General features: G+C 49.7%; 206 protein-coding genes, 4 tRNA genes, 3 rRNA genes, 1 other RNA gene and 19 pseudogenes (1 of these 233 running past the window's edge). 111 read left to right on the plus strand and 122 right to left on the minus strand.

Features of this window, described 5'->3' with window-relative positions; all coding sequences use genetic code 11:
* Nucleotides 1–100: 100 nt before the first annotated feature.
* Entirely contained in the window at nucleotides 101–295 is a 195-nt protein-coding gene (locus tag DB847_RS03560; RefSeq protein ID WP_108649480.1) for a hypothetical protein, read from the plus strand.
* Nucleotides 296–343: 48 nt separating this feature from the next.
* Here the strand turns inward: DB847_RS03560 and DB847_RS03565 are convergent, their stop codons facing one another.
* The 3 genes from DB847_RS03565 to DB847_RS03575 all read right to left on the minus strand — a co-directional run bounded on the left by DB847_RS03565 (nucleotide 344) and on the right by DB847_RS03575 (nucleotide 4,407).
* Nucleotides 344–754 (minus strand): hypothetical protein, encoded by a 411-nt coding sequence (locus DB847_RS03565; protein WP_108649481.1) that lies wholly within the window; start codon nucleotides 752–754, stop codon nucleotides 344–346.
* 222 nt (nucleotides 755–976) lie between these two features.
* On the minus strand, nucleotides 977–1,840 hold the full coding sequence (locus DB847_RS03570) for a DMT family transporter (protein ID WP_108649482.1): 864 nt from the start codon (nucleotides 1,838–1,840) through the stop codon (nucleotides 977–979).
* A 152-nt stretch (nucleotides 1,841–1,992) separates the two neighbouring features.
* Complete coding sequence (locus DB847_RS03575; RefSeq protein ID WP_108649483.1) at nucleotides 1,993–4,407, minus strand: PilZ domain-containing protein; 2,415 nt, start codon at nucleotides 4,405–4,407, stop codon at nucleotides 1,993–1,995.
* A gap of 94 nt (nucleotides 4,408–4,501) precedes the next feature.
* Between DB847_RS03575 and radA the strand changes: the two genes are divergently transcribed.
* Nucleotides 4,502–5,869, plus strand: coding sequence for a DNA repair protein RadA (radA, locus tag DB847_RS03580; RefSeq protein ID WP_108649484.1), 1,368 nt, complete (start codon nucleotides 4,502–4,504; stop codon nucleotides 5,867–5,869).
* Nucleotides 5,870–5,902: 33 nt separating this feature from the next.
* Here the strand turns inward: radA and DB847_RS03585 are convergent, their stop codons facing one another.
* The 3 genes from DB847_RS03585 to rsd form a co-directional block, all read right to left on the minus strand.
* Entirely contained in the window at nucleotides 5,903–6,532 is a 630-nt protein-coding gene (locus tag DB847_RS03585) for an acetate uptake transporter (RefSeq protein WP_108649485.1), read from the minus strand.
* Nucleotides 6,533–6,676: 144 nt separating this feature from the next.
* Complete coding sequence (locus DB847_RS03590) at nucleotides 6,677–7,048, minus strand: PilZ domain-containing protein (RefSeq protein WP_108649486.1); 372 nt, start codon at nucleotides 7,046–7,048, stop codon at nucleotides 6,677–6,679.
* A 183-nt stretch (nucleotides 7,049–7,231) separates the two neighbouring features.
* Nucleotides 7,232–7,714 carry a sigma D regulator gene (gene rsd / locus DB847_RS03595; RefSeq protein ID WP_108649487.1) on the minus strand — a complete coding sequence of 161 codons (483 nt, stop codon included), beginning with the start codon at nucleotides 7,712–7,714 and terminating at the stop codon, nucleotides 7,232–7,234.
* 449 nt (nucleotides 7,715–8,163) lie between these two features.
* Here rsd and hemE point away from each other — a divergent pair, with 449 nt between their 5' ends.
* From hemE to DB847_RS03615, 4 genes are all read left to right on the plus strand, one after another.
* Entirely contained in the window at nucleotides 8,164–9,231 is a 1,068-nt protein-coding gene (gene hemE / locus DB847_RS03600) for a uroporphyrinogen decarboxylase (RefSeq protein WP_108652898.1), read from the plus strand.
* A 101-nt stretch (nucleotides 9,232–9,332) separates the two neighbouring features.
* Complete coding sequence (locus DB847_RS03605) at nucleotides 9,333–9,920, plus strand: class I SAM-dependent DNA methyltransferase (RefSeq protein WP_108649488.1); 588 nt, start codon at nucleotides 9,333–9,335, stop codon at nucleotides 9,918–9,920.
* Nucleotides 9,921–11,457: 1,537 nt separating this feature from the next.
* A complete protein-coding gene (locus tag DB847_RS03610; protein WP_199911702.1) occupies nucleotides 11,458–12,252 on the plus strand; it encodes an alpha/beta fold hydrolase in 795 nt (264 codons plus the stop codon).
* Between the two features lie 98 nt (nucleotides 12,253–12,350).
* Nucleotides 12,351–12,773, plus strand: a complete 423-nt coding sequence (locus DB847_RS03615; RefSeq protein ID WP_108649489.1) for a hypothetical protein — start codon at nucleotides 12,351–12,353, stop codon at nucleotides 12,771–12,773.
* Between the two features lie 594 nt (nucleotides 12,774–13,367).
* Here the strand turns inward: DB847_RS03615 and mepM are convergent.
* Both mepM and DB847_RS03630 read right to left on the minus strand, forming a co-directional pair.
* On the minus strand, nucleotides 13,368–14,759 hold the full coding sequence (gene mepM, locus DB847_RS03625) for a murein DD-endopeptidase MepM (protein ID WP_108649491.1): 1,392 nt from the start codon (nucleotides 14,757–14,759) through the stop codon (nucleotides 13,368–13,370).
* Between the two features lie 240 nt (nucleotides 14,760–14,999).
* Entirely contained in the window at nucleotides 15,000–15,602 is a 603-nt protein-coding gene (locus DB847_RS03630; RefSeq protein ID WP_108649492.1) for a uracil-DNA glycosylase family protein, read from the minus strand.
* A gap of 133 nt (nucleotides 15,603–15,735) precedes the next feature.
* On the opposite strand from DB847_RS03630, the gene rarD reads away from it, so the two are divergent.
* Complete coding sequence (rarD, locus tag DB847_RS03635; protein ID WP_108649493.1) at nucleotides 15,736–16,632, plus strand: EamA family transporter RarD; 897 nt, start codon at nucleotides 15,736–15,738, stop codon at nucleotides 16,630–16,632.
* Between the two features lie 71 nt (nucleotides 16,633–16,703).
* Here the strand turns inward: rarD and DB847_RS03640 are convergent, their stop codons facing one another.
* Nucleotides 16,704–17,648, minus strand: coding sequence for a D-2-hydroxyacid dehydrogenase (locus tag DB847_RS03640; RefSeq protein WP_108649494.1), 945 nt, complete (start codon nucleotides 17,646–17,648; stop codon nucleotides 16,704–16,706).
* A 244-nt stretch (nucleotides 17,649–17,892) separates the two neighbouring features.
* Between DB847_RS03640 and DB847_RS03645 the strand changes: the two genes are divergently transcribed.
* From DB847_RS03645 to DB847_RS03655, 3 genes are all read left to right on the plus strand, one after another.
* Complete coding sequence (locus tag DB847_RS03645) at nucleotides 17,893–18,474, plus strand: YjaG family protein (protein ID WP_108649495.1); 582 nt, start codon at nucleotides 17,893–17,895, stop codon at nucleotides 18,472–18,474.
* Nucleotides 18,475–18,638: 164 nt separating this feature from the next.
* Entirely contained in the window at nucleotides 18,639–18,911 is a 273-nt protein-coding gene (hupA, locus tag DB847_RS03650) for a nucleoid-associated protein HU-alpha (protein WP_108649496.1), read from the plus strand.
* A gap of 105 nt (nucleotides 18,912–19,016) precedes the next feature.
* On the plus strand, nucleotides 19,017–19,433 hold the full coding sequence (locus tag DB847_RS03655; protein ID WP_108649497.1) for a hypothetical protein: 417 nt from the start codon (nucleotides 19,017–19,019) through the stop codon (nucleotides 19,431–19,433).
* Nucleotides 19,434–19,569: 136 nt separating this feature from the next.
* Here the strand turns inward: DB847_RS03655 and DB847_RS03660 are convergent, their stop codons facing one another.
* The 5 genes and pseudogenes from DB847_RS03660 to lysS all read right to left on the minus strand — a co-directional run bounded on the left by DB847_RS03660 (nucleotide 19,570) and on the right by lysS (nucleotide 26,199).
* On the minus strand, nucleotides 19,570–20,070 hold the full coding sequence (locus DB847_RS03660) for an aminoacyl-tRNA deacylase (protein ID WP_108649498.1): 501 nt from the start codon (nucleotides 20,068–20,070) through the stop codon (nucleotides 19,570–19,572).
* Between the two features lie 82 nt (nucleotides 20,071–20,152).
* A complete protein-coding gene (purD, locus tag DB847_RS03665; RefSeq protein WP_108649499.1) occupies nucleotides 20,153–21,442 on the minus strand; it encodes a phosphoribosylamine--glycine ligase in 1,290 nt (429 codons plus the stop codon).
* Between the two features lie 11 nt (nucleotides 21,443–21,453).
* Nucleotides 21,454–23,016, minus strand: a complete 1,563-nt coding sequence (gene purH / locus DB847_RS03670; protein ID WP_108649500.1) for a bifunctional phosphoribosylaminoimidazolecarboxamide formyltransferase/IMP cyclohydrolase — start codon at nucleotides 23,014–23,016, stop codon at nucleotides 21,454–21,456.
* Nucleotides 23,017–23,208: 192 nt separating this feature from the next.
* Nucleotides 23,209–24,602: pseudogene (gene tilS / locus DB847_RS03675) on the minus strand (tRNA lysidine(34) synthetase TilS).
* 73 nt (nucleotides 24,603–24,675) lie between these two features.
* Nucleotides 24,676–26,199, minus strand: coding sequence for a lysine--tRNA ligase (lysS, locus tag DB847_RS03680; RefSeq protein WP_108649501.1), 1,524 nt, complete (start codon nucleotides 26,197–26,199; stop codon nucleotides 24,676–24,678).
* Nucleotides 26,200–26,851: 652 nt separating this feature from the next.
* On the opposite strand from lysS, the gene DB847_RS03685 reads away from it, so the two are divergent.
* Entirely contained in the window at nucleotides 26,852–27,727 is an 876-nt protein-coding gene (locus tag DB847_RS03685) for a cation diffusion facilitator family transporter (protein WP_159084370.1), read from the plus strand.
* A gap of 67 nt (nucleotides 27,728–27,794) precedes the next feature.
* On the opposite strand, the gene cadA is transcribed toward DB847_RS03685, so the two are convergent.
* The 3 genes from cadA to cadC all read right to left on the minus strand — a co-directional run bounded on the left by cadA (nucleotide 27,795) and on the right by cadC (nucleotide 33,965).
* Nucleotides 27,795–29,930 (minus strand): lysine decarboxylase, encoded by a 2,136-nt coding sequence (gene cadA, locus DB847_RS03690; RefSeq protein ID WP_108649503.1) that lies wholly within the window; start codon nucleotides 29,928–29,930, stop codon nucleotides 27,795–27,797.
* Nucleotides 29,931–30,016: 86 nt separating this feature from the next.
* Nucleotides 30,017–31,327 (minus strand): cadaverine/lysine antiporter, encoded by a 1,311-nt coding sequence (cadB, locus tag DB847_RS03695; protein ID WP_108649504.1) that lies wholly within the window; start codon nucleotides 31,325–31,327, stop codon nucleotides 30,017–30,019.
* Between the two features lie 1,060 nt (nucleotides 31,328–32,387).
* Nucleotides 32,388–33,965 (minus strand): lysine decarboxylation/transport transcriptional activator CadC, encoded by a 1,578-nt coding sequence (gene cadC, locus DB847_RS03705; RefSeq protein ID WP_108649506.1) that lies wholly within the window; start codon nucleotides 33,963–33,965, stop codon nucleotides 32,388–32,390.
* Between the two features lie 693 nt (nucleotides 33,966–34,658).
* Here cadC and DB847_RS03710 point away from each other — a divergent pair.
* Together DB847_RS03710 and DB847_RS03715 are read left to right on the plus strand one after the other, a co-directional pair.
* Nucleotides 34,659–35,183: a DUF6622 family protein gene (locus tag DB847_RS03710; RefSeq protein ID WP_108649507.1), complete on the plus strand. Its 525-nt coding sequence runs from the start codon at nucleotides 34,659–34,661 to the stop codon at nucleotides 35,181–35,183.
* Nucleotides 35,184–35,344: 161 nt separating this feature from the next.
* Nucleotides 35,345–35,557 (plus strand): hypothetical protein, encoded by a 213-nt coding sequence (locus DB847_RS03715; protein WP_108649508.1) that lies wholly within the window; start codon nucleotides 35,345–35,347, stop codon nucleotides 35,555–35,557.
* 2 nt (nucleotides 35,558–35,559) lie between these two features.
* On the opposite strand, the gene DB847_RS03720 is transcribed toward DB847_RS03715, so the two are convergent.
* The gene (locus DB847_RS03720; RefSeq protein ID WP_108649509.1) at nucleotides 35,560–36,063 is read right to left on the minus strand and encodes a helix-turn-helix domain-containing protein; all 504 of its coding nucleotides are present in this window, start codon (nucleotides 36,061–36,063) and stop codon (nucleotides 35,560–35,562) included.
* Between the two features lie 381 nt (nucleotides 36,064–36,444).
* Nucleotides 36,445–36,963, minus strand: coding sequence for an OmpH family outer membrane protein (locus tag DB847_RS03725; RefSeq protein ID WP_108649510.1), 519 nt, complete (start codon nucleotides 36,961–36,963; stop codon nucleotides 36,445–36,447).
* Nucleotides 36,964–37,164: 201 nt separating this feature from the next.
* Between DB847_RS03725 and DB847_RS03730 the strand changes: the two genes are divergently transcribed.
* On the plus strand, nucleotides 37,165–37,998 hold the full coding sequence (locus DB847_RS03730) for an AEC family transporter (RefSeq protein ID WP_234418505.1): 834 nt from the start codon (nucleotides 37,165–37,167) through the stop codon (nucleotides 37,996–37,998).
* Between the two features lie 124 nt (nucleotides 37,999–38,122).
* Here the strand turns inward: DB847_RS03730 and DB847_RS24195 are convergent, their stop codons facing one another.
* The 3 genes and pseudogenes from DB847_RS24195 to DB847_RS03740 form a co-directional block, all read right to left on the minus strand.
* A complete protein-coding gene (locus DB847_RS24195; protein ID WP_159084371.1) occupies nucleotides 38,123–38,284 on the minus strand; it encodes a hypothetical protein in 162 nt (53 codons plus the stop codon).
* Between the two features lie 147 nt (nucleotides 38,285–38,431).
* Nucleotides 38,432–39,154 (minus strand): sugar isomerase domain-containing protein, encoded by a 723-nt coding sequence (locus DB847_RS03735; protein ID WP_159084372.1) that lies wholly within the window; start codon nucleotides 39,152–39,154, stop codon nucleotides 38,432–38,434.
* A gap of 68 nt (nucleotides 39,155–39,222) precedes the next feature.
* Nucleotides 39,223–39,668 (minus strand): annotated as a pseudogene (locus DB847_RS03740) (Rrf2 family transcriptional regulator).
* 92 nt (nucleotides 39,669–39,760) lie between these two features.
* Here DB847_RS03740 and hmpA point away from each other — a divergent pair.
* Nucleotides 39,761–40,962 (plus strand): annotated as a pseudogene (gene hmpA / locus DB847_RS03745) (NO-inducible flavohemoprotein).
* Between the two features lie 39 nt (nucleotides 40,963–41,001).
* Here hmpA and DB847_RS03750 read toward each other — a convergent pair.
* From DB847_RS03750 to DB847_RS26500, 4 genes are all read right to left on the minus strand, one after another.
* Nucleotides 41,002–41,298, minus strand: coding sequence for a hypothetical protein (locus tag DB847_RS03750; RefSeq protein WP_108649512.1), 297 nt, complete (start codon nucleotides 41,296–41,298; stop codon nucleotides 41,002–41,004).
* A gap of 102 nt (nucleotides 41,299–41,400) precedes the next feature.
* A complete protein-coding gene (locus DB847_RS03755) occupies nucleotides 41,401–41,739 on the minus strand; it encodes a hypothetical protein (protein WP_108649513.1) in 339 nt (112 codons plus the stop codon).
* A 140-nt stretch (nucleotides 41,740–41,879) separates the two neighbouring features.
* On the minus strand, nucleotides 41,880–42,317 hold the full coding sequence (locus DB847_RS03760) for a substrate-binding periplasmic protein (protein WP_108649514.1): 438 nt from the start codon (nucleotides 42,315–42,317) through the stop codon (nucleotides 41,880–41,882).
* A complete protein-coding gene (locus tag DB847_RS26500) occupies nucleotides 42,278–42,547 on the minus strand; it encodes a transporter substrate-binding domain-containing protein (RefSeq protein ID WP_407644451.1) in 270 nt (89 codons plus the stop codon). The genes DB847_RS03760 and DB847_RS26500 overlap by 40 nt, the downstream gene beginning before the upstream one ends.
* 513 nt (nucleotides 42,548–43,060) lie before the next feature.
* On the opposite strand from DB847_RS26500, the gene carA reads away from it, so the two are divergent.
* From carA to DB847_RS03780, 4 genes and pseudogenes are all read left to right on the plus strand, one after another.
* Nucleotides 43,061–44,197, plus strand: a complete 1,137-nt coding sequence (carA, locus tag DB847_RS03765; RefSeq protein WP_108649515.1) for a glutamine-hydrolyzing carbamoyl-phosphate synthase small subunit — start codon at nucleotides 43,061–43,063, stop codon at nucleotides 44,195–44,197.
* Between the two features lie 10 nt (nucleotides 44,198–44,207).
* A pseudogene (carB, locus tag DB847_RS03770) lies at nucleotides 44,208–47,431 on the plus strand (carbamoyl-phosphate synthase large subunit).
* 417 nt (nucleotides 47,432–47,848) lie between these two features.
* Nucleotides 47,849–49,321 carry a peptide MFS transporter gene (locus DB847_RS03775; RefSeq protein WP_108649516.1) on the plus strand — a complete coding sequence of 491 codons (1,473 nt, stop codon included), beginning with the start codon at nucleotides 47,849–47,851 and terminating at the stop codon, nucleotides 49,319–49,321.
* Nucleotides 49,322–49,590: 269 nt separating this feature from the next.
* The gene (locus tag DB847_RS03780) at nucleotides 49,591–50,439 is read left to right on the plus strand and encodes an AraC family transcriptional regulator (protein ID WP_108649517.1); all 849 of its coding nucleotides are present in this window, start codon (nucleotides 49,591–49,593) and stop codon (nucleotides 50,437–50,439) included.
* Between the two features lie 425 nt (nucleotides 50,440–50,864).
* Here the strand turns inward: DB847_RS03780 and DB847_RS03785 are convergent, their stop codons facing one another.
* The 5 genes and pseudogenes from DB847_RS03785 to DB847_RS03805 form a co-directional block, all read right to left on the minus strand.
* Nucleotides 50,865–51,401: a hypothetical protein gene (locus DB847_RS03785; protein ID WP_108649518.1), complete on the minus strand. Its 537-nt coding sequence runs from the start codon at nucleotides 51,399–51,401 to the stop codon at nucleotides 50,865–50,867.
* Nucleotides 51,402–52,037: 636 nt separating this feature from the next.
* Nucleotides 52,038–52,751: a DedA family protein gene (locus DB847_RS03790; RefSeq protein ID WP_108649519.1), complete on the minus strand. Its 714-nt coding sequence runs from the start codon at nucleotides 52,749–52,751 to the stop codon at nucleotides 52,038–52,040.
* 258 nt (nucleotides 52,752–53,009) lie between these two features.
* The gene (locus tag DB847_RS03795; protein ID WP_108649520.1) at nucleotides 53,010–55,211 is read right to left on the minus strand and encodes a hypothetical protein; all 2,202 of its coding nucleotides are present in this window, start codon (nucleotides 55,209–55,211) and stop codon (nucleotides 53,010–53,012) included.
* A 17-nt stretch (nucleotides 55,212–55,228) separates the two neighbouring features.
* Nucleotides 55,229–55,390, minus strand: a complete 162-nt coding sequence (locus DB847_RS24200) for a hypothetical protein (protein ID WP_159084373.1) — start codon at nucleotides 55,388–55,390, stop codon at nucleotides 55,229–55,231.
* A gap of 193 nt (nucleotides 55,391–55,583) precedes the next feature.
* Nucleotides 55,584–56,812: pseudogene (locus DB847_RS03805) on the minus strand (aromatic amino acid transport family protein).
* A 1,261-nt stretch (nucleotides 56,813–58,073) separates the two neighbouring features.
* Here DB847_RS03805 and hypF point away from each other — a divergent pair.
* The 9 genes from hypF (at nucleotide 58,074) to DB847_RS03850 (ending at nucleotide 67,415) form a co-directional block, all read left to right on the plus strand.
* Nucleotides 58,074–60,014 carry a carbamoyltransferase HypF gene (gene hypF, locus DB847_RS03810; RefSeq protein WP_159084374.1) on the plus strand — a complete coding sequence of 647 codons (1,941 nt, stop codon included), beginning with the start codon at nucleotides 58,074–58,076 and terminating at the stop codon, nucleotides 60,012–60,014.
* Nucleotides 60,002–60,409: a Kae1-like domain-containing protein gene (locus tag DB847_RS03815; protein WP_407644452.1), complete on the plus strand. Its 408-nt coding sequence runs from the start codon at nucleotides 60,002–60,004 to the stop codon at nucleotides 60,407–60,409. The genes hypF and DB847_RS03815 overlap by 13 nt, the downstream gene beginning before the upstream one ends.
* Nucleotides 60,409–60,747, plus strand: coding sequence for a hydrogenase maturation nickel metallochaperone HypA (gene hypA / locus DB847_RS03820; RefSeq protein ID WP_108649525.1), 339 nt, complete (start codon nucleotides 60,409–60,411; stop codon nucleotides 60,745–60,747). The genes DB847_RS03815 and hypA overlap by 1 nt, the downstream gene beginning before the upstream one ends.
* 52 nt (nucleotides 60,748–60,799) lie before the next feature.
* The gene (gene hypB / locus DB847_RS03825) at nucleotides 60,800–61,963 is read left to right on the plus strand and encodes a hydrogenase nickel incorporation protein HypB (RefSeq protein ID WP_234418507.1); all 1,164 of its coding nucleotides are present in this window, start codon (nucleotides 60,800–60,802) and stop codon (nucleotides 61,961–61,963) included.
* 5 nt (nucleotides 61,964–61,968) lie between these two features.
* Nucleotides 61,969–62,208 (plus strand): HypC/HybG/HupF family hydrogenase formation chaperone, encoded by a 240-nt coding sequence (locus tag DB847_RS03830; RefSeq protein ID WP_108649526.1) that lies wholly within the window; start codon nucleotides 61,969–61,971, stop codon nucleotides 62,206–62,208.
* Entirely contained in the window at nucleotides 62,205–63,341 is a 1,137-nt protein-coding gene (gene hypD, locus DB847_RS03835) for a hydrogenase formation protein HypD (RefSeq protein ID WP_108649527.1), read from the plus strand. Before DB847_RS03830 ends, hypD begins: the two co-directional genes overlap by 4 nt.
* Nucleotide 63,342: 1 nt before the next feature.
* A complete protein-coding gene (hypE, locus tag DB847_RS03840) occupies nucleotides 63,343–64,377 on the plus strand; it encodes a hydrogenase expression/formation protein HypE (RefSeq protein ID WP_108649528.1) in 1,035 nt (344 codons plus the stop codon).
* Nucleotides 64,378–64,589: 212 nt separating this feature from the next.
* Nucleotides 64,590–66,284, plus strand: coding sequence for a hydrogenase maturation protein (locus DB847_RS03845; RefSeq protein WP_108649529.1), 1,695 nt, complete (start codon nucleotides 64,590–64,592; stop codon nucleotides 66,282–66,284).
* Between the two features lie 450 nt (nucleotides 66,285–66,734).
* A complete protein-coding gene (locus tag DB847_RS03850; protein ID WP_108649530.1) occupies nucleotides 66,735–67,415 on the plus strand; it encodes a hypothetical protein in 681 nt (226 codons plus the stop codon).
* On the opposite strand, the gene DB847_RS03855 is transcribed toward DB847_RS03850, so the two are convergent.
* Nucleotides 67,416–67,865 (minus strand): GNAT family N-acetyltransferase, encoded by a 450-nt coding sequence (locus tag DB847_RS03855; RefSeq protein WP_108649531.1) that lies wholly within the window; start codon nucleotides 67,863–67,865, stop codon nucleotides 67,416–67,418.
* A 226-nt stretch (nucleotides 67,866–68,091) separates the two neighbouring features.
* Between DB847_RS03855 and DB847_RS03860 the strand changes: the two genes are divergently transcribed.
* Nucleotides 68,092–68,610: a MerR family DNA-binding transcriptional regulator gene (locus tag DB847_RS03860; RefSeq protein WP_108649532.1), complete on the plus strand. Its 519-nt coding sequence runs from the start codon at nucleotides 68,092–68,094 to the stop codon at nucleotides 68,608–68,610.
* Between the two features lie 44 nt (nucleotides 68,611–68,654).
* Here DB847_RS03860 and DB847_RS03865 read toward each other — a convergent pair whose 3' ends face one another.
* Complete coding sequence (locus DB847_RS03865) at nucleotides 68,655–68,978, minus strand: YbjQ family protein (RefSeq protein ID WP_108649533.1); 324 nt, start codon at nucleotides 68,976–68,978, stop codon at nucleotides 68,655–68,657.
* 2 nt (nucleotides 68,979–68,980) lie between these two features.
* Nucleotides 68,981–69,265 carry a hypothetical protein gene (locus DB847_RS03870; RefSeq protein WP_108649534.1) on the minus strand — a complete coding sequence of 95 codons (285 nt, stop codon included), beginning with the start codon at nucleotides 69,263–69,265 and terminating at the stop codon, nucleotides 68,981–68,983.
* 528 nt (nucleotides 69,266–69,793) lie between these two features.
* Here DB847_RS03870 and metA point away from each other — a divergent pair.
* Entirely contained in the window at nucleotides 69,794–70,738 is a 945-nt protein-coding gene (metA, locus tag DB847_RS03875) for a homoserine O-acetyltransferase MetA (protein WP_108649535.1), read from the plus strand.
* 165 nt (nucleotides 70,739–70,903) lie between these two features.
* On the opposite strand, the gene DB847_RS03880 is transcribed toward metA, so the two are convergent.
* The gene (locus DB847_RS03880; protein ID WP_108649536.1) at nucleotides 70,904–73,537 is read right to left on the minus strand and encodes a hypothetical protein; all 2,634 of its coding nucleotides are present in this window, start codon (nucleotides 73,535–73,537) and stop codon (nucleotides 70,904–70,906) included.
* Nucleotides 73,538–73,863: 326 nt separating this feature from the next.
* Here DB847_RS03880 and DB847_RS03885 point away from each other — a divergent pair, with 326 nt between their 5' ends.
* The 3 genes from DB847_RS03885 (at nucleotide 73,864) to DB847_RS03895 (ending at nucleotide 77,651) form a co-directional block, all read left to right on the plus strand.
* Nucleotides 73,864–74,619, plus strand: a complete 756-nt coding sequence (locus tag DB847_RS03885; RefSeq protein ID WP_159084375.1) for a substrate-binding periplasmic protein — start codon at nucleotides 73,864–73,866, stop codon at nucleotides 74,617–74,619.
* A 237-nt stretch (nucleotides 74,620–74,856) separates the two neighbouring features.
* Complete coding sequence (locus DB847_RS03890; RefSeq protein ID WP_108649538.1) at nucleotides 74,857–76,509, plus strand: phospholipase D-like domain-containing protein; 1,653 nt, start codon at nucleotides 74,857–74,859, stop codon at nucleotides 76,507–76,509.
* Nucleotides 76,510–76,766: 257 nt separating this feature from the next.
* Entirely contained in the window at nucleotides 76,767–77,651 is an 885-nt protein-coding gene (locus DB847_RS03895; protein ID WP_108649539.1) for an IS982 family transposase, read from the plus strand.
* A 2-nt stretch (nucleotides 77,652–77,653) separates the two neighbouring features.
* Here the strand turns inward: DB847_RS03895 and DB847_RS03900 are convergent, their stop codons facing one another.
* The 3 genes from DB847_RS03900 to DB847_RS03910 form a co-directional block, all read right to left on the minus strand.
* The gene (locus DB847_RS03900) at nucleotides 77,654–78,517 is read right to left on the minus strand and encodes a hypothetical protein (protein WP_108649540.1); all 864 of its coding nucleotides are present in this window, start codon (nucleotides 78,515–78,517) and stop codon (nucleotides 77,654–77,656) included.
* A 75-nt stretch (nucleotides 78,518–78,592) separates the two neighbouring features.
* Nucleotides 78,593–80,008: a metallophosphoesterase gene (locus tag DB847_RS03905; RefSeq protein ID WP_108649541.1), complete on the minus strand. Its 1,416-nt coding sequence runs from the start codon at nucleotides 80,006–80,008 to the stop codon at nucleotides 78,593–78,595.
* Nucleotides 80,009–80,198: 190 nt separating this feature from the next.
* Nucleotides 80,199–80,615: a hypothetical protein gene (locus DB847_RS03910; RefSeq protein WP_108649542.1), complete on the minus strand. Its 417-nt coding sequence runs from the start codon at nucleotides 80,613–80,615 to the stop codon at nucleotides 80,199–80,201.
* Nucleotides 80,616–80,770: 155 nt separating this feature from the next.
* Between DB847_RS03910 and DB847_RS03915 the strand changes: the two genes are divergently transcribed.
* The 4 genes from DB847_RS03915 (at nucleotide 80,771) to DB847_RS03930 (ending at nucleotide 83,504) form a co-directional block, all read left to right on the plus strand.
* A complete protein-coding gene (locus tag DB847_RS03915; RefSeq protein ID WP_159084376.1) occupies nucleotides 80,771–81,190 on the plus strand; it encodes a hypothetical protein in 420 nt (139 codons plus the stop codon).
* A 131-nt stretch (nucleotides 81,191–81,321) separates the two neighbouring features.
* Nucleotides 81,322–81,891, plus strand: coding sequence for an SOS response-associated peptidase (locus DB847_RS03920; RefSeq protein WP_159084377.1), 570 nt, complete (start codon nucleotides 81,322–81,324; stop codon nucleotides 81,889–81,891).
* A 289-nt stretch (nucleotides 81,892–82,180) separates the two neighbouring features.
* On the plus strand, nucleotides 82,181–82,510 hold the full coding sequence (locus tag DB847_RS03925; RefSeq protein ID WP_108649545.1) for a hypothetical protein: 330 nt from the start codon (nucleotides 82,181–82,183) through the stop codon (nucleotides 82,508–82,510).
* 316 nt (nucleotides 82,511–82,826) lie between these two features.
* Complete coding sequence (locus DB847_RS03930; RefSeq protein ID WP_108649546.1) at nucleotides 82,827–83,504, plus strand: hypothetical protein; 678 nt, start codon at nucleotides 82,827–82,829, stop codon at nucleotides 83,502–83,504.
* 502 nt (nucleotides 83,505–84,006) lie between these two features.
* Here the strand turns inward: DB847_RS03930 and DB847_RS03935 are convergent.
* Genes DB847_RS03935 through DB847_RS03950 form a run of 4 tightly spaced genes read right to left on the minus strand, consistent with a single transcriptional unit; the run spans nucleotide 84,007 to nucleotide 87,088 of the window.
* Nucleotides 84,007–85,302 carry an L-cysteine desulfidase family protein gene (locus tag DB847_RS03935; RefSeq protein WP_108649547.1) on the minus strand — a complete coding sequence of 432 codons (1,296 nt, stop codon included), beginning with the start codon at nucleotides 85,300–85,302 and terminating at the stop codon, nucleotides 84,007–84,009.
* Between the two features lie 50 nt (nucleotides 85,303–85,352).
* Nucleotides 85,353–85,697 carry an AzlD domain-containing protein gene (locus tag DB847_RS03940; protein ID WP_199911706.1) on the minus strand — a complete coding sequence of 115 codons (345 nt, stop codon included), beginning with the start codon at nucleotides 85,695–85,697 and terminating at the stop codon, nucleotides 85,353–85,355.
* A gap of 29 nt (nucleotides 85,698–85,726) precedes the next feature.
* Nucleotides 85,727–86,464 carry an AzlC family ABC transporter permease gene (locus tag DB847_RS03945; RefSeq protein WP_199911707.1) on the minus strand — a complete coding sequence of 246 codons (738 nt, stop codon included), beginning with the start codon at nucleotides 86,462–86,464 and terminating at the stop codon, nucleotides 85,727–85,729.
* A gap of 15 nt (nucleotides 86,465–86,479) precedes the next feature.
* The gene (locus DB847_RS03950) at nucleotides 86,480–87,088 is read right to left on the minus strand and encodes a helix-turn-helix transcriptional regulator (RefSeq protein WP_108649548.1); all 609 of its coding nucleotides are present in this window, start codon (nucleotides 87,086–87,088) and stop codon (nucleotides 86,480–86,482) included.
* A gap of 665 nt (nucleotides 87,089–87,753) precedes the next feature.
* On the opposite strand from DB847_RS03950, the gene DB847_RS03955 reads away from it, so the two are divergent.
* Entirely contained in the window at nucleotides 87,754–88,878 is a 1,125-nt protein-coding gene (locus DB847_RS03955; RefSeq protein ID WP_108649549.1) for an ABC transporter substrate-binding protein, read from the plus strand.
* Between the two features lie 43 nt (nucleotides 88,879–88,921).
* Here DB847_RS03955 and DB847_RS03960 read toward each other — a convergent pair whose 3' ends face one another.
* From DB847_RS03960 to DB847_RS03980, 5 genes are read right to left on the minus strand one after another with little or no spacing between them, the layout of a single operon-like run.
* Complete coding sequence (locus tag DB847_RS03960; protein WP_108649550.1) at nucleotides 88,922–89,404, minus strand: hydrogenase maturation protease; 483 nt, start codon at nucleotides 89,402–89,404, stop codon at nucleotides 88,922–88,924.
* A gap of 2 nt (nucleotides 89,405–89,406) precedes the next feature.
* On the minus strand, nucleotides 89,407–90,729 hold the full coding sequence (locus DB847_RS03965; RefSeq protein WP_108649551.1) for a Ni/Fe hydrogenase subunit alpha: 1,323 nt from the start codon (nucleotides 90,727–90,729) through the stop codon (nucleotides 89,407–89,409).
* Nucleotides 90,729–91,478, minus strand: a complete 750-nt coding sequence (locus DB847_RS03970) for an NADH-quinone oxidoreductase subunit B family protein (RefSeq protein WP_108649552.1) — start codon at nucleotides 91,476–91,478, stop codon at nucleotides 90,729–90,731. Before DB847_RS03970 ends, DB847_RS03965 begins: the two co-directional genes overlap by 1 nt.
* Before the next feature lie 45 nt (nucleotides 91,479–91,523).
* Nucleotides 91,524–92,405, minus strand: a complete 882-nt coding sequence (locus DB847_RS03975; protein WP_159084378.1) for an FAD/NAD(P)-binding protein — start codon at nucleotides 92,403–92,405, stop codon at nucleotides 91,524–91,526.
* Complete coding sequence (locus DB847_RS03980) at nucleotides 92,398–93,438, minus strand: 4Fe-4S dicluster domain-containing protein (protein ID WP_108649554.1); 1,041 nt, start codon at nucleotides 93,436–93,438, stop codon at nucleotides 92,398–92,400. The genes DB847_RS03975 and DB847_RS03980 overlap by 8 nt, the downstream gene beginning before the upstream one ends.
* Nucleotides 93,439–94,000: 562 nt before the next feature.
* Here DB847_RS03980 and DB847_RS03985 point away from each other — a divergent pair.
* The 3 genes from DB847_RS03985 to DB847_RS03995 all read left to right on the plus strand — a co-directional run bounded on the left by DB847_RS03985 (nucleotide 94,001) and on the right by DB847_RS03995 (nucleotide 97,118).
* Nucleotides 94,001–94,768, plus strand: coding sequence for a class II glutamine amidotransferase (locus tag DB847_RS03985; RefSeq protein WP_108649555.1), 768 nt, complete (start codon nucleotides 94,001–94,003; stop codon nucleotides 94,766–94,768).
* A gap of 155 nt (nucleotides 94,769–94,923) precedes the next feature.
* A complete protein-coding gene (locus tag DB847_RS03990) occupies nucleotides 94,924–95,949 on the plus strand; it encodes an SGNH/GDSL hydrolase family protein (protein WP_108649556.1) in 1,026 nt (341 codons plus the stop codon).
* Nucleotides 95,950–96,371: 422 nt separating this feature from the next.
* On the plus strand, nucleotides 96,372–97,118 hold the full coding sequence (locus DB847_RS03995) for a substrate-binding periplasmic protein (RefSeq protein WP_108649557.1): 747 nt from the start codon (nucleotides 96,372–96,374) through the stop codon (nucleotides 97,116–97,118).
* A 1,169-nt stretch (nucleotides 97,119–98,287) separates the two neighbouring features.
* Here the strand turns inward: DB847_RS03995 and DB847_RS04005 are convergent.
* The 3 genes and pseudogenes from DB847_RS04005 to DB847_RS26505 form a co-directional block, all read right to left on the minus strand.
* The gene (locus DB847_RS04005; RefSeq protein ID WP_108649559.1) at nucleotides 98,288–98,752 is read right to left on the minus strand and encodes a DoxX family protein; all 465 of its coding nucleotides are present in this window, start codon (nucleotides 98,750–98,752) and stop codon (nucleotides 98,288–98,290) included.
* A 10-nt stretch (nucleotides 98,753–98,762) separates the two neighbouring features.
* Entirely contained in the window at nucleotides 98,763–99,503 is a 741-nt protein-coding gene (locus DB847_RS04010) for an HvfC/BufC family peptide modification chaperone (protein WP_108649560.1), read from the minus strand.
* Nucleotides 99,493–99,986, minus strand: a pseudogene (locus DB847_RS26505) (multinuclear nonheme iron-dependent oxidase). The gene DB847_RS04010 and the pseudogene DB847_RS26505 overlap by 11 nt, the downstream one beginning before the upstream one ends.
* Before the next feature lie 217 nt (nucleotides 99,987–100,203).
* On the opposite strand from DB847_RS26505, the pseudogene istA reads away from it, so the two are divergent.
* Together istA and istB are read left to right on the plus strand one after the other, a co-directional pair.
* Nucleotides 100,204–101,750: pseudogene (istA, locus tag DB847_RS04020) on the plus strand (IS21 family transposase).
* A 9-nt stretch (nucleotides 101,751–101,759) separates the two neighbouring features.
* The gene (istB, locus tag DB847_RS04025) at nucleotides 101,760–102,515 is read left to right on the plus strand and encodes an IS21-like element helper ATPase IstB (RefSeq protein ID WP_108649424.1); all 756 of its coding nucleotides are present in this window, start codon (nucleotides 101,760–101,762) and stop codon (nucleotides 102,513–102,515) included.
* Between the two features lie 91 nt (nucleotides 102,516–102,606).
* Here the strand turns inward: istB and DB847_RS04030 are convergent.
* Nucleotides 102,607–102,954 (minus strand): annotated as a pseudogene (locus DB847_RS04030) (multinuclear nonheme iron-dependent oxidase); the annotation flags it as partial.
* Between the two features lie 66 nt (nucleotides 102,955–103,020).
* Nucleotides 103,021–103,281 carry a BufA1 family periplasmic bufferin-type metallophore gene (locus DB847_RS04035; protein ID WP_199911708.1) on the minus strand — a complete coding sequence of 87 codons (261 nt, stop codon included), beginning with the start codon at nucleotides 103,279–103,281 and terminating at the stop codon, nucleotides 103,021–103,023.
* A 296-nt stretch (nucleotides 103,282–103,577) separates the two neighbouring features.
* Between DB847_RS04035 and DB847_RS04040 the strand changes: the two genes are divergently transcribed.
* From DB847_RS04040 to DB847_RS04055, 3 genes and pseudogenes are all read left to right on the plus strand, one after another.
* Entirely contained in the window at nucleotides 103,578–104,009 is a 432-nt protein-coding gene (locus tag DB847_RS04040) for an META domain-containing protein (RefSeq protein ID WP_159084379.1), read from the plus strand.
* 380 nt (nucleotides 104,010–104,389) lie between these two features.
* Nucleotides 104,390–105,262, plus strand: a complete 873-nt coding sequence (locus tag DB847_RS04050) for a peptide ABC transporter substrate-binding protein (RefSeq protein WP_234418583.1) — start codon at nucleotides 104,390–104,392, stop codon at nucleotides 105,260–105,262.
* Nucleotides 105,202–105,762, plus strand: a pseudogene (locus tag DB847_RS04055) (ABC transporter substrate-binding protein); the annotation flags it as partial. The gene DB847_RS04050 and the pseudogene DB847_RS04055, both read left to right, overlap by 61 nt.
* Nucleotides 105,763–105,802: 40 nt before the next feature.
* On the opposite strand, the gene treC reads toward DB847_RS04055, so the two are convergent.
* Nucleotides 105,803–107,488: an alpha,alpha-phosphotrehalase gene (treC, locus tag DB847_RS04060; RefSeq protein WP_108649566.1), complete on the minus strand. Its 1,686-nt coding sequence runs from the start codon at nucleotides 107,486–107,488 to the stop codon at nucleotides 105,803–105,805.
* Nucleotides 107,489–107,679: 191 nt separating this feature from the next.
* Complete coding sequence (locus tag DB847_RS24205) at nucleotides 107,680–107,874, minus strand: hypothetical protein (protein WP_159084380.1); 195 nt, start codon at nucleotides 107,872–107,874, stop codon at nucleotides 107,680–107,682.
* 1,879 nt (nucleotides 107,875–109,753) lie between these two features.
* On the opposite strand from DB847_RS24205, the gene DB847_RS04070 reads away from it, so the two are divergent.
* From DB847_RS04070 to DB847_RS04110, 11 genes are all read left to right on the plus strand, one after another.
* Nucleotides 109,754–112,816, plus strand: coding sequence for an AMP-binding protein (locus tag DB847_RS04070; RefSeq protein WP_108649568.1), 3,063 nt, complete (start codon nucleotides 109,754–109,756; stop codon nucleotides 112,814–112,816).
* Nucleotides 112,817–112,856: 40 nt separating this feature from the next.
* Nucleotides 112,857–114,380, plus strand: coding sequence for an amino acid adenylation domain-containing protein (locus tag DB847_RS04075; RefSeq protein WP_108649569.1), 1,524 nt, complete (start codon nucleotides 112,857–112,859; stop codon nucleotides 114,378–114,380).
* Nucleotides 114,381–114,418: 38 nt separating this feature from the next.
* Nucleotides 114,419–114,712, plus strand: a complete 294-nt coding sequence (locus DB847_RS04080; RefSeq protein WP_199911709.1) for a phosphopantetheine-binding protein — start codon at nucleotides 114,419–114,421, stop codon at nucleotides 114,710–114,712.
* A 279-nt stretch (nucleotides 114,713–114,991) separates the two neighbouring features.
* Nucleotides 114,992–119,107, plus strand: coding sequence for a type I polyketide synthase (locus tag DB847_RS04085; protein ID WP_199911710.1), 4,116 nt, complete (start codon nucleotides 114,992–114,994; stop codon nucleotides 119,105–119,107).
* The gene (locus tag DB847_RS24700) at nucleotides 119,080–120,516 is read left to right on the plus strand and encodes a phosphopantetheine-binding protein (protein ID WP_199911711.1); all 1,437 of its coding nucleotides are present in this window, start codon (nucleotides 119,080–119,082) and stop codon (nucleotides 120,514–120,516) included. The genes DB847_RS04085 and DB847_RS24700 overlap by 28 nt, the downstream gene beginning before the upstream one ends.
* A gap of 86 nt (nucleotides 120,517–120,602) precedes the next feature.
* Nucleotides 120,603–124,673 carry a non-ribosomal peptide synthetase gene (locus tag DB847_RS04090; protein ID WP_108649571.1) on the plus strand — a complete coding sequence of 1,357 codons (4,071 nt, stop codon included), beginning with the start codon at nucleotides 120,603–120,605 and terminating at the stop codon, nucleotides 124,671–124,673.
* Entirely contained in the window at nucleotides 124,670–125,941 is a 1,272-nt protein-coding gene (locus DB847_RS04095) for a DHA2 family efflux MFS transporter permease subunit (protein WP_199911712.1), read from the plus strand. Before DB847_RS04090 ends, DB847_RS04095 begins: the two co-directional genes overlap by 4 nt.
* Nucleotides 125,942–126,012: 71 nt before the next feature.
* Entirely contained in the window at nucleotides 126,013–126,180 is a 168-nt protein-coding gene (locus DB847_RS24705) for a hypothetical protein (protein ID WP_199911713.1), read from the plus strand.
* A 73-nt stretch (nucleotides 126,181–126,253) separates the two neighbouring features.
* Nucleotides 126,254–126,880 carry a hypothetical protein gene (locus DB847_RS04100; RefSeq protein WP_108649572.1) on the plus strand — a complete coding sequence of 209 codons (627 nt, stop codon included), beginning with the start codon at nucleotides 126,254–126,256 and terminating at the stop codon, nucleotides 126,878–126,880.
* Nucleotides 126,881–126,935: 55 nt separating this feature from the next.
* Nucleotides 126,936–127,952, plus strand: coding sequence for an NADP-dependent oxidoreductase (locus tag DB847_RS04105; RefSeq protein ID WP_108649573.1), 1,017 nt, complete (start codon nucleotides 126,936–126,938; stop codon nucleotides 127,950–127,952).
* 35 nt (nucleotides 127,953–127,987) lie between these two features.
* Entirely contained in the window at nucleotides 127,988–128,917 is a 930-nt protein-coding gene (locus DB847_RS04110; protein ID WP_199911714.1) for an HlyD family secretion protein, read from the plus strand.
* Between the two features lie 440 nt (nucleotides 128,918–129,357).
* Here DB847_RS04110 and pgmB read toward each other — a convergent pair whose 3' ends face one another.
* From pgmB to DB847_RS04145, 5 genes and pseudogenes are all read right to left on the minus strand, one after another.
* Complete coding sequence (gene pgmB, locus DB847_RS04120) at nucleotides 129,358–130,272, minus strand: beta-phosphoglucomutase (RefSeq protein ID WP_108649575.1); 915 nt, start codon at nucleotides 130,270–130,272, stop codon at nucleotides 129,358–129,360.
* Nucleotides 130,272–131,449 (minus strand): annotated as a pseudogene (locus DB847_RS04125) (hypothetical protein). The gene pgmB and the pseudogene DB847_RS04125 overlap by 1 nt, the downstream one beginning before the upstream one ends.
* A complete protein-coding gene (locus DB847_RS04135; RefSeq protein ID WP_108649578.1) occupies nucleotides 131,449–132,720 on the minus strand; it encodes a glycoside hydrolase family 65 protein in 1,272 nt (423 codons plus the stop codon). The pseudogene DB847_RS04125 and the gene DB847_RS04135 overlap by 1 nt, the downstream one beginning before the upstream one ends.
* A gap of 277 nt (nucleotides 132,721–132,997) precedes the next feature.
* Nucleotides 132,998–134,446, minus strand: a complete 1,449-nt coding sequence (treB, locus tag DB847_RS04140) for a PTS trehalose transporter subunit IIBC (protein WP_108649579.1) — start codon at nucleotides 134,444–134,446, stop codon at nucleotides 132,998–133,000.
* Nucleotides 134,447–134,630: 184 nt separating this feature from the next.
* On the minus strand, nucleotides 134,631–135,500 hold the full coding sequence (locus DB847_RS04145) for a DUF3369 domain-containing protein (protein ID WP_108649580.1): 870 nt from the start codon (nucleotides 135,498–135,500) through the stop codon (nucleotides 134,631–134,633).
* 97 nt (nucleotides 135,501–135,597) lie between these two features.
* Here DB847_RS04145 and DB847_RS04150 point away from each other — a divergent pair, with 97 nt between their 5' ends.
* Nucleotides 135,598–136,515, plus strand: coding sequence for an IS5 family transposase (locus tag DB847_RS04150; protein WP_108648954.1), 918 nt, complete (start codon nucleotides 135,598–135,600; stop codon nucleotides 136,513–136,515).
* Nucleotides 136,516–136,526: 11 nt separating this feature from the next.
* Here DB847_RS04150 and DB847_RS24215 read toward each other — a convergent pair whose 3' ends face one another.
* The 3 genes from DB847_RS24215 to DB847_RS04160 all read right to left on the minus strand — a co-directional run bounded on the left by DB847_RS24215 (nucleotide 136,527) and on the right by DB847_RS04160 (nucleotide 138,875).
* Nucleotides 136,527–136,667: a hypothetical protein gene (locus DB847_RS24215; protein ID WP_159084383.1), complete on the minus strand. Its 141-nt coding sequence runs from the start codon at nucleotides 136,665–136,667 to the stop codon at nucleotides 136,527–136,529.
* Between the two features lie 226 nt (nucleotides 136,668–136,893).
* The gene (gene treR / locus DB847_RS04155; protein ID WP_108649581.1) at nucleotides 136,894–137,859 is read right to left on the minus strand and encodes a trehalose operon repressor TreR; all 966 of its coding nucleotides are present in this window, start codon (nucleotides 137,857–137,859) and stop codon (nucleotides 136,894–136,896) included.
* A 128-nt stretch (nucleotides 137,860–137,987) separates the two neighbouring features.
* A complete protein-coding gene (locus DB847_RS04160; RefSeq protein ID WP_108649582.1) occupies nucleotides 137,988–138,875 on the minus strand; it encodes a LysR family transcriptional regulator in 888 nt (295 codons plus the stop codon).
* A 454-nt stretch (nucleotides 138,876–139,329) separates the two neighbouring features.
* On the opposite strand from DB847_RS04160, the gene DB847_RS25910 reads away from it, so the two are divergent.
* From DB847_RS25910 to DB847_RS04190, 6 genes are all read left to right on the plus strand, one after another.
* Nucleotides 139,330–139,653, plus strand: a complete 324-nt coding sequence (locus DB847_RS25910; RefSeq protein ID WP_159084384.1) for a DUF2076 domain-containing protein — start codon at nucleotides 139,330–139,332, stop codon at nucleotides 139,651–139,653.
* Nucleotides 139,650–140,003, plus strand: coding sequence for a DUF2076 family protein (locus tag DB847_RS25915; RefSeq protein WP_267897739.1), 354 nt, complete (start codon nucleotides 139,650–139,652; stop codon nucleotides 140,001–140,003). The genes DB847_RS25910 and DB847_RS25915 overlap by 4 nt, the downstream gene beginning before the upstream one ends.
* 204 nt (nucleotides 140,004–140,207) lie before the next feature.
* The gene (locus DB847_RS04175) at nucleotides 140,208–140,612 is read left to right on the plus strand and encodes a hypothetical protein (RefSeq protein WP_108649585.1); all 405 of its coding nucleotides are present in this window, start codon (nucleotides 140,208–140,210) and stop codon (nucleotides 140,610–140,612) included.
* Between the two features lie 244 nt (nucleotides 140,613–140,856).
* Nucleotides 140,857–141,417: an ECF-type riboflavin transporter substrate-binding protein gene (locus tag DB847_RS04180; protein ID WP_108649586.1), complete on the plus strand. Its 561-nt coding sequence runs from the start codon at nucleotides 140,857–140,859 to the stop codon at nucleotides 141,415–141,417.
* 1 nt (nucleotide 141,418) lies between these two features.
* Nucleotides 141,419–143,128, plus strand: a complete 1,710-nt coding sequence (locus DB847_RS04185) for an ABC transporter ATP-binding protein (RefSeq protein ID WP_108649587.1) — start codon at nucleotides 141,419–141,421, stop codon at nucleotides 143,126–143,128.
* Nucleotides 143,118–143,945 carry an energy-coupling factor transporter transmembrane component T family protein gene (locus tag DB847_RS04190; protein ID WP_108649588.1) on the plus strand — a complete coding sequence of 276 codons (828 nt, stop codon included), beginning with the start codon at nucleotides 143,118–143,120 and terminating at the stop codon, nucleotides 143,943–143,945. Before DB847_RS04185 ends, DB847_RS04190 begins: the two co-directional genes overlap by 11 nt.
* Before the next feature lie 40 nt (nucleotides 143,946–143,985).
* Here the strand turns inward: DB847_RS04190 and DB847_RS25920 are convergent, their stop codons facing one another.
* Entirely contained in the window at nucleotides 143,986–144,117 is a 132-nt protein-coding gene (locus DB847_RS25920; RefSeq protein WP_267897740.1) for a hypothetical protein, read from the minus strand.
* Nucleotides 144,118–144,620: 503 nt separating this feature from the next.
* On the opposite strand from DB847_RS25920, the pseudogene yiaY reads away from it, so the two are divergent.
* A pseudogene (gene yiaY, locus DB847_RS04195) lies at nucleotides 144,621–145,771 on the plus strand (L-threonine dehydrogenase).
* Nucleotides 145,772–145,871: 100 nt separating this feature from the next.
* Here yiaY and DB847_RS04200 read toward each other — a convergent pair.
* Nucleotides 145,872–146,348 carry a DUF2780 domain-containing protein gene (locus DB847_RS04200; protein ID WP_199911715.1) on the minus strand — a complete coding sequence of 159 codons (477 nt, stop codon included), beginning with the start codon at nucleotides 146,346–146,348 and terminating at the stop codon, nucleotides 145,872–145,874.
* Nucleotides 146,349–146,625: 277 nt separating this feature from the next.
* On the opposite strand from DB847_RS04200, the gene DB847_RS26510 reads away from it, so the two are divergent.
* From DB847_RS26510 to DB847_RS04210, 3 genes are all read left to right on the plus strand, one after another.
* Complete coding sequence (locus DB847_RS26510) at nucleotides 146,626–147,381, plus strand: MFS transporter (RefSeq protein WP_407644433.1); 756 nt, start codon at nucleotides 146,626–146,628, stop codon at nucleotides 147,379–147,381.
* A gap of 11 nt (nucleotides 147,382–147,392) precedes the next feature.
* On the plus strand, nucleotides 147,393–148,007 hold the full coding sequence (locus DB847_RS26515; protein WP_407644434.1) for an MFS transporter: 615 nt from the start codon (nucleotides 147,393–147,395) through the stop codon (nucleotides 148,005–148,007).
* A 146-nt stretch (nucleotides 148,008–148,153) separates the two neighbouring features.
* Nucleotides 148,154–148,864: a substrate-binding periplasmic protein gene (locus DB847_RS04210; protein ID WP_159084386.1), complete on the plus strand. Its 711-nt coding sequence runs from the start codon at nucleotides 148,154–148,156 to the stop codon at nucleotides 148,862–148,864.
* Nucleotides 148,865–149,200: 336 nt separating this feature from the next.
* Here the strand turns inward: DB847_RS04210 and DB847_RS26520 are convergent, their stop codons facing one another.
* Nucleotides 149,201–149,515 (minus strand): DUF1496 domain-containing protein, encoded by a 315-nt coding sequence (locus tag DB847_RS26520; protein WP_108649591.1) that lies wholly within the window; start codon nucleotides 149,513–149,515, stop codon nucleotides 149,201–149,203.
* 96 nt (nucleotides 149,516–149,611) lie between these two features.
* On the opposite strand from DB847_RS26520, the gene DB847_RS24220 reads away from it, so the two are divergent.
* Entirely contained in the window at nucleotides 149,612–149,752 is a 141-nt protein-coding gene (locus DB847_RS24220; RefSeq protein WP_159084388.1) for a hypothetical protein, read from the plus strand.
* A 309-nt stretch (nucleotides 149,753–150,061) separates the two neighbouring features.
* Nucleotides 150,062–152,122, plus strand: a complete 2,061-nt coding sequence (locus DB847_RS04220) for a GDSL-type esterase/lipase family protein (protein WP_159084389.1) — start codon at nucleotides 150,062–150,064, stop codon at nucleotides 152,120–152,122.
* Nucleotides 152,123–152,409: 287 nt separating this feature from the next.
* Here the strand turns inward: DB847_RS04220 and DB847_RS04225 are convergent, their stop codons facing one another.
* The 3 genes from DB847_RS04225 to DB847_RS04235 all read right to left on the minus strand — a co-directional run bounded on the left by DB847_RS04225 (nucleotide 152,410) and on the right by DB847_RS04235 (nucleotide 155,429).
* Nucleotides 152,410–153,300 (minus strand): LysR family transcriptional regulator, encoded by an 891-nt coding sequence (locus tag DB847_RS04225; RefSeq protein WP_108649593.1) that lies wholly within the window; start codon nucleotides 153,298–153,300, stop codon nucleotides 152,410–152,412.
* Nucleotides 153,301–153,826: 526 nt separating this feature from the next.
* Nucleotides 153,827–154,192, minus strand: coding sequence for a DUF1622 domain-containing protein (locus DB847_RS04230; protein ID WP_108649594.1), 366 nt, complete (start codon nucleotides 154,190–154,192; stop codon nucleotides 153,827–153,829).
* Nucleotides 154,193–154,352: 160 nt separating this feature from the next.
* A complete protein-coding gene (locus tag DB847_RS04235) occupies nucleotides 154,353–155,429 on the minus strand; it encodes a DUF3103 family protein (protein WP_108649595.1) in 1,077 nt (358 codons plus the stop codon).
* A 294-nt stretch (nucleotides 155,430–155,723) separates the two neighbouring features.
* On the opposite strand from DB847_RS04235, the gene DB847_RS04240 reads away from it, so the two are divergent.
* Nucleotides 155,724–156,518, plus strand: coding sequence for a substrate-binding periplasmic protein (locus DB847_RS04240; RefSeq protein WP_159084390.1), 795 nt, complete (start codon nucleotides 155,724–155,726; stop codon nucleotides 156,516–156,518).
* Nucleotides 156,519–156,536: 18 nt separating this feature from the next.
* On the opposite strand, the gene DB847_RS26525 is transcribed toward DB847_RS04240, so the two are convergent.
* Both DB847_RS26525 and DB847_RS26530 read right to left on the minus strand, forming a co-directional pair.
* Nucleotides 156,537–157,217 carry an apurinic/apyrimidinic endonuclease family protein gene (locus tag DB847_RS26525; RefSeq protein WP_407644435.1) on the minus strand — a complete coding sequence of 227 codons (681 nt, stop codon included), beginning with the start codon at nucleotides 157,215–157,217 and terminating at the stop codon, nucleotides 156,537–156,539.
* On the minus strand, nucleotides 157,169–157,858 hold the full coding sequence (locus tag DB847_RS26530) for an apurinic/apyrimidinic endonuclease family protein (protein ID WP_407644436.1): 690 nt from the start codon (nucleotides 157,856–157,858) through the stop codon (nucleotides 157,169–157,171). Before DB847_RS26530 ends, DB847_RS26525 begins: the two co-directional genes overlap by 49 nt.
* 258 nt (nucleotides 157,859–158,116) lie before the next feature.
* Between DB847_RS26530 and DB847_RS25925 the strand changes: the two genes are divergently transcribed.
* On the plus strand, nucleotides 158,117–158,344 hold the full coding sequence (locus DB847_RS25925) for an MFS transporter (protein WP_199911716.1): 228 nt from the start codon (nucleotides 158,117–158,119) through the stop codon (nucleotides 158,342–158,344).
* A 122-nt stretch (nucleotides 158,345–158,466) separates the two neighbouring features.
* Complete coding sequence (locus DB847_RS04250) at nucleotides 158,467–159,513, plus strand: sugar porter family MFS transporter (RefSeq protein WP_199911717.1); 1,047 nt, start codon at nucleotides 158,467–158,469, stop codon at nucleotides 159,511–159,513.
* Between the two features lie 54 nt (nucleotides 159,514–159,567).
* Here DB847_RS04250 and DB847_RS04255 read toward each other — a convergent pair whose 3' ends face one another.
* The 15 genes and pseudogenes from DB847_RS04255 to DB847_RS26535 form a co-directional block, all read right to left on the minus strand.
* Nucleotides 159,568–160,695: an iron-containing alcohol dehydrogenase gene (locus DB847_RS04255; RefSeq protein ID WP_159084391.1), complete on the minus strand. Its 1,128-nt coding sequence runs from the start codon at nucleotides 160,693–160,695 to the stop codon at nucleotides 159,568–159,570.
* Between the two features lie 93 nt (nucleotides 160,696–160,788).
* Entirely contained in the window at nucleotides 160,789–161,046 is a 258-nt protein-coding gene (locus DB847_RS24715; RefSeq protein WP_199911718.1) for an MBL fold metallo-hydrolase, read from the minus strand.
* Between the two features lie 110 nt (nucleotides 161,047–161,156).
* Complete coding sequence (locus DB847_RS24720) at nucleotides 161,157–161,291, minus strand: MBL fold metallo-hydrolase (RefSeq protein ID WP_199911719.1); 135 nt, start codon at nucleotides 161,289–161,291, stop codon at nucleotides 161,157–161,159.
* Nucleotides 161,288–161,488 (minus strand): MBL fold metallo-hydrolase, encoded by a 201-nt coding sequence (locus DB847_RS24725; protein WP_199911720.1) that lies wholly within the window; start codon nucleotides 161,486–161,488, stop codon nucleotides 161,288–161,290. The genes DB847_RS24720 and DB847_RS24725 overlap by 4 nt, the downstream gene beginning before the upstream one ends.
* A 61-nt stretch (nucleotides 161,489–161,549) precedes the next feature.
* Nucleotides 161,550–161,969, minus strand: a complete 420-nt coding sequence (locus DB847_RS24730) for an aldehyde dehydrogenase family protein (RefSeq protein WP_199911721.1) — start codon at nucleotides 161,967–161,969, stop codon at nucleotides 161,550–161,552.
* Nucleotides 161,966–162,910: an aldehyde dehydrogenase family protein gene (locus DB847_RS04265; RefSeq protein ID WP_199911722.1), complete on the minus strand. Its 945-nt coding sequence runs from the start codon at nucleotides 162,908–162,910 to the stop codon at nucleotides 161,966–161,968. Before DB847_RS04265 ends, DB847_RS24730 begins: the two co-directional genes overlap by 4 nt.
* Before the next feature lie 129 nt (nucleotides 162,911–163,039).
* Nucleotides 163,040–164,016 (minus strand): annotated as a pseudogene (locus DB847_RS26275) (acetyl-CoA hydrolase/transferase C-terminal domain-containing protein).
* Between the two features lie 144 nt (nucleotides 164,017–164,160).
* Entirely contained in the window at nucleotides 164,161–164,598 is a 438-nt protein-coding gene (locus DB847_RS25370; protein WP_234418510.1) for a sugar phosphate isomerase family, read from the minus strand.
* A 647-nt stretch (nucleotides 164,599–165,245) separates the two neighbouring features.
* Nucleotides 165,246–165,701, minus strand: coding sequence for a glycosyl hydrolase family 18 protein (locus DB847_RS04275; RefSeq protein ID WP_159084392.1), 456 nt, complete (start codon nucleotides 165,699–165,701; stop codon nucleotides 165,246–165,248).
* 81 nt (nucleotides 165,702–165,782) lie between these two features.
* Complete coding sequence (locus DB847_RS04280) at nucleotides 165,783–166,634, minus strand: glycosyl hydrolase family 18 protein (RefSeq protein ID WP_234418584.1); 852 nt, start codon at nucleotides 166,632–166,634, stop codon at nucleotides 165,783–165,785.
* Nucleotides 166,531–167,286, minus strand: a complete 756-nt coding sequence (locus DB847_RS25375; protein ID WP_234418511.1) for a hypothetical protein — start codon at nucleotides 167,284–167,286, stop codon at nucleotides 166,531–166,533. The genes DB847_RS04280 and DB847_RS25375 overlap by 104 nt, the downstream gene beginning before the upstream one ends.
* A gap of 185 nt (nucleotides 167,287–167,471) precedes the next feature.
* Entirely contained in the window at nucleotides 167,472–168,944 is a 1,473-nt protein-coding gene (locus tag DB847_RS04285) for a glycosyl hydrolase family 18 protein (RefSeq protein ID WP_108649600.1), read from the minus strand.
* A 19-nt stretch (nucleotides 168,945–168,963) separates the two neighbouring features.
* Nucleotides 168,964–169,452 carry a hypothetical protein gene (locus tag DB847_RS04290; RefSeq protein ID WP_159084394.1) on the minus strand — a complete coding sequence of 163 codons (489 nt, stop codon included), beginning with the start codon at nucleotides 169,450–169,452 and terminating at the stop codon, nucleotides 168,964–168,966.
* Nucleotides 169,453–169,891: 439 nt separating this feature from the next.
* Complete coding sequence (gene xylB / locus DB847_RS04295) at nucleotides 169,892–171,352, minus strand: xylulokinase (protein WP_108649602.1); 1,461 nt, start codon at nucleotides 171,350–171,352, stop codon at nucleotides 169,892–169,894.
* A 201-nt stretch (nucleotides 171,353–171,553) separates the two neighbouring features.
* Nucleotides 171,554–172,725: pseudogene (locus tag DB847_RS26535) on the minus strand (multidrug effflux MFS transporter).
* 101 nt (nucleotides 172,726–172,826) lie between these two features.
* Between DB847_RS26535 and DB847_RS04310 the strand changes: the two are divergent.
* Both DB847_RS04310 and DB847_RS04315 read left to right on the plus strand, forming a co-directional pair.
* A complete protein-coding gene (locus DB847_RS04310) occupies nucleotides 172,827–173,135 on the plus strand; it encodes a LysR family transcriptional regulator (protein WP_159084395.1) in 309 nt (102 codons plus the stop codon).
* On the plus strand, nucleotides 173,132–173,758 hold the full coding sequence (locus DB847_RS04315) for a LysR substrate-binding domain-containing protein (protein WP_108649605.1): 627 nt from the start codon (nucleotides 173,132–173,134) through the stop codon (nucleotides 173,756–173,758). The genes DB847_RS04310 and DB847_RS04315 overlap by 4 nt, the downstream gene beginning before the upstream one ends.
* Nucleotides 173,759–173,978: 220 nt before the next feature.
* Here the strand turns inward: DB847_RS04315 and DB847_RS04320 are convergent, their stop codons facing one another.
* A complete protein-coding gene (locus DB847_RS04320) occupies nucleotides 173,979–174,212 on the minus strand; it encodes a hypothetical protein (RefSeq protein WP_108649606.1) in 234 nt (77 codons plus the stop codon).
* 243 nt (nucleotides 174,213–174,455) lie between these two features.
* Complete coding sequence (locus DB847_RS04325) at nucleotides 174,456–174,890, minus strand: hypothetical protein (protein ID WP_108649607.1); 435 nt, start codon at nucleotides 174,888–174,890, stop codon at nucleotides 174,456–174,458.
* Nucleotides 174,891–175,056: 166 nt separating this feature from the next.
* Here DB847_RS04325 and DB847_RS04330 point away from each other — a divergent pair, with 166 nt between their 5' ends.
* Nucleotides 175,057–176,238 (plus strand): XylR family transcriptional regulator, encoded by a 1,182-nt coding sequence (locus tag DB847_RS04330; protein WP_234418512.1) that lies wholly within the window; start codon nucleotides 175,057–175,059, stop codon nucleotides 176,236–176,238.
* 52 nt (nucleotides 176,239–176,290) lie between these two features.
* Here DB847_RS04330 and DB847_RS04335 read toward each other — a convergent pair whose 3' ends face one another.
* Nucleotides 176,291–177,508, minus strand: a complete 1,218-nt coding sequence (locus DB847_RS04335; protein WP_108649608.1) for an MFS transporter — start codon at nucleotides 177,506–177,508, stop codon at nucleotides 176,291–176,293.
* 242 nt (nucleotides 177,509–177,750) lie between these two features.
* On the opposite strand from DB847_RS04335, the gene DB847_RS04340 reads away from it, so the two are divergent.
* The 4 genes from DB847_RS04340 to DB847_RS04355 all read left to right on the plus strand — a co-directional run bounded on the left by DB847_RS04340 (nucleotide 177,751) and on the right by DB847_RS04355 (nucleotide 180,517).
* On the plus strand, nucleotides 177,751–178,422 hold the full coding sequence (locus DB847_RS04340; protein WP_108649609.1) for a 2'-5' RNA ligase family protein: 672 nt from the start codon (nucleotides 177,751–177,753) through the stop codon (nucleotides 178,420–178,422).
* 19 nt (nucleotides 178,423–178,441) lie between these two features.
* A complete protein-coding gene (gene aphA, locus DB847_RS04345) occupies nucleotides 178,442–179,158 on the plus strand; it encodes an acid phosphatase AphA (protein ID WP_108649610.1) in 717 nt (238 codons plus the stop codon).
* Between the two features lie 170 nt (nucleotides 179,159–179,328).
* Nucleotides 179,329–179,607 carry an IS1-like element transposase gene (locus DB847_RS04350; protein ID WP_159084829.1) on the plus strand — a complete coding sequence of 93 codons (279 nt, stop codon included), beginning with the start codon at nucleotides 179,329–179,331 and terminating at the stop codon, nucleotides 179,605–179,607.
* Between the two features lie 154 nt (nucleotides 179,608–179,761).
* Nucleotides 179,762–180,517, plus strand: a complete 756-nt coding sequence (locus DB847_RS04355) for a ZIP family metal transporter (protein ID WP_108649612.1) — start codon at nucleotides 179,762–179,764, stop codon at nucleotides 180,515–180,517.
* Nucleotides 180,518–180,583: 66 nt separating this feature from the next.
* Here DB847_RS04355 and DB847_RS24225 read toward each other — a convergent pair whose 3' ends face one another.
* Both DB847_RS24225 and DB847_RS04365 read right to left on the minus strand, forming a co-directional pair.
* Nucleotides 180,584–181,258, minus strand: coding sequence for a hypothetical protein (locus tag DB847_RS24225; RefSeq protein WP_159084396.1), 675 nt, complete (start codon nucleotides 181,256–181,258; stop codon nucleotides 180,584–180,586).
* Nucleotides 181,186–182,229, minus strand: coding sequence for an FYVE zinc finger domain-containing protein (locus tag DB847_RS04365; RefSeq protein ID WP_159084397.1), 1,044 nt, complete (start codon nucleotides 182,227–182,229; stop codon nucleotides 181,186–181,188). The genes DB847_RS24225 and DB847_RS04365 overlap by 73 nt, the downstream gene beginning before the upstream one ends.
* A gap of 500 nt (nucleotides 182,230–182,729) precedes the next feature.
* Between DB847_RS04365 and DB847_RS24230 the strand changes: the two genes are divergently transcribed.
* Nucleotides 182,730–182,894, plus strand: coding sequence for a hypothetical protein (locus tag DB847_RS24230; protein ID WP_159084398.1), 165 nt, complete (start codon nucleotides 182,730–182,732; stop codon nucleotides 182,892–182,894).
* Nucleotides 182,895–183,095: 201 nt separating this feature from the next.
* Here the strand turns inward: DB847_RS24230 and DB847_RS25380 are convergent, their stop codons facing one another.
* From DB847_RS25380 to DB847_RS04420, 12 genes and pseudogenes are all read right to left on the minus strand, one after another.
* The gene (locus DB847_RS25380) at nucleotides 183,096–183,287 is read right to left on the minus strand and encodes a hypothetical protein (RefSeq protein WP_234418513.1); all 192 of its coding nucleotides are present in this window, start codon (nucleotides 183,285–183,287) and stop codon (nucleotides 183,096–183,098) included.
* Between the two features lie 36 nt (nucleotides 183,288–183,323).
* Nucleotides 183,324–183,775: pseudogene (locus tag DB847_RS04370) on the minus strand (ABC transporter ATP-binding protein); the annotation flags it as partial.
* A gap of 110 nt (nucleotides 183,776–183,885) precedes the next feature.
* Entirely contained in the window at nucleotides 183,886–184,728 is an 843-nt protein-coding gene (locus DB847_RS04375; RefSeq protein ID WP_325049143.1) for an ABC transporter permease, read from the minus strand.
* Between the two features lie 26 nt (nucleotides 184,729–184,754).
* The gene (locus DB847_RS04380) at nucleotides 184,755–185,018 is read right to left on the minus strand and encodes an ABC transporter permease (protein ID WP_108649616.1); all 264 of its coding nucleotides are present in this window, start codon (nucleotides 185,016–185,018) and stop codon (nucleotides 184,755–184,757) included.
* Between the two features lie 7 nt (nucleotides 185,019–185,025).
* Nucleotides 185,026–185,877, minus strand: a complete 852-nt coding sequence (locus DB847_RS25930; protein ID WP_108649617.1) for an ABC transporter permease — start codon at nucleotides 185,875–185,877, stop codon at nucleotides 185,026–185,028.
* A 91-nt stretch (nucleotides 185,878–185,968) separates the two neighbouring features.
* Entirely contained in the window at nucleotides 185,969–186,241 is a 273-nt protein-coding gene (locus DB847_RS25935) for an ABC transporter permease (protein ID WP_108649618.1), read from the minus strand.
* Nucleotides 186,241–187,509, minus strand: coding sequence for a TolC family protein (locus DB847_RS04395; RefSeq protein ID WP_108649619.1), 1,269 nt, complete (start codon nucleotides 187,507–187,509; stop codon nucleotides 186,241–186,243). Before DB847_RS04395 ends, DB847_RS25935 begins: the two co-directional genes overlap by 1 nt.
* Nucleotides 187,506–187,910, minus strand: coding sequence for an efflux RND transporter periplasmic adaptor subunit (locus DB847_RS04400; protein WP_108649620.1), 405 nt, complete (start codon nucleotides 187,908–187,910; stop codon nucleotides 187,506–187,508). Before DB847_RS04400 ends, DB847_RS04395 begins: the two co-directional genes overlap by 4 nt.
* Nucleotides 187,883–188,674, minus strand: a complete 792-nt coding sequence (locus tag DB847_RS04405) for an efflux RND transporter periplasmic adaptor subunit (protein WP_108649621.1) — start codon at nucleotides 188,672–188,674, stop codon at nucleotides 187,883–187,885. The genes DB847_RS04400 and DB847_RS04405 overlap by 28 nt, the downstream gene beginning before the upstream one ends.
* A gap of 101 nt (nucleotides 188,675–188,775) precedes the next feature.
* The gene (locus DB847_RS04410; RefSeq protein WP_159084399.1) at nucleotides 188,776–189,990 is read right to left on the minus strand and encodes a multidrug effflux MFS transporter; all 1,215 of its coding nucleotides are present in this window, start codon (nucleotides 189,988–189,990) and stop codon (nucleotides 188,776–188,778) included.
* 440 nt (nucleotides 189,991–190,430) lie between these two features.
* A complete protein-coding gene (locus DB847_RS04415; RefSeq protein ID WP_108649623.1) occupies nucleotides 190,431–190,748 on the minus strand; it encodes an MFS transporter in 318 nt (105 codons plus the stop codon).
* A gap of 34 nt (nucleotides 190,749–190,782) precedes the next feature.
* The gene (locus DB847_RS04420) at nucleotides 190,783–191,727 is read right to left on the minus strand and encodes a multidrug effflux MFS transporter (RefSeq protein WP_108649624.1); all 945 of its coding nucleotides are present in this window, start codon (nucleotides 191,725–191,727) and stop codon (nucleotides 190,783–190,785) included.
* Between the two features lie 108 nt (nucleotides 191,728–191,835).
* On the opposite strand from DB847_RS04420, the gene DB847_RS04425 reads away from it, so the two are divergent.
* From DB847_RS04425 to DB847_RS04445, 5 genes are all read left to right on the plus strand, one after another.
* Complete coding sequence (locus DB847_RS04425) at nucleotides 191,836–192,405, plus strand: substrate-binding periplasmic protein (RefSeq protein ID WP_108649625.1); 570 nt, start codon at nucleotides 191,836–191,838, stop codon at nucleotides 192,403–192,405.
* On the plus strand, nucleotides 192,402–192,587 hold the full coding sequence (locus tag DB847_RS04430) for a hypothetical protein (protein WP_108649626.1): 186 nt from the start codon (nucleotides 192,402–192,404) through the stop codon (nucleotides 192,585–192,587). The genes DB847_RS04425 and DB847_RS04430 overlap by 4 nt, the downstream gene beginning before the upstream one ends.
* Before the next feature lie 203 nt (nucleotides 192,588–192,790).
* Nucleotides 192,791–193,021 (plus strand): hypothetical protein, encoded by a 231-nt coding sequence (locus DB847_RS04435; protein ID WP_159084400.1) that lies wholly within the window; start codon nucleotides 192,791–192,793, stop codon nucleotides 193,019–193,021.
* A complete protein-coding gene (locus tag DB847_RS04440; RefSeq protein ID WP_108649628.1) occupies nucleotides 192,994–193,908 on the plus strand; it encodes a substrate-binding periplasmic protein in 915 nt (304 codons plus the stop codon). The genes DB847_RS04435 and DB847_RS04440 overlap by 28 nt, the downstream gene beginning before the upstream one ends.
* A complete protein-coding gene (locus DB847_RS04445) occupies nucleotides 193,899–194,426 on the plus strand; it encodes a substrate-binding periplasmic protein (protein ID WP_199911723.1) in 528 nt (175 codons plus the stop codon). Before DB847_RS04440 ends, DB847_RS04445 begins: the two co-directional genes overlap by 10 nt.
* 210 nt (nucleotides 194,427–194,636) lie before the next feature.
* Here DB847_RS04445 and DB847_RS04455 read toward each other — a convergent pair whose 3' ends face one another.
* On the minus strand, nucleotides 194,637–195,038 hold the full coding sequence (locus tag DB847_RS04455; protein ID WP_108649631.1) for a TetR/AcrR family transcriptional regulator: 402 nt from the start codon (nucleotides 195,036–195,038) through the stop codon (nucleotides 194,637–194,639).
* A gap of 240 nt (nucleotides 195,039–195,278) precedes the next feature.
* Between DB847_RS04455 and DB847_RS04460 the strand changes: the two genes are divergently transcribed.
* On the plus strand, nucleotides 195,279–195,959 hold the full coding sequence (locus DB847_RS04460) for a TIGR00153 family protein (RefSeq protein ID WP_108649632.1): 681 nt from the start codon (nucleotides 195,279–195,281) through the stop codon (nucleotides 195,957–195,959).
* A gap of 18 nt (nucleotides 195,960–195,977) precedes the next feature.
* A pseudogene (locus DB847_RS04465) lies at nucleotides 195,978–197,240 on the plus strand (inorganic phosphate transporter).
* 329 nt (nucleotides 197,241–197,569) lie between these two features.
* Here DB847_RS04465 and DB847_RS04470 read toward each other — a convergent pair.
* Complete coding sequence (locus DB847_RS04470) at nucleotides 197,570–198,850, minus strand: MFS transporter (protein ID WP_159084401.1); 1,281 nt, start codon at nucleotides 198,848–198,850, stop codon at nucleotides 197,570–197,572.
* 278 nt (nucleotides 198,851–199,128) lie between these two features.
* Here DB847_RS04470 and DB847_RS26280 point away from each other — a divergent pair, with 278 nt between their 5' ends.
* On the plus strand, nucleotides 199,129–199,347 hold the full coding sequence (locus DB847_RS26280; RefSeq protein ID WP_325049144.1) for an NADPH-dependent FMN reductase family protein: 219 nt from the start codon (nucleotides 199,129–199,131) through the stop codon (nucleotides 199,345–199,347).
* 8 nt (nucleotides 199,348–199,355) lie between these two features.
* The gene (locus DB847_RS26285) at nucleotides 199,356–199,709 is read left to right on the plus strand and encodes an NAD(P)H-dependent oxidoreductase (RefSeq protein WP_325049145.1); all 354 of its coding nucleotides are present in this window, start codon (nucleotides 199,356–199,358) and stop codon (nucleotides 199,707–199,709) included.
* A gap of 62 nt (nucleotides 199,710–199,771) precedes the next feature.
* Here DB847_RS26285 and DB847_RS04480 read toward each other — a convergent pair.
* A pseudogene (locus tag DB847_RS04480) lies at nucleotides 199,772–201,486 on the minus strand (proline--tRNA ligase).
* Nucleotides 201,487–201,871: 385 nt separating this feature from the next.
* Here DB847_RS04480 and DB847_RS04485 point away from each other — a divergent pair.
* The 4 genes from DB847_RS04485 (at nucleotide 201,872) to DB847_RS04500 (ending at nucleotide 203,491) form a co-directional block, all read left to right on the plus strand.
* Nucleotides 201,872–201,959, plus strand: a tRNA-Ser gene (locus DB847_RS04485).
* A 249-nt stretch (nucleotides 201,960–202,208) separates the two neighbouring features.
* Nucleotides 202,209–202,490, plus strand: a complete 282-nt coding sequence (locus DB847_RS04490) for a peptidylprolyl isomerase (protein ID WP_108649634.1) — start codon at nucleotides 202,209–202,211, stop codon at nucleotides 202,488–202,490.
* A 286-nt stretch (nucleotides 202,491–202,776) separates the two neighbouring features.
* Nucleotides 202,777–202,977 carry a hypothetical protein gene (locus tag DB847_RS04495; protein WP_108649635.1) on the plus strand — a complete coding sequence of 67 codons (201 nt, stop codon included), beginning with the start codon at nucleotides 202,777–202,779 and terminating at the stop codon, nucleotides 202,975–202,977.
* Nucleotides 202,978–203,092: 115 nt separating this feature from the next.
* Nucleotides 203,093–203,491: an H-NS family histone-like protein gene (locus DB847_RS04500; RefSeq protein ID WP_108649636.1), complete on the plus strand. Its 399-nt coding sequence runs from the start codon at nucleotides 203,093–203,095 to the stop codon at nucleotides 203,489–203,491.
* Between the two features lie 69 nt (nucleotides 203,492–203,560).
* Here the strand turns inward: DB847_RS04500 and DB847_RS04505 are convergent, their stop codons facing one another.
* The 3 genes and pseudogenes from DB847_RS04505 to manD all read right to left on the minus strand — a co-directional run bounded on the left by DB847_RS04505 (nucleotide 203,561) and on the right by manD (nucleotide 205,282).
* Nucleotides 203,561–203,926 (minus strand): nucleotide pyrophosphohydrolase, encoded by a 366-nt coding sequence (locus DB847_RS04505; protein WP_108649637.1) that lies wholly within the window; start codon nucleotides 203,924–203,926, stop codon nucleotides 203,561–203,563.
* A 126-nt stretch (nucleotides 203,927–204,052) separates the two neighbouring features.
* Nucleotides 204,053–204,298, minus strand: coding sequence for an enolase C-terminal domain-like protein (locus DB847_RS26290; protein WP_325049146.1), 246 nt, complete (start codon nucleotides 204,296–204,298; stop codon nucleotides 204,053–204,055).
* A pseudogene (gene manD / locus DB847_RS04510) lies at nucleotides 204,223–205,282 on the minus strand (D-mannonate dehydratase ManD). Before manD ends, DB847_RS26290 begins: the two are co-directional and overlap by 76 nt.
* Before the next feature lie 293 nt (nucleotides 205,283–205,575).
* Here manD and DB847_RS04515 point away from each other — a divergent pair.
* The 7 genes from DB847_RS04515 (at nucleotide 205,576) to DB847_RS04545 (ending at nucleotide 214,736) form a co-directional block, all read left to right on the plus strand.
* Nucleotides 205,576–206,379 carry a substrate-binding periplasmic protein gene (locus tag DB847_RS04515; RefSeq protein WP_108649638.1) on the plus strand — a complete coding sequence of 268 codons (804 nt, stop codon included), beginning with the start codon at nucleotides 205,576–205,578 and terminating at the stop codon, nucleotides 206,377–206,379.
* Nucleotides 206,380–206,732: 353 nt separating this feature from the next.
* Nucleotides 206,733–208,268, plus strand: a 16S ribosomal RNA gene (locus DB847_RS04520).
* A 63-nt stretch (nucleotides 208,269–208,331) separates the two neighbouring features.
* Nucleotides 208,332–208,407 (plus strand) — tRNA-Glu (locus DB847_RS04525).
* Between the two features lie 183 nt (nucleotides 208,408–208,590).
* A 23S ribosomal RNA gene (locus DB847_RS04530) occupies nucleotides 208,591–211,482 on the plus strand.
* A gap of 71 nt (nucleotides 211,483–211,553) precedes the next feature.
* Nucleotides 211,554–211,668 (plus strand): 5S ribosomal RNA (rrf, locus tag DB847_RS04535).
* The 16S, 23S and 5S rRNA genes sit together here with 1 tRNA gene alongside, the layout of an rRNA operon.
* 210 nt (nucleotides 211,669–211,878) lie before the next feature.
* On the plus strand, nucleotides 211,879–213,990 hold the full coding sequence (locus tag DB847_RS04540; protein ID WP_108649639.1) for a sensor domain-containing diguanylate cyclase: 2,112 nt from the start codon (nucleotides 211,879–211,881) through the stop codon (nucleotides 213,988–213,990).
* Between the two features lie 77 nt (nucleotides 213,991–214,067).
* Nucleotides 214,068–214,736, plus strand: coding sequence for a site-2 protease family protein (locus DB847_RS04545; protein ID WP_108649640.1), 669 nt, complete (start codon nucleotides 214,068–214,070; stop codon nucleotides 214,734–214,736).
* Between the two features lie 95 nt (nucleotides 214,737–214,831).
* On the opposite strand, the gene DB847_RS04550 is transcribed toward DB847_RS04545, so the two are convergent.
* From DB847_RS04550 to amrS, 4 genes are read right to left on the minus strand one after another with little or no spacing between them, the layout of a single operon-like run.
* A complete protein-coding gene (locus DB847_RS04550; RefSeq protein ID WP_108649641.1) occupies nucleotides 214,832–215,146 on the minus strand; it encodes a tRNA-binding protein in 315 nt (104 codons plus the stop codon).
* Complete coding sequence (locus DB847_RS04555; RefSeq protein WP_234418587.1) at nucleotides 215,143–216,342, minus strand: GNAT family N-acetyltransferase; 1,200 nt, start codon at nucleotides 216,340–216,342, stop codon at nucleotides 215,143–215,145. The genes DB847_RS04550 and DB847_RS04555 overlap by 4 nt, the downstream gene beginning before the upstream one ends.
* Nucleotides 216,228–216,983 carry a tRNA(Met) cytidine acetyltransferase TmcA domain-containing protein gene (locus tag DB847_RS25395; RefSeq protein WP_108649643.1) on the minus strand — a complete coding sequence of 252 codons (756 nt, stop codon included), beginning with the start codon at nucleotides 216,981–216,983 and terminating at the stop codon, nucleotides 216,228–216,230. The genes DB847_RS04555 and DB847_RS25395 overlap by 115 nt, the downstream gene beginning before the upstream one ends.
* Before the next feature lie 40 nt (nucleotides 216,984–217,023).
* Nucleotides 217,024–218,031 carry an AmmeMemoRadiSam system radical SAM enzyme gene (amrS, locus tag DB847_RS04565; protein WP_199911827.1) on the minus strand — a complete coding sequence of 336 codons (1,008 nt, stop codon included), beginning with the start codon at nucleotides 218,029–218,031 and terminating at the stop codon, nucleotides 217,024–217,026.
* A 134-nt stretch (nucleotides 218,032–218,165) separates the two neighbouring features.
* Here amrS and amrB point away from each other — a divergent pair.
* Nucleotides 218,166–218,938: pseudogene (gene amrB, locus DB847_RS25400) on the plus strand (AmmeMemoRadiSam system protein B).
* The gene (gene amrA, locus DB847_RS04580; RefSeq protein WP_159084404.1) at nucleotides 218,913–219,461 is read left to right on the plus strand and encodes an AmmeMemoRadiSam system protein A; all 549 of its coding nucleotides are present in this window, start codon (nucleotides 218,913–218,915) and stop codon (nucleotides 219,459–219,461) included. Before amrB ends, amrA begins: the two are co-directional and overlap by 26 nt.
* 436 nt (nucleotides 219,462–219,897) lie before the next feature.
* Here the strand turns inward: amrA and crr are convergent, their stop codons facing one another.
* The 3 genes from crr to DB847_RS04595 all read right to left on the minus strand — a co-directional run bounded on the left by crr (nucleotide 219,898) and on the right by DB847_RS04595 (nucleotide 222,502).
* Nucleotides 219,898–220,407: a PTS glucose transporter subunit IIA gene (gene crr / locus DB847_RS04585; RefSeq protein WP_108649647.1), complete on the minus strand. Its 510-nt coding sequence runs from the start codon at nucleotides 220,405–220,407 to the stop codon at nucleotides 219,898–219,900.
* 48 nt (nucleotides 220,408–220,455) lie between these two features.
* A complete protein-coding gene (gene ptsI / locus DB847_RS04590) occupies nucleotides 220,456–222,180 on the minus strand; it encodes a phosphoenolpyruvate-protein phosphotransferase PtsI (RefSeq protein WP_108649648.1) in 1,725 nt (574 codons plus the stop codon).
* A gap of 64 nt (nucleotides 222,181–222,244) precedes the next feature.
* Complete coding sequence (locus DB847_RS04595; RefSeq protein WP_108649649.1) at nucleotides 222,245–222,502, minus strand: HPr family phosphocarrier protein; 258 nt, start codon at nucleotides 222,500–222,502, stop codon at nucleotides 222,245–222,247.
* A 529-nt stretch (nucleotides 222,503–223,031) separates the two neighbouring features.
* Here DB847_RS04595 and DB847_RS04600 point away from each other — a divergent pair.
* The 6 genes from DB847_RS04600 (at nucleotide 223,032) to DB847_RS04620 (ending at nucleotide 226,690) form a co-directional block, all read left to right on the plus strand.
* The gene (locus tag DB847_RS04600; protein WP_108649650.1) at nucleotides 223,032–223,511 is read left to right on the plus strand and encodes a hypothetical protein; all 480 of its coding nucleotides are present in this window, start codon (nucleotides 223,032–223,034) and stop codon (nucleotides 223,509–223,511) included.
* Entirely contained in the window at nucleotides 223,490–224,167 is a 678-nt protein-coding gene (locus DB847_RS04605) for a 3-oxoacyl-[acyl-carrier-protein] synthase III C-terminal domain-containing protein (protein WP_108649651.1), read from the plus strand. Before DB847_RS04600 ends, DB847_RS04605 begins: the two co-directional genes overlap by 22 nt.
* Nucleotides 224,168–224,277: 110 nt before the next feature.
* Entirely contained in the window at nucleotides 224,278–224,859 is a 582-nt protein-coding gene (locus DB847_RS24735; protein WP_199911724.1) for a hypothetical protein, read from the plus strand.
* Nucleotides 224,802–225,731, plus strand: coding sequence for an HD domain-containing phosphohydrolase (locus DB847_RS24740; protein ID WP_234418515.1), 930 nt, complete (start codon nucleotides 224,802–224,804; stop codon nucleotides 225,729–225,731). The genes DB847_RS24735 and DB847_RS24740 overlap by 58 nt, the downstream gene beginning before the upstream one ends.
* Before the next feature lie 243 nt (nucleotides 225,732–225,974).
* Nucleotides 225,975–226,223: a hypothetical protein gene (locus DB847_RS04615; RefSeq protein WP_108649652.1), complete on the plus strand. Its 249-nt coding sequence runs from the start codon at nucleotides 225,975–225,977 to the stop codon at nucleotides 226,221–226,223.
* A gap of 11 nt (nucleotides 226,224–226,234) precedes the next feature.
* On the plus strand, nucleotides 226,235–226,690 hold the full coding sequence (locus tag DB847_RS04620) for a hypothetical protein (protein WP_108649653.1): 456 nt from the start codon (nucleotides 226,235–226,237) through the stop codon (nucleotides 226,688–226,690).
* Between the two features lie 322 nt (nucleotides 226,691–227,012).
* On the opposite strand, the gene DB847_RS04625 is transcribed toward DB847_RS04620, so the two are convergent.
* From DB847_RS04625 to zapA, 4 genes are all read right to left on the minus strand, one after another.
* Nucleotides 227,013–227,465, minus strand: a complete 453-nt coding sequence (locus DB847_RS04625) for a 5-formyltetrahydrofolate cyclo-ligase (RefSeq protein ID WP_108649654.1) — start codon at nucleotides 227,463–227,465, stop codon at nucleotides 227,013–227,015.
* The gene (locus DB847_RS24235) at nucleotides 227,432–227,620 is read right to left on the minus strand and encodes a hypothetical protein (RefSeq protein ID WP_159084405.1); all 189 of its coding nucleotides are present in this window, start codon (nucleotides 227,618–227,620) and stop codon (nucleotides 227,432–227,434) included. The genes DB847_RS04625 and DB847_RS24235 overlap by 34 nt, the downstream gene beginning before the upstream one ends.
* A gap of 19 nt (nucleotides 227,621–227,639) precedes the next feature.
* Nucleotides 227,640–227,822, minus strand: a non-coding RNA gene (gene ssrS, locus DB847_RS04630) — 6S RNA.
* Between the two features lie 4 nt (nucleotides 227,823–227,826).
* Nucleotides 227,827–228,177 carry a cell division protein ZapA gene (zapA, locus tag DB847_RS04635; RefSeq protein ID WP_108649655.1) on the minus strand — a complete coding sequence of 117 codons (351 nt, stop codon included), beginning with the start codon at nucleotides 228,175–228,177 and terminating at the stop codon, nucleotides 227,827–227,829.
* A gap of 149 nt (nucleotides 228,178–228,326) precedes the next feature.
* Here zapA and DB847_RS04640 point away from each other — a divergent pair, with 149 nt between their 5' ends.
* Complete coding sequence (locus tag DB847_RS04640) at nucleotides 228,327–228,899, plus strand: UPF0149 family protein (protein WP_108649656.1); 573 nt, start codon at nucleotides 228,327–228,329, stop codon at nucleotides 228,897–228,899.
* 140 nt (nucleotides 228,900–229,039) lie between these two features.
* Here the strand turns inward: DB847_RS04640 and DB847_RS04645 are convergent.
* Nucleotides 229,040–229,123: transfer RNA gene (locus DB847_RS04645), tRNA-Tyr, on the minus strand.
* A 26-nt stretch (nucleotides 229,124–229,149) separates the two neighbouring features.
* Nucleotides 229,150–229,234 (minus strand) — tRNA-Tyr (locus DB847_RS04650).
* Nucleotides 229,235–229,355: 121 nt separating this feature from the next.
* Between DB847_RS04650 and DB847_RS04655 the strand changes: the two genes are divergently transcribed.
* The gene (locus tag DB847_RS04655; RefSeq protein WP_108649657.1) at nucleotides 229,356–229,841 is read left to right on the plus strand and encodes a VC2046/SO_2500 family protein; all 486 of its coding nucleotides are present in this window, start codon (nucleotides 229,356–229,358) and stop codon (nucleotides 229,839–229,841) included.
* 49 nt (nucleotides 229,842–229,890) lie between these two features.
* Here the strand turns inward: DB847_RS04655 and DB847_RS04660 are convergent.
* Nucleotides 229,891–230,686, minus strand: a pseudogene (locus DB847_RS04660) (carboxypeptidase M32) (it continues 678 nt past the right edge of the window).

The raw sequence follows: 230,686 nt of genomic DNA on the forward strand, positions 1-230,686 counted from the left end.
TTGTACCCGCTTTGGATTATCATCCATCCCCTGACAATTTTTGTCAGGGCACGGCTGCAGGATGCAGCTTTTTTTCTGCTTAAAGTTAATGGAATAACTGATGAACAAAGTGATCTATTTTGTTTTTGGTGTTGCGCTACTTAGTTTTGTCGCGGCGCTATTTCTCTATACCCATCCCGGACACGCCACCCCCAATCATGGTTTGCTACAGAGCCCGACTCTTGGGGAGCAGTCTCCACAGCTTGGACACTCAGAATATCCGTTGAAACAGGATTTCATCCCTCAAAATTATTGAGGCTATGAGAGGACGATACTGTGGGCAGCCACAGTATCGCTTTTGGACTTAGCTTGAGGTGTAGATTCCGGCAAGGCTGTAATTAGTGACTGGTCCACCGATAATACTCAGAGAGTAGGTCGCACCTCGGTTCTTTACATAGGTTCCGACCAGTCCCTGCATTTCGGGATCTGCAAACTGGAGATTCCACACTTGCTGATTGGCACTGGCGGTTTTGATCTTATGCAGCGAGTAGTGGATCTGTTTGCAGGAGTAACCATCCGTTCCCGGGAAGTCCGCACACAGCTTGGCTGTTTTGTCCTTATTGAATTGGAAATAGGGAGGAACGGTTCCATACTGGTAGCCAGCCTTGTTCAGCTTGAGACCATTGGGGGTTATCGTCTGGCCCGTTGTGGTGCCGGCGGCACTGGCTGTGATAGAGAAAATGGATAGGATCAGTAGAAAAGCATATTTTTTCATATCAGTTACGCGAGATACTCCGAAACTCCTTCTCGGATAGGGATAGCACCTGTTCTGGACAGCCTGTATCGCGTCTCCTCCTTGTGGTGTGTTCGCTATCTTGGGTAATAAAAAGATACATCACGCCACAAAAACTTAACACGAACTTAACATTTGTCGCAATCCCCATTTTCCGGGGCGGGCTTATCTGATCGCGCCGCAATCGAAGCCGAGCGCCTTAGACTATTTAGCAAAGCGCATCGTCAGGACACTACCCGCCAGCACCAGAACAATCCCGATAAGGGAGAGGGTATCCGGGATCTCTTTATAGAAAATAGCGCCAAACAGACCACTGAAGATGATGCTGGTATAGAGTAGTGAGGAGATGAGCTTGGAAGATGCGTAGCGAGATGCCCGGATCAGAAACTCCTGATATAAGGTGCCGAATACCCCAACGGCCAGCAGTAGCATCAGGGTATGGTGGTCCGGGGTCTCCCAGTCAAAAATTGAGATACTGCCACTTATCACAAAAGCCAGAGGGAAGTAGTAGAGCATGGAGGTATGGGGCGGATCATACTGGCTGATGGCGCGAATGGTCATGATGGCGATGGCAGCCATCACCCCGGCCCCCAGGGCGATCAGGCTGGCCGGATGAAACAGGGTAGCATCGGGCTTGAGAACAAAAACAACTCCGATAAAGCCAAGGATAACGGCGATCCAGTGTGCCGTATTGGTCCGCTGCCGGTACAGGATGAAGGCAAAAATAGGTACGAACAGGGCATTGGTCATCACCAGCAGGTTACCATCGACCAGGCTGATGTACTTGAGTGAATAGTAGAGCAGCATCATGGCCGAAACTGAGGCGATGGCGCGAAACAGGTGGAGCCAGGGATGAGCGGTCTTAAACTGAAACTGCATCCCCTGCGATTTTTTAAACAGGATGACCATCAGGATATAAGCAAAACTGACGGCGAAGCGGAAAAATACCGTCATATTATTATTGGTATGCGGTGCGGCCAGCTTGACGAACAATACCATGATGCTCATGGAGGCAGCTGATAGCAAAGAGAAGAGCACAGCCTTACGCAAATTCTGGGTGGTATTCATCTTTAACCTTAATACGAGGGGAGACGTTTAGGCTCTGTTGACGTTTCAGATTTGGTTCAAAATTGGAAACGTCAACAGAGCCTGGATCTGGAGTTATGGTACACAAGTTATTGTGCCAGAGTCACGCTTCGGCTGATTTAAGGGCGGGCTTGCTATTGCAGCTTGGTGGCTTTTTTCTCAGATAGCCCGAAACGGAACAGGGTGGCCTGGGTGGTATCAATCAGATCGGCGACACCTATGACACACCACAGCTCCTCTTCGAGCTGCTTTGCCTTGTGAATCGCATATTGGGCCACGTAATCCAGCTCATTGTTGATGTATTGAATATCCGGGCGACCGGTTCGAGAGAAGATGAGGCGGACACTATAAAATCCCCCCTGCATCAGGGCCTGGGTGATGAAGGAGCGCTTCTCGTCACTATTGTTAAAATCCTGCTCGATCCGGGTATCGAAGGTCGGCTTCTCAATGCCGCTGCCAAGCTTCAGGGAGATGAAGATCTCGGTTTCCCGGGGCGGACTCTCCCTATGCATCACCTTCAGGGGCAGGAAAAGTTTTTCATGGAGGATCTGACCGTTGAGCAGGGGGAATAGATTATAGGGTGCCTGCTGGGCACAGATCCTTAAAAGCTCCGACAGGGAGCGCTCGCGAGGGGCTGTCGCTATGGCCGACAGGTAGGGCTTTACCTTGAGCTTGTTGACATAGAAGGGGTAAGTAAAAAGATGATGGGTGTAGATATTGCGGATCGCGGTGGCCATTCCCGGATCCTGTTTTTGCCTACTCTGCTTCAGTTTATTTTGGTTGTTGATGATGAGCTTACGAAAGAATCGGTAGCCGACATGCTGGGTGAGATCTCCTTCCGCGCATAGGTGAAGTATGGTGTGGGTGGGATTTGTGCCGACGACCTGATAGGCGATATTGCTCAGCTTCATCGCCTGGGTCAGGGCCTGTAGCTTGGGGAATCCAAGTTTGATGTTATCACCGTTTTCGCAGGGCACTTGGCCGTCAAACTCCAGCTGCAGCCCCTGGAATGAGATATCCCGGGTCCACCCCTCAAAAAGCTCATTATTGATGGTCAGTTGAACCTGGGTCTTGTGGAGGTAGCGACTCTCTTTGCGTAGCTGTATATAGTTGAATATCTCGGTTTCAAACTCAGGTGCCGGGTAGCTGACTCCAAACTTCTGCAGTTGATTCGCATCGGCCTTGGGCTCGGGAACACTCAGAAAGTCATCTTTATGATTATTGTCGGTTATATCCTGTAAAAAGCCGATATGGCCGATGGTCTGCAGCTTTTTCTCGACCAGGTTCTGGCACTGCTCCAGCTCCTGCTCTTCGAGCAGGAAGTTGTTGAGGGTGAAGGCATCCTCTGTTTTTACCGACTCCAGGCTAAAGCGAAAAACCCGCCAGCTCGGGCGCTTGGCACCGGTATGGAAAAACAGATCCCTCAGGCCGGTTTCGGTGAGCTCATCATGGGTGGCAGCATAGAAAAATAGCCGGCTCTTGAGGCTGTGGGTAAAGCAGTAGATCAGGGTTTCCTTGGATAAGGGGCCTGAGCTTAAGAGTTTGGTGAGTCGCTCGGGGTTCAGGGCTCCGGCCAATACCTGCTCATCTTTCTCATTGCGCCAGTACTCGAGGCTCTGCTGGTTGTTTTCGGTGCGCAGGGCATGGGTTAGCTTAGGGGGGCTACTCTGGTCGAAAAGCAGGGGGATCCCTGTCATTCGCGGGATGTAGAACTGCTCGTAGCCCTTGATGGTGGCGGCCGAGAGCAGGTAGTCGACGCTGACCCTGTATTTTCGCTTATTGGAATCGATGAACTCATTGATGAATTGATCAAATTCGATGTCGTCATCGGTGCGGATCAGGCGCAGCCAGTGACGATCTCCCTTGCTGTCGCTGCCGAGGATTTTAAACAGGATCCCGCGGTGTAGCAGAGGGAGGCCCTGCTCCCGTTCCAGTCCGGTAAAAAAGACCTCTATCTCTTCCTGAGGATCATAGTCCGGAACATGGGGGACCTGAATGCGTAGTCCACCGGCGGAGAGATCGGAGCTCTTCGCATAGAGCCGCTCATCATTGGCAAAGCGCAGCATCAGTGAAGAGGTGTAGTGGATCCGCTCCTCTTTGCGCCCGTGATAGCTGGAGAAGGGGATGTTCTTGACATCGAAGTAGCGGTAGATCGAGGTTGAGGATGAGCTTGCCGGAGAGCTCTCTGCATCCTGGTGCTGCTCTATCAGATCTTCACGAAACTCCAGATCCAGCACGGTTTCGTACACCCCTATGGTGTAATTGCCACCGAAGCGTTTGAGTTGACTCTCGAAGATGGAGATCCCGAGATCATCCATGAAGTGGCAGATTCCCTGAAATTCATAGGGAAAGCACTCACCATTGACCTTGTCTCGAAGATCGATGAAGCGACGGCAGGGAGTGCTCAAGCGGCTCAGTTCCATCTTGAGCAGAAAACGGGTATGGTTTGACTCATCCTCGGTGAGTTGATCGAAATGATCGTCAAAATCAGGCGAGGAGAGCAAAGGGATCAGTTGATCAACAAGTCCTTTATATTCTTTTAATTCCATAAGTCGCTGGAGTGCACCCACCTTGTGCTACATACCATACGTAGCTTAGGGTAAGTATAGATTTCTTCAGCCATTTTGCGTTATTTGACAGATCATGGCAAAGACAAAAACCAAGACAGCCTATGTGTGCACCGAGTGTGGTGCCGACTTTCCCAGATGGCAGGGACAGTGTGGTGAGTGCAAGGAGTGGAACACCATAAGTGAGATGCGCTTGGCACCAACTCCGGCATCCGGAAGCCGCTATCAGGGATATGCCGGGGATCAGGGAGGACAGGTTCAGCGCCTTTCTGAGATAAATCTTGAGGAGCTGCCTCGTTTCTCTTCCGGGTTTCAGGAGCTCAACCGGGTGCTGGGGGGCGGCATAGTGCCGGGCTCGGCGATCCTGATTGGTGGTCATCCGGGAGCGGGTAAGAGTACCCTGTTGCTACAGACCATGTGTTGGCTGGCACAGCAGAAAAAAGCTCTGTATGTCACAGGGGAGGAGTCGCTACAGCAGGTGGCGATGCGCGCCAGCCGGTTGGGGTTGCCGACCGATAAGCTGCTGATGCTGGCTGAGACCTCGGTGGAGCAGATCTGCAACATCGCTCAGCGGGAAAAGCCGGAAGTGGTGGTGATCGACTCAATCCAGGTGATGCAGGTTGCCGATATTCAGTCTGCACCGGGAGGAGTGTCCCAGGTACGAGAATCTGCGGCTCAGCTGACCCGTTTTGCCAAGCAGCACAATGTGGCTGTGGTGATGGTAGGGCATGTGACTAAGGATGGCACCCTTGCCGGTCCCAAGGTCCTGGAACACTGCATCGACTGCTCTGTGTTGCTGGAGGGGAGCAGTGATAGCCGCTACCGGACCCTTCGCTCCAATAAGAACCGTTTTGGGGCGGTCAATGAGCTTGGAGTATTTGCGATGACCGAGGGCGGATTGCGTGAGGTGACCAATCCCTCGGCTATCTTCCTTAATCGTGGTGAGCAACAAGCCAGTGGCTCTGTGGTGATGGTGATCTGGGAGGGGACCCGCCCACTGCTGGTTGAGCTGCAGGCTCTGCTGGACTACTCCCAGCTCTCGAACCCGAGACGGGTTGCCGTCGGGCTGGATCAGAACCGGATGTCGATGCTGCTGGCGGTAATGCATCGCCATGGCGGGGTGCAGATGGCCGATCAGGATGTATTTGTGAATGTGGTCGGCGGGGTGAAGGTTGAAGAGACGGCGGCGGATCTGGCGCTGCTGATTGCGATGATCTCCAGCTTTCGCAATAACCCTCTGTCCGCGGAGCTGGTGGTGTTTGGTGAAGTGGGGCTTTCGGGTGAGATCCGGCCGGTACCATCGGGCCAGGAGCGATTACAGGAAGCGGCGAAGCACGGTTTTCGGCGGGCCATTATTCCCAAGGGCAATGCACCACGTCAGCCGATCCCAAATATGGAGGTGGTGGCTGTGACTACCCTCTCTGAGGCTCTGGAAGCGCTGTAAAAAAAAGCCCCGCGATTGCGGGGCTTAATATTTTCAGGCGATGCTGAGCTCAGCCTTTGATTCAGGCTGGTCCATCGGGGAGCTCGTGATCCAGGCTGGACCAACAGGTAGCTTGATCCCCAGATCGGCATAAACGATCTGAGTCATGGAGTACCATGCCAGGATGGCACAGATCAGCAGATCCCAGGCCGCCAGAGTACCGTACAGGGCATTACCTGTGAATGCATGAGCCGAAAGACCGGCAAAGCCCAGGAACAGAGTCAGGAATACCAGAGCAATCGCGGTGTGCTGACGCATAGAGCCGATGAATAGGATCAGGGTAAAGATAGCCCAAACCAGCAGGTAGAACGCAAGGTCCTGGGTCGTAAACTGGAACACACCATAGTGCTGGGTCACGGCGCTGTTGGTGCCGAAGATCAGCATCAGGCAGAAGGTGATCCAGAAGGCGCCATATCCGGTGAATGCGATGCAACCGAAGTTGTTATTCTTTTTGAACTCCATCAGGCCCGCCAGTAGCTGACAGCCACCACCGAATACCAGACCAAGCCAGATAACCGGAGCGATGCCGCACCATCCCAGGTTATGAAATTGCAGGACCATAGTGGTCATACCGAAGCCGCCCAGTCCGATGACGGCTGGGTTACCGAGTTTATTTGTGCTCATAGTGTGTTTTACGCTAATGAATGGGGATTATGTAAAATGAGGCGGAATATTAGCACAGAGGATGTTATTGCCCAAGGGACAGAAGTGTTAAAAAAAACCAACACGCAGGTGTTGGTTTTTTTATGGAGATGTAACTAGGCTCGGCTAGTTGGAGATCTCGTCTTCGATCAGATGCTCCAGCTCACGGTGCAGCAGTTCGTCATTACCGACGTTGAGCTCGATCAGACGGCGTAGATGGCTGGCGCTGTCGATATCGATATGGTGGCATAAGAAACCAAGGCGATGGGGCTCAATGTGGCGCAGCTGTACCTGCATTGTCAGCTCAATATCTGAATGATCCAGATTAAAGCGCAATACGTACTGATCGTCGTCTGTTGGTGTCCAGTTATCGGGTGCATCGGTGAGGGCCCCTCGAAGAGATAGATCTCTGAGTTCGGTTTCCCACTCCTGCCCATTCTGTGAGATATGTGCCTGAGCCTTATATACGACCCGTGAAAACATTCTGCGTTCGGCCATGATGGTGCTCTCCGCTTCCTTACAACTCTTAGTTTAGTCCGTTCATCGGTTAGATTACGGGAGCAGAGGAAAAAAGTGAATATTTTGTTGAATTCACCGGCGGGCAGCTTGAGATTTGGACAGCGAGGCCTGCCCCTGGTTTAGGGGGGATTGGCAGGCAGGGTTAACCAATAAGCCTGCTATCTATTCGGCTTCATCCTCTTGATTGAGCATCTCGAAGATATGCAGGACGGCAGCCATGCGATCTTCATTACGAAACCGCTCCTCAAGGATTGGGCCGAGTTTATTGAGCTCCTCATCGAGCTGTAGTAACTGCTCTTCATCAGGCTGGCTATATTTGTCACTGAACTGCAGAGCGTACTCAGTGGTTGCCTGAATATGGGGATAGATGCGCTGGGCTATTTTGAGACTCTTGCCACTGGCCTGCTCATAGGCCTTCATCACATAGCGGTATAGTTCAAAGTGGCCGGCCGATACATAGTCCACCAGGAGCTGGCAGAAATTTTGTAGCTCATCGGTTTCTGGTTGTGGGCGCAGGCTTCCCTCCTTGGGATTCGCCAGCTCTATATAGGCGACCAGTAGTGCTTGCCTGGCTTCCAGCCAGTCAGAGATCAAGCTGTGTTGGCCTGCCAACTCGTACTTGGATTGTTCGCATTCACCGATCATATTTCCTCCTCGCGGTAGGGGGCTGAGCGTAAAAGCTCTATGGCTATAACTAAAGTGATCTGCCTCAACAGTCAATAGTTATTGTGATTTTGTGAGATTCGGGGAGGGTATGAGAGGCAATAAAAAACCCTTGCGATGCCTCGCAAGGGCCAATCACTTTTTTGACAGGGCTCGCTGAGAGACGAGCTTCGACATTGTTATCACTAGCGCGTGATTGTTATATCAAACACCTTGGGCAACTAGCGAATGAATTTGTCGAAATCGTTGCTATCTTTTGAACAGGCTCACATTTATGGGAAAGGAGCTCTCCGTAAGCTATTTATTGTGAAAAATGTGATTTTAACTTTAAAAACCATTTAAATGCTGTGGGCTATTTTGCCTGATTGGCTTTGGGAGTTCTCACTGAACTCAGTTAAGATAGCCCTACTGTTTACCAAGCGATAATCATGATGAGCCCACTGAAAAACGATCGTTACCTCAGAGCCCTGCTGCGCCAGGAAGTAGACCGAACCCCGGTATGGATGATGCGTCAGGCCGGACGCTACCTTCCTGAGTACCGCGAGCTGCGTGCCCAGGCTGGTGATTTCATGACAATGTGCCAAAATCCTGAGCTGGCCTGTGAGGTCACCCTGCAGCCGCTACGACGCTTTCCCCTGGATGCGGCGATCCTATTTTCCGACATTCTGACCATTCCTGATGCGATGGGACTTGGGCTTAGATTTGAGCCGGGCAAGGGGCCGATATTTGAGCGCACCATAGATTCGATGCGGGATGTGGAGAAGTTGCCACAGTTGGATCCGGAGCAGGAGCTGGGCTACGTGATGGATGCGGTTCGTACCATTAAACGCGAGCTCAAGCAGGAGGTTCCTCTCATCGGTTTTTCCGGGAGCCCCTGGACCCTGGCAACCTATATGGTCGAGGGAGGCAGTAGCAAGGCGTTTAATCGGATCAAGCGGATGCTCTATGCCGAGCCACAGATTCTGCATCAGCTGCTGCGCCGTCTGGCGCTTTCCGTTACCGATTATCTCAATGCCCAGATCAGTGCCGGGGCGGACTCGGTGATGATCTTTGATACCTGGGGTGGGGTGCTTGGAGAAGCGGCCTATCAGGAGTTTTCATTGGCCTACATGAGTCAGATTATCAAAGGGTTGCAGCGAGAGCGTGACGGGCAGCGGATCCCCGTGACTCTGTTTACCAAAAATGGTGGTCCCTGGCTGGAGGCGATCGCCGATTCAGGCTGTGATGCCGTGGGGCTGGACTGGACCATAGAGATGAGCGAGGCGAAACGACGCATCGGTGACAAGGTGGTATTGCAGGGGAACATGGACCCCTCGGTGCTGTATGCACCACCAAAAAGGATTCGCCAGGAGGTTCAGAAGATCCTGGATCAGTTTGGCTCAGGCTCCGGACATGTGTTCAACCTGGGGCATGGCATCCATCCGGATGTGGATCCAGATAATGCCGGAGTCTTTATCGAGGCGGTGCATCAACTGTCGCGGCCGTTTCATCAGGGGTGAGGATGGCATGCTCAGGGGCTGGGGAAATAGCCTCTGAGCGCCCTGGGCCCCTTTCTTTTTGATGGGGGTTAACTCAGGGCAAAAATTTCAGGAGTATTGGTTTGAAGAATCCATGGGATGAGTATGCACAAGGCTGGGATCTTGATCCTTCGGTGCAAGAATATGCGGCTAAGGCGTTTGAAGAACTCTTAAGCAGCATAAAGATTGATGATTTATCTGTCTTTGATTTTGGCTGTGGTACGGGCGCTCTTACTCAGCTTCTTAGCCCAAGAGTAAAAGAGATAGTGGCCCTTGATGCTTCACCTGAGATGATAAAGCATTTGCTGAACAAGAAGCTCACCAATGTGTCGGCGATTGCTGATTTTCTAACACAAGAGTTAATTGAGCATAACCCTGACTTGGCGAACAAGTTTGATTTGATCCTTGCTTCCTCGGTTTGTGGCTTCTTAGCAGATTATGAGATGACCCTTGGATTGATAAAATCCCTTATGAAGCCTGGTGGCATATTTGTTCAGTGGGACTGGCTGGCGAGGGATGAAACTTCGCAGATTGGGCTGTCAGAGCACAGGGTGCTCAGTGCCTTGCAAGCCCATGGATTCACTGAGATTACACTGACTAAACCATTTGAGATGAATAGTTCAAAAGGGTTAATGACTGTCTTGATGGCCATAGGAAAAAATACAGCATAGAGCTTTAGTGATTGTTACGACGCTCACTGAGGCTCTGCTCGCTTGCCCCTTACCGGATGAAGACCCCTCTTGGTGGTTGTGACGAACCGCAGGATGTTTATAACTTTCGCTATTGTTAGCTTTTTGTCCTTCGGACTGAGTATTTGTGCCTGCGGCACAATTGTCCGGCCGCGGATGTAGCACAAGGATGTGCGAATGTGGCGGTAGTCATGGATGACGATAGCTACCTGCGGGTCAGGCCGTTCCTAGGCATCCTGCCTTCCACGGCATTGATACATCCTGTATGGCAGGGACTGCTCATCCAGTCCCCCTAACAACCCCGAGGATGCCCCTCGATTCGTGGAAATCCTGAAAATCACTTACTCCCTGAAGCTCAGCATAGACACACTGCATATCATCCATGATATGCCTACCCAGTTCTATATCCCTATCTCTCGCTCTGTCTCTCCGAGAGAGACTCCTCCCCTGGCGTGGCTATGCACTTATGGCGTCCCGCCATTCGGCTTCACTCGCATTATGATTTTCAGGCACGAATCAAAGGGGAAGTTTAACCCCCCGTTAGCGAGTGCCTAGGCGAACTATAAACCCACTATTTTTGTTTTCGAGGCAGGATGCCGAGCACCGCAGCTCTGTGGAGGGACTCGCAGCGCGAAGGGAGCTTTTGATTACTTTTGGCGGAACAAAAGTAATGTGCTGCCGGCACCCCGGCAATAATGCAGCGCAGCTGCAAAAAGGCTATCCGCAGGATATATAGACGTTCGCTATTGGTACAAAGCGAACTTCAGTGATTTGACCAACGGTCAGCTTTTTGTGCCTGCGGCACAATTGTCCGGCCGCAGACGACGGGTTAGGGGGACTGCTCACCCTGTCCCCCTAACAACCCCCAGGGTGCCCCCCGATTCGCTTATTCCTCAAAATCATAGTGTTTTGAAGCACTGCGCAGACAGTATGTCCCTATACTAGCTGCACACTCGCAGCATCCGTGCTGCTCAACTTCAAATCACCTTATGATTTTTCGGCGCGAATCAAAGGGGAAGTTTAACCCCCGTTAGTGAGCGCCGAGGCGAATCGTAGAGGTTTCAGGTCGAATCACATGGATGTGATGAGAGCTTAGTCGTGACAGGGACGTTGTGTCTAAGCGGTGCCTTAATCCTTAGAGGAGCCGAGGATAAAGCGAGATCCGGGGCGCCCCGGGAGATGCACGCCGCTAACAACATCCATGTTTAACGCGACATTCACACTTCCCTGTGTATCAGAAGCGCGGAGCACCTTTGCCATATAGGGATATATCAATGCCGTGAAGGGCAGGATGCCTGAGAACGGCCGTGCCTGCCGCCGGTCAGCACCGGCACTTGCAGCGAAGCTGCAAATTAGCCATCCGCAGGATAGGTCAACCTTGCCCGCTGTCGGTCCGCCCCGACATATTCTGTGGCGAAGCCACAATATTAGCTGCATGCAATGCAATCAAGTTCGCATGGCTACAAAGCAAGCAGGATACACCGAGTTGGTTTCTCACGGTTCAGTGATTAAAATCCGCATGCGGCTGCATCGAATCCTGACACATCATCACCTGGAGACTTTACGGATGCCCTATGCAGAGAATAAAGGACTGAAGATTCACTATCGGGTTGAAGGGGAGGGACCAGCCCTGGTATTGCAGCATGGCTCTACCTCAGCACTACAAGCCTGGGAGCTGTTTGGCTATACCGAGCGTCTCAAGCCTCACTACCAATTGGTGATGATCGATGCTCGTGGCCATGGCCTGAGCGATAAGCCCCATGATAGTGAGCTGTATCAACTGCCGCTCAGAGTCAGTGATGTCGTGGCTGTGTTGGATGCTCTCGATATCCGACAGGCCCATTACTGGGGATACTCCATGGGGGGATGGATCGGTTTTGGTATGGCAAAGTATGCCAGGAGCCGTCTTAAGTCTCTTATCATTGGAGGGGCTCACCCTTATGCCGATCCGGCTCCGGATTTTTATGGTGTCGATGGTAGAGATCCTGAGCTGTTCATTAAAGCTTTGGAGTCATTCGCAGGGGTAGCCTTTAGCCGGGAGGCGAAAACATGGATCTTGGGTAATGACCTTCAGGCTTTGGCCGCTGCGATGCATGACAGGGATTCAATAGAGGATGTCTGTAGTGCCATAGATCTCCCCTGCCTGCTCTATGCAGGTGGTAAGGATCCCAGGATTTCAAAGGTAACCCGGTGCGCCAGGCTCATCAAGGACGCGGCTCTCTTATCATTTCCCGAGTCAGACTCAGCTATACCAGCACTCCGATATTGTTCTGCCAGAGGTCATGAAGTTCCTGAGCTCCCACGGGTGAGCTGACCTGCTTTGATCTCGGTGAAAGATTATTCAAATACAGGAAGCTGAGGGTCAGTTTCTTGCTACACTTTTCTTGTGTGGTTTCAAAGGGATCTTGAAACATGCAGAAAAGGTGGCTGTTTGTGACCTTACTCTTTTCATCTCTCATAGGCGCAGCCTGCCTGTGTGTCTTCTCTTTTTTTCACAAGCTTGTTGTCGGTTTTGACCCGTTTTTATGGGAGAGCTACATAGCTCACGCCTGGTTTGGAGGCTTTATTGGCTTCATCACAGGAGGTGTTTTTTTTCGGGGCTATGCCCTGAAGAAGCAGCTTGAGGTGCGGGTAGAGGAGCTGGAGGTTTTACTTCCTATCTGTGCAAGCTGCAAAAAAATAAGAAAGGCTGATTGTGCTCCTGAGGATATGAGCTCCTGGGTCGATGTTGAGCAATATATTACAGATAAAACGCGAACTGAGTTTACTCATAGTCTCTGTCCTGAGTGCCAAAGAGAGCTTTCTATGGGGCGGAATAGAGGTGGTTTGCATTGATGTACTTAACAAGAAGAAAGTGGCTCTCCTTTGGGATCTCATTTCTTATAGGGGCTGCAGCTCTGTGCTGTTTCTCATTTTTTCACAAGATGTCTGTTGGGTTTAATCCATTTATTTTTAAAAGCTATATAGCCCCATTTCTGTTTGGGGGATGCTTAGGGGCGAATATCGGGATGGCACTTCTGAGGATCCACCTTTTGAAGGAGAAGCTTGAGGAGCGTGTATATGAACTGGAGAACCTGCTTCCTATCTGTGCAAAGTGCAAAAAGATAAAACTCGAAAAAGAATCAGCCCATGAGGGAGAGAGCTGGATCCAAGTTGAATCATACCTCACTCGCAGGATGCACTCTGAATGTACTCATAGTTTCTGCCCGGATTGCCTCAAAAGACTCTACGGATTTGATGTCAACGCAGCTCAGGGAGATCTATCACTCCTCACGGCGGCCAAGGGGCACAGGCGCAAACAAGATTCGGGACGGCCAGAGAAATGATACCGGGCAGGTTTTTAGCTCGGGGAGCATGCCCGCCGGGGGATGAGAGTATACTTCATTCACCTGATGTGAAAAGGGCAGCCACTGGCTGCCCTTTTCATCATTAGCTATTCATCTCTTTTTGATATTTGCTGACCTCGGCCAGGAAGCGGGAGCGATCACGCTGATCAATGCTGCGTGACATCGGCAGCTTGACCGTCATCGGGTTGACCGGACGGTTGTAGATCCGTACTTCATAGTGCAGGTGTGGCCCGGTTGTACGGCCGGTGTTGCCGCTGAGGGCTATCTTCTGGCCGATGTTGACCTTGTCTCCCTTTTTCACCAGGAGTTTACTCAGGTGCAGGTAGCGGGTGCTGTATTTACGGCCATAACGAACCACTATGTAGTTGCCCGCATAGCGCTGATAACCGGCAAACACCACCTCTCCATCTCCGGTGGCCAGGACCGGGGTTCCAACGGGCAGAGCAAAGTCGGTTCCATAGTGAGGGGAGATCCTATGGGTGACCGGATGAACCCGGTGCAGGTTAAACGGCGAGCTGATCCGGTAGTGTCCCTTGAAGGGGTAGCGACGAAATGCCCGGTTCAGGCTGTAGCCGCGTTCATCATAGTACTCGCCGGTACGGAAGCGATAGGCACTGTAGGTCTTGCCTGCCAGCAGCAGCTGAACGCCGATAATTCTTTCATCACCGGTTTGCTTGCCCTGGATCACCTCCTTATCCAGAAGTACTTCAAAGCGATCGCCCTTGCGGAAGTCGCGGCTGAAGTTGACCTTCCACTGGAACAGCTCGGCTATTTTATGGATCTGTCCCGGCGTCAGACCGGAACGGCTGGCGCTATTGTAGAAGTTGTCGGTCACAACACCTGTAATGGTTGATGATTTCCAGTGACTGGCCTGCTTGGTCAGCTCACTGCTAAAGCCGTTGTCGGTCCGGGTGAAGATCAGGCTGTGGGCCAGATCGACGCGCAGCTCCAGTTTCTGCAGCTGATTATCTTTGTCGATCAGCAGATCGATATTTTGTCCTGGTCGCAGGGTGGACAGCTGGTGGTTTTTATCTGTGGCCAGCAAACGGTAGAGATCGGTATTGGAGAGCCCCAGTCCGCTGAGGATGCCACTCAGGGTGTCTCCACGCTGGACTTCATAGTTTTGCCACTGGCCTTCACTCAGGGCCAGATCATCAAGCTTATCGGTGACCGGCTCCTTGAGCAGCTCTTTGTCCGGGATGGCATAGTCATGATCATCTCCACCGGCAGTCTGAGGAGCGGTTGATGATTTCTCTGATCCCTCCGACGCTGTGACCGTTGTGGCAGGCTCTGGCTTAGCATCTATGGCCGCCAGTGGAATAGAGCTGGACTGCTGAAGCAGGCGGTTGGAGCTTGGGAGCATCTGGATCACTATGGCACACAGGCAGACCAGGGTTACCAGTGAGATGAGTATCCGTTTGTTGATCGGAAATGGCAGGGTTGTAGTTGATCTTTGTTTTTGTAACTCAGTCATTAATATCTTCCGGTCAATATCAGAGCTGGTGTTGGCTCCACATAAGGTGATGTTTCGTCAAAATCTCACCAGTTCGGACAAAGTCTGTCAGGACAGGGCGCCGATTTTAGGCTAAAAAGTGCACAAAAAACAGGGGCAATTGCAGTTTTTATTCTGATCGCCCACCCATTTTCTAATTAGAGGTACCTATAGGCTCAGTTAACCACCACATCTTAAGGGTTAACAGAGCCTAAACCCTCATTAGAGTGCCGAAGGTTCCATTGGTTCCCCAATTATTTTTTGAATATGCGGCTGTAGCCAGGGAACCAGCTCCTCATCAAACCACGGATTTCTTTTAAACCAAAGCTGATTGCGGGGAGATGGGTGGGGAAGGGGAAGTAACTGCGGCAGATAGTGGCGCCAGTTAAGGACGGTCTCGGTCAGATTGTTGGTTTGCAGATAGTAGCGTTGGGCATATTGACCAACCAGCAGGGTCAATCTGAGTTCGGGGAGTAACTTCAGAACCTGAGGATGCCACAGGGGAGCACACTCAGGGCGGGGCGGCTTATCACCGGATTTTCCCCGTCCCGGGTAGCACAGACCCATCGGCATGATGGCAATCTTACTGGCATCGTAAAACTCCCGGGGAGAGAGCTGCAGCCATTGGCGCAGTCTTTTTCCCGAGGCGTCATTCCAGGGGAGGTCACTGTGATGGACCTTGAGACCGGGTGCCTGGCCAATAATCAGGATCCTGGCCTGGGAGCGGGCTCTGATCACCGGGTTGGCCCCCAGTGGCAATGCCTGCTGGCAAAGCTGACACTGATGGATTTTTTGTAGTAGAAACTGTAGTGGGCGCTCATCCATGATGAATACTCTGAGGGGCTTCTAAAAGTGATGCCTTATAAATAAAAATTGTGACGGTTTTTGCTAAATAGTGCTTGAGAAATAGTCACATACTGATTAGCCTTTTAGGAAATTAAACGATGCGATTAATATTATGAACAGGTGGTCTCAACATCAGGGGCTGCTGATCTCCGCTTTAGCCTTTATCTTCTGGGGATTGCTGCCGCTCTTCTATCAATATCTTGATGGTATCAATATTTGGGAGCTTTTGGCTCAGCGTTTGTTGTGGTCGGTGATCCTGTTTGAACTGATCTACCTTGCATTCGCTCCGCGACCGAGCTGGCAGCAGCTCAGAAACGATCCGGCTCAGCTGGGGTTGATGGTCGCGGCGGGGTGTATGATGACAGTGAGCTGGAGTGTATTTAGCTGGGCTCTGACTCATCAGCAGGTGCTGGCGGCGAGTCTGGGCTATTTCATGACCCCGCTGTTTAACATCGCCTTTGGAGTGCTTTTCTTCAAGGAGCGGCTGGTGTTGCAGAAGCTATTAGCCGTGATACTGGCGGTGACAGGGCTCATCTATATGCTGATCTCTTATGGCCAGCTCCCCCTGATCTCTTTGGTGATGGGAGGCTTTTTTGCCGTTTATGGCCTGATGAAAAAGAAGGTACGCTACCCCAACATGACCAGCCTGTATGTTGAGAATCTCTGTCTGCTTCCTTTTGCCGTTGGCTGGATGCTATGGATGGGCTGGAATCACCAGTATCAGTGGTTCTTTGAAGGGGACTGGTCGGTGCGTGGCTTGTTGATTCTCTGTGCTCCGATGACTCTGCTTCCGGTGCTGCTTTTTTCTATCGGGGTCAGGAAAACTCCGATGAGCACTGTGGGTCTGTTGCAGTATATCGAGCCCTCGCTGGCTTTTGTCCTGGCTATTTTTTGGTTCAAAGAGACGCCCGACGCGGTGCGCGAGGTGGGCTTTGCCTTTGTGTGGGCCGGACTTTTAGTATCACTGCTGCCGTTGTCGCGGTTGAGCCGTTTCAAGCTGCAACGCTAGCTCTGCCCTGTTTGATGACTGGGTGGACAGGGCTGATATTTCTGCTTTGAAATGAGCATCCTTTACTGAGCCTAATACCCCCGATGAAAGTCGATCTGGTAATCCAGCGGCGTATCATTGATATAGTGCAGATAGTTGCGGGTAAATATGGTGGTCACCTCCTCCGGGAAGCTATAGGCTGAGATGTGCGGGGTGATGATGAGATTCGGAATGCTCCATAGCGGGCTTTGTGAGGGCAGAGGTTCCTGTTCAAACACATCCAGAATGGCGGCTCCCAGATGGCCGTCATTCATCACCTCAATCAGTGCCTGAGTATCTATGGTGCTGCCTCGTCCCACGTTAAACAAGATGGCATTTGGCTTACATAGCCGCAGCTGTTTCTCGCCCAGCATGTGATAGGTTTTTGGAGTTGCCGGCAGGGTATTGATGATCACATCAACCTGGGGGAGCACCTTGTCCAGAGCCTCGGTGTTGTAGATTCGATCGAATCGGTCTGAGTGACGACCACTTTGATTGATCCCAAGGGTCTTCATCCCAAAATGCTTGGCCGTCGCGGCTACATGTTGGCCAATGGTTCCGGTTCCCAGCAGCAGCATGGTTTTGCCGTGCAGGTGGCTATAGAGAATCGGGTGCCAGCGTTTCTTGCGTTGTTGCTCCCGATACAGGGAGAGGTGACGGTTCAGCCCGAGTAACTGGGCAAACACATACTCAGACATTGGGGGGCCAAAGATGTGTCTGACATTGGTCAACTGATAATCTTGACGCATCTTGGGTTGAAGCAGGGCATCGACACCGGCATGAGAGGATTGCACCCACTTAAGAGCGGGTGCATCATCGATGATCTTGGCGATTTCGGGGGGATCTCCGAGAATAATCTCGGCCTGGCCGGCTTTCTCTCTGGCATCCATGGGATCATCGGCTCTGAGGATCTGTAGATCGGGAAGCGATTGCTGACCGATCAGATATTCATATTGGGAGTTATCCTGGCTTAACAGCAGTAATATGTGATTGGTCATTGGCTATCTTCCTCATGCCGAGCGGTTGGATCCCTTCAACGATACGCAGTGACTCTCACAGTTCACCTCACTCTTAACGTTACCATGTGGAGCTTTATTCGGGTAATTGATTCACTCAATATTTGTGGGTGAGCTCCCCATTTGGCTACTTCGGCAAATAAAGTTACCCACAATCCCTTAGAATGATTCTCCTGGCTTCGGCCATCGGCTACAATCGGGAAAATTTGCCAAGAGATAACAAACCGTGTTTGGTGATAAGTTTTATAAAAAACTCAATAAGTTGATGCCCTGGCAGCAAACCCTGTTTTCACTGGCATTGGCAGAGAGGATGTATCCTAACTATCAGCTGTTCTCGGAGGCCTGCGATTTTGGACAGGCTCAGAAGCTTCGCCTTGCACTGGATACCATGTGGCAATACCTGGTTCAGCGCTCAATGCAGGTTGATCTATCGGCTCAGCTTGAGGAGGTTGAATCACAGATCCCTGAGCCACAGAAGTTTGATAGCTATGGGGTGTATCCCGCTATCGATGCCTGTGTCGCCCTGTGCTCAGCATACAACTCGGTGGTTTGCCGGATCGGTGATGAGGCTGAGGAGGCATCTAAGGTTTCATTAAATTGTGTGGCGGGCTTTGTGGAGCTGCTTGCTGAGCGAGAGCTCAGTGAGGAGGAGCTCTATGAGCAGGAGCTGGTCGAGCAGGAGATGGAGTTCCAGGTTGAGCTGCTGCAGCGAGTGGCCCAACCTCGCGACGAAAAGGTGATTGAAGGGATCCGTGAGCTTGCAACGGCACAGGGAGTCAGTAACCTTGGGATCTCCCTTGATAGCTGACAATGCACATTTTTTCCCGGATTAAGGGATAAATGTGCTGTTTTTCACAGATTTTGGCAGAAGGCCGCGCATTGGTTATTGATCTTCCATCAACCTTTTGCCAGCATGGAGCTCATGTATGTTGAGCTATCTCTAGAAGTTCGTTAAACCAGAAAGGAAATCGTATGAATAAAACTCAACTGGTAGATGTGATTGCTGCGAAAGCGGATATGAGCAAAGTCCAGGCTAAAGCAGCATTAGAAGAGATCCTTGAGGGTATTACTGCCAGCTTGCGTGATGGTGAACCTGTGCAGCTGATCGGTTTTGGTACCTTCAAAATCAATCATCGTCCAGAGCGTACCGGCCGTAACCCCCAAACCGGTGCTGAGATCAAAATTGCCGCTGCAAATGTGCCTTCATTTGTCGCAGGCAAGGCGCTGAAAGACGCTGTAAAGTAACCTCTCCCGGGAGCTGCCCCCAAGGTGGCGGCTCCTGTTCTCATCACATAACTTCAGCTGATATACTTAAGTAGGTGTTGGTACCAAATTAATTGAGGAGGTGCCATGAGTACTCAGGCTATTCGGCAAATTGCTTTTCCCTGGGGGCCAGCAAAAGGACTCGACTCTGGACTATCCCTCAATGAACTTCATCAGCGTATCTGGGAAGGTGAGCTGCATATTACTTTGGGCCGCCCGGCCAGCCATTCCAGTTACCCACTTTCTATCTGTCGCCTGACCTTTCGTAAGGTGTTTTCACATCGCTTGCTTGAGGAGGGTGAACTCTTTATCCCCTATGATGAGCAGATGCTGGAGAACGTGGTACAGCTGATCGCCCCATCCAGCTACCTGGCCTGGTTCCACCTGCAGACCGAGGGACTGCATCTGGGTGAGCCGATTCATCACTACACGGTTCGAACCTGGGATTACCGGGTGGATGTCCTGACCAGCGATCCCCCTAAACTGGAGATGCTGCAGGAGTAAAACCCTGTGACCCCGAAAGAGGGAAGAGAAGGGATCCAATCCATCAGCAGCCACTGTGCCTATGAAGTGCACAGCGGCTGCGTTCGTTTTCGGATGATTTTATGATCCCAGCCGCTCCAATCAGCCCAAGGCCGTTTCAGTGGTGATGCATCCTGGCACTGACATCCACATAGTGAACCCCGCCCGAAAACAGCCTGGGTAGCGCAAGCCGGATATAGTCCAGGATGTTCATCTGGATCGCTTCCTGGTGGTTTCCGGCATTAAACCACAGCTGTTTCTGATCCAGCAGATCGCTGGAGAGATAGGTCGGAATATTAAACAGATGGCCAAAGGGGGGCATGGCTCCGGGCTCACACTGTTCGAACAAGCCAGCCAGTTGATATTCAGGGACCAGATCCAGCTCATCGAACTCTAACGAGCGGGCGAGAGGGCGCAGCTGCAAGATGGCATTGGCAGGCACCACCACCATCACAAGCTCACGGCGATGACAGCGCAGGATCACCGTCTTGGCGAAGGCATGACTGTCGATATGGATATCCTGAGCGGTCTGCTGAGAGGTATAACTGGGGTGGTGATGATAGATCCCGTAAGGGATCTCAGCTTCGTTGAGCAGGCGATAGAGCTGTGACTGGATCATGGCAGACTCCGGACGAGGGTCTCTACCACAAGTTTAGCTGGTGGGAGGGGAGATGCAGCCCCGTAGGGCTGCAAAGAGTGGCCTAGGAGTGAAGAGGCGCTTTTACCGCATGATATCCGATATCGGTTCGATAACAGGTGTCTGTCCAGCTGATTTGACTGACAGCCTGGTAGGCCTGCTGCTGGGCCTCAAGCATGGTCTCAGCCATTGCGGTCACACAGAGCACACGTCCACCCTTGTTGACGACTTCGCCCTGCTCCAGGGTGGTTCCGGCATGAAACACCTTGGCCACAGAGGCTGGCACCTGATCCAGCCCCTGAATCGGGTAGCCGCTCTGGTAAGCATAGGGGTAGCCGCCGCTGGCCATCACCACCCCAAGGGCCGGGCGGGGATCAAACTCCATGGTTTGCTCTCCCAGGGTTTGAGAGGTGGCGGCCAGGCACAAACTTGCAAGATCGGAGCGCATCCGGGTCAGCAGAGGCTGGGTCTCAGGATCGCCGAGACGGCAATTAAACTCCAGCACCTTAAGGTCTCCATCCGGGCTTATCATCAGTCCCGCGTAGAGGAAACCGGTATAGGGAATACCATCTTTCTCCATACCGTGCAGGGTTGGCCAGATCACCTGCTCCATCACTTTTTGATGAAGCTCAGGAGTGACGATGGCCGCAGGAGAGCAGGCTCCCATTCCACCGGTATTGGGGCCGGTATCACCATCACCCAGCGCCTTGTGATCCTGGCTGGTGGCCAGAGGCAGGACGCTTTTGCCATCACACATCACGATGAAGGAGGCTTCCTCACCATGCAGGAACTCCTCGATGACGATGCGGGCACCGGCTTCGGCAAAGCGGTTCAGGCTCAGCATGTCATCAATCGCCTGAAACGCCTGTTGCTGGTCCTGGGCGATGATCACTCCCTTACCGGCAGCCAGGCCATCGGCCTTGATCACCACAGGATAGCCCAGGCTGTCCGCATACTCTTTGGCAGGGGCAACCTTGGTGAAGGTCTGGTAAGCGGCGGTTGGGATCCCATGGCGCGCCAGGAAAGCCTTGCTGTAGGCCTTAGAGCCCTCCAGTTGAGCCGCCTGTTGGCTGGGGCCAAAAATGGCCAGCCCCGTCTCCTGGAAGCGATCGACTATCCCTTTCACCAGAGGAGCCTCGGGACCGACTATGGTCAGATCGATGGCTTGCTGTTTGGCAAACTCCAGCAGGCCATTGATATCTGTATCTGAGATGGCCACATTTTCTACACCGGCCTCCAGAGCAGTACCGGCATTACCGGGAGCCACAAATACATCTGTGACCTTGGCAGACTGACGAACTTTCCAGGCAATGGCGTGTTCACGGCCACCACCACCGACGATCAATACTTTCATAATGACTCCAATTAGTGACGGAAGTGACGAACTCCGGTGAGAACCATGGTCATGTCGTGCTCATCGGCTGCGGCGATGATCTCTTCATCACGAATCGATCCGCCTGGCTGGATGATGCATTTGATCCCGGCTTCGGCTGCCGCATCGATGCCATCGCGAAACGGGAAGAAGGCATCGGATGCCATGACGGCTCCTGTGATGTCAAGCTTCTCTTCGGCGGCTTTCATCGAGGCGATCTTCGCAGAGAACACCCGGCTCATCTGGCCGGCACCCACACCCAGCGCCTGGCCATCTTTGGCATAGACGATGGCATTGGATTTGACGTACTTCACCAGTTTCCAGCTGAACATCAGATCCTCAAGCTCCTGCTCGGTTGGCTGACGCTTGCTGACTATGGTCAGGTCGTCACGGGTGACCACCTTGAGATCACTGTCCTGCAGCAGGATACCGCCACGGACTTGCTTGATGTCGCGTCCCGACTCAGGCTGGCTGATAGGCCCACAGGCAAGAACCCGCAGGTTGGGCTTGGCGGTCAGCAGTTTTGCTGCTTCATCCTGGATACTTGGTGCCACTATCACTTCAGCAAACTGGTTATCCATGATGGTTTGGGCTGTCTTGGCATCCAGCTCGCGGTTAAATGCGATGATCCCGCCAAACGCCGAGGTTGGGTCGGTGGCAAACGCCTTCTGATAGGCTTCACAGACGCTGTCTGCAATGGCGACCCCACAGGGGTTGGCATGCTTGACGATGACACAGGCCGCTTGCTGATACTCACTGACACAACACAGGGCCGCATCGGCATCGGCGATGTTGTTGTAGGAGAGCTCTTTGCCCTGCAGCTGAGTGGAGCTGGCGATGGTGCCGGTCTGCTGGCCGTTATCCCGATAAAAAGCGGCCTGCTGGTGGCTGTTCTCACCGTAGCGCAGATCCATCTTTTTCTCGAATTGGCAGCTCAGAGTCTGGGGGAACTCGGGGGCTTCTTCGAGTTGCTGCTCAAGGTACTGAGCAATCATGCTGTCGTAGGCTGCGGTGTGAGCAAAGGCGCGCTGGGCGAGCTTGAAGCGAGTTGGGGCCGTGATGGCTTGTTGCTGTTTCAGCTCTTCGAGGATGAGAGGGTAGTCGCTTGGGGAGACGACAACGCTGACATCGCGGTGGTTTTTCGCTGCGGAGCGGATCATGGTTGGGCCACCGATATCGATATTTTCAATCGCATCGCTCAGGGTGCAGCCAGGCTGGCGGATGGTTTGGGCAAAGGGGTAGAGATTGACGACAACCAGGTCGATGGGAAGGATATGATGCTCCTCCATCACTGCTTCATCCTGGCCTCGGCGTCCGAGTATGCCACCGTGAACAATGGGGTGCAGAGTCTTGACGCGCCCAGCCATGATCTCCGGATGGCCGGTGAGCTCTGAAACATCTTTTACCGCAATACCTTGCTCGCGCAGAAGTTTGGCTGTGCCTCCGGTTGAAATCAGCTCAACCTGGCTGGCCTGGAGCGCTTGTGCAAGCTCAATGATGCCACTTTTGTCTGAAACGCTGAGTAGTGCACGACGTATGGGGCGATTGTTGTCCATTGCCTGTTGTTTCCTCGTTTTTGGGGGGATATTTCGCGAAACTCACTCGAAAATAAATGAGTTTGGCGGAAACCTCCCCGCGAGGTTGGGCAATTCTACCCTAATTGCCGGGAAATGATAAGCCGAGCTGGCGGAGTTTTATGGAGGGATTCGGGCGAGCCGCCATGGGGCTGCCCGTGCGATGGTGGTTACTCAGGCAAGCCAGGGACGAGCCCAGTAGATCTGCCACTGTGGTTCGTCTGCGTTTGGAGCTCCGGCCCTGGTGACAAAGGTTCCGAGGGCGGCGATCAGGGTCTCACCATAATAGAGCAGCGGGATCCTGTCTCTTTGCCAGGGGGGATCCCAAACTCCTGCCAAAGTTTCTTCAGCTGACGTGAGCCGTTGCGCCCGATGATGTTGAGTTTGCCTGGTGCCGCCCCAAAGCGTACGCTCACCGGCTCATCTGCTTTTGGGGCTCGCAGGTTGATCCCCTCGACATGGGGGTGGATCCTGCCTAGCCCATCGGGCAGGCTAAGGGGGTGTGTCGTGTCCCATGTCAGGGATTTCCCACGCAGGGAGGCAAATTCTGGCAGCAGGTAGAGACGGTCCCGGTAGCGGCGGATCTGCCAGGGGGGCAGGTGCATCCTGGGATCGGCATCCTCACGGCTCAGGGCGATCTCATTCCATAATGTACTCAGTTGCTCCCGGGTGGGCATCAGACTGTTGTGACAGGCGAACCAGCGGCGGAGCAGGGCGCGGCGCTTGATCGCCGAGAGTTTCTGCAGGCCACTGATGGAGATCGCTTCATTCTCATCCTGTAGCTGCTGCAGCGAGTCCTGGAGAAGCTCATCGAGTAGCTCCTCCTGTTCGGCGCAGAGCATGGCGCTGCGGGCGGTCATTCTGGCAAAGTGAGGCCAGCGTTCACGCAGCAGCGGGGTAACTTTAAGGCGCAGAAAGTTACGATCAAATCTATCTTGCTGATTACTCTCATCCTCTACCCAGTCAAAATGATGCTGATGGGCGTAAGCTTCGATCTGTTGACGGCTCACATGGATCAGTGGGCGGACGATATGACCGCGTTGATAGGGCATGCGTGGTGCCATGGCGGCGAGTCCTGCCGGGCCACTGCCCCGTTTGAGAGCCAGCAAAAAGGTCTCTGCCTGATCATCCTGATGCTGAGCGACGGCCAGGGTTTCACCGGGCTGGATGATAGAGTTGATCGCCTGGTAACGGGCGTTGCGGGCCGAGGCCTCCAGGCTCACCTGATCCAGGGGAACTTCGACATGGACTATATGCAGGGGAACCTTCCAGGCGTCACACAGCCGCTGGCAGCTCTTGGCCCAGGCATCGGCATTCTCACTTAGTCCGTGGTGGATGTGAATCGCCCGGAGCTTAAGGTCAAAGCATCTGTCTCTGAGCTGAGTCAGCAGGTGCAGCAGAACGGTTGAATCAACCCCGCCACTGTAGGCAACTAAAATCTGTTTATCGGTTCCCACGCTCTGTGAGACCAGGGAAAGTAGGTGATCCTGCTCCATACGACTCGAATGCTCTTTGCTTGAATGGACAATAGGGGATCGGAAGATCCGATGCTGTGAGCATTTTTTCATAACCGACCCGGATTGCAAGAATAAAAAAGGCCCGCACGGGGGCGGGCCTTCAGTTCCGACAGATATCGGATGATTAGTTCTGTGGACGCAGAGTCGGGAACAGGATGACGTCACGAATGGTGTGGCTGTTGGTGAACAGCATCACCAGGCGATCGATACCGATACCCTCGCCAGCCGTTGGTGGCAAGCCGTGCTCCAGAGCGGTTACGAAGTCCTCATCGTAGAACATCGCTTCATCATCACCGGCATCTTTCTGAGCGGCCTGCTCACGGAAGCGTTCGGCCTGATCTTCGGCATCGTTAAGCTCAGAGAAGCCGTTGGCGATCTCGCGGCCACCGATGAAGAACTCAAAGCGGTCGGTAACAAATGGGTTGTCATCGTTACGGCGAGCCAGCGGAGAGATCTCAGCAGGATACTCGGTGATGAAGGTTGGCTGGATCAGCTTATGCTCAACTGTCTCTTCGAAGATCTCGGTGATGAGACGTCCCAGTCCCCAGCTCTCCTGAGCCTCGATACCCAGCTTAGCCAGTGCTGCGGTCGCACCTTCGACGGTTTCAAGCTGCTCGGCTGTGATATCCGGGTTGTGCTCCAGAACCGAGTCCTTCATGGTCATGCGCGCAAACTTGGAGCCAAAGTCGAACTCAAGGTCGCCATAAGGAACCATGGTATTACCCAGTACATCCAGGGCCAGCTGACGCAGCAGATCTTCGGTAATATCCATCAGATCGTTGTAATCGGAGTAGGCCCAGTAGAACTCAAGCATGGTGAATTCAGGGTTGTGACGTGGTGAGATCCCCTCGTTACGGAAGTTACGGTTGATCTCGAATACTTTTTCGAAGCCACCAACGGTCAGGCGCTTCAGATAGAGCTCCGGAGCGATTCGCAGGTACATCTGCAGATCCAGCGCGTTGTGATGGGTGATGAATGGACGCGCAGAAGCACCGCCCGGGATCAGCTGCATCATCGGCGTTTCAACTTCCATGAAGTCACGCTTGTTGAAGAAGTTACGGATACCGGCGATCACCTTGGAGCGGATCTCAAAGGTACGGCGAGACTCTTCATTGGTGATCAGATCAAGATAACGCTGACGATAGCGGGTTTCCTGATCAGACAGGCCATGGAACTTATCTGGCAGAGGACGCAGTGCCTTGGTTAGCAGCTGGATCGCGCTGACATGAACAGACAGCTCGCCGGTGTCACTCTTAAACAGAACCCCTTCGGCACCAACGATATCGCCAAGGTCCCACTTCTTGAATTGCTGGTTATAAAAACCTTCGGGCAGATCATCACGGGTCACATATAGCTGAATGCGGCCACCCATGTCCTGGATAGTAGCGAAAGAGGCCTTACCCATGATCCGACGGCTCATGATGCGTCCGGCTATCTTTACCTTATGCCCGATCTGCTCCAACTCCGGTTTGCTCTTGTCCCCAAACTGCTCGTGCAGTTCAGAAGAGATGCAATCACGGCGAAAATCGTTAGGGAAAGCTACACCCTGTTTTCGCAGCTCGGCCAGCTTGGCACGGCGCTGAGATAACTCGTTGTTTAGCTCAACCTGAAGATCATCGATAGAGGGAGTCTGGGTTTGATCTGACATTTGTTTTCTCCATTAAAGGTCACAGACCTGCTTACAGCTTCTTTATCCATAAAAGAGCGACAGCAATTTAAAGAAGGGAATCGGTTTCAAGGGCTTTATCTATGAGGTTTACACGATAGAGAAAGATCTCGTTCTTCATCTCCGGACAGGGAGTTTATCCTGTTTTAAGCTTGTCGCACCTTATGATCCGGCTCAGATGCGAAGTCATTTGACATCTAGCTCTCCAAGCCTAGTTCAGACACTCTACAACAATATTTAATCTAAGGTAAGTGTTAGTTCACTTCCTTTTTATAAATCCTGTTTTCAGGACTCGCCTGCCTCTTTTATGGTCAGTCGTTCTTTTATCGGCTTTAGAAACAAAGAGTGATGGCAATGGGTCTTTTCTGAGACTTGTCCCCATTGATTGCTCCTCGGTGCTGTGGTGTTGAGGAAGGGGGCTGGATGAAGCCTTCAGGCGTGGAGAAGCGTGTTTAGGGAGATTGAGGATGGCCGCTGTTGCCTGCGAATCACAGAGGGACTGATGTTTATTTGTGGTGACTGTCACCCTGCTCTGGCTGGGTCTTGTCGGCCACAGGGTGTGAACAGTATGATACAACATCGTTTAATTTTTTTGGGGGTTAAAATGAGGCAGGCTGAAACAAAAGAGAGACGGATGTTTATTGTCTCAATAGTTTTTGCCGCAGTAATTTCCGGAGCCGGAATTATTATAGGTATATTAATCTCTTCAGAGGCAGTTCTTTTTGATGGTGTTTACTCTTTAATAAGTGTTTTGTTATCCATGCTTTCGCTGGTGGTGAATAATATAATTAGTCGCCCGGAGAGTAAAAAGTTTCAATTTGGTCACGCCCTGTTTGAGCCTTTAGTGGTGCTGATTAAATCTCTGGTGATGATTATTATCTGTGTCTATGCTCTGTCGGGGGCAATTATCACTATCATCAACGGAGGCAATGATGCCAGCGCTCTGAGCGCGGTTTTTTATACCTTCCTGGCAACTATAGGCTGTCTGTGGTGCTGGGGCTATATCTGCCGGGCTAAACTGGAGACGCCACTGGCTGAAGCCGAGAAGAAACAGTGGTTTATGGATTTCATCATAAGTTTTGGTCTATGCATCGGCTTTGTGGTGGCCCTGATTCTTGAACACCTTCAGATGCTCTCAGTGGTACGCTATGTGGATCCGGCCATTGTGGTCATTATCTCTATCTACTTTATCTATGTTCCTTCTCGATTAACCTATGGTGCCTTGCGGGAGCTTCTGATGGCGGCTCCCGAGCCGCAATTGAATAAAAGCGTCAAGCGGATCGTCGGGCAGGTTAAGTGTGATCTGGAGTTTAGCGATACTGTGATCCGGATTGCCAAAGTCGGACGTGAGCTCAATACTGAAATCACATTTGTTCTGGCTGATTCCCATACACTTGTTGAGATGGAAAGGCTGGATATGATCCGCAGCCAACTTCATGAAGATTTAAGTAAACTTGGTTATTCACTATGGTTAACCGTTGCTTTTACTTCAGATCATCGCTGGGCCTGATTCTTCACTCTAAACAGATATAAAAAAAGCGGAGCATCGGCTCCGCTTTTTTGAGGCTGAGAGGCTATTACTGCTTAATAACCTTCACAGTGTAACGACCATCTTTTTGTGCGTAAGCACCATGGATGTCGGTCTCAAATCCTGGGTAGTGTGCACCGATTTCACACAGCATCTCCAGGAAGTCCAGGACTGGACGGCTCTCTTCGGTGATCATCTCACCAGGCATCACCAGAGGAACCCCAGGAGGATAAGGAAGGATCATGTTGGCGTTGATCTTGCCAACCATCTCATCCATATAGCACTCTTCAACATTGCCCTTGAGCTCTTCCTGGAACGCAGCATGTGGAGTCATGACCATCTTAGGCAGAACTTCAAATGCGCTGAACATCAGCTCAGGCAGGTTGTGGTGCTGGATCAGCTTGTGGATCCCCTGAGCCAGTTCCTGAACACGCATGTTCTCATAGAACTCTGGGTTTTCAGCGTACAGGCTAGGCAGCATGTTCTTCACGCGCAGGTTCAGATCGTAAGCACGCTTGAACTCGGTCAGGGCGCGCAGCAGGCTCAGAGCCTTGGTCTTGTCGATACCGATGCTGAACAGGAACAGCAGGTTGTATGGGCCTGTCTTCTCAACGATGATGCCGTGCTCATCCAGGTACTTAGCCACGATAGCCGCAGGGATACCAGTCTCTTCCAGCTCACCTGCTTTGTTCAGACCCGGAGTCAGCAGAGTCACCTTGATAGGATCAAGATACATGTGCTCTTTGTCCATGTCCTTGAAGCCGTGCCAGCTATCCTTAGGATCTAGGTTCCAGCAAGCAGTCTCGTCAATGTTCTCTGGCTGCCATACGTCGAAGAACCAACCGTCACACTCAGAGCGCAGCTTCTTCATCTCTTTACGGAAGCGAATCGCACGATCAACAGAGTCAGAGATCAGACGCTTACCTGTGTTGCCCTTCATCATGGCGGCAGCAGTCTCGGTAGAGGCCACGATGCCGTAATGAGGCGAGGTTGAGGTGTGCATCATGTAGGCTTCGCTGAAGGTCTCTTCGTTGATGTCACCCTTCACGTGGATCATTGAAGCCTGGGAGAATGCAGCCAGCAGCTTGTGAGTAGACTGGGTCTCGTAGAACACCTTGCCCGGGATACGATCACCACTCATACCACACTTGCCCTTATAGATAGGGTGGAAGTTGGTGTATGGAACCCAGGCTGAATCAAAGTGGATTGACTTAACATCCAGAGTTTCTTTGATGGTGTTGGTGTTATACAGCAGGCCATCGTAGGTAGAGTTAGTGACTACCGCGTGACAAGGCCAGCTGGCATTTGGAGTTTCAGCAACCTTCTGCTCAATCACCTCTTTGGTGAATTCGCTGTGAGGAATACCACCCAGGATACCGTAAGCGTTACGGGTTGGACGGAAGTAGATCGGGGTCACATCGCTCATCATCATCAGGTGAGTCAGAGACTTGTGGCAGTTACGGTCGATCAGCACTGTGCTGCCCGCAGGAGCTGAGTACATGCCGACAATCTTGTTGGCAGTTGAAGTACCATTGGTCACGATGAAGCTACGTTCGGAGTTGAAGGTACGAGCGATGTACTCTTCAGCTTCTTTGTGAGGACCGCTGTGATCCAGCAGGGAACCCAGCTCACCCACAGAGATAGAGATGTCAGACTTCATGGTGTTTGCACCGTAGAAGTCATAGAAGATGCTGCCGACAGGGCTCTTCTGATAAGCGGTTCCGCTCATGTGACCCGGAGTACAGAAGGTGTATTTGCCTTCCTGAGCGTACTTGAACAGCGCCTTGGTCAGAGGAGGCAGGATCTCATCAATATATGCCTTAACTGATTGGTCGATTTTCAGAGCGATGTCATCGGACATGCCCAGGGCGTACTCGAAGAAGCTAACATTCAGACGCAGATCGCTCAGGGTCACATCCATTGCGGAGTGCAGGTTCGCGAAGGCAAACAGAGGCAGCTTTTCGTTCAGCTGGCTCACATCACCACACAGATCCAGACCATACTTGTCCCAGTCAAAGATAACACCGGCAACGCGAGCATTGTTTTCGATCAGCTTGAGCAGATCGTTACGGTCAGTTGGGTAAACGACATGGTAGCCCTTGTCAGTCAGGGTATCGTGCAGTTGGTTCAGAGGCTCCTCTTTAAAGTAGGGCTCTAAATGATTCATGATTGCAATGATGTTCATAGGAATCTCCTTGGATTCACAGTATTCGGAAAGCGCGCCACTTCAATGAAGAGGGCAGTGGCGCGAATTATGATGATTACTAAAAATTAGGCTGCAGCTTTCTCTTTGCGACCCACCTTGTTGGCGTAGGCCATCATGATGATCAAGCTGACAATAATGGTTCCAACCAGCTGAGTGTTCTCGGCACCGGCCAGAGCGATAAAGCAGAAGATAGAAGCGATAACTGAAGCGACCAGGCTGAGCACGCTACGGGTGGTTGCACCCTCAAAGCGGATCAGGTTCAGTGCTGAGTAGAAGTAAGGCAGCATGGTCAGCAGAACCGCGATGCTGGTCAGCATTCCAAACAGGTCAGAAGCGTGGCCGCTACCGGAAGCGTTCACGATAGTGATGATTACCATCAGTACAGTCATCTTGATAGAAGCAAGGATGAGGCCCTTCTTAGGTACGCCGTTCTTATCCACTTCGCCGTAAACCTTAGGGAAGTTACCATCGTGAGCTGCACGTGAGCCTGCCTGGCCAACCAGCATCATCCAGGAACCCAGAGAGGTCAGACATGCGAAAGCGGTGAAGGCAGAAACAACAGGAGAAGCCCAGCTACCAACCATAGCCGCAGCGCTCAGAGAGAAAGGTGCGCCGGAAGCAGCCATCTGTGCATTAGGGAACATACCCGCCATAACCTGGGTCGCCAGGATATAGACAACACCTGCCAGGATAGTACCACCCATGGTTGCCAGGGGAACGGTGCGCTTAGGGTTCTTAACCATACCGGTACTTACTGCGGCAGACTCAACACCCACGAAGGCCCACAGACAGAAGATGATACTCTTGATGACAGCGTGGCCATCTGTGCCGTGAGTCGCATTCCAGTTGGCGTGATAGGTTGCAGCATCGAACCAGGCCCAACCAAAAACGGCAGTACCGATCACTGGGATCAGGATCAATACCAGGCCAAGAGTGGTCAGACGGCTTACCCAGGATCCACCCATCAGGTTGACGAAGGTGAAGATCCAAACGATAACGATAGTGGCGATACCTGCAGCAACCGGGCTGTTGAGCGCAGGAAAGAAGACCGACAGGTAAGAGACGGCGGTGATACCGATTGCCAGGTTACCGATCCAGTTTGCGTGATAGTAGAGGATACCTGTCTGGTGACCCAGAATCGGAGATACTTCACCGGCGTAAGCTATAGGGCCACCCTCTTGAGGGTTCTTTGTGGCCAGACGAGCGTAAACATAAGCCAGAGAGATAGCGCCGATCAGGGCGATGATCCAACCGTAGATAGAAACAGAACCGATAGAAGCAAGGTTAGCAGGAAGCAGGGCAATACCACTGCCCATCATGTTACCGGCAACAACACCTGTACAGGCGATGAGGCCGATTTTTTTCGCAGAGTTCATTATTTATCCTCAAGTTTCATTTTCTGTTATCGCAATGGGGTGCGGCAAAAAAGACAGATTGATGACTAGTGCAGGATCGCTTCCGGCAATCGGTTCTTGATGAGTCCTGAATTTACTATTGTGCCAGGTTAGGTTGTGCCATCTTCTGGGGCTCCAGATGATGGGGCAACTTAACCTCAACAGAAAGAACAGTCAGTAGTCGAAATTGTATCTGTGTTTATAGAGACCCTATCTTTGGTAAGGCCTCAAACTCGGGGCGTACTTTACGCCTGACAAAATTGAAAATCCTAAAGGGAAAGTCCATTTATTTATGCTTTGATAAAAATGACCTTTAGAACATAAATCTGACCTTTTAAACAGTATGGGAATTTTCTTGTAAAAACCTTTTTAAACATGAGGTTACGTAAACATCAACCCGTGTTGACAACCGAAGTTGATATTATTTTGTGAACTAAATCACACTCCTTGGGCTGGGTGGTTTTGAATGAGAGGAAAGTGATTAATCCTTATAAATCAATGTGTTGATGTTTTGTTGATGTTTTTGAATCAAGATAATGAGAATTCTGTTGAGCTTTTTCTGTTGGAACGTACGTTTTTCATCCATCGAAAGATGTATTGACAAGTTGGGCTTAATTATGAAGGGAATGTGAACAATCTGAGGGAGCAAGTTCACATACAACTTCTGGCCTGGTGAGGCCGAGCCTTTGTCGCTAGGACATAGTTGCATAGCAAGGTTGCGAGAGGCTGGGCCATTCTCGGGGAGTTAGCCTTCCACTATATTCTCACATCTTGTGTAGCAGACTCCGAACCTGGTAAGGATTGGCATGGGGGAGCTTCAGTAATAAGTCAGAGCTTAAAGCCCGAGCTGCTCTAATGATAGTGAGCCTGCGGAGCAAAAAATGCTCTGGATCCTACTGAGCTCTTAAGTCTTATCCAACAATCACCCCGCTTCGGGCCATATGCACAATCAAGCAGACAGGGTTCTAAGTAAGGTCCCCTGAGTTTAGGAAGCGGCAGGGTTAACCGGATAGAAAGTTGGGGGGAGCTTGGTTCTGCTCCCTTAGTGATACTTATACAGGTAGGGAACTATATCCTGAATATCGGTCTGGAACAGGGCGTTTTGGATCCAGGTATAGGTTTGCTGGCCCGGTCGCATACTGTATCCGGCAATATAGGCATCCGCGGCATCATTAAGACGGCCACTTATCTCATAGCACTTACCGAGCAGGATATAGTTGAACCAGCTTTTTTGTTCCCTGAGAGCCTGTTTGGCTTCGGTCAGTGCATCACTGAGACTACCATTAAGTAGCTCATACATAACCTTGAGCTGCACCAGTTCTTGCTGATGACCGGCTTGTAACTCAGGCTGACGTGACAGAGTTATGATTTGGCTATAGAGCTGAGCCAGGCTTGGTCCTGAGCCCCTCGGCATGCTTCCTTTTAGCAGAAGTTGAACCTTGAGCAGGGTCAGCTTTGCCTGAACAAAGTCCGGGTATTGATGAAGCAGCGCCTGGAGCTGCTGCTCGCTGCGCTCAATAGCACTGAAGTCACCCTGTAATAATACCGGCATGATCTTCAGGTAAGCCTGAAAGGCTTTCTTATTCGGGCTCCACTCCTGATTCTGCAGGGATTTAGCATCCACTCCCAGCACTGCAAACAGGTGCTCTGCGGCACGTAATTGAACTGTATGCAGGTTCCTTGAGTTCACAATATAGCGCTGTGAGGTGAGGAGCTGGTGGTTCGCGTTATCCAGCAGTTCAATCGACAGAAAGCAGCGGGTGATATGGTGATCACTGCGGTTGATGAGATGGGTTAACAGGGTTTTCCCTGCCGAGTGGAGCTGACCTGTATAGTTGCTCAGATCATGAGCCCGATAGGAGCTATAGTTATTCAGCTCCTGAGCTATATAGTTATTAAAATGCAGTAGCAGTCCGCCACTATTGCCACACTCGGTACTCTCTTTACTGATCTGTATCGCGAGTGAGCCTGGATCGATCACAGTTGAAAAAGGTGGGTTTTGTGGAGTTGAATCCGGGGTTTGTGGGCGATACTTGAAGTAGCCTGCACCTCCCAGGATCACAATAATCAGTAGTTGCAGGGTGAGCCAGGGCCAGATTGCTCGTTTTGACTTTTTCTCTTGGTTGGCTGGCACCATGGCTGGTTGTTGCGACTGCGGGGGTTGCTCCTCCGATTTAGGAGGAGGAGTCTCTGCCGGGTCGAGGCTGGGCTCCCTGGTGCCTGAAGTCTCTCCTACAGGGCTCGGCTCCTCAGTCTTGCTAGCAAGAGAGCTTGCCTGTTCATCCAGGGGATCCGGGGCCTGACGCGTGACGGAAGCGACCAGTTTATAGCCCCTTTTGGGGATGGTGATTATGTACTCCGGGGCTTCCTTGCGGCCATCTTTGAGGTACCGGCGAAGCTCTGAGATACATTGAGTGACGACGTGGGGAGTGACGACATTACGGGTCCAGACATTATCGATCAGTTCGTCGCGGCTCAAGACTATTCCAGGATGCTCAGCAAAGTAGCGCAGCATGTTGATCAGGCGAGGTTCGATGACCAGTTCCCGACCTTCACGGCTGATTTTGTTATCCGTTGGGAAAACCAGCCATTCGCCAACGGTGTAGGTATAGTCTTGCATGAGCGAGGCTTACATCTGGAGCTCTAAAATAGGGAACGCATCCTAACACATAGTAATTGTTTGAAAAACGAGATTAATCAAGAAAAGCAGATATAAAGTATCATTTTATGAGATTTCTGTGACACATTGTAACTCTAATATTCGGCGGTTTTTTCATGTTTTCACCGTAAATTATATGAAAAACAGTTCAACCTTTCGGTAAATGTATTTTGTTCCCATAGATGGTGAAAAAGCGGCTGCTTGCTCGTCAGAATATGAACATGGTAGAAATCCGCCATGTTTTTGACTTTTTCATCGCAGCAGGCCAGCTCTGAAAACAGGCTCTCAAGGGGGGTATTCTGACTATCCCGTCATAGCTTCACTATTTACCTGAACCTGCTTTATGAGATCCATTTCCAGCTTTGCACTTCTCCGGTGAAGTTTGTGTTCAACCGCTTCGTGAGCTATCTCCGCCATGGAGAAGCGCATAAATCGGGACATTTTTTGGGGAGCAACCCAGCCTGGACAAGGCTGAGTTGAGCTGGACACAGGTGACAGGTCTCTGCCACATATACACCTAACCAATTGATTTATATAGTGTCTCGCTAGCGTCGCCTTGCTGTCATGGTATGCCGGAGCTGAACAGGTGATGATTTCACCTCAATCGGGTAGCTGAGCCACCTTGGTTCATCCCGATAGCAGAGGAGAGAGCTAATGAGTGCTTTAAGTCATGTACCATTCTGGGTGTGGATCTTATTTGTTGTTTTTATGCGTTATGCCTGGAGCCGGACACAAACCCGGGTGGTCAAAATATCGAGATTGTTGTTGATGCCGGTGGCTTTTCTGTATTTGTCGCTGCAATCAGTTGTGAAATTGCCCATGACTGATGCCTTGGTCGGAATATATGGCGCAGCTTTACTCCTTGGGGGATTGTTGGGGTACCTGATGGTTATGGGAGCCAGGGTGCGATGCGATCGTGAGCAGGGCTTGATTGAGATCCCGGGCCAGTATAGTTTGTTTATTCTGTTGGTTGCTATTTTTATCCTCGAATTTGGGGTGCATTTTGTCCAGGGAGCCGGATTGCCACTGGCTTCGAGCAAGCTGTTTCAACTGGCTGTAGCTGGATTGGAAGGGTCTTTGGCCGGGATGACATGCGGACGTAATATTTACTATGGATATCAGTATATTAGTATGGAAAGTTCGCCATTAGAGCCAGAGAGGAGCCGAGCCTCCAGATAGGGGGCTGGCTCTCGGTCGTGTCCACTGGGAGCTATCGGTTCTTTAAGCTGTCGCCAGGGTTGGTTCAGGAGAGGGTTGAGGATGGAGTTGCAGTTTGGTGAGAGTCACTTGGGGATACGTTTAACCCCCGGGAGTTTAGTGACCTCAGGCAGGGGATCCCCTTGGATCTTGAGTGCTTGATCGGTGGCAATTATCTGTACGCCTGCCGTATCGAGTCCTGCGAATATATCGAGGAGTATCTTCTGAGTAATGATGGAGGGGAGCACCTAATGCTATTTAATCCCAAATGGATTGAGCAGTTTTGTTCAGAGCCCGGCACTCCTTTGATTTTGGAAGGAGGGAGCATAGCTGTCTCGGTGCACCCTCTACCCTGAGGCTACTTTTTTTGCTTGTTTTTTAAACGCCGGCTAAGCAAATAGTGTTCCCAGCGCCGGGTGAGTTTATCCAGTTTCCGGTAAGCAGCAAGACCGTGCCAGCTTAGAAAAGCGCCCCAGAATAGCAGAGTCCAGGGGAGCGACCACCACAGGCCGGGCTGCCAGAATCCGCCGATAAACAGTCCCAGGTTGACCAGTAGGTATTTCAGCAGGTGAGAGTGAAAGTGACGGATATCTTTGATCTCCTGCTCTAAGGCTGTATCTCGGACCTGGGCGATTTGCTGCTCTGAGTGAGGAGCTTGCTGCTGTGGATAGAGCGTAGCAATCTCGACCTCAAAAGCACTTGCAAGGGCACGCAGTGATTCGAGGGAGCCCTTTCCACCCTGCTCGAGCCGGGATATGGTTCGGACACTGACACCGCTAATCTCAGCCAGCTGCTCCTGTGACCAGCCCCGCTGCAGACGAAAATCTTTAATCTTGTTGGCTGTCTCAGTCGGTTGTGACATCTGTCATCTATTCCTGAAGGTTTATGATTGCTTTGTCCTATGAGCTATTTTGAGTCAGGGAGCCTGGAGAGGCAAATGGAGGGAGGAAGGAGCTCTTTGGTTGCTTCGTCTTGGTTTAGGACCCAAATCATGATCAATGCTGAGTATGTAAAATGTGAGCGAGGTTTAATTATTGATGGAGAGGGCGGGTTAAGATAGCAGCGCTTGAATAGGGAATGTATCCTCTCTATATAATAATCAGCAGGTTACAGATAAACCTGTTTCGTCTATCGTGCACTTTGATCACTGTGATAGGGCCTGAATAGAAGCTTCAGGCCCATTTTTTTGTACGGCCAACCCAAAGGGAGGGTTGGTCGCTACAGGACAGGGGGATCCGACAGATCAGTTGGTGACCTTGACCTTGCTCGCCTTGAGCCCAGCCAGGACTTCTTTGGTGATCTCGGTAGAAGGAGCTGCATACAGGGCTGCATTAGATGGGATCACCAGGGTCAGGTGATCTTTTTTCGCGACACTGGCGACCTCTTCATTGAGCAGCTTAAGCATTTTGCCCTTTGCCTGGTTGAAGGCAGTCTGCTGATCCTGGATAAGTAGCTGACGTTTTAACTGAAACTGTGATTGTAACTCGGTGAGCTGAGTGGAGAGCTTGCTTGAGTTAGGGCTCTTTTGTAGCTGGCCTTTCACGGATTCAATCTGTTTAGACAGATCCATGACTTCGAGCTCACGTTTCTCAAACTTGCTTTTCATCATAGAATCGATGGCTGCGCGTTGAGGTGCCTGCTGCAGGATCTGCTGGAAGTCGACAACCCCGATCTTTTGAGGGGCAGGGGCAGCTTGTGCTGTAGCCATAGCCGCGACCATCAGGGCTGCGCTCAGGCTGGTGGCTTTGAGTAATTTTTTCAACGGTTTTCCCTTAAGGCCGATGGGCCTGCTTGATGGATGCGAGGATGCTTTGAGTGCATCAATGAAAAGGCGACAAAGCCGGACTATCTCCTTTGCATCCCACGATATCAAAAGTTTTGCAGCTCACAAAGCCTGGCCAGGTTTCGCGCCCTGGAGGATCCGCAGGAGTTATGGCTAAATGACTGATTTAAGGAACCGAATATGTCCGATCTTGGAGCGAGTGCTCTTTTTGCGCTATCCATCACTTTTCCTATCTGTTTTCTGTTGTTATTTGGCGCCTGGTTAAAACGGATTCAACTGATAAATGATGCCTTCAGCGATACGGCTTCTCAACTGGTGTTTAAGATCACCCTGCCACTGCTGTTGTTTTCCAGTGTGATGAAAACCGATCTAAAGCAGCAATTGCACTGGCCGCTGCTGTTATTTGCCGTGGTTGCAACCCTGTTTTTATTTGTGGGACTGGAGTGGATGGCAGGCCGCTGGATAGCGCTACGCGAGCTTCGTGGGATCTTTGTCCAGGGGGGATATCGTGGCAATCTTGCGATCATCGGTCTTGCCTATATCTATAATGCTTATGGAGGAGCGGGCCTGAGCCAGGCAGCTCCCCTGGTCGCCCTATTAGTGGTGACCTACAATATTCTGGCGGTGCTCACCCTGTCGCGCAGTTTAACCAATACCATGGATCTGACCTGGCGGAGCCTGCTGCGCTCGATCGCACTTAACCCATTGATCCTCGGGATTGTTGCTGGTTTTATCGGCCTGGTGAGTGGTCTGGTATTGCCACGTTTTATCCTGCAGACCATCAGCTACCTTACCAATATATCTTTGCCGATTGCACTCCTGTGTGCCGGCTCCTCTTTGAGCCTGGGGGATTTTGTCAGCAGTCGAATCTTTCGTTGTGGGCGACCCTGTGTAAGCTGGTACTGGTACCACTGGTGTTGGTGGTGGGGGCTCATCTGCTCGGAGCCAGAGGTCCTTTGCTTGGGATCTTCTTTTTGCTGGGCTCAACACCGACAGCAGCGGCAAGCTACGTGATGGTACGGGCGATGCGGGGAGATGCTAAGGTGGCGGCCAATATCATCGCGCTGACGACCCTGGGATCAATCATTACCACCAGTATCGGTTTTACCCTGTTAATGCGCCTGGGATGGATCAGTGTTTAGTGAATACCCAGGGAGTTGCCGATGGCCAGCACCGATGCGGCGATCATGGCGGTTCCTATCAGGAGGCTAATCATGGTCAGCCTGGAGAGGCGGCTGGTGATCTTTACAACTTCGCTTTGTTTGATATTCATGGTATTCGTCATCTGTGTACGGCTCATGACTAAGCTTCCTATATCAAGAAGGCAGGGCAATATGGCACAAAACTCCTGCTGATGGGGAGCTAACTTTCAATAATTTGAGCTGGATCTCACTTGTCTTCTTGTTATAGCTGCTAAAGCATGGGTCATTAATGGCCACCTGGGTCTTTAAAGATGCAGGACCCTTTGCTGATAATGCTCGAAAAGCTGCTGGTTTTGATTGGGTTGATCCTGGTTCTGGCTTTGGAACAGGGGAACCGGATGTTGCTTTTTCTGACACAGAGCAATCGCTTCAACCACCAGGGTTTGGATCAAAAAAATTCCGGCAAGGGAGGAGAAAGAGCCGGTTTGTAATCCCTCAAGCTCAACCAGCCCGTCACCATCGGGGGCATAGTTATCCAGGATGAGATCGGTAAGAGCCATCAGTTTTTTTCCACTGGGATGGCGTGCCTGATTCGCCGAGGATTGGCTGACTGAGGTGATGGCTATCGTTTTGAGCCCATGCTCTCTTGCAAGCATCGCCATTTCGACCGGAGCTGCATTGAGACCTGAGTTAGAGGCGATCAGCATCAGATCGCCTGAGCCTGGTTGGTAGCGATCCCAGATCACCCGGGCTGTTCCGGGAAGGCGCTCAAAATCACTGCTGCGCCGGGCTCCGGAGCCATTGAGGATCGACTCATCAAGCATTGCACCAATGTTCGCAAGCCCTCCGGCACGGGCAAACAGTTCCATGGGGAGCATGTGGGAGTGTCCGGTGCCGAAGGCCCAGATAATCTTGTCTTCGATAATTGCCCTGGAAAATAGCTCTGCGGCCTGGCTAATGGATTCATGCTGATCCGTCACCAGTTGTTCAAGGCGGGAAAGCGCCTTTTGGCTAAATAGAGATCTCATAGGCATAACTCTATGACGTAGACAGACCCCTGTTATAGCAAATAGCAAAGTTCGGTTTTGTGCGGGGGTTAGATATTCTGTGTTGGTTGTGTAATTTTTAGCAGAGCGATCAACTGTTGCTGGTTTTCGAGGAGATCGGCCAGGGTGTAACTCTCTAACTCATGTAGAAAAGCTTCCATCGCCTGTTTCAGGATCTGCTTGAGTTTACACCCGGGAAGGATGCAGCAGCCGGGGGAGTTACAATCGATACCGTCCAGGTTTTTCTCGAGCTGGCGTACCGCTGTGCCTATGTTGATCTCTGCAGGGGGGTAGCCAGGGTGATCCCGCCATGTTTACCCCGGGTGCTTTGGACATACCCTAAATGAGTCAGCTGATTGATCACCTTGACCATGTGGTTGCGTGAGATCCCGTAAGCCGTTGAAAGGCTTGCGATATTTGTTCGCTGATTGGGAGGAAGCAGTGCAAGATAGATCAGGGCTCGCAGACCAAAGTCGGTATAGGTTGTCAGTCGCATAAGTGCTCGTTATCGCTTGCGGTGAGTTAAATATACATTTAAGATGCATCTTACTAAAGGTGTATTTCAAATGCATGTTTGTGGGGAGCCTCATGTTAGATCAGAAGACAATCGATACCGTCAAGTCCACCATTCCTCTGTTAGAGTCCGTGGGAAGTGTATTTACCAATCACTTCTATCAGCGGATGTTTACTCACAACCCTGAGCTGAAGGATGTGTTTAACCTGTCGCACCAGAGATCGGGAAAGCAGCCTGTTGCCCTGATGGATGCGGTGCTGGCTTATGCAAACCACCTGGATAATCCCGCCGTACTTCTTAGCGCCGTTGAACGGATCGCCCAAAAGCACACAGGTTTTATGGTCCAGCCGGAGCAGTATGCTGTGGTGGGGGAGCATCTTCTGAAAACCATTGAGGAGTTGGCCCCTGATGCGGCAACGCCTGAGGTTCTGGAGGCATGGGGCAAAGCCTACCAGCTACTGGCGGATATTTTTATCCAAAGAGAGCAGCAGATCTACCAGGCCAGTGCCACGAAGCGCGGGGGCTGGCAGGGGACCAGGGAGTTTTGGGTGACAGAGAAGAAAGTGGAATCATCTGAGATCACCAGCTTTGTCCTGGAGCCGGTCGATGTTCAGCCTGTGGCTGACTACCTGCCGGGCCAATACCTGTCGATCTACCTGGATAGTGATCGGCTGACCCACAAGGAGTATCGCCAATACTCCCTGTCTGATCGTCCTAATGGTCGCTCTTACCGGATCAGTGTTAAGCGTGAGGCCGGAGGAGTAGTCTCAAACCACTTGCACCAGCATCTGCAGCAGGGGGATATCCTCGAGGTTCTGCCGCCGGCCGGGGACTTTAAGCTGGAGGTTGAGCCGGATACTCCCGTGGTTTTGCTGTCGGCGGGAGTTGGGTTAACCCCGATGCTCAGTATGCTCAATACCCTGCTTGAGGAGTCACACCTGGCTTCGATTCATTACCTGCATGCCTGTGAAGATGGCCGGCAACATGCTTTCAGGGAATATATAGAGCAGCAGGCCAGGCAGCATTTTCAACTCAGCTCTTATACCTGGTATAACCGACCCTTGGATGAGGATCGCCCGGGCGAAGATTACCAATACCAGGGGTTGATGGAGCTTGAACCTCTCAGGCTGCAGCTACTGGCAGACAGGGAGAATGTGCAGTTTTACTTCTGTGGGCCTGTCGGGTTTATGCAGATGATCAATCGGCAGCTTCGGGAGTGGGGGTTAGTGAGGCTCAGATCCACTATGAGCTATTCGGGCCGCACCAAGCTCTTTGAGGGGGTGCGGGGCGGGTATATTCCCGCCCGCGCTGAAGATCAGGCGCTCTTGGGCGTGGTAATCACCTCGATCATCTCTTCGGCAATCTTATCGGCATCCACATGGGGTGTGGTGAGCTCAAAGTCGCCGGTGCAGTGCTTGATCTTGGAGTTGGCGATCTGCCCCTGTCCCTGTGGGAAGTAGCTGTCATTCTTGAGGCGGCTGGGGAAGGACTGAATCATCCAGCGCTTATCTTCGGTGACCCGAAGTGACACACTTTTTTTGCCATCACCATGGGCTTTCTGAATGCTGACGACGATATTCTCTTTTTGAGATTTCAACCAATTTGCGTCCATTTTATCTCCTCCTTGATGCAAACATTTCCAACGCTAGCACAAATAGTGAGCACTAAACAACCCCTTGATCTTTAATGACTTATGAGGCGTTTTATTCCTGAATTAATAGATATTCCTCCGGTAGACCATCACTGTGGTGACCGGCTCATCAAAGGCACTCAGATCGCCTGCTTTACATTGAGCCTTCTTAGATTTACAGGATTTCTGGCACTGATTCAGGGTCGTGGCACACTGCTTTTTTGGACTCTTGCTCAGGCAGGTATCCTTGTTCGCGACACACTGCATCTGACACTGGACAAACAGCTTTTGGCACAACGCCTTGGCTGCCTTGTCTGGCTTGGGTTGATCCGGCTTCTTGGCCTGAGCGGTGGCCACGACCGACAGCAGAAGAGAGACCAAAAGTGGGATGAACCACAGTTGCAGGTTTTTTCTTAGTAACATAGATGTGCCGTTGCAGGGATGGGAGTTAATTTTCAGTCAAATGAGCCTGGGTTGTCAAAGAGATCATTTTGAATTTTTATGCAGTATAAAAAGGACCCTGAGTTTAAGCTCAGGGTCCTTTTTATATCTTGTCGTTGGGGTTAGTAGTATTTATCCATGATGGTCTTATATTCACCGGATTCCTTGACGGCATCGATCCCCTGTTGCAGGGCCTTGATCGTTGCATCGTCAACGTCTGGACTAAAGGCGTAATAGACACCACTTTCGCTGACCGTGTATACCACTTCAAAGTCATTGGGGTTATAACCGAGATCCTTGAGGATCAACTTGGCTGCCGTCAGCTTAATTGACCAGAGATCGACGCGGCCGGTTGCCAGTTTTTTAGCGACCTGAGGCTGCTTGGAGGATCCTTTGAGGGCTTTTTTATCAACCCCAAGTGCCAATACCTGCTGCTCACCCACATCATCCTTGACCACGCCGATCTTATGGCGATTCATATCGGCCACACTGTTGATAGTGATACCGCTGCCTTTTTTAGCTAACAGCACCAGGGGGTTGTTACGATAGGGCCAGCCCACTTGAAGAGCTTCTCGCGCTCTTTGGTTCGGGTGGTTGCAAACACCACCTTGTTTGGACCCTTGAGCGCATCATTGTAGGCCCTGGCCCAGGGGTAAACCTTGATGTCTGCTTTGGATACGGGGGAGCCCGCTTGCTTACTTGCGGCTAACAGAAGTTCGACCGCAGCTCCCTTGAGCTCTCCCTTTTCAACAAAGTTATTGGGGGATAGTTTTCGGTCATCCAGGTTAATTTAGAAAAATCAGCGGCTTGAACAGCCCAGACGGTCATGATTGACCCCAGTAGGGCCAGGGTAGCGGTAAGCAGTTTCGACATAGCTCAGCTCCTGAGTAAATTGACTTCAGAGTCAGCCTTAAGCTTAGTCAAAGCCTGAAAAAATGGCCGCATTTGTAGCCCAAATTTTCCGGGGCCAGTTGATTTCAGCCACTTGCCCGCAAATAGGCTTTGTGCACCATCAGGCTTGGATTCCGAGAGTGACGATGAGCAAGGATGATGAGCTTTATGGAGCTGATCCCCGGGAGTGGGCGGGGAAAAGTTTTAAATCCCGGGCTCTTCTGTTGTTACCTATTCATTATGGTTGCATAATCACCCGAGGCGGTTTTTTGAAAAAAGTGATTGAACTCACACTTTATTTGTGTAGAATACGCGCAATTTGCCAAAATTCTGCAGCACCCACAGATGGGGCGCTGGATCAAATCTGGGCAAGTTGTTGGTTTATTAGTCTAGAAATGACCTGGAGGTTGTCTTGGATATCAACGCATTGCTGGTACTGGAAGATGGCACGCAATTTGAGGGCGTGTCGATAGGAGCCGAAGGCTATTCGGTAGGAGAAGTGGTTTTCAATACATCCCCTACCGGCTATCAAGAAATCCTCACTGACCCCTCCTATTCTCACCAACTCGTTACCCTCACTTATCCCCACATTGGCAATACCGGCACTACCCCCGAAGATACCGAATCCTCCCAAATTCATGCCGCCGGCCTCATAATTCGCGATTACCCCCTAGTTACTTCCAATTTCCGCAATCAGCAAACCCTCAGTGATTACCTAACAGCCAATGGCATCGTCGCCCTGAGCGAAATCGACACCCGAAAACTGACCCGTTTGCTGCGGGATAAGGGAGCGCAGCGCGCTTGCCTGATGGCTGGCTCCGCGGTTGACCCTGAATTGGGTCTCAAGAGAGCAAGGGAGTTTTCCGGCCTCAAGGGGATGGATCTTGCGCGCGAGGTGACAACCGAGCAGTCTTACCTGTGGCGAGAAGGGAGCTGGCTGCTGGGAGAAGGCCATCCAACACTGGATGAGGCTGAGCTTCCCTACCACGTAGTGGTTTATGACTTCGGGGTGAAACACAACATTTTGCGAATGCTGACAGACCGGGGCTGTCGCCTGAGCGTGGTTCCTGCAACCACATCGGCTGCCGATGTGTTGGCTATGGCTCCGGACGGGGTGTTTCTCTCCAACGGACCTGGCGATCCCGAGCCTTGTGAGTATGCCATCCAGGCAATAGGTGAGTTTTTAGACAGAGGTACTCCACTGTTTGGGATCTGCCTGGGCCATCAGCTACTGGCGCTGGCCAGTGGTGCAAAAACAGTGAAGATGAAATTCGGCCATCACGGGGCCAACCACCCGGTGAAGGATCTTGCCAGTGGCAGGGTGTGGGTGACCAGCCAGAATCACGGCTTTGCTGTTGATGAGAGCAGTTTGCCAGAGAACCTGCGCAGTACCCACGTCTCCCTGTTTGATGGAACCCTGCAGGGGATAGAGCGGACCGATAAGCCGGCATTCAGTTTCCAGGGACATCCCGAAGCGAGCCCCGGTCCTCATGATTGTGCCGCCCTCTTTGACCATTTTATCAGCCTGATGAAGAAATTTAGCGTTTAAGGAGCCCCTGATGCCAAAGCGTACCGACATAAAAAGCATTCTGATTTTAGGTGCAGGGCCGATCGTGATTGGTCAGGCATGTGAATTTGATTACTCCGGAGCCCAGGCGTGTAAGGCGCTGCGTGAGGAGGGGTATAGAGTCATCCTGGTGAATTCCAATCCGGCCACCATAATGACAGACCCTGAGATGGCAGATGCCACCTACATTGAGCCTGTGGATTGGCAGGTGGTAGCCAATATCATCGATAAGGAGCGGCCCGATGCGGTGTTGCCGACCATGGGCGGCCAGACGGCGCTCAATTGTGCACTGGATCTGGAGCGTCATGGAGTTCTGGAGAAGTATGGAGTCGAGATGATCGGCGCGACCGCCGATGCGATCGACAAGGCAGAGGATCGTCAGCGCTTTGATCTGGCGATGCGCTCTATCGGCCTTGAGTGTCCGAGAGCCGGGATCGCTCATAGCATGGATGAGGCCTACCAGGTTGCCGAAGATGTGGGCTTTCCCTGCATCATCCGCCCATCCTTCACCATGGGGGGCTCCGGCGGTGGGATCGCCTATAACCGTGAAGAGTTTGAGCAGATCTGCTCGCACGGCCTGGAGCTTTCTCCAACTCACGAGCTATTGATTGATGAGTCTCTCATTGGCTGGAAAGAGTATGAGATGGAGGTGGTTCGTGACCGTAACGATAACTGCATCATCGTCTGTGCTATCGAGAACTTCGATCCCATGGGGATCCATACGGGGGACTCGATCACCGTGGCGCCGGCTCAGACTCTGACAGACAAAGAATACCAGCTGATGCGTAACGCTTCGATGAAGGTGCTGCGTGAGATAGGGGTCGAGACCGGTGGCTCTAATGTCCAGTTTGGGGTAAACCCCAAAGATGGGCGTATGGTGATCATCGAGATGAACCCCAGGGTATCACGCTCATCGGCACTGGCCTCCAAGGCCACCGGCTTTCCAATCGCTAAGGTTGCCGCCAAGTTGGCGGTGGGCTATACCCTGGATGAGTTGCAAAATGACATCACGGGTGGACGGACGCCAGCTTCTTTTGAGCCAGCGATCGATTATGTGGTCACCAAGGTGCCTCGCTTTAACTTTGAAAAGTTTGCAGGCTCCAACGACCGCTTGACCACTCAGATGAAGTCGGTGGGTGAGGTGATGGCGATTGGTCGTAACTTCCAGGAGTCACTGCATAAGGCGCTGCGAGGCCTTGAGGTCGGGCGCCACGGTCTGGATAACATGGTTGAGCTGGATGCCGCGGACTCTCTCACCGAGATCCGTCATCAGCTGCAAAATGCCGGCTGCGACCGGATCTGGTATATCGCGGATGCGTTCCGTGCCGGCCTCTCTCTTGAGGGAGTTTTCCGACTCACCCAGATTGACCCCTGGTTCCTGGCGCAGATTGAAGATCTGGTGCGTGAAGAGGAGCGGGTGTCCGAGTCTGGATTGGCAGGGCTGGATGAGAAGTGGTTGCGCGCCCTCAAGCGTAAAGGCTTTGCTGATGCACGCCTGAGTAAGCTCCTTGGGGTCAGTGAGAGTGAGATCCGCAAGCTTCGAAATCGTTTTGCCATCCATCCGGTATTCAAGCGGGTAGATAGCTGTGCCGGTGAGTTTGTTAGCGATACCGCTTACCTTTATTCCAGTTATGATGCCGAATGTGAGGCCAACCCCTCGACCAAAGATAAGATCATGGTGATCGGTGGTGGTCCTAACCGTATCGGTCAGGGTATTGAATTTGATTACTGCTGCGTACATGCAGCCCTGGCACTGCGAGAAGATGGTTATGAGACCATCATGGTGAACTGCAACCCCGAAACCGTCTCCACCGATTATGACACCTCGGACCGTCTCTACTTTGAGCCGATTACTCTTGAGGATGTGTTGGAGATAGTGCGGGTTGAGCAACCCAAGGGCGTGATTGTTCAGTATGGCGGACAGACCCCGTTGAAATTGGCTCGCGCCCTGGAGAGTGCCGGGGTCCCCATCATAGGTACCAGCCCGGATGCCATCGATCGCGCCGAAGACCGTGAGCGTTTCCAGCAGGCGGTTGAGCGCCTGGGACTCAAGCAGCCGCAAAATGCCACTGTCACCAACCTGGAACAGGCGGTGCAGAAGGCTCAGGAGATCGGCTACCCGCTGGTGGTTCGTCCCTCCTACGTGCTCGGCGGCCGGGCGATGGAAATAGTCTATGACGAGCAGGATCTGCGACGCTACTTCAGTGAGGCGGTGAGTGTCTCGAATGAATCACCGGTGCTGCTGGATCGCTTCCTGGATGATGCGATTGAGGTTGATGTGGATGCGATTTGTGACGGCACGGATGTGGTGATTGGTGGCATCATGGAGCATATCGAGCAGGCGGGAATCCACTCCGGAGACTCAGGTTGCTCCCTTCCTCCTTATACCCTGGGGAGCGCTCTGCAGCAGCGGATGCGTGAGCAGGTGCAGGGGCTGGCTCGCGAATTGGGGGTTGTCGGCCTGATGAATGTGCAGTTCGCAGTGAAGGACGGGGATATCTACCTCATCGAGGTGAATCCGCGTGCCGCCCGCACCGTGCCTTTTGTTTCCAAGGCGACCGGGCTGCCCCTGGCTAAGATAGCCGCGCGGGTGATGGTCGGCCAAAGCTTGCAGCAGCAGGGAGTGACTGAGGAGGTGATCCCCCTTACTATTCGGTGAAAGAGGTGGTGCTGCCCTTTAATAAGTTTCCGGGGGTTGATCCACTGCTTGGCCCTGAGATGCGCTCGACCGGTGAAGTGATGGGGGTCGGGGTTACCTTTGCCGAGGCCTATGCCAAGGCGCAACTTGGGGCATCTAAGGCGGTTCCAAAACAGGGGCGTGCTCTGCTATCGGTGCGTAATGAGGATAAGCAGCGGGTAGTACAGCTGGCGCAGCAGCTCTTGGAGCAGGGCTATCAGTTGGATGCGACTCATGGCACCGCAGTGACCCTGGGTGAGGCTGGGATCAATCCACGCCTGGTTAATAAGGTTCATGAGGGGCGTCCGCACATCCTGGATCGGATCAAGAATGATGAGTACAGCTATATCATCAACAGCGCTGCCGGGCGCCAGGCGATAGAGGACTCACGGCAGCTGCGGCGCGGCGCTCTGCAACATAAGGTTGCCTATACCACGACTCTCAATGCAGCTTTTGCGACCTGCCAGGCGATGCGAGTCGATGCGGCAGCCTCGGTCAATGCCTTGCAGCAACTGCATGGTGAGCTTAACCAGGATTAAAACCGCCCAGTTAAGCCAAGGTTGAAAAAGGAGCTTCGGCTCCTTTTTTGATTCATTTTTCAGGCCGGTAGCTCGGGCTGAGGTAAGTGCAATCGCAATCTTTCGCTGTCACCCCCGAAACCAACAGGCTACCGTGGATTCTTTGTTTGAACTCATCTGATGTCGTGACTTTTTGTATCTTATACGAAACATTTACCCTTTTATGAAATATATGGGTCCTGCATCCCATAATTTTAGAAAAATAGATGCTAGCGTATTTGGCTCAATCCCTGTTCAGTAGGAGATAGCTTGAGAGGTTAACAGAGAAGTTCCCGAGAGGATAAGAGTTGAGATCCTGATTTCTGCCTTCAGGGTCAATTCCCAGCCCTCACCTGCTTTATCGATGCTCATGACATTTGGAACCAGTGGAGTATTAGTATGTGGAATAGACGTAACCTATCGATGATGTTCTGTCAGATGATGTTTGGCTTATCCTTTTATGGGGTCATGATCATCCTCACCCGGTTTTTTCTGGAAGATCTCTCCTATAACGAAGCTGATACCATGATGGTGGTCGGAGCATTCGCCGCGATAGGTCCACTGTTTGGAATTGCCGGAGGCGTCATCGCCGATAAGTTCCTGGGGGCTTACCGTTCATTGACCATCAGCTTCGCGGCTTTTGCCGGGGGATATGCCCTGCTGGTATTTGGTGCCACTACTGCAAATGTTGCACTGGCTCTGGTGGGGATTGCACTGGCGAGTTACTCCCGGGGATTGATGTTTCCCTCTTATCAGAGCCTCCTGAAGCGGACCTTTACCTCGGAAGAGAACTTCGAAAATGGCTATCCGGTCAACTACTCGGTCAATAACGTGGGAGCCCTGCTCAGCCAATATTTCTTTCCGCTGATTGTTTTGGTTACCGGCTTCTATTTTGGTTTTTTGCTGTCCAGCCTGATGGCCCTGGCAGGATTTATCGTGCTGTTTGGTTTCCGTCGTGCGCTGGTTTCAGTGGGAGCCGAGATCGACCAGCAACCGGTGAGCATCAAAAACTGGATCATCTATCTGGTGATCTCTTTGGCGATGATTGGCCTGGTGTTTTTCATGTTCTCCGACATGGAGATTGGACAAAATCTTGTTTATGCCATCGGGGCTATCGCGCTGCTCTACTTCGTCTATCTGATGCTGTTCCGGGTTGAGAGAAAAGAATCCTGGAGCATGGCCACCATCATCATCATGATGATCCTGACCACCGCATTTTTTGTTTACTATGGTCAAATGATGACTTCTATGACCATGGTGAGCATCAACACCATGCGTGGCGATCTGTTTGGCTTTATCCCGATCGCACCTGAAGCATCCATGTCGATGAATCCTTTGTGGTGCATGGTGGCAGGTCCGGTGATCGCTTTCCTGTTCTCCTCGCTGGAGAAGCGGAATATCCATTTCTCTGCGGCAACCAAGGTCGCATTCGCCTTTGTTCTGACTGCGATCGCCTTTGGCATTCTTACCCTGGCGACCCTGACCATAGGTAAAGATATGGTGATCCGCCCCGAGATATTCCTGGTGATCCACTTTTTCCAGGCTTTTGCCGAGGTGATTGTCGGGACCATGGTGGTGGCCTTTATCCTGTCAGTGGCCCCCAAGCATATTGAAAACTTCTCTGTCAGTCTCTTTTCGGTTGCGATCGCCCTGAGCGGTATCGTCGGTGCGGTATTCTCTACTTCGATCGCTCTGGAGAAGGGGCAAGAGCTGACTCAATCCTTCATTCAGCAGGTGTACGGCGGCTACTTTAAAACCTTTACCATCATGGCTGTGATCCTGGTGATTGTTGCCTTTGTTGCATCGGCGCTGATCCGTAAAATGCTGGCGAACGGCAAAAAATCTGAGGAGCTGGCTCTATCTGAGGCTTAATAGCGAAGGTTACACCCATACCTGTTAACTGGTCTGGCACCTGAGTTAGGCCGCGGGATAGACGGGGATTGAAAAAGGAGCTTCGGCTCCTTTTTTGATGCCACAGCTTCAAGCTTTGTGCGCCATAATCATGAGCGACAGCTTAAGGCTTGGCTGGCCAAAAAACTGAGGCATTCACAGAGCCGGGGAAGATTAAGCAAGAATCATCAAGAAGCTGTTTTCTGACTCATTTAGTATCACCGTCAGTAAGCAGGGGGAAGTGAAGGAAGATGAACAACAAAGAAAGAGTGCTAAAGGCTGTGGAATATATCAATCATCATTTTGATGACGATCTGTCTCTGGAGCAACTCAGTGGGCTTGTTCACTTGTCAAAATATCACTTTCACCGATTGTTTACCGGCGTGATTGGACTTTCTCTACATCAGTATGTGCGTTGGCAAAAGCTTAAAAGAGCGGCCAATCAACTTCTGTTTGAGAAGGATAGATCGATTTTAGAAATTGCATTAGCTGCGGGTTTTGAATCCCATGAGGCTTTCAGTCGCGCCTTTAAAGCCCGCTGCGGGGTTACGCCAAGAGAGTTCAGACGAACTTCATCATGGTTAGATTGGAGCTCCCAGCCTTATATGCAGATTAAAAAGGAAAATGAGATGATGATTCCTGAGATTAAAGATTTCCCTGGGGCGAGACTGGCGGTGATAGAGCATAGAGGCTCTCCCCAGACGCTTCCTCTGAGTGTTGACAAGCTCATTGGTTGGGCAAGAAAGCAGCGCCTTGGTAAGCCTTTGGGGGGAGATGTTTATATGCTTGCCTATGATGATCCAAAAAAAGTTGCTCCCAGGGAGTTTCGCTGTGATATCGGCCGTGTGGTCCCTGAGGAGATGACTCTTGGGAGTGGAGTGGTTGAAAAGCGTTTACCACAGGGGCGAGTTGCGGTCGCTACTCACTCAGGCTCACACGACAGGCTGGAGGAGACGGTATACCCCCTCTATCGTGACTGGTTGCCTGAGTCGAGTGAAGAGCTTGTCGATCTACCCTGTGTGTTTTGCTATCAAAATTTTGCCGATGAGGTGGCAGAATCCGCCCTTTTGACTGAGGTGTATCTCTTTTTGAAAAATTGATTTGGGTAAGGGTTGCGGTTGGTTGCTGGAGGGGGTTCATTGGGGTAGGGAAAAGAGATAAGGGCCCGGGGAGAAGTAGGTCCAGGCCCTCATCAAATCGTGCTTGGTGAACCTCAAACTCGACAGTAAGGATGTTAACAATTTGTTACTTTGTTGGCGAGTCTGATTTCGCAGGATTCTGTGATGAATAACACAAAAATGAGACTTATTCTCAATGGAAGTGGTTAGTGTTCAGTTCATTTAGATGATGAGGGAAGAAGTGCTGCATGTGGCTGGGGGATAAAGTGGAAGGCCACGCTTAAGTATCATGCTTTTTGTAGCATTAAGACATCCCAGCACGGCAGATATGTAAGAGTAGCGATAACCATGGACAAAGGAATGGCTATCGCGGTATCTGGTTAGTAAGCACTAAAATCTAATTGGATTTAGAGTTGGCAGGAGCCTGCTTTAATTTGACAGACATTCTGATCTGCGTTGAAATCACTACATTCAATATGAGTAGTACCACTGATATTTACATCTTTTCCCATTTCAAGAGTGAAAGTTTTTTTTGTATTCGCATTATAGATGCTAGTTGCGGGCTTCCATGATTTATCGCTTTTTGCAACAAAATATACACCACTCACAATAGTTTTAGTGGTCCAAAAACTAGATGAAAAAGGTATATTGTTTTCAGATCCAGACTCCATAATACTTGTGCCGGAAGCGTCAACATAGTAGCTATCGTAGCTGTAACTCAAGTGGCCTGAGGTAGTTGCTAAGATGCAGGCTTGAACCTGATCCAAGCTAATTGCCTGGCCGACATGAACAACTTGGCTTTTACCATCGATTTCTTTAGTCCAATGGGAGGACTCGGTAGAGCCCCCAGAGTTATCTCCTCCACCACAGCCAACCAGCGAGAAACCAAGTAGCAGGACAGCACTTGTTGCAATAACTTTTTTTGAGCGTAAACCTTGAGTCATAAATCTTCTCCTAAAATTGCTCTGAGCCTGAGCAGCTTTGAATATAAAACCCGGGAATACCGATGAATATCAGATCGCTTTTGACGGTAGATATGAATCAATTGAATCCAGTTTGCTCCGAGCCTTAACCAGTGTGGCCTGTGTGTTGGCATATACAGAGGTGTTTAAAAAAACAGCACTCTATTGGTTGGCAGGCTATTTCGTCAAGTGTCAATTAATGCGAATTAAAATTACCGCGACAATAAAGTGTCGCTCTTTATTGAAAATATGATTTATCTTATAGATTTATATTTAAATCTTGCCAGGGGGGACCAGAGAGACGCGATGTAAACATTCGAGTCCGGAAGGAGGCTCAAAGTTCGCTTGTCCGATCATTTATTTGCTCGGCAGCTTTATTAATCGCAGATGTCAGAAACCTCCAAAGAGCTTCTTCAGGGCTGCTCTTTGGAATTAGAGCACTTTCGGACTAACCTGGGCCATCACTTCAGTTTGAGATAAAGAATTTCTGGCTTTGCTAAGCTGACCCTCTGCAGCATGGATGCTGCAGTAGAGCACCAGGGAGGGACTGCGAGTCAGTCTGCAAAGCCAGAGATTAATCACAGTATTGACTCCATTTATGGAGAAAATGCTCTAGTATTAGCTATTACGTGAGGTCGCAGGGGCCGGGCGTTTTTCACTCTTCTTGGTCATCGTGTGGAAATACCACAGCAGTGCCAGGGCGATCACTCCGGCCAGGGGGATCGCCAGGTGAGCGTGCTCTTTGACCCAGTGCAACAGGATCAAAATATGTTTTCCGAAATACCAGGTAGGAATTATGGTGATTGCCGCCCAGCACCAGGCGGAGATCAGATTAATAAAGGCAAACTTGCGAGCATTGTAGCGGGTAAGGCCGATAGAGATCGGGATGATGGTGCGTAGCCCATACATGTAGCGCTGGGCAAAGATAATCGGCCAGCCATATTTCTGAAGGAGCAGGTGGGCCAGGGCAAACTTGCGGCGCTGTCCTTTAAACTTGCGGTGAACATATTGCTTGTTATAGCGGCCGATATAAAAGTAGATCTGATCCCCGACAAAGCCGCCAAGACCTGCGATAAACACTGCAAGGCCGACATTCATATCGCCGGTATGGCTAAGAAGGCCTGCCATTATGAGTCCGGCTTCACCTTCCAGGATGGCCCAGGCGAACAGGATCACATAGCCATAGGTTTTCAGAAGATAGACAAACTTATGCTCAAATCCGCTCACCGGCGCCTGATACAGCTGGTAAGCGATTAAGCCGAAAAAGATCACAATCACACAGCCAAGGGTCTTCCCCAGATGTGGTTTAATCTTGTTTATCAATCTTTGCATTCAGTAAACAGCCTTCATTGAGGTGACAACATACCTATGGGATCGGAGCATAATTTGTCGCTATCACAAAATTTATACACAGCTCAGCCATGATGGCGGGCATTATCGCTTTGCAACCCTATCAAAGTCACGTGATTTATCTGTCAAAAATCGACAAAAGCGAGAGGCTTCACATGGCATAACACAAGATATCGGGGGCTGGCACAAAATAGCCCCGGACTAAGCCGGGGCTCACCTGAATATAAATTTCAGAGTGGATTACTGAATGACACCATGAATCACAGCAGGTTCAGTGTCGATGGTTGGCTTGGCTCCGATATAGCTGGCATCGGCCGGGTCACTCGGGTCGGTATTGATGAAATCATCGCCTGGCAAAGTGTTAATATCACCCATGTCACCGTCAGCAATCGGGGATAAGTTATCTTCAGCAAAGCGCAGTTCGCGCTCCAGCCACTTCACATAATAGGTGTTACTTCCCTCCTGAACGATACCGGTTGTGGTATTAAACGGAATGGTGAAGCTTGGCACATAGCGGGTACCCGGGCCGCAATCGGCCTCCTGGTTGGTGTCCGGATCGATACAGACTCCGGGGATCCCCCATAGATCGCCAAATCCGCCGTACTCCAGAGTGATATTGGTTCCGGCATAATTACCATAAGTGGTTGAGTCATTCGGAACACTAAAGTTCACCTGCATGGGCGGCGTAAAGTTCACAGGGGTGTTGTTACCATCCAGCAGGGTCATCGACTTGTTCCAATCCTGGATCCCGGTCTCATAGACATAATACTCGGCAGCATTATGTAGCTTATGGCTACAGTACTTATTTTGATCATGCTCACACTCTAAGCCACTGTTCGTGGTGACCATGGCACCGGAGCGGATTCCCCACTGGAAATCTCCCTGGAACCGATCATTGTCCGGATTTGCTGGCATGGCGATTGGGCTGCCAAGGTGACTCAGCACTGAGCCATTACTAGTGTAGCTTACTAGGTTAGTTACTTCGTGTTGCCGGTAAGAATCACCTACGTGAGGGTGTTGATGGCTTTGGTTGCCTGTCGCGAAGCCTGTGAGCTCAGTGCTACCGATACAGTCGCTGACACAGTGTAGCGTGGTTGGATATTGGCCTACCGGAACTACAGACTCCTGATAGGTGACAACCTCTTGCGCAGCTGGTGTCTGCACCGCGGATTTAGGGATAAACACCTGACCGCCCAGGGCCCGTGACCAACCATGAATTCCCCACTCCTGCACGTTATTGGCGGTGATCTCAACAGGAGTCTGCAGTGGCGTTTGGCTGCAGCCGTTCTGGCCACACTGCTGCTGCTTATCAAAGATAAATTTTTGCTGTGATTGATCCCAGGCACCTTCGAGATCCATGAAGCTATTGTTGATCTCCATGCCGGTATTAAAGCGGATCTTGTTAATGGAGTTGAGGGTGCGAACCTGCTTTTGATACTTCAGTAGTTTGCCATCGCCCTTGACCAGGGTATAGGTCGCATTATTACTTTGACGGGTCAGGCTTGCCCCGTTTGGAATTGAGTCAATCAGGTTATCTTCCAGCCACAGTCCCCAGTAGCTGGCGTGGCCGAAGACGCTGGTGCCATTATTGTCGTAGGTCACACTAAAGCCCGGGCTGGCAAGCTCCACCTTGGCTCCGTTATCATCATACAGGCCGTAACGCCACACTGAGCCTTTGGCCTGGGTTGCCTGGCGACTGAAGCAGCGCTTTGGTCCACTGCTTGGCTCCACCATCTGGCGGCAGAAGTGAGTTGCGTTGTAGCCGAAGGTGAAGGTTTTACTGATGTTGTTATCGGTAAACATTACCACACCCTTGCCTGTGGTGTCGGTGGGTTGCTCCAGATAGATCTTATTGCTGAAGTTGTGGGAAAACTCTTTTTCAGCAAATTCAAGTCCTGCCGCGGTCACATTGAGCCGCCCCTGAAACATTAACGTTCCACCGCTATCGGCTCGTCCGCCAAAGTTCATGCTGAATACACCCATCTTGGCATCATCAGATGGTGCCTCATTGACCGTTGTTCTGACGAAGATGGTTGCGGGGGGCATAAAGTCATCGCCGGACTCTTCGACCCAGACTTTCCCTATCATGGGGCTATTGTTGTCGGCGCGGCTGGAATTAACTATTGCTGAAGAGTACTGGGCCCCGGAGTTACCACTGGTATTACTGGCCTGGTTGGGATCGCTGCGTTTGCTGTCTTCACACTGGTTATCATCAACCAGCGCCAGATAGTTGCCCTGGTTGACCATGTCAGAGGGCTTCATCGCATCTATATAGCAGAGGATCATATTCACGGTGCGGATGCTCTCACTGCTCTGATCTTCGACCCAGGTCTGTTGTGGATCTGTGTGATAAGGGGTTCCTGCCGGAGGTACGGCAATCGCAGAGGTAGCAAATAACCCGGCTCCAAGAGAACAAAGTGCGTTTAGTTTGAATCCTTTCATTATCTTTCTCCCTGAGATTAGGTTTCACTAACAACTTCTACAGCGGCCGGGGATTCCAGTCCGGTCACGTTGGTGTTATTGGTGGTACCGCTATCACTACTGCCTCCACCACCACAGGCACTCAGGGATAATGTGAACGCAACTGCGATTATCAGATATAGGGGATGTTTGCCACTCATCTTGGACTCCTTGTCCTTACCGGTTGGTGCTTGTCTCATATGCGTCCTGATCTAACGATCACAATAGACCAAAAAATCGGCGTCAGCCGAATCTGTGCAAAAAAAATACCATGATTTTTGTATGGGTATGGGTATGGGTATAGGTATTGGGTTGGGAGGGCGCAGGCAGGGCCTGCGCTGAATGGAGAGTCGCTTAGCTGATGATTTGTGGTGGTAGCAGATTGATCAGGCCAAATTTTTGACCCAGCACAAAGGGACAGATGAAGAGTCCAATAATCAGCATCGCATAACCGACCAACTGATAGTGACGCTTACGGCTACGGGTCATCTTGATCAGAACGATTGCCGGCAGTACCGCAAACAGAATGTCTTCACCAACACCTCCAACCACAGAGAGGGCCGAGAGGAAGAGTCTTGGGTAGACCAGGGTGACAATCAGGGGGGCAGGAAGGCCAGGGCGCCAACCAGCAGTTTATTTTCGGTTTTCAGATAGGTGGTGGTCAGATCCTGGATAAAGCCGAACAGGCCCGCGCCATTGGTCATGAAGGAAGAGGTGACCGCCAACACGCCAAACAGCAGTCCCGAGTAGAGGAATACATCATTGTTTAGGATCTGCGACATGGGGACGTTTGCGGTCAGACCATGCCAGTTGGCATAAACGATCGATTGTGCGCCCGCACCATTTTCCGGTAGGGTACCCAGCACGATCACAACCCAGATGAGGTTGATGATAAGGCCCATAAAGACTCCCAGGAAGATCGCCTTACGGGTAGCCTTTTGGTCATGATCCAGTGACTTGGAAACCGTCGGGATGATGTTATGGAAGTGGAACGCAGAAACAGCGATCGGCAGGACGATCGGGATATATTTCCAGTCGGTAAAGGAGAGCCGGCTCAGCTCGAAGTGGGAGAACCCTGTGATCACCATCAGGAAGAAGCAGATCCAGATGGCTGCGATAAGAAACACCATTCCACTCTTGAGTGCCTTGAGACCAAAGATGATGAGTGCGGTGGTGATACAGAAGTAGATAAAGGTGATGAGGGTGGTGTGTCCTTCCAGGGATGAGAACAGATCCGTCAACATGGAGGAGATGCCACTCAGATAGGCAACCAGGACCCCATAGAGGATAATAAGATTACAGATAATCGCGATCCATTTCCCCGCGGTACCCAGCTCCTGGTGGTAGAAAGAGGGCAGGTCAAAGTTCTTCTTTTTAGGGTCGATACGGGCTGCGATAATCCAGGCTGCGATCAGCATGACACACCAGATACCAACGATGCCAAGCAATGCGGGAACGAATCCCCCCAAGCCGGAGGTGATTGGCAAAGCAAGTACTCCAACCCCTAAAACATTGCCAAAAACCAATAACGACGTGGTAAATATTTTTGCAAAAGAGGGGGCTCTTGCTGAATCTGTATTCATGGGTTTCCTCCTGACTTGGAATCTATTTTTACAGGGTAACTACTTATCCATGATTAAAAATAAGTGATTGAGTTTTAATCGATATTAAATCTTCAGTTCAGTTGGAAATATCACCCCCAACTTTGTCACTGAATCTGCTTTTATCGTTAGATTAAAAAATAAACGGTCGATAAAACGTAACAAGTTCCACCTTCGAGCATGAAAGCGCACCTTATTTACCATAAATGCTGAGTCGGCTCAAATGTGCTAAGAGGCTAATTAACGATTCGACATAGTGCTTTTTAATCCATCAAAAAGTGAAAACACAGCCATGCCTGGCGAGGGAAACCTCCCCCTGCTACCTGTCGGCAGACTGCCGAAAACAGCTATCCAGCTGATTTTTAAAACAGTTGTAGCATGAGGTTATCCGAATTTAAGTTGGGAGTAGCATCCCTGAATAGCCCTGCTGCAACTTGGGAACCAGTGGTGAGCAAATTTCTAGCCACAGTTTGATGATTTGCCAGAATCAATCAAGCTTTAAAAGTCTAACCAGTGATGTATGTCGCACTTTTGTTATTGGTGTGCAATAAATGATATGACCGGGTCATTTTTGTACACATAAAAAGGGCTGAAACTGTGATTGAAGACGTATGAAAAGACTCAATTTTACGCTAGTAAACTCAGGTGAGTTGATAGGTGTTCAAAATAGCAGCATGGAATTGATTCAACAAATCATTGCTATCAAATAAGTTGAATATTATCGGAAAGCGACTGTCTGTTTCATGGGAATCTTTATATTTGCTCACTATTAAATCAATATCATTTTAAGAAATGATTAAAATCTATTTTAAATAGGATCCTGAGAGTCACTTATTTGTCCGCAAAAGAATTTTTGAGCAGTCGGCTGCGCCCTGATTCGTGTTTCGGTTAGCCGTACTCCTTTGTATCGGGTTGCTCATTTCATATCGAGGCCCGTTCTTGGGAGCCGTGTGCTTCTCCTACGGGGAAGGCAGGGGAAATATCAGGAGGTGATTAATAATTGAACGCTATGGCCGGGCATCGCCTTGTGGTAACATTACCCCTCTCATTTCATGGGTTATCTTCTTTTCGTTGCAGGCATACTGGTCGCTGATTGATAGCGCTTTCAAATTCTCTTTTACCTTGCAAGATACCCCGGGTCATGGCGTCTGCTCTCCGGATGTGGCAACTGACTCTGGAAGTGATTGTTTTTAAAAAATTTTCATGGCAGCTTTACAGGTTGTTGTATTCTTTTGAGGTCGTGATGAGCGAAGTCAGTGAGACAATTTGTCAATTGCATCTGGATGTGACCGGAGTCGTTCAGGGGGTTGGATTCCGCCCCGCGGTTTACCGTTTGGCAGTGGAAGCCGGCTTGTCTGGCATGGTTCAAAATGCCGGTGGAAAGGTGCGGATCATTATTGAGGGACTCCCTGCCAGCCTTGAGCAATTTAAGCTGCGCCTGCCTCAAGATATTTTACGCTATGCCACTCAGGCATCGATTGACACCCTTGAGGCTAACTGGCATCCGGCAGCTCAGCTCCGGGGGTTCGTGATCGAGGAGAGTACCTCGACGCAGCAGATGGAGGTGGCAATACCGGCGGATCTGGTGAGCTGTCCCGAGTGCCAGGCTGAGTTTATGGATCCGGATTCGCGGCGTTATCTCTATCCTTTTACCACCTGTACTGCATGTGGACCTCGCTACACTGTGGTGGAGTCGATGCCCTATGACAGGCAAACCACCACCCTCAGGGCCTTTCCTTTGTGCTCTGCCTGTGAGCAGGAGTATACCGATCCGCTGGATAGACGCTTTCATGCTGAGAGTACCGCCTGTCCCGAGTGTGGCCCCAGCCTTAGCTTGTTTGATGAAAATTGGCAGGCGCTCCCGGGTAGCGCACAGCAGCTGATTGCCCATACTCATCGAGCTCTTCGCAGTGGCAAGGTTGTCGCGGTGAGAGGGATGGGGGGTTATCTTTTGTGTGTGGATGCCCGTAATCCACAGGCAATTGACCGGCTAAGGGCAAGTAAGTGCCGACCCGATAAACCCTTTGCTCTGATGGCCAGAGATCTGGACACTCTGCGGCGTCAATGCCAGGTCTCTGAACAGGAGTTGGCACTGTTGACCAGCTCGACCGGGCCTATCTGTATTCTGCAGACTCAACCGAATTCCGATCTCCCTTTAGAGCAGATCAGTCCGGATAGCTCCCGACTGGGGGTGATGTTGCCGACCACCCCGCTGCACCAGCTTTTGCTGGGTGTTTTGAGTCCTGAGTTTGATTTTCTGGTGGCGACCAGTGGTAACCGGGCCGGAGAGCCGATCTGTCGGGATGACCAAGAGGCCCACAAGCGCTTAACCGGGGTTGCGGATCTGTTTCTGACCCATGATCGGGATCTTGCGCGAGTCTGTGATGACTCCCTGTTTATCCAGGTTGCAGACAAGATGCGGGTGATGCGCCGTGCCCGGGGGATCGCTCCCTCACCTGTCACCCTGCATCGTCCCCTGGAGCGGCGGGTATTGGCGATGGGGGGCGATCTGAAGAACACCCTCTGTCTCGGCTATGCCAATAAAGCGATCCTCTCTCCTCATATTGGTGAGCTGAGCTATCTTGAGACCGCGAAGGCTCAGCAGCAGATGGCCAGAATTCTTCCAGAGTTTCTGCAACAAGCTCCGGAGGTGATCGCCATCGATGCCCATCCGGATTATCTCTCGAGTAGTTACGGTGAAAAGCTGGCCCGAGAGCTTGGCGTTGAGCTGGTAGAGGTTCAGCATCATTATGCCCATGCTGCCGCCTGTATGGCTGAGCATCAACTGGATGAGGCTCTGGCCGTTGTGTTTGACGGTCTGGGATATGGTGCCGATGGCACCCTCTGGGGAGGGGAATTTTTGCACCTGGATCCCTCCGGTTATCGCCGGTTAGGTGCGCTGCAAGCTACCTCCTTGATCGGGGGCGATCGGGCGACCCGGGAGCCGCTGCGTCAGCTGCTCAACCGGTTACTGGAACTGGATCTGTGTGATTCTGAGCTAACTGCGGCGCGATTTAGCGAGTATCAGGCTTTCATTGAACCGACCCGGCAGCTACTCAAGGCCGGAGAGGGGACGGAGAGCAGCTCTTGTGGGCGGTTGTTTGATGCGGTGGCAGCCTTGCTGGGGGGGCTGAACAGCCGATCAGTTATGAGGGGCAGGCAGCCATTCGCCTGGAGCAACTAGCCTGGAGCTATACTCATAGCTTTAGTGGTATTCAGGCAGATTTATGTTATCCGCTGGAGCCCTATCTCGACAGTCAGCAGTTATGGCGGTTGCCGGTAGCTGAACTAGTTACCGCTCTTTTAGCCGACTGGCGAGCGGGGAAACCGGTCAGTCTTTTGGCGGTTAAATTCCATCATACCCTGGCTGAGCTCAGTGCCCGGTTGCTGAAAATATTGGCTACGCAGACCGGGGTAGAGCAGCTTGTATTAACCGGCGGGGTATTCCAAAATCGCCTGTTAGCAGAACTTATGATCCAACGACTGATAGAGTTGGATCTCAAACCATGGCTTAGCGAGGCGATTCCAGCCAATGATGGCGGAATTGCTTTGGGTCAGGCCGTGATAGCGGGGCGCTGATGCACGAGTTATCTATTGCTGAAAATATAATTAAGTCTGTCGAGCAGATCGCCCGACAGAAGAAGCTCGACAAGATCCGTTCGGTGACCGTCGAGGTTGGCCCCCTCAGTGGTGTGGTCGAAGAGAGTTTAGAGTTTTGTTTTCCACATGCGGTGGCGGCTAGTTTTCTGGACGGGATGGAGCTCAAGATTGAGTCTATTCCTTTTGAAGTTAGTTGTCGTCATTGCCATCGTCATTCATCTCCTGAACTGCTGATGTTCCTCTGTCAGCACTGCGGCTCCTCTGATGTTGAAGAGGTTGCGGGAAGGGAGCTTAGGATCAAGAGTATCGAGGTGTAATATGTGTCTGGATTGTGGTTGTCAGGAAGCGAATCGCCGGGTTTTAGAACAGATGGGACATTCACAGCATGGGGATCATGAGCACCATGGTCACCATCATGGTCACTCCCATGCAGAGCATGCTCACGAGCATCATCATGCCCATGGACATCAGCATTCCCACGGGCACCATCACCTGCAGGGCATGATGGGATTGTATCCGCCGATTCAGTATGTGATTCATCATCACCACTACTATGCGGCAAATGCACCAGCAGCCGGGCAGCATGCTCACAGTCATGCCCATGAGCATGGTCACAGCCATTCTCACCAGCATGGTCACAGTCATTCTCATGAGCATGGCCACAGCCATTCTCATGAGCATGGTCACAGTCATTCTCACCAGCATGGCCACAGCCATTCTCATGAGCATGGTCACAGTCATTCTCATGAGCATGGTCACAGCCATTCTCATGAGCATGGTCACAATCATTCCCATGAGCATGGTCACAGCCATTCTCATCAGCATGATCACAATCATTCTCACCAGCACGCTCATCAACATAGCCAGAAGTCCCAAACCCTGAATGTGGGGCTGGATGTGTTACACCACAACGACGATATCGCTGCGGCAAACCGTGCCTGGTTTGATAAAAATAATATTCGGGTGATCAATCTGATGAGCTCTCCGGGCTCAGGCAAGACCACCCTGCTGCAAAAGACCCTGGAGCGCCTTGAAGGAAAGCTTAAGGTTGCGGTTATCGTTGGCGATCAACAGACCGACTATGATGCGGCCCGTCTGCAAAATACCGGCTTGCCGGTAAAGCAGATCAATACCATCAGCTCTTGTCACCTGGATGCCAGCATGATTTCCCGTGAGTTGGGGGATTTTGTGGATGAATCATTGGACCTGTTAATTATCGAAAATGTCGGAAACCTGGTCTGTCCTGCGGCCTTTGATCTCGGAGAGCACGAGCGGGTCGCCCTGCTCTCGGTGTGTGAAGGGGAGGATAAGCCTGCGAAATACCCGGTGCTGTTTAACCGGGCCGGCCTGGTGCTGTTGACCAAGACCGATCTGCTGCCGCACCTTAACTGGGATCGTCAAAAGTGCCTCGCACACATTGAATCGGTAAGCCCGGGCGTGCGCTGCCTTGATGTTGCCTCCACGACTGAGAAGGGACTGGAGTCCTGGACCGATTATCTGGTTGATTTTGCTCAACCCGCGACAGGAGAATAACCCTTATGTGTCTTGCGATACCGGCACAGATTGTCGAAATTATTGATGAAAATAGCGCTAAGGTTGCTCTGGGGAGTGTCACCAAAGAGGTGACCGTCACCCTGATTGAGGAGCCTCAGGTTGGCGAATATATCCTGATCCATGCCGGTTTTGCCCTCAACCGTATCGATCCGGAGGAAGCGCAGAAGACCCTGGAGCTGTTTGATAGTATTGATCTTACCGAGCACCTGGGGAAACTGGCATGAAGTATGTGAGTGAATTTCGGGACAAGGATCGTTTTAACAAGCTGCTGCAGCAGATTGAGCAAGAGGCCGATCCGTCCCGAGACTATCACTTCATGGAATTTTGCGGGGGGCATACCCACGCCATTTTCCGTTACGGGATTGCCCAGCGGCTGCCAAAGCATGTAGAGATGGTTCACGGGCCTGGATGTCCGGTCTGTGTTATGCCATCGGGACGCATCGATCAGGCGATCGCCCTGGCCCATGATCCCAGAGTGATCCTCTGTAGCTATGGCGATATGTTGCGGGTGCCGGGTTCTGGGCGAAACAGCCTTCTCAAGGCAAAAGGCGAAGGCGCGGATGTGCGGATGGTCTATTCGGTGATGGATGCCCTGGCGATTGCCGAGCAAAATCCTGAGCGGGAGGTGGTATTTTTTGCCATCGGCTTTGAAACCACCACGCCTCCCACGGCGCTGGCGATCAAGACGGCGCAGCAGCGTGAGTTAAAAAACTTTTCGGTGCTGTGTAACCACCTGCTGACCCCGCCGGCGATCCGCCATATCCTGGAGTCTCCGGAGGTTCGTGAGCTTGGGACAGTGTCGATCGATGGTTTTCTCGGTCCCTCCCATGTGAGCACCATTATCGGTTGCCAGCCCTACCAATACTTTGTTGAAGAGTATCAAAAGCCGGTGGTGGTCACCGGATTTGAGCCCGTGGATCTGCTGCAGGGGATCCTGATGCTGATCCGTCAGCATAACCAGGGGATCTTCGAGGTTGAGAATCAATACCGGCGGGGGGTGACAGAGCTGGGTAATGTTAAGGCGCAGATGTTGATGGCGGAGTGCTTTGAGATGCGTACCCGCTTTAACTGGCGCGGCCTGGGTGATATCCCCTACAGCGCCCTGCGAATACGCAGCGAGTTCGCCGAGTTTGATGCCGAGCTTCGCTTCTCTCTTGAGGAGCCTGTGTCTCGCGAGCATAAGGCGTGTCAGTGTGGTGCCATCCTGCGTGGGGTTAAGAAGCCTAAAGATTGTAAGATCTTTGGCAAGGCCTGTACCCCAGAGACACCGGTCGGCCCCTGCATGGTTTCCTCCGAAGGGGCCTGTTCTGCCTATTATCATTTTGGACCCATAGAGGTCCAGGTTGTGGAGAAGTAGTATGAGACGTCAAGCGGCGCTCGATTTTAAGAATGGCCGGGTCAACCTGTTTCACGGCTCGGGTGGCCAGGCGATGGAGCAGCTGATCGATGAGCTGTTCGTTAAGGCGTTTGCCAATGAGATGCTATCGGCAAAAAATGATCAGGCCACCTTTGAGCTACCCCCCGGGCGGGTGGTGATGTCGACTGATAGCTATGTGATCTCGCCGCGCAAATTTCCCGGGGGTGACATCGGCTCACTGGCGGTTCATGGGACGGTCAATGATGTGGCCATGTCCGGAGGGCGTCCTCTCTATCTCTCAGCAGGTTTCATTATCGAAGAGGGGTTTGCCCTCTCAGAGCTCAGAGAGATAGTGTTGTCGATGGCTGAGGCTGCCAAGGCCTGTGGTGTCGCGATTGTCACCGGTGATACCAAGGTGGTTGAGCGGGGCAAGGCCGATGGCCTGTTTATCAACACAGCCGGCGTTGGGGTGATTGAAAATCCTGAGCTTTCAATCAGTGCGGCCGGAGCTCGCCCTGGCGATAAGATCCTGATCAACGGTTTTCTTGGCGATCACGGGGTGGCGGTGATGAGTCAGCGCCCCGGCTTTGGCTTTAAGTCGGACTTGCGCTCGGACTCTGCGGCCCTGAACTCTCTGGTGGCAGCGATGACGGAAGTTTGCCCGCGGATCCATTGCCTGCGGGATGCGACCCGTGGCGGAGTGGCATCCGTGCTCCATGAGATCGCGATCGCCTCAGGTGTTGGCATTGAGCTTGAGGAGAGTGAACTGCCGATCCGCGAGCAGGTGCTGGCATTTTGTGAGTTTATCGGCATCGATCCCCTGCATATCGCCAATGAGGGGAAATTGGTGTGTTTCTGCCCTGCTGAAGATGCGGATGCGTTGCTGGAAGTGATGCGTGCGCAGCCACAGGGTACAGACGCTGCCATCATAGGTGAGGTGGTGGATGACTCCGGGCGGGTGACCATTCGCACCGAATATGGTAGCACCCGGATGGTACACCACCTGATGGGAGAGCCCCTGCCAAGGATCTGTTAGGGCTCCTGAGGAGGTGGCTACGGTCACCTCTGGTGATTGGTTAGCCGCGCTGAAGCATATTTGCCCAGTGGAGGCGGTTTTGGCTTTGTACGCTGACACGCATTTACATCCCTGTTGCTCCGCTGCAGCGTCCCTGCTGCAGAGGGTCCGCTCAACAAAGCCAAAATCCCCTTAACTGCTAATTTTATGACCGGTTCTATTCAAGGATTACTGTGAAGATACTGCTGTTAACCCACACATTTAATGGTCTGAGTCAGCGGATGCTGGTTGAGCTGAGGCGGGATGGCCACCAGGTTAGTGTTGAGCTGGATATTCACGATTTGGTGATCGAGCAGGCCGTTGAGCTATTTGAGCCGGATCTGATCCTGGCTCCCTTTCTCAAACGCAAGATCCCGGCATCGGTGTGGCAGAAGATCCCTTGTCTGATCGTGCACCCGGGGCCTGTGGGGGACCAGGGGCCCTCAGCTCTGGATTGGGCGGTGCTAGAGCAGCCACAATCCTGGGGGGTCACTGTGCTGCAGGCAGAAGAGAAGTTTGATGCGGGCCCGGTGTGGGCGAGTCGTGAATTTGCGATGCGCCCTGCTCCCAAGAGTGCCCTGTATCGCCATGAGGTGACCGAGGCTGCGGTGGAGGCGACCCGGGAGGCGATAACTCGGATCCTGGAAGGGAGTTTCAAGCCTGAGCCGCCGCGAAGCAGCTCCTGGAAGCCACTGATGAAGCGAGCGCAGCGACAGGTGGACTGGTTATCGCAAACGACATCCGAGATCCTGCTTAGGGTCCATGCCAGTGATTCGGTGCCCGGAGCCCTGGCGACCCTTGGTGATGGGACCTATTTTCTGTATGGGGCGACCTGTGATTCGCAGCTTAAGGGCGAGCCCGGAAGGATCCTGGGGTGGCGAGGGGATGCGGTGTGTGTCGCGACCCGGGATGGGGCCGTGTGGATCAAGGCGCTGCGCCGTTATAGCGAGAGCTGTCACGAGAGCCTGAAGCTTCCGGCTACCGAGTTGCTTGCCGATGAGATCCTGAGCCTGCCGGAGCTTGTCAGAGAGCTGAGAGATGACTCTGTGAGCAGCTACCGGGAGAACTGGCTTGAGATCCGTGGTGAAGTGGGCTGCCTGCATTTTGATCCCCTCAATGGTGCACTGAATCCGGCTCAGGCAAGACGGCTGGCAGAGGCAACCCGTCAGGCCAAGCAAAGCGGTTGCAGGGTGTTGTTACTCAGTGGCAGTGAGGATTTTTGGTGCAACGGCATCCAGCTAAATTCCATTGAGTCCTCTGAAAACCCCGCCGATGCCTCCTGGGAGAGCATCAATGCGATGAATGATTGGGTACTGGAGCTCATTGAATCAACCGGTCTCTATCTTATCGCGGCGATGCAGGGAAATGCTGCAGCCGGGGGAGCCTTTGCTGCCCTTGCCTGTGATCGGGTGTGGGCCCGCGATGGAGTTGTACTCAATCCACACTATAAGAACATGGGAAACCTCTACGGATCTGAATACTGGACCTACCTGCTTCCCAAGCGATGCCAGGGGGAGCAGCTAACAATCCTCAAGTCGCAGCGCTTGCCGATGGGAGCACCGGAGGCTGCAGAGCTGGGTCTGGTGGATGAGGTGTTTAGCTGCACGCCTGAAGATTTCATGGAGCAGGTATGGTGCAAGGCTCAGCAACTGCTTGATGGGGGAGAGCTTGAGGAGCTGGTTCGGCAGAAAAGCACTCAGCGCCAGCGTGATGAAGCGAAAAAGCCCCTGGCAAAATACCGGGAGGAGGAGCTTGGCCGGATGCGACTTAATTTTTACGGTTGCGATCCCAGTTATCACGTGGCGCGCTATGACTTTGTGCGCAAGATCCCTCACTCACGAACTCCTATCTACCTGGCGACTCATAGAGACAGAACCAGGCAAGGTTAACCCATCCACAGGGGTTGTATTGGATGCTTGCCTGAATACCATGTCAGGCAACGCCAGTGAATATGAATCGCCTCTGAGGGGTTGTTTTACCCTTGTGCGATGACCCAGCCAGAAAATTTGAAAAATTAACTAATAACTCTTCAGGCTTTTTATTGCACTTCCATACTATGGGTAGGCTACAGAGGTGGAGATGTTCACTGAGGGTTAATAAATTAATTTATATTCAATGCATGAATCTTTTTCATGTGATTTATAACTAACTGCTTAATTATTATTTGGCTACTCCTGAGCGTTCAGGTTTCAGCGGGTTTGAAAAGTAGCTTAATTGAATATCTGAGTATGAGAGTGAATTGTTCAGCTTTGGTTCGGATTTACCCGGGTAGTATCAGCAGAGAACTCAAATAATTTAACTATTATTTAAAAACTTTACTTTCTATGGAGGGATATAATATGTCAGATTCTGACGAAGATAAAAAAGGAAAGTGGGAAGATGGAGAAAAAAAGGAATTTGATAGTCATTATGGCACAGGGGATTTTTCTGTTGTTTGTATCAATAAAACAGAAATGATCAAAGGTGCTGAATCCGCGACAAATGTTGGCATAAGGAACCATAATATTGTTGGTTCTGAAAATCTGTTTAATTTTGGGTTGCTAACCGAAATGTCACTCTCGGTCAAGGCGGAATTTCTTGCCAAGGGCAAAAGTTTCACCCTGGAGCACGGAAAAATAGTGAATGAGGAGATGGTGCTCAATGAGAAGCTATCAGATATTCAAGCCAGTGTTACCAGGGTCCAGGGGAGCGTTACCCAGGTTCAGGATAATTCGACCAGAGCGAACAACGCATTGATTAATGTGATAGATCGTCATATTGAAACCTCTAATGAACGGCTTACTACGGCGGAGAGAAATCTGGAGAGTACTCAGCAGCGCTTATCTAATATTGGAGATTGTGTTGAGCAGATTGGTTTATGTGTCGCTGATGTGGATTCAAAAGTAGAAAATATACAGGACGATATAACGACAATAGAAAATAGAGTGGAGAGCGTTGAAACCAATGTACAAAATAATAGCAACTCCATTATAGCTGGTGGGGTAGCTATGTTTGGGTTAACACTGGCTATGTTTTCCTAATTATTTCTCGGGGCGATCATACCAGCGCATAAAGTAGTGCTGTCTGGTTGTAAAATAGACTTTGAACTCTAATCGCTCATAGAGTTTCTTGGCAGGGTTGGCTTTTAATACTGCAAGTGAAGATGACTTACCCTTCTCTTTTGCATTCTCAATCACATCGAGCAGTAGCAAGGTGCCAATTCCCTGCTTTTGATATTCGGTCACCAGTTGAATATCATCGATCACTATCTCATCCTTGAATTCGGTCAGTGTCAGGCGGCCAATAGGTTTTTTGTGGTGGCAGATGATCTGAGTTCCGTTTCGGCGAAACCCTCTTTTTGCATACTGGGCTTCGCGTTGATGGTGCTCACCCCAGGTTGCTTCGATATAGGGCCACAGAGTGCTTCTGGCCAATGCATTGACAAAAACCTCATCACTATGTCGGGCTGGCCGCAGATAAATACCATTCATCGATTCTTTCCGCTGTTTGATCGCAAAGGATATGCTAGGGGCGATTATTGTATTTTCTTTCCTGGGAGAGAGCGTGTCATTTCATGCGAATTTGGCGAGCTGGGGTGTGTCAATTCATGCGCTTCTCAGCTTTTTGGGAAAAGAGTCTCGAGAAGAGCACAGGAGCGCTTGACCCGTCTATAGGTATAGGGTTGATAATTCAAAGCATCGAATCGGGGGAGTGCAGATGCTGACAGTGACACAGCTTGCCAGAAAGTGTGGTATTTCACGAACGGCCGTTCTTTACTATGAGCGGATCGGGTTACTGAAACCAAGCCGACGCTCAGCCAATGGCTATCGCTGGTATGACGAGGGTGCAATCAAACGCCTTGAGGCGATTATCGGCTATCGTTCGTTCGGGGTGGCACTCCAGGAGATCCCGCTCCTGTTAGCGAAGCAGGGAAGTATGGCGCAGCAGCAGATCCTGCAGCGCCAGTTCAATACTCTTGAGCAGGAGATACAGAGACTTCGCCTGCAACAACGGGCGATCATGAAGCTGCTGGAGCAGCCACAACTACTGGAGGAAAATATGGTGACCAAACAGCGTTGGGTAGAGATCATGCGGGCTGCGGGCTTTAGTGAGCAGGATATGCATAACTGGCATAAACAGTTTGAGAAGATGGAGCCAGAGGCTCATCAGGAGTTTCTGGAGTCACTGAGCATCAGTAGCGATGAGATCAGTAAGATCCGTGCCTGGTCTAAGTGATAGGGTTGCAGAGGATGGGGAGTCCATCCTCTGCCGGGTCAGGATCAGGCTTTTGTGATCTTGACGGCGGTGCCATAGGCCAATAGCTCAGACATTCCCTGGGCAATGGCACTGGTAGTGAAGCGGACGCAGACAATGCCATCGGCACCCATTGCCTGGGCGTCCTGGATCATCCGCTCCTGAGCCTTGGTTCTGGCTTCGGTCAACATCTCGGTGTAGCCTGCGATCTCGCCGCCAACCAGGTTTTTCAGATTCGCCATGATATTACGGCCGATATGCTTGGACTGCACCATGTTTCCGGTGACGACGCCAAGGGTCTGGGTGATCCGATAGCCGGTGATCTCTCCGGTCGTACTCAGTGGGATCATGATTATTTATCCTCATCCAGCTCTGAATCGATGACACTGGCATCCTGATGATGTCCACAGTGGGGGCAGATGGAATCACCCGTGATAATGATCGCTTTACAGTTTTTACAGCGCATCTTGCGGGTTTTAAACCACAGGACAATCGCAAAGATAACCACAGCGATAGCGACCACAATAAAGACGTTGACGAAGATCGTCAGGATGAAGATCAGGATCAGCAAGCTTACCAGCACGCCAATCATGGAACGGATACCACGCAGTATTCTTGAACCTAATTCTGAAGCCATAGATAGGTCTCCACTTGTGAATAAAACCCCCGGCACACGACAGGATGCCTAATCAGCACCTTAGCCCAATGACTCCATCCTAGCAGAAGCTTGGGGGAGCTGGCGATCGTTTCGTATACACTGGATGGTCAGATCAAAGCATAACTCACTATTGGCACAAAGCTGAGTCCGCAAGCTGCAGAAAGATTCCAGGCTGAATCGACAACTCTTGAGCCTGGCAGCATGGAGCAATTCATGGTGCAGGCATCGGCAGATAACAGCTTAATCGACCCAAATAAAAATACTCAATCGAATTTTTTTATGAATAAGCGTGAGCTATTGATAGCTGATTTGCCGGTAGTCTATCTTTCAAAAATAAACAGAACATAGCTGTGTTCATCAATATAGTTTTTGAGAAACCTCCTATGATTGAAGCCCTCTTGCGCCTGTGTATCCGTAGGCTGCGCTCTGTTTAGTCCTGTCTCTGATATGTTATAAAGATCTATCTCGTCAGCTGAACTAGCGTCTTTTATTGAGATAAGGAGTGTTATGCCGGTTAAAGTTCCCGATAATCTGCCAGCGACAGGGATCCTCGAATCAGAGAATATCTTTGTGATGTCCGAAACAAGAGCGGCGCATCAGGATATTCGACCGATAAAAGTCCTAATTCTTAATCTGATGCCAAATAAGATAGAAACGGAAACCCAGCTGTTACGCCTGTTGGGAAACACCCCACTCCAGGTGGATATCGATCTGCTGCGGATCCATGATAAAGAGTCTAAGCATACGCCGACCGATCACATGAATAACTTTTACTGTGACTTTGAGTCTGTCTGTCAGCAAAACTACGATGGCCTGATAGTGACCGGAGCCCCCTTAGGGCAGGTTGAGTATGAGGATGTCACCTACTGGGAGAGGATCCGTAAGATCATAGATTGGTCGCAGCACCATGTCACCTCGGTGCTGTTTCTGTGCTGGGCCGCTCATGCCGCCCTCTATCATCTCTATGGCCTGACCCGCAGGCTGTTGCCATCCAAGCGTTCGGGGGTGTTTTGGCACAGCCGTCGCGATGAGCACTTTCCGCTGCTGCGGGGATTTGACGATGAGTTCCTGGTGCCTCACTCACGTTATGCAGAGATGAGTCTTAATGAACTCAAGAATCACCCCGAACTGCAGGTTCTGGCTGAATCCGATGAGGCGGGGGCTTATATCGCCCTGAGCCGGAATAATCGTAATCTCTTTGTGATGGGACACCCGGAGTATCAAAAGGGCACTCTCAGAGATGAGTACTTTCGCGATCTGGCTGCCGGGCTGGCTCCCCAGGTTCCCAGCAACTACTTCAGGGATGATGATCCCAGCCAGCAGCCGATTGCCCGCTGGCATGGTCATGGGCACCTCTTGATCAGCAACTGGCTCAACTATTATGTCTATCAGCAGACGCCATATAACCTTGATGATATGAGTGGCATGACTCCCTGGGAGAGACAGATATGAATACACAGAAGCGGCCTTACAGAGCCTAAGACCATTGAGAATCGTCGGCTCAGAGATTGTTTAACGGATTGCGGATGAGGCTCCAGGGGAGCTGGGCTCCCCTGTTGCACAAAGGCTGGATAAACCCCGCTTATAGAGTCTTTACACTGTAGTTATAGGTTCGACCTAGCCCTGGCTCACCTGTAATGGAGATCTGCACCCTGGCATACCAATACCAGGAGTAATGGCCCCCACCGTACTGCGCAGGCAGTTTGCCCGCAGATACACCTGATCGCCTCTGTGCACCTTATCAAAATTGACATACTCAGTTGCATGGCCACCTACAGTGCTACCGGTATTCTCTACCGTGACATGAACATCGTTCAGGTTTTTGTTGGAGGGCAAGTTGATGGCAATGGCATTCCAGGTCGACCTCCCGGTACATGCGTAGCTGCCAAGTTCCAGATTATCAGCAAAGTAATCAAGCTGTGCCGGGAGCGTGCGGTGAACATAGGCGGCTCCAACGACCCCCTGATACCTGGGATCCTCTGTGACCAGTAGCCTAAAGCTTCCGGTTGTCTGCTGGGCTGCGCCCTGATTGTTTCTTAGCTTGATATAGGTGGGCTTAAGGATAATATCCATTTTGCTGTGATCGGCACTATACCTGTGGGTCACTGTAAAGGGTTCTGATTGCTGATCCGGGATAAAAGTGGAACTATTGATGAGATAGTGGGGGCGCTGCCTGGCCAGCTCCGGAACCGACACAGTTGCAACATGCGCTCCTATCTGGCTGATAGCCTGGGTATCGTTGAAATGGATATTGCCATGGTATGGGATATTCCAAGGGGATGGTGTCACATCGACCATCCAGCGCTTATCATCAGCCAGAGGATGACTTAAAACAATACTCCTGAAGATATCCTGCTCTTTGGACAGATGGTTGTATTGCAGTAGTGCAGGGCGCACCCCAACATCGTCCCTTTGACTCAGATCTGAATAGATATAGGACCCGGTTGCGCTCAGGGCTTCCTCAAGAGAGTGGTCTTGCTTTGACTCCAATGATCTTTGTAAAAAGTCGTTGTCAGAGGAGCGCCTTGGATCGACAAATACAGGCGTCATTCCGGTGAGTTCCTGAATCTGCGCAAACAGATCTTTTTGCAGCCTGAGAGCTCCTTCAAGCTGCTCACGGCTCTTATCCGGATAGTGCTGCTGTAGGAGATCAAGAGTTGGGAGCACATCTTCAATTGATAAGATGGGCTGAGTGTATCGATCCAGTTCAGCATGAGTGACTGGCTTGGAGGCTAGCCCGGAAACTATCTGAATCACTCTATTATTGTGTGAGTTTCTGACAACATTCATTCCAGAAATGCCAGCATAATTCAGATAAACCTCCTTGAGGACTTCAACAGATTTATCCAGATTGGCATTTAACTTTTCAATGCAGTGCTCGATTTGAGCCTGGCAGACCTGCTCATTAAATCCCTCCTGCAGTGAGATTAGACTCACTAACTTGCGTGTAACTTCCGCAGCTTCAGGGTTGGAATGATCCTGGTGATAGTGTTCATAAGCGGCCAGAGCATGTAGCTTCATCTGATGCCATTTCAGGATAGAGGTTAAGGTTCTGGTTAAGTGTTCCTGAACCATTAGCGCTAAATAGGGGGTGACCACATGATAACCGGGATTGTCAGAGTCAGGGTTTGAATGGCGGAACTTAAACTCATAGCCAGCTTGCCCGGACAGATCCCTTCCTGCGTAATAGCGATCTGAGATAGTTTCAAAGTAACGATTGACGGAGGAGGGTTGCGGAACATAGGGGCGGGAGGTTCCGGTATTCGATTCAGAGTCAAACAGGGCGCTATAGTTCTGGTAGTACTGCTGGCTCAAAATATCATAGATAGCGTTAAGCTCAGTGGCTTGTGGGATATATGTTTCAAGGCTGCCCCCTTGTTGAAATAGCGCCTCTTTGAGCTCGACCTGATAATGATCAAACCCGGATGACACATGATTTTCGGCAGTGAAAAATGGCTTCATGATCGCACTGTTATACATATCCTGTAGCAGGGATAAGATGTGATCGGTTTTTTCACTCAGAGCGACCACCAGATCTTTTACCTCCATCAGAAGATTGGTCATCTGATTGATCTGCTCATGTAAGTCTGAGCCTGTTGACGGTGAGAGAAAGTCACAGGTTGCTCCGCGAGTGGACTCACAGATCTTACCCACTGTGGATTGCACAAGCCAAAAGGCGCTTGAGTTGAGCATTCCCATCCCAAAATTGGAGAAAAATGTGCTCAGAAAAGTCGGTGTTGGAGATGGAGCTGCGTATCTTGCGGGTGGTGTTTCATGATTTTGGGATAGCCAGTGTTCTCTTACGTTGTTCAGCACCCCATTAAACTCCGAACGCTGTCCGGACTGCTGATAATGATTGAGTGTCGAGACCAGGGAGATGGGGGCTTCAATCAGCCTTGTTTTCAGTGCTGAGCCCTTATCTATCATCTGTGAATAAAAACAGGCATTGCCTGGCCGACACAGGGTGATACGAAACTTTTCAGGTAAAGCATCTGCAGCGAGCCTTTTTTCGACTTTGCGAGTGGCGCTAGTAATCTGCAGCTTTTCTATTAGCTGATTTTCTTGTCCATTTGGAGCAGAAAAATAGAGATCATAATGCCCATCAGAAACAAGGACCCTGCTTATTGGTATGCCAAGATAGATGTATTTTTTGGACTCTGAGCTTTCGGAAAAAGGGAGTGCATCAGATGGGGGAATAAACAGGAACAAAAACAGAGCATAACCGATATAGCGCCAGGTCATATACCACATGATGGTACCTCCTTTGTATAGGGGGAGATGATTGCCGAGTCGTTGAACTGAACTAAAGCTACCGTTACCCTAAATCATTTTTTTGCCTGTAAGCTCCTCCGTACTATTCGCTGTCTGTTATTAAAGTCATCCCGAATTTACTAAACCCCATCTTTTCAATCCAGGAATAAGTGGATGAATATTAGTCAGCGCAGGCCTCGTATGGGCTAGTTGATATGCGGCCAAGAGGGGTCACAGCCTGGCAATTCAGTCCGCTATGATTGCTTCAGCGCCCAATCCGGGAGATTGATTATACTGAAGATGAAGCCTTTAAATGGAGTTTCGAGATGGCTCGTATTTTCAGTCTGCTCCTGTTTTTACCTGTGTTACTTCTGACGTTCTGCGTTCAGGCTCAATCTCGTGTTTTATTGCTGACAGAAGAGTGGAAGCCGTTTAATTTTGTTCAGGGGACTCAGATTGTCGGGCTGAGTACAGAGTTGGTCGAGTCGATGTTTGAGCGCGCCGAAATCGACTATCAGATCCGTTTGCTGCCCTGGAGTGGTGCCTATCAGAAAGCTTTGGATCGTCCAGAGGCGATGCTGTTTACCACCAGTCGCACCGAGAAGCGCGAGAAGCTGTTTAAGTGGATTGGTCCCCTCTATCCAAGAAAGACCTCTCTTTATAAGCTTAAGAGTCGTCTGGATATCCAGATCAGGCAGGACTCAGATCTAAAAAAATACCGAATCGGTGTATTGCAGGGGGGAGCTGTGCAGGGAGAGCTGGATGCGCTTGGCCTGAAAGAGGATCTCCATTACTTTACGGTGCGGCGTACCGAGCTAAATATTGAGAAGCTGTTTCGTGACAGGGCCGATCTGATCCCCGGTGCCGATTTATGGTTTAAAAATCAGGTCAAAGCGAGTGGCTTTTCACCTGAGGAAGTACAGCAGGTATTCGTGATTAGTGACAAGGGGGGCTATTATCTGGCGGCTAACCTGCAGACGCCGGATGAGGTTGTCCAAAAGCTGCAAGATGCCCTTGATGTACTGATTCAAGAGGGGCTGAGGGAGAAGCTCATTAACAAATACAGCCAGCAATTGCAGTGAATCTACCCGGGCTATCTCCATATCGCTGTGTCATCAATAAATGAGATACTTCCATGTTTGATTGATATTTGAGCATCAGATAACGGTGGCATGCAAAAATATAATATTCCTAATGTTATAGCTGTTGTTTATTTTTTACAGCAGAATTATTTAATTTATATTATCCTCTCAGAATAAGAAAAATCATATTGAGCACAATTTATTGTATTCGTGATTATGACAGATGGATAATAAGTTATGGATTTACTAAAGAATATTCATGAAACGTTAGTTAATGAAAAAAATCAGGGTAGTCCACAGATAGAGGCTTGTGATCTCTTTAATCTTGGACTCGATGGTCTGGAAGGGACATTCATTGAGAATAATCCTCTGATTCGAGCTCAAGAGATATTTACTCGCGCAAGAGAGTTGATTCAGTCTGCACAGAGTGAGGTCCTGATTTCTCTTTATAAATTTCAAAGTGATTCAGATGGCGCTTTGGAGATAATGAGAGGGCTTCAGTTTTTAAGTGAAAACCGCCGCCAGGTCAAAGTAAGAGTGGTTGTGAATAAAAAATCAGGGCCTGCGACCTTAGTTGGATCATCCAGGAAAAGGCCTCCTATAGATTACCAGGAATTTCAAAGGCAAGATTTAGAGCCTTTTGATATCAATATTGCGGATCATAAGCATAAATTTGTTAACTCTAATCACTCAAAAGTAATAGTTGTTGATGGGAAGGTGGCTATTGTCATGAGTGGAGATCCATCATTGAAGAATAACTTTACTGAAGATGCCTGGATGGAGATTGGAAGTATTGTTCATGGTGGTGTGGTTCAATCTATACGCAACCATTTTGTAACCTTATGGAGTGCAGAAAATGTATCATTAAATCATGGGGTTACCGATAAGGTTATGTTGCAACAGGCCAACATTAAGAAGCATTACTACAGAGGCGGAGATGGGATCTTATACCTTGGTAAATCAAGGTCATCTGATATGTTAAAAAGGTATGCTTCTCCTTATAAAATTGCATTGCTTATGCTACTTGAGCAGGCGAGTGAAAGTGTTAATCTGATGTGCAACAATATTAATGATCCGGATATTATTAATGCTCTTGCGGCATGTGTTCACAGAGGGGTTGTGGTTAAAGTTCTGGTTGGGCGCTACCATGGTGAAACGGCTGAGTCGATCCCCCTTGCAGGAGGAAGTAATTTAAAATCTTTGCAAAAATTGATGGCGTTATCTGAGGGGAATGGGCAGGAAAACCTATTAGTTCACTGGGCGTGTGATAAGAAGGGACATTTGACCCAGAATATGGGGGCGGGCACAATTCATGCGAAACTTGTTCTTGTGGATAGTGAGTATATATTGACAGGATCTTCGCTACCAGATTTGCAATCATGCTACCATTCGAGAGAATCTGATCTGCTAATCCGATCAAAAGAGCATGCACAAATTTATCATGATACAATTTTTTATCCGGTGTTGAATATTAGTATTAGTCAAGATAATTACGCAGATGTTCAAATTGTCAGTAGAGAGCAGATAAAAAGATCTCTTCCTCATGCAAGGGATCAGAATACGATTTTAATGCTTATTGAAAATTATATTAATATGCGTGAGCGAGAGAGGCGGTTTTATAAATTCAGGAGAATATTCAGAGGCTCATCCTACGATAGAACATCAAAAATATCAGCTGCCATAAAATTAAAAATGTTGGTTGAAAGTGATATGAGACAGTCAGGACAAGCACCCTCTTTCCAAGAGCAACTATTATATGAATGGGAGATTCAAGATCTGGAGATGACTTCATCTGAGCTGAAAGCTCTACAAGATGGATTGTTGAAGAGTCTATATTTAGCAGTGAACCAGCTCAGAGGAGAAGAGATAAAAATATCTAGAATTCAATGATGAAGAAGTGTGTGCTATTGGAATATTTATATCTATAGCCGAGGATGCAGGAGTGATGATTCGAATACTACTCCTACATCTATTTATGACTGTTTCTATTTTCTTGGCTCTAATCATCTTCTTGTGCTCACTCAGGGGGGAGTAAGCCCTGCATTCAAGGATTTAATCAACCTGAGCTGCGCATAAGAGGGGAACTAAAAGCCCAAGCTGCGATCTGATCGTTTGTCCAGAACCATCAATCGCCAAGGAGCTTGGGCATGATCAATTTAGAAGCTATTTTCGTTGATGTCGATGATTTCTGTCAGGTCTTTCTACCCGCTTGGCAAAAACAGCAGATCTCCTTAGGTGTGAAGCAGCGGAACAGACCCTCTCGCCTGGCTGTCAGTGAAGTGATGACCATCGTCATCGCATTCCATCGTTTGGGATTCCGAGACTTTAAATCCTATTATCTTCAGTTCGTATGTAAGTACTGGAAAAGCGAGTTCCCCGGCCTGGTGAGTTACACCCGGATGTTGAAATTGATGCAAACGACCCTTGTCCCTTTGTGCTCCTATCTCACCCACAGACAAGCAAAACCTACTGGGATTGCATTCGTCGACTCAACAAAACTTCAGGTTTGCCATAACCTTCGCATCCCTCGACATCAAGTATTTGAAGGTGCTGCCAAGCGTGGCAAAGGAACCATGGGGTGGTTTTATGGATTTAAATTGCACCTTATCATCAATGATCAAGGTGGTGTTATCTCGGTCAAATTAACCCCAGCCAATGTTGATGACAGAACTCCTCTTCCTGAAATGTGCGAGCAGCTCTGGGGTTCACTCTATGGAGATAAAGGCTATATTTCAGGACCACTTGCAGAAGAGCTGGCAGACCAAGGGGTCACATTAATTACCAGCATCAGGAAGAATATGAAACCAAAGTTGATGCGGCTATGGGATAAGCTGATGCTTCGCAAACGCTTCATCATTGAAACCGTCTTTGATCAGCTGAAGAACATCTCTCAGATAGAACACTCACGGCATCGTAGCTGCGTCAGCTTTATGGTGAATCTCCTTGCTGGCCTCATTGCATATACCTTCCAGGAAAAGAAGCCGAGCATCCGAATGTCTCGGCTTGAAAAGGAAGAGCTTATGCAGATCTGAGGTTAATCAATGGTAAATGAGTCTTCAATGAATCTGTTCAGGTACTCACGCGGACTTCTGGCCGCCAAGCTGAATTGATCTTTATTATGTGTGTCTATGATTATAACTTGACGTCCCCCTATAAATAGCATATTGAATTTATGGCCAAACGAGTGATGCTTATAATCTCCAGAGATAGTGTAAACATTATTTGCTTGCATCTGTGCAATAGCTTGACTTACAGAAAGGCCATCTTGGTCATTATCTCCTGAGGCTATTTTAGGGAAATGATAATTCCATCGCTGCTCCCTGCATGCCCCATTCTGGATAAAATAGGAAACATTATCGGCGCAATGAACACAATTACCTCTTCCACTCACATGGCAGTTTCTATATATCTCACTGGCAGATGTATTATGTATAAGAATGTCATGGGTACTATATGTGCTAATATCAAAAGCGTTACCAACAGTATAGCTTTGGCAGAGTCTTTCAATATTAGTATGCTGATAAATTCTCTGTAATCCAGACTCATGGCTGAGTCCAGGGTTCATTTTGATGAACTCAAGATAATAGTCAATCAGTTGTTGACCCTTTCCCTTAGAAAAGGATCTGCGTTGATGGACAATTACATTATGCTTATCCAAGAGGCTCATTGCTTCATTCGATATTGCGTTAACTATTATGCTTGCAGCACAGATGTTTCTATTTGTTTTCTCTTCACTGAAGTATGTTTTCTTTGAAAATCGCTTGCTAAGCCACCTGTTTCTATCGGCAGCATACATATTCAGCACTAGAGAAAGCTGTCTTATTACATATGAATAATCCAGTTCATTCAGATTGTTTCTAATTCTTCTGTCGTAATCAATGAGATAAATGTTCGGCATGATTTTTATTCTTTTGTTATTTATTTTTGAATGGTCAAGCAGAGTACTCAACACTGCTTGACCAATCGGGAGAGCTCAGAGATTCACCTGTACATTATGACTAGGGTGATCTTGAGCGAACATCTGCTCCAGCTCTAACTGACCGATTATATTTGTCAGAGCTGCTCTTCCCCGGATTGAGCTCATTTCCTGAGGAACACTATGAATAAAGAATATTCTCTCCCTTGCTGCATGGGGCTCATTCGTTTTACCACAGTCGTTATCTAAACTAAAAAGTCGTTTTCCACCCGTATTATCATCTTGATAGTTATCGTGACCAGTTATGTGATTTGTAACCGCATTTGGGTATATATCCATTAACCTGTTATTCCCTATAGGCGCTCTATCTCTCCAATTTTCTTTTCTAACCCAAACCACTTCGTATAATATCATTCCTCTTTGAAATGTATTTATTTTACCTCGAATAACAGCAGATAAGTATTGATTCATAATATCTACTTTTTCTGCGAAGCTATGGGGTGTTTCTTCGGTATCGGGTCTCTGGGAAAAACAATTTTGATCTTCTGGATTTTGAATCAGTAACCATAATGTACGGAATAATTCACCCGTGATGGGAGCATGTGAAAAGAATGTTTGGCTTGGAATGTCAAAATGGAATAACTGATAGGCATCATTAAAAACAGTCTGGTAGCGGGCTTGTTGCTGCACTGATATGATCGATTGATGGAATTGTTCTGGACTTGGCTCATGGCCGCCCTGATGTATGGCTCTGAACGCATTATCATGGTTACCATAAATGGCAATCAGGTTAACACCACGGCTCCTTACCTGGGATATCAACTCAAGCTTTGCCTTATCATGAGGATTTCGATCGGCAAGTATGTCTCCGAGAAAAAGGATCGTAAGGCTTGGATCGACATTGATTTGAATTATTCCTTGGGCTATGTATTGTTCGATAATTTCGGGAGAAGGGGCTTGAAGCAATCTTTTGTACTGTACCGGACCGATCTCTATGGTTCCCAGGCGAATAAAATGATCCAGGGCTTTTTGGAAGTTTCCGTGGATATCCCCATAGGCAGCCAAGCGGATCTCTCCTACACGAGGAGAATCATTTAATTTTTTAGGGATTTTCTTATCTTTAGAATCAAATATTATTTCAGTTGAATATAGCTGTTCCAGGATATAGTGGTTACCAAATTGCCTTCTTATTGGATCTGGAATCTGAATTTCATCTGCTCTATGCAAATTATTGAGGAGATTAAGTAGTGCCTCTCCGGTGCGCCCGTTATTCCGGGTTAGCTTTCCCCAGCGATTGGGATCTCTTTGAGCTGATATAGGCACTCCATTTTCGAAAGTAACCTTGTACCATCTTTCTTTGTGGCGAGCTTTTATTTTAAATCTTTTTTCATCAATACCTTGTTGGCGGACGGTTCTGCGGATGTTATTGATATGTATTACATCCATGAAACTTAAGCGGATATAATCAGGCATGTTTTTCCTTTTGATATGTTATTATTGTTTGTTCTATTTCCCTTATACCATTATTGAATTAAATGTTCTTTCAGAACAGAACCATAGTTTTACTTTTGAATACAAATTAAGATAACTAGAGACTCTTTGGATCATATCTTCTGACTATGGAAATAGATAGAAGAGGGGCCTGTTATCTATGCTTCGATGACTAATTGGTGTTGAGTGCCAGTTGTTTCCTTACCCAGCTCAGCGACGACTCAATATCTTCGAAATACTCCATGGTAAATGGCGTATTTTCGACCAGATGGGCCAGGTGGTTCATCACCATCTTTTGCATATGCATGCTGGGGATCACAGCCATGCAGCGCATATTGTTCTCAACAAACCAACTGATGTTTGCATCAAAATACGCAACAACCGGGGGCGTGGCCAGCTCCCACTCGCGCATATCAGCAACAGCTCCCCAGGGGGCGTGATCTAAACTGGATTGGCAGTGTTCCTTCATCTGTGCGATCTCTTGCTGGGCGGTTTGAAGGTTCCAACCACCAATTAAGGTGACCACCATGATCTGCTCATCGAACAGCTGGGTATCAATGATGAAGCGTCCATGTTCTTTGAGTCCCATCGAAAACCCCTGTGCTTAGTTTCGATCTAATTATAGCTTCGGGCTCCCAAGGCTTGATGGGGAAAGGCACAGATCCTGGTTCTACGATTATGGTGCTAAGTGAGAAATGGCTAAACTGAGGTTAAGCCATTTATCTTGTTAGGCTTGGAGGGAGAGTGGAGTCATTAGATAACAAAATGCATGGTGGCTTCGAGTTAACCACTATCGGCTCTATCCTGCTTACCGAAGGCTATGGCCCATGGAATGAGAAGACTGCAGAGGCATTTTGTGAGCAAATGAAACTTAAGATCCCTGAGTTTGCCGGTGCTCCCTGGGCCAGCCTGATTGACCAAAGGCTGTGGGAACTTGGGACACCCAGGGTATGGGAGCTCTTTGATGAGCAGTTGAAGTATATGGTGGCCCATGGTTTAGCCTGTCAGGCTATTTTGCCCAATTCAAATATGTATAAGCACATGACTAAGCAACATATCAGCAGAGCCTCATCGGACGATCTGAAAGTCGAATATTTCACCGACTATGATGAGGCGCTTGAGTGGTGCCTGACCCAGCTCAAACAGGCTAAGGCTAAGAACTAACCCTTGTTGTGTTACTCAATCTCATTTTTGCCTGGGGCTATTTGGCTATTTGGCTATTTGGCTATTTGGCTATTTTCCCTTAGGTGTGAAGGAAGCTTGTTCAAGAGTGTAAACTTTTAGGCTACCTTGAGTTGGCAAAACAACAGGAGCTAATCATGTGCGGCCGTTTCTTCACAGACATTGGACTTTCGGAGTGGGTGAGTCACAGCGTCGGTTTTGACTACCAGGTTGAAGTGAGTCCTGATGTTCGCCCGACTCATAGCCTGGCTTGTATCATCTCTGACGCTGGTATTCTTCAACAGCGATCTCTTCAATGGGGGATCAAACCGGCTTGGGCAAATAAGTTGATTATCAATGCACAGGCCGAAACCGTGGCGACCAAGCCAACCTTTCGCGGTGGGTTTCGCTTTGCCCGATGTCTCATCCCCTGCTCCGGGTGGTATGAGTGGCATGAGAAGCAAAAATATAGCTTCAATAGCCCTGAACCAGTGCTGATGGCAGGTATTGGCTTGGAGGGAGGCCGCTCCGTCGTGATCTTAACGACGGAGGCAACCGGGAGCTGTAGAGATTATCATCATCGGATGCCGCTGATCATCCCAAAACACTCCATGATAAGCTGGTTACAGGCCGATCCAGAGACCGCCGCGCACTTGTTATCAAACTATGAGGATCATCATTTACAAGTGGCATTGAGCGGCTGATGGCTCGGGTTACACTGTGATAAGTATCCATAAGGTCGCACCCAAATGAGATTTTCCCGAATAAGCGTTGTCATGATTGGTTTAGCATTCATAGCTCTCATGAGTGCCTGCTCTTCCAACACCCAGGAGCAGAAAGCGAGCTACCGCTGGTGTGAAAACACAGGCATACCAGGGAGCAATTACTGCTCTGCTCCTATGACCCGGCAGGCCTGCGAAGCAAAAATAACCGCATGCCAAAACCCAAAGAAAGGCACCCAGGTGAAGCCCTGGTTATGTGGGGAGTGTGTTAATGGGGCTGACTGAAGTCAGCTTTTTTCAGCTTCGCAGAATGATTGTCGGGGTGCCGACAGCACCTTACTTTTGTCCCGCCAAAAGTAAGCAAAAGCTCTCTATGCGAGATGCATTTATCATCCCTGATAAACTCCTCCAGCTCGATGATGACCATCCTTGGTCATCTATCCCAGTTCAGCTTCCTGCTTCTCGTTCCATTACCCTTGGGGTAATTTCACCCTATCTCGCGTTTCGTGACTCTGAGAGTCACTTCACCCCTCCATCAAGCGCCGATGCTCGACACCTGCTGAACAGGATGTGCGAATGTCGAGAAAAGCAGGAAGCCTGAGAACGACCTGTCTCGAAATGAAAAACTGTCAGATTATCGTGCTCCTCTGTGCTCGCTAACGGGGAGTGAAAACACTCGTTGGCTAGTGTCTATTTGACAGATGTTGTTTTATTTTGATGTTCGGTAAAACTCCGTAGAGATTGCTTCTACGTAGAATTAGCATCGCTTTGTCGCCGTAGCGATCACTAGCAGTGAATTACCATCAAAGTGTGCACAATCCATGGCCATAAATTTACTCAAGATCAATTAATTATTTGACATTAAAATTTGGCGACTCAATAATTTATGAAGTGAATCCAAAATACATAAGATCAATATGAATACTCCTGATATTGTCACAAAAGAAGAGCTAAAATCTCCAATTAAAACAAATGAGGCTGAAGTCTGGGTTCAGTGTCTTTTGAAAAGATTTCATCAAACTGAAGAATCAAAGCAGTTTTACTTTTTAAAAAAAGGGATTGTTCAAGACATTGTGGATGAGTTACTGCCCCTTTCTAAGTATGCTACATATGCCTATGATAATCCTGACATCTATCTAAAATTTTACCCTGGTTCATTAACATCCTATGATGCTGATTTTATTGATATAAATGGAAGGTTAATTGAAAGAGTAGAAGTCACTATGGCCTTGGATGGACAACAAGAGAGGATTCAGTCTGAATGTCTCATAAAACACGGTTTTACTCCCATTTACCAAACTCCCAAGTTCTCAGGAAAAGCAAAGGATAGAGAAATAGAAGAATGGGGACACGACCTAATAGAATCTGATGTGGTAATTAAACAACAAGCTGAGTTGATACAATCAGTTTACAATAAGAAGGTTAATAAAATTCATAAATACCCAAATACAACACTACTAATTGGTATGAACGCTCATCTTCTTATGAGCTGGGAGTACGAAGAGATTATAGGTAAAATAGTATTAAATAAACCAACATTTCAAAGTGTCAAACTTGTTAATATTGCAAACGGTCAATTTTGGGACTTAGAGTAGAAGGAGATACGCAAGATCAGTAATCCACATTTAGCTAAGGTCTTACCCTCTGTTTTCTAATGTCACATAGCGAGACAGCCTTAATGGCAAAGGGATAACTGCTTTCGTTAGAAAGCGATAGTAATAATTCAAGAGCTTATTCGTTCGAGGCAGGATGCCGAGCCGCGCAGCTCGATGGAGGGACTCATCGCGCGGAGCGAGGTTTTGCCTACTTTTGACGATACAAAAGTAGGGCGCCGCCGGTCGCCTACCGGCATATGCAGCGAAGCTGCAATAATTCCGTCCGAAAGACAATCGGCACAGAGTGCTGAAACCCTAGCCCGTAGGGCTAAATGACTTTCCGTCCGAAGGACAATCAACACCATGTGTTGAAAACTATTCTCGCCCGCAGGACATCAGCTCCCGGAACTGAATCTCTCCGCCCGTTAGGGCACTTGTGCCGGAGGCACAAAAAAGCCCGAATAACTCGGGCTTTTCACACCTCAAATGAGAAAGTCAGCGATTAAGCGACTTTGCTCACCATGATCCGTAGGATCTCATTGTCGGTTTCACACATGGAGCCGTTCGCCAGGGTAGAGAGGTTACGGATGGTGGTGTCCACATCATCGGCAACGATCCCTTCCTGACCGGTCACCCGGATGCCGTCCAGTGCCATCAGGGCAGCTTTTACCGCGGCGCTGGCAGAGGAGGAGACCTTCATCGCACAGCTGGTCTTGGCACCGTCACAGATGATACCGGCGATATCACCAATCATGCTGCAGATTGAATCGCTGATCTGCTTGAACTCACCGCCCAGCAGCCAGGTCATGCCGGCTACCGCACCCATGGATGCTGTGGTCGCGCCACACAGGGCAGACAGCTTGTGCTGGTAGCTCTTGATGTAGATAGCCATCAGGTGCGACATCATCAGGGCACGGATGGTGGCTTCTTCGCTGGCCTGGATCTCATCGGCCACCACAACAACCGGCATGGTCGCAGCGATCCCCTGGTTACCTGAACCTGAGTTACTCATGGCTGGCATCATGGCGCCATCCATACGGGCATCGGAGGCTGCAGAGGTGCGACGCAGTACGTTGTTCAGCAGATCCTTACCCAGCAGGCCACGCTCCTGGTTACGACCGAAGGTCGCACCGATCTGCAGGCCATAGGTACCGTTCAAACCTTCCTGAGACAGGGCGTTGTTCAGGTTGTAAGCCTCAGAGATGAAGCGGATATCCTCCAGCGGTGCATTGAGGGCAAACTCGTAAACATCTTCAGCTTTGGCTTCAGTAAATGGGTTGCATGCTGCAGGCTCATCATTGCCGGCAGACTCCTTGCCTGCTTCAAACAGTATCTCACCGTTTTTCTCGATGCGGATGATTGCGGTGTGGCTGTCGGCGATCACCACCCGAACCTCATCTTCGCCATCGCTGACAGTGGTCTCGGCATACAGGATGTTGTCTACTTCGGCAACACCGACAGTCACGTTTCCTGCATCGATCAGCGCCTTACCCTTGGCGACATCGGCGTCGGTCAGGTTCTTCAGTACTTCCAGCTTCGCTTGTGGATCGCCAGCCAGTGCACCGACTGCGGCGGCGATATGCAGACCCACCATACCTGTACCAGGAACGCCAACACCCATACCGTTCTTCATCAGGTTCGGAGAGACCAGCGCCTTGATGGTCTTAGGTTCATGGTTGAGATAGGTCATCGCGGTTGCGGCGGCCATGGCCACGGATACCGGCTCGGTACAACCCAGAGCAGGAACAACTTCACGCTTAACAACTTCAATAAACTGGGGCCAAAGATGCGTTTTCATAATAATTTACCTAATTAGCGAAATTCAGTTAACAGGGGAATGTTCTTTTATTAATGCAACATGCCGATCAGCCATTGGAATAACCAAAGGGATCCCATACCGCAAACGACCGTACTGATGAGTCCGAACCGCAGACTAACCAAAACACAGACAATAAATGCCAGGATTTTTGGATCCAGTAGGGTGTGTGTCACCTGTCCCTGGGTAATAAAGGTACTTGAAACAATGAGTGCTGACAGAACAGCAACGGGTACAAAACCTAGTCCTTTCTGGATCTTTTTAGGCATTTCAAAATTGCCCGCAGCACCCAGCACTGCAAATCGTAAACCAAAGGTGATGACCACCATGCCAATCGTAATGGCCAGAAATTCGGAGTTGCTCATCATTGGGTTCATGGTTAATTCCTCTTTAATCTAATTCGTTATTAAAGCGCAGCTTCTTCGGTGAGCTGTTGACGCTCCAGCAGGGTGCTTGAGATATAACCGGCCGCAATACCCACCAGGCTCGCAATCACCAGACCCAGGTTATAGGGCAGGTTGTGGAACACCAGGGCACAGATCCCGGCAGCCACAGCGGCGATAACCATGGGGCTGTTGCGAAGCTGAGGCACTACGATTGCAACGAAAGAGGCAACCATCGCAAAGTCCAGACCATAATGTCCGATATTCGGGAAGCTCGAACCCAGCAGTGCGCCCAACAGGTTGGCCAGTACCCAGAAGAACCAGAAGGTGAACATGACGCCAAAATAGAAGTAGATGCGGCGTGGATCTTTTTGGTTCTCTTTCATCGGAGTGACGTTGGTGGCAAATACTTCATCAGTCAGTGCCCAGGACATGATCACCCGGGTAAAGAAGGAGTAGCCCTTCATCAGTGGGGACATGGCCGCACTATAGAGGATGTGCCGCAAATTAATAATAAAGGTGGTGAACAGGATAATGACGATCGCCGTATGCTCATGATAAAGATTCAGTGCAACGATCTGCGCAGAGCCTGCGATAACAAAAAATGACATCAGGGTACTTTTTACTACAGACATTCCACACAAACTAATACTTAGCGCACCAACGATGAAGCTAAATGGAAAGTTTGCAATTACCAGAGGAACGATCCCTTTTGCACCAGCAAGGAACAGCTGCTTGCGGGACATTTCTGTCATATTCATTGAGTTATCTCCAGATTATCTTTTTAAATATCTGTAAAGCGTTGGTTCTGAAATATCGAGGATCGAGGCCACAGTGGAAATAAAGCCCTTGATCATAAACAGACCACGTTTATCTAATTCTCTGACTATCTCAACTTTCTCATCGCTGCTGAGCTTGTCCGGATGGCTGCCATATCGGTTCAACTCATCCTGTAAGATGTCCATCCCGACTTTTTCAACGTTACTATTGAGCACTTCCTCATGCTTCTCTTTAGGTGGCTCTGGCAGCAGATCCTTGAGTGCTTCCAGTGCCCTGTGGTAACGCTGGTCGTCCGAATTGATGCAGACCATCAGGGGCGCACCATTTTCGGTGGGAAGCAGCATGGAGGAGGAGCGTAGGGTACGACCATCTTCGGTACTGCTGCAGTAATTAAGTTTGAAAGATTCCTGATTCTGCTCTTTGGCCATTTTCAGTGCCAGGTCTGTAGCCGGTGCGCCAACCTCACGCTTGGTGATCCAGCCGTTGCGAATGATCTTGAGCGAACTTTCGACATTGGACAGATCATGTACCGCGACTTCGTGATCCTGTCCCAGGATCCCGGAGATAAAGTCGGCTAGCAGGTTGGCATCTACAGTGATCTTCATGGCAATAATCTTTTATCAGGATAATAATTTCTTTTCAATGCGATGGACTTTAGCACATCTTTTGTAGGGGAAAACAACTAATATGGGGATCTGGCTCACAAAAAGAAAAACCCTGATCTTGCAGAAACAAGGCGATAACAAGTGAGCATTCACTAATTAACCTGTTTGCTGAGTAAATTTATCAACTCGGTGCTTTTATGAACGGCTGCCTGGGGTGGGGGGAGAAAATTTTATTGCTATCTGAAATTGTATTTTCTATCGAAAAGCTGTTTTGGGGGTATAAATTCTCTTTTGTTTTGAAAAATGCAAACGCTGTCGGTTTTTGTCTGAAAGCTCTTTCGCTTTAGTGAGTTGCTATCGAGCTATTGCTGCTTTAGGGGGTTCATGGAAATGAAAGTCGCCAATTGTAAGCCAAATGTTGCGGTGGTGGTCCCTAAATCCCAGCTGGTTAGTGGGATGAGCGGCTGAGATCATCAATTTTTTATCAGAGCCAGGGAGGACGGCTGATAAAAAATTATTTGCAGTGGGAGAGGGAATCCCACTCAGTTGCAGTAAATTTATCAGAATGAAATTTGGTTAACAGAGTGTGAATCTGAGCTCTCCGGTGATCGATTTGGCTGGCTACACTATATAGGCACAGGGCGCACAAATATGGAGGGGGCCCGATGAAAGGAGTCTATCTCAGGCTGGTTATTTTGCTCTTGATGGGAACGATTTCAGTGGGGGCTCAGGCCGCTTCGGTCAAAATCGCAGCTATCTATGCCAAGACGGGTAAGGCGACTGTCTCTAACAGCAAATCCCTGCGGGCAGTCCGCTTTGCGGTGAGTGAAATCAATCGCGCTGGGGGCGTGCTGGGAGGGCCCATCGAACTGATTGAACTGGACAACAGGAGCAGTGCCCTGTATTCGCGTCAGATGGCAGAGCAGGCGGTGAAGCTTGGGGTGAGTGCGGTGATAGGTTCGATGTGGAGTGCCCACTCTCTGGCGATGGCCCCTGTGCTCCAAGCGGCGAAGATTCCGATGCTGACTCCAAGTTCCACAAACCCCGAGATCACTCGCAGTCGGGACTATATTTTTCGTTCAACCTTTACCGATACCCAGCAGGCTAAAGTGATGGCCTGGGTGGCCAGCGAGCGGCTGGATGCTCGCACAGCCCTGGTGCTGACCAATAGTGGCAGCAAATACAGCCTGGGATTGAGTGAATATTTTATTCGTAATTTCAGTCAGCAGCGGGGGCACAGATATCAGCAGAAATTTTATCGCGATACCGACAAAAGCTTTGTTGGCCTGTTGGAGAAGATAACAAAGATGCCTCCGGATGTGATCTTCCTGCCGGGCTATGCCAAAGATTCCGGTTTGCTGATTAAGCAGGCCCGGCAACTCGGGCTCACTGCCAGTTTTCTCGGGGGCGATGGCTGGGGCAAGAATACCATTCGCCAGTATGCAGGGGATGCGGTGGATGGAAGCTACTTCACTACCCATTGGTTTGATCCTAAGGCCCTGGAGGCGTTGGATCAACGGTTGGCTAAGGCTGGCCTGAATTATAGTGCAGAGAGCGATCTCAATGCGCTGGCCTATGATGGGATGAACATCCTGGCGGCGGCCATCGAGCGTGCCGGGAGCCGTGAGCCACACAAGATTCGTGATGCTTTGGCTTCGACCAAAAATTTCCAGGGGGTCTATGGCAAGATAAGTTTTGATGCCAACGGCGATGCGATCAAGCCGGTTGGGATCAGCCGTTTTACCCGTCACAGCTATGAACTGGTGGATGTTTATCAAGAACAGCGTTAGTTGTCGGGATGTGTTGAGGGGGAGGCCCCTCAAAGATGATTGACTAATGGTTCAGGCAGGGGCTGCGGGTGAGCTCTCGGATCGCCGCCCTGGCATACTCCGGCATCCGCCAGCGCAGGGTATCGCTGAGAGTCATTCCCTGCTCCAAAGACACGGGCTCTATCCCCATGATCCGGATATGTGGGATCGGGTAACCCAGGCGTCGCCCGGTTTCTATTACCTTGAGCACATCGCCGGCATGGGTTGAGAAGGCGCCGATCTCCTTGTGGGAGATCACCTCGCCGGGACTGAAGATATCAAACTCCCCCGGATCCAGGCCCATCAGGGCGCTGTCGACGATCAAAAGCTCCTCTATCTCCTCCTCCAGATAGTGCAGCACCTTGAGTGAATCGCCACCGACATCAATTAGCCCAAACTTTATGTCCGGATAGTGATCCGCCAGATAATCGACGATGGCAGGTCCAATGCCATCATCGCTCATCATGCTGTTACCGACCCCAAGCAGGTATTGGGTATACTGCGCCATCGTTACTCCTTGAACTCAACATCCAGGTAGTGGGTGGAACAGGAGATACAGGGATCATAGGCACGAACCAGCATCTCAAGATGCAGGCGCATCTCATCCTGGGTCATATCCTTGTTCAGCATCTCGGGCACCAACTTGTCAAAGTCAAACTGGATGTTACCGTGGTTCTGATTGGTCGGAATAATGCAGTTACCGCCGGTACAGAAACCCTCCTTGTCGTATTGATAGTTGTGGAACAAGATGCCACGGGGAACCTCAACCGCACCGAACCCTTCGCTATCAAAACGGGTTGGTTTGGCCAGAGGCTGATCCTCGATGCCGTTGGCGATCAGATCATCCAGCCCCTCTTTCACCGTATGCAGGCTGTGTACTATCTCAACCACCTGGGCCACGTTATTCATATAGGGGTTGTGGCACTGGGGCTGAAGTCCCAGAGTCTGGGCGATCGCTTTGGCTTCGGGGCGTAGCTGATCATAGTTGTTGTTAAAGCGAGCCAGGGCACCTGCCATATAGCTTGGGAGCTTATTGCGGGTGTGCTTGGCGGTCGAGGTCGGCACCACAAACTCGTTGGTGACCGACAGGTAGTCGTCGAGTGGCCATTGTTGCTTGCTGCCATCGGGCATCACGGTCTGGATGCAGCCGTCATACAGGCCATACTCTACGCTGTCGTGTAGCGCCATATACTCGGTCGGACGATCAAAGGTCGGGATCTGACCTGCCACCGAAGCCAGGGTCTGGACGATCGCATCCCAGTCTTTCACCACCTCATTTTCCAGGCGCTCGCGGGCAGCCTTGACCTCATCCAGGGTGGGGTAGGAGCTGAAGCCTCCCGGCACCGGACGGGTAGGGTGGGTGGTACGCCCGGCCAGCAAAGAGCCAACCACATGACCAAAGTTCTTCAGGCGCAGTGCCTGTTTGACGGTTTCGGGGTGGGTTGGCAGCAGCGGGAACACCGATTTGACCCCAAGAAGATCCGGTGCCACCAGGAACAACAGGTGGACTACGTGCGAATCAAAGGTTTCCGCATGCTTAAGGATGCGTCGTAGCTTCCAGCTTTGCTCGGTGAGCTCAATTCCCAGTGCATCTTCGGTGGCCTTGCAGGAGGCCAGGGTATGACCGATAGAGCAGATCCCGCAGATCCGGCTGGTGATACGCGCCACTTCGGAGTAGTGACGACCGCGGATCATCGATTCGAAGAAGCGCGGCGCCTCTGGTACCTGCCACTCACACTTTTCTATGGTGCCATCACTGACATTGACGACAATATTGCCATGTCCCTCAACCCGAGTGATGTGATTGACATTGATATCGATATTCTTGCCCATTATTTGTCACTCCTGAGGTTGGCGGTATACATCCGGGACTTGGTTTCGGCCCACTCCTTGGCGAGTCCGGCTTTCTCCTGCAGCACTTTAACCAGGGCTTTCTCATTGGCATCCGGCATCAGGCCTCGGCAAGCCTCACAGGGAACACCATCGGCGGGGCAGGGAGCGCCACAACCGCCACGAGCCACCATACCCATACAGTGATCGCCCTGGGTGTAACGGCAGACGGTCTCACGCTTCTTACACTCGGCACACACTGACTGATCGAGGATCACCGGCTCCTTGCCATGCAGCAGGTGGGAGACGATATACACAAACTCTTTCATACTGACCGGGCAGCCGTGAACCTGGTAGTCCACCTTGATCGCAGCCGAGATCGGCAGGGCCTTCTGGCTGTCGAGCTGCGGACTCATCGCGTCTTTGCCATAGACGTTTATCAGGTAATCACTCTGGTGGTTTTTCAGGGCGTTGATCCCGCCGGTACAGGCGCAGGCACCATAGGTGACCACTGTATTAGCCCGGGCACGAATCGATTGCAGGCGGGCCCGATCAGATTCGCGGGTGAAGCTACCTTCGATGAAGGCGATATCAATGGGGTCTGTGGTTTTCTCGCTCATCGCCTCACGGAACTCGACGATCTCCAGGTGATCAAGCAGCCCCAGGAACACCTCTTCTCCCAGATTGGTCAGTTCGATCTGACAACCTTCGCAGCTGGCGAAGTCAAAAAATGCAACTTTTGCTTTACTCATGAGGTTCTCTCCTCGCTCTAACGGGCGTCCTAGGGTTCGGCTGATTCACAGGGGGCTTATGAGAGCGTGGAGTGATCTCCAGGGCTCATCATCAAAAGCCTCACCCAGGTGCTTTATTTCGCTAAAGCTAAAGACGGCACCATCGACACAGGTGTAGCGGTCGTTGATCTGGCAGTGACCACATTTGCCGATACCGCACTTCATTCGGCGCTCCAGATCCAGGTAGATGCTGTCTTCAGTGACTCCGATATCCAGTAGTTTCTGGATCACGAACTTATACATGACAGGTGGACCACAGACGATCACCTTGGTATCGGGATCGATCTGCGCCTGATCAAACAATGTGGTGATCACCCCGACGTTGCCTTGCCAGCTGGCATCGGCCTTGTCGACCGTCTCAAAGTAGTCCACATCGTTGGAGCGGCGCCAGTGGGCCAGATCCTGGAGGAACAACTGCTCAGAGGGGGAGCGGGCACCGAAGAACAGGGAGAATTTCTTGAACTCATTGCGGCGGTCGAGAATGTATTTGATCAGGCTGCGGGTTGGACACAGGCCGATACCTCCGGCCACGATCAGTATGTTGTTATCGCGCAGATCATCGAGGGGGAACCCGGTTCCCAGCGGACCGCGCACAAACAGGCTATCGCCCTGCTTGAGGTTGTTGATCGCCGTGGAAACCCTTCCGACCGAACGTACCACGATATCAAAGGTTTTTTTGCGGGTTGGCGAGCTGGCGTAACCGATTGGGATCTCACCGTAACCAAACAGGGAGACTTCCAGGATCTGTCCCGGCTCAAACTCCATCACCGAGGGATCGGAGGGCAGCAGGGTGTAATACTTCTCTGTATCCGTGACCTGCTCTACATGGACGATCTCACACTCGATCGGCATAAAGACGTCTTTCTCATGGCATTTGCAGTTACTCATCATCCACCTCCAAAATTTTGCTGACAACCTCAACCGGATCTGAGATCCCGGGGACACATGCGATGGTGCAGCGTCCGCAGCCGACACAGGCCTGGGTGCCCAGCTTTTCATTCAAAAATGAGGTTTTACGCAGGAAGCGGTGACGGGTCCGCTTGGCGGCACTGTCCCGGAAGTTTTCAACCTGGTTGTTGCCCAGAGAGACCTCGGCAAAATCCGGGTGCATGCAGGAGTCCCAGCTGCGGCAGCGTTTGCCCGAGACTTGATCCAGGTTCCATTCATCCTGAACGTCGAAGCAGTAACAGGTGGGACAGACGATGTTACAGGAGCCACAGGAGAAGCAGTCGGCGGAGACATCTTCCCACAGATCCATTCGGTCGTAGCGCTCACGCATCCGGATCGCCAGATCCCGGCCGGTTGCCGCGAGCTTTTTCGGACAGTTATCCAGGGCCTCCTGATTGACCTTTTCGGCCTCGCTGACCTGTGCTTCGCTGGCGGTGTCAAAGTTGGCGTATTGGAGCAGCGCCTTGCCTTTGTCACTGCGAACCTGATACAGGTAGCCACCACTGATATGGGTGACGAAGCCATCGTGCCCCTCGGCCTGGGTTTCGATAGAGGCGGTGCTGTAGAAGGCATCGGGCGCTATGGTCTGGATATTGGAGCCGATCAGGGTGATCGCCTCACGATTTTTGGTGTAGTGCTGATCTTCGATTGGCTCGGCAAACAGCTGATCCAGCATATCGATCGCCTTGATGTCGTAGAAATGGACACCGAACAGGATCTTGGGTTGCGGATTGATACTGGATTTAGCCTTATTGTCTCTGAAGGTCAGAAGTTCCTGGGTCGGCGGGAAGATCTCCTTTTTCGGTGGCAGCAGGGTAACGTCGTAATCCAGGCGGATGGCCTCGGCCCTACTTAGGGTCTCAAAGACAAACTTGTCCTTTTTAGCGACCGGTGCAACAACCGTGTTGGCTGCAATCATCTTTTCGAGAAAGGGGGAAAAGTCTCCTTCTCGCAAAAAGTAGTTCTCGTTCATAGGGTTCCCTCACATGACAGATACTGCTGATTGTGTAAACCGGTAATCTGGGTGCGGCTATGGCTCTTGGAGCCGGGCCACCAATCCGGATGGCCCACAGCTTATGGCAAAGAACTGCGGCCAGGATACCGCAAAGGAAACGATCCAGGAGTGAGCATTATTCCTCGCCTATGACAGGCACCAAACAACACTGAACCTCGAAGGGAGGTCAGTGGTTTTGGGGGTGTGACAGGCGGTAGCTTCATCCTTAAATCGTTCGCTTTAAAGACACACTTGTACCTTAAGCTAAGCCTGTTATACGGGGAAAACAATAGACAGAACTCGCAAAAACCATAATTAACCCTGTTTATTTACGGATATAGATAAAATTGCTCTTTTTTCAGTGAGTTATAGCAAAATAGATGAGAATGGTTGTTATTTTCATCTGTTATTCCGCTCACTTTGCTGAAGTTTTTATTCGATCATGTTAGAAACAAAGGAGGGGCCGATTTTTCGCCGGTGGGGCAGGCCCTGATGAAGAATAAAAATGATAGGTGGGGGAGCCGTTGATGGAGGAGAGCCGATGTGTGAGTTATTGGGAATGAGTGCCAATGTCCCCACGGACATCTGCTTTAGTTTTAGTGGGCTGGTGCAGCGAGGGGGCAAGACCGGGCCCCACTCGGATGGTTGGGGACTTTGTTTTTATGAGGGCAAGGGGTGCAGTGTGTTTCGCGATCCTCAGCCCAGCTATCAGTCGCAGATTGCCCAGCTTTTAAGGAGCTATCCAATTAAGAGTGAGGTGGTGATAGGGCACATTCGTCAGGCGAATTGTGGTGAGCCATCCCTTGCCAATACTCACCCCTTCGTCCGGGAGCTGTGGGGAGAGAGCTGGAGCTATGCGCACAACGGGCAATTGAAGGGGCACTTAGAGTTGCCCTACTGCGTAGATCAGCCGGTGGGAGATACCGATAGCGAGCATGCCTTTTGTTACCTGCTGGGGCGGCTGCGCGAGCACTACCCGCAGAAGCCACAAGATATGAGGGAGCTATTTAGCTATGTGGCGACCCTGGCCGATGAGCTTCGTTCCCTGGGGGTGTTTAATATGCTTCTTAGCAATGGTGAATACCTGATGGTGTATTGCAGTAATAACCTGCACTGGCTGACCCGACGGGCACCCTTTTCGGTGGCGCGACTGATTGATGAAGATCTCAGCATCGATTTTGCGAAGGAGACCACACCGGATGATGTGGTGACCATCATCGCCACACAGCCCCTGACCCATGATGAGGCATGGCATAAGATGGAGCCGGGCCAGTGGCATCTGTTTCATAAGGGAGAGCTGGTGGTGTGAGGTAGATCGCAGAAGCTAAATTGCGCAATTTTTTGTAAGACCCTGTTCGAAATGCCCTGTTATCGTGAGTCTGTTCACAGGGCTTTTTCCCTGTATCTATTTGTTATTCATGCTCAAAAACAGGGCCAGCAGCTTGCTGGTGGCAGGAGGACTTTATGAAAAAACTGATTGTCGCTTTGCTGTTTTTATTTTCATGGCATCTTTATGGAGCCGAGGCTTTACAGCAGCCCGGTTACTCACGACTGGTGATCTTTGGAGACAGTCTGTCAGACACAGGTAAGATGTATCACAAGATGCGGGGTTGGTTGCCTTCCCACCCACCTTATGCCGAGGGGCGCTTTTCTAATGGTCCGGTGTGGACCGATGATCTGATCAAAGCGAATCCCGGTCTGGAAGTGATCAATGAGTCGGAGGGGGGCGCGACCGCGGTGGCTTATAATCATATCTCGGCTAACCCTAAGTACCGGCTGATCAACAATCTTGATTATGAAATTACCCAGTTTTTGCAGACCAACAGCTTTCGTCGTGATGATTTGGTGATCCTGTGGATGGGGCCCAATGACTACCTGGCTTACCAGTGGGACACTGAATATGATGCCAGACGAGTGGTGCAGGCGATCTTCGATGCGGTAAATCGGATCACCATCAATGGTGGGCGCCAGGTGCTACTGTTTAACCTTCCTGATCTTGGGATCACCCCCTCCGCCAGGTCGGAGAAGATAGCCGACCAGGAGACCCGGATCGCTCGCTATCATAACCAGTTGCTTCAGCAAACCCTGGAGTTACTAGCCAATCCGAATGTCCGGTTGTTTGATATCAGTGGTGAGTTCCAAAAAATGCTGGATCACCCCGAAGGTTACGGGCTGAATAATACCAAAGATGCCTGCTACAAGGGCGGCTACTGGTGGACCCCCTTTAAGCTTTCACGCAGCCTGAGTGCACAAGAAGCCCACCCTGAATTAACCACGGATGAGTTGGCGGCGATTCAGGGAAACCCACTGTTGGCCCAGGGGCTCAAACCTTCCGGGACCGAGTTGATGCTGATGTCCAAGGCGCCCTTACACTGTGAGGGATATCTGTTCTGGGATCAGGTGCATCCAACTCATGAGGTTCATCAGCATATTGCCGAGCATGTGATGGATTATCTTAAACAGCATTATTTATGGTTGAAGGCGGGGTGAACAGACAGCCTGGGTTGAGCTAAGGAGGCTGTGTTCTTGCTCTGACTCTCAAAGTGGGGCTGGCTCAGAGGGTGAGCGAGCCCCCGGAACGATTAAAGGAGGGCTTCCATCATGTAAGCGGCACCAAACCAGGCTGAAGTCCAGCCGGTCAGAGTCCAGAGTACTTTCCCCAGAGTTTTTTCGCTGTTACGCATATCTACATCCTTATGATTGAGTCCACCACTAAATCTATGTTCAGGGATCCTGGAATGATCCTGATCATCCGGGATTGCTCAATGAATGTACCCGGAACTGGTTCGTAGCTATTTGATTCATCTCAAGGTTTTATCTAACTTTTCGTCGGGGGCGGAGCATAAGAAAGTCGAAATTTTAGCCATCTGGGTCTAGCATTTAGTTGATGACATATTGTCAAGGAGAGGCTTATGTGGAAATCGATACTGGTGGCACTGGTTGCCTTGTTTGTAACTTCAGCGTCTCAGGCCAAAACTGTGACCATTTCGGTGGGGGAGTGGGCACCTTTCATATCTAAGAGCCTGAAAGATAATGGCTTTATGGCTTATCTGTTTACTCAGGCTTTTGCTGAAGCAGGAGATGAGGCCAAGATCAGTTTCCTGCCCTGGAAGCGAGCCTTTGAGGAGGCAAAAAAGGCCAAATTTGATGCTTCGGCGGGCTGGATAAAAAATCCTGAGCGGGAGAAGGATTTCTATTACTCAGATACGGTTTATACGGGCAAGCAGGTCTTTTTCCACCGGGTTGGAGAGACCATTAGCTGGGATGAGCTAAGTGACCTGGGTAAGTATCGCTTTGGTGGTGTTGTGGGTTACGCCTATGGTCCGCTGGATCCGCTGATCAAAGATGGCACCATTAAGATGAAGCTGACATCGGCGCAGAAGAGTAATCTGCAGAAGCTGCTGAAAAAGCGTCTGGATGTGGTTCCTATCGCCAAAGCAGTGGGATTTGATCTGATTAACCAGATGAAGCTACAGGGTAAGATTGTGGCTTCAGAGAAGGCCTTTACTGAGTCAAAATATCACCTGATCGTCTCCAAGAAGCTGCCGGGTGCCGAGGAGCTAGTGAAGCGCTTCAACGCAGGCCTTAAGAAGCTCAGGGATAGTGGTAAATATGATCAGATTTTAAAAGATGCCCAGGCGGGTAAATTTGTGAAATAGCCAGCTGCATCTGAAAAAGCCCGCAACAGTGGGCTTTTTTATGTCTTACGCACAATAGATCGAGCATTTGTACCGGGGCTCGCTAACAGGGTTTTTAAGTTTCCCCCTCGATTCACACTGATTCTCAGAGGCACTTTCTTTTGAGATACGCAGAAACGAGCCATCCATGGCTCGGCCCTGCTTTTAGGATATCCATATCCTTCAATTTCAAAATCCAAGGTGACTCTTCGGTGTGAATCAAAGGGGAGGAGATCCAGTGAGTTAGCACTGTGGTGTTTTCTACAATTTCAGCTTCGACTCTGAAAAGATAAAGTCTCTAAGCTCCTCTCAGTAACTGAATCGAAGAGAGGAAGTTTAATCCCCCATGAGCGAGCGCCGCAGCGAGCAGTAGAGGTTCACTGTTTATTTCGAGGCAGGATGCCGAGCTGCGCAGCTCTGCGGAGGGACTCGCAGCGCGGAGCGAACTTTTGGTTACTTTTCTTGACAGAAAAGTGACTCGCCGGTCGGGCGAGACCGACAATTGCCACGAAGTGGCAAACAGCTATCCGCAGGATAAAAACAGACCATAGTTTGACCTGCAGTCAGCTGGCTTGTGCCGTCGGCACAGATGCCGCTGCCGAGCGGCGGCGGGAAAAGGCCGTTCTCAGGCGTCCTGCCTTCCACGGCATTAATACATCCTGTATGACAGGATATGCTTGTCCAATACCCTCTTCACTTCCAAGGATACCTCCACCCTCAAGCTTCATTAGATTCACTAACGGGCAGACAGAACGTCTCTGTTCTGGCTGTCCTTCAATCGCGATTATCATCCAGATAATCCTTCCCGGTTCAGTATCTCTGCTTCTCGCTTCATTGCTGCGCAATTACGCCCATGTGATTGATACACTCATCAACAACGAAGCATTCGGTACAAATAGACCGGGCTCAACACCACAGTGAGCTGTTGCTGAAGTGAGCAGTAGAGGTTCATTGTTTATTTCGAGGCAGGATGCCGAGCTGCGCAGCTCTGCGGAGGGACTCGCAGCGCGGAGCGAGCTTTTAGTTACTTTTCTTGACAGAAAAGTGACTTGCCGGTCGGGCGAGACCGACAATTGCCACGAAGTGGCAAACAGCCATCCGCAGGATAAAAACTAAAAACAGACCGCAGGTCAACAATCTGCTTATCGCGATTAACTGCACTCCTGAGAGTCGCTGCATTTCGATTTGCAACACCAGCGGCACAGCAGGCGATCCAGGGTAAACTTACCACCTCCCCAGATGATGAGAGTCAGGATCATCCAGCCCCAGAGCTGGTGATCATAGAAGCCTTTCTCCCATAGCACTGGGTAGGAGATGACGGCGATGGCATTAAAGGCAAACAGGATCACCGCGAAGATCCGGGTAAACAGGCCAGCGACCAGAAACAGGGGCACGATGAGCTCGGTGGCGGTTCCCAGATAAGCGGCCCACTCCCAGGGAAGAAAGGGGACCTGGTACTCATATTCGAACAGATAGAGGGTTGAACTCCAGCTGGTAAATTTCAGGTAACCGGCCTTTAGGAATACAGATGCAACCCACAGGCGAGCTAATAGCAAGACCAGGGTCGCTCCCCAGACTTCAAGCCATCGGCTGAGTTTGCAATAGAGGTTTAGCATCTTACTCTCCTTATATCGAGAATCCGCTGAGATAGCCCAGCTCCACAAAGCGTGGCAGATATCTTTCGAGCTCATCTGCCTGTTCTATGGCTCCAAGGGGTTGCTGGCTCGAGAAGCCTTGCAGCAGGCTAAACTCAGTATCATTTAGCGAGATAAATAGCACCCGAAAATCCCGCTGTTTAACCAGCATCAGATGGCATGCTTCATTCAACTGTACCTCTAGGGTTTCATCCAGCTTCGCCATTTTCCACACACTGGCGACTCCATAAGTCGAGGAAAATAGCTGGCAGGCGGGGCTGAGATGAAACTTGAGCTTTGGATAATCTTGCGGTTTGACCTGTGCCAGTTGTTGGATGGGAAAATCTCCGATGGGCAGCTCGGCAAGACTCATGGCATCGAGTTGCCACTCCAGACGAGCCAGCTCCGGGAGCCAGGGCATATCCCTGAGGCCGGGAAGCGTGGCGATAAATTGACCAAAACCTTCTCCGAAGTGGGTGACGCTTCCCTCTTCGAGAGGAGTCTGGAGGATGAACTGGCGAGCCGCGGCTTCAAAAAATTCATCCCCAACCATGGTTTGGGTTGCCGGATAGCTGGCCTGCAGCACCTCGGTGAGGCTGATGATAAAGTTGCCGCGGTAGACCTCAAGCAGCTCTTGTTGTCTGCTTTCGGGGTAGCCGAGCCGGGAGCTTATGTGTGAGGCGTGATCCAGCAGTGAGGCTGCAAACTCTAGTTGTAACTGTTCAAGCTGCATCTGAAGTGACCTCTGTCAGTATACCGGAGGCCTTAGCCGCTTCGGCGAGTAACACTTCAAGTTCTGGAATATCCAGATCCCACTCGATGAGAGTCGGCCGCTGAGCAGAGTGACAAAGCTCCCGATACAGTTGCCAGACTTCCTCGACCACAGGGCGACTGTGGGTATCGATCAGCAAGGTGCCGTCACTGAGCTCCCGTTCACTGAATCCCGCGAGATGGATCTCGGCAATTGCTTCCCGGGGATGGCATCCATATAGCTGTTGGGAGAAAAACCGTGATTACAGGCACTGACATAGATGTTGTTGAGATCCAGCAGCAGGGAGCACTGGGTCCGTTGCTGGACCGATACCAGAAAATCCCACTCATAAAACTCACTGTCTGAAAAAGCAAGATAGGAGGAGGGGTTTTCAATCAACAGCGGCCGCCCCAGGAATTGCTGCACCGCATCGACTTTATCGCAGAAGTGCGTTTTTTGGTCCATCGCGATCACCCAATAAGATCGATAGCGATCACTGAATAATATCGATCGCGATCGCTCAATAATATCGATGGCGATCACTTTTGAGTTTTATATTATTGGGTGATCGGCATGAATATTATGCAGTCCCGACCGAAATGTTATTCATTTCAACTCCCGTTTCGCAGGTGTTTTTTTAACCGGCTATGCTCTCTGTTTGACCTCGAGCGGAGAGCCAGCCATGCCAACGGTGCATATCACCATGCGAAAACTCAAAGAGATCCTCAGACTCAAGTACCAAGGCGGCCTGAGTCACCGCCAGATCGCAAGCAGCCTGTCTGTGTCTCCGTCGACTGTGTCCAATTACTGCAAAAGGGCCCAACAGATGGGGCTATGCCAATGGCCTCTGCCTGCTGAGTGGGATGAAGAGCGGCTGCGCCGTGAGTTCCTTGAGACCCGGATCACGGTTCGTCAGACACCTCCTCTGCCGGATTGGGCCGTGGCCCATCAGGAGCTCAGACGCAAAGGGATGACGCTACAACTCCTGTGGGAGGAGTATGCTGAGCGACATCCCAAGAACCACTACAGCTATAACCATTACTGCATGCGTTATCGTGAGTGGCGTAAATGCCAGTCTCCCTCAATGCGTCAGAGCCATAAAGCCGGTGAAAAACTGTTTGTTGATTACTGCGGTCCAACCGTGCCCATCGTGGATCCGAGGACTGGGGAGGAGCGTCGGGCTCAGATCTTTGTCGCTGTGATGGGTGCATCCAGCTACACCTACGCCGATGCAACCTTGAGTCAGGGGCTGGAAGACTGGGTGATGAGCCATAAACGGGCCTTCGAATTTCTGGGGGAGTACCAGAGATGATCGTTCCGGATAATCTCAAAAGCGGAGTCAGTAGAGCGTGTCGCTACGAGCCAGATCTCAATCCTACCTATCAGCAGCTGGCTGCACACTATGGTGTTGCAGTGCTTCCTGCCCGTCCTTACAAGCCCAAAGATAAAGCCAAGGCTGAGGTGGGCGTGCAGATCGTTGAGCGCTGGATCCTGGCAAAACTGCGCCATGAGACCTTCTTCAGTCTGGCTCAGCTAAACCAGCGGATCGGGGCTCTGCTCACCGAGTTGAACAATCGCCCGTTCAAGAAGCTGCCGGGAAGCCGTAAATCACAGTTTGAATTGCTAGACAAACCGGTGCTCAAATCGCTGCCTCAAAACCCCTATCAGTTCACCCGGGTGAAGGCGGTTCGGGTTCATATCGACTATCACATCGAGCTCGACAAGCACTACTACTCGGTTCCCTATACCCTGCTCAAACGCAAGCTTGAAGCGCATATCTGCGACAACCTGGTACGGATCTATCATGGTGGTCGCTGTGTCGCGACACATCCACGCAGCTATCAGCAGGGAGGGCAAACCACCCACCCCGATCATATGCCGGTCGCACACCAAAAGCAGATGCAATGGACCCCGGGACGCTTTCTGAACTGGGCTCAGGAGATAGGCCCCTCCACGCTTGCGGTGATCAAACAGCTGCTCTACCGAAAGTCCCACCCGGAGCTTGGATATCGGGCCAGCCTTGGGATCCTCAACCTGGAAAAGCGATATGGACGCCCCCGCTTAGAAGCGGCCTGCCAGCGAGCAGACCGAACGGGCGTTTACTATCAGAAAGGGATCCGCTCCATCCTGGAAAAGGGGCTGGATGGCCAGCCACTGCCCGAAACTCAGCCGGATCGTCTGGCGGAGCTCACTCACCTCAATATCCGTGGCTCAGGCTACTATCACTAAGGATCAAAGATGACAGAACAACTCAAACAGCAACTTCGGGAGCTGAAACTAAGTGGTATCCGGGATGCCCTGGAAAGGCAACATCAGCAACCCGGGCACTACCAGGAACTCGGGTTCGAAGAGCGACTCAGCCTGCTGCTGGAGCAGGAGCTGACGGATCGGTCTCAGCGGCGGATCGAGCGCCTTATCAAGCAGGCCCGATTCCGGCTGCAGGCAAATCTGGAGCAACTGGATTATCGAAGTGATCGCGGCTTGCATAGAGCCCAGATCCGCTCACTGGCAGAGGGATACTGGCTTAGCCTGGGGCAGACTCTGATCCTGACCGGGGCGACCGGGTGCGGGAAAACCTATCTGGCCTGCGCCCTGGGCCATCACTTCTGTCTGCAGGGACTCGGGGTTCGCTACTTCCGGTTTAAAGAGCTGCTGGAGCAACTGCAGCTGGCTCAGGCTGATGGCAGCTATCGAAAGCTGATGGTTCAGTTGAGAAACACGCCGCTTCTGATCCTCGATGACTGGGGACTGGAGTCGCTGAATGCGCTTCAGCGTAGCGATCTACTGGAGTTAATCGATGCTCGCCATGGTCACGGAGCCACACTGATCGGCAGCCAGCTTCCGCTGGAGCACTGGCACACAATGATCGGTGAATCAACCCATGCGGATGCGATCCTGGATCGTCTGGTTCATGGAGCGATCCGTGTAGAATTATGCGGAGAATCGATGAGAAAAATCACCGCAGAGTTGACGGATGCCGATCACTCAGGGTAAAAAATAACCCAGTCTGTGAGACGGGATGTTGAGGTGATCGACATCATATTATTCGGTGATCGCCATCGCGATAATACGCACAGAAGTGGTTGAGCGCCTCCCGGGTATAGGGGATGGGCAGTAGATCGTTGAAATAGCGACCGCCAATGGAGCCCCAACTCAGGTGCTCGGAGACGGCAAAGGGTTGAATCAGCTCGATCAGCTGTTTGAGCTGGTTCAGGTGAGAGTGATTTAGAGGGTCGGCTGAGCCAAGGGACATGCCGATGCCATGCAGGCTGATAGGGTAGTGCTCGGACAGCTGTTCCAGGTAGTAGCGCCCCAGGCCATGGGGATCAAAGTAGTTTTCACTGTGAACCTCCAGCCAGCCGATCTCGGGAAGTGTCTCCAGAATTTGTTGATAGTGAGGTTGCCGGAGGCCTATCCCGATGCGCTTATCCATCATAGCTGAGCTCCTTATGGGAAAGAGGCGCCACCAGGGCGCCCCTTACAGAGGATCGACAAGGGATTAAGAAGGAGTCAGGCTGCCACCAACGAGCTTATTGCATAAGCCTTTGGGCACAGCAACAAAGGCATCTTTTTGGCCATTTGTTTTGGATGTTCCGGCACATGAGCTGTTTTTGGTGGCACAGTCATTTTTCCCTGCTTTGGCGACACCATAACATTTTTCCATTGCACCTTTTCCGGCAATGGCGGGTGCGCTCATGGTTAGCGATCCGACAGCCAGTACACCAGTGATTGCCGCGACGAGAGTTAGTTGCTTTTTCATAATTGCTTCCTTTTATCTGGTCCTGAGTCATCACTCTTAAGGTGAGTTCCCAGAGATAGACAGGGATAACTTAGATTAAATTTCAAATGTTAATTATTTTTATTCTCAGTTAATGTTTAGTGCTGTTTTTAGAGAGTGGCAAATTTATCGGCCAGTTCTTGGCCGAGGTCGGCCGCAAACTCAGCGCCCTTGGTTTAAAATTGTTCTAGGTGGTTGAGAATATTCAAAGGGATTGGGAAGATAAGTTGGCAGATTGGATAACGGATTCAATGGATCAGTCACAAAAGGAGTCATCCATGAAAAAACTGTTTGTATTGGCCACAGCAGTGGGTGCGATTGGGCTTGCCGGATGCCAAAGCTCGCCAGCCTCCATGAGTCAGCCTCTGGAGGGACATCGTTTTATTCTACAAAAAGTGGATGGTGTGCCTTTTAGCCAGACCGGTAAGAAAACCCCCTTTATTGAGTTTTCTAAAGATGGACGGGTGATTGGAAGCATGTGTAACCATTTCTTTGGCAAGAGCCAATGGAATGAATCTCATCTTCAGGCCAGCGAGCTGGTTACCACCCGGATGATCTGCGCCAGTACGGCGCTCAACAGTGCCGAAGGCGTGTTGACCCAGGCCCTTGCCAAGGGAGTGGACACCTCCTTTGAAAACGGCGTGCTCACCCTGAAAAATGCCGATCATACCCTAGTGTATAAGCTTGATTCTGCATCAGCCTCTAAATAACCCAGATCGGCGGGAAGACTCCGGATGTTTTCCCGCCAGCTGACTGCGGGTTGCCTGACAAAGTGCTGTCAGGAAACCCGGGGCGGCACAGTGACGCGAGAACTGGTGATGGCCAGCACCCCTGGGAAGAGCTTTGGTTGTGCAATCCTATTGAGCTGCCTTCTCACTTTTTGTGTCGTTACTGCCAAGGCAGGGCTCCCCTCACAGGCCTTGATCCGGGATAACAGCTCGGAACCAGAGTCAGTCGATCCGCAAAAAATCATCGGTCAGCCCGGCAAGGATATCGCTACGGATTTGTTTGAGGGCTGGTAAGCTTTGATCCTACGGGAGAGCTCATTCCAGGTGTTGCGAAAAGCTGGACCATCTCAGATAGTAGAACCCTGTATCGGTTTGCACTGCGTAAAGATGCACTATGGTCGAATGGTGAAAAGGTTCGGGCGGATGATTTCGTCTTTGCCTGGCGACGCCTCGTCGATCCTCAGTTTGCCTCACCGGGAGCCTCCTATCTGGTGATGGCGGGCGTAAAAAATGCCCGGCAGATTACTCTGGGTAAGCTTTCTCCGGCCAAGCTTGGGATTCGGGCCATCGATTCTCATATCCTGGAGATCCGTCTGGATGAGCCGGTTCATTACTTCCTGAATATGTTAGCCAACCCGCTGCTGTTTCCTGTTCCTCAGAAGGTGGTTGAGCAGTGGGGGGACCGCTGGACACGCCCGGAGTATATGGTGAGTAACGGGGCCTTCAGCTTGGCTCAATGGGTGGTCAATGAGAAAATTGTTTTAAAGCGCAACCCTCATTATTGGGATAATCAAAATACCCGGCTGGATGAGGTCACCTTTCTTCCACTGGGATCGGATGAGGCGGCGTTAAGTCGCTACCGGGCCGGTCAGTTGGATATCTCAAACATCCCCCACCAGGGAGAGAATTACCAGACTCTGCTCAGGAGATATCCTGGGCAGGTGTTCCGGGCGCCCCTGCTCGCCGAGGAGTACCTGGCTTTTAATCTGGCTCGTAAACCCTTTGATGATAAAAGGGTGCGGCTCGCCCTGGCTTATGCGATTGACCGGCAGACTCTGACGCACAAGGTGCTGGGGATGGGAGAGCGCCCGGTTTATACCCTGACCCCACCAACAACCCATCAGTTTCACCCCCCGGCACGGGATGGGGACACTGGACACAGGCTGAGCGGGAGAGCAAGGCCAGGACTCTGCTCAAGGCTGCCGGGTTTAGCTCACAGCAGCCACTCAGGGTGAGTATTCTCTATCCGGATTATGCGGATTTTCGTAAGGTATCGCTGGTGGCCGGCAGCATGTGGCGAGAAGTTTTCGGCAAGGCGATCGAGGTTCAGTATATCAACCAGGAGTGGAAGGGGTTCTTAGCTTCTTTGGGCCAGCGCAACTTTATGCTGGCCTATGCGGGTTGGCTGGCGGATTACGATCATCCCAGCGCTTTTTTAAACAATCTTAGCTGCCAAAGTGCTCTGAATCCCTCCGGGTACTGTAACCCCGCTTATGATGAGTTGCTGAACAGGGCAAGGCACAGTACCTCTGCCAAGCGACAGCTCCAAAGTTATCAGCAGGCGGAGCAGTTGCTGGCGGAGGATATGCCGATGATCCCCCTGTATCAGGCGTCGGCTGCCCTGTTGGTTAAGCCAAATATCGGGGGATTTGCAATTAGTTCACTCAAGCAGATCGATAGTAAGCGCCTTTATATCAGGAAAAAGCCGTCGTCCCAGACGACGGCAGGCCATTAACGCATCAGCGATAAACGCGCTATAGCGCTAGCTGCGACAGCTATTTTTCGCCGTTATTCAGGAATACCAGCGACTCATAAGGCCTGAGGGTCATGGCCGAACTTGGCTCAGGGGAGCCGGGGTAATTTGCACATACAAGTTGCCAGCCGGTTTGCGGGAGACTCTGTGGAAGCTGCCAGTCGATGGGATTGGCGCTGAAGTTATTGATGACCAATAATTTTTGCTCCTGGTACTGGCGCAGGTAGCACCAGCTCTTGGGATCTTCCGGGCAGAGATCCTGATAATCTCCCTCGGTGATGATCGGATAGTCCCGGCGAAGCTGGATCAGCTTCTGGTAGTGGTAAAAGACAGAGTCAGGATCTTCGAGGGCTCGCTTTACATTGATCTCGGGGAAGTTTTCGGCCACATCTAACCAGGGAGTTCCTCGGGTGAAGCCTGCATTGGGAGTCTCATCCCACTGCATCGGGGTGCGGCTATTGTCCCGGGAGCGGTCGCCAATCACCGCCATCAGATCCTGGTGACAGGTTCCCTGACTTTGCTTGAGCCGATAGATATTGTGGGTTTCCACATCCTGGTACTGCTCAAGGTGCTTGAATTTTGGATTGGTCATGCCGATCTCCTCCCCCTGGTAGATGAAGGGGGTTCCTTGCATCATGTGCAGGGCGGTCCCAAGCATTTTTGCTGAAAACACTCTGTGGGGACCATCACAGCCAAAGCGTGACACTATGCGGGGTTGATCATGGTTACACCAGAACAGGGCGTTCCAGCCAACATTATGTAATCCTTGTTGCCAGTGGGCGAATATCGCCTTGAGAGATATGAGATCGCACTGTGCGAGCTGCCATTTGTCCCCGCCGGGATAATCCACCTTGAGATGATGGAAGTTAAACACCATGGATAGCTCATGGCTATCCGGATCCGAGTAACGCTGGCACTGTTCCAAAGTGGTGGAGGACATCTCTCCAACGGTCATCAGCTTGAAGGGGGTAAAGACCTCCCGGTTAGCCTCCTGAAGAAACTCGTGCACCCTGGGGCCATCGGTATAAAATCGGCGTCCATCCTGTTGTGGACCACTCTCCGTCTCCTGGGGAAAGCGCTGATCTTTTGAGATGAGATTGATCACATCCAGTCGGAATCCATCTACCCCTTTTTTAGCCCAAAAGCGCATCACATCGCAGACTTGTTCACGCAGTTTCGGGTTTTCCCAATTGAGATCGGCCTGCTCTTTTGCAAACAGATGCAGGTAGTACTGCTTGCTTGCTTCGTCATATTGCCAGGCACTGCCGCCAAACTTGGATTGCCAGTTGGTTGGAGGCTTGCCATCAATCCCCTCTTGCCAGATATAGAAGTCTCGCTCTGGGCTGTCCGGCTCTTTCAGGGCCTTTTGAAACCAGGGGTGCTCGGTCGAGGTGTGATTGATGACGATATCCATGATGAGACGTAGCCCGAGACTATGACAGCGCCTCAGCAGCTCATCAAAATCGGCCATGGTGCCGTAAGCGGGCTCGATCTGATAGTAGTCAGAGATATCATAGCCATTATCTATCTGTGGGGAGCGATAGATAGGGCAGAGCCACACGGTTCCTATTCCAAGCTGTTTGAGATAGTCGAGCCTGGAGGTGATCCCCTTGATATCACCATGTCCCTTGCTGCCTGAATCACAGAAACTTCTGGGATAGATCTGATAGATGGTGCTGCTGTGCCACCATTGGCGTTGGGATGTCATAGGGCTGGGGACTCCGAAAATGAGAACGTTCCCCCTATTATAAGGGCAGTGACGGGTCAGGGCACTCTTTGCGTTAATCGAGGGAAAATCGGAGGCTGTGGGCGTAGTCCTGAGCTAAAAATCGTTTGTGGCCTGGTCAGTTCATTTATTCGTCAGGCTCTGTTGAGAATCGAACAGGGGGAACGAGCGAATCACAGCATAGATCCACAACGTTCTTTTTGCAGAGGGAGTGGGGCGTTGTCGATGTCGGTCCAGTGAGATGCCGGTGCTGCGTAATGGGCCAGCGACTGATGGTTTGGATCAGTTATCTGGTCGTGATAGAGAAACAGCACCGCTGCAAAGCACACAAGTGCACCAACAAAGATCAGGTAGATAATTTTACTCATGGGTTATTGGCCTACACCGGCGGGAGAGAGCATTTTAGTTTTCGGATCCTTGCTAAGTGCATCACAGTTTTGCCAGGGGCTATTGTAGGCGGGATGGGCGGCAGACTCAAAAATAAGGGGTAATTTTTACCAAAAATTGAACAATCATATTCGATGGTATCGGTTGAGCCCTATCTCGGGCTCTGCGGGTGGCTTGGTTCCATTTAAGAGGGCAGGCCCCATCACGGGGAGATCCGACAGCTGCAGACCCAGAGCGGTAATCGAGGCGTCGAGCAACTCATTACTGGGGGCCTGAAATCAGAAAATGGTAGTTGTGAGTGCACATTGGATTTTTGTGGAAATATACCTCCTTTAATTTGGATATCGACCTAATCTCACTACATACTCTAGGCACCGACTGCCAATCAGAATTATCTTATTTCAAAGTTGAGTAGATGATGTTTAATGGTGTGAGTATTAACTAGAATAAAATTTATCAAGTGTATCATTTCGCATTTAGTATTATCAGTATCTAATTTTGTTAAAGCTATATTAACTAAGTTTATCCTTTTAAAATCTAGAAAGTTATCTATACTTATTCGTGGATCATTTCATGCTTAACTTGCTCATGTTTTAGTGTGTGGAGAGTTTCGAAGGCTAAGTGAAAATATTTGACTCTGGATACTGGAGTAGCCATCTCACTTTGAGATATGTTTTTAGATGTATTTTTTATACTTCATGGGTATTGAAGTCGTAGATAGTACCCATACATTCTATCAAGGTATTCTATGGAACACTGATTTAGATGGATAAGGTCAAAACGATAGTTTTTTTACGATACAAAGACTTATGCTCTCGTATTTGAGAAAGCGTACACAAGGAGGTGTTCCAGTGGGCATGGTTTCATTTGACCGACGATTAATCATTTGCCTTGCTCTTCATTGTCGCTTTTTGCATACAAGTATAGAATAAATAGTGCGCTGACTTTTGACAGAGAGTCTCTTTTTGCCGACATATATAGAGTTTAACGGTGCGTCAACAGCAGACGTGCATGGCATTTAGTATTTATATTTACTGAGATTGTGTTACTTGGATGGGGGCAGAAGGTTATGAGACATAATTTGACATTAATAATCAGTGTGTCAAGAGAACTGGATTTTTTACATTAAGTCGGAGTGTTCCGTAATGCAACCTTAATGTACCCTTAATAGACGTCATATAAAGACAATGTTTTGGATTTATTTTTAGTGACAGATGATGACGAACGGCTAAAGGGGGTCGCATAAATTGAAACACTAAAGTTCAATCCTTTGTATTATGATTGAACATCATAAAATGATGGTGTGATAATAATCACATCATTACTTTAAGTATGAGTTTGATGATCGAGTTTTCACTAGAGGGGTTCGTTTATATTTTTATGAGATATATTAGGCAGGGATAATATTATACCCGAAAGCAGACTGAACTTATATATGTTCATTTCTGGCCTTGGTAGAAACTAGTGCTCAATAACTTTATTTGAGCTAGGCTTACTATTGCTGCTATTCATTTTTGAATATGCTAGTGCGGTAGCTATGAGGATTAATAATTATATTGATCGACTAGTGGAATAGCAGTTTACATTAAGCATTTCCCATTTTTAATAAGAGTAGATATGCATATTTCATCACATTAGCGGTAGTAATTAAGATACTATGCTAACTTAATTATATGTAAATTATATTTTGTTGCAGTAGAAGATATTCTAGACCAGAATTTGTATTAACATATAAAAGATATTGTCTCATAAGTTAACTAACGTTCTCAATATTTTATTAGATAATCTACAAGTATTTCATGGAAGTTACAAGGTTTTTAGTTTTGCATCAGATATAATCATATTTCAGGATTAAATAATATGAAAAATACAAAACCTATATTTATAGATATTTCTAAGTGGGCAGATATAAAGCCTCAAGATGTAGCCGTTGATTACTGTGGAAGCACATTGACGTATAGCGAATTAGAATATAGATCAAATATGTTGGCGCAATATTTGATATTAAGATATCCCGCTCATCAGAAAGGCAATGTAGCTGTATATTTGGAACCCGGACTAATGGTGCCAGTTGTATTGCTTGCAATACTTAAGTCAGGATTTGCGTATATTCCATTGTCTGATTTTCAGCCCAAGGAAAGAATAAATAAAATTCTAGCCGATTCATCAGCATTCCTAGTTATCTCAACAGAAAAATTAATTAAAGATAAAAAAATAGATACACTTTATACCCCCAGTTTGATCTTAGAAAATGTTGACTTCAATAAAATAGATGTATGCAATAGACTACCAGAAGTATCTATTAATGACCTGGCTTATATTCTGTATACATCAGGATCGACGGGAATACCTAAAGGGGTTGCGATTGAGCATGAGAATTTGAGTTATTATTTGGATTGCTTCAATAATGATCTCTGGTCTGAGACCAAATCGATTTTACCACTTACCTCTTCTCTTAGCTTTGCTGCGGCAGTTGCTCAATTATATGCTCCTCTATTACGTGGAGATACCTTGTATATTTTACCAAAGAACATATTGAATAAACCAGAAGAAATATGCTCCTGGTATCAAAAACATTCAAACGCATCAATATATTGTGTACCTACTGTCTGGGATGAAATATTACAATATGTAAAAAACAATAGTGCCTATAATTATTTACCCAAAACAATATTTCTATCTGGTGAGAGCGTACCTTTTGAACTAAAGGAACGAACTTTTTCTCAGATACCAGGTGTCAGGATATTCAATTTATATGGCCCGACAGAAGCAACGGCTAATGGATCATTTTCAGAGCTTGAAATATTAAAGCCTGTCACTCTAGGGAAGGCCTTAAGTGGAAGTGAGATTTGTATTTTAGATCGCAATAACCTTCCTGTATCAGATGGTGAGGTCGGTGAGATATGTATTGTTGGTAAAGGTGTAGCTCGTGGATATTTACATAATGAAGAGCTCAATGCGCAACGTTTTTTTGATAGCGATAAAGGAAGGGGGCATCGTACAGGAGATCTAGGTAAATTTAACCTTGATGGTGATCTGATATATATGGGTAGGATGGATAGACAGATTAAGATTCATGGGGTTAGAATTGATCCTGGCGAGATTGAGGGTATTCTAATTCAACATCCAGATATGAAAAAAGTAGTAGTAAGAGCAATTTCATCAAGCCATGGAAAGTTAAAGTTAGTAGCCTATTTAATTACTAAAGATAAATCGCCAACTGTAAATGAGATTAGAGATTTCATGAAACTGAGAATCCCTCAATCCATGATGCCTAATCACTTTGCTTATATTGACAAGTTACCTAAGTTGCCAAATGGAAAGTTGGATGAGGGAAGATTACCATTACCGAACTTAGAGCGGCCTGAGCTAAGTTATCCATTGAGCAAACCTTCAAATGATATTGAAAGAGAACTAGTAGATATTTGGCAGCAAGTATTGAATTTTAGTGATTTAGGTGTAGATGATAATTTTTTTGACCTTGGAGGTACTTCACTACAAGCAACTAAGGTCAGGCAGATGATTCGTCAATATTTATTTTGTACGATTGATTATGAGATGTTTTTCAATAACCCCACACCGCGTCAATTGGCGTTGATTATCCCTTATTATGTGAATGACGAGAGCTTCATTGGAGCCGATTTTGCTTCAGTTAATTCTGATTCTCTCCTATCTTCTCAGCAGTATTATTTTCTTACCTTAGATCAAATTAGTATGTCTCCTGCTGCGTATCAAATAGCATTTAAAATCAGCGCAACAGGTTCAGTGAATGTTGATGCCTTGGAGTGGTGCATAAGGAAAGTACTCAAGTACAACCCCGTACTAAGAACCCGGTTTAATTTGGGTGAAATATCTTGCACAGAAGGAGGATACTCTATTGACTCTGTTTTCATGACACAACAATCATTAGAACATCTTACAACTCCTTTAGATGATCTGAATGATTGCCAATTATTGAGTCTGACGGAAAAACAAGTTATTAGCTTAGATCGAGAGCCGCCTCTTGCTATTCAATTGTTAACTCGAAACAATCAAGAGTACATGCTATTATTCAAAATGCATCATGCTGTTTTTGATCATGATTCAATAGCGATAGTCTTTAATCAGTTTATTAGTTACTATCGCGATTATTTAGCTGGCGATCGTAGTAATGAGCCTTCCATTAAGTACCAATATACAGGATATAGCCAATGGCAGAATAATGCATTAAAACATTCACTGTATCCACAAGAAATGGATTTTTGGATGGAATCTTTCTACGATTATTTACGAAAAGGAGCCGATGCATCTATGTTCCCTGAAAGAGTTGACTGTATCGGAGGGAACTACAAAATTGAATTGCCGGATGAACTAACACAAGAGATTCGAAGCTTTTCAAGGAAACATAATACAACACCATTTGTCTTTATGTTAACAGTATTCAATTTTTTACTAAACTCAGAGACAGCCTACCATAATATACCAATTGGCATACCAGTTTCAAATAGAATGCTTTATGAGAACTCTTCATTAGTTGGGTGTTTTGTCAATATGATTACTTACTATGACTGTATAAATCCATCAGATGATATAGTTACCTTGCTTGAGCATAGTAAGAAGAGGGTTTATTCAATATTAGATAATCAGAGTCTGCCATATATTGATTTAGTTCGCGAGGCACGCGCTAAAGGTATTTATAGTAAACTGAGGTTCCCTATTTGCTTTAATTATCTATCTGAGGTTACTTCAGGTATTGATATAGATGGTTGCACTTTTAATTATCGACACATAGATAATAATTATGCTCGGTTTGATTTGATGCTGTCAGTGGCTGAAGGCTCTTCAATGTCTATTAATATAAATTATATTAAAGATTGCTTTAGTGATACAGAAGTACGCATATTGTCTGATAAGTATATATCTATATTGTCAGGTGTTATTTAGATTAAGTTGATATCTAAACACATTGATTAGGGGATAGAGCATGGCATCGAAAAAATTAATTCATGATTACTTTTCTAATCAGGCGAATAGAACACCTGACAGTATAGCAATAAAATCAGATAAAGGACATTTAACCTATCGGCAGCTTGAGAATCGTTCTAATGCACTTGCAGGTTATTTAATTCATCATGATGTAAAACCTGGTGAAATCATTGGTGTTTATCTCAGTAGAGATATTGATTTAATTATCACCTTACTTGCTATATTGAAAGCGGGAGCATGTTACTTACCACTAGATCCTTACTACCCTCAAGAACGTCTATCGTATATGGTTGAACACTCAGGCACAGCATTGGTCATTACAGATAAAATTAACGAAATAGATTTTGGCAATGATAGATGTGAACTTTTGGAATTCAGCGAAGCTGAACTATCTAGGACTAATCAAACTGATATTCCGACAGTTGATGACGATTCGCTTTGTTATATCATGTATACCTCAGGATCGACAGGAACTCCTAAGGGAGTAATGGTTAGTCATCGTACGGTTGTTAACTATTTGGAATGGATGCAGTATGAGTTCGGCATATCCAATAATGATGTAGTTTTAAACCAATCTTCTTTTAGCTTTGACGTATCAGTATGGGAAATTTTCTGGCCATTAATAACGGGGGCGAGTTGTGCATTAATCAGCGATGATATGAAGTATGATCCTGATTTATTAGCGGAGTTTATTATCCTGCATCAAGTGACAGTTATACAGTTTGTTCCTACTGCTTTGAGAATTATTGTTGAGGCTAAAGTACTCGTTGATTGTCATTCACTTACACATATTTTCTCTGGAGGAGAATCACTAGAACAAAAACTAGTTAATGAACTCTCATATCAGTTTTCAGGGCAGATACATAATTTATATGGTCCAACTGAAGCGACGATTTTTGCCTGTCATTGGAGGTGTAAATCAGCTTCCAACGATATAATTGTCCCAATTGGAAAGCCTATTCCACACGCGTTAAGCTATATTTTAAATGATCAATTGCAACAAGTTCCTGTTGGAAATCGAGGAGAGTTGTATTTGACAGGGGATATTCTTGCAAAAGGATATTTAAAAAATGAGGAATTGACAAATGAGAGATTTGTAGAAGATCCATTCATGGGAATAGAAAATCAAAAAATGTATCGAACTGGTGATTTAGTTAGCCAACGAGTAGATGGAGTCTTGGACTTTCATGGCAGAATTGATAGTCAGATAAAGTTTAGGGGGCATCGAATTGAGCTTTCTGAGATTGAAAGCAATCTTCAGTCTATGCCAGAAATAACTCATGCTGCAGTTATCGCTGAATATAACGAAGAGAAAATTATATCACACCTGTCTGCCTTCTATGTGCTTGGACAAGATAAGAGTTTAAGTCCATCTGAAATCAAAAAATATTTGTCAAAGATTCTGCCTTTCTTTATGTTGCCATCTAATTTTGTTGAATTAGCTAGTATACCAACACTTCCAAATGGAAAATTTGATAAATCAATTCTCAGCTCATATAAGAATAAGGGTTGGGATTTTTAGCCACCAGGGAATGACTCTATAACCATCAAGGATTGAGGTTGTCAACCATTGAGGAACATAATGTTATGTCAAAAAACAAAATAGTTAATACTTCCGAAGTAGAGCAGAAGATAATCTCTATATGGAGAGATGTCCTTAATTCTCAGGCATTATCCAGTGATGAAAATTTTTTTGATGCGGGAGGTAATTCACTGCTTATGTCAAAAGTTCATAGACAGATTAGAAATAAACTGGAGATACCTATATCAATCATTGATTTGTTTCAGTATCCAACAGTGAAAATGATCAGTGAGATAATCTGCGAAAAGCATAAGAAGTCACTGGCGGCATAGAGTATCAGATATTTATATAATTTCGCAGTGTTGTTAGGTTAGTTCTTCCTTAAAATCATGCATCAAATACACTATCCTAGATCGTACTGTGAATCTTTATTTAATCAGTATTACGAATATCAATCACATACTCCATAAAAATTAATGCAATAATTTCATGATTAATCTGGAGTGTGCTCCCCAATTGAAAATAGCTGTCTTATATCTTATTCAATTAACTATATTAATCATTTTAGTTATTGTCACTCTTTATTATATATATTAATTATGAGGTGTCACATGAAGCATCAACCAAAGCTCCGTGATAAGGATATTGCCATTGTAGGAATGTCTGGTCGATTTCCCGGTGCTGAAGATATTAATAAATTCTGGAATAATCTTTGCGCAGGACTAGAGACAATCAGTACTTTTACTGATCAGGAGCTGAGAGAATCAGGTATTGATGAGGAACTTATTGCTTCAGAGAGTTATATACGTCGCCGCGGTATCTTAGGGGATGCTCAGGAGTTTGATGCCAATTTTTTTGATATAACTCCGCGTGATGCAGAAATAATGGATCCCCAGCACAGAGTTTTTTTAGAGTGTAGCTGGCATGCTTTTGAAGACGCAGGTTATGTTCCCGCATCATATCCGGGTAAAGTTGGGGTATTTGGAGGAACAGGGACTGCCTGGCATCTTAACAAGGTTCACTCTCATCCAGACGTTCAACAGTATGCCAGTGGCGCCTCTGTTGTGACGAATAATGACAAAGATTATGTGACGACAAGGGTGTCATACAAATTGAATCTCAAAGGTCCTAGTGTCAATGTGCAAACCGCATGTTCCACAGCGATGGTTGCAGTTGTAATGGGAGTCAATAGCCTTTTAAGTGGTGAGAGTGATCTCATTGTAGCAGGTGGAGTTTCCGTTGATACACCCGAACGCTATGGCTATCCATACATGCAAGGGGGAATGGAATCAGCAGATGGGCGCTGTTATGCCTTTGATTCCAGAGCAAATGGAACAGTATTTAGCAGGGGTGTTGGTGTTGTGCTGCTAAAGCGCTTACAAGATGCAGTCAGAGATGGCGACCATATATATTCGGTTATTAAAGGTGGTGCCATTAATAATGATGGGAACTTAAAAGCTGGATTTACTGCTCCAAGTATTGAGGGGCAGGTTGAAGTCGCTAAACAAGCAATCAAAAATTCTGAAATAGATGTTTCTAATATTCAGTTTGTGGAAGCTCATGGCACAGCAACCGCATTGGGTGATCCAATCGAGTTTACATCATTATCCAAAACTTTTCGCAGCTTTACCGATAAGAAACAGTTTTGCCGTCTAGGTTCAGTTAAAACAAATATTGGTCACACTGATGCAGCATCAGGTGTTGCTAGCCTAATTAAAGCATCTATGGCACTTGAGAAAGGTGAGCTACCAGAGTCGCTGCATTTTGTTTCTCCAAATTCTAATATTGATTTTGAAGATAGTCCGTTTGTAATGAATACTGAGCTAAGTGAGATTAACTCATCAGTATTAAAGAGCAATGCTTTAGTTAATTCATTTGGGGTTGGAGGAACGAATGCATGTGTAATCCTTGAAACGAAACCGGATTTGCCTTGTAGTGACCCACACCTAGGCCCATTTGTTTTGCCTTTTTCAGCTAAAAGTCGTCAGGCTCTGGATGCAATGAAGCGTCGGATGTGTGATTACTTGAAAGGTAATAATAATGTTAATCTTGCTGATGTATCCTACACGCTTCAAAGAGGCAGGCAACAGTTTAATTACTCAACTATTATAACTGGAAATGGATGTGATGAACTTATAGAAAAGTTACAGAAGCCCTCGTCAATTATTTCAAAAACCATTGATAATCGCAAGTCTTTGGTGTTTATGTTTCCTGGACAGGGGAACCAATATACAAATATGGGCAGGGACCTTTATGATGCATATCCGGTGTTCAAAGAAGTGATGGATCGTTGTTGTCGCTATTTATATAGCGAGCTTAAGTTAGATTTAAAATCAGTGATTTTTTCAGATGATGTTCATAATAACACTCGTATCAACGAAACACAGTTTACTCAGCCCGCATTATTTATTATTGAATATAGCTTGGCACAGCTATGGATGTCATGGGGCATTAAACCTGATGTGATGGTTGGCCACAGTGTCGGTGAATATGTCGCTGCGTGTATTGCGGGAGTTTTTTCATTGGAGGATGCCTTGAAAGCTGTTGCGTTGCGAGGGAAGCTTGTTCAGGCCTTACCTGCAGGTTCAATGCTGGCAGTACTAATGGATGAAACGTCTCTGAATAAGAGGCTACAAGAGAGTAAGCTGGAAATTGCAGCTGTTAATTATCCAGACTTGTGTGTAGTCGCAGGAGAATTAGATGCGATCGAAGAATTCCAGCGACAGTTAGAGGACGAGAACGTTTTCTGCAAGCATTTAGATACATCGCATGGCTTCCACTCCTATATGATGGAGCCAATACTTGATGAATTTAGAGAGGTGGTTGATAATATTCAACTGTCTTCACCTACCATTCCATTTGTGTCATCAGTGACGGGGGAATGGATAAGTGAAAACCTTGCGAAAGATAGTGATTACTGGGTTCGCCACGTTCGAAATCCTGTTTTATTCTCTCATGCCTTTAAAAGGTTGGTTTCTGAAGATCCTGGTAACTTTATTTGCCTGGAAATGGGCCCAGGGCGTTCTTTAGAATCTGCGGCGAAACAGCACTTTCGGGATGATGACAGTACTATCCCACTCATTTTTTCATCACTACCTATTGCGAAAGAGGTCAAAGACACTGGTGAATATTTACTTAATACTCTCGGTAGTCTATGGGCAAGCGGTTTTGAGGTTTCTTGGGAAAAACTTTACCAAGGAGAAGTTCGCCATCGAATTCCTCTTCCAGGATACCCGTTTGAGCGTAAAGAATTTAAGTTGCCATCAATTCAGCAAGATAAAGTGAGTAGTGGAGGAATGGATACTAGATCGGTCAATATTAGGAAGCGTAAAAAAACGGATATTGGTGATTGGTTTTATATGCCGGCCTGGAAGAAAACTATTCCCGCAAGCTTTATGTCGGGCAGCCGTGTTGATTCGAAAGAGGAAAGCTGGCTCTTATTTGCAGATGAAGAGGGCGTATTTGAAAATATAAAACAGCAGCTTATCGAAGTAGGACATAATGTAGAAGTTGTATTTAAAGGCGATTCCTATCAGGATGATATTTCTGATAATAGCTATATTATCGATCCGCGGAGTCGTGAAGATTATATTCAACTACTTAAGTCTATTAAGAAAAAAGGTTTTCGTCCAACCCGTATCATCAATCTGTGGAATCTTTCAACAAAAACAAAAACAAAAACAAAAACAAAAATTATTGATTTTGTTTCGTATGGTCAAAATTTACAGTTGGATTCATTTTATAGCCCTCTCTATCTTCAGCAAGCTCTTGTTATTGAAAACCTCTTAGAGGATTTACATTTACTATTCGTGACCAATAATATTTTTAGTATAGTCAATGAAAAAGTTGAATCCCCTGAAAAATCACTTCTTGTTGGACCATCACGGGTGTTCTATCACGAGTACTCTGAAGTTCAATGTCATTTAGTTGACATTGATATGTCCGGGGACATGCTTCCCGAGGAGATTGCGAATCATATTATTGCAGAAAGCAACATTTCAACTCATGGCAATCTGGTGGTTTATCGTGGTGGTAGTCGCTGGGAGGAAGACTACAAATCAGTCAACCTGAAACCGGATGACTCTGGTATACCCGCAACCTTCAATGATGATGGAACCTATTTGATCACAGGAGGGCTGGGTGGTTTAGGGATGCTAATTGCAGGCCAAGTATCGGAAGTATCAAATGCCAGTTTAATACTCACTTACCGCACAGGATTACCTCCCCGTGAAGAGTGGAATTCATGGATTCAGACGCACCCGGTGGATGATCCCGTGAGTGAAAAAATAGCTGGTATCTTACGTTTGGAAGAGAGAGGTAACCAGGTTCATTTGGTTGAGGTTGATGTTTGCAACTATGCTGATATGCGCGATATGTTGTTTCAATTCCCACGTATCGATGGTGTTTTTCATACAGCAGGTATAGCAGGTGGCGGCATTATTCCGTTTAAGACTGATCAGGAGTGCGCTAGTGTCTTAGACCCGAAAATACTGGGCTGCCTGATCTTAGATGATCTGATGAAAGATTATCAGCCAGAATTCTTTATCCTCTTCTCATCAATTACTTCAATTTTAGGTGACGAGGCTCGTATTGATTACTGTTCTGGTAATGCATTTATGGATGTATTTTCGCAGTATCGAAATCAGCGCCGATCGGGTCGTACTGTTTCTCTCAACTGGGGGAAGTGGGGGATGTTGGTATGGCTGTTCGCTGGGGAAAAGAGTTAAAAGAGAAAACCAAAGAGGTGAGTCATGGTGATTCTGAAGTAACCCATGGAGATTTATTAAGCCTGATTGATGCTAAAGCTATGCAGGAGGTATATCAGGTTAACCTGGAAGTACAAAAAGACTGGGTACTCAATGAGCACTACTTGTCGGGCCAACCGACTTTGGTGGGTACAACTATTCTTTCACTCTTAAACGAGTTGATCACTCAGTTCAAGCCTCAGCAGGATCTCCAAGTTAAAAGCTTGCTGTTAACTAAGCCTGTGATTTATCACAATAAATGGCCGCGGGTCATGCATTTGTTTGTAAACTCAGATAGCAATGGCTATAGCTTCAGTTTGAGAAGCCGGGGTGTGTTGGATCTTAGCTGGCAAGAGCATGCAATAGGTAATATCGGTCGACATAGTGACTCGACGGATGTGCTTGTAGAATCACTTGATAGTATTCGTTCCCGTTGTGTAACCAAGCTTGCTTACGAGCCGATTGGGACTGACTTTATGAATGCCATCACGGGTGAAAGCTTTCTGTCACTGAGTCGACGATGGGATAATCATAAAGAAATATTTCAGGGAGATGATGAATGGCTGATCCGCAAAGAGTTAAGCTCTGAATACCAAGGTGACTTTGAGCGCTATCCTTACCATCCGGCTGTTGTGGACGCGATGTCTATTCGTTGCCTTAACTATATTACCAGCGAAAATTTCTTGCCCATTAGCTATGGAAAGATCACTTATTTAGGATCGCTAAGCGAAGACTGTTACGTACATATCAAGCTGAAACAGGCTTACCAACCTCAAGATAGTACGATCATCATGGATATTGTTTTCCTTTCTGCTCAAAGCGAGCCATTGCTATTGTTAGAAAATTACACTCTAGTCAAGATGAGTCAGGATAACCAAGTCGGAGGTTCAAACAAAAAGCCAATAGATGTCGCGGTGAAAGTCGATGTGTCAGACAAGGACATTTTGTTCTTCGAGGGCGTGGAGGCCTTTAAACGTCAGCTATTACATCTTGAGTTTGATCAGCTCGTCGTAGTGACGAGCGATCTTGACCAGTTAATTTATGAGGCCATTCCAGAGCAAGATGAAGTGTTGGTCATGGAGGATGTCGATGATATATCTAATGGGCATACCCGACCTAATCTGTCTGTAGAATATACTGCACCTGAAAATGAGATTGAAAAGGAAGTTGTTAAGGTGTGGCAGTCCATATTGGGTATTTCGGGTATTGGGGTTAACGATAATTTTGTAGAGCTTGGTGGTAACTCTTTATTGGCGGTACAGATTGTATCCAAAGTGTCTTCACTTTTTGAAGTTGATATTCGAGTTGACTTGTTCTATCAAGATCAAACCGTAAAGGGGTTATCTACATTAATTCTGCAAGAGTTTGAAACTCTGTTGCAAGGTGCATAATCCACCCTGCAATCCCTCTGAGCTTTTTGCTTGGAGGGATCATAAAACCTGACCTTTATTTATCATACAATAATAAGGATTTTCTTATGACTAAAAATATTCAAGATATTATAAGAACACAGGGTCTGGATGAGCTTAAGAAACTAGCAAGAAAGAAGAAAAAAAATGCTAAAGAAATAACAAATAAACTAATCACTCCGAACTTAGGTGGCTCTAGAGAGTCCTTTCCTCTAACTAGCTCACAGAAAAGCATTTGGATTCTTGAGCAGTATCTCGATGATAATAAGGTTTACAATAATCCAGTTGGTATGATCTGTAATATGGGGCGGGAGATTGAACCGAATTTGGTCGAAAATGTTCTGAGGTTTCTAACGAAAAAGCATGATTTACTACGCACGACTTTTCATATGCAAGATAATGAAGTAATTCAACGAGTGTCTCAGGATGTCCGTCTTGATTTTCACTTTGATGATATTTCACACTTATCAAAAGATGAACAAGAACCACTAATATATGAAGCTGCAATAAAAGATGGACGGAAATCTTTTGATTTATCTCAGGGGCCTTTATCATGCTGGAGAATTATAAGGACTGAACTTCATACATATGTTTTTTTGATGAACTTTCATCATATTATATCGGACGGTTGGACAGTAAGTATCTTCTTTAAAGAGTTCATGGAAACTTACTTAAAATTTAAGAATAATATAAATCCCCAACCTGTATTAGAGCTTCAATTTTCAGATTATGCACTTGCGGAAAGTCGTTGGTATCAAGAAGGAAAGTACAAGCATGGACTTGAGTTTTGGAAAAAAAAACTCGAGGGATTCCAAGGTTCTCTCGAGCTAGTGACTGATCGACCTCGGCCAGCCAAAATGACTACTGCAGGAAGCATTGTCAGCGAGCCCTTTGGCTACGACTTCATTCAACGACTACAATCCTGTGCAGCGAAGAATGGAGCAACGATGTTTCATGTAATTTTAGCTGCATATCAATTATTACTGCACAAGTACAGCAGGCAACAGGATATAATTATTGGTGTACCATTTGCAAACCGAAATTATCCCGAAACCCAGAATATGATGGGTTTGTTCATGAACACATTACCGCTTCGTTTTGAAGTTAATTCAGCCTCAAGGTTATCCAGCGTGATCGAGGCGGCCAAAACTGAGAGTGAGCAATCGATCCCGCACCAAGATATCCCACTCAACTACATTTTGGATCAGATCTCCTATGTGAGAGATCCGCAGGTGAATCCTCTTTACCAAGCTATTTTAACCTATCAAGTATACCCACAAGCTCGCAACAATCAATGGTTTAGTTATAAACCTCTTAAAGTCGATTATGGTGTTTCCAAGCTTGATTTGAACCTCTGGGTCGAGGAGGACACAGACGGTCTTCTTTTCACTATGAATTACAATACTGACTTATTTGAACGTAAAACGATCCAGCGAATGCTGATAGATTTAAGAACGATCATGACGGCTCTTATTGAACAACCCAGTTTGACGGTGGGCGAATTATCACTATTAAGTGATAAAGAAAAAAAACAGCTGCTGGGTAAGTGTCAACCGGATTATAAAAAATCTTTCTCCCCCGTACATGTTCTATTTGAAAAGGCAGTCCTTAAGCAGCCCAAAGCCATTGCAGTTCAATGTGATGGTAAGACACTTAGTTATGAGCAGCTCAATAAGCAAGCAAATCGCTTGGCACATCAGCTATTGCTATCAGGATTAGAAGTAGGTCAATGTGTCGCATTGTTTATGGAGAAGAGCGAGCGTTGCGTTGTAGCATTGCTTGCTGTAATGAAGGCTGGCGGGTGCTATGTTCCTATTGATATCACTCTTCCACAGCAAGCTGTTGATTATATTTTATCTGATTCGCAAGCAAAATTTATATTGGTCGATGGTAATAACCCTATAACGACTCTATCTTGTATTGATGTCCAAGGCAATGAGGGAGTGACCTCTGAAAATAATCCTGGTTTTTTAAAATTACAAGGAAACTCACCTGCCTACATCATATATACCTCTGGTAGTAGTGGTGTTCCTAAAGGTGTTTGCGTGGGGCATTCTCAGCTGAGTAATTACTGTCAAGCTATTCAACCTGTGCTCAATCAAGTTGCTGGTGCCCGGTATGGAATTTTTTCATCATTCAGCACTGATCTTGCCCATACCATGTTATTTCCTTCACTACTTAATTTGGGGCAACTGGAAATCCTAACCTCAAATATTCTAGATGACCCAACAGCGTTGTTTCACTATTTGAAGTCATCTCCACTGGATACTATTAAAATCACACCGACGTATTTGGCAGCCTTATTACAATCTCCCAATGCCAGGTGTATTTTACCAAATCGCTTATTAGTGATTGGTGGAGAGCGAGCTCCTATCTCTCTGATTAGGCGTATTTATCAGCTTGATCCGGCATGCCGTGTTATCAATCATTATGGTCCAACGGAATGTACCATAGGTGTGACAACCTATAATGTACCCGATGTTCTGGAAGAGCTGCATAGTGAGTATCTGCCAATAGGCAAACCATTATTGAATAGCCATATATTGATTTTGGATGAGGAGCTCCAGCTGGTTCCGGTTGGACAGCCGGGTGAGATCTATATTGGGGGGGCTCAGTTGGCAAATGGGTATCTAGGGCTGGAGGAACAAAACTCCCATAGTTTTATTGATCATCCTTACCTCAATGGGGAGCGCCTCTATCGTAGTGGGGATAAAGGACGTTTATTGTCAGATGGAAATTTCGAGTTTCTTGGCCGGCTTGATCGTCAGTGTAAAATTAGAGGGTACAGAGTAGAGCTCGCTGAGATAGAGCGTGCTATTCAGGCATTACCTTATGTTACTCATGTTGCTGTCTGCCAACGTGAGATGAATAAAGATCAACTTGTTCTCGTTGCATATTGGTGTGGGAATAGAGAAGTAGAACAAGGCAAGCTTAAAGCAGCATTGAGGGATGAGTTACCTCAATATATGCAACCTGAAGTGTGGGTATGGCTGGAATCTATGCCATTTAGTGCTAGTGGAAAAATTGACTATAGAGCTCTGCCACAGCCTGTACCAAAGGTACATCGTCATCTTTCTGACTCGGATAGTGAAACAATGAAGCAGCTGTATGAGCTGTATCTTCAAGTATTGAATCTTGAAGATATTGATATTCAAGAAGGATTCTTAAATCTTGGTGGTAATTCAATTAGCGCCTTGAAGCTTGTGATAGAGATAAATAAACATTTCTCTCAGGATCTATCACTGGTACAACTATTACAAAATAGTAGTGTAAGTGAAATGGCTTCTTTACTTGAGTTGCGGGAAACGCAAACTAGTTCAGCACTGGTTATGCTCAATGCAGGATCTCCAAATGATATGCCGACCTTATTGTTAATTCATCCTGCGGGAGGGAATATATTATGCTATAACGCATTAGCTCAAGAGCTTGGCGAGGGTTATCCTATATATGGAATTCAGGTGGCTGATTTTGAATTTAATCATGACTACAATCATGATATCAAAAAGCTAGCTACTCACTACCTTCAAGAGGCGGGAGATATAGTACAGTGCTCTAATCTCATTTTAGGTGGTTGGTCATTGGGGGCTACGATAGCTTTTGAGATGGCATGTCAACTTGCAGCTGATTTCTCTATTACACCAGATGTTCTTATTTTGGATCAGCCTGCACCAAAGGTAAATATAGATGGTTCGACAATGATGTCTGAAAATGACAGATTAGCCTATTTTGCTCAAAAGGTGGAGTTATTTACAGGTACAAGTTTCAATATTTCAGGTTTAGAGCTGGCGGAGATGACTGAATCTCAAAGATCTGAGCGATTTTTAGTAGATTTTAAGCGAGCAGGTTTGGTTCCTGATAATATAAGTAGTGATGATTTTCGATATTTTCTGAGTATTCTACGTACACATATCTACGCGACTGATCAATATCATGGACAGAGGTACAGCGGCAGGATTTTTGTTGCTGAAGCTATGGAAATTTTACCTGGTCGTAGAGAACTTGATGAATCTGGGTTAGGTTGGCAGCAATTTTCTGAACAGAAAATCACTATTATTGAGTCGCCAGGTAATCACATCTCAATGATGAATATTCCAAATATTTCGAGTGTTAGCAGAAAATTGAAGGAATTTCTGTTATGAGCGATATGATGGCCGAACTGCCAATGGAAGAGGGCGGTGTTTCCTACAGAGACTGGTGCGCTATTGCTGGAGGATTGATTGGTGGGTTTATGGCTATCCTGGATATCCAAATCACTAATTCATCGATGAAGGTGATACAAGGGGCACTGTCAGCAACTTTGAATGATAGCTCATGGCTGATGACATCTTATTTCACAGCAGAGATTATCGCGATCCCATTGTGTGGTTGGTTATCTAAAGCATTAGGTACAGGCCGCTATGCGATTTGGTGTGTTGGCGGTTTTTTCTGTGCATCCTTACTATGCTCAACAGCATGGAATTTGAATTCAATGATTGTCTTTCGAGCTTTACAAGGTTTTTGTGGTGGAGCTCTTATTCCAATTTCATTTCGTTTGATTATTGAGATTTTACCGCTAGAAAAGAGACCCATTGGCATGTCATTGTTTAGTATTATTGCTACTTTTGCACCTGCACTTGGTCCCGCTTTGGGTGGATGGCTCACAGAAAACCTATCCTGGCATGCAATTTTTTATATCAATTTCATACCAGCTGTGACTTCTTTGGGCTTGATCTGGTATTCGATGAAGCATCCTAAAATTGATTGGAAGACACTCAAAAATGGCGATTTTATTGGGATCGTTTCCATCATGTTATGCTTGGGGTGCTTAGAAGTTATTTTGGAAAAGGGAGGAGACAAAAACTGGTTTGATTCAAATATGATTTGCGTTTTAGCATTAATTTCAGGCTTTACATTTCTTATTTTTCTCTATGATCAATTAGCCAGTAGTAATCCTCTGATTAATGTTAGGTTGTTAAAGGAGTATGATTTTTCCTATGCGTTGGTTATTTTTTCAATGTTAGGAGTAGCTATTTATGGGACATTATTTATTGTACCTTACTATCTAGCAATGGTGCATAACTATGACGCATCGGAGATTGGAAATGTTGTAATATGGATGGGATTGCCACAGCTTTTTATATTACCATTTATTCCGGTATTGATTCGACGGTTTAACATTAAGTATTTGATCTGTATTGGTTTCTTGGGGCTTGCTGTGAGTGCCTTTATGGATTGTGCAATGGATAGCAACTTTTCAGGTCCACAAATGGCTTGGTCAATGTTTGTTCGTGCACTTGGTCAACCTTTTATTATGGTTCCTCTTTCCTTGCTGGCGACTCGTAATATTCAGCAGGAAGATAGTGCCTCTTCTGCGGTGCTAATTAATGTTTTTCGAAGCATTGGGGGTCTTGTGGCACGGCAACATTGACAACATTTTTTATTTCGCGTACTGACTTTCATCTTGACCGAATTAAATCATCACTCGTGTCAGGTAGTCAGATGTATCATGTTTATTTAAATGATGTTAAAAACCTTCTTGTTCTGCGTGGTCTTGATGCCAGTTCATCAAATGTTCAAAGTACAGCGATGGGTATTCTCGGTCGAAGGATTGCTACACAAGCTGAAATAATGGCTTTTAATGATCTTTTTCTAATTTTGGGGGGATGATGCTGGTGACAGCGCTTATGGTATTACTCTCTAATCGTGATTTTCATTTATTTCAAAAGAAAGAGGAATTAACATGAAAACAGATGAACCAAAGGGGATCTGGAGTTATTTGCTATCCCGCGACGCTCGAATGACAATTATTTTACCCATAATTATATATAATGCTTCATTTTGGCTATGGAGTGCAGGGGCCGCACTGGTTTTAACTGCGCTTTATTCAGGGGTGGTTGAGCTATATGCTAAAGAGCGCTCTTCGCTTTCTATTGTTTTACTAATTTTGGTCTCAGGTGTATGTCATTATCTATATCTGCACGGCTATACTCTGCTTGGGATTAGACAAGAGAGTGTTTTTCTTTCCGTTAGCGGAGCTTTATCTGTTGTTGTTGTATTTATGTTTTACTCTTTCATTGGCCGTCCATTTATTCGAGGGTTGGCGGAAAAATCGATGCCAAGATTAAAAACAATTCCTGCTTATGGAACACCTGCTTACTCTAAGGTTTGGCGAGAGTTATCATTTTTATGGATAGTTATTTATTTAATTAAGGCTGTGTTTATATATCAGGTGTCATATCATAAAGGCTTGCCGGTAGAGCTGTTTGTTTTATTGGCTGGATGGCCATTGACATTGGCGATGGTATTTTTTAGTTTTTATTGGCCAAAGTATCGCTGGTCATCAATAGAATCTATCAATAAATCTTAACTTAACAAATAAATACTAAGTTGCTTTTATCTTTTTAATTAAAATGAGGCATGCGATGAATCAGCTTAAGAATGAATTGATAGTATTAAGTCGCCATCCCGATGGAGAGGTTACAACTGAAGATTTTCAGTTGCAAGAGAATAGAGTTGAAGAGTTAAAGGAGGGTGAGTTTTTAGTTGAAAATAGATGGCTCTCTATTGATCCTTATACTCGTCCTCGCTTAAACAGGAATACATCATTTGTCGACCCAATAAAATTAGGAGAGGTTATTCAAGGTGAGACAGTTGGGGAGGTTATATCTTCTAAAAATTCTGACTTTAAATCCGGTGACTTGATTTTTTCATTTTCAGGATGGCAAAAATATTGGGTTGGTAATGAGAAGAGTTTTGCTACTTCTCGCCTCCCATCAACGGAGCTTTCGCCAACGGTTTTTTTAGGTATAGTAGGGACGCCTGGGCGTGCAGCTTACTTTGGGCTGAATAAAATAGCTAAGCCTGTGCCTGGTGAAACTCTAGTTGTATCGGCGGCATCAGGTGCTGTTGGCTCTGCTGTTGGTCAGCTTGGAAAGATGGCTGGATGTCGAGTCGTTGGAATCGCAGGTAGCGATCATAAGTGTCGCTATGTTGTGGAAGAGCTAGGCTTTGATCAGTGTATTAATTATAAAAAGGATGACTTAAACATAGCCCTCAGTGATGCCTGCCCAAATGGAATTGATATATATTTTGAAAATGTTGGAGGGCGAGTTTCATTATTTGTTGCTAAGTTTCTTAATGAGGGTGCAAGAGTTCCAATTTGTGGTAATGTTTCTAACTACAACAAGGGATATGATGTTGATGTCTCCGCTCCCAGTAAGTTTTTCTCATCGCTACCGAATGCACCCTTGTGCCGATTCTTTCTAGTGACTGAGTGGTATAAAGATTATGCTGAAGCAGAGGGATGGCTATTTAATGCTGTTCAACAGGGTGATCTTAAGTATCGGGAAACTATTACCTATGGTCTTGAGAATGCACCTCAGGCATTTATTGACTTGTTGAAAGGAGAGCACTTTGGAAAGCAAATAGTCAGAGTTTGATATGTTATAAACATTCCATCATCTAGTGTGACTTTATGAAATTATTAATCAGAATAATAATTCTAGTGCTTATTCTAGCACTCGCAGGTTTTGCGTATTGGTTTTTATACGGTCGTTACTTTCAATCTACTGATAATGCTTATATACAAACAGATATTACTAATGTCAGTTCCAGAATTAGCGCGGTCGTCGTGGAGTCCAAAATTATGGATAATCAGAAAGTTAAAAAAGGTGATCTTTTGGCAAGATTGGATGATCAAGAGTATGTAATTAGTGAAAAGCAAGCTGAGGCTACTTTGGCTCAAGATAAAGCGGATCTTGAAAATTCACAAGCAGCTTATCAAATGCAAAAAAGTACTATTCTCGAATATGAAAGTGATATTAATTCAGCGAAGGCGAGATATCAATATGCCTATCATCAATATAGACGTTTTCAGACACTTGAAAAGCACCATTATGTTTCGAAAGGCGATATGGATAATGCAGCTTCATCCTTCAAGGTTGCTGAAGCTGAGTGCAACCAGGCTAAGGCCAGTTTGAAGACACAGATAGATAAACTTAAAGTTCAGCAGAGTGAGATTCAAAAAGCTACAGCTATAGTGAAAGAAGCTCAGGCAAATTTGGAACAGGCTAAATTGATGCTTAGTTATACCCGGATAGTGGCTCCTATCGATGGTGTGATCAGTAATCGGACTCTGCAGGTTGGAATGATGGTACAGGCTGGACAGTCTATTGCCAGTATAGTCTCTGATAGAACTCCCTGGATAAGTGCCAATTTTAAAGAGACACAGAAATCGAGAATGCATAAGGGACAGCCAGTAGAGGTGTCTATAGATGCTTACCCGGGTAGAATATTTAAAGCTACGGTTGACAGTCTTTCTCCTGCAACGGGTGCTACTTTTGCCTTATTGCCCCAGATAACGCAACGGGTAACTTTACTAAAGTTGTTCAGCGTGTTCCTGTGAAAATTGTTTTTGATAATCCTGAGCACATTGATAACGGGCTATCAGCAACGGTGACAGTCGATACTCGAAAGTAGTTTAAATTTATAATGTTGAATAAGAGAGAGTCTTGAAAGTGATTGTTTATTACTTGTTAGTTTTCATTGAGTACTGACAAGTAATTTTTCTTAAATCTTGAGTAGATCATTTTGAACGATTATAGATTTATCATAGATAGAACCTTAAGAGTTTAGTGAAGTGAAAATGCCACCTAAGGTCTTGTCCTTTCTTGATTTTCGCTGCTGTGATTTGACAGCATTTCGCAGTATATATTGCTCTGCCCATGCGAGGCGTTGCTCAATCTCAGACCATGCCTGATGGATTAGAGCCTCCAGTATCTCGGGCTCTGCCTGTGGTTTGGTTCCACTTAAGAGGGAAGGCCCCATCACGGGGCCTGCCATGGATTAGCGTCTCATCAGATCCGACAGCTGCAGACCCGCCAGGGTATCTACCAGGATATCAGCTCCCTGCAGCGGCTCATCGACCGCAACACCGACCGCAAACATACCGGCTCCCTTGATCCCTTCGATGCCGGCCTGGGCATCTTCAAAGCCGATGGCTTGTTGCGGGGTGATGCCAATCGCCTCGGCTGCCCGGATAAAGATCTCCGGATGAGGTTTGCCGTGAGTCAGGGTCTGTGGGTCGACGATATGGGCGAAGCGTTCCTTGATCCCGAGTTTTTCCAGGATATGGGGGGCATTGCGTGAGGCTGAGGCGATGGCACACTGGATCCCAAGGGCATCGGCCTGATCCAGCAACGACAGGATGCCGGGCAGGATATCGCCCGGAGTGAGCTGCTCCAGCAGTTCAACATATTCGCGGTTCTTCTCATCAGCGAGGGCGAGTTTTTGCTGCTGATTGTAGAGATCGGCCTTGCCTCCGTAGGCCAGGATCTTCTCCAGGGATTCGATACGGCTGATTCCCTTGAGCTGTTCATTGAACTTTTCATCAATCTCAATGCCCAGGGAGTCTGCCATATTTTTCCAGGCGATATAGTGAAACTTAGCTGTGTCAGTGATGACACCGTCCAGATCAAAAACCAGTCCTTTCATCGGGGCTCCGTCTTGATATTCAATGGTGGTGGGTTGATTGGCTGTCAGGGCAATGCGCTGATTTTTCACCTGGATCTCGGTGGACTGATCGCTGGTGATCACAATGCGTTGGTGATCCATGGTGAAATGGAAGCGGGTGCCACGGTACTGGGTATTGAACTTGATCTCATCCCAGGCTTTGGGCAGATGTGGGTTGATGGTCAGCAGCTCCCCACGCAGATCGATCCCGGCATAGGTAGATAGGGTCACCACTAAGGTGGCGGCCATCACCCCGGTATGGATTCCCTCAGCGGTGGTGCCCCCTGGATGTCGTTGTAGTCAGAGCCCAGGGCATCCAGGAATAGATCCCATGACAGGGTTTCGTTACGCACCATCTGCGCCAGCTGGGCATGGACTACCCGTGACAGAGTTGAGCCATGGGAGGTTCTTGCCAGGTAATATTCGAGGTTTTTCTCCAGGTAGTTTTCCGGCAGCTGATAGTTAAGGTCGCCTAGGATCTCATCAATCTTTTGCGGATGCAGGTTATAGAAGGTCATCAGGGTATCGGCCTGTTTGGCGACCTTGTAGTCATCGGCAGACTTGCCTTCGGCCTTGAGCAGGCGATCCATCCGGTAGATGTTGCCATACTTTTCGCGGTAGTGATCCCAGTCAAGCTCCTTAAGCTCCTGGTAGCCCTCATATTGAGAGATGATCCCCTGGTTACTGATCTCCAAGGTCAGTTTGTGCTTGATCTCATCGAGGCGCTTAAGCTCCTCAAGGCTAAAGCCGATCTTATCGGTGACCTTGTGGGCATCATCCCCAAGCTGCTCCAGCAGGGCCGGGATCTGCTCAAACAGCCAGGTCACCATCATATTGGTATAGGCGTTGTTACTAAGCCCGCCGTGGTCACTGCCAGGATAGGCCTCGTGGAACTCATCGGGACCCATCACCTTGTCGATGTTGTAGCGGCCGGTGTTGGGATCCAGGGTCGCCTTACTGGACCAGAAGCGTGCGACCTCCAGCATCATCTCGGCGCCATAATCTTTCATGAATGCCAGATCATAGGTGATGTTGACATAGAGCCACACATTATAGGCAACGGCCAGCGAGACATGGCGCTGCAGGCAGCTGTAATCATCCCCCACTTGCCGGATACAGGGTTGAGATGGACCGTCTGGGTTTCCTCTGTGCCATCGGAGCCGGATTGCCAGGGGAACATGGCTCCCCGGTAGCCGTGCTCCCGGGCGTAGGCCCTGGCGGCATCGAGGCGCTTGTAGCGATACATCAGCAGTTGACGAGCGGTGTCCGGGAAGTGCACATCATAGAAGGGCAGCATGAAGATCTCGTCCCAGAAGATATGGCCACGGTAGGCTTCGCCATGCAAGCCCCGGGCGGTGATCGAGGCATCGAGCTGCTCATTGTTGGGAGAGCCGGAAACCAGCAGGTGGTAACTGTGAATGCGCATTAGCTTCTGTGAGAGCAGATCGCCTTTGACCTGGATATCGACCTTGTCCCACAGGGCGTTCCAGGCAGAGGCTGCACTCTGGGCAAGCTCGGAAAACTGCCCCGGGCGGCCAGAGCCCTGGCTTTGGCCGGGAGATCTTCCTGGGTTTCCAGGCTGGTGTAGAGAGCCACTGTCTTCTCCAGGGTGTAGCTTTGATCCTGGCTGGCATCGAAGCGTATCTCTGTGCGGGTTTTGGCGGTTTCGCACCGGTTGTGCCATTTGGCAGCTTGTGGCCCGCTGAATGTCAGAGCCGCGGACTGGGCGATCTCAATCCCGGATTGGTTGGTTTTCATCACCAGGGTGGAGAGGCATCCATCACACTCTTCACTGACAGGGGTCAGATGCTTAGAGCTGAGGCTGCGATAGCGTTCGACGCCATAGTTGATGATCTGACCATCAATTTCAGAGATCAGGGTGATTGGCTTGGAGAAGTTCAGTGGGGTAACTGTGTAGGAGATCCCATAGTGGTGTGGGTTCTCCATGTCGGCCACTTTTTTCACCAGGATCTCAAAGCGGTTTTGCTGATCATCCTCTCCGATCAGGCGGGTTGTCAGCTGGCTGGTTTTGAGATCCAGCTCGCGCTTGAGCTCAAGCACCTGGTGTTGATTCGGGCAGTAGGCCGAGGCTCCTTCAACCTTCAGGGTAATAAACTGGGCATTGGGCAGGTTAACAAAATCCTCATTGACCACATCCCGCTCGGCGATCCGGGTCACCAGCTTGTTATAGGCGCTGGCCACATAGGTTCCGGGATAGTTATCATCGCTGGCTTTGCTTTCGGTCAGGGCGCCACGCACCCCCAGGTAACCGTTGCCCACGGTCAGCATGGATTCTTTGGATCGCTCTTTTTTGCCACCCTGGTACCCATAGTATTCCAGGGTCCAGCTGCTGTGTTCACGCTGCTCGGCGAATTGCTTGGCCAGAGCTGGCAGCTCCTCTGGTGCTTCACCACTGAGAACCGGGACATTCAGGGTATCGGTCAGCAGCAGGCGCGCATCGGCAAGCTCGCCATTGAAGCGGATCACCGACGATGAGTAGCGGCTGGTTTCGGAGCCGATGACAACAGCGCCACAGAACGCATCAAATGCGCGGCAGATCTCTGCTCCCAGCTGTCTTAGCATGGCATCGCAATCCTGCCCCTCGAGGGAGAAGTGTTGCTCGTGGCTTATGGCTTGATTGTCAATCTGCTGAACGCAGGCCTGTGAGTCTGAAAACCGAATCTTTAAATATCTCATCGTCTAATATCCCTTACACCGAATGGCTAATCTGGTTTATTGCAGACGCAGCAACCCCTTGCAGTCCCGGATGCCAGGGATGAAACGGGCGCGTCTCATCGATTTTTGCATCAGCGGGGCTACAGTCAGCCAGGATAGTTTGGCTCTGCTCTATCGTGTTACTTGGGTTGTGCTCTAGAACTGCGTCTGCAGATCGAACTTGATTGATGCTTGCTTTGTGCTGTTTGGCTCTCTGCTGCTAGGGTTTTTCATAAAGGGCCCGCAGGCCCTTTCTGGCTTAGAAAACTTTAGGGGCAATTGCTGAGTCTTCTCCAAGATCCAGCTGATGGCGGCTCTCTTTGCGCTTGTAGACCGCAAGCGTCAGCAGCACCGGAACCACGATGGCGACCAGCATGGCGCACAGGTAGACTCCCCAGAATGGTGTCTGAACAGAGAGTATTGCCGGGATCCCGCCAACACCTATGCTGTTGGCCAGGACGCCACCAAAGCCACAGATACAGGCTGCAATGGCTGAGCCGACCATGGCACACAGCATGGGGAACTTGTATCTCAGGTTGATGCCGTACATGGCTGGCTCTGTCACTCCAAGATAGGCTGAGATCACCGCCGGAACCGAGATCTCCCGCTCATTTTTCTTACGGCTGATGAGGACAATCCCCAGCACGGCTGAACCCTGGGCGATGTTACTCAGGGCGATGAGTGGGAATACCGGGGTGCCTCCCATCTGGCCGATAAGCTGCAGATCCACGGCGTTGGTAGTCTGATGTACTCCGGTGATCACCAGCGGGGCATAGAGGAAGCCAAACAGGGCGGCGCCTATGGGGGCAAATTGGCCGGTCATCGCTTTTTGTACGACCCAGCCAACTCCATTACCGATCTCACGACCGGCAGGACCGATCAGCGCATGGGCCAGGAAAACCGCGAGGATCAGGGATAGAACCGGAACCAGCACCAGGGTCAGGCAGTCGGGGATGATCTTCTTAAGACGGGTTTCAATAAACGCCAGCACCAGACCTGCCAGCAGGGCCGGGATAACCTGTGCCTGATAGCCCACCTTGGCGATGGTGAAGTAACCAAAGTTCCAGACCTCGGGGATCTTGGAGCCCAGATCGTAGGCGTTCATCAGCTGTGGAGAGACCAGGGTGATCCCGAGCACGATACCGAGAATGGGTGTCCCTCCCAGCTTTTTCACCGTGCTCCAGCAGATGCCAACCGGCAGGAAGAAGAAGATCGCCTCACCGATCAGCCACAGGAAGTTGTAGACACCGGTCCAGAACTGGCTGCCGTGCATCAGTGGGTGGCCATCGACCAGATTGATATCGCCGATCAGATTTCTAAAACCCAGGATCAGACCACCGGCAACGATCGCCGGGATCAGCGGGATAAATATTTCCGCAAAGTGAGATATGGTCCGTTCCAGGACACTCATGTTTTGGCGGGCAACTTTTTTCAGCTCCTCCTTGTTGACCTCGCCAATCCTGGCGACTTCGGTAAACAGCTTGTGGAACTGATCGACCTGAGGCCCGATCACCACCTGGAACTGGCCAGCATTGGTGAAACAGCCTTTGACCGAGGGGAGCTCTTCAATCCCCTGGATATCTGCCAGTTCTGTATCTCGCAATACAAAGCGCATGCGGGTGATACAGTGGCTGACACTGACGATATTGTCAGCGCCGCCTATCAGTTTGAGGAGCTGCTCAATCTCCTGCTTTTTGATCTTTGCCATGAGTGGTCCTTGAATGGTTTCTCTTGGGAACGTTCCCATTGTGGCCCGGAGTGCCGAATTTTCAACCGTGGATTCTCTAAAATGCGATCCTCTTCACAATCAAGTTGCAGCATAGAGTTATTTGGCTATCCGGATTGCCATGACTTCCTTTCCTGCTTCGCTGATGTTTCGGGCTGAAAACTGTTTAACCCGGTTGATACTTGGGAGCGAAAATCTCAAACGCCTTTGCCACATGATGGCAGAATATATTGATCAGCTCTCGGTCTGACTCGCTCAGCTGCATTCCTGTGAGCCCCTTGACGTAGAGGATGTGCTCGCAGCCATGGGGCGAGCGGAAGTAGGCCAGGTAGTGATCGCCGTGAGCGTAGAGGTGTTTACGCTGCCTTGCCAGATCAAGCTCTGCATTGAATTCATCAGGGAGCTCTTCATGGCTCAGGTTGGTGTATTGGCTGAAATCACCGATCCCCACCAAGACTTCCTTGGCCAGGTACTTATCGTCAAGGGCCGGATTTTCTATCTTGTAATAGAGGGCGTCACTCCCCAGGTGCAGGAGTATAGTGAGCTGCTCCAGGACATGAATCGCAAATTCCCGGATCGCCTGTTGATGGTAGAGCTGATGGGTTGAACGCAGCAATTTTTCAAGGTTTCTCTTGGTGTTTTCTATGGTCTGAATGTCCCTAAAACAGCGGATAGAAGTGTAGATGGCAACCTTGAGCTTTTGTGCCGTGAGCTCGGTTTTCTCTTTATAGTCGTTGATATCATAGTCTACGACGGTTTCCAGCTCCGGGGCCTGGCCGGGCTGGCCGGTTCGTAGCAGGATCCGGGTATGGCGATTTTTCAGTGTTTCACGAATATAGCGAGCGACCTCAAGTCCTTCATGGTCGGTCTCCATTACCACATCCAGTAGCACCAGGGCGGTTTGCGGATTGGCCTTGAGCAGTGCTCTTGCTTCCTGGCCACTATAGGCGTTGAGAAGCTTGAGAGGGCGACCGAAACAGTGCAGATCCTTGATCACCATGGTGGTTAACTGGTGAATATCGGCCTCATCATCCACTGTGATTATGGTCCAGGGTGGCGTTGTTTCCTAAATCGATGGAACCTTTTGGTTTGAGCAAGATCTGATCTCCCATCGTCATGATGGGAAGCTTCAAATGGGTAAATCCAACGGCAAAATCAAGAACTGGTCTCAATACAATAAAGCATTGGTAAAGCGTGGCTCGATCACCTTCTGGTTGGATGAGAATGCAGTCAAAAACTGGCATTGTCAGGAGCACCATGGCGACAGAGGAAGAGGCTTCACGTTCAGTGATACCGCTATCGAAACCGCGTTGATGCTCAAAGGAGTATTCAGCCTTCCACTGAGGGGGTTGCAAGGATTCCTTGATTCGGTCTTTCAGCTCATGAATGTTCCTCTTAAGTCACCGACTTATAGCTGTATCAGCAAACGAGCGAAGACCGTTGAGATAAAATATCGCCGCCCCAGCCGAGGCCCTGTTGCTCACGTGGTCGTTGATGGGACAGGGCTCAAAATCCACGGTGAGGGAGAGTGGAAAATGCGCAAGCACGGAAAAGAAAAGCGCCGAGTTTGGCGCAAGCTCCACCTGGCTGTTGATGCTCAAACTCATGAAATCATAGCAGCCGAGGTCAGCCTTGATAGTGTTGGAGATAACGAGGTGTTGCCGACCTTATTAAACCCACTACGACGCAAGATACAGCAAGTCTCAGCAGATGGTGCATACGATACAGAGGCTTGCTATGCACTGTTACAGAGAAAGGGTTGTAAACCAACGATTCCTCCCCGCAGTAATGCAGCTTACTGGAAAGGAGATCATCCCAGAAATGAAGCTGTCGAAGCGCTTAAAAATGGGCAGCTTTCACAATGGAAGCATGACAACGACTACCATCAGCGCTCGTTAGCAGAAACAGCAATGTCTCGCTACAAACAGCTCAATTCTCCACAGCTGAGCTTACGTTGTTATAACGGTCAGGTTGGGGAAGCCTTGGCCGGAGTTAAAGCTTTAAACAAAGTGATCGGGCTTGGTATGCCTGTCAGGCAGCAAGCTGCCTGAATGGGTACAAGTCAATTATCAGACTCGGATTTAGGAAACAACGCCGTCCAGGGTTCAGTTAAGCGGGTGTTCTCATGGGGTGAGGTCTGCTGTAACTGGGGCTGCTTGCGATGAAAGTGCTCCCGAAGATCGATAGTTCTTTGCTGGCTCATGGTCGCGTCCCTTGCTTTACCCCGCGGCACACTCCTTGTGCCGGATCCTGAAGCTACTCAAAGAGCGGGTTGTCTAATGCTTAAGTTTAGAAGGTCTGGGATCGGTCCGGTAGCTAAACTGTCAGCTTTGACAGCTGTGGCTGGCCATTTGGCACAAACTTATTGTGGGATGAGGGAGGGCAGGGAGATGGCAAACAGTTACCATCTCCTCATCCAGCCGATTCTGCTAGTTGACGGTCTCGGGTGTGTGCAGGCTGCATTCACAGAGTTGCTGTGAGATCGGTGCCTTTTGCTGGATCTGTGCCAGCAGCTGTTTGGCGGCCAGGTGGCCAGCCCGCTCGTAACCCAGATCGATGCTGATGGTATCCGGAAACAGGAACTGCAGCAGTTCGCTGTAGCCGACACCGGAGATCTGAATATCATCGCGGCCGATCGACTGGACATAACGAGAGGCCCCCAATGCCAGGGTGTCAGAGGCACAGACCAGCGCCTGGGTTTGCTCGGTGATCACATCGGCAGCCAGGTCATAAGCACTTTGAAAGCTCAGCTCGCCGGTCGCATAGTTCGGTTCCAGGGCGTAATCTTTGCAAAAATCGAGGTACGCCCGGGTCCTGCGTCGACCTGTGGTTTCATCCTGGGAGCTGACTCCGATAAAGCCTATCTGGCGCTTTCCCTTTTCATAGAGGTGGCTGCAGGCCATCTGGATCGCACTTTCATCGTCATAGCAAACCGATGAGAAGCCATCAACGGGCCATGCCAGCAGTACCAGCCGCTCTTCCCAGGACTTGAGGATCTGAGCGTCCAGGCCGGTGAACCCCAGCAGAAGAACGCCATCAACGCCACGCTGCTTAAGAGTTGTCAGGCAGTGCTCCACCTTGTCTATCTCCATCTGACTCTCCATCAGGATGGTGTCATAGTGGTGAGGTGTCAGTTCAGAGAGGATGCCACGGATGAGCTGATTTTCAGAAGGTGAGTCCAGACGGGTGAGAACTACCCCCAGGACCATGGAGTGTTTGCTGCGCATCGCCTTGGCCGAGCGACTGGGGACAAATCCAACCTCTTCAATGAGACTTAAGATCTTATCCCTGGTCGCAGCCCTGACTTTCGGGTCCTGGTTGAGAACTCTTGAGACGGTGGATTTGCCGACACCAGCCATCTGTGCAATATCGAGAATGGTTAAGTTTTTTTGCATTTTGAAAAAAGGCGACTCATTCGCCGGGAGTATGAATGCAGGGAGCTTGACATCTTGGCATGAATGAGACAGCTGGATCAAGGGCACAAGAGGGCTGAGGGTGTGAGGTACCCGGGCTTTTTACTTAATTAAGTGCCGGGATTTCCCATCGAACCCAACTGCTGACGCAGCCACTGCCCGGCAGGACCCAGGCTCTGTTTTTGGGTCCACAAGAGATCCAGTTGAATCACTATCTCTTGGTCGAAATCGATCGCAAGGGTCGAGACTTCTCCCAGAGCCAGGGGGTGTTGCACCAGGTGCTCGGGAATAAACCCCCAACCGATATTGGCCTGGATCATGTCCAGCACTCCGAAGTGGCTCTCGGTCCACCAGATATCACTGGCGATCCGCGCCCGGTTACGACCGGCTCCCGCTTGTTTATCGGTAACCAGGATCTGCCGGTACTGCTTGAGATCGAGGGCCGACACCTGTGACTTGTGTGCCAGGGGGTGTTGATTGGAGGCCGCAGCGACCACATGAACCGACCCGGCACCACGAAAGCCCAGGGTGAGAGGAGCATTATCCAGTCGCTCGGTGATCCCTAGGTGAGCTCGTCCCGAGTGCACCATGTCGACCACATCATCCATCTTGGCAAACAGCAGCTCAAACTCGATCTCCGGGTAGAGGCTGGCAAACTCCTTGAGGAGATCACTGAGCCAGCCGGTGGAGACGATATCATCGACCACCAGGGTCAGTTTGGCCTCAAGACCTTTGCCCATGGCGAGCCCCAGATCGCTCAGGTAGTCACATCGCTCAAGAATAAGTCGCGCCTCAGGGAGTAGCCTCTCACCCTGTTCGGTAAGCGTTGGTGAGCGCTGCTCCCGGGAGAACAGGGTCAGTCCCAGGTCGATCTCCAGATTGGATATGGCGGTGCTGACTACCGACTGCGCTTTGCCCAGCTCACGAGCGGCGGCTGAGAAGGAGCCCGCTTGTGCTGCGGTGACAAAGGCAAGTAGTTGGTCCAGAGAAAAGTTCATGAGGCTCTCGCATTTTTCTATTGGCTTTGTGGAGATTTCAGGGCGTTGCTGCACTTACTTGTGGGGCAGAACTGCTGGCATGGCCATAGTCGTTTGGCCGCTGATGACCGGGCACGATGAATCAGTTGCCCGACTCAGCGTTTGGACACCGAAAACTCCTCTCCATTGTTGCCCATCGGCTGGCCCGAGTCACTAAAGTTCTTAATTTGCGTCGCGAACAGAGTGTCAGGACCCTGTTGAGTTTGCTGAGTCGTCTCTGTATGCATCTATTTTGGGTGGGTTCAGCCGGAATTGTTATGATGATGAACCGAGCCCTCTGGGGGCATAAATATTTTTTGTGTGAGCCAAGTCCTGCAATAGACTTTGGTTCATTCGATCTGCTGCAGAAGCTGGTGGGCTCACAGAAATGGGCAAGCAGAGCTCTGCTGTCAGAGACAATAGATTTGGAGATGTGATGCAAGCGCATGAGAAGCAGCTGATTGTTGATTTAGCGAAACGGTTGGAGAGCTCGTCAGATCAGGCGATCGATCCCCGGGCAGAGGAGCTGATCTCTAAGGAGATCGCCGGCCAACCCCATGCAGTTTATCTATTAACTCAGGCGGTTTTGCTCCAGGAGCAGGCCCTTCGGGAGCAGAAGCAACAGCTGGAGGAGCTCAGGGGTCAGCAGCCTGAAGATCCCGGGCGCACCTCATTTCTGGGGGGCTATTTGGCCAAAAGAGAGGGGCATCTCAGGGGGCTAAGCCGGTGCAGGGGAGTGGATACCCAGCGACAGGAGTGAATCCGGCTAACTCAGGGCGTTTTACCGCCGATAGTTTTCTTGGACGGGCGGCATCAACGGCCATCGGAGTGGCTGGTGGAGCATTGCTGTTTGAGGGGATCAGCCACCTTTTTACCCCGGGGGAGTCCCTGCTGGGGGGGCAGCCAACAGAGCTGGTGAACCAGACGATTATCAATGAGGCTCCACAGGTGGATGCAGGGCCCTATATGGGGGATGTGTCTCAGGGGAACTGGCTTGCTGATGACAGCACTACCCCCTTTATCGATAGCAGTAATTTTACCGATAGTAGCTGGGCAGGCTCTGATTTTTCGGATAACAGTTTCAGCGGCGATTTTGATAGTGACTGGTAAGCGCGAGTCTGCGACAAGGCTTGGCGTTATCCAGTCTGGCTTGTATCGGTGAGACAGGAATCAGACAAAAACTGCCACAGCAAACCCGGGTTTTATTCAGGTTTGCCGTAAATATCGGCCCTTTGTTTGACAATATTTCAGCGAGTTGCGAGCCTGAAATGGCATATGAAAACAGGAGAGGACAGGGTGCATAAAAGGGGCTACATGTGGCGTTTATTTCACTTCATCTCACTTCATCTGCAGCTAGCCGCAGTGGTGATGAGTGGGGTGCTGCTATTTGCCCTGCTGGGAGTTACAGCCCTGCCTGTATGGATTGCCGATCTGGGACGTCCGGCGGTTGTGATGGCACTGCTTGCTTACCTGGTCATCACCCTTGGTCCAGGCATACTGCTGCGACTGTTTGACCTGCTGGAACGGTTGGCGGTCCGCTTAGCTTCAAAAGGGGCGACTCCCCAGGTGAGCTCAGCCCCCAAGACCCTCTCGCATAAAGAGCAACAAGATCTGACCTATATACTGCAGCGCCAGCTATTTAGCTCTGCGAGGCGCCGCTCCTCTGCCTTGGGCTCAAAATCCCTGAACATGACGTCGAAGAACCGTCAGCGCTCCTGATTCTCTCCCGAAGTCGATTAACTCCCTTCTTTGTCATGCCGCTCCAGAGCCGGTTTTAGTCCCGTAGTTGATTAAAATATACCCGGGATCAAGGTCAGGCTGTTTATTAGCCAATATAGGGGTTACCGGGGTGATTATAGATTGACAAAAGCCCATGAAATTGAGAGATTACGCCGGCTTTTTATTCAGAAGGCTGGCCGTCTATATCTGTTCAGATGGGGCGACTAGCAGGGTTTTCACTTCCATGCATAGTAAATTATTCAGCATCAACACTAAGACCGTGGTGATTATCGGTATTGGTGCCGCACTTTATGGTGTCCTCGGGCTGGTCGGGATCCCGATCGGCCCGAATAGCGAGCTCAAGCCGGCGATGGCGATCTTAACCATCTTTTCTGTGATGTTTGGCCCCGGAGTTGGTTTTCTTGTGGGATTTATCGGGCATATTCTGACCGATATGCTGGCCGGATGGGGCCTGTGGTGGAACTGGGAGCTCAGCTCCGGCATCCTCGGATTTTTTATCGGCCTCATCGCTGTGTTTCCCGGCTTTAGTGTCAAGCTGGGGCACTATAGCCGTTGGCATATCCTGTTCTTGAGCCTGCTGACGGTTGTGGGAAATTTTGCCGCCTATTTTTTTGCCGGAGGTTGTGATGTTCTGCTGATGGGGGAGCCACCGAACAAGATCCTGCTCCAGGTGGTGGTGATCACAGCCACTAATCTATTGATCATCTTCTGTTTCGGGATCCCCGCTGTGATGGGCTTTTTACTGTCGAATAAGCGCTATTCCAACCTGCGAGTCGAGGATTGATATGACGCCGATTATTCGCGGTAAATCACTTTCGTTCCGTTACCTGTCTCAGGCTGAAAACACCCTGCATGATCTCGATTTTGAGATCTTTGCCGGCGAAAAGGTACTGATCGCCGGTGCCAGTGGCTCGGGTAAATCAACGCTCTCCTACTGCCTCAATGGATTGATCCCCAATGCTTACGAGGGGGAGATGCATGGAAAGCTGGAGATCGCAGGTGTTGATAGCCGTCAGGCCTCAATATTTGATGCCAGCCAGGTTCTCTCGACCATCTTGCAGGATCAGGATGGTCAGTTCATCGGCTTGTCGGTGGCTGAAGATGTGGCTTTCGCCATGGAGAACCGGAACTTTAAACAGGATGAGATGCGCGAGCGAGTCGAGCAGGCTCTGTTTGAGGTGGGGATGCAGGATATGCAGCGGATGAGTCCCCATGAGCTCTCCGGAGGGCAAAAGCAGAGCATCTCTCTGGCTGGTGTGTTAACGACTCAGGCTCCGATCCTGCTGTTTGATGAACCGCTTGCTAACCTGGATCCTCAGACCGGACAACGGGCGATGCAACTTATCGATGCTATCCATCGCCAGCAATCCAAGACCTGCATCATCATTGAACACCGTATCGAAGAGGTACTTGAGCAGGATTTTGACCGGATCATCGTTTTTGAAAAGGGACGGATCGTGGCCAATGGCCACCCGGATCAGATCCTTGCCAGTGGTTGCCTCGAGCAAACCGGACTAAGAGCACCTCACTATATTAAGCTGCTGGAATATGCCGGTTGCACCCTTGAGCCCGCAGACCGGGTCTCTGAGGCGGCTCATATAACCCGGGATAAGTTCCGCCAGCCGATCCTCGATTGGTATCAGCGCCTTGACGGGCAGCGAGCTGTGGTGCGACGTAACCGGGAATTACTGCGCTTACAGAATCTCTCTTTTGCCTATCCCTCAAAGGATCCTCAGCTTGAGGGGATCAACTTCTCCCTGTGTCAGGGAGAGATCGTCTGTTTGCTGGGAGCCAATGGTGCCGGCAAGTCGACCCTGTCGAATGTGATCAGTGGGATCCTCTCGCCCTGTCAGGGCTCAATCTATCTTGAGGGGGAGGATGTGACCCGCAGCAGCATCATGCAGCGGGGGCAGCAGATTGGTTATGTGATGCAAAATCCTAACCTGATGCTGACCAAGCATGTGGTTTACGATGAGGTTGCCTTTGCCCTTAAACTGCGGGGAATGAGTGGAGATGAGCTCAGGGGGCGGGTTCATGACACCCTGAAGGTCTGTGGTCTGAATGGCTATCGAAACTGGCCAATTGCTAAGCTGAGCTACGGACAGAAGAAACGGGTCAGCATTGCGGCGATCTTAGCGATGGAGCCCAAGCTTTTGATCCTTGATGAGCCAACCGCCGGACAGGATTATCGTCATTACAATGAATTCATGCAGTTTATTGAGCGGGTGGCAGGCAGTGGTGTAGCCATTTTGTTTATTACTCACGACATGCATCTGGCCCTTGAATATTGCGAGCGGGCACTGGTGCTGTGTGATGGTAAAATTATCGCCGATGACCGCCCCTCTAAAGTTCTGACGGATCACTGCCTGGTGAGTCGCGCCAATCTCAAGCAGCATAGCCTGGGTAAGATAGCTGAGCTGTTGGCCGTTGAAGATCCCATGGCGTTTGTTGATGGTTATATTGCATATGAGAGGCAGCTAAGAGATGCAGGCTAACAGCAGTCTTTATATCGAAGGGAGCTCAGTTTTTCACCGAATGGATAGTGCCCTGAAGCTCGGCTTGCTGATCATCTGGGCGGTAGCGACCTTTTTGTTTTTGGATGTGCGGATCGGCGCTGTGATGGTTGTGCTTGGGTTTGGCCTGCTGTTTCTGGCGCGGATCCCCTGGCACAAGATCCGAGGCATCTTCTACCTGGTTGTTGGCTTCAATCTACTCAATGTGCTGTTCATTCTGGTGATCAGCCCCCATTTTGCCGATAAGTTGGTCGGGGACAGCACGCCGCTGCTGGAGCTTGACGGCTACTCTCTGTCTGCGCAAACCCTGCTGTATGTAGCGACGATCTCGATGAAGTATTTGTCACTGTTTCCGGTGACCCTGCTCTTTATTTATACGACTCACCCGAGTCAACTTGCCTCCAGTCTTCACCGGGTGGGGGTTCCCTATAAGATTGCTTACGCCATCAATATTGCGTTTCGCTATATTCCTAACATCATGCAGGAATACCGGACGATCGTGAATGCTCAGCAGGCCCGTGGGATAAGTTTTCGCAAGGGAGAGGCTTCCTTTATGCAAAGGGCCCGCAACCTGTTCGTGGTGATACTTCCTCTGCTCATCAGCTCATTGCAGCGTATCGATGTGGTGAGTAATGCGATGGAGCTCAGGGGATTTGGCTGTGGGCGCTCCCGTAGCTGGTATCACCGCAAGCCTTTGGCCCGGCTGGATTGGTGGATGCTGTTGGTGGGGGTGCTGCTGATCGGCCTGCTCTGTTATCTTAAGAGCGTGGTATCCGGTGGCTTCTGGTTTCCGGGATAAAAACAGCAACAAAGGCTCCATTGGAGCCTTTGTTATTTGCCTACAGTAACGCCTGAGCAATCACAAACAAGATGACGTGAACCGAGGTGAAAATCGCAAGAATCTTGAATGCGCTCTTGTTATAACGAACACCTTCAATGATTAGATCGACTTTTTGTTTAATATTAGCCATAGCGGATAACCTTCTACTGTCGGCGTATCTCCCTCTGCTCATTGGTGCCATCCCATAGCGACTGCAAAGATGATGTGCTAAAGCTTTGCAGATTTAATGCCAGTTAATCCAGCTTCACGCTAGTTTTATGTTTCTTATAGAAAATTAATTGTATAGCTGATTTGGCAGATGCTCTTTTTCCTGGAGTGATGGCAGATTGCCGGGAATTTGACCTTAGGCAGGTGGCAACCTTTCGCCTCTGGGGAGCGGGGGAATCGAAACCGGATGACATTGTTGATGTATATCACAAATCCGGACAAAGAAATCCATATAAGGTTTTGATTTTAAAAGGTTAGATTGTTTTTTGTTCGGTGTTTTCATGGGTGTTTTCAGCTAATTTGACTTACATCATGGAAACCTCTTGTTACCTGAAAGTGACCTGCGGCCACTATTTGTTACATCTTTCCCCGGTAGTACACTGCCTTGGCATTTTTGCTCTATTTTATTTGTGTTAAGGAAAAACAATGGCTTCATTCAAATACTATATTCCAGCCATCAACGTGATGGGAGCCGGTGCATTGACCGAGGCTGCCAATGACATCGCAGGGTACGGCTATAAGAAAGCGCTGATCGTGACTGACAAGGTGCTGAACTCTATCGGTGTGGTTGCCAAGGTGGCAGGGCTGCTTCAGGAGAAGGGGATCGAGTCCGTGGTATTCGACGGCACCCAGCCTAACCCGACCGTGACCAATGTTGAAGATGGCCTGGCGCTGCTCAAGCAGAATCAGTGTGATCTGGTGATCTCATTAGGGGGAGGCTCACCCCACGATTGCGCCAAGGGGATCGCTTTGGTTGCGACTAATGGTGGCAGCATCAAGGATTATGAGGGTGTTGATCAGTCGGCTAAGCCTCAGCTGCCGCTGATCGCCATCAACACCACGGCGGGCACCGCCAGTGAGATGACCCGCTTTTGTATCATCACAGATGAGGCCCGTCACATTAAGATGGCGATCGTCGATAAGCATGTGACTCCTCTGATGTCGGTCAATGATCCGGAGCTGATGTTGGCTAAGCCTGCCTCGCTGACCGCTGCGACCGGTATGGATGCCCTGACTCACGCGATTGAGGCCTATGTGTCGACCATCGCAACTCCGGTGACCGACTCTGCGGCTGAGAAGGCGATCACCCTGATTGCACAAAATCTGCGCCAGGCGGTTAAGCATGGTGATGACTTGCATGCTCGCGAGCAGATGGCCTATGCCCAGTTCCTGGCTGGAATGGCCTTTAACAATGCAAGCCTTGGCTATGTTCATGCGATGGCTCACCAGCTCGGTGGCTTCTATGATCTGCCCCATGGCGTTTGTAATGCAGTGCTGTTGCCTCATGTTCAGCAGTTTAATGCCAAGGCCTCGGCTGAGCGGTTGATGAAGGTGGCCGAGCTGATGGGAGTAGATGTTGAAGGGATGAATGCACAGCAGGGGCGGAAGCTGCGCTGGCTGCGATTCGTCAGCTGGCTCAGGATATCGGTATTCCGGCAGGCTTGCAGGAGCTGGGCGTGAAGGCGGAAGATCTGCCAACTCTGGCACAAAATGCCCTGAATGATGCCTGTGGCCTGACCAACCCTATCCAGGCGAGCCACCAGGAAGTGATCGGGATCTACGAGGCTGCCCTATAACGGGCTGACCTCAAGATTCCGATAAACAAAGCCGGTGCATGGGTCACCGGCTTTATTGTTTGTGCCAAAGAATCGGTGTTGCCGGGGCTTTCGTTCGCCGTTATTTCGCCGGTGTCCAGAGGCTCGACAGTGAGTTGAGCAACCCTGAGCTTGCACCCTGGCTGCCAAGATACTTGAGGATGATGGGGACAAACTGGCTCACCATGCCTGAGTTCATGCCAAGGGCGCTGAACACCTGATTAACCCCACTCTGGCTATTTAGTAGCCCCCCAAGTCCGGCGGGGACTGAGCCTGTGAGTGACTCACTTTTGGGGATGAGCTTGGTCAGCTCCTGGTTTTGTCCGCCACTGAGCTGATTGGCAGCCATTGCCAGCAGGGCTCCGGTTCCTCCTGCGGCCTGCTGTGTCGACACTCCCAATTGGGATGTGATCATCTGAGTTAACGGATTAGAGGCAAGCTCAGAGGTTGCCGATGTTTGGTCATTCGATCCCATGATATCGGATAAACCAAAGGCGTGGCTCAAGCTCGTGAAAGATAGCAGGCTGATGAGCATGCTCAGGTGTATCATCCGGCGCATATACATAAATGTCTCCCTTCATTTATATTCGTTACCAGTGTAACCCCTGATGGTGGAGGAAGGAATTCTCGATGAGGCTCCTTCCGGCGAGATCGCTGAATCCTGGCTGAACCTGAGTGATATAGCTCACATTTTGAGGCCTCAGTCAATCCTGGGTATGGTATAATGGCGCGCCGATTTTGGGTGGGCTTCAGCCCCGCTCATCTTTACTCCTCTTTGTTGCCGGCTCTCTCTCATAAGCACGGAACTGAGCCTGTGACCTCTTCTGGGAGATGTTATGACTGTAACTTCATCTCGGGTGGCCTGGTTGCCCTGGATAGCCGGAATGGCTTTTTTTATGCAGACCCTGGATGCCACCATCATCAATACCGCAATACCGGCCCTGGCTCGCAGCCTGCACCATTCACCGCTGGCGATGCAGCTGACGATCATCAGCTATACCCTGACGGTCGCAATGCTGATCCCGGTCAGCGGATGGCTGGCTGATCGTTTCGGCACCCGACGAGTTTTTGCCCTGGCTGTTTTTTTGTTTACTTTGGGCTCTTTGACCTGTGCCATGTCCACGACTTTGACTCAGCTGGTTTTTTCACGGGTCCTGCAAGGAGTGGGGGGAGCCATGATGGTTCCGGTCGCAAGGCTGGCCCTGCTGCGTTGCTATCCGCGCCGGGAGCTGGTTCGGGTGTTGAACCTGGCAACCATGCCCGGCTTGATAGGCCCGGTAGTCGGTCCTCTGCTTGGGGGGATTTTTGTGACCTATGCCAGCTGGCATTGGATCTTTTTAATCAATATCCCGGTTGGGATCATCGGACTTATCCTGACCTGGCGTTATATGCCAAATGTAACCAGCACCAGGCGGCGCTTTGACTGGTTGGGCTTTTTGCTATTTGGCTTGTGTCTGGTCTGTATCCTGGGAGGGATTGAGCTTCTGGGGGAGGCGGCCGTCAACAGCCTGTTGCCAGTGATAGCCTTGCTGGGTGGGGCTGTGCTGCTCGGGGGTATCTGTGGCATGCGGCACGTAATCCTGAGCCCCTGATCCCTTTATCTTTGTTTGAGACCCGAACCTTTAAAATAGGGATCCGTGGCAATGTGTTTGCCCGGCTCGGCTCCGGTGCTATCCCTTTTCTGGTCCCTTTGATGTTGCAGGTTGGGATGGGATTTTCAGCCCTGTTTGCCGGCCTGATGATGATCCCGCTGGCTTTGGGCTCGTTATTAGGTAAATCGGCGGTGGAGCGAGTCCTGCACAGGCTTGGCTTTCGCTTGACCCTGCTGTGGGTCACCGGGATCATCGGGGTCATGATCGGCTTGTTTGCGCTGATATCCCCCGAGGTATCTCTCTGGTTTGCTGTTGCTCTGCTGTTGGGGCTCGGAGTGGTCAGAGCGACACAGTTTACCGCGATGAATACCATTACCCTGGGGGATCTCAGTGATGATGATGCCAGCTCGGGAAATAGCGTGTTAGCAGTCACTCAGCAACTCTCCATCAGCTTTGGAGTGGCTATCTGTGCCAGTGCCCTGCATTTTTACACCCGCTATACTCCCGGTAGCCTGATGGACCATTTTCACCTGACCTTTCTGACCATGGGGGCGTTGACCCTGCTATCTGCTCTGGCTTTTCTATATCTTAAAAAGTCTGATGGCCAGCACCTGGTCGCAGACTGAGATAGCCGGTGACCCATGAGTTGACAGGGCGGAGGTTAATTCCGCACTATAGAGTTTAGAGAGAGGCGCTGGCATTTGAGCTGTGACAAGCTCGATACAGAGTTCAGCAGGCCTCTCATTCAGGAATGAAAGGAGAGGGGGCCCGGATGCTGTTTCGTGTATTGCTATGGCTTGTTTTGCTCATTCCACTCCCCTCCCTGGCCTCTTATACCAAGCTTGTACTGGCGATGCCAAATTTCCCGCCCTTTACCTATATGATCAATGGCTCTTACCAGGGGTATGGCTATGAAAAGATGGCTCAGGTGCTCGATGAGGTGGGAGTTCCCTATGAGATCAAACTGGTACCCAGCTATGCCAAAGCACTGGCCGATTTAAAGAATCACAGGGTCGACGGCTTTTTCCTGGCCTCTAAAAATGCCGAGCGAGATTCGGTGGCGGTTTTCTCCAAGCCCCTGATGCTCAATCGCTGGAGCTGGTTTGTATCCAGCCGTTACTCACTCACCCCAAGTGATCCAAGGTTTAAGGAGAATGCCAGAATTGGGACCGTATTTGGAACCAATACCCAGCGCTGGCTGGAGAGGAATGCTTACAAGGTCACGAGCCGGGAGCTCAATACCGCAGAGCTGATTCGCAAGCTTAAAGCAGGGAAGATTGATGCCATCTTCATGGCGGAGATGGTGTTCAAACAGTCTGCGGATGAGCAGGGACTCAAGCACTCGGCCTACCAGCAATATGTTCAATCCTCTCGGGGGATTGGGATCTATATCTCGAAAAGCTACCTTGCGAGCAACAAGGGGTTTATGAGTGCTCTGAATAAGAAGATAGATGACCTGCATACCATGGGGTTACAGGACTAAATAGCTGATCCTATTACTGCTACATCTGTTGATGTGTGCTAGCAGACACGCTATGAATCCATCCATGGAGGCTCCACCGCGTCATCCATGACGCAGAGGGTCTGCTCATTCACAATTCAACAGTTGCTCCAAGTGATCTACTATTTGGAACAGTTATTTAGTCGATCGTTTCAATTGGTTTGTCGATTGCCTGGATATCATTTAAGGGCACGCAGTAAGTTGTCTAAAAGCAGCTTACTGCGTGCTCGGTGGCAGGGGTTAGGATCCTGATAACCCAGGCCACTGAATCAGAAAGTCTTGTCACCCATGTGGTAAGGGGTTGGTAATGATCAAGTTTTAATTATCCAGCTTCACCTTTACCCAGACCGGGAACTTTGATGCGCCTTCGGCTGCATCGACTTTGGATACACACGTAATATAGATATGCTTATCTATCGGCAAAATTGCGCCGACTGAGTATCGATCATTTTTATACCAGCATACATGACTCAATGGGGGATGAGCTTTACTTGTGGCCATCGAGGGTTGCATTTTCCCGCTTAAATGGGTGTTTGCAAGGGTGTTGGCAAATGCGAAAGCAGAGACTGCAAAGCATGATATAAACACCAGGGGTTTTATGAGAGTCATCGCTTTAATTCCTTTTAAAGCCATAGGGCTACTTTGATTAAAGACAGCATGAGCTCGGAAGTACAGGTTGCTGGTTGTAGTTGTCGTGGTGGAGAGCAGAATTACCAATGGAGAGCTATTTTGTCATCATCAGGTTGGGCACCAAAGTTGGCGACCCATCTGTGCCAGGTTATGAAGGATAACCCTTCGATCAAGGCGATTCTTGATGAGCATGGGGTCAAGGATGTGAGCTGCACAGTAGGGCTTCACTCTCAGGCTTAAGCTGTACAGGCAAAACCTATCTATAACCTGATACTCTTAGCTACAACGCAGAGCACTGAAAGGAAAATGCTCGTCTGAGGGAGACCAGGCTGGCTCATCAGGAAGAGCGGGGCTATGGAGGCCATTAAGGAGCAAAGCAGTATCATCTTAGCTTTATGACTTACTTGCTATTAGTCATTGCATCCTGGTTAAACCTAAGTTAACCAGGATGCTGTTTTTAATTTCTAACCCCTGACTTATAATCAGAATCGCATTTGTATTGTACCTAGGTTAATCAGTCTTTTAGTCAGATTTACAGGGAGTATGATAATGCGAAATAATACCAGCCTGAATAAGATACCTATTAGCCTTGCACTATGCTCACCGCTAATTCTTGGTTTCCCGGCAGAAGCCGTTGAAAGGATTTCAGCGCTCAGTGAAGATATTGAGTATTCCGGCCGCTGGAATACGGTGAGTGGTAATAGTAAGGGAACAAGTTGGGGGAATACTGCGCGACTTAAATTTTCTAATAGCAGCCAGATAAGTGTCGACCTGCAGTCCTCCGGAAGTATCGAATATAAATACAGTTTGTATCCCGTGGGATTTACCGGAAAGATTGAAAAAACAGACCTACCCTCAGGAACAGGAGTCATTGCTCTGCAATCCTCTGTGACCCAGGATACCTTATTAGATCCTTCCACTACCTATATGCTTAAACTTCATCGTACATCTGAAGCCTCTTTTGGTCAGACGACCTTGAAGGGGTTTATCGGTGATGATGGCATTGAAATTAAACCAATTAATGATGGCGAGCGGATTAAAATAGAGGTTATCGGCGATTCGATTACTGCCGCCTGGAAAGTGGATAATCCGGATGGGCAGTCCTCAGGTGCGGTTCAATATGAAAACACCCTTCACTCCTATGGTGCCTTGTTGGCAAAAATGTTCCAAACTGATCAGTGGAGTATTATTGCTAAGAGTGGAATAGGGGTGACTCCCAATGCTGGTGACTCTATTACAATGGATCAACAGTTTACCTATAATAATTTCCAGTGGAGTCAGCCCACGGGCACTGCAGTGAATTGGAATTTCAGCTCCTGGCAACCGGATATAGTAGTGCTGTTTTTAGGGACGAATGATGTAGCACTAACATCCTTTAACTCCACAAACTTCAAATCGGGTTATCGGAGAATGCTCAATACGATTCGCAGTAATTACCCTAATGCCTATATCGTATCCTTGACCACATTGGTGGAAACTATCACATGGGCTGATCCTAACTATACCCAGGTTAAGCAGGATATTAAGCAGGTCGCCAGTGAGTTTACCAATATAATGGTTGTAGATCCGGGGACAAAAGAGGATCCCTGGTTGATTCCGCTCAATGCCCCCGAGGGAGATTATGCTGGGGATCTAACCCACCCAGCTCTGAGTGGCCAGCAGAAGTTGGCGACTAAGTTATGTGAACAGATGAAGAGGAATAACTCGGTGCAGGGGATTCTTGCTGAACATGGCGCAGGCAATGTGAACTGTTCCCTGGATCCGATCCAGGAGCTTAGCTGGAGCTCGGAGCCATCGGTAACCGATGTGACAGTGAATTCGGCTTCAGCCAGCTGGCTTGCCAGTGTGGATACGGGCCCGGTTATAACTTATAGCTATAGACTGCAACAGAGCCCGGATATGGAGTTGGTTGCTCAAGGGGTTGGGAGCTCTGCTGTTTTCAGTGCTCTTGCTGAAGATACCCAATACAGATTAACGGTCACAGCTTCTGCCAATGATTACCCGGATCTTGTCGGTACTGAAACCTTTAGGACGGCATCGACCCAGTCTGCATCGCTAAACTGGGAACAGCGGCCGGTGATCAGTAATATTAGCGAAAACGGAGCTTTGGCGAGCTGGCAAGCAGAAGTTGTACATGGCGAAGGCATAATTAGCTATCACTATCAGCTACTCGATTCCAGTGGTCAGATGGTTGACGAGGGGAGTGGTAACAGCAAGTTGTTTACAGGGTTGGGTGCCTCGACTCAGTATCAGCTTCAGGTTACGGCCTCAGTTGAGGGGCTTTCTTCTCTGACAGATACCGAGATCTTTACGACCAAGGCCACACCAACCGAAGATCAGTGGGATCCCACCAAGATATACCATCAGGGGGATCAGGCCAGCTACCAGGGAGTGGTATATACAGCGCGCTGGTGGACCCAGAACAATCAACCGGATATCTCCTATGTTTGGGAGGGACCGGCACCTGAGCCAGGAAGTGCATGGGATCCAACGAGAGTGTACCTACAGTCGGAAATCGTGAGTTATCAGGGCAACCGCTATGAGGCAAAATGGTGGACTCGCGGGACGAGCCAGCTGCATCCTCAAGCTCGGGACCATGGAAATTATTGACCAACTAATTTGTGTTAAAGCGTCGCTGGCTTTCCCGGTCGTGTGAGGTGTGTCGGTATAATCCTGGTGGGCTATCAAGTCTGTGATAGCCCACTATACAAAACTAATATGGTAACAGTGGTTGGTCGTGTTTCACATCTGTTGTTGATGTCTAATTTCACGTCTCGCCAACACGGTGTGTATCCGTCCATGGAACCTCTGCTGCCGCATCCTTGCGACAGAAGGTTGGTGACCTTGAAATTAGTACACATTTGTATGAGCAACGGATCTGAGACATAACCCAGTGGTTATATGTTCCTTCGCTTTTCAAAGGATTTTGTTAAATGGTCAATGAAAAGTTTGGTTCTTAATGGCAGATGGTTCTTTTTCGGATATAAGAGGTATGCGTTACGATTTAATATGTCATAGTCTTCCAGTATTTGTATTAATCGCCCTTTGTTTATATCATTTATCACGCTGAACTTTGTTACACTTCCAATGCCATGGCCCATTAGTACAGCCTTTCTTAATACATGGCCACAGTTTATTTTCAAGGAGCACTGGCCATTTATCAGGCTTATGTTGAAGTCATTTTTAAATTTCAACTCATCGCATACGTTTGAGTCTAAAATCAATTTGTGTTGGTGTAAATCTTCAGGCTTACCTGGTAATCCATGTTTTGTTATATACTCAGGTGATGCGCATAATATGACTTCATAGCCACACAGTTTCTTTGATATTAAATTAGAATCCGCAAGTTTTCCTGAGCGTATTGCAAGGTCAACTCCTGATTCGATAAGGTTTACCAGCTTATTGTCTGTTGTGATATCAATATCTATTTGTGGGTGCTTATCTAAAAAGCTACATATCTCCTCAGTAATGAGCTTTTCCAGAAAAAGACTTGAGGTGGTAAGCCTAATTTTGCCTGATGGAAGCTTTTTTTTCTCTTGAAACAAGGTGTTAAGATTGTCAATGTCTTTCAGTATTGAGAGGGACTTATCATAGTAAATCTTTCCCTCTTCGGTCAGGCTGATCGCTCTGGCACTTCTATTAATAAGTCTTATCTCTAAGCTTGTCTCGAGCTGAGATATGTACCGGCTTATAATTGCCGTAGATACGGATAACTTTTCAGCGGCCTTCTTAAAGCTTTTTTCTTCGGCAACCGCCCTGAATGCTGTCATCAGGTTGATCAGATTCATGGTAGGTTCTCCCGTTTAATCAAAAGTGGCTGGAGTCGTCTTACTCTTGAAAATTTTTTCAATAGGACTGGGGGATCCCAGTTTGATTGACAGAGGTCATCCTCATTGTTGCAACCTGTGTCTCGTGCTGATGCAGATCTAAAAATTCAGGGTTCACTCTTTGTGAAGAAATGAGTTTGTATCGCATTGATATATCCTTATATTTTGCATGGTATTCCGGGTGCTGGTTAAGCGAATGAGAAAATAAGCCTGTTTGGAAAAGGATTTTAATGGACCCATGCTAGAAAAAATTGAAAACCAGCGCAATTTGTTAGAGAGGATATCAATACCCTCTCCAGGAGGGAGGATATGGTTAAGCTAGCTGGAAACTTGATTATCCAGTATAAGCTATTGAATAAATTATATTTTATTTTTTATCTGAAATATTTTCGTGAATATGAACTCCAATGAGCAATGCGACAAATTAAGGCACTTATCACCTATCGAGAGCGCCTGGGGTTCTGATTATTTTTCGTTTTAGTCACAGCTAATCTGGATCAGGTTTTTCCTTGGCAGACTTCAATGCTCCCATCGCCTTGAGCTCGCGCAGCATGAAGTAGTTGAGTACGGTACGGATCGCGATAATCGAGGCCAGTTGTCCGATATCCTCCCAAGTGGGGGCAATGGTGGTGTTGAGAATACTGCCACCGATCAGAAAACCCAAAGCCAGTGAGAAGGTGTAGCCCAGCTCGAGGCGGCTCTCGCGAATCGCTGTGGCAGAGTCTTTTTCAATCAGGGACTCACGAATGAAGATCACCATTCCCTTGATCACACCTATGGAGATCACCGTGATGGCGAGAAGATGCAGGCATTGCACTACGAAGTGACTGGCAATATGAACAATTTCATCCATGGCTGACTCCAAAACCTCAATGGGCAGCAGTTACAGCAAACTCATAGCCGTTACTTAAGTGCTAGCTGCTTCTTCGAAGGCCGTCAATCCGGGAGGCAGGATTAGTCAATTGGAAGATCATAGAAAGGGCCACCCTGGGGTGACCCTGGTGAGATGTGGGTTAGTGTGTCGGGGCAAACTCTCTGGGCTCAAGTGAGATCACCGCGTTGTTGCGAGCTCCCGAATAGTCCTGGTAGTGACGGTTTTGCTCCAGGGTGTAGAAGGAATCCACATAATCATCACTATTGGTCATCCAATCATCGGGAATCGCGTCTATGATGCGGTTTCCGAGATCCAGGAAGGGGGCGCTCTGTGGATATCCGGCGATCTTCAGGCTCTCTTTGAGAACTTCAACCAATAGCTTGGTGAGCTCCTTGTAGTTGGTATTGCTGTCCTGCTCCATCAGCACCAGATCGGCAGCGGCCCAGCGATAACGATCCCAATAGATCAGGATCTGGTTGGGAGTATAGACAGTTTTATCATGGTCCAGATAGGGCATGTCGATGATATCGACCACAGGCTCATCTCTTCCCGGATTGATTCCGGCAACTATGGCATAAATCTCGGCGTCACCTAGAATCCATGGCTCCTCGTCATTTTCCAGGCGGATTTTACTTAAGATTGAAGTTTTGAGAGGCTCAGTTGCTGGGGGAAGCGAGTCACTGCTCAGCCCCTCTTTTTTAAGTGCCCGATTCATCATGCGGATCCCAGCCTGAGCGGCTTTATGGGCATCGGTTTCAACCACCAGTACTGGACGATCAGGGGCCTTATTGACATCCAGTAATACCGAATTCCCCTGGCGATCAAAGGCTTCAATGGAACTCCACTGGGACTCGTCACCATCCGGGATATAGGCAACCAGCGGAGCGACCCCTGAACTCAGGGCAGATTGCTGGTCGGGGGTTGCCAGCCGTAGCTGCATTAATGAGTCGACCTCTCCGGTCAATCCCATTTTTCCTATTGCTTGTTGATTTGCCTGTGCACTCAGCTGACTGAGGGAAGAGATGGAGCGAGCCGTTCGCTTGTGTGCCAGCAAGCTCTGAAGAGGAGCCTGGTAGTTCTGATTGGCAAGTTTCGGGAGTAGAGTCTGGCTGTGCATCGCCAGCTCACGCGCTAACTCCCGGCGCGTTTGCTGGCTGTCAGCCAGGGCGGTGGAGCTAATAACTAGCCCAATAAGCAGCATGCAGATATGTTTCATATCCTTATTCTCCTAAAAAGTGGCTGGCAAAGGGCGCAGCATGTAAGGAAATAATCGGGATGAAGTTTAAGCAGAGGGCCGGACCTATGGGTCTAAACATCTGTCTAAAAAATACACTACATGTTTTGTGCTTAAGAGGCATCTATTGTTTTTATTAAACTAATTATTTGTGAATTTGATCTCTATTTTTCTCTGTGTGGAAAATTTAATACAGGCCTAAGCCCAGGGTGAGCTTCATGGTCCCAGAAGATTCACTAGAATTTGAGTAAACCTATTATTTGCATGGTTACAGTTTTGGATTGTCGACTGATTATTGCCTTGTGCTTGTCCTTCATCCTGAGTGGTCAGGCGAAAAGCGCCTCGCCATCCGGCCAAGATTTCACCCGTCTTTCCTATGTGACGGAGGAGTTTCCTCCCTATAACTATCGGCACAATGGGGAGTTGAAAGGGATTGCGGTTGAGCTATTGCTGGCGGCGGCCAGGGAGGCGGGGTACTCGATGCGCTCACAGGATATCAAGTGCAACTCCTGGGCTCGCTCCTACAACCTGGCTTTGAATGTTCAGGGTTATGTGCTCTTCTCCACGGCTCGTACTCTGGAGCGGGAGGCTCTGTTTAAGTGGGCCGGGCCCATAGTGCCAAATATCGAGGTGATCCTGGTGGCGCTGCGGGAGCGCCATCTGCGGATAGCGATGGATTCTGAGTTGAATAGTTATCGAATCGGGGTGATTCGTTCCGATGCCGGGCAGCAGTATGTGATCCGAGTCGGTGTGGATCCGGATAAGTTGGTGGTGACCCATAAGCCAAAGCTCCTGGCTCGTCAGCTACTCAACCGGCGCATCGATCTGTGGGCGACCACAGCCTCGGTATTTGATACCCTTGAAAAGCTGGGATTGGAGCGCAACAAGTTTGAAGTGGTCTACTCTCTGGGGGCAAGCGCTCCCTATTATGCCCTGAACAAGAAGACTCCGGATCAGTTGGTAGCGAGCTTTCAAAGGGCGATTGACAAGGTCAAAGACAGTGATGAGTATCAGCTCATCCTCTCTGATTATGGTCACCCGCTGGCTGGCAAGAGCAAGGGAGCTCCATAAGCCCCCTGATATCGAGTTTTAAGAGCCGTAGAGGGTGTGATTCAACAGGTTTTCCAGGTACTCCTGGTGTCCGCTACAGGGCTTAGGAGAGATCTGGGAGGTCAGCGCCTGGTCCAGAAGATCTGGCAGCGAGCTTTCTCCCCTGAGGATCTGCTGCCCCAGGGCAGAGCTCCACCCCTGGTAGCGTTGTTCGGTAAGCTGTTGTAGTTTTTGCTCCTCTATCAGGCGAGCCGCTTTTTTCAGTGACAGTGCCAGGGTGTCCATGGCTCCGATATGAGCATACAGCAGATCGTTGAGATCGCAGCTTTGACGGCGCAGTTTGGCATCAAAATTAAAGCCTCCCTGCTGCATTCCGCCAGCCTTGAGGATTTCATAGAGCACTGGTGTCATCTCCTCAACACTGTTAGGGAACTGATCTGTGTCCCAACCCAGTTGGGGATCTCCGCGGTTTGCATCGACACTGCCAAAGATCCCAAGGGCCAGCGCCATAGCGATCTCGTGATGGAAGGAGTGACCGGCCAGCGTGGCATGGTTGGCTTCTATATTGACCTTGACCTCTTTTTCCAAGCCAAACTGGCGTAAAAAGCCATACACGGTGGCAACATCGTAATCGTACTGGTGCTTGCTGGGCTCCTGGGGCTTGGGCTCAATCAGCAGATTGCCGCTAAACCCAAGCTTATGCTTGTGCTCGACCACCATCTGCATAAACCGGCCAAGCTGTTCACGCTCGCGCTTGAGATCCGTATTGAGCAGGGTTTCATAACCTTCGCGCCCCCCCATAACACATAGTTTTCACCACCGAGACGCAGAGTACTCTGCATGGCACAGCAGACCTGAGAGGCAGCGTAACTGAAGATCTGTGGATCCGGGTTGCTGGCCGCTCCGGCTGCATAGCGCGGATGACTAAAGCAGTTGGCGGTTCCCCACAGTAACTTAAGCCCTGTCTGCTGCTGTTTCTCGCCAAGGTAGTCGGTCATGGCGTCAAGATTGCTCACATAGCTTCGAAGACTCTCTCCCTCGGGGGCAACATCTATGTCATGAAAGCAGTAGTAGGGCACTGTGAGTGTCTTAAAAAACTCAAAGGCGGCATCCGCCTTATTGCGGGCTCGCTGCAGGGGATCTTCAGCCCTGTTCCAGGAGCGTTCAAAGGTGCCCGAGCCAAAGGTATCGTCACCACTCCAGCAGAAGTTATGCCAGTAGCAGGCGGCAAAGTGTAGCTGCTCTCTCATGCTTTTACCAAGGATCATCTGATCGGCCTGATAGTGACGAAAAGCCAGAGGCTCCCGGCTATCGGGGCCGAGATAGGGGATTGGGGATTTGGGTTCAAAATAGCGTGTCATCGCATCGACTCCATCGGTTGAGATGTAGCTATTTTTATCAAGGGAGCAAGGGGTCGCAATTATGTTTTTTCCCGATCGAATTTTGAAAAATAGCAATTGAGAGTGAGAGCTGGGTATCACAAGTCTGCTCCACCTGAGGTCCTTGTGAGCGAGCTCAGGGAAAGAAGATTTCATAAAGCATTTAGCAAAAACAGAAATAGCAATCTAGCGGTGAGCTTCAAACAATAGATGCTACGACAGCTCAATTCAGGAATATCTATGATGGTACGCTCATCAATAAGTGTGATACGGATAACTCTGGTGGTGGCTCTTGGGGGGCTACTTTTTGGCTATGATACCGCGGTCATATCGGGAGCGACCCAGTCCCTGCAGAGTTACTTTAAGCTGGATGCGACGGCTCTTGGATTTGCTGCTGCATCTGCGCTGCTCGGCTGTATTATCGGAGCCATTTTGGCATCGGGTTTGAGCAGCCGTTTTGGCAGGTGAGGGGCTTTGCTGTGTTCGGCTGTGCTTTTTCTGTTGTGTGCGGTGGGAACGGCACTGGCCGATCATTACTGGACCCTGGTGTTTTACCGGATCATCGGGGGATAGGGGTCGGGATCGCCTCTATGGTTTCCCCCATGTATATCGCTGAGGTGGCACCTTCTGAGCGCAGAGGGGCCCTGGTTTCCTGCAACCAGTTGGCGATTATCTTTGGGATGTTGCTGATCTATTTTGTGAATTACGCCATTGCCAGCCTGGGCGATCGCCACTGGCTGGATACCTTGGGGTGGCGCTATATGTTCGCCTCCGGGGTGGTTCCCTCGCTACTGTTTCTCGGGCTGCTGTTTACGGTTCCCGAGACACCGCGTTGGCTTGCTCTCAGGGGACGGGAGCGCGAGGCCAGGGAGCTACTGATGGCACTTGATCCGGATTCGAATATTGAGCAGCAGTGGCAGGAGATCCATGAAACAACCCAACAACGCTCGATCAAACTGCTTGGATCCGGGCTGGGCTATGTCATCTTTGTCGGGATCATGCTTTCGGTATTTCAGCAGGTCACAGGGATCAATGTGTTTCTTTATTACGCCCCAAGGATCTTAAGTGGTTTTAATCACTCCGGGTTGGATATCGCCCTGCTCGAAACCATCCTGGTTGGGGCCGTAAATCTGCTGTTTACCCTGATCGCTATCTATACGGTGGATCGTTTTGGTCGTCGGCCTCTGATGATGGGAGGAGCCCTGGTGATGGGGCTGTGTATGTTGGCGATCGGCACTGCAGCTTACCTCAACCTTATCGGTGGATACCTGCTGATCTTTATGTTGGGCTATATCGCCGCTTTTGCCCTGTCTCTCGGCCCCGTGACCTGGGTGCTGTTATCTGAGATGTTTCCGAATCGGGTGCGGGCCAAGGCGCTGTCGATCGCCGTGTTTGCCCAGTGGCTGGCGAACTTCTTAGTATCGCAGACCTTTCCTATGATGACGGCGGATAATAACTGGCTACAGCAGACCTTCCACGGCGGTGCTCCCTTCTGGCTTTACGGGATCATGGGGCTGGTCACGGTGGGATTTGTAGCTAAATGTGTTCCTGAAACTAAGAATCGCTCTTTGGAGGAGCTTGAAGCGTTGTGGGAGAGGACAGAAAAGAGCCCACAGCTTTCCCCTTCGGGCGCCTGAGCTCTTTTTTCATATGAGGGAGCCTGCATTGGCAGGCTCCGGGAGTGTGCGAGCTCAATAGACCTGTTGGTAGATCTCGCGGGCGGCCTCCGGGGTGAGCTCTCTTGGATTATTGGCCAAAAGCCGGGTGACCTTCATCACACCGTCCGCAAGCTCATCAAGCGCCTGCTCCGGAATATCCAGCTCCCTGAGACCATGAGGGATATTCAGATCCCGGCACAGGGCTCTGATCTCATCAACCACTAGCTGTGGGGAGGTCGCATCGGCCCTGAAACAGCGTGCCAGCTCAAGAAAGCGCTGCTCATTGCCCACCATGTTATAGGCCATCACAGGAGCAAACATCATGCTGTTCGCCAATCCATGGGGGATGTGATACATGCCACCCAGGGGATAGGCGAAGGCGTGGACCGCGGTGACTCCGGCATTGGCAAAGGCGATCCCTGCCATCAGGCTTCCGAGCAACATATTCTCACGCGCCTTAAGGTTATGACCATCCTGGTAGGCGAGGCGGATATTCTGAGTCAGCAGCTCAATCGCCTTCACTGCAAAGGTGTCTGTGTAGCTGTTGGCATTGACCGAGTTAAAGGCTTCGACGGCGTGGGTCAGGGCATCCATCCCGGTGTAAGCGGTCACTCGGGGAGGCATGCCGACGGTCAGGGTCGGATCCAGGATCGCAAAATGAGGAATGATTTTCTGTGAGACGATTCCCTTCTTAAGCTGATCCTTAGAGTCTGAAAGAATGGCGATCGGGGTGACCTCACTGCCGGTTCCTGCGGTGGTCGGAATCGCGATCAGCGGCAGTGCCTCCTGCTCCAGGAGCTCGCTACCCAGGTAGCTTTCGATCTCCCGGGTGTTGGTCACCAGGGCAGCGACCACCTTGGCGGTATCGATTGGGCTGCCGCCCCCGAAGGCGATGACGGTGTCGATGTTCATCGCTCTGGCCTTGTTGACTACAGCGGCAACATAGTCGATCTCAGGCTCAGGTAATACCTTATCGAATAGCTCTATTTTCACTCCGGCATCATCGATGAGCTGGCACAGCTTCTCAAAGGAGGGGGTATGAGATAAGAAATCATCGGTGATCAGCATCAGTTTGCGGCTGGAAAGCCGAGCCAGGATGGATGAAATATTGTCTATGGCGTTTTCGCCGACAAAGAGTTCTGGGGTGCGGATAATGTTCATTCTGTTCTTCCTATCTGTAGAATTCTGGAGCTTTTTTATAGTTTGGCCATGCCTTTGGATCATGGCCTGTGACTACGGTCAGATCCTGAGTCCTCATCGCATGACGCATCCGGGCAATGGTTTTGACCGCATGGGGGGGCTCCAGACCAGCCCCGGCAGTAGATCCTGATGCAGGATCTCTTCGGTATAGCAGCTGTCTCCGGTGAGAAGGTAGGCGCCGGACTCTTCAAGATTCACCTGCAGGGATTGGTGACCGGGTGTGTGCCCCGGAGTAAACCAGATTTTCAGGGCACCATCGCCAAAGAGATCGTAACCATCATCAGACTCACCGTCGAGGAGCAGCCAGTCCACCTCTTTATCAAAATCAGCCCGGATATAGGCCGCTTTTTGGTAAAAATCGGGGACATAGGCCCACTCCAGCTCTTTGCGCTGTACTATATAGGTTGCATTGGGAAAGGCACCTATCCCCCGGCATGATCCAGGTGCAGATGAGAGCAGACCACATAGTCAATATCCCAGGGAGTCAGCCCGATCGATTCCAGCTGGTGGACCACATAGTCTTCCTCTCTCATGATGGGGTCGTAAACTTTAGTCACATCTCCCAGTGTTTTACCTTGTCTGTTGCGACTTCAAGGGCCATGCCCGTGTCATATAACACATTGCCTTTCGGGTGTTTGATCAGGAAAAAAGGAACCGGAATATCAAAGGGTTCCTTCACTCCCTGGCCAGCCATGATGTGTTGTTTCTCGGTTTTGAGAGTGCCACATTCAAAGAAATAGAGCTCTGTACTCATGTTGATCCCATCCAAAGCTAGATAAAAAGAGTGATGGGGAGGTCTTCCTCCCCAAGTAGTTTTAGGCGGCCGCCCAGATCTCCTGATCGGTAGGGACTGGCTTGTTTTTCCTGGCATAACCGATCCGGTCGATATTGATCAGGTGTTTGTAGTCCAGATTTTCGGAGATGGAGTTATTTCCCCATGAGCCGCAACCCAGGGTTGTGGTTGGTGCAAAGCCATTTTGCAGGCTCCCTCCCGCGGTCAGTGAACAGGGTTCATTGACCACCAGGCGGCTGACGGGCAGTTGCAGGCCTGCTCGCTCAATGTGACGATCATTGGTTGAGTGGATGGCACAGGAGTGGCCCTTACCCTCCAGCTCCAGGTTTTGTTGGGCGATTCCTATGGCCTGGTCGAAACTGCTGTATTCGAAGGCAACCATTACAGGGCACATCTTCTCTTTGCGCAGTGGGTCATCCTGGCGATCATTGGAGCGGATCATGATGATCTTGGTCTCTTTGGGATCTTGATCCCCGCGAGCTCAGCTATGGTGAAGACACTCTGACCAACCACATCTTTTGAGATATGCCCATCCTCAAACAGTACCTCCCGCAGCTTATCTGCCTCACGCTGATCTTCAATGAAGTAGGTATCGTTGCTGATGAATGCCTCTTTGACCCCAGGGTAGTCATCCTGGTGCACAATGATCGATTGTTCACCTGAGCAGATGACGCCGTTATCAAACTTACGTCCCTTGATGATGTCCCGGGCGGCCTTGTCAAAATCGATCTCCCGGTCGATGATCACCTGGACGTTACCGGCACCAACCCCGTAGGATGGCTTGCCGCTACTATAAGCGGCCTTGACCATCCCCATACCACCGGTTGCGACCACCACATCGACCGAGTGCATCAGTTGATTGGTCTTCTCAATACTAGGTTCTTCAATGCACTGGATCAGGTGCTCTGGGCCACCCAGCTTTCTGATCTCTGCGTTCATCAGTGCCACGGTTTTGCTACTGCATTTTTTCGATCTGGGGTGAGGGGCGATGATGATGGCATTGCGCCCCTTGAGTGCCAGCATCGCATTACACATGGGGGTGACTATGGGGTTGGTGGTTGGAGTGACAGCACCAATGACCCCCATGGGCTTGGCAACCTCTACAATCCCTGTGTTTTCATTGCGACTGATGATACCCACAGATTTTTTAGACTTGAGATGATTCCAGATGGCGCGTGATTTGCCTGTGCACTTTACAACCTTATCTTCAAAGACTCCCATCTGTGTCTCTTCAACGGCGTCCCTTGAAAGCTCTTCGGCATGGTCATAAACCACCTTACCGATAGCCCTGACTATTTCATCGACCTGCTGCTGATTATAAGTTTCGAAACTTTGTTGGGCGACTCTTGCTTTTTCAAGCATCTCATTAATTGAAGTGGTCATTGTGTTATTCCTATTTAGTTTTGAAGGCAATAATTGATTTTGATAAATAAATAGAGACTTAGTTATATTTAACTCAGGTGTTAGGGCTAAAGTGCTTATCTGTATTTAAACACCTTTGATATGTTTTTTTCACATGGTTAGCCCGGGAAGCATTTCGCCTCTTTCCATCAGGTTATGATGTAGCTCAAAGCAGCGTCTTAAATTATGCCGGATATGTCCTCTGTCACATGATTTGAGATAGCTTCTCATAAACTCTTTATAATCGGGATGCACGCAGTTATTAATGATCGCTTCGGCGCGTTTTAAGGGAGCAAGGTTTCTTAAATCGGCAATGCCTTGCTCGGTAATGATGACATCGACTGAGTGTTCACTGCTATCTATATGGGTACACATGGGAACTATGGTTGATATCTTTCCCCTTTAGCGATTGAGGGGCAGACAAATATCGATAGAAATGCATTTCGTTCAAAATCGCCGCTTCCACCTATGCCATTCATCATCTTGGTTCCGCAGACATGGGTGGAGTTCACATTGCCATACAGATCGACTTCGAGAGCGGTGTTGATGGCGATGACTCCAAGCTGGCGGGCGATGGTTGGGTTGTTGGAGATATCCTGAGGCCGCAGCACGATTTTCGAGGCAAAGTAATCCATGTTGTCATAGATTCTTTTGAGCTGTTCCGGGAGTATGGTCAGGGCACAGGTGCTGACGGCGCTGACCTTTTCCTCTTCCATCAAAGGCACCAGGGAGTCCTGAAACACCTCGGTATACATCATGAATGGGGGAATAGCAGGGTGGTTTCCAAGTCCCTGCATCACTGAATTACCTATGTTACCGACTCCGCTTTGGATCGGCAGAAAGCTTTTGGGAAGCTGGCCGGAGCGGATGTTACTGAGCAAAAAATTTACTACATGTTGACTGATCTTATCGCTCAGTGCATCGGCAGGCGAGAAAGGAGGGACCTCATCAGGTTCATCCGTGTAGACGACTCCTGCAATCTTTTTGGGATCAACCTGCGCATAGGGAGTTCCAATTTTGCTCAGGGGGGTCGAGATGGGCAGTGTATCGTGAAACGGCGGTGTTTTGAGCGTCAGGATGTCAGCCATCTCTGCCAGCCGGGGGAGTGGTAATGATTGAGCTCAATGATCACCTGGTCGGCATACTCAAGGTAGGTTGGTGAGGTGCCTATCGATGTGCTCAGGTAGACTTGCCATCTGCCGTTACCTGCGTTGCCTCGATAACCGCAAAATCTATCTTGCCAAAGGTCCCGCTTTGTACCATTTGGGGAGGTGTGACAGATGGGTATCGATAAACTCTATCTCTTCATTATTTATTTTCTGACGCAGTATTTTTGAAGATTGGTAGCCGATTCGTTTATGAATGGCATCTGCCTTGGCTAATGCCGAGTCCAGACTTTTCCCTGTCGATGCCCCTGCCAATACATTTAATTTATAGCTCTCTCCCCGGGCGTGTAAATATTCAGCTTGCTTGGCAAGTGCGCGAGGAATTGATTTGGCTGCACCTGCTGATGTAAACCCGCTAAATCCTACAGTCGAATTGTCCGAAATAAGAGATGCAGCTTCTTCGGCGGTTAATTCTGGATATGCTTTTGGGGTTATCATCGCTCTGCTTCCTTTTTTATGATGCTTATCCATCGCTGATGACTTATATGAATTATGGATTTTCATTCTTCCCTGAAAGGGTGGCATATGGATATACTCATATACAGACAGGTTTCAAGGGGCCAAGTTAAATACAATATTCCTGATGAATATCATCTTTATCGATAGCGGAATAAGTATCTACATCAAAAAATAAACTAATTTTTCCATGAGCTATTGGGTTGCAGAGGGATATACCAGAATATATGACTTTGCGGTTAGCTCTGTTTTGTGATGGAGCTCATAATAAGGGAGGTGATGCTAGATGGGTATTAGCAAAAGTTTGACTTGACATCTTTTCTTCTAATGGTGTATGCCGATTCAGCCATTTATTCTGATTCATCCTATTCCCGGGGATATTTCTCCTGCAACTGTGTTTATTGTCATCTTTTGGTGTCTGGTGAGATTTCTATGGATATGCTTTCTTTGAATCGGTTACCGACTTTGGGTACCGGGGATGGTGTAGCCGGGGGAGCCGTCTGAGCAGGTCTCATTAATGACCGGCCCTGTGAAGGGGAGATCGGGCTGATCAAATAGTGGCGGGATGTTTATTTGCCCTTGTGTTGAATGGATGTTACCGGGTCCGGGGCAAGCAGGATTTGATAGGTTTATTTTGTTCGTGGGAGTACCCCGGACCGAGCCGGGGGCGCTTTACTGATAAAGACTGAACTGCATCAGCTCAGGAGCTCATTGCTCAGAACCTGTGGTTTTACTGATGTTGCTATAGATCGCATGCAGAATACTGTTGCTCTTGTAGTTGCTATCTGAGGGGGGATGTCACCATCGACCTCCCAGATAAAGGCTCCCCTGAGGTTCTTGGCATTGACAATATGCTGCACCTTATAAGCGGTTGAGGCGGCATCGTCGTAGCTCATAAACACATGATTGGTTGCCGAGTAGGCCCAGGGTGTCTGAGCATAGTAACCGGGCTCCCCGGCCGAGGTTCCGGGTTGATAGCGATCACTGGCGGAGAAGAGTGCATCCGGCATCTCTCCAGCGGTGGCGCTGCTGATGCAGTCCTTGCTATTGATGATACATTTGTAATCGAAGGTCCCTGATCTTCGGATCCCGGGGTGATTGAGCTCTGTGCGGCGCTGTCTGTCGAGTTCCCAAGATAATCCTGAGTCCAAACATCCCCAACAAATTCCCCATAGCTTTGCGAGGTGACTCCCTGTTGACTCTGAGCTGCGAGAGGCAGATAGACTCCCTGCTCAATATAGGATTGGGGCAGGTCGGGGGCAGAGTGGACTGAGAATCGGTACTGACGATTCTTGAGTAGGCCGGAATGCCAAGAGAGACCTTATTGTAAAGCTCCTGTGGGTCATGTTCTGCAGGTTCTGGATTAGCCACTGCAGTGTACCTTCGATGGAGAAATCGTTGGTAACCGGGTTGTGTGGATCTTTGGCCGAAACCTGGGACATAAAATTGCTGACATTAGAAGCCGTGTTACTGTTATCCCGGGGAGCATCAAACTGCCCATGCATGTCGTAAGTCATCAGGTGGCTGTAGTCCACCAGATGCAGGATGATAGAGAGGGCATCCTGTCCCGGGTAGGCGGCTTTGATCTGGGGATCACTGCCTGTATAGCTGTAATTTTTAAGTTGCTGTAGCGTGGAGGGGCCGGATATTAGCGCATTGGTCAGGTAGTAGTGCTCCCCTCGTTGCTTGGCGAGTGAGTCAAGATCCTCTCTGAGGTAATACATCAGCTCAACATAGCCATTGGCCTGCTCCTGGGTCAGTGGCAGCGGGTTACAGGTCTGTCCCTGAACCTGGGGTGAGCACAGGGGTTTGTGTCCCGCCAGGTAAGTGGCCTGGGTTTCTGCCGGCGCGGTCCATTCATAGTCGATATCTATCCCGTTATAGCCCAGCTTGCTGATCGCATTCGTCATCGAGCCTGCCAGTGTCTTGATCTTATCCGGGAAGTACTGGAACAGGACCGAGAAGTCACCGGAGGAGTAGTTAAAGCTGTTTGAGACGCCATACTGGTAGGTCTTGACTGTGCCCCAGCCGCCGAATGAGTAGATGACATTGAGCTTGGGGTTGATGATGCGTTGTACCGTCAGGTAGGGAAAGGCGACCACACCATCGGTTTTTTTCTGGGTATCGGCAAAGGGATCGAGGATCTGGGCTTCCCTGTGGTTGGATTGATTGAGCCAAATCCATAGATGATGGTATTGAGGTTGTTGAAGGGGACCTTGTTGAGTGAGTAATTATCATGTCCCCGTAAACGCTCCAGTCGGCATAGTAGGCACCGATCATCTTTTGAGTATCGGGAAGGGTTAGCTTGGTGATCCCAAAGGGGGGAGTTGTAAGTTGGGCATCCTTACCATTGATCTTGATGTTTGAGGGGATCCCATAAAACTCGCTGAATGGGGCGTTTTTGATCTGGCTTCCGGTAAAGTAGGGCACCTGTCCCAGGGAGAGGCTGTCGACCGGCTTGGTCCAGGGATCACTGCTCTGGAAAGTGATCTTATATTGATACATTCCATGGCCGATATCTGTGCCATGAGAGACAGAGTAGCCGCTTGAGATATATCCGGGCTGGTAATTGGCCTGGCCATAGTCAAAGGTCACGCTCTGGATCGGCTGTTCGGCGCTGAGCTTAACATTGAAGGTGCCGTAACCAGACTCCAATGAATAACTCTCTTGAGCCAATGCGCCATGACTGAGAAGGCCTGCACCGAGCAGGGCGCAGGTTAATAGCTTGGTTTTCACGGGTTATCTCCTTATAAAACCGATAAACAAGGGTGGATTACTGCTGATAGATGAGATCGCCCCGAAGCGATCGGCTCCGGGGAGATTTGACTCACAAAGAGAGCGTCCTCATGGTAGTTGAAGGGCCTCGGCGGCTGCCTGACTGATGGCATTATGATTGTTGGTGTCCCAGTGGCTATCCCACATCATGACGCCCCCGACCTGGATCTGATATTGGTCGGCCAGGGTGGCGATGGCACTCTTGAGGGCTGCCGGGTCAGCATAGTAACTGGCTCCACCGGCGGAGGTGGAGGCCAATACCCCATGATGAGCTTATTGGCAGGGACCCCGTTAAAGTCCGGGATCTTATAATCAAGCTTGTTCATCCACCCCAGGTAGTTGGTCACCAAGAACTGAGAGGTTGCCGGGGTAACACCCATGTATCCATTGTTATACATCTGGGGCTGGACATAATCGATCTCACTCAGGGAGGCCTTGAGAATGGGGACAAAGTAGTTCCATGGGCTTCCTCCCTGGGTCGGTGAGGGGACGGGAATGCTCGGATCCGGATAGACGGTCACATTTTCCGGACTGACGACTATCAGCTTGCTCTCTCCCAGGGAGTGGCGCAGCTTATCTATGGTCTGTGAGACGGTTTGGGGAGCGGCAGTATAGCCTTCAATATCCAGATCGACACCATCGAGACCATTTTGCTCGACGATCTGGCTGATGCTCTGCACGAACTGTGTGGGGTTGGCGAAAATAGAGTCCCAATGACCATTTTGCCCACCCACAGAGATCAGCACCCGTTTGCCATCCTGGTGCCACTGATTGATAAGGGCGGTGGGCATGGTGTCGGCGGTCACCGAGCCGTCCGGATTTGAATTAACGAAGGCCAGGATCACCAGGGTTGCTTTCTGGTAGACATCATCTGTGACGGACTGGCCGCAATAATCACCACTGAACCCGCACCAGAAGATAGAGAGCTGGCGGCTGTTTTTTACCTTGTTGAAGCTGATGGGGAACCCTGTGGGCTGATCGGCGCCGACCGTGATGCTCTTGGATTGCGTGCTGTATCCCTGAACGCTATCGGCAGACATCTGGTAGTTGCCTTCGCTGAGGATTTGGGTGTAATCGCCATTTTGTACCTGCAGTTGTGCAGAGTGAGCCGTGCTGCTGGTGGCTTTAAAGTGCAGGGTCGTGGCTTGATCCTGAGGCAATCCTGATACATGCAGGGCCAGGCTCTGGGTCGGGATCTTGTGCTTGGTTGCACTGAGGCTGACGGAGTAGTCCTCCTGTTGTTCGCTCGTGGTCAGTGTGGCCGGGTCAAAGCTAAAGCTGTAGCTTGCGCCCGGGGCGCTGACATCTTCAGCCGAAAATTGATAGGCATGACCCGGATAGATGTTGGTGAGGTTCTGATCTGCTCCCCAGGGAAGATCCAGGCTTGAGCTGGTTTTGGATGTCGTATCCTGAACCGTCAGGTGGACGCTGTCCTGAGTCACGCCCGCCGGACGCTGCTGCTTGAGATGAAACTGGATCTGACCATTGTAGATTCTGTAATCCAGGGCCAGCTTGATGGTGTCATTTTTGGCCAGGTTAAACTCACTCGGAGCGATGGATATCTGAGAGACCCCGTTACTGGTAGGCAGCTCGGCCGAGGCTGTGTACTGCCCATGCATGATGGGATGAAGGTTGTCTTTACCCCAGCTGAACTGGTAGCTTGGCCCCCTGCGCAGAGTTTAAACGGATGAGGGTACCTTGTGGGATGGGGTTTTGTGAGGTGCTGCTGGTAAAGGTTACGGATGCATCCGCCGGATACTGGGGGCCAACATGGAAGTTTTGAATATCAAACTGGTTTGTCGATGGGCTAAAGCTAAACGAGAGGGTCTGATTCTTTTTCGCGATAAAATCCTGAGACTGCCAGTCCTTACCAAAGTTAAGATGAATCTGGTTCCCGGTTTGCTTGACGCTCACCGAAGCATCAATTCCCCAAACAGAATTAAATGTAGCGCCATTGGTGACATCAAAATCAACGCCCTGCTGGGTAAGATTGGTATCCGTATCACAGCTAAATTGAATATTTGAGGTCCAGCCAATGGTTTTCCCCGTTAGCTGGCAGTGAGCAAATGCGGTGGATGACAAGCCCGCAAGTAGCAGGGCTGGCAGCAATTTATATCGTAAGCGCACGGTAAGTTCCTTGTCGGTCAATTCCATCGACGACTTCCCCTGGTGCGGCTGGCTCCAGGTGAAATCAAGGAGCGAAACTGCAAAATCGGCAGATTATCCTTTCGGCCGTTTTTTCGCTAAAGCGATAGCTAACATAGCGATGCTAGTTATTTTACGATACTAATTTACTGCGCGAATTATCATAAATAGAAGGTATTTTTATGATCTGAGCTCAATTTACTCTGGAACTGTGATGAAGCTCTAATTATTTTTTTTATATCAAGGCTGGCGGTATTTTCCTAATCAAAACAGGGGATGCCCGGCTCTGATTGAATATAAATCTATTGAATTATTACCCCTTAATCTAAGGCTGGCGGATGGAAAAAAAGCCGTCCACCTTGATTAAATGTTTGCTGCGAAAAATGTTTTGGTAGGCTCCCCGTGCCGGAGAGCCCTGTGATCAACTTGGATCTGAAAAAAGCGGTCTGAGCTGCCGGTAGAGTTTTTGGAAGTGAAGACGCCTGTGCTGGTGGCGGGCAAAGGCCTTCCCCTGAACCTGGTGGGCCTGGATCAGCGTTGGGGGCTGACAGATCCGCGCGAGATCCTGAGCGGGCTCCACCGCCAGCTGGGCCAGGCGCGCCGCTCCCAGGGCCGGACCAATTTCACTTCCCTGTCGATAGGCAAGAGGTTGCCCTATGATATCGCACAGCATCTGTCGCCATAGTGGGCTTCGTGCCCCCCCTCCGATGAGGGATATCTCTTGTGGCGGCAGGCCGGATTGGTGCAGTGCATCAAATCCGTCGGCCAGTGCATAACCGACCCCCTCCAGGACAGCGTAGGTCAGGTGGGAGCGCTCCGTCTCATGGGTCATGCCAAAGAAAACGCCCTGGGCCAGCGGGTTATTATGTGGGGTTCTCTCTCCGGATAGGTAGGGCAGAAAATAAACGGAGTCGTCGGGAGTGGTATTGGCAGCTTCTGTCATCAGTTCGGCTACCGAGCTGGCCCGGGTCAGGCGTGTCAGCCACTCAAGACAGGAAGCGGCGCTTAAGATGACGGACATCAGGTGCCAGCGTTGGGGAAGGGCGTGGCAGAAACTATGCAGGGCCGAGCCTGGGTTGGCAAGGTAGTGATCACTTGCTACAAAATAGACCCCGGAAGTTCCGAGAGAGAGCATTCCCTGACCGGCCTGGTATACCCCGGCACCTATGGCCCCTGCGGCGTTATCACTTGCCCCGCCAGCGATGGGGATCACCGGCATTCCCCAGCGGCGGGCCAGATCGGACTTGAGCTCTCCGGTGATCCGGTTGCCCTCATAGAGAGCCGGCATCTGGCTTTCATCCAGGCCGCAGCCTTCTATAAGGGTGGGGCTCCAGCAACGTTTCCGGGTATTGAGCCACAGGGTGCCAGCTGCATCCGAGCAATCGGTCGCATAATCACCACTGAGCCGGTAGCGGATATAGTCCTTTGGCAATAGTACCTTGGCGATATCTTTAAAAACTTCTGGCTCGTTCTTCTTCAGCCATAGCAGCTTGGGTGCGGTAAACCCAGGCATCATCAGGTTGCCGGTTAGCTCCCTTGAGTCAGGGATGGCTCGCTCAAGCTCTGTGCATTCGAGATGGCTGCGTCCATCATTCCATAAAATTGCCGGGCGAAGCGGCCGACCGGCTGCATTCAGCAGGGTTGCGCCATGCATCTGACCACTCAGGCTCAATCCTCTGACCTCCCGTAGCGAGTGCTGACTTGCAAGCTTATCCAGGGCATCTTGAGTGGCTTGCCACCAACTGTCCGGATCCTGCTCAGACCACAGTGGATGAGGGCTGGAGACCTGAAGAGGCTCACTCATGTTTGCGATGACTTTACCACTACTGTGGATTAGGGCGAGCTTGACGGCTGAAGTCCCGATATCGATTCCGATAAACATGGCTGTTCCTTGTCACTATCCAATCAGGTGTTTGCATCAAGGATGCTTGGCTTTGACAGAGGCTTCAATTACGAAAAAAGGTATTTTCGATATCAGATTTTGCGATCTTGAGGGGGATCACCCGGCGAGTAGGGTTAAACCGGGCTCAGTTGATGATGCCATTGAGCTTAAAGTAGCACACATCAATTGAGCCCAAGGGGATCAGGCCGCCTGCATCTGGGCCTTGCTGGCCTTAGCGCCTATCCATGGGAGAAGCAGCAGCAATACCAGAAACGATAGCGCAACAATCTGATTGGCTGGGAGATCCAGGTAACCAAACAGCATGGCGACCAGGCCACCACCACTGAGGCGAGCCATCCCATTGATCGCCGCGGCGGAGCCGGAGCAATGCCTGAAAGGTGCCATTGCCAGGGAGACTCCATGACCAAAGGTCAGGTTCAGACCAAAGGCTCCGACGGCGACCGGAATGAAGAACCACAGGGGATGAGCCGCCGGGAGGAAAAACAGGCTGATCCCGCACACAGTTGCCAGAGCCAGCCCCAGACGCAGGCAGTTAAATATGCCAAACCAGCGACTAAGCCGATAAGCAAGCAAGCTGCCGGATAGCTGGAGTAGCCCGATTGCCCCAAAGCACAGCGCAAAGCCGATCGGGGTCAGCCCACCCTGGCTGATTGCGATACCGGGAGCCTGGTTGACATAGCTGATGATGGCTCCCATCCCCAGCATTCCCATCAGGGTGTAGAACACAAAGCCAGGATCGCGGAGGATCTGCTGCAGATGCCTGCGTAACGGCTCGGATTGCTCGGGCTTTGCTTCAGCTGAGCTCTCTTTTAGCTGAATGAGCGAGCCAAGGAGGATCACCAGGGCGAGAATCGCCATCAGCAGAAAGTTGGAGCGCCATCCCCAATGGATGGAAAGAGTCCCCCCAGTACCGGAGCAAAGGTAGGGACCAGGCCGATCATGCCGCCAATGTAGTTGTTAAAGCGCGCGGATTGTTCGGCTGTGCAGTGGTCACGGATCCAGGCCAGCGAGGTGACGGCGCAACTGGCTGCTCCCAGCCCCTGGATGATGCGGCCGATATTCAGTAGCAGTACCGAGCTGGTCAACATCGCCAGCACACTGCCCCCTAAAAATAGAGCACATCCCAGCAGGGCACTGTTACGCCGTCCAAACCTGTCCGAGAAAGGACCCGCAATGAGTTGGCTGACACCGCTAAAAAAAAGAAACAGTGAGATGCTCCACTGGAGTTGAGTCTCGGTGGCGAGGAAATCCTGGGTCATCTGGGGAAGAGAGGGAAGGTAGAGGTCGATTCCAAGGGGCCCCAGCATCGCCATTGCAAAGATGATCCAGAGCACATTTTTGTTTTTTGCCATTTGATTCTCCCCTGACTCTATGTTTTGCGGGAGTATACAGGGACGATGTTATTTCAAATAGTGGTATCATTTCATATCTGATTTCACTGTTAGGAATATCTGTGTCACTGCTGGATCTCTCCCGGATCAATTTGAATCTTCTGGTGTGCCTGCATGTCCTGCTGCAGGAGAAGAGTGTTTCACGGGCTGCCAATCAGCTGTGCCTGAGCCAGTCTGCTGTCAGTAAAAACCTGTCCCAGTTACGGGAATTAACGGGCGATCCCCTGTTTATCCGTCAATCTCATGGTTTATTGCCAACCAGCTATGCCCTGCAAATTCAGGGGCGGCTCTCGGAGCTCCTTGATGAGCTGGATATCCTGTTACACCCCCTCAGTTTGATCCCAAAACGGCAAAGGGAGTTTTCCGGATGACCATCCCTGAAACCAGCAGCCAGATGTTGTTTCAAACCCTGCTACCCCGATTGTTGCAGCAGGCTCCGGGGATCGCTCTGGAGCTGCGTAACCTGGATGAATACTCAAGCATCGGTCTACAGGAGGGGCGACTGGATCTGCTGTTGCTGCCTGGAGATCTCGAATATATGGTGGCAAAAATCCCCGGTCTATACCGCAAGGCCGTCTACCAGGAGCAGATTATCTGCCTGGTACGCCAGGGACACCCCTGTTTGTCTGCGGACTGGAGCTTGGCTGCTTATCTCAAGGAGCGGCATGTCAATGTCGGCCCTTTGCATGGAAGTCCGGCAATTGTAGAGGAGCAGTTGGCTAGGATGGGGCTTAAGCGTGATGTGGCGGTGGCGGTTGAGGATTTTCACAGTGCAACCAGCCTGTGTGAGATGACGGATCTGGTGTTTACCTCAACCGAGAGCTGGGCGCGGCATGTGACCGAAAAGTATGCGGTCGAGGTGTTGCCGCTTCCCCTGGCATTTTCTCCTCTGGAATATGGACTCTACTGGCATAAGCGCAAACATCATGACAAGGGGCACCAGTGGTTGCGCGAGCAGGTTTTAGATGCGGCAAGCTTACTGAAAAAGGAGTAGTCGGATTTTATAGGGGCAAGCTCCGCTTAAGATTTGAATAAGGGGCTGAGTGATGGCTAAGGGGAGCCGACTCGAGGGTTTAACTTTGTTTATGCCGCAGATGATAGAGAAAAGGGCGCCTGATGGCGCCCATCTTGTCTCTGCGAACGATGCAGGCTGGTGCTCTGATGCTCTGTTGTGACAAGCACACAGATCACTGCCTGGGATTTTGGTTCCCTTGTTATGCGATATTCAGCTTAATATCTTCGAATATAACCCGCATAGCATCGCGCTTAGTGGGCTGGGGTAAGTAAATCACGTCGCTGTTTTGACCATCATGAATCAGTACGTGATCAGCGCGGCGGTTCCAGATGTAGGAAACATTATTAATCACCCAAACCGTCTTGTTGTGATCGGACTCCTGTTGGGGTACCAGATCGCCCACCTCTTTGATCTCCAGTGCATTCTGAGTCATAGCTTATCTCCTCTCTATATCATGGTTGTTTGGTGAGCTCTGGTTATCCCTGAAGGAAGGGGCCGACCACTGAGGTCGCCAGCATGATGACGGCCATGGAGAGGATCATTACGGTTGAGAAGTTCATTTTCATTGGAATCTGTCCTATGTCATATAGTTCGATGCATATTCGATGCAAAAGAGCACCAAATATTCTGTTTTCTATGTGATTCACAGGGCGGCGGACCGCACCTCTAACGAGGTTCAGATATGGTAGGTGATTTGACTCTTATACAGAGCATTACTCTCTTTCCAACCCGAGGTGCGGTGACTCTGGGTTGAAATATGAGTAAACCAGCGGGTTTGGACTGAGGCTTGTTCAACAAAGCCTGGTAACTGTTCGGGAGGTGGGGGTACCGGTAGTTCATGGATCAACTGATACTCAATTGGGTATGGAGCATCGGTCTGGGGCTGGGGTTGCCGGCCGCTTGTTCGCAGCTGATTTTCGAGTCTCAATTCGGTGAGATGCTGCAAGGGGGCCTTGGCATGCGGCGCTGCTTTTGCCTTGGAGCCTTGCTCCTGAGCGTGTTGAGATTGCTGGAGGTAAGGTGCGGGTAGTGGCTCTGCATAGCTGCCCGTTGCGATCCCAAGGAGCGCAATCAGCACAAGCACCATCAGATATCTGAACCCTTTAAGCATCAACACCTCATATCAATAGCGCAGCCAGTATAGGTGAGATTGTGTGAGGTGAATAGCTCTTTGTGAAGATGATCCCAGTTTTTCGCTCTGTTGTTTCTATGTCGCGGTGGCAAGGTAAAGTGTTTGGCTTAACTCTTTTTGAGATGCAAGGCCGGGAGGTACAAGGGTGAGTGGGCGATATCGAATCAAGCTCCTGTTTAATGCCAACAAGATCTATGACAGACAGGTGATGGCTGGAATAGGCCGATATATTCAGACCAGCCGTTGCGACTGGGAGATCATCCTGGAAGAGGATTTTAGGATCCATGGCTATGGCGGTCATCTTTTACAAGATTGCGATGGGGTGATTGCTGATTGTGATGATCCCGAGCTGGAAAAGTTGCTGTGTAGCACCTCTCTACCCGTAGTCGGGGTGGGGAGCTCCTATCAGGATCCGGCACTTTACCCTGATTGCCCCTATGTTGCCACCGACAACCTGAAGCTGGTTGAGCTTGCTTATCGGCACCTGCAAAGCAAGGGTCTTGAGCATTTTGCATTTTATGGCGGTATAGATCTTCCTCAGATGCGTTGGGCCCGGCAGAGGCTAGATGCTTATAAGTTCCTGTTAGAGCGCGACGGCTACCCTCTTTACTATTATCAGGGGGAGTATATTCACTCCGGGAACTGGTCACAGGCAATGGGCAGGCTCCAACAGTGGATCGCCTCCTTGCCGCTGGCGACCGGTGTGATAGCCGTGACGGATGCAAGAGCCCATCACCTGCTGCAGGCGAGTGACTACCTTGGTCGGGTGATCCCCGAGGAGCTGGCGGTGATTGGGATCGATAATGAAGAGGTGACTCGTTCGTTGTCTCGGATCCCCCTGAGCTCGGTCGAGCAGGGGTGTGATGAGATGGGGTTTCAGGCAGCGCACATGCTGGAGCAGAGGTTAAGCAGCAGGCCCCTGGCTAAAAAACGGGTTATTGTACCGCCGGTGCGGGTTTGCGAGCGACAATCGAGTGAATACCAGGCTTTAAAGGATCCAAGTGTGATCCGCGCTTTGCATTATATCCGGCGCCACGCCTGCCGGGGGATCAAGGTTCAGCAGGTTTTAGATTTTGTCAGCCTGTCGCGCTCAAACCTGGAGGGGCGATTTCAGGCAAGCTGCGGTCATTCGATTCATCAGGAGATTCATCAATTCAAACTGAATAAAGCCAAGCACCTGCTGCTGGAGAGTGAGCTCTCGATGCAGGAGATCGCCAATGCCTGTGGTTACCCGTCACTCCAGTATCTGTATGCGGTGTTTCGTAAAGATATGGGGCAAACTTTACTGGAGTATCGTCAGCAAGCTGAGCCTGAAGTCAGGGTTTAGGCTCTGCTGTTTATCTGCAGAGCCTGGATTTTTGTGGCACTTTCCTGGGCCCTTAACTCTCTTTGACCGGTAAGGCCTCGGCCTGCGGGCTTGAGAAAATGGTCTCATTGCCCGGGGCTGCGTGGCGGGGAAGTAGCAGTGCCAGTAGCAGGGAGCCACAGGCGAGCAGGGCCGCCAGCCAGAACACCAGGTGTTCATTGTGCATCCACAGGATGCCAAAGCTCACCGGGATCACCACGGCGGCAATGTGGTTGATGCTGAAGGCGACGCCGGAGGAGCTGGCAAGTTCATCGGGAGAGGCGATGCGCTTAAAGTAACTATTCAGGGCGATCGACAGGGCGAACAGCAGGTTATCTGCGATATAGAGTGCAGCTCCCGCCATCTGATGCTCAACCAGCGCATAACCGACAAACACCAGGATTAGCCCGACATACTCAATCAGCAGTGCCGGTTTTTCACCGATCTTCCCTATGGTTTTACCTATCATAGGCGCAAAAATCATGGTGATGATGTTGTTGGCCAGAAACAGCAGGGTCAGGTGGGCTGCGGAGAAGTTAAACTTGGTGACCATCAGGAAGCTGGCAAAGACCACGAAGATCTGGCGGCGGGCACCACTGAAAAAAGTGAGCAGATAGTAGAGCCAGTAGCGCTTTCTGAGCACCAGTCCCATTTTTTGCGGATGGTTGGTCAGAAAGTGGGGAAAGCGCAGGGCGGCATAGAGACACAGTGCTATGGTTCCGAGACCACAGATCAGCATGATCTGGCGGAAACTCAGGTTGAGCCAGGTCAGCAATAGCCAGACCAGAATGAAGGTGATGATGGCAAAGGCCGAACCGGCGGATCGCAGGATCCCCTGAATATGGCTGTATTGATTGGCCTCAAATAGCTGCATTGACAGTGAGGCATTGAGGGTCTGGAAGTAGTGAAACCCGGTCGACATGATGAGTGTGGTGATGATGATGCCAAACAGGGTGGGAAAATAGCCGGTAATAGCGACACCTGCACCTAATACGGCTAAAGAGATGAGAGCCAGTCGCTGCTCACGGATCACTAATAGAACCAGGATAATTGAAAAACACAGAAATCCGGGAAGCTCTCTGAAGCTTTGCAGTAACCCCATTTGGGAGCCGTTCATCATCACCTGCTCGACGGCAAAGTTATTGAGCAGAGCCCGCCAGCTGGTAAATGACAGAGTCATGGCTGCCGCCATAATCACAAACAACCCCAGCTTGGAACGTCCGTGGAGGGCTTTGAGCCAGATTGAATTCATCAGGATAGCCTTTGGCTTTTAACAGGAAACCGGCAAGTTTAGTGCAAAATTGCCCCGAAAGCACAGACTTTTGCTGGCGGTCTCGTCGGGCGCTTTTTTCGGGAGATGGGCTGGCTGAGATTTCATCAATCAGTCATGTATCCGGGGTAAAATCCTGAGTTCGTGCGGGAGATAACAGTTTTTATGCTATAAATCCTTATCATTTCGCATCTTTTATAACGCTCGTATCGGGGAGAGTTAGCATGTTCAGACGGATGATGCTGGTTTTGGTTCTGCTTGGTTTTGGCATCACTCAGGCGATGGCGGGAAACGTGACCTATAACGTATTCCTGATCCCGGAAAAATCTGTTGATCAAACGGTAGGTAAAATCAGTCAGCAGCTTAAGAAGGAGCAGCTTAACTCCCTGTATAGCCAGGGCTATCTTCCGCATATCACCCTTTATCTTACCGAATACCCGGCCAATCATCTCGAATCGATTAAAAAGCAGGTCCAGCAACTGGCCAGTCAGTGGAAGCCTTTCGAGGTTAAACTGGATCGCATTGAGCGAACCAAGGGCGATTGGCTGATGCTCAATGTTGAGCGAAGCCGTCAATTGCAGCGGCTGGCAGACTCGGCAACTTTAGCCGTTGAGCCTCTTCGGGCTATGGATCCTACATTACCCGGGTGGGTTGCCAAGTATCCGGGAAAACTGGCGGCTTTTAAGCGTTACGGCAGCCCCAATGTATTCATCAATTTCCAGCCTCATATAACTCTCCTTCCTCAGAGCGACTCAAATAAGCTGGATCGTTTCATGCTCCGTTACGGAAATGGTTTCAAACCGCTCTCCTTCAAGGTGTTGGGGATCGGGATTGCCAAGGTGAACTCAAACGGCCAGGCCAAGCAGGATCTGGCGACCTACTACTTCAAACAATAAATCTGATTAGGGGAATACAATGAGAAAAACCAAGATGCTACTCGGTGCTTTGACTCTGGCTTTGGCAGGGGCTTCTGTGACCATGCCTGCTCAGGCTGCGGCAACAGATGCATTGAATCCTGGTGTGACAATGAATCAGCTGACCAACCGTCAACCGATCCATTGGGTTTCTGTTGAGCAGATTGCGGCCAGCCTCAAGGGTAAACCTGCGATGAATGTCGGCTTTGATATCGACGATACTCTGCTGTTTTCCAGCCCTGCATTCTTTCACGGTAAGCAGGTCTTTTCTCCCGGAAGTAATGACTACCTGAAAAACCCAAAATTTTGGGAGAAGGTTAGCAATGGCTGGGATAAGTTCTCTATTCCCAAAGAGTCAGCGCGTCAGCTGATCAAGATGCATCTTGAGCGTGGTGATCACCTCTACTTCATCACTGGCCGTCCACGTCCAGGCTCAGGCAAGGAGGATGTCACCGAGATCCTACAAAAAGATTTCAGCATCCCTGCTAAGCAGATGAGCCCGGTGATCTTCGCCGGTCCTGATCATGGTGCCAAGACCTCCTATATCAAAAATAATCACATCAAGCTTTACTATGGTGATTCCGATGGCGATATCCTGGATGCGCGTGCCGCTGGCTCCGAGGCGATTCGGGTGCTTCGCCCACTGAACTCCACCAACCACCCGATGCCACATAATGGCTCGCTGGGTGAGCGAGTGCTGGTAAACTCCCAGTACTAATCGTTAGGCTCTGTTGGCGCTGCCAACTGCAGAACCAAATCTGAAACATCAGTAGAGCCTAAGGCCGCCAGAATAGCTCCTCAATTCTCGGGGAGCTTATGGTGGCCGATTCGTTTGCTCCTTCTGTCATGCTAAACTTCCGATTACCTTTACTTTTTGGACGCTTTTCTATGGTTGATTCAGCCCGGGCTGCCTGTCGCTACTGTGAGCAGACCTCATCAGTCTATAAACATGGCAGAGGACATGCGGGTCATCCTCGCTACCGCTGCAGGGACTGTAATAAGACGTTTCAGCTCAATTATGCCTACAGGGGCAGAGAGCCGGGAGTTGAAGAGCGGACACTGGATATGCTGTTTAACGGAGCCGGGATCCGCCGGGCCAGCCGGGCAATCGGGATTTCGACCAATACAGTGCTGAATATAGCGAACAGCTCAAAAGAGACAGATTGAGCATAGGTAAAATGTGCCCCTTGTTCTCTTAATTCCCTATCTTTTATCTGTGTACTCCCTTGATAAATAAAAAAATTCCACAGATCTGATACGTTCTGTTGGAGTTTATGTTATAAGTGTTGTCCTTTATTTTTTGGGAGAAGTGGGCCGAGTGATGAGTATCTATGTCTTTAAATTGATAAGTGTTCTACTGATTCTTCTGGTCACAGTGCTGGCCGGACTCTACCCCTTTTTACGTAAGTTCCGTGAGGGCCATGGGCCGGAGTTTCCGGCGGCCGAAGCCCTGGCTTCCGGGGTATTCCTCGGGGCTGGCTTGATCCATATGCTGGGAGATGCTTCCGGTGATTTCGCGGGGCAGGGCATTGAGTATCCGGTGGCCTTTTTGCTGGCAGGTCTGATGTTTCTACTGCTTTTGTGGTTTGAGCACCTCGGGCGTGAGTATTACGAGCATGATGGCAGTCGCAGCCCGGCTTTTGCGATTTTGGCTGTGGTGTTGCTGTCGGTCCACTCGCTGCTGGCGGGTACCGCTCTGGGCTTGAGTGGCTCCTTCTCTGTGATGGTGATGATCCTCATCGCAATCTTGGCACACAAGTGGGCTGCGAGCTTTGCGTTAGCGGTACAGCTGAGTAAGAGCAGCATGTCTCTGGCAAAGGGGATTGCCTGGTTTTGCCTGTTTGCGGTGATGGTTCCCCTGGGAGTCTTAATGGGGTCTATGGTGCTCAGGCATATGGAGAGCTACCCCCTGCTGGAGCCTATTTTCAATTCACTGGCCGCCGGAACCTTCCTCTATCTTGGCACCCTGCATGGCCTCAAGCAGGCGATCATGGTGGAGAAGTGTTGCAACCTTAAGAACTTCAGCTTCGTGATCCTGGGCTTTACCCTGATGGCGGTGGTGGCGATCTGGACCTGAGCTTTGGTCCGGTGTAGCAACAGAGCTGTAGTTACACCGGACTCCTTAGGGAAATTATTTAAAGCTCTACATCCGCCATTCGGCTAGCGGTGCCCTGGGGGTGACAACCAAATCCTGATATTGATGCACTGCCCGGTGGCCAAGAGCCGCAGACTCCAGGATACAATCTTCGCATACCCTGCCACCTCCAAAAAAATCTTGCTCTTGAGCACACGCTTTGCAAAGAGGTGCCTTCCCACAAATAGCACATGAATATTTACCTGACTCATGCTGGGCTCTATCTGGTATAGGTGCGTCATTAACACATCGAGCTCCGCTGTTTAGAGGAGCCTGAGCATCATGAGCATGGGGATTTTGTTGATTCAAAGTTAATACTGAATCACGATATTCCCTTGTTAGGTTTTGGTGAGCATTCTCAACAGCTTGTGCGATATGCTTTACTCTGTGTGTATGTGCTTGATTCAGTTGTTCCGCCAATGGAGCATATTTTTTTTGAATCATCAATCGGTAAGCATTAAAGTTAAATGCATAAACTTGCATCGGGTCATTATTGATAAAAAATCGCACCACACCGCCACTACAAAAATCAGAGAAAAACTTTCTTGCGTAGGCCTTGCTTATTTTATCATGAAGGGGAGTTGCAATATGATCAGTAATTGGAACCCTGGTTATCTGACAAGTCGTTGTTTTATGACATATGGGCACCATTTGCTCAAAAAATGGCTTCTTATACCATGGCATTTCGTTGTAATCACCCAGTAACACCTGGCAGAATTTAATATTATTACATTCAGAGATATCATGATATTTTTTACTGCTAGAACCCGGAGCATTATCAAAATAATTCCCTGGAACTGGTTGATCTGCAAATATAAAGAGAGGAATATCTCTGGTGTTTGCATGCCTTTGGAGCTTCTTTGCCAGAGCGAAACAGGTGACAGCCCCCGGCTATAACCAGTCAGTATTATCTTATCAACAATGGAGTGAGTATTTGTGGGTGAAAAAAATGCTTTATTAGCTTGCAACCTGTCAAAATGAGAAATAAAAAACGAAATATTAGGGTCTTCGATATTGGAGGTATAAACTCCCCCATAAGCCTTACCAAGAGCATGACGTAAGAAGGCTTCATTATGTGGGAATCGTCCTCCCTCAAATAGATCGTATATCTTGTTACATATGACCGACAAGTTAGCAAAAGTTGTGAGTGTTGCTTTAGACAACTTGCCTCCAGTGTCCTTTTTATGGCAGCCATTGATTATTAAGAGGATTGTATTGTCATCAAGATACTTAGGCTGAATATAGTAGTTATTAGATGGAGAAACAACAGAGTTTAAAGTCATCTGCCTCTTATATGACTCCATATCTGCGTTCAATAACTCCTGATCTCTTTGCATCAAGTAATGTAAGTCAGATAATCCAAACTCATCTTCATGTTTAGCTTGTAATTTATTCGCACATCGTTCGCAGGTTCTTATATTTAAAAATTGTGGATTCTTCGGAGTGCATGTAGAACAAAAAAAACCAATGCCACAGGCCCTACAAGTATGGCGGGTTCCTTTTATCACAATTTTTTGGCAACTCTGACACCTATATTTACCTGTATTATCTCTTTGCCTATCTGGATCAACCCTATATCTGAAACTCTTGGCTGGTTCATTTATTCTATATTTAAGATCATCACCGGTTCCTGAAAAATGAATAATCACATTCATAGTTACACTCTTATCCTTTTACTGGATAACCTATATGTATGAGCAATCTTGCTCAGTTCACATATAGATTATATCCTTGTGTCTTTATTATTAAATCTGGGGGAGGATGCTATCTGTAAACTTATGAATCATCAATAGATAAGTAGCATTTATTAAATGCCCTTGTAAAAAAATCATAGAATAGACAATTACAGATATATAATTGGGTTGAATTTTATATTCAAAGTATTAAATTTATAGGAGTCAATTATTTTAAATGGGCTTCTATATAGTGGTTTTTTCATGGTAGGAAAATGACATGATCATCGAGTGATACTTAAGGGAGAGAGGGTTAGGAACTGTCTTACTTTTGCGATAGGCTGGATGAAATTTAGCTCGTCATGTTATGGCGCAGCTGGTGACTAAGATCTGAACTACCTTGAGTATGAGATGGGTTTCACAGACGATACCTTTTCATCCCATGGGGGCCACTTACAATGGAGTAGCAGGGACTGGATAATGTGAAAGCCTACTTTGATAAAGTGAAGGCATGGGCTTCGATCAATCAGATCAATGTTTATTATTACTCCATGTTGGATGGCAGGTACGGTGTGAATGGCAGCTCTCAATATAACTTTCACTTCGGTTTACTGGATAGCCTGGGCTACCAGAAGATTGTGAGTTAGAGCATGTTCTCCATAAATGGAGTCAATGCTGGAATTAACCTCTGGCTTTGCATGCTGATTCGCAGTGTCGATTATCACCCATGATAATCCTGCCGAGTTCGGCGTCCCTGCTTCTCGCTACGGTGCATTGCAATTCCGTCCTTGTTGTAGAAGGTCAGCTCAGCAAAGCAAGCACCTGTGTGCTTGCTTTTTAATGGTTTTTCAAAGGGAGCGATCTGCTTCAATTTTACCATCGCGGATCTGAATGATCCGCCGGGTGCGTTCCGCCAGGGCCACATCATGAGTAACGATGACGAAGGTGGCACCCTCTGCAGAAAGCTCCCGAAACAGGGCTTCAATTTCGGCGCCGGATTGGCTGTCCAGGGCTCCGGTCGGCTCATCAGCCAGGATCATGTGTGGGTTATTGACCAGGGCGCGGGCGATGGCGACGCGCTGTTTCTGACCCCGGAGAGTTGATTGGGCTTGTGATGCATCCGATCACCCAGGCCTACTCGCTCCAGCAGTTTTTTGGCCCGGGCAATCCTCTCCCGACGCTTGACCCCGCCATAGATGAGGGGCAGCGCCACATTATCCAGTGCCGTGGCATATTCGAGCAGGTTAAAGCTCTGGAAGATAAAGCCTATCCTCTGATTGCGGATCTTTGCCAGCTGATTGCGGGACATCTGGCTGACATCCTGCCCTTCGATATGGTAGCTCCCTACCGAGGGGCGATCCAGGCAACCCAGGATATTCATCAGGGTGGATTTACCCGAGCCGGAAGGGCCGAGGATCGCCATAAACTCACCGGCTTCTACCTGCAAACTGACATCATCGAGTGCGGTCACTGCAATTTGATCGCTGCCATAGCGCTTAGTGATATTAGACAATTCGATTAGAGGCATAAGTTGTTACTCACTTTGCAGAGCTTCCACCGGGTCGACTCTTGAGGCTTGACGTGCCGGAAGATAGGCACTGGCTAATCCGATAAGTACCAGTGACAGCAGTACGACTGTTAGTACCAATATTGATAGCATGGGATGCGGTTTCCCAAGGGCATCGTAAAGCTGGCCACCCAGGGGAGCTGGTCGACAGCCCAAACGATGGCCGATGTCATCAGGATACCTAATAGCCCGCCGCTGCAGACGGTAATCATTGCCTGTAGCAGGTAATGGAGCAGAATATGATGATCGCGAGCTCCCAGTGCCATTCGGACACCTATATCCCGGGTAGCGCGACGAACTGTCACCAGCATCACGTTTGCAATGCCGATCCCTGCGACAGCCAAAGAGATAAAGCCGATCACGCCTAAGAATACCTGAAGCCCGACTAAAAATTTGGTAATACTCTGGTGTGATTCTCTGGCATCATAACTTTGGATCTGCTGATGATCATCGATATCTAGGCCATGATGACGGAGTAAGATTTGACGAATGGTATCAACCAGCTGTTTACGATGAACGCCGGGGTTGGGGGAGATAAATAGTTCGTAAAAATGATCCTGCGGTTTCACCTCTCGGTAACTACTCAAGGGGATATAGCAACTGTAATCGGCAGGCATCCCAATACTGACCAAAGACATGCTCGATTTCAAGGCTCCAATCACCTGATAACTCAGGCCTGCAATTTTTACGCTCTGTCCGACGGCCTGGCGGCTGGGGAATAGTTGTTCAATCGCCTTATTCCCTAACACAATAACGCGCTTGGCATGCTGCTGGTCAAGAGGATCGAGAAAACGCCCCTGCTCCAGTGAAAATCCACTCATTGCTCCATAGACTGGCATTACGGCCTGGATGGAGTAGCAACCCTGCTTATCGTCCTTCCAGGCTTTTTCATCATATTGGAACATGACACTCAAAGCATGGATCTGTGGAAGTGCCTGTATTAACTTGAGATCATCCCAGTTGAATTGAAAGGGGTTCCACTACTCTTTCCTGCACTGGATTTACTGGAGGTACCACTATAGATCACGATTAGATTATCGCTTCCTTTATTGCTGCTTTGTTCAATGGATACTCGCAGTCCTTCTCCCACAGCCAGCATGAAGGTGATGGAGGTTGTAGCCCAGGCGATGGCAATAATCGTCAGGGCCAGGCGCATTTTCTCGGCGGAAAGCTCGGTGATCAGTTGGCGAAACGGGATCTGCATTCGGACCTCATTGAGTCAAAGCGATTACAGGGTCAAGCCCTGCTGCACGTCGGGCAGGATAGAAACCGGCAATGAGCCCTAGCAGGGTAATAATTCCAAGAGTGATCCAGGCTCCCTCCAAGTTAAGGGTGGGAGTTCCCAGCCAGTCTGGGAGTGGTAAGGTTGCAAGTAGTGTTATACATCCCCAGGAGATAAGGAATCCGGGAATGGCGCCCAACATGATCAGGACCAGTGCTTCTAGCTGGAATTGCCAGAGGATCTGACCTCCTTTGGCCCCGAGAGCCATTCGTAGGCCTATCTCCCTGGTCCTCTCAGCCACCGCCAAAAACATGATATTGGCCACACCGATTGCTCCCACAGATAGAGTCATGCCACCACTGAACACCAAAAATAGCTGAATGGCACGCAATAACATCAGGATAAAGTGGCCAAAGTTAGCAGGATCGGGAATAAATAGCGTGTTTTCATCTTTGGGATCAAAGTGAAGCCTGGAGCCTAATAGTTGACGAATCGATTTAATGAGAGCCGCTCTTGGAACTGAGCCATCCGGTTGAATAAACAGTTTGTCTGGCTGCTGTTGCCACAACTGGTTAAAAGTTGTTTGTGGTATAAAAAGAGCGTTATCGGAAGAGAAGCTGACATTACTCGATTGCTCAATTTGGATACCAATGATATGGAAAGGGACGCCATTTATCTTGAGTAAGCCACCTACCTTTGCTTTAGGCAGTTGCTCGGCCAGGTTTTTGCCAAGTACCACGACTCTTCGCATTTTGTGACTATCCTGGATCTGGAAAAAATGCGAGCCAGCAGAGAGTTGTATACTGTTTTGTTGTGCATAGTCATTGCCAACTCCCTGCACTGTGACTGATATGGGGGGAGCGGTCCAAGTGAGGCTGAAGCATCATTTTTACTATAGCTGGTGTCGACTTTGTGGATGCCGGCCAGCTGTCTTAGGGCGTTAACATCTGATGGTTGAAATTTGATGACCATCCGGGAGGCAGTTCCCTGCCAAGGGTACTGGTCGCTCCCGGATAGACGGTGATAGTATCGCTTAAAAAGCGCTGAAACTGGGCACTATTGGCTTGATAAAAACCTTCGCCCAGAGCCAGTAACATCACGACGGCCATGGTTCCCCACAAGATTGATACAATAGCCAATGCGCTTCGCAGCTTATGGGCACTGATACTATTGAAGCTTTGCTGAACCAGATCTCGCAGCTGCATCAATTAAGCTCTTTGCTGAGTTGAGTTAACTGGGGCAATTTCAAGGTTCCGGCTTGCTGTTGCAGAGTGCTCAGGCTAATCCAGGTATCGTAGAGCATTTTGAGCAGATCTTGTTTGTTTTTAAACAGTTTGGTGTGTGCATCATCCAGATCTGTCGCTGTGGTTCGCCCAGCCTGATAGTTACTCAGCTGATGTTTAAGCAGACTTTGAGAGTATCGAACCGTCTGTTGCTGTGATCTAAGTTGCTGGAGTTGTCCCTGGAGCAAATAGTAACTACCTTGAATTTGTTTAGTGATCTCCAATTGAGCCTTTTGAAGCTGCTGCCTGGATTTTTGCAACTCGAACTGATCCCGCGCCTTGTCATAACCGATGCTGCCATTGAGGTCGAGTGGCATGCTCAATGAGAGCCCAGCGTTTAGGTCATTAGTCTCTGTATTGCCATTGCCTCCATTTCGGGTGTAACCGGCATTGGCACTAATGGTGGGGTAATATTCGCTTTGGGTCCTGGTGAGTACAGCCTCACTAATCTTGACACTGGTTCGGGCCTGTAACAGCGAGCTACTATTGTCTTGAGCAAGACTTAGCCAGCTATCCAGTTCGGGTAGACCGACGGGTGCCAGGCTATTTCGGCTCAGCTCGGATACTGAGTTGATGGGTTGCCCGACGGTAGCGCTTAAATTCGACATGCTGATTCTGAGCTGGGCCTGAGCTTGTATGTATTGGACCTTACTACTGGATAAGCTTGTTTGTGCAGTCTCGACATCGACGATCGTTACCTCACCGGCTTGATAGCGCTCTCTGGCGATTTGTACAAAGGCTTCAGCCTGCTCCAGCTGCTGTTTTTCTATTGCAAGCTGTGCCTTATCTTGAGCTGCATGCAGATAGTCCTTAATTATGTTGAGGCGCAAGGTCTGCTGAGCATCTTGCTGTTTCAAGATACTCAGGCGGTACTCAAGTTGACTCTGGGTCAAAGCGTACCATTTGCTTAAATCAAATAGTGGTTGGCTTAGCGTGATCCCATAGTTATGGCTACTCGAGCTTGTCGCATTAAGGGATTCCCGACTATTACTTACCCCGGCACTGATATTGGTGGATGGCAGGAGCTTTGAACGCGTCCCTCCAACCTGTTGTTTGGAGATATTTTCCTCTGTGATACTGATCTGATAATCAGGGTTATGCTTCAGTGCGCTTTGATAGGTCTCAAGTAAGGTCGCGGATTGAGCCTGAAATCCTAGTAGGAGTAACAGAGCGGTCAATTGTTTGATCACGCAGGCTCTCCTGATGCTGATATCATGCTGTTATCGACAACTTTTTCTCCGAGCTTCACGCCACTAAGAATCTGGGTATGGATCCCGTCTGAGAGCCCGAGTTTAACCGGTTGTAATCTATACCCCTGCTTGCTGTCATCGGGGATCAGTACCATGGGCTTATCATCTTCAAACCGCAGCACCCGCTCCGGTACGACAGGGACATCTTTAACTGCATTCGTCACTATGGTCGCGGTTGCTGAATAGCCGGAGCGCAACTTTAGTCCTTTGGGTATGCTCAGTCGGTTGATTGTGATCTGAAAGCCATTATTAAAACTACTGTTGCCATACAAGGTATTGGTGGTCGTTGTGGTACTGGTATTGGTGAGGGCGGTCAGTTGGTTTGATTGGAGCGCCACCATATCGACGATTCCCTTAAAGGTTTTCTTGGGTAGGCGGCAACTTTCAGACTAACCTGCATGCCACTGTGCAGGTGTGCGGCATCACTCTCAGAGATGCTCCCTTTGAATTGCATCTTGCTCAGATCTGCGATGCTCAATAACACAGTTGCAGCCTGATTGGAGGTTAATGAGATCACTGGATCTCCGACTTCGGCTTCCCGGTCGATAATGGTTCCAGCAACAGGACTCATAATAGTACTGGTTAGACGGGTTTTCCCAACAGAGGCCTCGCCACTAATGAGAAGGCTCAGGCGTTGTTTGGCATTAGTCAGAGCTGCCTCAGATGTTTTCAGTGTATTTTGAGCATCGACTAAATCGTTGAAATTTTGTGGAATCACTCCATCCTTGTGGAGTTTCTTAAGGTTTTCAAGACGAACTTTCGCGGCATCCATATTACTTCGAGCCTGGCTTAGCTCTTTAATGGCATCGGAATAAGCAGTTGGTGTTGGGTTAGGACGAATTTTGATGAGAGGGGTATTTTGCTCTACCTGGTCTCCAACCTGATGGTAAATATCGGCGACGATCCCATCAATTTGTGACTTAACATCAACAACATGGTCAGGAACAATATTTCCCACCGCAGTTGCGGTCTCTTCGATGGAGCCCTTGGTGACAACTACTGTCGCAAGTGGTTTTTTCTGTGCATCCAGGTGGAATTTGTACCAGGTGATCAGGGCGACCAGCACGATAGCGACAACCAGTATAATGACCCCTTTTTTCTTCATCCTGCCCCATTCTCTATATTAGATAGTGTTAATCAGCAGCCCTGGTCAGTTTAGATTCAGAAAGGGGCCGCAATGAGAGACCCTATATATCAGGCTGCTGCTTAGCTGGCAAGAGGGGTGCGCTGCAACGGGGTGGACAGCCGGCTATGGCAATAACTACCGTATAGGGTAAAGATGCCCCATGCCAGCATCATCACAGCCAGTAACCAGTAGCTGTAATTGCTGGCACTGTTGATCGCGATGGAAAATAGAGATGCTCCCATCATCTGGATACATCCGAGTAGTGCAGAAGCTGTGCCCGCATTATGGCTAAAGGGCTCCAGGGCAAAGCTGGTCGCAGCTCCCAGCAGGGTTGCAAAACCGGCACTGGCGATGCAGACAGGCAGCATGAAGCTCAGGCAGCTGATACCCGCATGATTGATCAGAAGTTGCATGCAGACTCCGGCAAATAACAGTAATCCGGCACCTGCCTGAACACACTTTTGGCGTCCAAAATGATTGATGACAAAGGGGGCCATAAAGCTAAAGAAAATAATCCCCAGTGCATTGCTACCGACCAGCAGAGCAAATTGAACCTGGCTTAATCCAACCCGGGTGATCAGGACCCCCGGAGCCAGGGTGACATAGGTAATGATGATCGCCATGGCACCCATACAGCAGCAACTGTAAAAAGCAAACAGAGGGTTTTTCAGGATCCCCAGATAGGCACTGAAATGGTAGACCTCTTTAAACTTTGGCTGGCCAGGGCGTGTTTCAGGGAGTTTGAAGAAGACGAATGTCAGGATCAGCAGTGCATAAGCAGCCAGGGCATAAAAGTTTGAGTGCCACCCAAAGTGGCTGGCTAGCAGGCCTCCCAGCATAGGGGCGATCGCGGGAGCTATATTCAAAGCACCATTGAGCTGGCTATATAACCTGGAGCTTTGCTCTGGTGTACAGCAGTCACGAACCACAGAAAAGCAGACGATCGAGGTGCAGCAGGCTCCAAGTCCCTGAAGAGTTCTCAGTAACAACAGTCCTTCAATGGAGTGGATGAGTCCGGCACTCGCAGAGCAGATGAGATAGAGTGTGATACCTGCCAGGGCAACTTTGCGGCGTCCAAAATAATCGGCTAGAGGACCGATCAGTATCTGTCCTAACCCCAGACTGAAAACGAAAAGATTGATGGTATAGGTCACAGCCTGTGGCGATGCCCCAAAGTAGTCCCCAATCTGCGGCATGGAGGGGATATAGATATCGATCCCCATCGGGCTAAAGAGCACTAGTGAGATCAGGATTGCGATCAGGCTGGAGGAGACGTTTTTAGAAATGGGAACCATAGTAAAGCCTCTTGAAGGTTTGGTGAGGGAAGTGCCCTGACCTTTAGCTACATCGGATCCCTGATCTGTATTGTTTGGGTGATTTTCACCCTGCCTTTTAGGCTCTGTTGACGTTTCCAATTTTGAATCTGTTGCCCCTGAAAATGATCTGTTCACGACGCGAATCATGAGGTTTAGTTGCTCTAAATGAGTGATGAGCAACAATGAACAGGGCTTTTTCAGGCGCAACCCGAAGGGCAGTGGCCCTTTTCCCTCCCAGCAGCGTTATCAGATGTTCATGTAGAGCGACTACACCACACATCTTCTGCCTTGCTGGATGAAAAAATTGCCAACTGCAGAGCCAAATCTGAAACGTCAACAGAGCCTAGAGGGGAGGGATTCTAGAGGGAATGCCTGACAGAGGCTATCAGGCATTTGCCTCAATTATCCATGGTTGGTTCTTATCTGAGATCGGTCGCCAAGGCAGAGGTGGTTTGTTGGCGGGTATGCCGGAACACTCCGTAGCCTGTCAGGGCTCCCCAAAACAGCATCATGGCCGCCAATAGCCAGTAGGAGTATAGGGTCGCGCTGTTGATCGCCATCGAAAAAAGCGAAGCCCCCATCATCTGAATACATCCGAGCAGTGCCGAAGCCGTCCCGGCATTGTGGGCAAAGGGCTCCAGAGCAAAGCTGGTGGCGGCTCCCAGCAGGATGGCGAATCCTGCGCAGGCGATATAGACCGGCAGCATAAAGCTGATGGTATTGATCCCTGTGACCATAGCATCAGCCCCATCAGGACTCCGGCCAGCAGCATCAGCAGGGCGCCCAGCATGATGCTGTTATGTCGGCCAAGGCGTCCGATAAGTGAGGGGTGATAAAACTAAACAGCATCACATTCAGGGCATTGCTGCCAAACAGCAGCGCAAACTGGACCTGACTCATTCCCTGCTTCACGATCAATACGCCCGGAGCCAGGGTGACATAGGTGAGAACGATGGCCATGGCGCCCATACAGCTGCAGCTATAAAAGAGAAAGACAGGATTTTTCACAACTCCCCAGTAGGAAGAGAGGTGATAGACCTCTTTCAGGCTCGGCTTCCCGGGCCGGGTCTCCGGAAGTTTAAAAAATACAAACAGAAGAATGAAAAATGCGTACAGAGCCAGAAAGTAGAAATTAGACTGCCATCCCAGGTGAGAGGCTAATAGGCCCCCGAGCATTGGAGCCAGTGCCGGAGCAACACTTAGTGCTCCATTGATCTGGCTGTAAAGTTTGGAGCTTTGCTCTGCACTGCAAGTGTCTCGCACCACAGAGTAGCAGACGATGGAGGTACAGCAGGCCGCGATGCCCTGCAGGGTCCTCAATAACAAAAGCATCTCAATGGAGTGAGCCCATCCTGCGCTGGCAGAGCATAGTAGATAGAGGCAGATCCCAGCCAGAGCTACTTTGCGACGACCAAAATAATCGGCCAGAGGGCCAATCAGAATCTGCCCGAGTCCCATGCTAAACACAAACAGGTTGATGGTGTAAGTGACGGTCGCAGCCGGACTATTAAAGTAGTGACTGATCTCGGGCAGGGAGGGAACATAAATATCGATTCCCAGCGGACTGAACAGGATCAATGCAATCAACAAAGAGATAAAAGAGAAAGTGATTCGTTGGGCTGAGGCTGGCATTTTTTTACTGCTATCGCTATCTGTGTTGTGAATTTCACAGAGGTGAGTTTCGATTGATTCTATCAGCACCGATCTTTTTTGCATAGGAGACTTAGCCTCCTCTGGTAAGGGATCCCCATTTAACTACTACCCAGTTGTAAACTTGCATCTATTATTAACAGTGAGTCCTTTGATCTGATTAAGGAGAATCAAATGAAGGGTTTAGTGAAAACATGGATTGCCTTGGCTGCCGGTTTGCTATTTAGTGGCATGGCTCAGGCCGCCGACTTTTCAAAGCTTACTTATATGACAGAGAACTATCCACCTTATAACTTCTCTGCAAAAGGGGTCATTCAGGGAATTTCGGTTGATCTGTTGTTGGCTATGGGTAAGCAGGCAGGAGTCCCCTTAAAGCTTAATATGATCAAGCTGTACCCCTGGGCGCGAGCTTATAACCAGACACTGAAGGGTCCAAATATGGTGCTGTTTGCAACCACTCGCACCAAGGCCAGAGAGGCATTGTTTAAGTGGGTTGGGCCGATTGCCAATACGGATACTGTACTGCTGGCGAAAAAAGGCAGTGGGATCAGCATTAGTAGTCCCGCCGATATGAAAAAGTACACCATAGGTGTGGTGAAAGATGATGTGGGTGAGCAGCTGGTTAAGGCTGCCGGTGTACCTGCGGGTAAGATCAAGAGTTCTTCCAAGCCAACTCAGGTTGCTCAAAAGCTTGCGAAGGGCGGGTTCAGCTTTTTGCCTATGAGCAAAATAGCGCGAACATGATCCTTAAAGAGCTGAAAATTGATACCTCGGGTTATGAAGCGGTTTATACCCTGAATAAGGGCGAGCTGTTTTATGCGCTGAGTAAAGATGTTTCAGACGATATGGTTCAGAGTATGCAAAAGGCGCTGGATGGTGTGAAATCCTCCGGTGGTTATGAGAAGATTATGGCCAGCTATCGTTAACTCATATCGATCTGCTTGAGAGCCGCCGCAATGGCGGCTCTTTTATGAACAGGCCAAAATATATTTAAGTCGGTGGCTATCTCACCATCCAGCCCTTGTGCTAAAACCCCATTTCACTCAGCCATAGAAAGAGGCTTCTTTTCCATAGTAGATAAAGCTTCTTTACTGGTGCTACCCGCTCTCTTAAATGGCTTGTGTCATCTATGATTTTAGTTATCAGAGACCAGCTTGGAATGGGGATGCAGCGGGCTTTTCTTGGTTTGTTAATGCTATGGATGAGCTGTCCGGTATGGATGGTTTATGGGCAGGCTCAGGCTTTTAACCAGTTACAGCTTTTAACCGAGCACTATCCGCCGGAGAACTACCTGCAGGAGGGGAATCTCAGGGGGCGGCTGTCGAGCTGCTATTGGCGGCCGCAAAACAAGCCGGATTAAAACTTTCCACCTCACAGATCAAGGTCACCAGCTGGGCCAGAGCCTATCGCCAGGCGTTACAAACAAAAGATACCCTGGTTTTTTCGACCCTCAGGACTCCGGAGCGTGAATCCCTGTTTAAGTGGGCGGGTCCCATAGGCCGCTCCTCACCCATGGTGCTACTGGCCAGAAAGGAGCGGCGGCTGCGTATCAATTCTGCCGAGGAGCTCAGGAGCTACAAAATCGGAGTGATCCGCGATGATCAGTCGGAGCAGTTACTCCGGGATGAGGGAGTGACCCAACTGCATATTTTGGAGGCCCATGATCCCAGGATGCTGGTCCGTCAATTACAGCGGGGGCGCATCGATCTTTGGGCCTATGAGCTAGTCTCAATCGACTGGATTCTCAAAGGGATGGAGGAAGATCGCTCCCGGTTTGAGGTGGTCTATGAGTGGCCGGCGGGGATCCTATTCTATGCTCTGAATAAGCAGACCTCTGATTCTGTGGTGACTCAACTGCAAACCGCGATCGATGAGGTAAAGCGCAGTGGACGATATGAGCAGATCCTCAAGCGATACCAGATTGAGGGATTGAACCGAGAGAAGAGAGGAGTATGGAGTGAGAACTCAGCTGCTTTGGTTGTTTATATTGTTATCGATAGTAACCTGGCAACGGGCGCAGGCCAGTCTCCCCATCGGAGCCATGGTGTCAGCTCATCAGTCCTCAGATCCCTGGGGGAGTTGCAGTTTATTACCGAGAACTATCCCCCTATAACTTCCGTCAACAGGGAAAGCTCAAAGGGATTTCGGTCGAGATCCTTCTGGCTGCTGCAAAACATGCTAAGTCGAAACTCACTCGGACGGATATCAAGCTTTTTGGCTGGCCCAGGGGTTATCGAATGGCGCTGAATATTCCGAATGTGGTACTGTTTTCGACGGCACGCTCCGCAAACCGGGAAGCTCTGTTTCACTGGGTTGGCCCGATTATCAAGGCCCCAACCATGCTGATTGCCCGCCGAGATCGGCAAATTAAGATCAAGGATACCAAGGATCTGTTTGGCTACCGCATTGGTGTGCTGCGAGAAGATATAGGCGAACAACATTTAAGGGAGCTTGGGATATCTCCCTCGGAGATGTTCAGTACCCATGAGCCATTGTTGCTGGCAAAACAGCTTGAGAAAGGAAAAATCGATCTGTGGGCCTATGAGCAATACAGTGCCAACTATGTGTTTCGTAAGCTCCATTTAGACTCATCTCAATTTGAGGCGGTCTACTCCCTGGGCGATGACACCCTCTACTTTGCGGTGAGCCGGGAACGGCTGCTGATCTGGTGCAGAGCCTGCAGCGCGCCCTTGATGAAACCAAAATATCCGGTGATTTTCAAAGGATCCTCAAGCGATATGAGTGAACCGGGCAAACTCATTTAGCGGCTATCGGATGTGGCTTAAAGCGGGTCGATTTTGAGCAGCGCGGAGAACTGTTGATAAATTTGCTCGGGGGAGGCACTGGCAGACTTTGTTGCAGATGTTCAAGCAGCAGGGGAGTGAGTAGGGAGGAGAGAAGCAGATAGCAAGCCTGATTAACCTCAGAGGGAGTTGAACTGGTAAACGTTCGACATTTTTCCAGAAGAGCCTGGCTCAATGGATAACCAGCTGCTGTTTTATATAAAGTTTCAGTGGTGAGAAGCCGGGACGAAGCAGTTCATTGGCCAATAGCTGGCTGCGATCCTGCTCTGTGAGTAACTGAGCACGTAGTCTGCAAAAGCACTCCCAAAATACTTTGACAGACTCACTGCTGGATAACCTTTGGATCTCCTGTTGCAGTGGTGTGCAGATGATCTCCAAAGCTGCAAGGCATAGCCCCTGTTTGTCCTGAAAATAGTAGCGAATCATCGCCGTGGTGGTGTCTGCCCTATTGGCTATCTTACGGGTGGTCAATTCGGCAAACCCCTGCTCCAGGGCCAGCTGACAAGCTGCATTGAGCAGATCATCTCTCGGGGTTATCTGATCTTGTCGCGGGCGACCGGTTGATCTAGGCATCCCTGACTCCCTGGTGACTTCTAAACTAAGTGTGGTAACAAAGTGATGGAATGTGAATTATTTCCAGTTCAAAGAGCCCAGGTTAAATACTGAACACCAGGTTTCCTTAAATTGACAGGCATGACTCGATTTCTAAAGAGTTAAGCTAAAAATTACCTTTTGAGCTATTTCATTCCCCTATGGCATTGGGTACTATGCGCCGCTCGAATCATTGAAATTGACCAACACAGGTGCAGAGTTATGCCTGTCAATACTGTGCTGGGGTTGTTTGCTCGTTCTCCAATTAAACCCCTTGAAAAGCACATCAGTAAAGTTGAAGAGTGTTGTGAATTATTGATTCCATTTTTTGTCGCAGCTCAGGCAAAAAACTGGGAGCAGGCCGAGCAGCTACGCCTGCAAATTTCGGAGCTGGAAAAACAGGCGGATCACCTCAAGCGAGAGTTACGACTCAAGTTGCCCCGGGGCTTGTTTATGCCGGTGGAGCGGGGAGATATGCTGGAGCTGCTGACCCAGCAAGATAAGATCGCCAATAAGGCGAAGGATATTGCCGGACGAGTCGTTGGCAGACACCTGCTGATCCCTGAAGTGATGGCGAGTCATTTCAGCCGTTATCTACGTCGTTGTCTGGATGCGACCGCCCAGGCCTGCCGGGTGATCAACGAGCTTGATAGCTTGTTGGAGACCGGATTTTTAGGTCGTGAAATGGAGCTGGTGACAGGTATGATCGATGAGTTGGATCGTATTGAGGATGACACAGATCTTCTTCAGGCCCAGCTTTGCCAACAGCTTCATCAGATTGAAAGCGATCTAAATCCTATTGATGTCATGTTTCTGTATCGGATCCTGGAGTGGGTTGGCGATCTTGCTGATCAGGCGTTGCGCGTTGGTGTACGTCTTGAACTCATGATTGGACGCTCATAGCCTGTGGAGATTTTTTAAGTGGACATGTTAATACATTACGGCCCGATCCTGGTTATTCTTGCGGCGGTTTTCGCCTTTATGATGTCTTGGGGATCGGCTCAAACGATGTTGCTAACGCGATGGGAACCGTTGTTGGAACCGGTTCTCTGACGATTAAACAGGCGATCTGGGTCGCGGTCATTTTGAACTGGCCGGGCCTACCTGGCCGGTGGACAGGTGAGTTCAACCATTCGACATGGGATCATAGATAACAGCTTCTTTGATCTGAATCCCGGGCTCCTGGTATTGGGGATGATCGCTACTTTGCTGGCGGCAGCGGTCTGGTTGATGATCGCCTGTAATCTTGGCTGGCCGGTCTCCACAACCAACACCACGGTCGGTGCAATTGTTGGCTTTGCCCTGGTGGCTGCAGGCCCTCACGCCGTCGAGTGGCTCAAGCTGGGTGGCATCATAGGTAGCTGGGTCCTGACCCCAATGCTCTCGGCGTTGCTGGCCTATCTTCTGTTTATCAGCGTCCAGAAACTGATTTTTGATACCGACTCCCCTTTGGATAATGCCAAGCGCTATGTTCCCGTGTATGTGTTCCTCACATCACTGGTGGTGTGCCTGGTGACCTTTGAGAAGGGCCTGTTATCGATGGGGATCATCTTCACCGAAGGGCAGTCCTGGCTCTGGTCTCTGGTGATCTCGGTTGTGATCTCCGTGGGATGCGCGATCTATATCTCTCGCCAGAGATACAACTCGGCAGACGATGCCAAGATGCATTACACCAATGTGGAGCGGGTATTCGGGGTCCTGATGGTGATCACCGCCTGCTCGATGGGATTTGCCCATGGTGCCAACGATCTGGCGAATGCGATTGGACCAATCAGCGCGATCATGGATGCGATGGCCAAGGCGGGTCACGGGCCTCTGATGCAGGCAGGCTCCGGGTGGATCTTGCCTCTGAGTGGCATCGGGATCATCCTGGGACTTCTGACCTTTGGCCACAAGATCATGCGTACCGTGGGTGAGGGGATCACTCACCTGACCCCGAGCCGTGGATTTGCCGCTCAGCTGGCAACTTCGGCAACCGTGATTATCGCCTCCGGGGCCGGATTGCCGGTTTCGGCAACTCAGGCGCTGGTGGCATCGGTTCTGGGGGTTGGCCTGGCGCGGGGGATTGCGGCGATTAACCTTGGGGTGGTTCGTAATATCGCGGTCTGCTGGCTGGTGACCATTCCGGCCGGAGGCGTCCTGGCGATCGTCTTCTTTATGCTGCTAAAAGCGATTTTCATGTAAGCAGTCCTGGGCCCCTCATTCCATGAGGCTTTGCCTCACTGCGAAGATAAGGCTCGGCATTACAATTGAAAGAATACTCTTCAGAGCTCGCCCCGATGATACCGGGGCGAGCTTTTTTGTGGTTTGCAGCCTCAGTATCTGTGCCTTGCTTTAACCCGGGAAAAAGTAGTTTCTGGCTTTGTTAACTGACCTTCTGCAGCATGGAATTGCCTACTGGCAATGAAACGGGAGGCAGGATGCCCATGGATCTGCATCGCCAAACTGGAGGAGATTATCCGGGATGATAATTGCAGCAGTAGAGAGCCAGGGGGTCATCGCTCCACTTAGCCTTACTCATGGATTTTCAGCAGTGGATTCGTCAGATTGGATATCTTGCGGGTCACCAGTGGCAGGGCAAGGGCCGTCAGTAGGATCAAAATCAAGGTTATCTTGAATAGCTGCTCAATCCACAAGGGATTAGTGAGCATCAATCTTTCAGCTATCATGGGGCTAAAGCCACACAGGGCCGAGGCGACGCCAAAGGCGGTACAAAAGCCCGATGCGCGGATCCTGGTCGGAAAAAGCTTGGCAAATAGCGGCATGCAGCAGCCATTGAGCCAGCAGATACAGACCACAAATAGCACCAGGGCGATCACCTGTTTGCCCAGGTTGTCAGAGAGCAGCCACTCAAACTCCAGGTGATTGAGGGCAAGGCTAACTATGATGCCGATCAGTAGCATCCGGTACAGACCCAGGCGATCTCCAAGGTAGCCAAATAGTGGCAGCAGGGCACAGGCCAGCAGGATCCCAAGCATATTGAAGCGAAAGGTCTCGGCCTGAGTCATCAGGTGCAGCTGGCTGAGAAAGTCCATGAAGAAAGTGAAGGTGATGTAAAAGCAGGTTCCGACCCCAAAGCACAGCAGTAGCATCACCAGCAAAGAGGCTTTGTAATGCCTGAGCAAAATATGCAGGGTGACCGGCAGCTTCAGGTGACAGCGAAAGCTCAGGGTCGTCGCAGTATTATCTTCGCCCTGTAGCAGCATAGCGTAGATAAGCAGGAAAAATCCGCCAATCATGAAGGGGAGCCGCCAGCTTAGCTCCTGCCAGGGAGGTGGGGTGAAATGAGCGACCAGCAGGCTGATAGCCGCAGCCAACACGAAGCCGAGCTGTGCAGTGGCATTGGCGATACCTATATAAAAACCCTTGTGTGAGAGCTCGGGATCTTCGCTGAGGATCACCAGCAGGTTGCCGATCTGTCCTCCTGCTGAAATTCCCTGCAATATTCTGAGGGCAAACAGGCAGATGGGGGCATAGATCCCCAGAAACTGATAGCCGGGCAGGGCTGCACAGGCCAGGGTGGTTAATCCCATCAAAAAGATCGACATATTCATCGCAAAGTAGCGACTGACCTTATCTCCAAGATAGCCAAACAGGAATCCCCCAAAGGGGCGAGCGACAAAGCCGCAGCCAAACACACTCAGGGCAAGCAGCAGATCATAGTGCTGGTCGCCACTGGCAAAGAAAGTGCGCCCTATGGCGGGGGCAAAGTAAGCAAACAGGCAGAAGTCGTACCACTCTAAAATGGTTCCGGAGGCGGTTTTGAACAGACGGGATATTTTTGAACTAACCACTGAAAATATGATGACCCAGGTTTATCTACGACTAAACTTCGAGCCTGTAGCTGGCGGTGGCTTCAAAGCATGCCGGCTCGAGAAGCCTATCATCTATGAGTTTGAAGAGTTTGTCGAATAAAAGCAGAACATTATTTTTTTAAACAGGATTACTGCTTAAATATCATCCTATTAGGATGGGTCAATTTTTTTGATTTTTAGCATCAGGATATTGCGCTTTTTTACTCTAAGCTGGCTTTCTATAGTAGAGGCATAGCTATCGATATCCGGAGTGCATCATGTCGAAAATACTCATGTTAAAAACCAGTATTCTGGGAGAGGGATCAAGTTCGAACCGGATCCTTGAGGCTGTTGGAGAAGGGGATCATCAGATCACGGTGCGGGATCTGGCAACAGTGCCACTGCCAACCCTGGATGGCGAAATTGCATCCGGGCTCAGGGGGCCGAGTCTCTGTCAGAGCATCAGCTCAAATCTCTCAAGCTCTCTGATGAGCTGATCCGAGAGTTGTTTGATCACAATACCCTGATCATCGCAGCTCCCATGTATAACTTTATGATCCCAACTCAGCTCAAAAATTGGATCGATCTTATCGCCCGTGCAGGCATTACCTTTCGTTATACCCAGGAGGGGCCTGAGGGGATGGTGACCGGTAAACGGGTCATCTTTGTGATCACCAGTGGGGGTGTGCATGCCAAGAGTACAAATGACCATATAGAGCCCTATCTGAGGACTGTGCTGGGCTTTTTAGGAATGACCGGGATTGAGGTCGTGCGTGCAGAGGGGCTGGCAATGGGAGAGCAGCGTGCCCTTGAAGCCATGAGTAGCGCCAAACAAGAGTTGTTAGCCTTGGTTGAATAACTTTCAGTCGATAAAAAAGCCAGTCATTCGGACTGGCTTTTATTCGTTTACTGACAATCAGGTTAATCGAGCTTGTCTTGGATCAGCTTGATGATCTCGTCTGCTGCAACTTCTTGCTTGGTGCCATCGCGACGAGACTTGTACTCGACAAGGCCCTTGTCCAGGCTACGTTCGCCGATCACGATCGCATGGGGAACACCCATCAGCTCCATATCTGCGAACATCACACCCGGGCGCTCTTTACGATCATCAAACAGCACATCGATGCCCAGCTCTTTGAGCTCCTGGTAAAGTGAATTTGCCATCTCTTCTACCCGATGAGATTTGTGCATGTTCATCGGGATAATCGCCACCTTAAACGGAGCGATCGCATCCGGCCAGACGATTCCGTGCTGGTCGTGATGCTGCTCGATAGCTGCGGCAACGATCCGCGAGACGCCGATACCATAGCAGCCCATCTGCAGGGTACGTGACTTGCCTGATTCATCCAGAATGGTTGCATTCATCGCTTGTGAGTATTTGTCTCCCAGCTGGAAGATATGGCCGACCTCAATACCACGGGTGATCTCCAGGGTGCCTTTACCATCCGGGCTTGGATCGCCCTCGACAACATTTCGCAGATCTGCGGTTTCAGGGAGGGCCGCATCCCGCTCCCAGTTGATCCCAAAGTAATGCTTGTCATCAATATTGGCGCCGGCTGCGAAATCACTCATCACAGCAACGCTGCGATCGGCGATACAGGCGATGGGCAGCTTGACCGGGCCCAGGGAGCCGGTCCCGGCACCGATGACGGCGCGGATCTCTTCATCGGTTGCAAATTCAATCGGGCTGGCCACCTGAGGCAGCTTTTCAGCCTTGATCTCGTTGAGCTCGTGATCGCCCGTACCAGCAGTGCGATGAGGTTACCCTCAACCTCATCGGATGCTTTCACGATCAGGGTCTTGATGGTTTTTTCGATCGGTAGCTCAAACTGCTCGACCAGCTCACCGATAGTTTTTGCATCCGGGGTATCGACCAGGCGCAGCTCTTCACTGGCAGCTTGACGCTCGGTCGCAGGTGCCAGGGCTTCGGCCATCTCAACATTAGCCGCATAATCCGACTCGGTGCTGTGAGCGATGACATCTTCACCACTTTCGGCCAGAACCTGGAACTCGTGGGAGGTGCTGCCCCCGATAGAGCCGCTGTCAGCGATCACCGGACGGTAATCAAGTCCCAGCCGCTCAAAGATCCGGCAGTAGGCCTTATGCATGATCTGGTAGGTCTGCTCCATGCTCTCCTTATCGCTGTGGAAGGAGTAAGCATCTTTCATGACAAACTCTCGTGAGCGCATGACACCAAAGCGGGGACGGACCTCGTCACGGAACTTGGTCTGGATCTGGAAAAGATTCAGTGGCAGCTGCTTGTAGCTTGCGATCTCTTTACGTACCAGCTCGGTGATCACCTCTTCGTGGGTCGGACCCAATACGAAAGGACGGGAGTGACGATCATTCAGGCGTAGCAGCTCGGGACCATACTGCTCCCAGCGACCCGATTCTTCCCACAGATCTGAAGGCTGAACCATAGGCATCAGAACCTCAATGGCTCCGGCGCGCTCCATCTCTTCACGCACTACAGTTTCCACCTTCTTCAGGACGCGAACGCCCGTCGGGAGCCAGTTGTACAGACCAGAGGCGATTTTTCGGATCATCCCGGCACGAAGCATCAGCTGATGACTGACAACCTCTGCATCGTTGGGCGTTTCTTTGAGCGTAGATATCAGGTATTGGCTGGTACGCATTTCAAAAACCTTGTGACAAAAGATAAGAGGCAAATTCTATCAAGAGCCGGGGCTTGGATAAACCAGTTGTTGGGCTCATCTTCAAGACTTTCGGCTCTGTGGCTCCATAGGTGTCTGCTATACGCCTGGTTGTATCAGTGATACTGCAACCCGGACTGCCCCAGGGTGGGAAGAATACAAGTAAAGGTGTATTGAGAATTCTGACTTGTAAGTGACCTGGAAGTGGATACAGAGCAGTGCCTCGATGGTTTTATGAGCTCATCTTGTTCACATTATCAGCATGAAGAGTGAATAAGAAAAAAAACCGATAAAATCGTTGACCTCAGGGACAAGATTCCCTAATATTCGCCCCGCTTTCGCAGTTAAGCGTGAGCAACAATTTGTTGGTGAGGTGTCCGAGTGGCTGAAGGAGCACGCCTGGAAAGTGTGTATACGGCAACGTATCGAGGGTTCGAATCCCTCCCTCACCGCCAGCATTTATGAAGCCCCGCTCATTGAGAGCGGGGCTTTTTCGTAGTTTCCCGTCCCGGTACGTGGTGTCATTCAGGCCCTATATCTCCGGGATTATCACTGGGATCAGATGCTCGTTTCATCTTAGCCGGATTGCTGAAGCTGTCAGCTTAGCTGCTGTTAACCACAGGGCTCTTACCGGGTCATACCTGCAGATGATGATGCGAGCGCTCTGATCCCCTGAATTGACCGACTAGTTTTTGGTGACCGAGATGGCGAGAACCGCAGCCGCATTACATATTCTGGTGAAAACGAAAGATGAGTGCCTGGCTCTGAAACAGCAGCTGGATAAAGGGGCTAATTTTCAGCAATTGGCGAAGCGACACTCCCTGTGCCCTTCTAAAAAGCGTGGCGGTGATCTGGGAGAGTTTCGCAAGGGAGATATGGTGAAGCCTTTCGATGATGCCGTATTCAAGGGAGAGGAGCTGGTTGTTCTGGGCCCGGTCAAAACAAAATTTGGCTATCACCTGATTAAGGTTTTATACAAAAACTAATATATTTATTCAGCGGTGGTTCAGCTTTTGCTGTTTTTAGTTAAGCTAGCCACTGCCATTAATCATTTTGATTAACAAAGCTAACCAATTAATTTAATTTGAGCTGAACAAAAAGAGAAATTTCCTCTTGTTCAGCTCTGGTCTGGATATCCTCTCTAAAATTACCCCTTGAACATTCGCAATAATTTGTCGTTAAAAAATTAATATTTTGTGGAACTTTTGTTCTCAGGCAGACTCAAACTGTAGGCAAAGGTTTTTAACCTTTAAAAACCATAAGAGAGGATGTATGACGGACCAAGAGATTATTGTAGAGAAAGGCTACTGGGTTCGCCGATTCCGTAAGGCGAAAACACTGAAAACCCTTAAGCTGATGGTCTCGCGATCAGTTGATCGATTCCACCAGAAAACTCAGGTTATAGCAGCAATATATTTAGCTGAGTGCCAACGAGAGCGTGAGCTGGAAACCAATTTACTGCTGAATCATTAAGCCTTCGATTTATTTTAATGATCCGGTTAAACACAGCCAATAAGCTATGTTAGACTAGCGACGCATCATTGATCGTGGTGCGTTAAATTGATTTTGATGCATTTAAGGAATAACAATGTCTGACTTTGTTAAGACTATTTCAAATATTCGTAGCCTGCGTGCTACTTGCCGTGAATTGACCATTGAGCAATTAGAAGATTACCTTGAGAAGCTGACTCTGGTTGTCGGTGAAATCAAGGAGCAGCATGAGTCTGAGCGTGAAGCCCGTGAAGAGTATCAGCGCAAATTAAATGACTATGTAGAGATGATGAAGGCCGATGGTATTGATCCATCCGCTTTGCTGGGTGAAACCAATCAAACTGCGGCTAAATCAAAGCGCGCGGCTCGTCCGGCTAAATACCGCTTCACCGATGAGAATGGCGTAGAGAAAACCTGGACGGGCCAGGGACGCAAGCCTCGCCCAATCCAGCAGGCTCTGGATAATGGCGCTTCCATGGATGATTTTCTGATTTAATCCGGGAGCCCATGTAAAAAGGCCTCCGCTGTGGAGGCTTTTTTATTCCTGGATGAGATACGAACGAATCTACTTTTTAAATTCAGTATATTTCGTCCGATTGCCATAGGCCTGCTCAATCGGATAGTTTCGGGCATTCTTTTCCATCTTGGCTTCACTTGCTTTGATAAGATCGATATCCAGTACATCGGCAAGCCGGATCAGATATAAAAAAAGATCGGCAAGCTCCTCCTCTAAGCGCTCTCCCTTAGCACTCTTTGGTAATTCAATTGACTCCTCAGGTGTAAGCCATTGAAACAATTCGCACAGCTCTCCCATTTCACCGCTTAGTGCCATCACCAGGTTTTTGGGGTTATGAAATTGCTCCCAGTCGCGCTCTTTGGCGAATTGGCGTAGCTTATCTCTGAGTTCAATGAGAGCACTCTGTTTCGACATGACCTTTTCCTAAGACAATAACCAGCTTCTATAACAGGTAATAAGGCTAATCTAGCAAATAGCTCTCTTTCACCCAAGCGACAAACTAGCTTTATGGGGTTGGCGTTGCCATCTTTTAAGTCTTGCTCACCAGCTCCACAGGGTTCCATCTTCCAACCGATTAACCGGGAGACTGGCTGCCTGATAGGGGTACTCCCTGGCTAGCTCCTCATTAAAGTCGACACCATGGCCCGGCTTTTCACCCACAATAAAATCTCCCTTGTCGAATCGATAGTCGTGGGGGAACAGGGCCTCGGTCAGCTCATTGTGTGGCATGTGCTCCTGGATCCCAAAGTTCGGCACCCAGGTGTCAAAATGCAGGGCACACCCCATGGTGACGGGGAGAGGTCGGTTGCACCATGAAACCCGGTACGAACCTGATATAGAGCTGCCAGATCGGCAATGCGCCTGAGGTGAGTGATGCCACCACCATGAACCAGTGGTGTTCGGATATAGTCGATGAGCTGTTCTTCAAGAAGCTCTTTACAATCATAGATGCTGTTAAACACCTCACCGACAGCCAGGGGGTGGTGGTGTGTTGGCGGATCAGGCGAAAAGCTTGCTGATCTTCAGCCGGGACACAGTCCTCCAGCCAGAACAGGTGATAGGGCTCGAGCATCTTTCCCAGTCGCGCAGCTTCAATGGGGGTCAGGCGGTGATGAACATCATGGAGAAGTTCTATGCCATCCCCAAACTGCTCACGGACTCTGGCAAAGGCAGTTTCAACATGATTCAGGTACTTGCTGCTATTCCAGCTGTGTTCTGCCGGTCGTCCCTTCATTGCGGGTTCATAGGCAACCCCCTGGGGAGTCACCCCATAGGTCTTACTGATCCCCGGAATACCGCACTGAATGCGAATCGCCCGGTATCCCTGCTCAATCCTCAGTGCAACCTCATCCACGAGCTCCTGTGCGGTTTCACCGTTGGCGTGGGTGTAGGTCATGATCCGATTGCGGCTTTTTCCTCCCAAAAGCTGGTATAAGGGCATATTGGCTAGCTTTGCCTTGATATCCCACAGTGCCATGTCAACGGCGGCGATGGCACTCATGGTGACCGGACCGCGTCGCCAATAACAGCCTTTATACAGGTATTGCCAGATATCCTCTATCTGCTGAGGATCCCTCCCTAGCAGGGAGGGATCACATACTCCTCAAGGTAGGTGACAACCGCTTTTTCACAGCCATTCAGGGTTGCATCTCCGATCCCATAGATGCCATCACTGGTCTCTATTTTGAGTGTGACAAAGTTTCTTCCCGGACAGCATAGATAAACTTTTGCACTCTTGATTTTCAAGGGAACCTCACTTAGGTATTCCAATTTTTACTTTGGTTCACCTATGCTGCGCTGCTTTTGAGTGATTTAAAATCAAATGATTAGTGAAATGTGAGTTGAGTCAATTAACTCCTCTCGGCGGGCTAGTCTCGCACTCATTAAAACCATTTTTGGTATGCCGATTTTTGTCTGCGGCTGCACAAAATTGGCAACATTTTCTTTATCAGGCTGAATCTTGCGGATGTTCACTATACTTTGAGTAGATCTGAGTCCGTTGCAGGCCACACGGCGGCTGTATGCAATCGAGCAGGGAGCTGATTGAATAAAGGAAGGGATGGATGCCGAGGATTCACAGTCTTGGATGGTTAAGCCTGATGCTGCTGACAGGAACTCTGTATGCTAGCTCCAATTCTGTGCGCCTGACCAGTGGAGAGTGGCCGCCCTATACCTCGGAGCACCTTCCCTACGATGGTATTATGTCTTATATAGTGACAGAGGTTTTTTCGAAGCAAGGGATCAGGGTCGAGTATGGATACTTTCCCTGGAAGCGCAGTTTTCGCCTGGCTCAGTATGGTGAATGGGACGGTTCTCTCGGATGGACCAAAAACCAACAACGGGAGAAAGATTTTTATTTCAGCGAGCCCCTGCTTAATGGCCATGATGTGTTTTTCTACCTCAAAGATATGCCGGATAAGGTGTTCACATGGAAGGACTACTCCGATCTCAAGGGATTAAAGATCGGTGCAACCCTTGGATATATCTATGGGCCAGGTTTTGATAAGGCGGATCTGGATGGGGAGATCAATGTGCTCCGCTTTCCCTCTGATGCCGATCTTATCCGGAATCTCTATCTGGGCCGATTGGATCTGGCTGTCATGGATGCCTGTGTCGGACATGATCTGATTGAACTGAGCTATCCGACTCATAGCAGTTTGTTCGGCCATACCCGCAAAGTCGTCCGTAACTCGTCTTTCAGAATGATCCTAACCCGTAAAAAACCAGAAAATGCCGGGCTCATGGAGAAATTTAACCAGGGACTGGCCAGCCTGAGAGATGATCCGGTGGCCTTTAAGATGCTCTCGAGTGTTTATGCGCGTCCCTGCTACAGCGAATATCTCAGTGAGGGCACCAATTCGGGGTGAGTAATGCATAGGGTTTACCCAAGTCTCCCACTTTCACGAGAATAATTTCCCATATATAAGCAGAAAAAGTAGGTTTTGTTTGTTTTTTGAGCGGATGGAAAAAACTTTATAAAAACCCCTTGCGCCGGGAAAGGAGATCTCTATAATGCGCTCTCACTGACGGGGCACACGGCGACAAACGCTGGGTGTTCAAGGTCAAAACCTTAACGAGATTAAGGTTCGCTCTTTAAAAATTAGAACAGGCAATCTGTGTGGGCACTCGCAATGAATTGAAGCGATAAAACATATTTTATCTCTTTATATTGTTGAGTGACTATATAAGTTAATTCAGTGATTAAAGAGAGCAATGATTTAAATTGAAGAGTTTGATCATGGCTCAGATTGAACGCTGGCGGCAGGCCTAACACATGCAAGTCGAGCGGAAACGAGGAGTAGCTTGCTACTTCGGCGTCGAGCGGCGGACGGGTGAGTAATGCATAGAAATCTGCCCAGTTGAGGGGGATAACCACTGGAAACGGTGGCTAATACCGCATAAGCCCTTCGGGGGAAAGAGGGGACCTTCGGGCCTCTTGCGATTGGATGAGTCTATGTGAGATTAGCTAGTTGGTGAGGTAAGGGCTCACCAAGGCGACGATCTCTAGCTGGTTTGAGAGGATGATCAGCCACACTGGGACTGAGACACGGCCCAGACTCCTACGGGAGGCAGCAGTGGGGAATATTGCACAATGGGGGAAACCCTGATGCAGCCATGCCGCGTGTGTGAAGAAGGCCTTCGGTTGTAAAGCACTTTCAGCGAGGAGGAAAGGGTGCGTATTAATACTACGTATCTGTGACGTTACTCGCAGAAGAAGCACCGGCTAACTCCGTGCCAGCAGCCGCGGTAATACGGAGGGTGCAAGCGTTAATCGGAATTACTGGGCGTAAAGCGCATGCAGGTGGTTTGTTAAGCCAGATGTGAAAGCCCGGGGCTCAACCCCGGAATAGCATTTGGAACTGGCAGACTAGAGTCCTGGAGAGGGGGGTAGAATTTCCGGTGTAGCGGTGAAATGCGTAGAGATCGGAAGGAATACCAGTGGCGAAGGCGGCCCCCTGGTCAGAGACTGACACTCAGATGCGAAAGCGTGGGAGCAAACAGGATTAGATACCCTGGTAGTCCACGCTGTAAACGATGTCAACTTGAAGCTTGTGACTATAAGTTGTGGGTTTCGGAGCTAACGCGTTAAGTTGACCGCCTGGGGAGTACGGCCGCAAGGTTAAAACTCAAATGAATTGACGGGGCCCGCACAAGCGGTGGAGCATGTGGTTTAATTCGATGCAACGCGAAGAACCTTACCACCCCTTGACATACTGAGAATTTTCCAGAGATGGATTAGTGCCTTCGGGAACTCAGATACAGGTGCTGCATGGCTGTCGTCAGCTCGTGTCGTGAGATGTTGGGTTAAGTCCCGCAACGAGCGCAACCCTTGTTCACAGTTACCATCATTAAGTTGGGACTCTGTGGAGACTGCCGGTGATAAACCGGAGGAAGGTGGGGACGACGTCAAGTCATCATGGCCCTTACGGGGTGGGCTACACACGTGCTACAATGGCGGATACAAAGGGCAGCGAACTCGCGAGGGTAAGCGAATCCCATAAAGTCCGTCGTAGTCCGGATTGGAGTCTGCAACTCGACTCCATGAAGTCGGAATCGCTAGTAATCGTGAATCAGAATGTCACGGTGAATACGTTCCCGGGCCTTGTACACACCGCCCGTCACACCATGGGAGTGGGTTGCAAAAGAAGTAGGTAGCTTAACCTTCGGGAGGGCGCTTACCACTTTGTGATTCATGACTGGGGTGAAGTCGTAACAAGGTAACCCTAGGGGAACCTGGGGTTGGATCACCTCCTTACCTATACGCTTTATCATGCTAGTGTCCACACAGATTGTACTGTTCGAAATTTAAGAGGCTTGTGTCCCCTTCGTCTAGAGGCCTAGGACACCGCCCTTTCACGGCGGTAACAGGGGTTCGAATCCCCTAGGGGACGCCACTTTGAAAATGCATTTGTTAAGTGTATTTCCAAAGTGGTTTTTTATGACCATAGCTCTTTAAAAATCTGGAAAGCTGATTAAATTCAAAGTTCTTTAGACATAACAAGTGTCTTGGAAACTTGAGGCGGAAAACAACTAATACATTAGTTGCTTTATGACCCTGAGTTCATTTGGGGTTGTATGGTTAAGTGACTAAGCGTACACGGTGGATGCCTTGGCAATCAGAGGCGATGAAGGACGTGCTAACCTGCGAAAAGGGTTGGTGAGCTGGTAAGAAGCGTTATAGCCAACCATGTCCGAATGGGGAAACCCACTCACTTTTAGTGAGTATCTCATGCTGAATACATAGGCATGTAGAGGCGAACCCGGGGAACTGAAACATCTAAGTACCCGGAGGAAAAGAAATCAACCGAGATTCCCTAAGTAGCGGCGAGCGAACGGGGATTAGCCCTTAAGTTTGATATGAGCAAGTGGAACGGTCTGGAAAGTCCGGCGATAGAGGGTGATAGCCCCGTACACGTAAGCGAATATTGAATGAAATCGAGTAGGTCGGGACACGTGGTATCTTGACTGAACATGGGGGACCATCCTCCAAGGCTAAATACTCCTGATTGACCGATAGTGAACCAGTACCGTGAGGGAAAGGCGAAAAGAACCCCTGTGAGGGGAGTGAAATAGAACCTGAAACCGTGTACGTACAAGCAGTGGGAGCATCCTTCGGGGTGTGACTGCGTACCTTTTGTATAATGGGTCAGCGAGTTACTTTCAGTGGCGAGGTTAACCGAATAGGGGAGCCGTAGGGAAACCGAGTCTTAACTGGGCGAATAGTCGCTGGGAGTAGACCCGAAACCCGGTGATCTAGCCATGGGCAGGTTGAAGGTTGAGTAACATCAACTGGAGGACCGAACCCACTAACGTTGCAAAGTTAGGGGATGACCTGTGGCTGGGGGTGAAAGGCCAATCAAACCGGGAGATAGCTGGTTCTCCCCGAAAGCTATTTAGGTAGCGCCTCGGACGAATACTATTGGGGGTAGAGCACTGTTTCGGCTAGGGGGTCATCCCGACTTACCAACCCGATGCAAACTCCGAATACCAATAAGTACTATCCGGGAGACACACAGCGGGTGCTAACGTTCGTTGTGGAGAGGGAAACAACCCAGACCGCCAGCTAAGGTCCCAAAGTTATCACTAAGTGGGAAACGATGTGGGAAGGCCCAGACAGCCAGGATGTTGGCTTAGAAGCAGCCATCATTTAAAGAAAGCGTAATAGCTCACTGGTCGAGTCGGCCTGCGCGGAAGATGTAACGGGGCTAAGTGATACACCGAAGCTGCGGCAGCGTACTTGTTACGCTGGGTAGGGGAGCGTTCTGTAAGCCTGTGAAGGTGGATTGAGAAGTCTGCTGGAGGTATCAGAAGTGCGAATGCTGACATGAGTAACGATAATGGGGGTGAAAAACCTCCACGCCGAAAGACCAAGGGTTCCTGTCCAACGTTAATCGGGGCAGGGTGAGTCGACCCCTAAGGCGAGGCCGAAAGGCGTAGTCGATGGGAAACAGGTTAATATTCCTGTACTCGCTGTAATTGCGATGGAGGGACGGAGAAGGTTAGGTGGGCCAGGCGTTGGTTGTCCTGGTGAAAGTGCGTAGGCTGAGTGTTTAGGTAAATCCGGACGCTCATTAGGCTGAGACACGAGACGAACATCCTACGGGATGGAAGCCATTGATACCCTGCTTCCGGGAAAAGCTTCTAAGCTTCAGATTACAGAGAATCGTACCCCAAACCGACACAGGTGGTCGGGTAGAGAATACCAAGGCGCTTGAGAGAACTCGGGTGAAGGAACTAGGCAAAATAGTACCGTAACTTCGGGAGAAGGTACGCCGCTGATGGTGAAGTCCCTTGCGGATGGAGCTGTCGGTGGTCGCAGTGACCAGGTGGCTGGGACTGTTTATCAAAAACACAGCACTGTGCAAACTCGAAAGAGGACGTATACGGTGTGACACCTGCCCGGTGCCGGAAGGTTAATTGATGTCGTTATCCCTCGGGAGAAGCGGTTGATCGAAGCCCCGGTAAACGGCGGCCGTAACTATAACGGTCCTAAGGTAGCGAAATTCCTTGTCGGGTAAGTTCCGACCTGCACGAATGGTGTAACCATGGCCACGCTGTCTCCACCCGAGACTCAGTGAAATTGAAATCGCTGTGAAGATGCAGTGTACCCGCGGCTAGACGGAAAGACCCCGTGAACCTTTACTACAGCTTGGCACTGAACATTGAGCCTGCATGTGCAGGATAGGTGGGAGGCTTCGAAGCGGTAACGCCAGTTATCGTGGAGCCATCCTTGAAATACCACCCTTGCATGTTTGATGTTCTAACCTCGGTCCATTATCTGGATTAGGGACAGTGTCTGGTGGGTAGTTTGACTGGGGCGGTCTCCTCCCAAAGAGTAACGGAGGAGCACGAAGGTGGGCTAAGTACGGTCGGACATCGTACGGTTAGTGCAATGGCATAAGCCCGCTTAACTGCGAGACAGACACGTCGAGCAGGTACGAAAGTAGGTCATAGTGATCCGGTGGTTCTGAATGGAAGGGCCATCGCTCAACGGATAAAAGGTACTCCGGGGATAACAGGCTGATACCGCCCAAGAGTTCATATCGACGGCGGTGTTTGGCACCTCGATGTCGGCTCATCACATCCTGGGGCTGGAGCAGGTCCCAAGGGTATGGCTGTTCGCCATTTAAAGTGGTACGCGAGCTGGGTTCAGAACGTCGTGAGACAGTTCGGTCCCTATCTGCCGTGGGCGTTGGATGATTGAGAGGAGTTGCTCCTAGTACGAGAGGACCGGAGTGAACACACCTCTGGTGTTCGGGTTGTCACGCCAGTGGCACTGCCCGGTAGCTACGTGTGGAACTGATAACCGCTGAAAGCATCTAAGCGGGAAGCAGGCCTCAAGATGAGTCATCCCTAAGACTATAAGTCTTCTGAAGGGCCGTCCGAGACTAGGACGTTGATAGGCAGGGTGTGTAAGCGTTGTGAGGCGTTGAGCTAACCTGTACTAATGACCCGAGAGGCTTAACCATACAACACCCAAGTGAGAGACGCTTGTGTGTCTTAAGAACGAATTAATCACTTTCTGGATTTAAGTTTTTTGTCTGGCGACCATAGCGCGGTGGCCCCACCTGATCCCATTCCGAACTCAGAAGTGAAACGCCGTAGCGCCGATGGTAGTGTGGGGGTTCCCATGTGAGAGTAGGTCATCGCCAGGCTTGTATTTCGTTTTCAGATTTAGAAAAATCTGAAGGCAAAAAGTTAGAAAAACCCCGGTTCATCTGAGCCGGGTTTTTTTGCTATCTGGCATCTTGTCATGAATTGTCCTCCTTTTTTAACCCTCGTCCCGAGATTTTCCCACCTTAACTCACCTATCTATTAGAAATGGCATAGACTTTTAAGAGATATGAAGGGAGATCTTGCCAGGGATGAAAATCAGTCAGCTCATCACATGCATTGTTCTGGTGGCACTCGTTGTGGTTCTGGGAAGTGTCTACCTCGGCTTTCGTTTCCTGGTGATCCATGAATTCAATCAGATTGAGAGAGACTCAATGGAGCGCAACCTGGTGAGGGTACATCAGGCTTATCTCCAGGAGCTTAACCAGCTTGATGTGATCACTAAGGATTGGGCCGAGTGGGATGTGACTTATGAGTATCTTGCCAGCAAAAAGAGCCCCTATGGAGCGAAGAACTTCAACCCGCAGGTGTTTGATACCCTGAGAGTTGATGTCATCGCTTATTTTGATCGGGAGAAACAGTTTTACGGAGGTGCCTCCCTGGAGAATGGCCAGGTTGTTCCGATCCCTTCGCAGCTGATTGATGAGCTGGGGCGATTTGTTGCCAGCCGAACCACTTCTGCGGCAAGCTCCGGCCTCTGGAGTTATAAGAAGAGATATTATTTCCTCTCTAAAATGCCGGTGCTGACCAGTCAGGGCAAGGGGCCGAGCAACGGCTATCTGGTGTTCCTCAAGGCCTTTGATCAAACCGTGACCTCCCATCTTCAAAAATCGATGGCCATCACTGCACGCTTTTATCGGGGAAGTACTCTGAATAGCTCCAGCCCGGAGCTCGATATGCTACTTAGGCTACAGAGCACAGATCAGCAGGTGGTTATTTTAGATGAGAGTATTGTGGGGTACACCCTGTTCCCGGCCGTGGGGAAAGAGCTCGGGATCCTGGTTGAGGTGGTACAGCCCAGAGAGTACTTTGCTCAGGGCAAGCGGATCGTCTGGATCTTTTGCCTCTATCTGACTTTTGGCGGAGTGCTTTATCTTCTTATCGTTTTATGTGTATTTAATCGTTATGTCTCAGCGAGGCTCAAATCACTGGTCACAGGTTTAAGCTGGGTCGGTCAAAAGGACGATGGTTTGGGCCGGGTACAGCAAGATAGCAGAAGGGATGAGATTGCGGATGTGACCCGGGCTTGTAACAAGATGTTGGATACGATCGAGTGTATGCACAATAGTCAGCAGGAGAGCCAGCTACGCCAACGCAGACAAAATCAGGCACTGATCGATCTGGCAAAGAGCGATCTCTTGATGGAGCAGGATCTGGTGAGTGCGGCCCAGAGAATCAATGAAGCGGTTTGTCGGGGAACGGGAGCCGGGCGTTCAAGTATCTGGTATGGCTCAGAGGATCAGCAGCAGATGCTGTGTCCGGATCTCTACTATGCGCCAACCTCTCATCACCAACAGCTTAAGCCTCTTCCCTACCATTTCATCAGTGGCCGATATGAAAGTGCCGAACTCAGTGGTTCACTGATCTGGAATATCGAAGATAGCTATGAACGCTCCCGTTTCAATGCGATGTTGCAACGCCTTGGACTTTCCCCGATGGAGGGGGCGGCAAGGATTTCACCCATCATCTATAACGAGGAACTGTTTGGTTTTATCATCTTTGAGCTTGAAGAGCCGATGCAGCACTGGTGCCAGGATGAGGAGATCTTTATCTTGTCGGTGTGTAACTATTGCTCACAAACCCTGGCAACTCTGAAGAAATTGGAACACTTTAAGGAGCTTGAAAAAAATTCAAGTTTTGATGAGCTGACTGGGCTCGCCAATCGTCCCCGATTTTATCAGCTTTTGAAGAACCAACTGCTACAGGCTCAGCAACTCGATGAACAGCTGGCACTGCTGTTTATTGGAGTCGACGGCATCAAGGAGATCAACGCTAGTCAGGGGCAGTCGGTTGCCGATAGCGTCATGAGTGAAGTCGCCAAACGGATGAAGAGTTGTCTGCGTAGCAGTGATCTATTGGGACGGATGGGAGCCGGAGTCTTTATGGCTTACCTGGCTCTTCCGGGAACCATTGAGGATGTTGAGTTTGTTGCGGCTAAATTAATTGCTGCCATTGGCGCCCCTGTTGAGTTTGCCGATGAGGAGTACTATGTGACCGGCAGCATAGGTATTGCCATCTATCCGACTCATAGTGACAGCCAGGAGGGGCTGATCGATTGTGCAGACCGAGCCATGAGCCAGCTTCGTCAAAAAGCGCAAAATGGGATATGCCTCTACGATCCAACACTTGATGAGTTTAGCTGATTGAGCTTCAAAACTATTGGGAGCAGACATCCGGGGTCTTGACTGATACAGTGGCTAAAAAGGACTTGGAGCGCCCCATGGATATTGTCTCTTTGCTGCAAATGATCGCAATTGTTGCGATTCCCCTGATTTTAGCGGTTACCCTGCATGAGGCAGCCCATGGCTGGGTTGCCAGTAAACTGGGTGATCAGACAGCCAGGAGTTTGGGACGAGTCACTCTCAATCCCATTCGTCACATCGATCTTGTCGGGACCATCATCATCCCTCTGGTGATGTTGGTGCTTTCTAATTTCAGCTTCATGTTTGGTTGGGCAAAGCCGGTGCCTGTGCGCTGGGGAAACCTTCGCCAACCCAAGCGGGATATGGCATTGGTGGCCCTGGCCGGTCCCGGAGCAAATCTCTTGATGGCCTTTATCTGGGCGGGTGTGGCGGCCTGTGCTTCTTCTATCTATGCCTATGATCCCACTCTTGCATGGTTGGCCAGCCTTGTCGGAAAGGTCGGACTCTATGGGATCTTGATCAACTGTTTGCTGATGGTACTCAACCTCATCCCCATTCCTCCCCTGGATGGCTCTCGGGTGGTCTCGGCGCTGCTACCGGATCATCTGGCCTATCAATACGCTAAGATTGAGCGTTATGGGATTTTGATCCTGATCGTGGGTCTGTATTTTCTGGGCTCTCAGATCCTGCATCCTCCGGTCCAGGCCCTGTTTCGTTTTATCACCGAGCTTTTCAGCTTGCGCTAGAGATTGGCTCCTGGATGCTAAACCTCCACGGCTGACTGTATCTGCAAGCCAGTTTATGACTCCTCGTCGGGGAAGTGACTGCTGATCTCGGCAGGTTAGTCGCGCTTTGCGTTGAGCTTATTCAGCCGCTGTTCGATCGGCGGGGGCAGAATTAGCTGGTTGACTAGCTTTTTGATCGTTTCTCTTAAGGTTTTTTCCAGAGCTTTTCGCCCCGTCAGGCCACTTTCCGTGACCAGCTCGGGCCAGCTTGCGAGCTGGAGAATTTTTCGGATCGCCCACTGGTGGTGGGGGGCATCGGTAAGCCTGCCCGGATGGGTTAACAGCAGCTGGCGTAGGGCAGGCTGTGCTAGTTCAGTCTGCCTGTACCCACAGGCAAAGCTGATGCAGTCGAGCCATTGCTGCTCACTCATGTCGGTGGGGGAGCAATAAGCAGCCGCTGTACCAGCCGTGGATCCAGCTCCTTGAGGGAGGAGAGCAGCAGTTCAGGAAGTTGTGAGCCGAAACAGGACTGCCATTGTCTTAATTGCTCGCGGCTTTCTGCACACAAGGGGCGCAGCAATACGCAGGAGTGGCAGCCGCTGGCGCTGTCTCTGTGTAGCCCGACTCGCAGAGGGGTGAAATGGTTTTTTTTCCAGAAATCCAGGAGCTCGGGAGTTGCGCCAAAGGAGGTACCGATAAATTCACAACTCTTTTCGACCTCGCTGGCTAACTCATTGAGCAATCGGGAGCCGATCCCAAGACCTTGCAAGCTTGGATGAACCGCGATCCTCATTACCCGGGCATAACTAAAGCGCGCCGCATCCTGCCATCCGGCGTGACCGAGCAGAGTCTGGGGGAGTAGCTGTCCACGGAGGCGACGCTTACCCAGCCAGATAGCCTCACTGATCTCCTGGGCCAGAGGACCCTCCCTGCTGAGTAGGGCAATTGCAATCGGCAGCTTGTCATCGAACAGGGCATACAGCTGACAATCGGGAGAGTCCAGCAGCATTCTGAGATCGCTGGGTGAGGTTTGATAATGAGCCATCACCAGCAGTGCGAACAGCTGACGAAGTAGCGTTTCATCTTCAATCAATTGCCTGGGACTGATTTGGCGAAGAGTCAGTTCTGCCGGGGGCTGGTAACCTTGAGGCAACTCAAGCTCGGCATCAAGTCCCAGCAGGCGAAAGGTCAATTGCTCCAAAGGGTCATCACGGTTCCAGCGGATCGGTTGCTCCAGCTTGGCTGAGCGCCAGTTAGGTTTTTCTGCATCCAGGAGCTTGCTAAATTTCAGGGCAAAACCACGGCCACATCCTTCATAACCATGTAAAGTGGTCGCAAAGATGGTGCGGGGTGAGCTGTGCAACAGCTTTTCTAAAATGGGGAGCGGAATGGCCGCCGCCTCATCTACCATCAGTAGCTCACAGGACTCATCTGTGTTAAGTAGTTGATCCGGACTTCGAAATACAAGGGTACTGCCATCTGCCAGGGAGTAGCTTTGTGCCTGGGGCAAGTTTAGCTCGCTGGCCACATGACGCAGCAGGGTCTGGGCGGCGTTGAGGCATGGGGCGGTGACGATGATCTTTTGAAACCTGGGTTGCTGTAGCAGATGGGCGGCAGTGATTCCCAGGGCGGCTGATTTGCCGCGTCCGCGGTTAGCTGTGATGACGTAGGGAGGCACCTGGCGTCTGTTAAGTCTGCTATTGAGAGTTGTGACCAGCTGCGCCTGATCCGCAGTGATGCAAGAGAGCTGGGGTGAAGAAGCCTGCTCCTTGGCATGCATGAGCTGTGGGGGTTCGCCGGGGACCTCCCCGGAGACAAGGTAAAGGCTCCGGGATCGCTGCTAAGTAGCTGAAGCAGCCTTGGGATAAAGTGCCAGTGACAGCGAGTGACCTCATCTGGGTGTTCGACATAGCGCTCCTGATCCGGATCACCCAGCTGCTGCCACTGCTGCTCTTTCGGGGTGAGCAGTAGCAGTAAACCTCCCCCCTTGAGAGTACCGCTGACTGAGCCGAATGCATCGGGATGAAAGCCATCGAAGCTGTTGAACACGATCCACTCATATTCACCACCCAGCTCCCCCCGGGCCTTGGCTGCGGGAATGCTGTGGGGGCTCACCCTGTTTTCTATCCATAGGGCGCTATTCTCACCGATAAGCTGCTCTGCCAGAGAGCTGCTCCACTCCAGAGGGCCAGCCAGGCGGACCAGGTAGCGGTGGCCATTGGCGATGGCGATCGCCCTGAGCTTCTGAAGATAGGTTATTTCGGTCATGGTGAGCGGCTCTGATTGGATGAGAGACTATTGTGCGCTTTTAGTCATGATCACTCAATATGCAGGGGCGCCTGCGACCATTCCACTGGCCAGGCTTGTTGGCAAAGTGACCGGCGATGGGGGTCTTACAGTGACGACAGCACCCCTGGTCGAGTTGCCAGCTCTCAAGGTGGAACCAGTCTCTTTCGATGATACAGCGGCCACAGCCCGGGCACCAGCTGCTCCCACCTCGGCGGTCGTGAACATTGCCTGTATAGACGTAGTGGAGCCCGGTTTCAATGGCAATGTTTCGTGCCTGTGTCAGAGTCTCGGAGGGGGTCCTCGGGATCGCCAGGTGGAAGTCGGGATGATAGGCTGAAAAGTGTAGCGGCACGTCCGGGCCAAGCTCATCCATGATCCAGCCACACAGTTTTTCCAGCTCCGTGGGCGAGTCGTTTTCTCCCGGGATCAAGAGAGTGGTGATCTCAAACCATACCTTGGTCTGCTGCTTAAGGTATTGTAGTGTTTCTAAAACCGGGGCCAGATGACCACCACACAGCTTGTGGTAGAAACGCTCGGTAAATCCCTTAAGGTCGATGTTGGCTGCATCTATGTACTGAAAAAAATAGTCACGGGGCTCTGGCTGAATATAGCCTGCCGAAACCGCCACCGCATAGAGTCCCAATTCGTGGCAGGCCTGAGCCGTATCGGCCGCATATTCGAGAAATATGACCGGATCATTATAGGTAAATGCAACTGAGCTGCAGCCCGATTTGAGGGCTGAATTCGCGATCTGTTGGGGGCTTGCCGCCTCACCAAGGGTCGACATATCTCTGGATTTACTGATGTGCCAGTTTTGGCAAAACTTACAGGTCAGGTTGCATCCGGCGGTACCAAAAGAGAGCACCGGACTTGCCGGATAAAAATGAAACAGGGGTTTTTTCTCTATAGGGTCGATGCAAAATCCGCTGGCTCGCCCATAGGCGGTCAGTTCCATCTTTCCCTGGTGAGCGCGTCTGACGAAACAGACACCGCGCTTTCCTTCTCGCAGGGTACACTTTCGGGGCAGAGTTCACAGCGAACGCGGCCATCCTCCACGACACGGGAGAAGTTGGGATGTTGTGAAAATGCACTAGCCATAATTGATCCCTGAATGATCCAGGCTCTTATATTATTAAGGTTAACACGGAGGTGCTTATGACGATGCGAAATCCGGCGGTGGCCGGGCTTTTTTACCATGACGATCCAGGGCAGCTGCGGCTCTACCTGGAGGAGACCATCGGCTCCCTGGGTGAGGTAAGCGCAGATCCCGCAATCATGGGACTGATCGTTCCTCATGCGGGTTATGTCTATTCAGGAGCCACTGCGGCTAAGGGATACCTGACCCTTGCTCCCGAGAGGTTTAGCCGAGTCCTGCTGCTGGGGCCGAACCATAGGGTCCCTCTATCTGGGATCGCAGCATCACCCGCCAGTCATTTTATCACGCCTCTCGGGGAGATTGCTCTGGAGCAGGAGTGTATTGGCCAGCTCAGATCCCGTTCTCTGGTCATTGAGCATGAGGGGGCACACCGTCTGGAGCATTGCCTGGAGGTGCAACTTCCCTTCCTGCAGTATCTGTTAAATGAATTCACCCTGATCCCCCTGGTTGTTGGTGAATGCTCTCCCAGCGGGTTTGCGAGGTCATAGAGGAGGTGATGGATGAGCACACCCTGCTGGTGGTGAGCAGCGATCTCAGCCATTACCATCCTTATGAAGAGGCGAATCGCCTGGATAGTCAAACCCGGGCGCAGATCGAATCTCAGGATCCATCGATTCGCCCCGAGCAAGCCTGTGGAGCTCATGCCATCAATGGCTTGCTGTACTGGGCGAAAGCACATCAGGGCAGGGTGCATTGCGTCGCTGCCTGTAACTCCGGGGATGGACCCGCGTCAAAAGATCAGGTGGTGGGATATGCAAGCTTTACAGTTGAACTCTGAGCAGCAGCAACAGCTGCTGGATTTAGCGCGCTGGGCGATCGCTTCTCGTTTAGGTGAGGTTATAGAACAACCCCGGGTTAACCTCCCTGATGAGACCGTAGCCTGCTTTGTGACCCTGCATAAAGGGGGGCAGCTGCGCGGTTGTATCGGTTGTCTTGAACCACAATACCCCCTGGTTCAGGGGGTTATAAACTATGCCCGTGCAGCCGCCTTTGATGATCCCAGGTTCCCTGAGGTACGGCTCGATGAGCTTGATAAGATCGAGCTGGATATCTCGATTTTAAGTCCTCTTGAGAGCGTGTCTGCACAGCGGGCAGATCTGATTGAGTCACTCAGACCCGGGGTTGATGGTGTCGTGCTGGAGTCGGGAGGGCGACGGGCCACCTTTTTACCTCAGGTCTGGCAGGAGCTGCCCGCAGTCGAGCTTTTTTTAAAGCACTTGCTGCGTAAGGGGGGGTGGAGTCATTGGCCGCCAGAGGCGAAAGCCTATCGCTATCAGGTTGTGCATTATCAGGATGACTAGAGTAATTCTCCATTAATGGAGCCCTAAAACTCCTGAGCGAGTACGTAGGTAAGCTGTTTAAAGCTCTTTTTCGAGACAGGTCGTTCTCAGGCTTCCTGCCTTTCACGACATTCGCACATCCTGCTCAGCAGGTGTCGAGCTGCGTAGTTCTGTGGAGGGGTGAAGTTGCTCCCAGAGCAATGGAACGAGAAGCAGGATGCTGAATTGGGAGGGGGACCAAGGATGGTCACCGTCGAGCTGGGGAGATTTATCAGGGATGATAAATGCACAGTACGAAGCGAGTTTATGATTACTTTTGGTGATACAAAAGTAATGTGCAGCCGGCACCCCGGTATTAATGCAGCACTCAGATAAGTGGTATAGATAATAACACTTAGCTGCACTAGAACGTAAAAAGCCGCCTAATGGCGGCTTTTACGCGCAAGCAAGTCCTTGTTTATTTTTGTACAACGAGAACGGGTGTCTCGGCAAGGGTCACTGGACCTGACATCTTGGTGAGCTCTTTGAGCTCATCAGTGTTGGAGATCACGACCGGAGTCAGTACAGACTTGGCCTTTTCCTGCAGCAGTGGCAGATCAAACTCGATGATCACGTCACCGGTCTTCACTTTCTGACCCTCTTCTGCAATGCGCTTAAAGCCTTCACCTTTGAGCTCAACGGTATCGATACCGAAGTGAACGAACAGCTCTACGCCATTATCAGATTCAAGAGAGAAGGCGTGGTTGGTTTCGAAGATCTTACCAATCGTACCGTCACAAGGGGCAACCATCTTGTCGCCGGTTGGCTTGATGGCGATACCGTCACCGACGATCTTCTCGGCAAATACCACATCAGGCACTTCCTCGATCGGTACAATTTCACCGGACAGAGGTGCATAAATCTCGATACCTGCGGTTTCGGTATTTTCGTCAGAAACCAGTTTTTTCAGCTTATCAAAAAGACCCATAAAGATAACTCCTGGAATAATTCAGTTGCTTGCTGCTAAGAGATAGTATCAGACAGCTTGCTGCTTGATAAAGTATTCCATTGCAAGCTCAATCTCTTTTGCCGTGCCCATTGCTAATACACGGTCAGCGAGGTCTTTGGCATCACTGAAGTTTGTATTGCGAATAAGCTTCTTGATTCGTGGGATTGAGATGGCACTCATTGAGAACTCATCCAGCCCCATGCCGAGCAGTAACAGAGTTGCACGCTCGTCACCAGCCAGCTCTCCACACATGCCGGTCCACTTGCCTTCGGCGTGAGAGGCATCGATCACCTGCTTGATCAGGGTCAATACGGATGGAGTCAGAGGGTTATACATCTCTGAGATCAGCTCATTACCACGGTCGACGGCCAGGGTGTACTGAGTCAGATCGTTGGTACCGATACTGAAGAAATCAACCTCTTTTGCCAGGTGTGGAGCCATAACCGCAGCGGCAGGTGTTTCGATCATGATCCCAACTTCAATGGACTCATCAAAGGCGTGGCCTTCGCTGCGAAGTTCGATCTTGAGCTCTTCAACACGCTGTTTGAGGAAGCGGAACTCCTCAACAGAGATGATCATCGGGAACATGATCCGCAGCTTACCAAAGGCAGAGGCACGCAGGATGGCTCGCAGCTGGGTGTTCATGATCTCAGGGCGATCAAAGAAGATACGCACTGCACGCCAGCCCAAAAACGGGTTCATCTCTTTTGGCAGATCCAGATAGGGAAGATCTTTGTCGCCGCCAATATCCATGGTACGGATGATGATCGGCTGATCAGGCATCGCTTCGGCAACTTCCTTATAGGCGTTGAACTGCTCGTCCTCGGTTGGAAGAGCGTCGCGATCCATGAACAGGAATTCGGTACGGTACAGGCCTACACCCTCGGCACCATTGCGCAGAGCACCATCAACATCCTTAACTGTTCCGATGTTGGAACAGACTTCGACATTTTGACCATCGAGGGTGGTTGCAGGGAGATCTTTGAGCTGCTTGAGCTCCTCTTTCTCCTTGAGATAGATGTGCTGAACCTCGCGGTAATGAGTCAATTGCTGCTCACTTGGGTTGATGACGATCTCATTGTTGATCGCATCCAGAACCACGAAGTCGCCGTGCTGTATCCGCTGAGTGATATCATTGGTCCCGACAATCGCAGGGATCTCCAGCGAGCGGGCCATGATTGAGGTGTGAGAGGTACGGCCACCCAGATCGGTTATAAATCCAAGGACATAATCCAGGTTAATCTGAGCAGTCTGAGAAGGAGTCAGATCGTTGGCGATCAGGATCGCTTCCTCAGTAATGGTGCTGAGATTAACGATCTCAATACCCAGGGCATTTTTCAGCAGGCGGCTACCGATATCACGGAAATCTGTCGCACGCTCTTTCAGATAAGGGTCGTCCAGCTCCGCCATCATGTTGGCAAACTGCTCGATCACCGTATGGATAGCCCGGTCTGCAGAAGCATTGTTGTCTTTGATGAAGCTGATCACTTCCTCTTCAAGCTCTTCATCTTCGAGAAGCATGATATGCCCTTCAAAGATCGCTTCTTTTTCTTCACCGAAAGTCTCGCGAGCAGCTTCCTTGATGATTTCGAGCTGAGCGGCAGAGGCCTCCCGGGCTTCCAGGAAGCGCTTGACCTCCTGTTCAATCTGCTGATCAGCGATCGGCTGCTGATTGATGACGATTTCGTCCTCTTTAAGCAGAAGCGCTTTACCAAACGCAATTCCCGGAGACGCTAGGATTCCTGATATCATAACCTTTCCTGCTGTTATATGAGTGGGGGTCAGAGGTAGAGATGAGGCATGACGCCTCAACTTGTTACTCCAGTTCGTCCATCAGGGCAACCAGCTTCTCAACTGCCTGCTCTGCATCGTCGCCTTCTGCCTTGATCAGAACCTCGGTTCCCTTGGTCAGACCCAGAGTTTGCAGCTTAAACAGGCTCTTTGCGCTTGCAGACTTGCCGTTCGATTCAACGCTGATTGCGCTCTCAAATGCCTTAGCTTCCTTGACGAATTGTGCGGCAGGACGAGTGTGCAGGCCGTTTTCAGCTGTGATAACAACAGACTTTTCGTACATTGAGATTCACCTTACTTGTTAATTAAGTTGATTGAGTTCCTAATCTGATGGCCAGCATCTTAACACCAAGCCAGGGGGTTTTAAGTGCTCAAACGAACCATCAACCGGGTATAGGGTTCAAAAAGCAGTAAAACTGCCTCTTTTTGCTCCAAAAGGTGATGCCGGGATTTCGTTTTTTGAAGCCGATCACATAAAACAGCCTGGTTACTGTCTACGCAAGTCTTTATTCATTACACAAAAAAACACTTTGTTACGTTAGAAACTGAGCTGTTTTTCTGCCTGAGACTCAATAGTGAACGGGGTTTATGGGTGACACTTATCCCAGTTTGGCATCTTGCCTCTCGAATTAGTTTGCAGTGTAAAATAAGTTATCTCCCAGTGCAAATCCCCCTGCCAGCCCTTGAATAAACTGTGATCTGCATCGACATCGGCCTTAAATCACTCTACAGTGAACCTTATAGCGATCTAATTGATATTCCAGAAGTAAATCACTCAGAACTGGGGATTTACTGGATCTTTGGAGGGGATAATGGTTCAGGCCGTGATCAGTGGCAGTGGGTTTGTACATGGTGAGCACGGGGTTACGAGTAAGGCCCTGGTTGAAAGCTTCAATCGTTATGTCGATCTATACAACGAAGAGAATAGCTCTGCGATCGATGCCGGGCGGCTGCAGGCCAGAGAGTATTCGACTCTGACCCATATCGAGCAGCACTATGGTATTGAGCACAGGTATTTCGTGACTTCAGAGGGGGTTTTAGATCCTGAGGTGATGCAACCTCTTTTGAGCGAGCGTCCTGAGCACTATCCTTCACTGCCCGCTGAGCTGGCGGTTAGTGCAGCCGAGCAGGCTCTGGAGCAGGCCGAGTGTGATCCCTCACAGATTGAGCTGGTGATCGTCGCCTCCTCTGAAGCTTTTCGCCTGGCACCTCAACTGGCAGCCGAGGTTCAGCATTTTCTCGGAGCCCCGGCTATGGCTACGATCTTAATATGGGAGATTGCTCCGGGCTGATGGCTCTGGGAAATGCCCGGGCTGCCATCGAATCAGGTCAGGCAAAGCGAGTGCTGGTGGTGGTCCCCGAGATAGGCTCGGCCCAGTTGAATTTCAGAGATCGGCATAGCCATTTCAGCTTGGGTGATGGTTGCTGTGCCTTGCTGCTTGAGGCCCGTGAGTGTTGCAGGGCGAAACGCTGGCATAAGATCCTGGATCAACGGCTGGTCTCTCTGTATTCGAATAACATTGCCAACCAATTTGGTGTGTTGGGACGTTGCAACCCCGATACCCTGTATGCGGAAGATAAGTGGCTTCAGCAGCGCAGTGGTGCAAGATTTAATGAGCTTGAGCCACTGGTTACTACCTTCGCCAATGCCTGGCTCTCGGATATTGGGCTTGCTCCGGAGAACATTGCGGCTATCTGGCTCCAGCAAAGCTCATGGGCGCTGAATCAGCGAATCGGTACGGCTTTTCTCAAAGAGCGGCTCTCGGAGCAATCTCTTCCTTCCATTATGCAAACCTATGGTGATCTGGCTTCGGCAGGTGCTCTTGCATGTTTTCATCTGCATAAAGAGGCACTTGCCCCTGGAGAGCAGGGGATCCTATTGGTATTCGGCAGTGGCTATAATCTGGGGTGTATGCGCCTGGAGGCTGAAATCCTGTCGAAGCCATAATGGTTTTTAGGACAAAGCAGGTGAAAGACCTGCCAGCTTCAGCGGGTCTTAACAGGTAATTTGGATGACATTGAATTGAGATAACTGGTCGCAAGGCAGTGGAGGAGCAGATGAGTGGCAGCAGTCGAAGGCTATTACACACACTGATCGCATTTGCACTTTTTTCGATTTATGGGGTACAGGTTTGCCCATTTCTGGAGGAGCTGTCGGTTGCTCAGCTACTGCTGCCAGTCGTCATCATGTTTTTGCTGTTGCTGATAAGTCGCTCACTGCTACAGGGCTGGCTAAATAGCGTTGATGAACGCCGCCGGGTTGGATATCAGTTCAGGGTGGATTGGCTCCTTTACTCTTTGGCAGGGTTACTGATCGCTTTGTTCAATATGTTGTTTTACCAGGGCCCACTGGAGAGCGGACTTAAGGTGGTACTGGGATTGATAGCCTTTGGTTTTTTCGTGGCTTGCGATCAGGCCTTGTATTCCGAGCGCTGCCTGGCTGAGCAGATGGAAAGGCAGGGGATCAATATCATTCCTGACTCCGAGCCGTTTCCGGTTTCCCGAAAGTTTATGCTGTTTTCGATCATTAGTGCTCTGCTGATGGCCCTGATTCTATTTTTGGTGGTTTGCAAGGATCTGGAGTGGTTGATGGGAGAGGGGCGAAGATCCATCAGCAGCTGGCCCAGCGCTATATCCTGACAGAGTTTGGCTTCGTCACTGCGGTATTTATCTGCTACAGCGTGCTCATCATCCGTAACTATTCGGCCAATCTTAAGTTTTTTCTCGGGCATCAGCAGCGGATCTTACAGCAGGTCTCCTCGGGGCGAACCGATATTTCAGTTCCCGTGACCAGCAATGATGAGTTTGGGGTTATTGCCCGCCACACGAACCTGATGATTGAGGGGCTGGCAGCTAAGACCCTGGAGGTGAGACAGACCCGGGATGTGGCAATCTTAGGGCTCGCTTCTTTGGCTGAGACCCGGGATAACGAAACGGGCTTGCATATCATCCGCACCCAGAACTATGTCAAAGCCCTGGCAGAATGGCTGTATGCCGAGGGCCACTGCCGGAATGAGCTAAACGAGGAGAGCATCGAGCTTATCTTTAAGTCGGCTCCGCTGCATGATATCGGCAAGGTTGGGATCCCGGATGCCGTCCTGCTTAAACCGGGTAAACTGACCGACGAAGAGTGGCAGATCATGAAGCAGCATCCGCAAATCGGCAAACTGGCTCTGGAGCGGGCCGAGGAGCAGCTGGGGTCCAACTCGTTTTTACGCTATGCCGGAGAGATTGCCCTGAGCCATCATGAGAAGTGGGATGGCTCAGGCTATCCTGAGGGGCTGGTGGGAGAGGAGATCCCGCTGAGTGCCCGCCTGATGGCTCTGGCTGATGTGTATGATGCCTTGATCTCAAAAAGGGTCTACAAGGAGGCCTTCTCTCACCAAAAGGCCCGGGAGATTATTCTTGAGGGAGAGGCGAGTCACTTTGATCCTTTGGTCGTGACAGCATTTATCGCCTGTGAGGCCGAATTCAGAGCGATTGCCGAGGCTCATAGTGACTCGGCGCATTAGCAGCTGCCATTATTTGGCTCTCAAACGACTCTTTATATCAAACAATTCTTAAACCCCTCCTCAAAAGAGCCGATAAGGAGAGGAGGAGGGTGCTGTTATGGATATTCAAACGGTTGTTTCGACAACAACGGGGAGCGTTTCGGTATCCGCACCAGAAAAATCGACTCAGAGCGTTGGTGATCTTATCTCTTCCGGGATGGGATCACGGATTCGACACCTTCACTGGCGGTTGAAGGTGAGCTGATGGTGCTTAAGATGCTATTAGAGCGTCTGACCGGTAAACGGATCGATCTCCACGATTTTGCAGGGGAGTCGACCGCTGCTGTGTCTCAGGTTGAGATGACAGCAAGTGGATTTATGGCGATTCATGGGGAGCTTGAAACCCGGGCAGGGCAACAGGCGGCCTTTGAACTTGAGATTTCCAGCGAGTTTAACCTTGAACAGGTTCAGGTGAGTGAGTTGGAGCTGGCCTCTCAGAGTGAGGGGAGCTGACCGATCCTCTGGTGATCAATCTGGGTCGGCAGTTTGCGGATCTGGATAGCGGAAAGTTCCACTTTGATCTTGATGCGGATGGTGAGCAGGACTGGGTTCCCAGCCTGGCTGCGGGCTCTGCTTTTGTTGCGCTGGATCGAAATCACAATCAGCGCATCGATAATGGCAATGAGCTGTTTGGCCCTCGTAGTGGTGATGGCTTTTCTGAGCTGGCGATGCATGATGATAACCGGGATGGAAAAATTGATGCCGAAGATAGTGTCTATGCCAGGCTAAAGATCTGGCGACCCGGTGGCGAGCTGCTGGCCCTGGCTGATGTGGGCGTGCACTCGATCTCTTTGCAGGCGGTGACCCGCGAGCAGGATTACCGGGGGATCAGGGCGAGCTTCTTGGTAAGCTGCGAAAAGAGAGCGATTTTACCCGTGAAGATGGCTCACAGGGGGTTGTTCAGCACATCGATTTGGTGATCTGAAGCAATGGATTCACAGCTGAATTTTGGATGGCTCCTGCGGGAGCCATTTTTTAGACCGGGCTAGGTGCTGTCGACATTTCCAATTTTGAACCTGTTGTCCCTGAAAATGTTCTGTTCGCGGCGCGAGTCATGAGGTTTAGTTGTTCTAAATGAGTGATGAGCAACAATGAACAGGGCTTTTTCAGGCGCAACCCGAAGGGCTGTGGCTATTTTCCCTCCCAGCCGCGTTATCAGATGCTCATGTAGAGCAACTACACCACACATCTTCTGTCTTGCTGGATGAAAAAATTGCCAACTGCAGAGCCAAATCTGAAACGTCAACAGAGCCTAAACTGCAGGTGGCGAGTTGGGGTGATAACTTCAGCAAGCGGGATATCCCAGGGCTGGGGCTCAAGCTCATCCACTTGCTGGCAGTCGAAGGCGATCCCTATGAGCCGTGGTGGCTTATCCATTCTCACCAGAGGAGCCAGGGTGCGATCGTAAAAACCGCCTCCCATCCCCAGCCGGTTTCCCCGGTGATCAAATGCCACCAGGGGAACCAGCAGCAGATCGAGCTCCTCAATAGGACAAAGGCGGGTGACATTGAGCGGTGGCTCAGGAATATTGAAACGGTTTTTAAGGAGCTCGGTCTCGGGGCGGTGTTCGATGAACAGCAGGTTTCCCGGGGTAAAGGGGTGCAGTACCGGCAGGAATATCTCGTGCTCAGGCAGCAGAGTCTCGAGCAGTGGTGCTGTATCTATCTCGTGATCATTGCTGATGAAAGCGGCAATTCTGAGGGGGCGGAGCTAAGGCGCTGTTTGACATTATTGGCCAGTGACAGGGCAGCCTGTTGGCGCTGTTGGGCCGGGATATTTCGGCACAGGGCACGGATCTTTTGACGGATCTTTGGGGGAAGAGAGTTATCCATGATTATTAAATCTTCCATGAGTAAGAGTCATGGTCGGGAGGACCCCAAGGTGCCGTCGCAGGTTCCTGTCCTTGAACCCTACGGCTCAAGGCGGGAGTTGGGTTTTGACCTCAGGCTTCTCGGTTCAAGCCGAGCTTGCACAATAGTCAAAGACGCAATTCCCTTAACTGTAATTATCGGCTCAGGGACGTCGACTAGCTAACGTACACCCCAGGGTAATCTTTTTACTTGACCGCCTTGCTATCATCAGCCAGACGGCTTCCATGTTCTGTCAGCGCTTGCTCTATGGTATTTTGCAGCAGTTTGATCCGCTGATCCATATTTTCAGCATATTGATGGTTCTTCTCTTTTTCAAGAGTCAATTCATGGCAGCAGTTCAGGGCGACCATGATTGCAACCTGCTCATTATTGCTGATCCTGGAGCGCTGCTTCAGATCGCGGATCTTTTCTCTGAGCTGACTCGCTGCCTGGATCAGCTCCTCCTGCTGACCAGCCGGGCAGGCGATCTTATAGATCCGATCCAAGATCGTGACTTCTACCGCTTCGGTTGGCGTTTTATCTTCCGGATTAGTCATAAGGCGGCAGCTGCTCCATCAAATGCTTCTAAGGCGAATATATAGAGTGAAACCAAGAGTTTCAAGCACTACTGTCATTGGAGGGCCCGCAGTGTTAGCATTATGCTCAATCCCTAAGCAATAGTGGCGATTGTTTCGCCGGAGAGTTGATGAGTACGAATAAATGCCCAAGCTACACAGATGTAGCCGAACTTTTTGAACAGCAGGAGTTGATGACATCACCGACTGAAGTTCATGGGTTGTTAACCGGCTTTGTTGCGGGAGGGGTATCGCTCAAAGATCGCAGTTGGCTGGGGGAGCTTGATGATCTGTTAAATGATGGAAATCCACTGGCCGAGAGCTGCAGTGAGACTCTGGAGCGTTTGACGCGCTGTATCTGTGAACAGCTGACCGAGCGAGATGGCCTGTTCGAACTGATGATGCCCAAGAGTGAGCTTCCTCTGGATGAGCGTCTGGAGTACCTGTCGGAGTGGGCTCAGGCATTTTTGGTTGGCCTGGGGCTGATGCAGCAGAAGTTGAACCAGGCATCTGAAGAGCTTCAGGAGATGATTCAGGATATCTCGAGCATCACCCAAGTGAGCCTTGATTTTGAGCAGGAAGATGAATCGGGAGAAGAGGCTTTCATGGTGTTGTATGAGCACCTGCGCCTTGGGGTTCTGATGACATTCGAAGAGTATGGGGCTTGTAACGGTGGTGAAAGTAGCCGGGTGACCCTTCACTAAGCTCACAGGGTTCTTACAAATACAGGGAAAGCATTGGTCGCAGGGCTGATGCTTTTTTTGTACCAAAGAAGCATAACGCAGAGGCTTGTTGCCAATTAAGTGGTAATGGGAAAATTAGAATTTATTAAGAAGAAGAGAGATGGTGGAGGGGAAGGATTCGAACCTTCGAAGGCGGAGCCGTCAGATTTACAGTCTGATCCCTTTGGCCACTCGGGAACCCCTCCACGAGTATTGAATTGTTGCACGAGAATGGTGGAGGGGGAAGGATTCGAACCTTCGAAGGCGGAGCCGTCAGATTTACAGTCTGATCCCTTTGGCCACTCGGGAACCCCTCCTCAAGTGCGGGATGCATACTACCAGATTCGGGGGCGTTGTGAACCCCGGAAAGCAAAAAAACTAAAAAATATGCCTAACTGGTCGATAAATGTCTAATTGGTTGAAAATTAGGCTTTTGTTGTGGATATAGACGGGCGATCTCTGTTGGTTCATGAGCTGCAGCTGGGGCAGCAGCTAAACCTGGCGGTGCATCAGCACCGGCGCAGAGATTTTGCCCTGCTGCTCAGCCTTATCTCTTCGGATCCCATGGAGCAGGCGGTTCTTAAAGCCACCCCAACCCTTGAGCTGCTACGTCAGCCGCTGCGCGAGCAATTTGAGCTTCCCGAGCCTCGTCCGCTCAAGCCGGACTCTGAGGATTTTGCCAGAGGGGTGATGTTAAGGGGACAGTTTGAATCGGGAGGGCTGGCGGCCGTGCGGCTGCAACAGGCCTTCTATGCTGAACCGCTGACCGCGGAGTCCGGGAGCTCGGTTCCTCCTGAGGTGCTTGATGATGTCACGCTACGCAGTCAGTATCGCTATCAGCAGCAGCTAAGCTGTGTGACCAGCCCGGCCCCCGATGTGTCTATGTTGGATATCCTGGATCAACTCAATTCCAAGGTTGCCTGAGCTTAAGCTGACGGATGATGGGGAAGAGCAGAGGCTTCCCCCATTTGGCTTATAGGTAGCGCTGTTTCAGGTGCTTTAGAAAATAGTCGGGGCTGAGCTCAGAGCCAGTAACCTGGAGGATCAGATCCGGCACCGGGTAGAGGCGCCCCTTCTGCCAGATGGCATCTTTGAGCCAGTTAAAGATCACCTCAAACTCCCGACCGGTCAAAAGAGAGTCCAGCGAACCCAGCTGTTTCTCCATGGCAAAACGCAGCTGGGCTGCATACATGGCTCCCAGGGTGTAGCTTGGAAAGTAGCCAAAAGAACCATCGCACCAATGGATATCCTGCATACAGCCATCCTTGTCATTCCCCAGAGTGGATAGCCCAAGGTAGTGCTGCATTTTACTATCCCAGATCTCAGGTAGATCACGGACCTTGATCGCCCCTTCGATGAGATCCCGCTCGATCTCAAAGCGCAGCATGATGTGAGCCGGGTAGCTGATCTCATCGGCATCTACCCGGATGAGACCCGGTTTTACCCTGTGGCTCAGGGCCACCAGGTTGTCTGCAGTGAGTTCATCGGACGAGCCAAATCGAGACTCTAGCTCAGGCAGTAGTTGCCTGATAAATTCAGGGTGGCGTGACAGCTGCATTTCGTAAAACAGGCTCTGGCTTTCATGGAGTCCCATAGAGTGAGACTGACCCACAGGCTGGGTTTGCCATTGCTCGGGGAGATTCTGCTCGTAACAGGCGTGGCCTGTTTCATGAACGATCCCCATCAGTCCCTCCAGGAAATCAAGCTCACTGTAGCGGGTGGTGATCCTGACATCCTTGGGTACCCCTCCACAGAAAGGATGGTGACTG

This window comes from Dongshaea marina, from assembly GCF_003072645.1.
In the GTDB taxonomy this organism is placed as follows: domain Bacteria; phylum Pseudomonadota; class Gammaproteobacteria; order Enterobacterales; family Aeromonadaceae; genus Dongshaea; species Dongshaea marina.

What these genes read in the sequence shown, in the direction of transcription:
- purD (WP_108649499.1), bottom strand. Translation starts at nt 21,442, where the DNA reads ATGAAAGTATTGATCGTCGGTGGTGGTGGCCGTGAACACGCCATTGCC.
- DB847_RS04110 (WP_199911714.1), top strand. Translation starts at nt 127,988, where the DNA reads ATGAAATTATTAATCAGAATAATAATTCTAGTGCTTATTCTAGCACTC.
- DB847_RS03735 (WP_159084372.1), bottom strand. Translation starts at nt 39,154, where the DNA reads ATGAGATCTCTATTTAGCCAAAAGGCGCTTTCCCGCCTTGAACAACTG.
- DB847_RS03965 (WP_108649551.1), bottom strand. Translation starts at nt 90,729, where the DNA reads ATGGGCAAGAATATCGATATCAATGTCAATCACATCACTCGGGTTGAG.
- DB847_RS25925 (WP_199911716.1), top strand. Translation starts at nt 158,117, where the DNA reads ATGATGGTACGCTCATCAATAAGTGTGATACGGATAACTCTGGTGGTG.
- DB847_RS25935 (WP_108649618.1), bottom strand. Translation starts at nt 186,241, where the DNA reads ATGCAGCTGCGAGATCTGGTTCAGCAAAGCTTCAATAGTATCAGTGCC.
- DB847_RS26525 (WP_407644435.1), bottom strand. Translation starts at nt 157,217, where the DNA reads ATGGTGGTCGAGCACAAGCATAAGCTTGGGTTTAGCGGCAATCTGCTG.
- DB847_RS04070 (WP_108649568.1), top strand. Translation starts at nt 109,754, where the DNA reads ATGAAAAATACAAAACCTATATTTATAGATATTTCTAAGTGGGCAGAT.
- DB847_RS03685 (WP_159084370.1), top strand. Translation starts at nt 26,852, where the DNA reads ATGTTTATTGTCTCAATAGTTTTTGCCGCAGTAATTTCCGGAGCCGGA.
- DB847_RS24205 (WP_159084380.1), bottom strand. Translation starts at nt 107,874, where the DNA reads ATGAGTAAAATTATCTACCTGATCTTTGTTGGTGCACTTGTGTGCTTT.
- DB847_RS04040 (WP_159084379.1), top strand. Translation starts at nt 103,578, where the DNA reads ATGAAAAAACTGTTTGTATTGGCCACAGCAGTGGGTGCGATTGGGCTT.
- DB847_RS03950 (WP_108649548.1), bottom strand. Translation starts at nt 87,088, where the DNA reads ATGAAGATCACTGTAGATGCCAACCTGCTAGCCGACTTTATCTCCGGG.
- DB847_RS04190 (WP_108649588.1), top strand. Translation starts at nt 143,118, where the DNA reads ATGCAGGCTAACAGCAGTCTTTATATCGAAGGGAGCTCAGTTTTTCAC.
- DB847_RS04600 (WP_108649650.1), top strand. Translation starts at nt 223,032, where the DNA reads ATGGTTCAGGCCGTGATCAGTGGCAGTGGGTTTGTACATGGTGAGCAC.
- mepM (WP_108649491.1), bottom strand. Translation starts at nt 14,759, where the DNA reads ATGACTGAGTTACAAAAACAAAGATCAACTACAACCCTGCCATTTCCG.
- DB847_RS04550 (WP_108649641.1), bottom strand. Translation starts at nt 215,146, where the DNA reads ATGAGTGAGCAGCAATGGCTCGACTGCATCAGCTTTGCCTGTGGGTAC.
- DB847_RS03790 (WP_108649519.1), bottom strand. Translation starts at nt 52,751, where the DNA reads ATGCAAAGATTGATAAACAAGATTAAACCACATCTGGGGAAGACCCTT.
- DB847_RS04035 (WP_199911708.1), bottom strand. Translation starts at nt 103,281, where the DNA reads ATGAAAAAGCAACTAACTCTCGTCGCGGCAATCACTGGTGTACTGGCT.
- rarD (WP_108649493.1), top strand. Translation starts at nt 15,736, where the DNA reads ATGAACAGGTGGTCTCAACATCAGGGGCTGCTGATCTCCGCTTTAGCC.
- cadA (WP_108649503.1), bottom strand. Translation starts at nt 29,930, where the DNA reads ATGAACATCATTGCAATCATGAATCATTTAGAGCCCTACTTTAAAGAG.
- DB847_RS03980 (WP_108649554.1), bottom strand. Translation starts at nt 93,438, where the DNA reads ATGAACGAGAACTACTTTTTGCGAGAAGGAGACTTTTCCCCCTTTCTC.
- DB847_RS03785 (WP_108649518.1), bottom strand. Translation starts at nt 51,401, where the DNA reads ATGACTCAAGGTTTACGCTCAAAAAAAGTTATTGCAACAAGTGCTGTC.
- DB847_RS04075 (WP_108649569.1), top strand. Translation starts at nt 112,857, where the DNA reads ATGGCATCGAAAAAATTAATTCATGATTACTTTTCTAATCAGGCGAAT.
- xylB (WP_108649602.1), bottom strand. Translation starts at nt 171,352, where the DNA reads ATGTTTATCGGAATCGATATCGGGACTTCAGCCGTCAAGCTCGCCCTA.
- hupA (WP_108649496.1), top strand. Translation starts at nt 18,639, where the DNA reads ATGAATAAAACTCAACTGGTAGATGTGATTGCTGCGAAAGCGGATATG.
- DB847_RS04180 (WP_108649586.1), top strand. Translation starts at nt 140,857, where the DNA reads ATGCATAGTAAATTATTCAGCATCAACACTAAGACCGTGGTGATTATC.
- DB847_RS04005 (WP_108649559.1), bottom strand. Translation starts at nt 98,752, where the DNA reads ATGCTAAACCTCTATTGCAAACTCAGCCGATGGCTTGAAGTCTGGGGA.
- DB847_RS03955 (WP_108649549.1), top strand. Translation starts at nt 87,754, where the DNA reads ATGAAAGGAGTCTATCTCAGGCTGGTTATTTTGCTCTTGATGGGAACG.
- DB847_RS25920 (WP_267897740.1), bottom strand. Translation starts at nt 144,117, where the DNA reads ATGGCTAATATTAAACAAAAAGTCGATCTAATCATTGAAGGTGTTCGT.
- DB847_RS03850 (WP_108649530.1), top strand. Translation starts at nt 66,735, where the DNA reads ATGTCAGATTCTGACGAAGATAAAAAAGGAAAGTGGGAAGATGGAGAA.
- DB847_RS04425 (WP_108649625.1), top strand. Translation starts at nt 191,836, where the DNA reads ATGAAGGGTTTAGTGAAAACATGGATTGCCTTGGCTGCCGGTTTGCTA.
- DB847_RS04445 (WP_199911723.1), top strand. Translation starts at nt 193,899, where the DNA reads ATGGCGCTGAATATTCCGAATGTGGTACTGTTTTCGACGGCACGCTCC.
- DB847_RS04010 (WP_108649560.1), bottom strand. Translation starts at nt 99,503, where the DNA reads ATGCAGCTTGAACAGTTACAACTAGAGTTTGCAGCCTCACTGCTGGAT.
- DB847_RS04415 (WP_108649623.1), bottom strand. Translation starts at nt 190,748, where the DNA reads ATGGTCACAGGGATCAATACCATCAGCTTTATGCTGCCGGTCTATATC.
- DB847_RS03560 (WP_108649480.1), top strand. Translation starts at nt 101, where the DNA reads ATGAACAAAGTGATCTATTTTGTTTTTGGTGTTGCGCTACTTAGTTTT.
- DB847_RS04085 (WP_199911710.1), top strand. Translation starts at nt 114,992, where the DNA reads ATGAAGCATCAACCAAAGCTCCGTGATAAGGATATTGCCATTGTAGGA.
- DB847_RS26280 (WP_325049144.1), top strand. Translation starts at nt 199,129, where the DNA reads ATGTCGAAAATACTCATGTTAAAAACCAGTATTCTGGGAGAGGGATCA.
- treR (WP_108649581.1), bottom strand. Translation starts at nt 137,859, where the DNA reads ATGCAAAAAAACTTAACCATTCTCGATATTGCACAGATGGCTGGTGTC.
- DB847_RS04090 (WP_108649571.1), top strand. Translation starts at nt 120,603, where the DNA reads ATGACTAAAAATATTCAAGATATTATAAGAACACAGGGTCTGGATGAG.
- metA (WP_108649535.1), top strand. Translation starts at nt 69,794, where the DNA reads ATGCCGGTTAAAGTTCCCGATAATCTGCCAGCGACAGGGATCCTCGAA.
- DB847_RS04495 (WP_108649635.1), top strand. Translation starts at nt 202,777, where the DNA reads ATGACGGACCAAGAGATTATTGTAGAGAAAGGCTACTGGGTTCGCCGA.
- DB847_RS24725 (WP_199911720.1), bottom strand. Translation starts at nt 161,488, where the DNA reads ATGAGTACAGAGCTCTATTTCTTTGAATGTGGCACTCTCAAAACCGAG.
- DB847_RS03970 (WP_108649552.1), bottom strand. Translation starts at nt 91,478, where the DNA reads ATGAGTAAAGCAAAAGTTGCATTTTTTGACTTCGCCAGCTGCGAAGGT.
- DB847_RS24200 (WP_159084373.1), bottom strand. Translation starts at nt 55,390, where the DNA reads ATGAGTGGCAAACATCCCCTATATCTGATAATCGCAGTTGCGTTCACA.
- DB847_RS04340 (WP_108649609.1), top strand. Translation starts at nt 177,751, where the DNA reads ATGTTCAGACGGATGATGCTGGTTTTGGTTCTGCTTGGTTTTGGCATC.
- DB847_RS04505 (WP_108649637.1), bottom strand. Translation starts at nt 203,926, where the DNA reads ATGTCGAAACAGAGTGCTCTCATTGAACTCAGAGATAAGCTACGCCAA.
- DB847_RS04615 (WP_108649652.1), top strand. Translation starts at nt 225,975, where the DNA reads ATGGTGCTTAAGATGCTATTAGAGCGTCTGACCGGTAAACGGATCGAT.
- DB847_RS04265 (WP_199911722.1), bottom strand. Translation starts at nt 162,910, where the DNA reads ATGACCACTTCAATTAATGAGATGCTTGAAAAAGCAAGAGTCGCCCAA.
- DB847_RS03780 (WP_108649517.1), top strand. Translation starts at nt 49,591, where the DNA reads ATGAACAACAAAGAAAGAGTGCTAAAGGCTGTGGAATATATCAATCAT.
- DB847_RS04095 (WP_199911712.1), top strand. Translation starts at nt 124,670, where the DNA reads ATGAGCGATATGATGGCCGAACTGCCAATGGAAGAGGGCGGTGTTTCC.
- DB847_RS04640 (WP_108649656.1), top strand. Translation starts at nt 228,327, where the DNA reads ATGAGTACGAATAAATGCCCAAGCTACACAGATGTAGCCGAACTTTTT.
- DB847_RS03895 (WP_108649539.1), top strand. Translation starts at nt 76,767, where the DNA reads ATGATCAATTTAGAAGCTATTTTCGTTGATGTCGATGATTTCTGTCAG.
- DB847_RS03710 (WP_108649507.1), top strand. Translation starts at nt 34,659, where the DNA reads ATGAGTGCTTTAAGTCATGTACCATTCTGGGTGTGGATCTTATTTGTT.
- DB847_RS03860 (WP_108649532.1), top strand. Translation starts at nt 68,092, where the DNA reads ATGCTGACAGTGACACAGCTTGCCAGAAAGTGTGGTATTTCACGAACG.
- DB847_RS03900 (WP_108649540.1), bottom strand. Translation starts at nt 78,517, where the DNA reads ATGCCGAACATTTATCTCATTGATTACGACAGAAGAATTAGAAACAAT.
- DB847_RS04175 (WP_108649585.1), top strand. Translation starts at nt 140,208, where the DNA reads ATGTGGCGTTTATTTCACTTCATCTCACTTCATCTGCAGCTAGCCGCA.
- DB847_RS03935 (WP_108649547.1), bottom strand. Translation starts at nt 85,302, where the DNA reads ATGAAAACGCATCTTTGGCCCCAGTTTATTGAAGTTGTTAAGCGTGAA.
- DB847_RS04210 (WP_159084386.1), top strand. Translation starts at nt 148,154, where the DNA reads ATGCTGTTTCGTGTATTGCTATGGCTTGTTTTGCTCATTCCACTCCCC.
- DB847_RS04335 (WP_108649608.1), bottom strand. Translation starts at nt 177,508, where the DNA reads ATGAATTCAATCTGGCTCAAAGCCCTCCACGGACGTTCCAAGCTGGGG.
- DB847_RS04100 (WP_108649572.1), top strand. Translation starts at nt 126,254, where the DNA reads ATGAAAACAGATGAACCAAAGGGGATCTGGAGTTATTTGCTATCCCGC.
- DB847_RS04420 (WP_108649624.1), bottom strand. Translation starts at nt 191,727, where the DNA reads ATGCAAAAAAGATCGGTGCTGATAGAATCAATCGAAACTCACCTCTGT.
- crr (WP_108649647.1), bottom strand. Translation starts at nt 220,407, where the DNA reads ATGGGTCTTTTTGATAAGCTGAAAAAACTGGTTTCTGACGAAAATACC.
- DB847_RS03570 (WP_108649482.1), bottom strand. Translation starts at nt 1,840, where the DNA reads ATGAATACCACCCAGAATTTGCGTAAGGCTGTGCTCTTCTCTTTGCTA.
- DB847_RS04500 (WP_108649636.1), top strand. Translation starts at nt 203,093, where the DNA reads ATGTCTGACTTTGTTAAGACTATTTCAAATATTCGTAGCCTGCGTGCT.
- DB847_RS04200 (WP_199911715.1), bottom strand. Translation starts at nt 146,348, where the DNA reads ATGCGCCGGATGATACACCTGAGCATGCTCATCAGCCTGCTATCTTTC.
- DB847_RS03855 (WP_108649531.1), bottom strand. Translation starts at nt 67,865, where the DNA reads ATGAATGGTATTTATCTGCGGCCAGCCCGACATAGTGATGAGGTTTTT.
- hypB (WP_234418507.1), top strand. Translation starts at nt 60,800, where the DNA reads ATGGGACATTCACAGCATGGGGATCATGAGCACCATGGTCACCATCAT.
- DB847_RS04250 (WP_199911717.1), top strand. Translation starts at nt 158,467, where the DNA reads ATGGTTTCCCCCATGTATATCGCTGAGGTGGCACCTTCTGAGCGCAGA.
- DB847_RS03930 (WP_108649546.1), top strand. Translation starts at nt 82,827, where the DNA reads ATGAATACTCCTGATATTGTCACAAAAGAAGAGCTAAAATCTCCAATT.
- DB847_RS24700 (WP_199911711.1), top strand. Translation starts at nt 119,080, where the DNA reads ATGGCTGTTCGCTGGGGAAAAGAGTTAAAAGAGAAAACCAAAGAGGTG.
- DB847_RS26510 (WP_407644433.1), top strand. Translation starts at nt 146,626, where the DNA reads ATGACTGTAACTTCATCTCGGGTGGCCTGGTTGCCCTGGATAGCCGGA.
- DB847_RS04315 (WP_108649605.1), top strand. Translation starts at nt 173,132, where the DNA reads ATGACCATCCCTGAAACCAGCAGCCAGATGTTGTTTCAAACCCTGCTA.
- treC (WP_108649566.1), bottom strand. Translation starts at nt 107,488, where the DNA reads ATGACATCCCAACGCCAATGGTGGCACAGCAGCACCATCTATCAGATC.
- hypD (WP_108649527.1), top strand. Translation starts at nt 62,205, where the DNA reads ATGAAGTATGTGAGTGAATTTCGGGACAAGGATCGTTTTAACAAGCTG.
- DB847_RS04230 (WP_108649594.1), bottom strand. Translation starts at nt 154,192, where the DNA reads ATGGATGAAATTGTTCATATTGCCAGTCACTTCGTAGTGCAATGCCTG.
- DB847_RS03870 (WP_108649534.1), bottom strand. Translation starts at nt 69,265, where the DNA reads ATGGCTTCAGAATTAGGTTCAAGAATACTGCGTGGTATCCGTTCCATG.
- DB847_RS04150 (WP_108648954.1), top strand. Translation starts at nt 135,598, where the DNA reads ATGGGTAAATCCAACGGCAAAATCAAGAACTGGTCTCAATACAATAAA.
- DB847_RS25395 (WP_108649643.1), bottom strand. Translation starts at nt 216,983, where the DNA reads ATGACCGAAATAACCTATCTTCAGAAGCTCAGGGCGATCGCCATCGCC.
- DB847_RS25370 (WP_234418510.1), bottom strand. Translation starts at nt 164,598, where the DNA reads ATGAAAATCCATAATTCATATAAGTCATCAGCGATGGATAAGCATCAT.
- DB847_RS26290 (WP_325049146.1), bottom strand. Translation starts at nt 204,298, where the DNA reads ATGGGGTGTGCCCTGCATTTTGACACCTGGGTGCCGAACTTTGGGATC.
- DB847_RS03585 (WP_108649485.1), bottom strand. Translation starts at nt 6,532, where the DNA reads ATGAGCACAAATAAACTCGGTAACCCAGCCGTCATCGGACTGGGCGGC.
- DB847_RS04365 (WP_159084397.1), bottom strand. Translation starts at nt 182,229, where the DNA reads ATGAATGTGATTATTCATTTTTCAGGAACCGGTGATGATCTTAAATAT.
- DB847_RS03590 (WP_108649486.1), bottom strand. Translation starts at nt 7,048, where the DNA reads ATGGCCGAACGCAGAATGTTTTCACGGGTCGTATATAAGGCTCAGGCA.
- DB847_RS24705 (WP_199911713.1), top strand. Translation starts at nt 126,013, where the DNA reads ATGTATCATGTTTATTTAAATGATGTTAAAAACCTTCTTGTTCTGCGT.
- lysS (WP_108649501.1), bottom strand. Translation starts at nt 26,199, where the DNA reads ATGTCAGATCAAACCCAGACTCCCTCTATCGATGATCTTCAGGTTGAG.
- DB847_RS03890 (WP_108649538.1), top strand. Translation starts at nt 74,857, where the DNA reads ATGGATTTACTAAAGAATATTCATGAAACGTTAGTTAATGAAAAAAAT.
- cadC (WP_108649506.1), bottom strand. Translation starts at nt 33,965, where the DNA reads ATGCAAGACTATACCTACACCGTTGGCGAATGGCTGGTTTTCCCAACG.
- DB847_RS26530 (WP_407644436.1), bottom strand. Translation starts at nt 157,858, where the DNA reads ATGACACGCTATTTTGAACCCAAATCCCCAATCCCCTATCTCGGCCCC.
- DB847_RS04545 (WP_108649640.1), top strand. Translation starts at nt 214,068, where the DNA reads ATGGATATTGTCTCTTTGCTGCAAATGATCGCAATTGTTGCGATTCCC.
- DB847_RS03985 (WP_108649555.1), top strand. Translation starts at nt 94,001, where the DNA reads ATGTGTGAGTTATTGGGAATGAGTGCCAATGTCCCCACGGACATCTGC.
- amrA (WP_159084404.1), top strand. Translation starts at nt 218,913, where the DNA reads ATGCAAGCTTTACAGTTGAACTCTGAGCAGCAGCAACAGCTGCTGGAT.
- DB847_RS04350 (WP_159084829.1), top strand. Translation starts at nt 179,329, where the DNA reads ATGGTTGATTCAGCCCGGGCTGCCTGTCGCTACTGTGAGCAGACCTCA.
- DB847_RS03730 (WP_234418505.1), top strand. Translation starts at nt 37,165, where the DNA reads ATGTCCGATCTTGGAGCGAGTGCTCTTTTTGCGCTATCCATCACTTTT.
- DB847_RS03990 (WP_108649556.1), top strand. Translation starts at nt 94,924, where the DNA reads ATGAAAAAACTGATTGTCGCTTTGCTGTTTTTATTTTCATGGCATCTT.
- DB847_RS24225 (WP_159084396.1), bottom strand. Translation starts at nt 181,258, where the DNA reads ATGCCATGGTATAAGAAGCCATTTTTTGAGCAAATGGTGCCCATATGT.
- DB847_RS03795 (WP_108649520.1), bottom strand. Translation starts at nt 55,211, where the DNA reads ATGAAAGGATTCAAACTAAACGCACTTTGTTCTCTTGGAGCCGGGTTA.
- hypE (WP_108649528.1), top strand. Translation starts at nt 63,343, where the DNA reads ATGAGACGTCAAGCGGCGCTCGATTTTAAGAATGGCCGGGTCAACCTG.
- aphA (WP_108649610.1), top strand. Translation starts at nt 178,442, where the DNA reads ATGAGAAAAACCAAGATGCTACTCGGTGCTTTGACTCTGGCTTTGGCA.
- DB847_RS03885 (WP_159084375.1), top strand. Translation starts at nt 73,864, where the DNA reads ATGGCTCGTATTTTCAGTCTGCTCCTGTTTTTACCTGTGTTACTTCTG.
- DB847_RS25910 (WP_159084384.1), top strand. Translation starts at nt 139,330, where the DNA reads ATGCAAGCGCATGAGAAGCAGCTGATTGTTGATTTAGCGAAACGGTTG.
- DB847_RS03905 (WP_108649541.1), bottom strand. Translation starts at nt 80,008, where the DNA reads ATGCCTGATTATATCCGCTTAAGTTTCATGGATGTAATACATATCAAT.
- DB847_RS04455 (WP_108649631.1), bottom strand. Translation starts at nt 195,038, where the DNA reads ATGCCTAGATCAACCGGTCGCCCGCGACAAGATCAGATAACCCCGAGA.
- DB847_RS04185 (WP_108649587.1), top strand. Translation starts at nt 141,419, where the DNA reads ATGACGCCGATTATTCGCGGTAAATCACTTTCGTTCCGTTACCTGTCT.
- DB847_RS04225 (WP_108649593.1), bottom strand. Translation starts at nt 153,300, where the DNA reads ATGAATCTGATCAACCTGATGACAGCATTCAGGGCGGTTGCCGAAGAA.
- DB847_RS03750 (WP_108649512.1), bottom strand. Translation starts at nt 41,298, where the DNA reads ATGGACGCAAATTGGTTGAAATCTCAAAAAGAGAATATCGTCGTCAGC.
- DB847_RS04255 (WP_159084391.1), bottom strand. Translation starts at nt 160,695, where the DNA reads ATGAACATTATCCGCACCCCAGAACTCTTTGTCGGCGAAAACGCCATA.
- DB847_RS03945 (WP_199911707.1), bottom strand. Translation starts at nt 86,464, where the DNA reads ATGAATATGACAGAAATGTCCCGCAAGCAGCTGTTCCTTGCTGGTGCA.
- DB847_RS03910 (WP_108649542.1), bottom strand. Translation starts at nt 80,615, where the DNA reads ATGGGACTCAAAGAACATGGACGCTTCATCATTGATACCCAGCTGTTC.
- DB847_RS04435 (WP_159084400.1), top strand. Translation starts at nt 192,791, where the DNA reads ATGATTTTAGTTATCAGAGACCAGCTTGGAATGGGGATGCAGCGGGCT.
- hemE (WP_108652898.1), top strand. Translation starts at nt 8,164, where the DNA reads ATGAGCCCACTGAAAAACGATCGTTACCTCAGAGCCCTGCTGCGCCAG.
- radA (WP_108649484.1), top strand. Translation starts at nt 4,502, where the DNA reads ATGGCAAAGACAAAAACCAAGACAGCCTATGTGTGCACCGAGTGTGGT.
- DB847_RS03995 (WP_108649557.1), top strand. Translation starts at nt 96,372, where the DNA reads ATGTGGAAATCGATACTGGTGGCACTGGTTGCCTTGTTTGTAACTTCA.
- DB847_RS04220 (WP_159084389.1), top strand. Translation starts at nt 150,062, where the DNA reads ATGCGAAATAATACCAGCCTGAATAAGATACCTATTAGCCTTGCACTA.
- treB (WP_108649579.1), bottom strand. Translation starts at nt 134,446, where the DNA reads ATGGCAAAGATCAAAAAGCAGGAGATTGAGCAGCTCCTCAAACTGATA.
- ptsI (WP_108649648.1), bottom strand. Translation starts at nt 222,180, where the DNA reads ATGATATCAGGAATCCTAGCGTCTCCGGGAATTGCGTTTGGTAAAGCG.
- cadB (WP_108649504.1), bottom strand. Translation starts at nt 31,327, where the DNA reads ATGAACTCTGCGAAAAAAATCGGCCTCATCGCCTGTACAGGTGTTGTT.
- DB847_RS04515 (WP_108649638.1), top strand. Translation starts at nt 205,576, where the DNA reads ATGCCGAGGATTCACAGTCTTGGATGGTTAAGCCTGATGCTGCTGACA.
- DB847_RS04595 (WP_108649649.1), bottom strand. Translation starts at nt 222,502, where the DNA reads ATGTACGAAAAGTCTGTTGTTATCACAGCTGAAAACGGCCTGCACACT.
- DB847_RS04490 (WP_108649634.1), top strand. Translation starts at nt 202,209, where the DNA reads ATGGCGAGAACCGCAGCCGCATTACATATTCTGGTGAAAACGAAAGAT.
- DB847_RS04325 (WP_108649607.1), bottom strand. Translation starts at nt 174,890, where the DNA reads ATGCTTAAAGGGTTCAGATATCTGATGGTGCTTGTGCTGATTGCGCTC.
- DB847_RS03880 (WP_108649536.1), bottom strand. Translation starts at nt 73,537, where the DNA reads ATGTGGTATATGACCTGGCGCTATATCGGTTATGCTCTGTTTTTGTTC.
- DB847_RS03775 (WP_108649516.1), top strand. Translation starts at nt 47,849, where the DNA reads ATGTGGAATAGACGTAACCTATCGATGATGTTCTGTCAGATGATGTTT.
- DB847_RS03660 (WP_108649498.1), bottom strand. Translation starts at nt 20,070, where the DNA reads ATGATCCAGTCACAGCTCTATCGCCTGCTCAACGAAGCTGAGATCCCT.
- DB847_RS03615 (WP_108649489.1), top strand. Translation starts at nt 12,351, where the DNA reads ATGCAGAAAAGGTGGCTGTTTGTGACCTTACTCTTTTCATCTCTCATA.
- DB847_RS04135 (WP_108649578.1), bottom strand. Translation starts at nt 132,720, where the DNA reads ATGAGATATTTAAAGATTCGGTTTTCAGACTCACAGGCCTGCGTTCAG.
- DB847_RS03865 (WP_108649533.1), bottom strand. Translation starts at nt 68,978, where the DNA reads ATGATCCCACTGAGTACGACCGGAGAGATCACCGGCTATCGGATCACC.
- DB847_RS04285 (WP_108649600.1), bottom strand. Translation starts at nt 168,944, where the DNA reads ATGCATGGGCAGTACACAGCCTCGGCCGAGCTGCCTACCAGTAACGGG.
- purH (WP_108649500.1), bottom strand. Translation starts at nt 23,016, where the DNA reads ATGGACAACAATCGCCCCATACGTCGTGCACTACTCAGCGTTTCAGAC.
- DB847_RS04320 (WP_108649606.1), bottom strand. Translation starts at nt 174,212, where the DNA reads ATGACTCAGAATGCACTGGAGATCAAAGAGGTGGGCGATCTGGTACCC.
- DB847_RS03655 (WP_108649497.1), top strand. Translation starts at nt 19,017, where the DNA reads ATGAGTACTCAGGCTATTCGGCAAATTGCTTTTCCCTGGGGGCCAGCA.
- DB847_RS24215 (WP_159084383.1), bottom strand. Translation starts at nt 136,667, where the DNA reads ATGAGCCAGCAAAGAACTATCGATCTTCGGGAGCACTTTCATCGCAAG.
- DB847_RS24730 (WP_199911721.1), bottom strand. Translation starts at nt 161,969, where the DNA reads ATGATCCGCTCCAATGATCGCCAGGATGACCCACTGCGCAAAGAGAAG.
- DB847_RS03960 (WP_108649550.1), bottom strand. Translation starts at nt 89,404, where the DNA reads ATGGCGCAGTATACCCAATACCTGCTTGGGGTCGGTAACAGCATGATG.
- DB847_RS04460 (WP_108649632.1), top strand. Translation starts at nt 195,279, where the DNA reads ATGCCTGTCAATACTGTGCTGGGGTTGTTTGCTCGTTCTCCAATTAAA.
- DB847_RS26520 (WP_108649591.1), bottom strand. Translation starts at nt 149,515, where the DNA reads ATGGCTTTAAAAGGAATTAAAGCGATGACTCTCATAAAACCCCTGGTG.
- DB847_RS03630 (WP_108649492.1), bottom strand. Translation starts at nt 15,602, where the DNA reads ATGGATGAGCGCCCACTACAGTTTCTACTACAAAAAATCCATCAGTGT.
- DB847_RS03975 (WP_159084378.1), bottom strand. Translation starts at nt 92,405, where the DNA reads ATGAGTAACTGCAAATGCCATGAGAAAGACGTCTTTATGCCGATCGAG.
- DB847_RS04605 (WP_108649651.1), top strand. Translation starts at nt 223,490, where the DNA reads ATGGGAGATTGCTCCGGGCTGATGGCTCTGGGAAATGCCCGGGCTGCC.
- DB847_RS04380 (WP_108649616.1), bottom strand. Translation starts at nt 185,018, where the DNA reads ATGCAGATCCCGTTTCGCCAACTGATCACCGAGCTTTCCGCCGAGAAA.
- DB847_RS04355 (WP_108649612.1), top strand. Translation starts at nt 179,762, where the DNA reads ATGAGTATCTATGTCTTTAAATTGATAAGTGTTCTACTGATTCTTCTG.
- DB847_RS04235 (WP_108649595.1), bottom strand. Translation starts at nt 155,429, where the DNA reads ATGAAACATATCTGCATGCTGCTTATTGGGCTAGTTATTAGCTCCACC.
- DB847_RS24235 (WP_159084405.1), bottom strand. Translation starts at nt 227,620, where the DNA reads ATGGAAGATTTAATAATCATGGATAACTCTCTTCCCCCAAAGATCCGT.
- DB847_RS03575 (WP_108649483.1), bottom strand. Translation starts at nt 4,407, where the DNA reads ATGGAATTAAAAGAATATAAAGGACTTGTTGATCAACTGATCCCTTTG.
- DB847_RS25380 (WP_234418513.1), bottom strand. Translation starts at nt 183,287, where the DNA reads ATGATCCTGGCTGATGAGCCGACCGGAGCCCTGGACAGCCAATCCGGC.
- DB847_RS04405 (WP_108649621.1), bottom strand. Translation starts at nt 188,674, where the DNA reads ATGAAGAAAAAAGGGGTCATTATACTGGTTGTCGCTATCGTGCTGGTC.
- DB847_RS03610 (WP_199911702.1), top strand. Translation starts at nt 11,458, where the DNA reads ATGCGGCTGCATCGAATCCTGACACATCATCACCTGGAGACTTTACGG.
- hypF (WP_159084374.1), top strand. Translation starts at nt 58,074, where the DNA reads ATGAGCGAAGTCAGTGAGACAATTTGTCAATTGCATCTGGATGTGACC.
- DB847_RS03720 (WP_108649509.1), bottom strand. Translation starts at nt 36,063, where the DNA reads ATGTCACAACCGACTGAGACAGCCAACAAGATTAAAGATTTTCGTCTG.
- DB847_RS24735 (WP_199911724.1), top strand. Translation starts at nt 224,278, where the DNA reads ATGAGTGGCAGCAGTCGAAGGCTATTACACACACTGATCGCATTTGCA.
- DB847_RS03565 (WP_108649481.1), bottom strand. Translation starts at nt 754, where the DNA reads ATGAAAAAATATGCTTTTCTACTGATCCTATCCATTTTCTCTATCACA.
- istB (WP_108649424.1), top strand. Translation starts at nt 101,760, where the DNA reads ATGACAGAACAACTCAAACAGCAACTTCGGGAGCTGAAACTAAGTGGT.
- DB847_RS03755 (WP_108649513.1), bottom strand. Translation starts at nt 41,739, where the DNA reads ATGTTACTAAGAAAAAACCTGCAACTGTGGTTCATCCCACTTTTGGTC.
- DB847_RS24195 (WP_159084371.1), bottom strand. Translation starts at nt 38,284, where the DNA reads ATGAGCCGTACACAGATGACGAATACCATGAATATCAAACAAAGCGAA.
- rsd (WP_108649487.1), bottom strand. Translation starts at nt 7,714, where the DNA reads ATGATCGGTGAATGCGAACAATCCAAGTACGAGTTGGCAGGCCAACAC.
- DB847_RS04105 (WP_108649573.1), top strand. Translation starts at nt 126,936, where the DNA reads ATGAATCAGCTTAAGAATGAATTGATAGTATTAAGTCGCCATCCCGAT.
- hypA (WP_108649525.1), top strand. Translation starts at nt 60,409, where the DNA reads ATGCACGAGTTATCTATTGCTGAAAATATAATTAAGTCTGTCGAGCAG.
- pgmB (WP_108649575.1), bottom strand. Translation starts at nt 130,272, where the DNA reads ATGGCCGCCACCTTAGTGGTGACCCTATCTACCTATGCCGGGATCGAT.
- DB847_RS04410 (WP_159084399.1), bottom strand. Translation starts at nt 189,990, where the DNA reads ATGGTTCCCATTTCTAAAAACGTCTCCTCCAGCCTGATCGCAATCCTG.
- zapA (WP_108649655.1), bottom strand. Translation starts at nt 228,177, where the DNA reads ATGACTAATCCGGAAGATAAAACGCCAACCGAAGCGGTAGAAGTCACG.
- DB847_RS04400 (WP_108649620.1), bottom strand. Translation starts at nt 187,910, where the DNA reads ATGGTGGCGCTCCAATCAAACCAACTGACCGCCCTCACCAATACCAGT.
- DB847_RS03940 (WP_199911706.1), bottom strand. Translation starts at nt 85,697, where the DNA reads ATGAACCCAATGATGAGCAACTCCGAATTTCTGGCCATTACGATTGGC.
- DB847_RS04160 (WP_108649582.1), bottom strand. Translation starts at nt 138,875, where the DNA reads ATGAACTTTTCTCTGGACCAACTACTTGCCTTTGTCACCGCAGCACAA.
- DB847_RS03925 (WP_108649545.1), top strand. Translation starts at nt 82,181, where the DNA reads ATGGGGCTGACTGAAGTCAGCTTTTTTCAGCTTCGCAGAATGATTGTC.
- DB847_RS04540 (WP_108649639.1), top strand. Translation starts at nt 211,879, where the DNA reads ATGAAAATCAGTCAGCTCATCACATGCATTGTTCTGGTGGCACTCGTT.
- DB847_RS04430 (WP_108649626.1), top strand. Translation starts at nt 192,402, where the DNA reads ATGATCCTTAAAGAGCTGAAAATTGATACCTCGGGTTATGAAGCGGTT.
- DB847_RS03640 (WP_108649494.1), bottom strand. Translation starts at nt 17,648, where the DNA reads ATGACCAATCACATATTACTGCTGTTAAGCCAGGATAACTCCCAATAT.
- DB847_RS03830 (WP_108649526.1), top strand. Translation starts at nt 61,969, where the DNA reads ATGTGTCTTGCGATACCGGCACAGATTGTCGAAATTATTGATGAAAAT.